At 37.4% G+C, this 187,790-nt stretch carries 197 protein-coding genes, 1 rRNA gene, 1 other RNA gene, 2 riboswitches and 3 other annotated features (1 of these 204 only partly in view); of the genes, 165 read left to right on the forward strand and 34 right to left on the reverse strand.

Annotated features, from left to right (window positions below; translation table 11 throughout):
- The 17 genes from E1I69_RS00245 to yajC all read left to right on the forward strand — a co-directional run.
- On the forward strand, window positions 1–396 hold the 3' end of the coding sequence (locus E1I69_RS00245) for an Rne/Rng family ribonuclease (protein WP_136377638.1). 1,074 nt of this gene lie to the left of the window's left edge; the window shows 396 of its 1,470 coding nt (coding positions 1,075–1,470); the start codon falls outside the window, past its left edge; the stop codon is at window positions 394–396.
- A 72-nt stretch (window positions 397–468) separates the two neighbouring features.
- Window positions 469–548 (forward strand) — a sequence feature (ribosomal protein L21 leader region).
- A gap of 17 nt (window positions 549–565) precedes the next feature.
- Entirely contained in the window at window positions 566–874 is a 309-nt protein-coding gene (gene rplU / locus E1I69_RS00250; protein WP_136377639.1) for a 50S ribosomal protein L21, read from the forward strand.
- 11 nt (window positions 875–885) lie between these two features.
- Window positions 886–1,212 (forward strand): ribosomal-processing cysteine protease Prp, encoded by a 327-nt coding sequence (locus E1I69_RS00255; RefSeq protein WP_136377640.1) that lies wholly within the window; start codon window positions 886–888, stop codon window positions 1,210–1,212.
- Window positions 1,213–1,239: 27 nt separating this feature from the next.
- Window positions 1,240–1,533, forward strand: a complete 294-nt coding sequence (gene rpmA, locus E1I69_RS00260; protein ID WP_136377641.1) for a 50S ribosomal protein L27 — start codon at window positions 1,240–1,242, stop codon at window positions 1,531–1,533.
- A gap of 163 nt (window positions 1,534–1,696) precedes the next feature.
- Entirely contained in the window at window positions 1,697–2,236 is a 540-nt protein-coding gene (locus E1I69_RS00265; RefSeq protein ID WP_136377642.1) for a sporulation initiation phosphotransferase B, read from the forward strand.
- Window positions 2,237–2,268: 32 nt separating this feature from the next.
- Complete coding sequence (gene obgE, locus E1I69_RS00270) at window positions 2,269–3,555, forward strand: GTPase ObgE (protein ID WP_136377643.1); 1,287 nt, start codon at window positions 2,269–2,271, stop codon at window positions 3,553–3,555.
- A 28-nt stretch (window positions 3,556–3,583) separates the two neighbouring features.
- Entirely contained in the window at window positions 3,584–4,024 is a 441-nt protein-coding gene (locus E1I69_RS00275) for an ACT domain-containing protein (protein WP_116351623.1), read from the forward strand.
- A 13-nt stretch (window positions 4,025–4,037) separates the two neighbouring features.
- Window positions 4,038–4,892 carry a prephenate dehydratase gene (gene pheA, locus E1I69_RS00280; protein ID WP_136377644.1) on the forward strand — a complete coding sequence of 285 codons (855 nt, stop codon included), beginning with the start codon at window positions 4,038–4,040 and terminating at the stop codon, window positions 4,890–4,892.
- A gap of 160 nt (window positions 4,893–5,052) precedes the next feature.
- Entirely contained in the window at window positions 5,053–6,486 is a 1,434-nt protein-coding gene (safA, locus tag E1I69_RS25170; protein ID WP_136377645.1) for a SafA/ExsA family spore coat assembly protein, read from the forward strand.
- A gap of 217 nt (window positions 6,487–6,703) precedes the next feature.
- Window positions 6,704–7,657, forward strand: a complete 954-nt coding sequence (locus E1I69_RS00290; protein WP_136377646.1) for a YhcN/YlaJ family sporulation lipoprotein — start codon at window positions 6,704–6,706, stop codon at window positions 7,655–7,657.
- Window positions 7,658–7,828: 171 nt separating this feature from the next.
- Entirely contained in the window at window positions 7,829–8,356 is a 528-nt protein-coding gene (locus E1I69_RS00295; RefSeq protein ID WP_136377647.1) for an intercompartmental signaling factor BofC, read from the forward strand.
- Between the two features lie 109 nt (window positions 8,357–8,465).
- On the forward strand, window positions 8,466–9,068 hold the full coding sequence (gene ruvA / locus E1I69_RS00300; RefSeq protein WP_136377648.1) for a Holliday junction branch migration protein RuvA: 603 nt from the start codon (window positions 8,466–8,468) through the stop codon (window positions 9,066–9,068).
- Window positions 9,069–9,081: 13 nt separating this feature from the next.
- Window positions 9,082–10,083 carry a Holliday junction branch migration DNA helicase RuvB gene (gene ruvB / locus E1I69_RS00305; RefSeq protein ID WP_136377649.1) on the forward strand — a complete coding sequence of 334 codons (1,002 nt, stop codon included), beginning with the start codon at window positions 9,082–9,084 and terminating at the stop codon, window positions 10,081–10,083.
- A 361-nt stretch (window positions 10,084–10,444) separates the two neighbouring features.
- Window positions 10,445–10,636: a DUF2905 domain-containing protein gene (locus tag E1I69_RS00315; protein WP_136377651.1), complete on the forward strand. Its 192-nt coding sequence runs from the start codon at window positions 10,445–10,447 to the stop codon at window positions 10,634–10,636.
- Between the two features lie 25 nt (window positions 10,637–10,661).
- On the forward strand, window positions 10,662–11,687 hold the full coding sequence (queA, locus tag E1I69_RS00320; RefSeq protein ID WP_136377652.1) for a tRNA preQ1(34) S-adenosylmethionine ribosyltransferase-isomerase QueA: 1,026 nt from the start codon (window positions 10,662–10,664) through the stop codon (window positions 11,685–11,687).
- A 55-nt stretch (window positions 11,688–11,742) separates the two neighbouring features.
- Window positions 11,743–12,882, forward strand: coding sequence for a tRNA guanosine(34) transglycosylase Tgt (gene tgt / locus E1I69_RS00325; RefSeq protein WP_136377653.1), 1,140 nt, complete (start codon window positions 11,743–11,745; stop codon window positions 12,880–12,882).
- Window positions 12,883–12,922: 40 nt separating this feature from the next.
- Entirely contained in the window at window positions 12,923–13,183 is a 261-nt protein-coding gene (yajC, locus tag E1I69_RS00330) for a preprotein translocase subunit YajC (protein WP_136377654.1), read from the forward strand.
- Window positions 13,184–13,232: 49 nt separating this feature from the next.
- Here yajC and E1I69_RS00335 read toward each other — a convergent pair whose 3' ends face one another.
- Window positions 13,233–13,616 (reverse strand): TIGR04086 family membrane protein, encoded by a 384-nt coding sequence (locus tag E1I69_RS00335; protein WP_136377655.1) that lies wholly within the window; start codon window positions 13,614–13,616, stop codon window positions 13,233–13,235.
- 206 nt (window positions 13,617–13,822) lie between these two features.
- On the opposite strand from E1I69_RS00335, the gene E1I69_RS00340 reads away from it, so the two are divergent.
- Window positions 13,823–14,485: a DUF421 domain-containing protein gene (locus E1I69_RS00340; protein ID WP_136377656.1), complete on the forward strand. Its 663-nt coding sequence runs from the start codon at window positions 13,823–13,825 to the stop codon at window positions 14,483–14,485.
- A gap of 24 nt (window positions 14,486–14,509) precedes the next feature.
- Here the strand turns inward: E1I69_RS00340 and spoVB are convergent, their stop codons facing one another.
- Window positions 14,510–16,072, reverse strand: a complete 1,563-nt coding sequence (gene spoVB / locus E1I69_RS00345; protein WP_136377657.1) for a stage V sporulation protein B — start codon at window positions 16,070–16,072, stop codon at window positions 14,510–14,512.
- A 127-nt stretch (window positions 16,073–16,199) separates the two neighbouring features.
- Here spoVB and E1I69_RS00350 point away from each other — a divergent pair, with 127 nt between their 5' ends.
- The 7 genes from E1I69_RS00350 (at window position 16,200) to dtd (ending at window position 25,727) form a co-directional block, all read left to right on the forward strand.
- Window positions 16,200–16,481, forward strand: a complete 282-nt coding sequence (locus E1I69_RS00350) for a post-transcriptional regulator (protein ID WP_165439134.1) — start codon at window positions 16,200–16,202, stop codon at window positions 16,479–16,481.
- A gap of 150 nt (window positions 16,482–16,631) precedes the next feature.
- The gene (gene secDF, locus E1I69_RS00355; protein WP_136377659.1) at window positions 16,632–18,878 is read left to right on the forward strand and encodes a protein translocase subunit SecDF; all 2,247 of its coding nucleotides are present in this window, start codon (window positions 16,632–16,634) and stop codon (window positions 18,876–18,878) included.
- Window positions 18,879–19,010: 132 nt separating this feature from the next.
- Window positions 19,011–19,907 carry a cation diffusion facilitator family transporter gene (locus tag E1I69_RS00360; RefSeq protein ID WP_136377660.1) on the forward strand — a complete coding sequence of 299 codons (897 nt, stop codon included), beginning with the start codon at window positions 19,011–19,013 and terminating at the stop codon, window positions 19,905–19,907.
- A 77-nt stretch (window positions 19,908–19,984) separates the two neighbouring features.
- Window positions 19,985–22,339 carry a single-stranded-DNA-specific exonuclease RecJ gene (recJ, locus tag E1I69_RS00365; protein ID WP_136377661.1) on the forward strand — a complete coding sequence of 785 codons (2,355 nt, stop codon included), beginning with the start codon at window positions 19,985–19,987 and terminating at the stop codon, window positions 22,337–22,339.
- The gene (locus E1I69_RS00370) at window positions 22,339–22,851 is read left to right on the forward strand and encodes an adenine phosphoribosyltransferase (RefSeq protein WP_116351606.1); all 513 of its coding nucleotides are present in this window, start codon (window positions 22,339–22,341) and stop codon (window positions 22,849–22,851) included. Before recJ ends, E1I69_RS00370 begins: the two co-directional genes overlap by 1 nt.
- Window positions 22,852–23,082: 231 nt before the next feature.
- Entirely contained in the window at window positions 23,083–25,272 is a 2,190-nt protein-coding gene (locus E1I69_RS00375) for a RelA/SpoT family protein (protein WP_136377662.1), read from the forward strand.
- Window positions 25,273–25,286: 14 nt separating this feature from the next.
- Entirely contained in the window at window positions 25,287–25,727 is a 441-nt protein-coding gene (gene dtd, locus E1I69_RS00380; RefSeq protein ID WP_136377663.1) for a D-aminoacyl-tRNA deacylase, read from the forward strand.
- An 81-nt stretch (window positions 25,728–25,808) separates the two neighbouring features.
- Here the strand turns inward: dtd and E1I69_RS00385 are convergent, their stop codons facing one another.
- A complete protein-coding gene (locus E1I69_RS00385) occupies window positions 25,809–27,590 on the reverse strand; it encodes an SH3 domain-containing protein (protein ID WP_136377664.1) in 1,782 nt (593 codons plus the stop codon).
- 132 nt (window positions 27,591–27,722) lie between these two features.
- Between E1I69_RS00385 and E1I69_RS24650 the strand changes: the two genes are divergently transcribed.
- The 5 genes from E1I69_RS24650 (at window position 27,723) to E1I69_RS00405 (ending at window position 32,710) form a co-directional block, all read left to right on the forward strand.
- Entirely contained in the window at window positions 27,723–27,899 is a 177-nt protein-coding gene (locus E1I69_RS24650; protein ID WP_165439132.1) for a hypothetical protein, read from the forward strand.
- Between the two features lie 91 nt (window positions 27,900–27,990).
- Window positions 27,991–28,262 (forward strand) — a binding site (T-box leader).
- Window positions 28,263–28,438: 176 nt separating this feature from the next.
- A complete protein-coding gene (gene hisS / locus E1I69_RS00390; protein ID WP_136377665.1) occupies window positions 28,439–29,707 on the forward strand; it encodes a histidine--tRNA ligase in 1,269 nt (422 codons plus the stop codon).
- 11 nt (window positions 29,708–29,718) lie between these two features.
- Window positions 29,719–31,488, forward strand: coding sequence for an aspartate--tRNA ligase (gene aspS / locus E1I69_RS00395; protein WP_136377666.1), 1,770 nt, complete (start codon window positions 29,719–29,721; stop codon window positions 31,486–31,488).
- Between the two features lie 68 nt (window positions 31,489–31,556).
- Window positions 31,557–31,748: non-coding RNA, 6S RNA (gene ssrS / locus E1I69_RS00400), on the forward strand.
- A gap of 197 nt (window positions 31,749–31,945) precedes the next feature.
- On the forward strand, window positions 31,946–32,710 hold the full coding sequence (locus E1I69_RS00405; RefSeq protein WP_136377667.1) for a tRNA threonylcarbamoyladenosine dehydratase: 765 nt from the start codon (window positions 31,946–31,948) through the stop codon (window positions 32,708–32,710).
- Between the two features lie 26 nt (window positions 32,711–32,736).
- Here the strand turns inward: E1I69_RS00405 and E1I69_RS00410 are convergent, their stop codons facing one another.
- Complete coding sequence (locus E1I69_RS00410; protein ID WP_136377668.1) at window positions 32,737–33,408, reverse strand: RsfA family transcriptional regulator; 672 nt, start codon at window positions 33,406–33,408, stop codon at window positions 32,737–32,739.
- A 284-nt stretch (window positions 33,409–33,692) separates the two neighbouring features.
- Between E1I69_RS00410 and E1I69_RS00415 the strand changes: the two genes are divergently transcribed.
- Complete coding sequence (locus E1I69_RS00415; protein WP_136377669.1) at window positions 33,693–34,613, forward strand: ABC transporter ATP-binding protein; 921 nt, start codon at window positions 33,693–33,695, stop codon at window positions 34,611–34,613.
- Window positions 34,600–35,556, forward strand: coding sequence for an ABC transporter permease (locus E1I69_RS00420; protein ID WP_242634513.1), 957 nt, complete (start codon window positions 34,600–34,602; stop codon window positions 35,554–35,556). The genes E1I69_RS00415 and E1I69_RS00420 overlap by 14 nt, the downstream gene beginning before the upstream one ends.
- Window positions 35,557–35,582: 26 nt before the next feature.
- Here E1I69_RS00420 and E1I69_RS00425 read toward each other — a convergent pair whose 3' ends face one another.
- The gene (locus tag E1I69_RS00425; RefSeq protein ID WP_431731847.1) at window positions 35,583–36,884 is read right to left on the reverse strand and encodes a replication-associated recombination protein A; all 1,302 of its coding nucleotides are present in this window, start codon (window positions 36,882–36,884) and stop codon (window positions 35,583–35,585) included.
- A 158-nt stretch (window positions 36,885–37,042) separates the two neighbouring features.
- Here E1I69_RS00425 and E1I69_RS00430 point away from each other — a divergent pair, with 158 nt between their 5' ends.
- The 9 genes from E1I69_RS00430 to E1I69_RS00470 all read left to right on the forward strand — a co-directional run bounded on the left by E1I69_RS00430 (window position 37,043) and on the right by E1I69_RS00470 (window position 44,585).
- Window positions 37,043–37,714 (forward strand): YczE/YyaS/YitT family protein, encoded by a 672-nt coding sequence (locus tag E1I69_RS00430; protein WP_136377672.1) that lies wholly within the window; start codon window positions 37,043–37,045, stop codon window positions 37,712–37,714.
- Window positions 37,715–37,727: 13 nt separating this feature from the next.
- A complete protein-coding gene (gene cymR, locus E1I69_RS00435; protein ID WP_136377673.1) occupies window positions 37,728–38,141 on the forward strand; it encodes a cysteine metabolism transcriptional regulator CymR in 414 nt (137 codons plus the stop codon).
- A gap of 50 nt (window positions 38,142–38,191) precedes the next feature.
- Window positions 38,192–39,334: a cysteine desulfurase family protein gene (locus tag E1I69_RS00440; RefSeq protein WP_136377674.1), complete on the forward strand. Its 1,143-nt coding sequence runs from the start codon at window positions 38,192–38,194 to the stop codon at window positions 39,332–39,334.
- An 11-nt stretch (window positions 39,335–39,345) separates the two neighbouring features.
- Entirely contained in the window at window positions 39,346–40,458 is a 1,113-nt protein-coding gene (gene mnmA / locus E1I69_RS00445) for a tRNA 2-thiouridine(34) synthase MnmA (RefSeq protein WP_136377675.1), read from the forward strand.
- A gap of 81 nt (window positions 40,459–40,539) precedes the next feature.
- Window positions 40,540–41,202 carry a tetratricopeptide repeat protein gene (locus tag E1I69_RS00450; RefSeq protein WP_136377676.1) on the forward strand — a complete coding sequence of 221 codons (663 nt, stop codon included), beginning with the start codon at window positions 40,540–40,542 and terminating at the stop codon, window positions 41,200–41,202.
- Window positions 41,203–41,222: 20 nt separating this feature from the next.
- Window positions 41,223–43,631, forward strand: coding sequence for an SF1B family DNA helicase RecD2 (gene recD2 / locus E1I69_RS00455; RefSeq protein WP_136377677.1), 2,409 nt, complete (start codon window positions 41,223–41,225; stop codon window positions 43,629–43,631).
- Window positions 43,632–43,732: 101 nt separating this feature from the next.
- Entirely contained in the window at window positions 43,733–44,209 is a 477-nt protein-coding gene (locus E1I69_RS00460; RefSeq protein ID WP_136377678.1) for a PRC-barrel domain-containing protein, read from the forward strand.
- Window positions 44,210–44,240: 31 nt separating this feature from the next.
- Window positions 44,241–44,429: a hypothetical protein gene (locus E1I69_RS00465; protein WP_099362011.1), complete on the forward strand. Its 189-nt coding sequence runs from the start codon at window positions 44,241–44,243 to the stop codon at window positions 44,427–44,429.
- Window positions 44,430–44,453: 24 nt separating this feature from the next.
- Window positions 44,454–44,585: a YrzQ family protein gene (locus E1I69_RS00470; RefSeq protein WP_136377679.1), complete on the forward strand. Its 132-nt coding sequence runs from the start codon at window positions 44,454–44,456 to the stop codon at window positions 44,583–44,585.
- Window positions 44,586–45,341: 756 nt separating this feature from the next.
- On the opposite strand, the gene E1I69_RS00475 is transcribed toward E1I69_RS00470, so the two are convergent.
- Window positions 45,342–46,274 carry a nuclease-related domain-containing protein gene (locus tag E1I69_RS00475; protein ID WP_136377680.1) on the reverse strand — a complete coding sequence of 311 codons (933 nt, stop codon included), beginning with the start codon at window positions 46,272–46,274 and terminating at the stop codon, window positions 45,342–45,344.
- 123 nt (window positions 46,275–46,397) lie between these two features.
- Here E1I69_RS00475 and E1I69_RS00480 point away from each other — a divergent pair, with 123 nt between their 5' ends.
- From E1I69_RS00480 to E1I69_RS00570, 19 genes are all read left to right on the forward strand, one after another.
- Window positions 46,398–47,468, forward strand: a complete 1,071-nt coding sequence (locus tag E1I69_RS00480) for an AI-2E family transporter (RefSeq protein WP_136377681.1) — start codon at window positions 46,398–46,400, stop codon at window positions 47,466–47,468.
- Between the two features lie 60 nt (window positions 47,469–47,528).
- Window positions 47,529–47,747, forward strand: a binding site (T-box leader).
- Between the two features lie 54 nt (window positions 47,748–47,801).
- Window positions 47,802–50,435: an alanine--tRNA ligase gene (gene alaS, locus E1I69_RS00485; RefSeq protein ID WP_136377682.1), complete on the forward strand. Its 2,634-nt coding sequence runs from the start codon at window positions 47,802–47,804 to the stop codon at window positions 50,433–50,435.
- Window positions 50,436–50,582: 147 nt separating this feature from the next.
- Window positions 50,583–50,849: an IreB family regulatory phosphoprotein gene (locus E1I69_RS00490; RefSeq protein ID WP_010678229.1), complete on the forward strand. Its 267-nt coding sequence runs from the start codon at window positions 50,583–50,585 to the stop codon at window positions 50,847–50,849.
- Between the two features lie 5 nt (window positions 50,850–50,854).
- A complete protein-coding gene (gene ruvX / locus E1I69_RS00495; protein WP_136377683.1) occupies window positions 50,855–51,271 on the forward strand; it encodes a Holliday junction resolvase RuvX in 417 nt (138 codons plus the stop codon).
- A gap of 14 nt (window positions 51,272–51,285) precedes the next feature.
- Window positions 51,286–51,573 (forward strand): DUF1292 domain-containing protein, encoded by a 288-nt coding sequence (locus E1I69_RS00500; protein WP_099352171.1) that lies wholly within the window; start codon window positions 51,286–51,288, stop codon window positions 51,571–51,573.
- A gap of 181 nt (window positions 51,574–51,754) precedes the next feature.
- The gene (gene mltG, locus E1I69_RS00505; protein WP_136377684.1) at window positions 51,755–52,894 is read left to right on the forward strand and encodes an endolytic transglycosylase MltG; all 1,140 of its coding nucleotides are present in this window, start codon (window positions 51,755–51,757) and stop codon (window positions 52,892–52,894) included.
- 170 nt (window positions 52,895–53,064) lie between these two features.
- Entirely contained in the window at window positions 53,065–53,715 is a 651-nt protein-coding gene (locus E1I69_RS00510) for an O-methyltransferase (protein WP_136377685.1), read from the forward strand.
- Window positions 53,712–54,641, forward strand: a complete 930-nt coding sequence (locus tag E1I69_RS00515; RefSeq protein ID WP_136377686.1) for a peptidase U32 family protein — start codon at window positions 53,712–53,714, stop codon at window positions 54,639–54,641. Before E1I69_RS00510 ends, E1I69_RS00515 begins: the two co-directional genes overlap by 4 nt.
- A gap of 24 nt (window positions 54,642–54,665) precedes the next feature.
- Entirely contained in the window at window positions 54,666–55,943 is a 1,278-nt protein-coding gene (locus E1I69_RS00520) for a peptidase U32 family protein (protein ID WP_136377687.1), read from the forward strand.
- A 1-nt stretch (window position 55,944) separates the two neighbouring features.
- The gene (gene udk / locus E1I69_RS00525; protein ID WP_136377688.1) at window positions 55,945–56,580 is read left to right on the forward strand and encodes a uridine kinase; all 636 of its coding nucleotides are present in this window, start codon (window positions 55,945–55,947) and stop codon (window positions 56,578–56,580) included.
- Between the two features lie 164 nt (window positions 56,581–56,744).
- Window positions 56,745–57,221: a transcription elongation factor GreA gene (greA, locus tag E1I69_RS00530; protein ID WP_136377689.1), complete on the forward strand. Its 477-nt coding sequence runs from the start codon at window positions 56,745–56,747 to the stop codon at window positions 57,219–57,221.
- 88 nt (window positions 57,222–57,309) lie between these two features.
- Window positions 57,310–59,088: a peptidoglycan D,D-transpeptidase FtsI family protein gene (locus E1I69_RS00535; protein WP_136377690.1), complete on the forward strand. Its 1,779-nt coding sequence runs from the start codon at window positions 57,310–57,312 to the stop codon at window positions 59,086–59,088.
- A gap of 84 nt (window positions 59,089–59,172) precedes the next feature.
- The gene (locus E1I69_RS00540) at window positions 59,173–59,937 is read left to right on the forward strand and encodes a YrrS family protein (protein WP_136377691.1); all 765 of its coding nucleotides are present in this window, start codon (window positions 59,173–59,175) and stop codon (window positions 59,935–59,937) included.
- A gap of 150 nt (window positions 59,938–60,087) precedes the next feature.
- Window positions 60,088–60,732 (forward strand): class I SAM-dependent methyltransferase, encoded by a 645-nt coding sequence (locus E1I69_RS00545; RefSeq protein ID WP_136377692.1) that lies wholly within the window; start codon window positions 60,088–60,090, stop codon window positions 60,730–60,732.
- Between the two features lie 21 nt (window positions 60,733–60,753).
- Complete coding sequence (gene mtnN / locus E1I69_RS00550) at window positions 60,754–61,458, forward strand: 5'-methylthioadenosine/S-adenosylhomocysteine nucleosidase (RefSeq protein ID WP_136377693.1); 705 nt, start codon at window positions 60,754–60,756, stop codon at window positions 61,456–61,458.
- A 16-nt stretch (window positions 61,459–61,474) separates the two neighbouring features.
- The gene (locus tag E1I69_RS00555) at window positions 61,475–62,398 is read left to right on the forward strand and encodes a PLP-dependent cysteine synthase family protein (RefSeq protein WP_136377694.1); all 924 of its coding nucleotides are present in this window, start codon (window positions 61,475–61,477) and stop codon (window positions 62,396–62,398) included.
- Between the two features lie 2 nt (window positions 62,399–62,400).
- A complete protein-coding gene (locus E1I69_RS00560; protein ID WP_136377695.1) occupies window positions 62,401–63,534 on the forward strand; it encodes a bifunctional cystathionine gamma-lyase/homocysteine desulfhydrase in 1,134 nt (377 codons plus the stop codon).
- 136 nt (window positions 63,535–63,670) lie between these two features.
- Entirely contained in the window at window positions 63,671–63,904 is a 234-nt protein-coding gene (locus tag E1I69_RS00565) for a YrhC family protein (RefSeq protein ID WP_136377696.1), read from the forward strand.
- A 358-nt stretch (window positions 63,905–64,262) separates the two neighbouring features.
- A complete protein-coding gene (locus E1I69_RS00570; RefSeq protein ID WP_116351568.1) occupies window positions 64,263–64,403 on the forward strand; it encodes a YrzI family small protein in 141 nt (46 codons plus the stop codon).
- A gap of 469 nt (window positions 64,404–64,872) precedes the next feature.
- On the opposite strand, the gene sigK is transcribed toward E1I69_RS00570, so the two are convergent.
- The 5 genes from sigK to E1I69_RS00590 form a co-directional block, all read right to left on the reverse strand.
- Window positions 64,873–65,586, reverse strand: coding sequence for an RNA polymerase sporulation sigma factor SigK (gene sigK, locus E1I69_RS00575; RefSeq protein WP_136377697.1), 714 nt, complete (start codon window positions 65,584–65,586; stop codon window positions 64,873–64,875).
- A gap of 179 nt (window positions 65,587–65,765) precedes the next feature.
- A complete protein-coding gene (locus E1I69_RS24330; protein WP_154670392.1) occupies window positions 65,766–65,924 on the reverse strand; it encodes a hypothetical protein in 159 nt (52 codons plus the stop codon).
- Window positions 65,925–65,927: 3 nt separating this feature from the next.
- A complete protein-coding gene (locus E1I69_RS00580) occupies window positions 65,928–67,184 on the reverse strand; it encodes a Ger(x)C family spore germination protein (RefSeq protein ID WP_136377698.1) in 1,257 nt (418 codons plus the stop codon).
- Window positions 67,159–68,268 (reverse strand): GerAB/ArcD/ProY family transporter, encoded by a 1,110-nt coding sequence (locus tag E1I69_RS00585; protein WP_136377699.1) that lies wholly within the window; start codon window positions 68,266–68,268, stop codon window positions 67,159–67,161. Before E1I69_RS00585 ends, E1I69_RS00580 begins: the two co-directional genes overlap by 26 nt.
- Window positions 68,269–68,270: 2 nt before the next feature.
- Window positions 68,271–69,824, reverse strand: a complete 1,554-nt coding sequence (locus E1I69_RS00590; protein WP_136377700.1) for a spore germination protein — start codon at window positions 69,822–69,824, stop codon at window positions 68,271–68,273.
- Window positions 69,825–70,007: 183 nt separating this feature from the next.
- Here E1I69_RS00590 and E1I69_RS00595 point away from each other — a divergent pair, with 183 nt between their 5' ends.
- The gene (locus E1I69_RS00595; RefSeq protein WP_431731848.1) at window positions 70,008–71,801 is read left to right on the forward strand and encodes a M3 family oligoendopeptidase; all 1,794 of its coding nucleotides are present in this window, start codon (window positions 70,008–70,010) and stop codon (window positions 71,799–71,801) included.
- A gap of 40 nt (window positions 71,802–71,841) precedes the next feature.
- On the opposite strand, the gene pssA is transcribed toward E1I69_RS00595, so the two are convergent.
- A complete protein-coding gene (gene pssA / locus E1I69_RS00600; protein ID WP_136377702.1) occupies window positions 71,842–72,381 on the reverse strand; it encodes a CDP-diacylglycerol--serine O-phosphatidyltransferase in 540 nt (179 codons plus the stop codon).
- 153 nt (window positions 72,382–72,534) lie between these two features.
- On the opposite strand from pssA, the gene E1I69_RS00605 reads away from it, so the two are divergent.
- Window positions 72,535–73,323 (forward strand): phosphatidylserine decarboxylase, encoded by a 789-nt coding sequence (locus tag E1I69_RS00605; protein ID WP_136377703.1) that lies wholly within the window; start codon window positions 72,535–72,537, stop codon window positions 73,321–73,323.
- A gap of 63 nt (window positions 73,324–73,386) precedes the next feature.
- Here E1I69_RS00605 and E1I69_RS00610 read toward each other — a convergent pair whose 3' ends face one another.
- The gene (locus E1I69_RS00610) at window positions 73,387–73,527 is read right to left on the reverse strand and encodes a sporulation histidine kinase inhibitor Sda (RefSeq protein WP_136377704.1); all 141 of its coding nucleotides are present in this window, start codon (window positions 73,525–73,527) and stop codon (window positions 73,387–73,389) included.
- Window positions 73,528–73,935: 408 nt separating this feature from the next.
- On the opposite strand from E1I69_RS00610, the gene E1I69_RS00615 reads away from it, so the two are divergent.
- The 9 genes from E1I69_RS00615 (at window position 73,936) to E1I69_RS00655 (ending at window position 79,342) form a co-directional block, all read left to right on the forward strand.
- On the forward strand, window positions 73,936–74,451 hold the full coding sequence (locus E1I69_RS00615) for a YqeG family HAD IIIA-type phosphatase (RefSeq protein WP_136377705.1): 516 nt from the start codon (window positions 73,936–73,938) through the stop codon (window positions 74,449–74,451).
- A gap of 5 nt (window positions 74,452–74,456) precedes the next feature.
- A complete protein-coding gene (gene yqeH, locus E1I69_RS00620) occupies window positions 74,457–75,566 on the forward strand; it encodes a ribosome biogenesis GTPase YqeH (protein WP_136377706.1) in 1,110 nt (369 codons plus the stop codon).
- 38 nt (window positions 75,567–75,604) lie between these two features.
- Entirely contained in the window at window positions 75,605–76,450 is an 846-nt protein-coding gene (aroE, locus tag E1I69_RS00625) for a shikimate dehydrogenase (RefSeq protein WP_136377707.1), read from the forward strand.
- The gene (gene yhbY, locus E1I69_RS00630) at window positions 76,444–76,743 is read left to right on the forward strand and encodes a ribosome assembly RNA-binding protein YhbY (protein WP_136377708.1); all 300 of its coding nucleotides are present in this window, start codon (window positions 76,444–76,446) and stop codon (window positions 76,741–76,743) included. Before aroE ends, yhbY begins: the two co-directional genes overlap by 7 nt.
- A gap of 20 nt (window positions 76,744–76,763) precedes the next feature.
- Window positions 76,764–77,333, forward strand: coding sequence for a nicotinate-nucleotide adenylyltransferase (locus tag E1I69_RS00635; protein WP_136377709.1), 570 nt, complete (start codon window positions 76,764–76,766; stop codon window positions 77,331–77,333).
- Complete coding sequence (yqeK, locus tag E1I69_RS00640; RefSeq protein WP_136377710.1) at window positions 77,323–77,901, forward strand: bis(5'-nucleosyl)-tetraphosphatase (symmetrical) YqeK; 579 nt, start codon at window positions 77,323–77,325, stop codon at window positions 77,899–77,901. Before E1I69_RS00635 ends, yqeK begins: the two co-directional genes overlap by 11 nt.
- Complete coding sequence (gene rsfS / locus E1I69_RS00645; RefSeq protein WP_136377711.1) at window positions 77,898–78,254, forward strand: ribosome silencing factor; 357 nt, start codon at window positions 77,898–77,900, stop codon at window positions 78,252–78,254. Before yqeK ends, rsfS begins: the two co-directional genes overlap by 4 nt.
- Entirely contained in the window at window positions 78,251–78,994 is a 744-nt protein-coding gene (locus tag E1I69_RS00650) for a class I SAM-dependent DNA methyltransferase (protein ID WP_136377712.1), read from the forward strand. The genes rsfS and E1I69_RS00650 overlap by 4 nt, the downstream gene beginning before the upstream one ends.
- Window positions 78,995–79,090: 96 nt before the next feature.
- Window positions 79,091–79,342: a hypothetical protein gene (locus E1I69_RS00655; protein WP_136377713.1), complete on the forward strand. Its 252-nt coding sequence runs from the start codon at window positions 79,091–79,093 to the stop codon at window positions 79,340–79,342.
- Between the two features lie 421 nt (window positions 79,343–79,763).
- On the opposite strand, the gene comER is transcribed toward E1I69_RS00655, so the two are convergent.
- Window positions 79,764–80,597: a late competence protein ComER gene (gene comER, locus E1I69_RS00660; protein ID WP_136377714.1), complete on the reverse strand. Its 834-nt coding sequence runs from the start codon at window positions 80,595–80,597 to the stop codon at window positions 79,764–79,766.
- A 100-nt stretch (window positions 80,598–80,697) separates the two neighbouring features.
- On the opposite strand from comER, the gene E1I69_RS00665 reads away from it, so the two are divergent.
- Genes E1I69_RS00665 through E1I69_RS00675 form a run of 3 tightly spaced genes read left to right on the forward strand, consistent with a single transcriptional unit; the run spans window position 80,698 to window position 84,268 of the window.
- Window positions 80,698–81,303: a helix-hairpin-helix domain-containing protein gene (locus tag E1I69_RS00665; RefSeq protein ID WP_136377715.1), complete on the forward strand. Its 606-nt coding sequence runs from the start codon at window positions 80,698–80,700 to the stop codon at window positions 81,301–81,303.
- Between the two features lie 60 nt (window positions 81,304–81,363).
- Entirely contained in the window at window positions 81,364–81,942 is a 579-nt protein-coding gene (locus E1I69_RS00670; RefSeq protein ID WP_136377716.1) for a ComE operon protein 2, read from the forward strand.
- Window positions 81,943–81,958: 16 nt separating this feature from the next.
- Window positions 81,959–84,268, forward strand: coding sequence for a DNA internalization-related competence protein ComEC/Rec2 (locus tag E1I69_RS00675; RefSeq protein WP_161974822.1), 2,310 nt, complete (start codon window positions 81,959–81,961; stop codon window positions 84,266–84,268).
- Window positions 84,269–84,348: 80 nt separating this feature from the next.
- On the opposite strand, the gene E1I69_RS00680 is transcribed toward E1I69_RS00675, so the two are convergent.
- The gene (locus E1I69_RS00680) at window positions 84,349–84,483 is read right to left on the reverse strand and encodes a YqzM family protein (protein ID WP_116351544.1); all 135 of its coding nucleotides are present in this window, start codon (window positions 84,481–84,483) and stop codon (window positions 84,349–84,351) included.
- Between the two features lie 416 nt (window positions 84,484–84,899).
- On the opposite strand from E1I69_RS00680, the gene holA reads away from it, so the two are divergent.
- Complete coding sequence (gene holA / locus E1I69_RS00685) at window positions 84,900–85,916, forward strand: DNA polymerase III subunit delta (RefSeq protein ID WP_136377718.1); 1,017 nt, start codon at window positions 84,900–84,902, stop codon at window positions 85,914–85,916.
- 200 nt (window positions 85,917–86,116) lie between these two features.
- On the opposite strand, the gene rpsT is transcribed toward holA, so the two are convergent.
- Complete coding sequence (rpsT, locus tag E1I69_RS00690) at window positions 86,117–86,383, reverse strand: 30S ribosomal protein S20 (RefSeq protein WP_136377719.1); 267 nt, start codon at window positions 86,381–86,383, stop codon at window positions 86,117–86,119.
- 246 nt (window positions 86,384–86,629) lie between these two features.
- Between rpsT and gpr the strand changes: the two genes are divergently transcribed.
- From gpr to deoC, 13 genes are all read left to right on the forward strand, one after another.
- A complete protein-coding gene (gene gpr / locus E1I69_RS00695; protein WP_136377720.1) occupies window positions 86,630–87,757 on the forward strand; it encodes a GPR endopeptidase in 1,128 nt (375 codons plus the stop codon).
- A gap of 87 nt (window positions 87,758–87,844) precedes the next feature.
- A complete protein-coding gene (spoIIP, locus tag E1I69_RS00700) occupies window positions 87,845–89,041 on the forward strand; it encodes a stage II sporulation protein P (RefSeq protein WP_136377721.1) in 1,197 nt (398 codons plus the stop codon).
- 19 nt (window positions 89,042–89,060) lie between these two features.
- Complete coding sequence (locus E1I69_RS00705; RefSeq protein WP_136377722.1) at window positions 89,061–89,414, forward strand: YqxA family protein; 354 nt, start codon at window positions 89,061–89,063, stop codon at window positions 89,412–89,414.
- Window positions 89,415–89,756: 342 nt separating this feature from the next.
- Window positions 89,757–91,580 (forward strand): translation elongation factor 4, encoded by a 1,824-nt coding sequence (gene lepA / locus E1I69_RS00710; RefSeq protein WP_136377723.1) that lies wholly within the window; start codon window positions 89,757–89,759, stop codon window positions 91,578–91,580.
- Between the two features lie 57 nt (window positions 91,581–91,637).
- Window positions 91,638–92,774, forward strand: coding sequence for a radical SAM family heme chaperone HemW (hemW, locus tag E1I69_RS00715; RefSeq protein WP_136377724.1), 1,137 nt, complete (start codon window positions 91,638–91,640; stop codon window positions 92,772–92,774).
- 99 nt (window positions 92,775–92,873) lie between these two features.
- The gene (hrcA, locus tag E1I69_RS00720) at window positions 92,874–93,905 is read left to right on the forward strand and encodes a heat-inducible transcriptional repressor HrcA (protein WP_136377725.1); all 1,032 of its coding nucleotides are present in this window, start codon (window positions 92,874–92,876) and stop codon (window positions 93,903–93,905) included.
- Between the two features lie 94 nt (window positions 93,906–93,999).
- Entirely contained in the window at window positions 94,000–94,596 is a 597-nt protein-coding gene (grpE, locus tag E1I69_RS00725) for a nucleotide exchange factor GrpE (protein WP_136377726.1), read from the forward strand.
- Window positions 94,597–94,631: 35 nt separating this feature from the next.
- Complete coding sequence (gene dnaK, locus E1I69_RS00730) at window positions 94,632–96,470, forward strand: molecular chaperone DnaK (protein WP_136377727.1); 1,839 nt, start codon at window positions 94,632–94,634, stop codon at window positions 96,468–96,470.
- Between the two features lie 144 nt (window positions 96,471–96,614).
- The gene (gene dnaJ, locus E1I69_RS00735; protein ID WP_136377728.1) at window positions 96,615–97,745 is read left to right on the forward strand and encodes a molecular chaperone DnaJ; all 1,131 of its coding nucleotides are present in this window, start codon (window positions 96,615–96,617) and stop codon (window positions 97,743–97,745) included.
- A gap of 30 nt (window positions 97,746–97,775) precedes the next feature.
- Complete coding sequence (prmA, locus tag E1I69_RS00740) at window positions 97,776–98,720, forward strand: 50S ribosomal protein L11 methyltransferase (RefSeq protein WP_136377729.1); 945 nt, start codon at window positions 97,776–97,778, stop codon at window positions 98,718–98,720.
- A 28-nt stretch (window positions 98,721–98,748) separates the two neighbouring features.
- Window positions 98,749–99,492, forward strand: a complete 744-nt coding sequence (locus E1I69_RS00745; RefSeq protein ID WP_136377730.1) for a 16S rRNA (uracil(1498)-N(3))-methyltransferase — start codon at window positions 98,749–98,751, stop codon at window positions 99,490–99,492.
- A gap of 5 nt (window positions 99,493–99,497) precedes the next feature.
- Window positions 99,498–100,859 carry a tRNA (N(6)-L-threonylcarbamoyladenosine(37)-C(2))-methylthiotransferase MtaB gene (mtaB, locus tag E1I69_RS00750; protein WP_136377731.1) on the forward strand — a complete coding sequence of 454 codons (1,362 nt, stop codon included), beginning with the start codon at window positions 99,498–99,500 and terminating at the stop codon, window positions 100,857–100,859.
- A gap of 144 nt (window positions 100,860–101,003) precedes the next feature.
- The gene (gene deoC / locus E1I69_RS00755) at window positions 101,004–101,675 is read left to right on the forward strand and encodes a deoxyribose-phosphate aldolase (protein WP_136377732.1); all 672 of its coding nucleotides are present in this window, start codon (window positions 101,004–101,006) and stop codon (window positions 101,673–101,675) included.
- A 204-nt stretch (window positions 101,676–101,879) separates the two neighbouring features.
- Here deoC and E1I69_RS00760 read toward each other — a convergent pair whose 3' ends face one another.
- Window positions 101,880–102,806 carry a Na/Pi symporter gene (locus tag E1I69_RS00760; RefSeq protein ID WP_136377733.1) on the reverse strand — a complete coding sequence of 309 codons (927 nt, stop codon included), beginning with the start codon at window positions 102,804–102,806 and terminating at the stop codon, window positions 101,880–101,882.
- Between the two features lie 341 nt (window positions 102,807–103,147).
- On the opposite strand from E1I69_RS00760, the gene rpsU reads away from it, so the two are divergent.
- From rpsU to E1I69_RS00895, 27 genes are all read left to right on the forward strand, one after another.
- The gene (rpsU, locus tag E1I69_RS00765; RefSeq protein ID WP_010678174.1) at window positions 103,148–103,321 is read left to right on the forward strand and encodes a 30S ribosomal protein S21; all 174 of its coding nucleotides are present in this window, start codon (window positions 103,148–103,150) and stop codon (window positions 103,319–103,321) included.
- 16 nt (window positions 103,322–103,337) lie between these two features.
- On the forward strand, window positions 103,338–103,784 hold the full coding sequence (locus tag E1I69_RS00770) for a GatB/YqeY domain-containing protein (protein WP_136377734.1): 447 nt from the start codon (window positions 103,338–103,340) through the stop codon (window positions 103,782–103,784).
- A gap of 221 nt (window positions 103,785–104,005) precedes the next feature.
- Window positions 104,006–105,337: an NfeD family protein gene (locus E1I69_RS00775; RefSeq protein WP_136377735.1), complete on the forward strand. Its 1,332-nt coding sequence runs from the start codon at window positions 104,006–104,008 to the stop codon at window positions 105,335–105,337.
- A 19-nt stretch (window positions 105,338–105,356) separates the two neighbouring features.
- The gene (gene floA, locus E1I69_RS00780; RefSeq protein WP_136377736.1) at window positions 105,357–106,346 is read left to right on the forward strand and encodes a flotillin-like protein FloA; all 990 of its coding nucleotides are present in this window, start codon (window positions 105,357–105,359) and stop codon (window positions 106,344–106,346) included.
- Window positions 106,347–106,388: 42 nt separating this feature from the next.
- The gene (locus E1I69_RS00785) at window positions 106,389–106,871 is read left to right on the forward strand and encodes a hypothetical protein (protein WP_136377737.1); all 483 of its coding nucleotides are present in this window, start codon (window positions 106,389–106,391) and stop codon (window positions 106,869–106,871) included.
- An 88-nt stretch (window positions 106,872–106,959) separates the two neighbouring features.
- On the forward strand, window positions 106,960–107,244 hold the full coding sequence (gene yqfC, locus E1I69_RS00790; RefSeq protein ID WP_136377738.1) for a sporulation protein YqfC: 285 nt from the start codon (window positions 106,960–106,962) through the stop codon (window positions 107,242–107,244).
- A 24-nt stretch (window positions 107,245–107,268) separates the two neighbouring features.
- The gene (yqfD, locus tag E1I69_RS00795; protein ID WP_136377739.1) at window positions 107,269–108,456 is read left to right on the forward strand and encodes a sporulation protein YqfD; all 1,188 of its coding nucleotides are present in this window, start codon (window positions 107,269–107,271) and stop codon (window positions 108,454–108,456) included.
- 3 nt (window positions 108,457–108,459) lie between these two features.
- The gene (locus tag E1I69_RS00800; RefSeq protein ID WP_136377740.1) at window positions 108,460–109,431 is read left to right on the forward strand and encodes a PhoH family protein; all 972 of its coding nucleotides are present in this window, start codon (window positions 108,460–108,462) and stop codon (window positions 109,429–109,431) included.
- A gap of 76 nt (window positions 109,432–109,507) precedes the next feature.
- Window positions 109,508–111,703 carry an HD family phosphohydrolase gene (locus E1I69_RS00805; RefSeq protein WP_136377741.1) on the forward strand — a complete coding sequence of 732 codons (2,196 nt, stop codon included), beginning with the start codon at window positions 109,508–109,510 and terminating at the stop codon, window positions 111,701–111,703.
- Complete coding sequence (gene ybeY / locus E1I69_RS00810) at window positions 111,700–112,170, forward strand: rRNA maturation RNase YbeY (RefSeq protein ID WP_136377742.1); 471 nt, start codon at window positions 111,700–111,702, stop codon at window positions 112,168–112,170. The genes E1I69_RS00805 and ybeY overlap by 4 nt, the downstream gene beginning before the upstream one ends.
- Window positions 112,154–112,534, forward strand: coding sequence for a diacylglycerol kinase family protein (locus tag E1I69_RS00815; protein ID WP_136377743.1), 381 nt, complete (start codon window positions 112,154–112,156; stop codon window positions 112,532–112,534). Before ybeY ends, E1I69_RS00815 begins: the two co-directional genes overlap by 17 nt.
- Before the next feature lie 112 nt (window positions 112,535–112,646).
- A complete protein-coding gene (locus E1I69_RS00820; RefSeq protein ID WP_136377744.1) occupies window positions 112,647–113,048 on the forward strand; it encodes a cytidine deaminase in 402 nt (133 codons plus the stop codon).
- Window positions 113,038–113,949 (forward strand): GTPase Era, encoded by a 912-nt coding sequence (era, locus tag E1I69_RS00825; protein ID WP_136377745.1) that lies wholly within the window; start codon window positions 113,038–113,040, stop codon window positions 113,947–113,949. The genes E1I69_RS00820 and era overlap by 11 nt, the downstream gene beginning before the upstream one ends.
- Before the next feature lie 225 nt (window positions 113,950–114,174).
- Complete coding sequence (locus tag E1I69_RS00830; protein ID WP_136377746.1) at window positions 114,175–114,318, forward strand: YqzL family protein; 144 nt, start codon at window positions 114,175–114,177, stop codon at window positions 114,316–114,318.
- A gap of 95 nt (window positions 114,319–114,413) precedes the next feature.
- Window positions 114,414–115,163 (forward strand): DNA repair protein RecO, encoded by a 750-nt coding sequence (recO, locus tag E1I69_RS00835; RefSeq protein ID WP_136377821.1) that lies wholly within the window; start codon window positions 114,414–114,416, stop codon window positions 115,161–115,163.
- Window positions 115,164–115,487: 324 nt separating this feature from the next.
- Window positions 115,488–116,378 carry a glycine--tRNA ligase subunit alpha gene (glyQ, locus tag E1I69_RS00840; RefSeq protein ID WP_136377747.1) on the forward strand — a complete coding sequence of 297 codons (891 nt, stop codon included), beginning with the start codon at window positions 115,488–115,490 and terminating at the stop codon, window positions 116,376–116,378.
- Window positions 116,371–118,449: a glycine--tRNA ligase subunit beta gene (glyS, locus tag E1I69_RS00845; RefSeq protein ID WP_136377748.1), complete on the forward strand. Its 2,079-nt coding sequence runs from the start codon at window positions 116,371–116,373 to the stop codon at window positions 118,447–118,449. The genes glyQ and glyS overlap by 8 nt, the downstream gene beginning before the upstream one ends.
- A 140-nt stretch (window positions 118,450–118,589) precedes the next feature.
- Window positions 118,590–119,231 carry a helix-turn-helix transcriptional regulator gene (locus E1I69_RS00850; protein ID WP_136377749.1) on the forward strand — a complete coding sequence of 214 codons (642 nt, stop codon included), beginning with the start codon at window positions 118,590–118,592 and terminating at the stop codon, window positions 119,229–119,231.
- A 27-nt stretch (window positions 119,232–119,258) separates the two neighbouring features.
- Window positions 119,259–120,071 (forward strand): pyruvate, water dikinase regulatory protein, encoded by an 813-nt coding sequence (locus E1I69_RS00855; RefSeq protein ID WP_136377750.1) that lies wholly within the window; start codon window positions 119,259–119,261, stop codon window positions 120,069–120,071.
- Between the two features lie 348 nt (window positions 120,072–120,419).
- Window positions 120,420–120,890: a YaiI/YqxD family protein gene (locus E1I69_RS00860; protein ID WP_165439135.1), complete on the forward strand. Its 471-nt coding sequence runs from the start codon at window positions 120,420–120,422 to the stop codon at window positions 120,888–120,890.
- Between the two features lie 40 nt (window positions 120,891–120,930).
- Window positions 120,931–122,739 carry a DNA primase gene (dnaG, locus tag E1I69_RS00865; RefSeq protein ID WP_136377752.1) on the forward strand — a complete coding sequence of 603 codons (1,809 nt, stop codon included), beginning with the start codon at window positions 120,931–120,933 and terminating at the stop codon, window positions 122,737–122,739.
- A 50-nt stretch (window positions 122,740–122,789) separates the two neighbouring features.
- Entirely contained in the window at window positions 122,790–123,926 is a 1,137-nt protein-coding gene (rpoD, locus tag E1I69_RS00870) for an RNA polymerase sigma factor RpoD (protein ID WP_136377753.1), read from the forward strand.
- Window positions 123,927–124,201: 275 nt separating this feature from the next.
- Complete coding sequence (locus E1I69_RS00875) at window positions 124,202–124,735, forward strand: hypothetical protein (protein WP_136377754.1); 534 nt, start codon at window positions 124,202–124,204, stop codon at window positions 124,733–124,735.
- A 67-nt stretch (window positions 124,736–124,802) separates the two neighbouring features.
- Window positions 124,803–125,942 (forward strand): acyl-CoA dehydrogenase family protein, encoded by a 1,140-nt coding sequence (locus tag E1I69_RS00880; RefSeq protein ID WP_136377755.1) that lies wholly within the window; start codon window positions 124,803–124,805, stop codon window positions 125,940–125,942.
- A 230-nt stretch (window positions 125,943–126,172) separates the two neighbouring features.
- Window positions 126,173–126,526, forward strand: a complete 354-nt coding sequence (gene cccA / locus E1I69_RS00885) for a cytochrome c550 (RefSeq protein ID WP_136377756.1) — start codon at window positions 126,173–126,175, stop codon at window positions 126,524–126,526.
- 126 nt (window positions 126,527–126,652) lie between these two features.
- Window positions 126,653–127,357 carry a tRNA (adenine(22)-N(1))-methyltransferase gene (locus E1I69_RS00890; protein ID WP_136377757.1) on the forward strand — a complete coding sequence of 235 codons (705 nt, stop codon included), beginning with the start codon at window positions 126,653–126,655 and terminating at the stop codon, window positions 127,355–127,357.
- Window positions 127,354–128,481: a Nif3-like dinuclear metal center hexameric protein gene (locus tag E1I69_RS00895; RefSeq protein WP_136377758.1), complete on the forward strand. Its 1,128-nt coding sequence runs from the start codon at window positions 127,354–127,356 to the stop codon at window positions 128,479–128,481. The genes E1I69_RS00890 and E1I69_RS00895 overlap by 4 nt, the downstream gene beginning before the upstream one ends.
- A 41-nt stretch (window positions 128,482–128,522) precedes the next feature.
- Here E1I69_RS00895 and E1I69_RS00900 read toward each other — a convergent pair whose 3' ends face one another.
- Both E1I69_RS00900 and vrrA read right to left on the reverse strand, forming a co-directional pair.
- Window positions 128,523–129,470, reverse strand: coding sequence for a 4-hydroxy-3-methylbut-2-enyl diphosphate reductase (locus E1I69_RS00900; protein ID WP_136377759.1), 948 nt, complete (start codon window positions 129,468–129,470; stop codon window positions 128,523–128,525).
- Between the two features lie 129 nt (window positions 129,471–129,599).
- Window positions 129,600–130,187, reverse strand: coding sequence for a VrrA/YqfQ family protein (vrrA, locus tag E1I69_RS00905; protein WP_136377760.1), 588 nt, complete (start codon window positions 130,185–130,187; stop codon window positions 129,600–129,602).
- 233 nt (window positions 130,188–130,420) lie between these two features.
- Here vrrA and E1I69_RS00910 point away from each other — a divergent pair, with 233 nt between their 5' ends.
- Together E1I69_RS00910 and E1I69_RS00915 are read left to right on the forward strand one after the other, a co-directional pair.
- Complete coding sequence (locus E1I69_RS00910) at window positions 130,421–131,728, forward strand: DEAD/DEAH box helicase (protein WP_136377761.1); 1,308 nt, start codon at window positions 130,421–130,423, stop codon at window positions 131,726–131,728.
- Window positions 131,729–131,786: 58 nt separating this feature from the next.
- Window positions 131,787–132,680, forward strand: coding sequence for a deoxyribonuclease IV (locus E1I69_RS00915; protein WP_136377762.1), 894 nt, complete (start codon window positions 131,787–131,789; stop codon window positions 132,678–132,680).
- A 37-nt stretch (window positions 132,681–132,717) separates the two neighbouring features.
- On the opposite strand, the gene E1I69_RS00920 is transcribed toward E1I69_RS00915, so the two are convergent.
- On the reverse strand, window positions 132,718–132,975 hold the full coding sequence (locus tag E1I69_RS00920; RefSeq protein WP_136377763.1) for a DUF2624 domain-containing protein: 258 nt from the start codon (window positions 132,973–132,975) through the stop codon (window positions 132,718–132,720).
- A gap of 105 nt (window positions 132,976–133,080) precedes the next feature.
- Between E1I69_RS00920 and E1I69_RS00925 the strand changes: the two genes are divergently transcribed.
- The 5 genes from E1I69_RS00925 to E1I69_RS00945 all read left to right on the forward strand — a co-directional run bounded on the left by E1I69_RS00925 (window position 133,081) and on the right by E1I69_RS00945 (window position 136,658).
- Window positions 133,081–133,950, forward strand: a complete 870-nt coding sequence (locus E1I69_RS00925; protein ID WP_136377764.1) for a YitT family protein — start codon at window positions 133,081–133,083, stop codon at window positions 133,948–133,950.
- A 179-nt stretch (window positions 133,951–134,129) separates the two neighbouring features.
- Entirely contained in the window at window positions 134,130–134,894 is a 765-nt protein-coding gene (locus E1I69_RS00930; RefSeq protein WP_136377765.1) for a metal ABC transporter ATP-binding protein, read from the forward strand.
- 13 nt (window positions 134,895–134,907) lie between these two features.
- Window positions 134,908–135,750 (forward strand): metal ABC transporter permease, encoded by an 843-nt coding sequence (locus tag E1I69_RS00935; protein ID WP_136377766.1) that lies wholly within the window; start codon window positions 134,908–134,910, stop codon window positions 135,748–135,750.
- A complete protein-coding gene (locus E1I69_RS00940) occupies window positions 135,747–136,160 on the forward strand; it encodes a Fur family transcriptional regulator (RefSeq protein WP_136377767.1) in 414 nt (137 codons plus the stop codon). Before E1I69_RS00935 ends, E1I69_RS00940 begins: the two co-directional genes overlap by 4 nt.
- 111 nt (window positions 136,161–136,271) lie before the next feature.
- On the forward strand, window positions 136,272–136,658 hold the full coding sequence (locus tag E1I69_RS00945) for a DUF308 domain-containing protein (protein WP_136377768.1): 387 nt from the start codon (window positions 136,272–136,274) through the stop codon (window positions 136,656–136,658).
- A gap of 53 nt (window positions 136,659–136,711) precedes the next feature.
- On the opposite strand, the gene ispG is transcribed toward E1I69_RS00945, so the two are convergent.
- Both ispG and E1I69_RS00955 read right to left on the reverse strand, forming a co-directional pair.
- The gene (ispG, locus tag E1I69_RS00950; RefSeq protein WP_136377769.1) at window positions 136,712–137,818 is read right to left on the reverse strand and encodes a flavodoxin-dependent (E)-4-hydroxy-3-methylbut-2-enyl-diphosphate synthase; all 1,107 of its coding nucleotides are present in this window, start codon (window positions 137,816–137,818) and stop codon (window positions 136,712–136,714) included.
- Window positions 137,819–137,954: 136 nt separating this feature from the next.
- Window positions 137,955–138,281 carry a hypothetical protein gene (locus E1I69_RS00955; protein ID WP_136377770.1) on the reverse strand — a complete coding sequence of 109 codons (327 nt, stop codon included), beginning with the start codon at window positions 138,279–138,281 and terminating at the stop codon, window positions 137,955–137,957.
- Between the two features lie 272 nt (window positions 138,282–138,553).
- Between E1I69_RS00955 and E1I69_RS00960 the strand changes: the two genes are divergently transcribed.
- From E1I69_RS00960 to phoU, 10 genes are all read left to right on the forward strand, one after another.
- Window positions 138,554–140,188, forward strand: coding sequence for a Na/Pi cotransporter family protein (locus E1I69_RS00960; RefSeq protein WP_207308487.1), 1,635 nt, complete (start codon window positions 138,554–138,556; stop codon window positions 140,186–140,188).
- Between the two features lie 67 nt (window positions 140,189–140,255).
- Window positions 140,256–140,738 carry a DUF456 domain-containing protein gene (locus tag E1I69_RS00965; RefSeq protein WP_136377771.1) on the forward strand — a complete coding sequence of 161 codons (483 nt, stop codon included), beginning with the start codon at window positions 140,256–140,258 and terminating at the stop codon, window positions 140,736–140,738.
- A 163-nt stretch (window positions 140,739–140,901) separates the two neighbouring features.
- A complete protein-coding gene (locus tag E1I69_RS00970) occupies window positions 140,902–141,510 on the forward strand; it encodes a superoxide dismutase (protein WP_136377772.1) in 609 nt (202 codons plus the stop codon).
- 240 nt (window positions 141,511–141,750) lie between these two features.
- Window positions 141,751–143,037: an MFS transporter gene (locus E1I69_RS00975; protein ID WP_136377773.1), complete on the forward strand. Its 1,287-nt coding sequence runs from the start codon at window positions 141,751–141,753 to the stop codon at window positions 143,035–143,037.
- A 204-nt stretch (window positions 143,038–143,241) separates the two neighbouring features.
- The gene (locus E1I69_RS00980; RefSeq protein WP_207308488.1) at window positions 143,242–145,368 is read left to right on the forward strand and encodes a peptidoglycan D,D-transpeptidase FtsI family protein; all 2,127 of its coding nucleotides are present in this window, start codon (window positions 143,242–143,244) and stop codon (window positions 145,366–145,368) included.
- 193 nt (window positions 145,369–145,561) lie between these two features.
- Entirely contained in the window at window positions 145,562–146,548 is a 987-nt protein-coding gene (locus tag E1I69_RS00985; protein ID WP_136377775.1) for a PstS family phosphate ABC transporter substrate-binding protein, read from the forward strand.
- A 113-nt stretch (window positions 146,549–146,661) separates the two neighbouring features.
- The gene (pstC, locus tag E1I69_RS00990; RefSeq protein WP_136377776.1) at window positions 146,662–147,603 is read left to right on the forward strand and encodes a phosphate ABC transporter permease subunit PstC; all 942 of its coding nucleotides are present in this window, start codon (window positions 146,662–146,664) and stop codon (window positions 147,601–147,603) included.
- 1 nt (window position 147,604) lies between these two features.
- The gene (gene pstA, locus E1I69_RS00995) at window positions 147,605–148,489 is read left to right on the forward strand and encodes a phosphate ABC transporter permease PstA (protein WP_136377777.1); all 885 of its coding nucleotides are present in this window, start codon (window positions 147,605–147,607) and stop codon (window positions 148,487–148,489) included.
- A gap of 27 nt (window positions 148,490–148,516) precedes the next feature.
- On the forward strand, window positions 148,517–149,323 hold the full coding sequence (pstB, locus tag E1I69_RS01000) for a phosphate ABC transporter ATP-binding protein PstB (RefSeq protein WP_136377778.1): 807 nt from the start codon (window positions 148,517–148,519) through the stop codon (window positions 149,321–149,323).
- 38 nt (window positions 149,324–149,361) lie between these two features.
- Window positions 149,362–150,021 carry a phosphate signaling complex protein PhoU gene (phoU, locus tag E1I69_RS01005; RefSeq protein ID WP_136377779.1) on the forward strand — a complete coding sequence of 220 codons (660 nt, stop codon included), beginning with the start codon at window positions 149,362–149,364 and terminating at the stop codon, window positions 150,019–150,021.
- 123 nt (window positions 150,022–150,144) lie between these two features.
- Here phoU and E1I69_RS01010 read toward each other — a convergent pair whose 3' ends face one another.
- Window positions 150,145–150,504, reverse strand: a complete 360-nt coding sequence (locus tag E1I69_RS01010) for a hypothetical protein (protein ID WP_136377780.1) — start codon at window positions 150,502–150,504, stop codon at window positions 150,145–150,147.
- A 193-nt stretch (window positions 150,505–150,697) separates the two neighbouring features.
- On the opposite strand from E1I69_RS01010, the gene rpmG reads away from it, so the two are divergent.
- The 11 genes from rpmG (at window position 150,698) to E1I69_RS01065 (ending at window position 161,896) form a co-directional block, all read left to right on the forward strand.
- A complete protein-coding gene (rpmG, locus tag E1I69_RS01015) occupies window positions 150,698–150,847 on the forward strand; it encodes a 50S ribosomal protein L33 (RefSeq protein WP_010678123.1) in 150 nt (49 codons plus the stop codon).
- 72 nt (window positions 150,848–150,919) lie between these two features.
- The gene (locus tag E1I69_RS01020; protein ID WP_136377781.1) at window positions 150,920–151,489 is read left to right on the forward strand and encodes a 5-formyltetrahydrofolate cyclo-ligase; all 570 of its coding nucleotides are present in this window, start codon (window positions 150,920–150,922) and stop codon (window positions 151,487–151,489) included.
- Entirely contained in the window at window positions 151,482–152,273 is a 792-nt protein-coding gene (locus E1I69_RS01025) for a DUF92 domain-containing protein (RefSeq protein WP_136377782.1), read from the forward strand. The genes E1I69_RS01020 and E1I69_RS01025 overlap by 8 nt, the downstream gene beginning before the upstream one ends.
- Before the next feature lie 42 nt (window positions 152,274–152,315).
- Window positions 152,316–152,495, forward strand: coding sequence for a hypothetical protein (locus tag E1I69_RS01030; RefSeq protein ID WP_136377783.1), 180 nt, complete (start codon window positions 152,316–152,318; stop codon window positions 152,493–152,495).
- Window positions 152,496–152,640: 145 nt separating this feature from the next.
- Window positions 152,641–154,188 carry a rhomboid family protein gene (locus E1I69_RS01035; RefSeq protein ID WP_242634514.1) on the forward strand — a complete coding sequence of 516 codons (1,548 nt, stop codon included), beginning with the start codon at window positions 152,641–152,643 and terminating at the stop codon, window positions 154,186–154,188.
- A gap of 123 nt (window positions 154,189–154,311) precedes the next feature.
- Window positions 154,312–155,784: a spore germination protein gene (locus E1I69_RS01040; RefSeq protein ID WP_136377785.1), complete on the forward strand. Its 1,473-nt coding sequence runs from the start codon at window positions 154,312–154,314 to the stop codon at window positions 155,782–155,784.
- Window positions 155,785–155,910: 126 nt separating this feature from the next.
- Window positions 155,911–156,123, forward strand: coding sequence for a YqgQ family protein (locus E1I69_RS01045; RefSeq protein ID WP_136377786.1), 213 nt, complete (start codon window positions 155,911–155,913; stop codon window positions 156,121–156,123).
- Window positions 156,124–156,142: 19 nt separating this feature from the next.
- Complete coding sequence (locus E1I69_RS01050) at window positions 156,143–157,105, forward strand: ROK family glucokinase (RefSeq protein WP_136377787.1); 963 nt, start codon at window positions 156,143–156,145, stop codon at window positions 157,103–157,105.
- Window positions 157,106–157,405: 300 nt separating this feature from the next.
- Window positions 157,406–159,304, forward strand: a complete 1,899-nt coding sequence (locus E1I69_RS01055) for an LTA synthase family protein (protein ID WP_136377788.1) — start codon at window positions 157,406–157,408, stop codon at window positions 159,302–159,304.
- A gap of 101 nt (window positions 159,305–159,405) precedes the next feature.
- Window positions 159,406–160,602, forward strand: a complete 1,197-nt coding sequence (locus E1I69_RS01060) for a M14 family metallopeptidase (RefSeq protein WP_136377789.1) — start codon at window positions 159,406–159,408, stop codon at window positions 160,600–160,602.
- Window positions 160,603–160,768: 166 nt separating this feature from the next.
- Entirely contained in the window at window positions 160,769–161,896 is a 1,128-nt protein-coding gene (locus tag E1I69_RS01065; RefSeq protein ID WP_136377790.1) for a hypothetical protein, read from the forward strand.
- A gap of 46 nt (window positions 161,897–161,942) precedes the next feature.
- Here E1I69_RS01065 and E1I69_RS01070 read toward each other — a convergent pair whose 3' ends face one another.
- Window positions 161,943–162,116 carry a DUF2759 domain-containing protein gene (locus tag E1I69_RS01070; RefSeq protein WP_116354509.1) on the reverse strand — a complete coding sequence of 58 codons (174 nt, stop codon included), beginning with the start codon at window positions 162,114–162,116 and terminating at the stop codon, window positions 161,943–161,945.
- A gap of 331 nt (window positions 162,117–162,447) precedes the next feature.
- Between E1I69_RS01070 and E1I69_RS01075 the strand changes: the two genes are divergently transcribed.
- Together E1I69_RS01075 and E1I69_RS01080 are read left to right on the forward strand one after the other, a co-directional pair.
- Window positions 162,448–163,092 (forward strand): MBL fold metallo-hydrolase, encoded by a 645-nt coding sequence (locus E1I69_RS01075; protein WP_136377791.1) that lies wholly within the window; start codon window positions 162,448–162,450, stop codon window positions 163,090–163,092.
- A gap of 381 nt (window positions 163,093–163,473) precedes the next feature.
- Window positions 163,474–164,583, forward strand: a complete 1,110-nt coding sequence (locus tag E1I69_RS01080) for a class I SAM-dependent methyltransferase (protein WP_136377792.1) — start codon at window positions 163,474–163,476, stop codon at window positions 164,581–164,583.
- Window positions 164,584–164,618: 35 nt separating this feature from the next.
- On the opposite strand, the gene E1I69_RS01085 is transcribed toward E1I69_RS01080, so the two are convergent.
- Together E1I69_RS01085 and E1I69_RS01090 are read right to left on the reverse strand one after the other, a co-directional pair.
- Window positions 164,619–164,861, reverse strand: coding sequence for a DUF2626 domain-containing protein (locus E1I69_RS01085; protein WP_136377793.1), 243 nt, complete (start codon window positions 164,859–164,861; stop codon window positions 164,619–164,621).
- Between the two features lie 77 nt (window positions 164,862–164,938).
- Window positions 164,939–165,631, reverse strand: coding sequence for a helix-turn-helix transcriptional regulator (locus E1I69_RS01090; protein ID WP_136377794.1), 693 nt, complete (start codon window positions 165,629–165,631; stop codon window positions 164,939–164,941).
- A gap of 356 nt (window positions 165,632–165,987) precedes the next feature.
- On the opposite strand from E1I69_RS01090, the gene comGA reads away from it, so the two are divergent.
- The 9 genes from comGA to moaA all read left to right on the forward strand — a co-directional run bounded on the left by comGA (window position 165,988) and on the right by moaA (window position 171,481).
- On the forward strand, window positions 165,988–167,064 hold the full coding sequence (gene comGA, locus E1I69_RS01095) for a competence type IV pilus ATPase ComGA (RefSeq protein ID WP_136377795.1): 1,077 nt from the start codon (window positions 165,988–165,990) through the stop codon (window positions 167,062–167,064).
- Entirely contained in the window at window positions 167,042–168,085 is a 1,044-nt protein-coding gene (gene comGB / locus E1I69_RS01100) for a competence type IV pilus assembly protein ComGB (protein ID WP_136377796.1), read from the forward strand. The genes comGA and comGB overlap by 23 nt, the downstream gene beginning before the upstream one ends.
- Window positions 168,086–168,138: 53 nt before the next feature.
- Window positions 168,139–168,429 carry a competence type IV pilus major pilin ComGC gene (gene comGC, locus E1I69_RS01105; protein ID WP_242634516.1) on the forward strand — a complete coding sequence of 97 codons (291 nt, stop codon included), beginning with the start codon at window positions 168,139–168,141 and terminating at the stop codon, window positions 168,427–168,429.
- On the forward strand, window positions 168,407–168,859 hold the full coding sequence (comGD, locus tag E1I69_RS01110) for a competence type IV pilus minor pilin ComGD (RefSeq protein WP_136377798.1): 453 nt from the start codon (window positions 168,407–168,409) through the stop codon (window positions 168,857–168,859). Before comGC ends, comGD begins: the two co-directional genes overlap by 23 nt.
- Window positions 168,843–169,181 carry a type II secretion system protein gene (locus E1I69_RS01115; RefSeq protein ID WP_136377799.1) on the forward strand — a complete coding sequence of 113 codons (339 nt, stop codon included), beginning with the start codon at window positions 168,843–168,845 and terminating at the stop codon, window positions 169,179–169,181. Before comGD ends, E1I69_RS01115 begins: the two co-directional genes overlap by 17 nt.
- On the forward strand, window positions 169,171–169,605 hold the full coding sequence (comGF, locus tag E1I69_RS01120) for a competence type IV pilus minor pilin ComGF (RefSeq protein ID WP_136377823.1): 435 nt from the start codon (window positions 169,171–169,173) through the stop codon (window positions 169,603–169,605). The genes E1I69_RS01115 and comGF overlap by 11 nt, the downstream gene beginning before the upstream one ends.
- Window positions 169,606–169,607: 2 nt before the next feature.
- Window positions 169,608–169,991 (forward strand): competence type IV pilus minor pilin ComGG, encoded by a 384-nt coding sequence (comGG, locus tag E1I69_RS01125; RefSeq protein WP_136377800.1) that lies wholly within the window; start codon window positions 169,608–169,610, stop codon window positions 169,989–169,991.
- A gap of 76 nt (window positions 169,992–170,067) precedes the next feature.
- Window positions 170,068–170,259: a YqzE family protein gene (locus E1I69_RS01130; protein WP_136377801.1), complete on the forward strand. Its 192-nt coding sequence runs from the start codon at window positions 170,068–170,070 to the stop codon at window positions 170,257–170,259.
- 199 nt (window positions 170,260–170,458) lie between these two features.
- A complete protein-coding gene (gene moaA, locus E1I69_RS01135; RefSeq protein WP_136377802.1) occupies window positions 170,459–171,481 on the forward strand; it encodes a GTP 3',8-cyclase MoaA in 1,023 nt (340 codons plus the stop codon).
- Between the two features lie 46 nt (window positions 171,482–171,527).
- Here moaA and E1I69_RS01140 read toward each other — a convergent pair whose 3' ends face one another.
- Both E1I69_RS01140 and E1I69_RS01145 read right to left on the reverse strand, forming a co-directional pair.
- On the reverse strand, window positions 171,528–171,884 hold the full coding sequence (locus E1I69_RS01140; RefSeq protein ID WP_136377803.1) for a DUF2512 family protein: 357 nt from the start codon (window positions 171,882–171,884) through the stop codon (window positions 171,528–171,530).
- 57 nt (window positions 171,885–171,941) lie between these two features.
- Complete coding sequence (locus E1I69_RS01145) at window positions 171,942–172,286, reverse strand: YqzG/YhdC family protein (protein ID WP_136377804.1); 345 nt, start codon at window positions 172,284–172,286, stop codon at window positions 171,942–171,944.
- 106 nt (window positions 172,287–172,392) lie between these two features.
- On the opposite strand from E1I69_RS01145, the gene E1I69_RS01150 reads away from it, so the two are divergent.
- Both E1I69_RS01150 and E1I69_RS01155 read left to right on the forward strand, forming a co-directional pair.
- Entirely contained in the window at window positions 172,393–173,016 is a 624-nt protein-coding gene (locus E1I69_RS01150) for a hypothetical protein (RefSeq protein WP_136377805.1), read from the forward strand.
- A gap of 101 nt (window positions 173,017–173,117) precedes the next feature.
- The gene (locus tag E1I69_RS01155; RefSeq protein ID WP_136377806.1) at window positions 173,118–173,717 is read left to right on the forward strand and encodes a hypothetical protein; all 600 of its coding nucleotides are present in this window, start codon (window positions 173,118–173,120) and stop codon (window positions 173,715–173,717) included.
- Between the two features lie 44 nt (window positions 173,718–173,761).
- Here E1I69_RS01155 and E1I69_RS01160 read toward each other — a convergent pair whose 3' ends face one another.
- Together E1I69_RS01160 and E1I69_RS01165 are read right to left on the reverse strand one after the other, a co-directional pair.
- On the reverse strand, window positions 173,762–174,364 hold the full coding sequence (locus E1I69_RS01160) for a hypothetical protein (protein ID WP_136377807.1): 603 nt from the start codon (window positions 174,362–174,364) through the stop codon (window positions 173,762–173,764).
- Between the two features lie 113 nt (window positions 174,365–174,477).
- A complete protein-coding gene (locus E1I69_RS01165) occupies window positions 174,478–174,861 on the reverse strand; it encodes a helix-turn-helix domain-containing protein (RefSeq protein WP_136377808.1) in 384 nt (127 codons plus the stop codon).
- A 310-nt stretch (window positions 174,862–175,171) separates the two neighbouring features.
- Here E1I69_RS01165 and E1I69_RS01170 point away from each other — a divergent pair, with 310 nt between their 5' ends.
- From E1I69_RS01170 to E1I69_RS25420, 5 genes are all read left to right on the forward strand, one after another.
- Entirely contained in the window at window positions 175,172–175,807 is a 636-nt protein-coding gene (locus tag E1I69_RS01170; protein WP_136377809.1) for a TasA family protein, read from the forward strand.
- Between the two features lie 140 nt (window positions 175,808–175,947).
- Window positions 175,948–176,766, forward strand: coding sequence for an amyloid fiber anchoring/assembly protein TapA (gene tapA, locus E1I69_RS01175; protein WP_161974823.1), 819 nt, complete (start codon window positions 175,948–175,950; stop codon window positions 176,764–176,766).
- Window positions 176,763–177,344: a signal peptidase I SipW gene (gene sipW / locus E1I69_RS01180; RefSeq protein ID WP_136377811.1), complete on the forward strand. Its 582-nt coding sequence runs from the start codon at window positions 176,763–176,765 to the stop codon at window positions 177,342–177,344. Before tapA ends, sipW begins: the two co-directional genes overlap by 4 nt.
- Window positions 177,345–177,396: 52 nt before the next feature.
- A complete protein-coding gene (locus E1I69_RS01185) occupies window positions 177,397–178,023 on the forward strand; it encodes an LPXTG cell wall anchor domain-containing protein (protein WP_136377812.1) in 627 nt (208 codons plus the stop codon).
- A 145-nt stretch (window positions 178,024–178,168) separates the two neighbouring features.
- The gene (locus E1I69_RS25420; RefSeq protein ID WP_431731849.1) at window positions 178,169–178,525 is read left to right on the forward strand and encodes a DUF5658 family protein; all 357 of its coding nucleotides are present in this window, start codon (window positions 178,169–178,171) and stop codon (window positions 178,523–178,525) included.
- Between the two features lie 208 nt (window positions 178,526–178,733).
- On the opposite strand, the gene E1I69_RS01190 is transcribed toward E1I69_RS25420, so the two are convergent.
- The 4 genes from E1I69_RS01190 to E1I69_RS01205 all read right to left on the reverse strand — a co-directional run bounded on the left by E1I69_RS01190 (window position 178,734) and on the right by E1I69_RS01205 (window position 182,317).
- Window positions 178,734–179,060 (reverse strand): helix-turn-helix domain-containing protein, encoded by a 327-nt coding sequence (locus E1I69_RS01190; RefSeq protein ID WP_116354534.1) that lies wholly within the window; start codon window positions 179,058–179,060, stop codon window positions 178,734–178,736.
- A gap of 167 nt (window positions 179,061–179,227) precedes the next feature.
- Window positions 179,228–179,356 carry an anti-repressor SinI family protein gene (locus E1I69_RS01195; RefSeq protein ID WP_136377813.1) on the reverse strand — a complete coding sequence of 43 codons (129 nt, stop codon included), beginning with the start codon at window positions 179,354–179,356 and terminating at the stop codon, window positions 179,228–179,230.
- A 29-nt stretch (window positions 179,357–179,385) separates the two neighbouring features.
- Window positions 179,386–179,475: riboswitch (cyclic di-GMP riboswitch) on the reverse strand.
- 378 nt (window positions 179,476–179,853) lie between these two features.
- The gene (locus tag E1I69_RS01200; protein WP_136377814.1) at window positions 179,854–180,648 is read right to left on the reverse strand and encodes a YqhG family protein; all 795 of its coding nucleotides are present in this window, start codon (window positions 180,646–180,648) and stop codon (window positions 179,854–179,856) included.
- Window positions 180,626–182,317: a DEAD/DEAH box helicase gene (locus E1I69_RS01205; RefSeq protein WP_136377815.1), complete on the reverse strand. Its 1,692-nt coding sequence runs from the start codon at window positions 182,315–182,317 to the stop codon at window positions 180,626–180,628. Before E1I69_RS01205 ends, E1I69_RS01200 begins: the two co-directional genes overlap by 23 nt.
- Window positions 182,318–182,614: 297 nt before the next feature.
- A riboswitch (glycine riboswitch) is annotated at window positions 182,615–182,708 on the forward strand.
- 308 nt (window positions 182,709–183,016) lie between these two features.
- Here E1I69_RS01205 and gcvT point away from each other — a divergent pair.
- The 4 genes from gcvT to E1I69_RS01225 form a co-directional block, all read left to right on the forward strand.
- On the forward strand, window positions 183,017–184,147 hold the full coding sequence (gene gcvT, locus E1I69_RS01210; protein WP_136377816.1) for a glycine cleavage system aminomethyltransferase GcvT: 1,131 nt from the start codon (window positions 183,017–183,019) through the stop codon (window positions 184,145–184,147).
- 27 nt (window positions 184,148–184,174) lie between these two features.
- Window positions 184,175–185,521 (forward strand): aminomethyl-transferring glycine dehydrogenase subunit GcvPA, encoded by a 1,347-nt coding sequence (gcvPA, locus tag E1I69_RS01215; RefSeq protein WP_136377817.1) that lies wholly within the window; start codon window positions 184,175–184,177, stop codon window positions 185,519–185,521.
- Window positions 185,514–186,974 carry an aminomethyl-transferring glycine dehydrogenase subunit GcvPB gene (gene gcvPB / locus E1I69_RS01220; protein WP_136377818.1) on the forward strand — a complete coding sequence of 487 codons (1,461 nt, stop codon included), beginning with the start codon at window positions 185,514–185,516 and terminating at the stop codon, window positions 186,972–186,974. Before gcvPA ends, gcvPB begins: the two co-directional genes overlap by 8 nt.
- A gap of 315 nt (window positions 186,975–187,289) precedes the next feature.
- Window positions 187,290–187,790 (forward strand): 16S ribosomal RNA (locus tag E1I69_RS01225); the annotation flags it as partial.

Here is a 187,790-nt window from a genome sequence, read left to right on the forward strand (position 1 = left end):
GACCGAAATCGAGTGACAGTTCATGGCTTTACATCACTTGGTATTTTAGAAATCACTCGAAAGAAAACAAGAAATGATCTTTCTGCTATTTTACAGACGAATTGTCCAACTTGTACTGGTACCGGTCGGATTGATTCTCCTGAAACGGTTGTCTTTAAGCTTGAGAGAGAACTATGGGAACATCAAGGAATGGACCATGATGCTGTCTGGATTGAAGCGACGGAAGAAGTGAAACATGTGTTTCTTGGAGAACATCATGAACATAAGAAACGATTAGAAGAAGCATTGTCTATTAAGATGTACATAACCGAACTTGTTTCATCACGACATGATTACAAGATTAGACAAATAGGTAGCAATGACGAAATAAAGGCAAGGATAAATCAGTTAACCTGATTCGATATTGATATTTAATATTGACTCTACTTTGGCTTTGTGATAATATTTTCATGTTATTGTTTGTAGCACCCATTGCTACAACCGCACATTCCAGGTATTTAAGTTTCCTTAGATGGAGCGCCTGTGTAGTGGCGAGTCTTAGTCCAAACTATTAGGAGGTGCAAGTATGTACGCAATTATTGAAACTGGCGGTAAGCAAATCAAAGTTCAAGAAGGCCAAGAAATCTATGTTGAAAAGCTTGACATAGAACAAGGTGGAACAGTAACATTTGACAAGGTATTATTCGTAGGTGGCGAAAACGTGAAAGTTGGTAGCCCAACTGTTGAAGGTGCAACTGTTACAGCTAAAGTTGAAAAGCAAGGTCGCGCTAAGAAGATCATTGTTTTCAAATATAAGGCTAAAAAGAACTACCGTAAAAAACAAGGTCATCGTCAACCTTACACTAAAGTTGTAATCGAAAAAATCAACGCATAAGGCTTTCTATCATGATAAAGGTAACTATTAATCGTAATAGTACTGGTAGAATAGACTCATTCACAATGAGTGGACATGCCGAATATGATGTTCCTGGTAAGGATATCGTTTGTGCAGGTGCCTCAGCGGTTGCTTTCGGTACCATTAATTCCATATATGCTCTATGTAAAGTAGAGCCTGTATTGGAGCAAGAAAAAAATGGTTTCCTCCGCTGTCAGATTCCTCCACTTAAGGATGAGACAATTGAGGAAAAAGTACAGCTTCTTCTAGAAGGAATGCTTGTATCCTTACAAACGATTGAACTTGATTATGGACAATATATGAAAATTCAATCATAAAAACTTCATCTATAGGAGGTGGAACAAATGTTCGTAAGATTAGACCTTCAATTCTTCGCTTCTAAAAAAGGGGTAGGTAGTACAAAGAACGGTCGTGATTCAATCGCGAAACGTCTTGGTGCAAAACGTGCTGATGGTCAATTCGTTACTGGTGGATCTATTTTATACCGTCAACGCGGTACTAAAATTTACCCAGGAGTAAACGTTGGCCGTGGTGGTGACGACACTCTATTCGCAAAAGTTGACGGAGTTGTTAAATTTGAGCGTTTAGGCCGTGACCGCAAACAAGTAAGTGTATACCCAGATGCGCAAGAAGCGTAATCGTTGCACATAAAACTCTAACCACATGGTTAGAGTTTTTATTTTTATGAACAATCGTACGTTTAGAATGTAGTGTTATTTTTCAAGGTTTGGTATAATTTTTAGACAAGATTCGAAATCACAAATGTTGTTTGAATGACATTTGAATTTTAGGGGAAATGACATGAATAAAAATTGGAATACAATTGATGTTTTAAAACATACACGTCACGATTGGTTAAATAAAATTCAATTGATTAAAGGGAATATCTCACTTAACAAACTTGAACGGGTTAAGACCATTATCGAAGAGATTGTAATAGATGCTCAAAATGAAACGCATCTTACAAATTTACAAATTCCAACCTTTGCTGCACTTATCATGACTTTTAATTGGGAACCTCATAAATATCAATTAGACTATGATCTGATCGGTGATATTCGAAACCTATCGAACCACGATAAAAATTTAGCTGAATGGACCACACAATTTTTTACCATGCTTGAAGAAGCAGTAGACGAGCGAGGAGAAAATCATTTATCGCTCACAATAGACTGTTCAACAGAGGAAACTCGATTCTTTTTCGATTTTAGTGGAATACTAAAAAACAAGGATAATCTAACAAATTGGCTAACAACAGTGAGCCAATCTGAACAATTCCCGAAACTAATGGAATACAAAGTACATAATAACGAAGTAAGTCTAACAATACATATTGCATAAAATTTAAAGTGCATAATAACCGGAGGTAAGACATGTTTGTTGATCAAGTCAAAGTGTATGTAAAAGGTGGTGACGGTGGCAATGGAATGGTTGCATACCGTCGTGAAAAGTATGTTCCAATGGGAGGACCAGCAGGTGGAGACGGCGGAAAAGGTGCTGACGTCATTTTCGAGGTAGAAGAAGGACTTAGAACCTTGATGGATTTCCGTTATCAACGGCATTTTAAGGCAAAACGTGGCGAACACGGAATGTCTAAAAACCAGCACGGAAAAAATGCAGATCCGATGATTGTAAAGGTTCCACCTGGAACCGTCGTAACAGATGATGATACAGGTGTGGTCATTGCGGATTTAACTCAACATGGTCAAAGAGCAGTCATTGCGAAAGGTGGTCGCGGCGGAAGAGGGAACTCTCGATTTGCGACGCCTGCCAACCCAGCGCCAGAAATAGCTGAGAATGGTGAGCCTGGACAGGAGCGATATGTAAGACTTGAACTAAAAGTGTTGGCCGATGTTGGTCTAGTTGGATTTCCAAGTGTTGGGAAGTCAACCCTGTTATCTGTTGTGTCAGCAGCTAAACCAAAAATTGCTGAATACCATTTTACTACGATTGTGCCAAATCTTGGAGTGGTAGAAACAGAAGATGGTCGTAGCTTTGTGATGGCTGATCTTCCAGGTCTAATTGAAGGTGCACACCAAGGTGTTGGCCTTGGGCATCAGTTCTTACGGCATATTGAACGAACAAGAGTCATCGTTCATGTCATTGATATGTCTGCAATGAAAGGTCGAGATCCCTACGATGACTATTGCACAATCAATCAGGAATTAAAGGAATACAATCTTCGTTTAACTGAACGTCCGCAAATTATTGTTGCGAATAAAATGGATATCCCTGAGGCGGAAGAGAATTTAAAAGTATTTAAAGAGAAACTTCAGGAAGATGTGAAAATTTTTCCGATTTCTGCGGTTACGAGACAAGGTCTTCGTGATCTTCTATTTACCATTGCTGACTTACTTGAAAATACTCCAGAATTTCCGCTTGAGGTGGAGGAAGATACAGGTACGCATCGTGTAATGTATCGTCATGAGAAAGAAGAAGTGGATTTTGTCATTTCACGTGAAAGTGATGGCTCATTTGTCATTACTGGGGAACGAATTGAAAAACTCTTTAAAATGACAGATTTTACAAGGGATGAGTCAGTAAAACGATTTGCCCGCCAATTAAGGGGAATGGGAATCGACGATGCACTACGTGAAAAAGGTGCAAAACACGGGGATATCGTAAAATTACTCGAATATGAATTTGAATTTATAGAATAAATAGAAGGTAGTAGGGGGAGAAGCTTACATGGATGGCAAATTCTATCTTGTTCGTGAGGATGTTCTTCCAGAAGCGGTTCGAAAAACCTTAGACGCGAAGGAGCTATTAGACAGTGGGCAAGCACAGTCAATTGCAGAAGCTACACAAAAAGTAGACTTGAGCAGAAGTGCTTATTATAAATATAAAGACACTGTCTTTCCTTTTCACACAACGGTTAAAGAAAAAATTATTTCATTGTTTTTTCATCTTGAAGACCGATCTGGTACACTTTCACAACTGCTAAGAACGGTAGCAGACACCGGGTGTAATGTATTAACAATCCACCAAACAATTCCGCTAAGAGGAAAGGCGAATGTAACACTCTCGTTAAATACATCAGGCATGCATGGTGAAGTAACTGACCTCCTTGCTAAACTTCGAAAACTCGAATTCGTTGATAAAGTTGAAATTCTTGGAACGGGAGCATAGGGGGAGACTCAAGATGACAATTACGAATGTGGGATTTTTAGGTCCAAATGCAACATTCACAGCACAAGCGGTTTCGGCACTATTTCCAAGTCGAGATAACAAACCGTACCGTACAATTCCTGCATGTATTGATGCAGTGGAAAATGGAGAAGTCGATGTAGCCGTTGTTCCAATTGAAAATACAATTGAAGGAACTGTAAATTTAACAATAGACTATTTAATTCATGAAAAACAATTGAAAATTGTGGGTGAAGTGATCATCCCGATCAAGCAACATTTAATGGTCCACCCTGAGAATTCAAACGATTGGGAAAGAATCGATGGGATATATTCACATCCACATGCGATCGCACAATGCCATAAATTTTTATATAATAGCTTTCCGAATATACAGCCTATTGAAGCTAGTTCGACAGGTGCAGCAGCAAAATTTGTTGGAGAACATCCAAATCAAAAATTAGCAGCGATCGCTAACTCATTTGCAGCCGAGGAATATGGGTTAACGATTGTTAGACATGATATCCATGATTTTAACAACAACCATACTCGATTTGTTGTCCTTCATAAAGAGATGCTAGACCTAGATATTAAAAGAGACAATACAGGAAATAAAACCACCTTAATGGTTACATTACCATCAGACCAGGCTGGAGCCTTGCATCAAGTATTATCCGTATTTGCATGGAGAAAATTAAATTTATCAAAAATTGAATCAAGACCTATGAAAACAGGACTTGGTAATTACTTCTTTTTAATCGACATTGAACAAAAAATGGATGATATTTTAATCCCAAGTGCCATTGCTGAATTAGAGGCTCTGGGAAGTGGTGTCACCGTGTTAGGAAGCTACCCATATTATCGAATTTAAGACTTGACCATTGGTTGAGTCTTAATTTTTTTACAGCAAGGGAAGTATCATTGCTGCACATAATTTTTGAAGCCTACGCATAAGTTGTGATGAGAAATAGTGGCAATTTGCCTATTTTGTCATAGTATGTATTGACTTATGTATAGGAGGGGAAAATCGCGTGAAGATCCATATCGTTCAAAAAGGCGACACTTTATGGGAAATTGCAAAAAAATATGGAGTCGACTTTAATGAACTAAAAGCTGTTAATACCCAGTTAAGCAATCCGGATATGATTATGCCAGGCATGAAAATTAAAGTACCTACAGGAACTGTACATGTAAAAAAAGAAGCACAAATTGGTGGAGTTAAAGAAAAGGAAGCTCAAATTCATGTAGCACCTAAAAAAGAAGCCCAAATTCAGCACCCATTTGCTAATATTACTCCCCAACCATTTCCAGTGATGGAAATAGAGGAAGAAGAAGAGGAGGTAAAAGGAGTGGAAACTGGACCGTATATTCCTCAAATGCCACAGATGCCCGTAATGCCACAGATGCCAGTAGCACCGCCACCACAACCTGTTATGCCACAGATGCCGCAATATCAGCCACTAGAAATTGATATCAATAATTATAATTTGATGCAACAAATGACAACGGCACCACAGAATGTTTTACCAGGGATGTTTGCACCTGAAGAAGAATTAGAGGAGGATTTCGAAGCTCAAATGCCACAGATGCCAGTAATGCCACAAATGCAACAAATGCCGGTACAACAGCCTGCAATGTTCAATAATTGTGTGCCCATGACACCGGTAATGCCAGGTTCTGGTTTTAACTATTATCCCGGGTTTCAGGGAGGCTTTCCGCCGCCACAGGGACCATTTAACCCAATGGGTGGATTCCCGCGAACAGAGGGTGTAAAAGAGGAAGTAAAAGAAGAAATGGCACCTGTACCAATGCCACCTGTTCAAATGCCAGTACAACATCCATTCGAAATTGATATTAATAACTTTAATATCATGCAAGCGCAAATGCCCCAAATGATTGGAGGGGTAGAAGAGGAAATGGAAGAATTACCTGAAATGCCGCAGATGATGCCACAAATGGCACCAATGCAAGCACCGCCGTTCCCAATGGGTCCTTGCGTACCAGTTACACCTGTAATGCCAGGTTCTGGTTTTAATGGAGGATTCCCAGGCGTGGGAGCAATGCCGTACGGACCTGGAATGCCAATGCAAGCTGCACCTCAAGCAGTAAGTCCAGCAATGAGTAATTATCCATACCCAGCACCCGGTTTTGCTGGTCCAATGAATCCACAAATGATGCCATCACAATATAATCAAAGAGATTGTGGTTGTGGTGGACCGAAGCAGCCGTTCGTAGGACCGTTTCCACAACAAGGCTTCCCAATGGGGCAACCTGGTTTTCAAGGGCAATTTCCACAACAAGGCTTCCCAATGGGGCAACCAGGATTTCAAGGACCGTTCCAACCACCGTTGCAAGGTGGATTCCCTGGATATCAAGGCGCGCCTTATGGCATGAATCCAAACCAACAATCGGCATTCAACCCAATGTTTAACATGCCTGATGTCGATGATGACTTAGAAGATTAATCAATTAAATAATTTGTAAGGGCGAATAAAAAATTCGTCCTTTTATTTTTTGTTGTGGATATCAAAAAATGTTTGAGAAAAAATAGAAAAACATCAAAAATAAGTGCCCAGAATCTTTATACCCTGCAAATAAGTAACAGAAATAATCCCCCTCTAATTAGCCAAGCTAAAAGATGAACATAAAAAAATGTTCAAAAGGTCAAAGGGGGTTATTGTATTGAGGAAAATACTCTATTCAGTTTCAACTGCAGCATTATTGCTTGGGGGTCTGACGGCTTGTAATACTGATCAAGGGGCAGCGCCGAATAAGGATTATAATGATAACGCAAGACCAATTGGGTATTACTCAAACGAAAATGATCGTGACCGAAATGACCGCAACGGAAATGGATATCGTCTTCGCGACAACGATGGTCCATTAACAGAGATAATGGACCGTAATGGCAACAATTTCAACAGGAACGATCGCACCGGTGTAATGAACAACAGAAACGACAGAAATAAGAGAACCGGTGTAATGAACAACAGAAACGATAGAAATAAGAGAACCGGTATCATGAACAACCGAACAGACGGAAATAACGGAATGGGTGTTTACAACAACGATAAAACAATGAAAAACCGTCCTGGAATTATGAACTATCGCGATGAACAGCGCCGAAACGGCATTATGAATCATCGTGACGGACGTACAATAAACCCTTTTAATGACGGTAACCCAAATACAATAGGTTATAATAAACATGGATATGCTGACCGCAATTACCACAGCCATCTCAATGACACTAACCATAAGGTACAAACCTATGGATATTACAGCGACAAAGGAAATTTAGTTCGTAAAATTTCCGACCGTGCTGCCAAGGTTAAAAATGTCAAAGATGCTCGTGTAATCGTAACAGACGATAATGTATTAGTTGCAGTGGATACAAATGATAATAACAACCGCAATAATGTCCAAAATGCGGTGGAAAAAGCTGTTGCACCATTAGCAGGTAATCGAAATATCAATGTTGTGACAGATGAAGGTACTTTTACCCGAGTTCGTGACATCGATAATGACATTCGCAATGGAAACAGACGCGAAACCATCGATGCAGATATAAAAGACCTTTTTAACAACATTGGCAATACGATTAAAGCACCATTTACAAATGATAATAGAGGTTAATCATAAGCAGTATCTGGGATGTCCTTTGGGGCATTCCTTTTTTAATGAAAAAGAAATTGGTGAAAATATTGGATAAACCTGTTAATTTTGGTCACACTAATGAGTGTAGGGCGGTCATTGTATTCAAAATAGTAAAGTTGTTGGCAACTAATTGTATGAGGTGATGCCAAAATGAGAACGATAGCAAAAGTGATCGTTTGTCTAGCAGTTGTATTCATATTGCCAAGCTTTTCAGGGAATGGTGCAGAATTAAACGAGAAAAATAAAGATACAGTTCAAGAGGTGAATGGCCCATTAGAAGTCACGGTCATTCTTGAACGCGTTTATGTGGACGGTGAGGTAAGCGAAGAAATTTTGAAAGAAACAATCCTATCGATGGAAGATTTTTGGGCTCAATACGAGGATTGGAACTTAGTTCACCAAGATGAAGAACAGGTTGTCTTCCAACAGCGTATAGATGATATTTCGCCATTACTTAAAACAAATGGCTATTTTGGTTTAACTGAAGATGGGATTTTATCTATTTTTAATGGGAAACCCGCTGAATCGGATAAGGTCATACAATCATTCTTTCAAATTGATGTAGAAAAGCTTGAAAGTTACCAACATGATTTATTAAAAAAAGGCATCAAGATTGGTTCTAAGGATGAATATATAAACGTAATTGAAACGTATAAAACATATACATCTTCCCCTTAATAAAAAGACACTTGAGAGACTAGGAAAGCTTCTAGTCTCTCTTTTATTTTAGTCTTTTTTTGATGAATATGATAAAATGATGTACAGCAAAGTAGGGGAGAGAAGACGTTTGATTGAATTTATTAAAGGGACGGTTGATTCTATCAATCCTGAATATATCGTAATTGAAAACAACGGAGTTGGATATCTCATTTATACACCCAATCCATTTGTTTTTAAAAGGGAAAGTCAGGAAACCGTTTATACATATCAGCATGTTAGAGAGGATATATTAGCTCTCTATGGCTTTAAGACACGTGAGGAACGTGCTTTATTTTTGAAGTTATTAAATGTGACAGGGATAGGTCCAAAAGGTGGGCTAGCAATTCTTGCATCTGGTGAACCGGAACAGGTCATTCGAGCGATTGAAAATGAAGATGAAAAATACCTAGTAAAGTTCCCAGGTGTCGGGAAAAAGACAGCTCGCCAAATCATTTTAGATTTAAAAGGAAAACTTCATGACCTGATGCCTTCCTTACATCCTGATTTATTTTCTGATGAGCATGAACTTGTGGCAGATATGAGTCATACAGAACTTGATGAAGCTGTAGAGGCTTTAAAAGTATTAGGCTATGCAGAGAGAGAAATCAATAAAGTCTTGCCAGAATTAAGAAAAGAAAAACTAACAACAGATCTATACATTAAAAAGGCTTTACAAAAGCTATTAAAATAAGGAGGTTGCTTGAATGGAGGACCGAATCGTTTCAGGTAGTACGAATTACGAAGAGTCAGCAATCGAGCAAAGCCTTAGACCCCAAACATTATCCCAATACATTGGACAAGAAAAGGTAAAATCAAATTTATCGATTTTTATTGAAGCAGCAAAAATGAGGCAAGAAACCTTGGACCATGTATTATTATATGGACCTCCAGGACTGGGGAAAACAACCCTCGCTACCATTATTGCAAACGAAATGGGCGTGAATATTCGTACAACCTCAGGTCCAGCGATTGAAAGACCGGGTGATTTAGCAGCCATATTAACAGCACTTGAACCAGGTGATGTTCTTTTTATTGATGAGATTCATCGCTTACAGCGCTCAATCGAGGAAGTTTTATATCCAGCAATGGAGGATTTTTGTTTAGATATTGTGATTGGAAAGGGAGCGGGGGCACGTTCTGTTCGGCTTGATTTGCCACCCTTTACGCTAGTAGGAGCAACCACAAGAGCTGGTTCTTTATCCGCACCACTCCGGGATCGATTCGGTGTGCTCAGTCGGCTCGAATATTACAATGAAAATCAGCTTGCTAATATCGTCACTAGGACAGCAGAATTATTAGAGGTGGAAATCGAAGCACAGGCCTCACATGAAATTGCCAGAAGGTCAAGAGGAACACCAAGGATTGCCAACCGCTTGCTAAGGCGGGTCAGAGATTTTGCACAGGTACGTGGTGACGGTACAATCACGACAAAAATGGCGGATACAGCTTTAGAATTACTTCAGGTTGACCGTTTAGGACTTGACCATATTGACCATAAATTACTTAAAGGAATCATTGAAAAGTTTCGTGGTGGTCCGGTTGGGTTGGAGACTATTTCAGCTACAATTGGAGAAGAGGCTCATACTATAGAAGATGTTTACGAGCCTTACCTTCTTCAAATTGGCTTCTTGCAACGAACACCACGTGGTCGAGCCGTAACAGAGCTTGTTTATCGACATTTTCAAATTGAGGTTCCAAAGGAGTAAACTTTAATCAAATGCGCCTTGGCGTATTTGTGCCCGATTTTTTAGGCCCACACGAGGTGGGTCACAAAGACGTTGCCACAGGAAGTGGCGTTCTTAGTCTTTGATCCTACGCGAGATACAGTGAAACTTCAATCTGTGGATGTATTTTTCCGCAGATTGTTAGTTGAACCAATCAGGCTTTTACTGGCAATTACCCTCAGCGAGGGTTTAGTGCCAGTTAATGCTGGAAAATTTCCTTTGAAAAATCGTGGCATCCGCCGGAGGCTTTTTAACTTTATTCAGTTAAGTTTCATCAATTAAAAATGGGTGCTATGGATATCTTTGTACCATCACTACTACATAAGGAGTGAATAAAGTTAAAATGGGCAAAATGCTTATGATAATGGGGATTTTACTTTTAGTGGTTGGGTTTGTCATGCACTTTATTGGAAAGTTGCCAGGCGATATTGTCGTAAAAAAAGGGAACACAACTTTTTACTTTCCCATTGTTACATCGATTGTAATTAGCATCATATTATCATTAATTTTTTACGTATTTAGTCGATTTCGTTAAAAGCTATTAGAAATAAGGTGAAAACATGAAAGTAGATTTATTTGACTTTGATTTACCAGAGGAATTAATTGCCCAAACACCATTAGAAAACCGAGAGGCTTCGCGCCTAATGGTAGTTGATAAGGAAACAGGTGAAATTACTCATACTCATTTTCGTTCCATCCTTTCATACCTCAATAAAGGGGATTGCTTGGTCTTAAACGATACACGTGTATTACCAGCAAGACTTTATGGCGTGAAAGAGGATACAGGCGCAAAAGTTGAGGTCCTATTATTAAAACAAAAAGATGGAGATACATGGGAGACACTTGTGAAGCCTGCAAAACGGGTGAAGGAAGGAACGGTGTTAACTTTTGGTGATGGTCGATTAAAAGCAACTTGCACAGACATCGGGGATCATGGTGGTAGGATGTTGGAATTCCACTATGAGGGAATTTTTTATGAAGTTTTGGATGCATTAGGAGAAATGCCTTTGCCACCCTATATTCATGAACAATTAGATGATAAAGAAAGATATCAAACCGTATATGCAAAGCATCGGGGCTCTGCTGCTGCACCAACAGCTGGACTTCATTTTACAGAAGAACTTCTCCAAGAAATTCGTGACAAGGGCGTACATACGGCATTTATAACCTTGCATGTTGGTTTAGGAACCTTTCGTCCGGTAAGCTCGGATACGATTGAAGATCATGACATGCATTCGGAATTTTACCAGATGACAGACGAAACCGCTAAATTATTAAATGATGTGAAGAAAAGTGGAGGAAAAATTATTTCTGTCGGAACTACCTCTACAAGAACACTTGAAACCATTGTGAAAAAACATGGGAAATTTGTAGAATCAAGTGGTTGGACAAGTATATTCATTTATCCTGGATATCAATATGAGGCGATTAATGGACTTATCACAAACTTCCATCTTCCAAAGTCTACACTTATCATGCTCGTTAGCGCGTTAGCAGGGCGCGAGAATATCCTTCATGCCTATAACGAAGCAGTAAAAGAACGCTACCGATTCTTTAGTTTCGGTGACGCAATGCTTATAAAATAAATTGTAATATCGGGTGGTGTCTTACCACTACCTTTGATAAAGGAGACAGTTATCAGTGACAGCAATAAGATATGAACATATTAAGACCTGTAAGCAAACCGGTGCAAGGCTTGGAATTGTGCATACACCACATGGTTCTTTTGAAACACCTGCCTTCATGCCAGTGGGAACTCTTGCAACGGTAAAAACAATGTCACCTGAAGACCTAAAAGAGATGGGCTCTGGCATTATTTTAAGTAATACCTATCATTTATGGTTAAGACCAGGCCATGACATCATTAAGGAAGCGGGTGGCTTGCATAAATTCATGAATTGGGATAGAGCGATCCTAACCGATTCCGGAGGCTTCCAAGTATTTAGTTTGAGTCAATTTCGTGAAATTAAGGAAGAAGGTGTCCATTTCCGAAATCACTTAAATGGTGATAAATTATTTTTATCTCCTGAAAAATCGATGGAAATTCAAAATGCACTCGGCTCAGATATTATGATGGCATTTGACGAATGCCCACCATATCCTGCTAGCTTTGAATACATGCAAAAATCTGTTGAACGTACGAGTCGTTGGGCAGAAAGATGTTTAAAAGCTCATAATCGCCCACAAGACCAAGGACTTTTTGGGATTGTCCAGGGTGGTGAATATGAAGAACTTCGTAAGCAAAGTGCAAGGGATTTGGTTTCCTTAGATTTTCCTGGTTATGCAGTCGGTGGATTATCAGTTGGTGAACCTAAAGATGTAATGAACAGAGTTCTTGAATTTACAACACCACTTTTACCAACTAATAAACCAAGATATTTAATGGGGGTTGGTTCACCAGATTCCCTAATTGATGGAGCAATCCGTGGCATTGATATGTTTGACTGTGTTCTGCCAACTAGAATCGCACGTAATGGAACACTTATGACGAGTGAAGGTCGATTAGTTGTGAAAAATGCAGAATATGCGCGTGATTTTAGGCCATTAGATGAAAATTGCGATTGCTATACATGTAAAAATTATAGTCGTGCTTATATTCGTCATTTAATTAAGACAAGTGAAACATTTGGAATTCGACTTACTACTTATCATAATCTTCATTTTCTGTTAAAATTAATGGAGCAAGTCAGACAAGCGATTCGTGAAGATCGTCTTGGTGACTTCCGTGAAGAATTTTTTGAGCGATATGGTTTCAATAAACCGAACGCGAAAAACTTCTAAAAAAATACAATAATAAAGAAATACATGGGAGGTGAAAAGAATGGAAGGTATTTTAGGAACAGTTGGTCCTTTAATTCTAATGTTTGCGATTTTCTATTTCTTGTTAATTCGTCCACAGCAAAAACGTCAAAAAGCTACTGTCCAAATGCAGTCTAACCTTGCAAAAGGTGATAAAGTAGTTACCGTTGGTGGTTTACATGGAATTATTGATTCAATCGATGAAAATAAGGTAGTCATTAAATCAGGTAATGCGAATCTTACATACGATAAGCAAGCAGTTCGTGATGTCATTAGGGACTAATTGAAATGAAAAAAGAGCGTCAATGGCGCTCTTTTTTTAGTTTCACCTATTAAGCATCTCTTCTCGATGGGGAGGTCATATTTACCCCAAAAATACCACCGATGGCAGCTGCCGCTAAAAAGCCAGCATGGTACATCGTTTGCTCTACTGTGAAAGTAGTATCATAGCCTAAGAATTGTACGATAAACACAATAATGGAATATAAAACCCCTGTTCCTCCACCAATTAGCCAACCTTTTTCCTTTCCTTTTCCCCCTGATACAAAACCTCCAATAAAAAGCGCAAGGAAGGAAGCACCTAAAATCACCCAAGACATGGATGATTCTTGAAGTGAAGTAAATCGCAGTAATAGTGAAATAAGTAAACTAGATACAATAACAATTACAAAAATTGCCACTACTCCATAAACCATTGCAACACTCATTTTTCTCATTCCGTTTCTCTCCCCCTCTTTTTCCTACAGGATTCCCTTAGTACGAGCATATTCGTGTCCATAATAAATTAGAATAAAAAGTACAAACTTTTCTTGTCCACCAATGCAGCAATGGAAAAACTTATGAAAAAACTTTTTCTTCAAGTTGTGCAAACTAAAATATACCATGCTTTTTAATCATTTCTCATAGGAGAGGAGGGTTTCACTTGGAGGAATACCTCGTCATTATGGGGAGGACTGTCATACTTTATGTGATTATTCTTTTGATTTTTCGATTGATGGGTAAGCGTGAAATAGGTGAACTTAGTCTATTGGATTTAATTGTATCGATGATGATTGCGGAAATGGCTGTTATTGCCATTGAATCCCCAAAAGATCCAATACTGCATTCCGTGATACCGATGGCATTATTAATGGTGGTCCAATACACACTCGCGCTCCTTTCATTAAAAAGTAAAAAAATAAGAGAAATCATTGATGGTAAACCTACTGTGATTATTAATAAGGGAAAAATCGATGAATATGCCATGAGAAAGCAACGATATAATCTAGATGACTTATTGATGCAGCTACGAGAAAAAGATGTAAAAAACTTAGCAGATGTGGAGTTTGCCATATTAGAATCTTCAGGTGATTTGTCTGTTTTAACTAAAAGTCAAAACCGATCCCGAACAACTGATTATTCAATTGATTTACCCCTCATCCTTGATGGCCAAATTCAGAATGGACATTTAAATCAAATCAATAAATCGGAACGTTGGCTGCGCTCTGAAATGAAGAAGCTTGGGCATGCCGATATTAAGAAAATCTCCTATTGTAGCTATCATCATGGGAAACTACATGTAGATATCAAGGACGAAAAAAGGTAACCAAATCGGCTACCTTTTCGTCTCTTATAACAGCAATGCAAGTTTTGGACCAATGAATGGTATTCTCTTCACTTCCTCCTTTGTTAACAGCTTAAATACAAACAGGAATACGATATAAATGAATGATGTTACGGTGATTGCTACGAGTGTTCGGGTAGCAATGGAGCTATCTGTAAGAAATAGTTGATAAAAATAGTGACCACCAACCCCAGCCAAGACCATTGTAATACCACTTTTAAGATAATCTCGAATATAGAAGCTATAGGAAATCACTTTCACGATCGTGGAAAAATGAAGCAAGGTAACGAGCATCATCCCGATGACAATGGCAAGCGCAGCCCCCATGATCCCAAGAGAAGGTCTTGTAGCAAGAACAAAGATAGCAGCAGTTTTAATGATATTACCAATAAAACTGTTAATCATCGCAGCCTTTGCTAAATCAAGTGCCTGCAGTGTTGCTTGAAGAGGACCTTGAAAATAATAAAAGATAAAAAACGGTGCCATTACCTGAATATAGATAGCTGAATTGCTATTTCCATACATTAGTTCCATAACAGGTGAAGCGAACACATATAAAACGACGATGGCTAACCCACCTGACACTAGTGATAAACGTAACGCCTGTTTAAGACGGTATTCTATTAATAATGTTTGTTTTTTAGCTGCGGCTTCACTAATTGAAGGAACAAGAGCTGTTGACAAGGAAGTTGTGATAAAAGATGGAAGCATGAGCAATGGTAAAGCAAAACCCGTTAACTCTCCATATTGCCTTGTTGCTAGATGAGTGACCACACCAGCTATTGCTAAACTTTGTGCCACAACAATCGGTTCAAAAAACCACGAGATGGATCCAATTAATCTGCTTCCCAATGTCGGTACTGCGATCCGTGTTAAGTCATGAAAGGTTTCTTTCCCGTGTTTAGCCGATTTGAAAAAGTTTTTTCGAATTCGAATCCGTTTTTTTATTTTAAACATAAAAAATAAATAGATTAATGACATTAATTCTCCAATAACAGCTGAAAGCATTGCACCTGCTGCGGCATATTCAATTCCCATTGGAAGAAATGCTTTCGTGAATACATACACTAGTGTAATTCTGACAACTTGTTCAATGACTTGTGAATAGGCAGGCGGCTTCATATTTTGACGCCCCTGGAAATAGCCACGAAGAACAGACGAAATGGCCACAATTGGAACAATTGGTGAAATGGCTAATAATGGATAGTAGGTCCTTTGATCAGTAAGTAAAGTCTCTGATAAAAGCGGTGCAAGAAAAATCATCAATGGTGTAAAAATAATACTTAATGTACCTGTTATTGAAAGAGAGACCACTAGAATTTTTTTGATTCTTCTTTTATCACCCTGTGCCTCGGCTTCAGCTACCAACTTTGAAATGGCTACTGGCAGTCCCATCTGGGTTAAGGTAATGGTAAGGACAAACGTGGGGATTGCCATCATATAAAGCCCCACACCTTCTTCGCCAATGAGCCTGGCAACAACAATTCTATTTATAAATCCTAATATTCTTGTGATGAGTCCTGCGATAATTAAAATTAATGTTCCTTTAAGGAATGTTTGCTTTGACAATTCATTTTCCCTACCTTCTCAAAAAAGGTGATATCATTTACAATTAACTATATGCAAGGTATGTGGCCAAGCATGACAAGTATTCGTAAATTGGGAGAGATGACGAGTGAACCAAGCAGAGACTCACATGTATGACAGGTTTCGTGAAACAGTTCGTCCATTTTTAAAAAGTAAGTTAGAGGAATTCGAACTGTACGGATATGACAGTGTGAAAGAGGAAGAACTTTGGGAGTTCTTAAAAAACAAAAAATGGAGAAAAGAAAAAGAAGAGAAGCTTTTATATCAAATTGCGAGTGATATTTTATCTGTTAAAGTTGGAGAATATATGAATTATGCAACTGTAGAAGCTTTTAAAGGGCCAAATTGGTTTGAAGGTGAAGGAAAAGACGTACTAGAAAAATTACTCTAATTTTAGTAAATATAAAATATTATTGATGTGGCTCATCAAATAAGAAAAGCTGCAATTGACATGAAAATCGCATTGTTTCATAATTGTGATGGAGGGCTTAAAGGACAAGTTATGTTTTTTAAGCTGTTATAAAGGAGGATCTACATACTTATGGTTAAAAAAGGCCGCATCGTGGTGTTCTTTGTATTGGTACTTCTCTTTGGTGCCTTAATCGGAGTTACTGGTACAGATACCGCAAAAAACATCAAATTGGGACTCGATCTTCAAGGTGGTTTTGAAATTCTTTATGAGGTAAAGCCAGCGAAGGAAGGCGATGTCATTGACAGAGAAGCCCTAGTAAGTACGGTAAATGCATTAAATAACCGTGTTAACGTGCTAGGGGTAAATGAGCCTAATATTCAAATTGAAGGTAAAGATCGCGTTCGTGTGCAATTAGCGGGTGTAGAAGACCAGGAAAAGGTTCGTGAAATTCTATCAACCCAAGCTAAACTTACATTTCGAGATGTGAACGATAACGTCTTATTGGACGGTTCTCAACTAGCCCAAAATGGTGCTAAACAATCATTTGATGAAATGGGTAGTCCAGCTGTTTCTTTAACAGTTAAAAACTCAGATGATCTAAAAAACGCTACACAAAAAGTTCTGGACTTGGCTCCGAACAATTTAATGGTCATTTGGTTAGACTTTGAAGAAGGTGTAGATTCCTTTGAAGCTGAGAGTAAAAAAACAAATCCAAAGTATCTTTCAGCTGCCGGCGTTGACCAAGTATTCAACACGAAAACGGTATCAATCGAAGGTGGTAACTTTACAGTTGAATCTGCAAAAGAACTCGCTTCCTTGTTAAACGCAGGAGCACTTCCTGTTGATTTGGAAGAAATTTATTCAACTTCAGTAGGAGCAAAATTTGGTGAGCAGGCGTTAGATAAAACCGTTTTCGCAGGAGCAATTGGTATTTTCTTAGTGCTATTATTCATGCTTGTATTTTACCGCTTCCCTGGTTTAATTGCTGCCATTACTTTAAGTATTTTTGTTTATTTAAACTTATTGGTGTTTGACTGGATGAATGCAGTTCTTACATTACCAGGTATAGCAGCCCTAATCCTAGGGGTAGGTATGGCAGTCGATGCCAACATTATTACCTATGAAAGAATCAAGGAAGAGATAAGGTCCGGGAAGTCCATCTTGTCGGCATATCGTACTGGTAATAAAAACTCATTTTTAACTATCTTTGATGCAAACATTACAACTATATTAGCTGGCGTGGTTTTATTTGTTTTTGGTAACAGTGCCGTAAAAGGCTTTGCTACAATGTTAATCGTGAGTATTTTATTAAGCTTCTTAACAGCGGTATATGGTAGTAGACTTTTGTTAGGTCTTTGGGTTAATAGTAAATTTTTAAATAAAAAACCAAGTTGGTTTGGTGTTAAGCAAAGTCAGATTCGAAATCTTGCAGATGCCGATGAAGAAGGAAATTACCCAACTAAATTTGATCGCTTTGATTTTGCAAAGCATAAGAATAAATTTTTTATTGCATCCGGCATTATGGTCATTGCGGGAATAGCAGTATTAGCAATCTTTAGGCTAAACCTTGGAATTGATTTTGTTGCTGGTACTCGTATGGAGGTACTTAGTGACCATCCGATCTCCCAAGAGGAATTTAAAGATGAGCTAAGTAAGCTAAATCTAGAAGCTAAAGAAATCGTTATTTCTGGGGATAATAAAGACATTGGGGTTGCTCGATTTGCAGACGAACTTTCAAAAGATGAAGTCAACAAAGTTAAAGCGCATTTCCATGACCTCTATGGAGCAGACCCTAATGTAAGTACAGTCTCTCCTACAGTTGGAAAAGAATTGGCACGTAACGCCTTTTTAGCAAGCTTAATCGCGATGGCTGGTATTATCATCTATGTGGCATTCCGCTTCGAATGGCTAATGGGGCTTGCTGCGATTGTGGCATTATTCCATGATGCATTATTTATGATTGTCATCTTTAGTGTCACAAGACTTGAGGTAGACGTTACCTTTATCGCAGCAATCTTAACGATTATTGGTTACTCAATTAACGATACCATTGTAACCTTTGATAGAATTCGTGAACTATTGAAGAAGAAAAAACGTGTTAAAACCTATGAAGATTTAGCAAGTGTTGTGAATAGTGGATTAAGACAAACATTAGGACGCTCGGTTAATACCGCAATTACGGTCATCTTTACAAGTGTTGCGTTATTACTTTTAGGTGGACAAGCAATCACAAACTTCTCGTTTGCGTTAACAGTTGGTTTAGTGGCTGGTATGTATTCATCTATTTTTATTGCAGCACAGCTTTGGTTAGTTTGGAAAACAAAGCAAATCACAAAAAAACGTCCTGTGAAAACCGAGACAGAACCACAGGTGTAATTGAGTAAAGCCGTGAATATTCACGGCTTTTTAATTTTTTTATACATGATGAGTTATTTTAGTTTTGGTTAGACTAAAAAACATGTGTAGAATTTCTAAATGGGTAAATGATGTGGGGAGGCTGAGGGTTTATTGAAGGAGAAAGATCGCTTTAAACAAGCAGAAAAAGCCATTATCATCGGTGTAGTGGGGAATATTATACTAGCTATTATTAAATGGGTCATTGGGGTTCAATCCAATAGCCGGGCGCTTATTGCTGACGCTGTTCACTCAGCATCCGATGTAGCAGGTTCAGTGGCAGTATACATCGGAGTGAGAGCTGCTAAAAGACCACCAGATGAAGATCATCCGTATGGGCATGGGAAAGCTGAATCAGTTTCCGCTATCATTGTGGCGGTACTGCTCGCACTCGTTGGTTTTGAAATCGGGAAAGCTTCTATCGAGGCATTTTTTAAGCCGATTGAGGTACCTAAAACGATGGCTATTTACGCGGTCCTATTTTCAATCATTATTAAAGAAATCATGTTTCGGTATAAATACAATCTTGGAAAAAAGATTAAGAGTGATGCACTTATTATTAATGCCTATGATGATCGTTCCGATGTATTTGCATCGATTGCAACCCTTGTGGGAATCGTAGGAGCTATCCTAGGTGGATATCTAGGGCTGGATTGGCTTGTGTATGCTGATCCTGTTGCGGGCCTGGTTGTGGCGGTTCTTATCGTGAAAATGGCATGGGAATTCGGAACGGAAGCCATACATAATACATTGGACCATGTACTAAATGATGAAGATACGAAAGAATTTAGAAAGCTTGTCATGTCTGTTCCAGAAGTGAAAAAAATTACAGAACTTCATGCGCGTGAACATGGGCATTATGTAATTGTTGATTTGAAAATTTCTGTTGACCCGTATATGACGGTGGAAGAAGGTCATAAAGTCGGTAAAAAAGTAAAAGCAAAGCTAATGGAATATGCGCAAGTACAAAATGTGTTTGTCCATATTAATCCATACTCCGACGATGATTAACGCAACTTTAGGTAAATGTCAATCATTGTAACGCACATTAAGCTCCTGTATAATAGTGTGGTTAAGGGGTGAAGCTTTTGTTACAATCTAAAACTCGTTGGAAAGTAAATGAATACAACCAGATAGACACAAATCTACTAGTTAAAGAACTGCAGGTTACACCTCTAGTAGCATCCCTGCTTGTGAATAGAGGGCTCACAACCATCGAATCAGCTCGTGAATTTTTAGAACCAGAACAACTTGATTTCCATGACCCATTTTTACTAGATCAAATGGATATTGCAATTGAGAGAATGATGAAAGCCATTGAAAATGGGGAACGAATCCTAGTGTTTGGTGATTATGATGCCGATGGTGTTAGCAGTACGACCGTTATGGTTACTTCTTTAAAAGAAAAAGGTGCGCTTGTTGATTTTTATATACCAAATCGTTTCACTGAAGGCTATGGACCGAATGAAGCGGCTTTTCGATGGGCAAAATCAGAAGGATTTTCGCTAATTATTACCGTAGATACGGGAATTTCAGCCATCCATGAAGCCGAGGTTGCTAAAGAAATAGGAATTGATTTAATTATTACAGATCACCATGAAGTTGGTCCTGAACTACCAGTTGCGACAGCCATTATTCACCCGAAAAAACCAAATAGTCAGTATCCGTTTAAAGAATTGGCAGGGGTCGGGGTTGCTTTTAAAGTGGCACATGCTTTACGGGGTGAAGTCCCTATCGATTTATTGGATGTCGCAGTAATTGGGACAATTGCTGACTTAGTTCCCTTACATGGAGAAAATCGTCTCCTCGCAAAAAAGGGCATAAGAGCTTTACAAAATACCGAGAGACCAGGATTAAAGGCATTATTAAAAAAAGCAAAAATCGAAAACAATGATATATCTGAGGAAACAGTTGGATTTGCAATTGGACCAAGGATAAATGCAGTTGGTCGTCTGCAATCAGCTGATCCTGCAGTTGATTTATTAATGACAAATGATCCTGAGGAAGCCTTATATATTGCCGATGAAATTGATGAACTAAATAAAGAAAGACAACAATTGGTTAATCAAATGACACAAGAAGCTATTCGGGAGGTTGAAGAAAATTATCCGCCTGCTTCAAATTCTGTATTAGTCATCGCAAGAGAAGGGTGGAACTCTGGTGTTATTGGAATTGTTGCTTCCAGATTAGTTGATCGTTTCTATCGGCCAACGATTGTTTTAAGCATTGATTCTGAAAAAGGATTGGCAAAGGGCTCTGCAAGAAGTATTGCAGGCTTTAATCTTTATGAAAGTCTATCGACATGTCGCGATATTTTACCGCATTTTGGCGGACATCCAATGGCTGCTGGAATGACTCTAAAAGTGGATGATGTAAATGACCTCAGGAATCGTCTGAATGTGATTGCGAATGAAGTATTATCACCAGAAGACTTTCAACCAGTTACAACCGTTGATGCAATTTGCAGTATTCAAGATATTTCGCTTGAATCTATTAATGAAATGAACAAATTAGCACCATATGGAATGGGAAATCCAAAACCAATCGTGCAAATTAATGATGTTGGGGTCAATACACTCCGACGTATTGGTGCCGATCAGAGCCATTTAAAAGTTGTTCTTCAGGATGAACCACATACATTAGATGGAATTGGTTTTGGGCTTGGATATACATGTGATGGAATTTCACCATTATCAAAGGTGTCAGTAATTGGTGAGCTATCTATTAATGAATGGAACAATAGCCGAAAGCCACAAATGATGCTTCAGGATATAGCTGTTAATGAATGGCAATTATTTGATATTCGGGGTATGCGTGATTTTTCTTCATATCTAAAAAAAATTAGGGATGACAATCTCCATTTAATTGCATTTTCGAAATTGACAATAGATAAACTACAACTATCAAATCTTGAATTTAGTATTGTCTCATCCCTTGAAGAAGCATCTAACCTTCAATTAGATTCAAAGCATGTTGTTCTTCTTGATTTACCTGAGGAAGCTGAATGGATTGAGGCTCTATTTGAGACAAGCTTTCCAAATCGCATTTATACCTTATTTTTCCATGAGCAGGATCATTTTTTCAGCACAATCCCAACGCGAGAGCATTTTAAATGGTTTTATGCATTTCTTGCAAAAAAAGGTCCGTTTGATATGAATCGCTATGCCCATGAGTTAGCAAAATATAGAGGATGGTCAACAGAAACAATTGATTTTATGTCACAGGTGTTTTTTGACTTAGATTTTGTTAAAATAAACAATGGATTTATTTCTTTATCAAATCAAGCTAAGAAAAGGGATTTGACTGAATCAAGAACATATCAATTGAAAGCTAGTAGAATTGAATTGGAAAAGCAATTATTGTATTCATCATATCAACAATTAAAGCATTGGTTTGATGCCATAAATAAAGGTTCGCATTCGCTTGAGGAGGCAATTAAATAATGGATTTAGAAAAATTTATCGAAATTGTGGATGACTATCCAAAGCCAGGAATCAAATTTAAAGATATTACACCATTAATGAATGACGGTGAGGCATATAAATATGCTACAGACCAGATCGTGAAATATGCTAGAGAAAAAGAAATTGATCTTGTCGTTGGACCAGAGGCTCGCGGCTTCATTATTGGTTGTCCTGTCGCATACTCACATGGTGTTGGCTTTGCTCCTGTTAGAAAAGAAGGAAAGCTGCCTAGAGACGTCATTAAAGTAGAATATGGGCTTGAGTATGGAAAAGATGTTCTAACCATTCATAAAGATGCAATTAAACCAGGTCAACGTGTATTAATCACAGATGATTTATTAGCAACTGGAGGTACAATAGAAGCCACCATCAATCTTGTTGAACAACTTGGTGGTATTGTAGCGGGGATTGCATTCCTAATCGAACTAACTTACCTAGATGGCCGTAAAAAATTAGATGGTTATGATGTACTAACACTCATGCAGTTTTAAGTTCTCTATAAAAAAGCGCTCAGATTAATTCTGAGTGCTTTTTTTAGTAAAGTTTCGTTTTTACTCTTAAAAATAGAATTTTTCATCACTATATGCAATATTTCTGTTATTTCCCTTTACAACTTTCGAGATTTTCAAGATAATAGTAACAATAACCTAATTTTATATATAAAAAAAGATTCAAAGAATTCTTTCTTTGAATCTTTAATTTCTAAAAAGGTGATAAAATCTATGGCAAACGAACAGGTGTTAACTCCTGAGCAAGTGATAGAAAAGGCAAAAGTATATTTAAACGATAACGATATCGAGTTTATTAAACATGCATATAAATTTGCAGAAGAAGCTCATAAGGAGCAATTTCGTAAATCAGGTGAACCCTACATCATCCATCCAGTACAGGTAGCGGGTATTTTAGTTGATCTTGAAATGGACCCTTATACAATTGCGGGTGGCTTTTTACACGATGTTGTGGAGGATACAAAAATTACTCTTCAAGAAATTAGCGATGTGTTTACTCCTGAAGTAGCAATGCTTGTTGATGGTGTCACAAAATTGGGGAAAATTAAATACAAATCTCAGGAAGAACAACAGGCTGAAAATCATCGGAAAATGTTTGTAGCAATGGCCCAAGATATTCGCGTTATTTTAATCAAGCTAGCAGACCGTTTGCACAACATGCGAACCCTTAAACATCTACCACCAGAAAAACAACGCCGTATTTCGAATGAGACACTTGAAATTTTTGCTCCACTGGCGCACCGACTTGGTATTTCAAAGATTAAATGGGAACTTGAGGATACGGCCTTACGTTATTTAAATCCACAGCAATATTATCGAATCGTCAACCTGATGAAAAAGAAACGTGCTGAACGTGAGGAATATCTTGAGGAAGTCATTAAAGAGGTTAAACAACATGTTGATGAGGTTTCGATCAAAGCGGAAATCTCAGGACGACCTAAGCATATTTACAGCATCTATCGTAAAATGGTCCTTCAAAACAAGCAATTTAATGAAATCTATGACCTCCTTGCAGTTCGAATTGTCGTAAATAGTATAAAGGATTGTTATGCGGTTCTAGGTATCATTCATACTTGCTGGAAGCCAATGCCAGGGCGATTCAAAGACTATATTGCAATGCCGAAGCCAAATATGTATCAGTCTCTTCATACAACTGTGATTGGTCCGAAGGGCGACCCCCTTGAGGTTCAAATCCGAACAGTTGAAATGCATCAGATTGCAGAATATGGGATTGCAGCCCATTGGGCATACAAAGAAGGCAAACAAGTGAATCAGCAATCCTCTTTTGAAGAAAAATTAACGTGGTTCCGTGAAATTTTAGAATGGCAAAACGATGCATCAAATGCAGAAGAATTCATGGAGTCCTTAAAAATTGATTTGTTTTCCGATATGGTCTTCGTTTTCACACCAAAGGGTGACGTTATGGAGTTGCCATCTGGATCTGTTCCTATTGATTTTGCATACCGAATACACTCTGAAATTGGAAATAAAACAATTGGTGCTAAAGTAAATGGGAAAATGGTAACCTTGGATTACAAGTTAAAAACAGGGGATATCATAGAAATCTTAACTTCGAAGCATTCCTATGGTCCAAGTCAGGATTGGATTAAGCTTGCTCAAACATCACAGGCCAAAAACAAAATTCGTCAGTTCTTTAAAAAGCAACGCCGTGAAGAAAACATTGAAAAAGGAAAAGAACTTGTTGAAAAAGAGATACGGAATCTTGAATTTGAAGTGAAGGAAATTTTAACCCCTGAAAATATCAAACGGGTTGCTGAAAAATTCAACTTTTCAAACGAAGATGATATGTATGCTGCGATCGGATATAACGGAATTACCGCAGCTCAAATCGCCAATCGTTTAACCGATAAACTTCGTAAGCAACGAGACCTTGAACAAGTGGCTGAAACAATATCAGAGGTAAAGCAAGTACCAAATCGGCCAAAAAGACGTGATTCTGGTGTACAAGTTCAAGGAATTGACAATTTACTGATTCGCTTATCGAAATGCTGTAACCCAGTTCCAGGGGATGAAATTGTCGGTTTTATTACTAAAGGCAGAGGTGTTTCCGTTCATCGCGCTGATTGCCAAAATGTTCATACACAGGATGCTCAACAGCGATTAATTGAAGTTGAATGGGAAAGTAATTTAAATGATCGTAAAGAGTTTAATGTGGAAATTGAAATAAATGGCTTTGATCGTCGAGGTTTATTGAATGAAGTGCTTCAAGCAGTAAATGAGACAAAGACAAATATTTCGGCTGTTTCGGGGAGATCAGACCGTAATAAAATGGCAACGATCAATATGTCCATTTCGATTCAAAATGTCAGCCATCTTCATAAAGTTGTGGAACGGATTAAACAAATTCGGGATATATATTCTGTTCGTCGTGTAATGAGTTAAGAAAGGGAATTGTCATGAAAGTCATCGTACAGCGTGCAAGGGATGCACGTGTAATCGTTCAAAATGAAGAAGTGGGTTCCATTAAAAATGGGGTAATGCTTTTGGTTGGAATCACACATACAGATACAATCGAGGATATTCAATATATCGCAGACAAGGTCGTCAATCTCCGCATCTTTGAGGATAATGAAGGGAAAATGAATTTATCACTATTAGATGTCAAAGGAGATATTCTATCTGTATCACAATTTACATTATACGGGGATTGCCGCAAAGGAAGACGCCCTAACTTTATGGCTGCGGCAAAACCTGAATACGCAGAACACATGTACAATCTTTTTAATGCAGAACTCCGGGAAAAAGGAATAAATGTCGAGACGGGTTCATTCGGAGCAATGATGGATGTCCAATTTACAAATGTGGGACCCGTCACATTAATTCTCGAGAGTAAATAAAAATTTTGCGCAATGTGCTTTTGCTAAATAAAAAAACGCTTCAAAAGCTATGGCTTTTGAAGCGTTTTTCTCTGTGGAAATCTACTTTCCTTTAAAGTATTGAGCAAGTCCATAATAAATTCCATTTGAAACATTTTCTTGGAAAGTATTTGTACTTACCGTATATTCTTCTGTCGGATTACTAATAAATCCTAATTCCAACAAGACAGATGGGTTTCGATTTTCCCGTAAAACTTGATAATTGCCCTGACGATGCTGTCTATTCTTGAAGCCAGTATTCTTAACTAGCTCTGATTGGAGTGTCGAAGCAAGTCCAACATCAATATTTTTATAATAATAGGATGTTACTCCGCGTACATTACGGTCATAAATACTATCATAGTGGATGCTCACAAATGCGTCTGCATTTCGATAATGGGAAATACTGACCCTTGAACGTAAGCTAATATAATTATCACTGTTACGTGTCATTACGACATTTGCACCAGACGCATTTAGTTTATCAACAACCATTCTAGCAGTACGCAAGTTTAACGTTTTCTCATAAGTTCCACTTACTCCAATTGCGCCACTGTCATTACCACCATGACCAGGATCGATAACGATCGTTTTTCCTTTTAAATATTGATTCACTCCCGGTCGTTCTACAATGTTTTCTGTTCCATTAACTGAAACTAGCCACCCAGCAACATAGCCAGTTTTATTTCCAGGAAGGTTTATTTTATACCAGTCCCCTTCCTTAGCAACCATTGTAAAAGAATCCCCTTCGTTCGCCCGCGCAACTACTGAATGTGTGGTAGATGAACCAGAACGAATATTTGTGCCATTATAAAGGATTTTTACAGCGGATTTTCCGGAGCTAGGTTCTTCGGCAGTCGGTGTATCCAACTGTATGTCTAAATACCAGCTAGCCACCCAGCCCTTTGTTCCATTTGATAACGTGATGTGGCTCCAATTATTTACTTCCTCTTCAATTGTTACCTTATTTCCTTGCTTTAGGCTTCCGATGATTTTGCCAGAAAGGGAGCCACTATCTCGAACATTTAAACTTGATGCTGTAACAACTCCAACTTTCCCCTGGTTAGTTGGAGCTTGTGGCGCTGAAGGTTGAGAGGGTTTGTCCTCTGTTGAAGAAATACCTGCAACGAAATCCCTATGTATCCAAGCAGAGCTTCCTCCGAACACAATTTCTATCCATTTTTCTCTCTCATTTGTAATTGTAACAGTAGCATTCTGCTTTAGCTTTCCAATGATTCTACCTTGCAAATTAGGTTGATCCCGCACATTTAAGATAGAAGCTGTAATTGTTCCAGTTTTTTTAGTGGTACTTGAATTTGAACTTGAATTCGAATTCGATGAACTGGATGTCTGCTTTGCTTTGATGAACTGTGAGGAAACCCAACCATTATGTCCATTAAATGAAATCTTAGTCCAATTCTCATTTGCCTCAAGAAACTTGGCTTCGTTTCCTTTATTTAACGAGCCGATTACTTGGAAACTTGTTCCCGGACCACTTCGAAATCTAAGTCCATCTACTGTTGAGATAACAGTTGATGATGATGTCGTTGGTGATGAGGCAGATTGGTTCTCTTTTATAAGCCAAGATGCAACCCAGCCTGTTTTTCCAGAAGAAAGTTGCAGTTTAACCCAGTCATTTTTCCTATCAATGATCGTATACTTTTCTCCTTGTTTGACTTGTGCTGATCTTCCGTAGGAAAGTCCCGGACCTTCTCTTACATTCAACACAGGAGTATTGATGACTGCGATTGTTTCAGCCATTGTGTGTTTGCCAGGGGATGTTGTAACTGAAAAAATAATCGCGAGTAGGAACGCTAGTCCCAATTTTAAAATCTTGTGTAACACTTAAAAGCCTCCTTGAGTAAAAAAACATAGCTTTATAACAATTCGCCACAAATAAAAAAATTCCTGTTTTTTTAGAAAGAAAATCTAAAAAAAGGGAAAGCTATAGTTTATTAAGAAAAAGGGGCGAGTAGGATGAGATTTAGCGAAAAAAGCAATAATGTTCAAAATACCGGTGGAAACGTATTTGGAGTAGATTTTCACGATTTTATCCAAAAAGAGCAGTCTTCAACGTATGTTGAATTAGCGAGTGAATTTGGGGTTTCCGTTAGAGATGTTCGAAACTTAAAAAAGCAATTACATCGTTCTTGATATAAACTTTTATTTTTAAAAAATTGACGCGAAAACTTGACATGAACTAAGTTCATACGTATGATTATATAAAATTCTACAAAATTTATATATTGAACCAGTGATGGGGAAAAGTAGATAAGAGTACACATGAATAGAGAGGGAATGTCATAGGCTGAGAGCATTCCTACATGATGACTTATTGAATGAACACCTCGTAGGTTTCTCTCTGAAAAAGCAAATGTCTCTAGTAGGAGTTGAACGTTTCAGGCGTTAACTGATTGAGTGAAGACTAAAGCAATTGTCTCTAAACGACCAATAAAGTCGAGGGAAATTAGTCTTAACTAGGGTGGCACCACGGGAATTCAAGCTCTCGTCCCTACAAGAAATTGTAGGGATGGGAGCTTTTTTTATTTTATTCAGTTATAACTGAATAAAATAAAAAGCCTCCGGCGGATGCCACAGATTTTCAAAGGAAATTATCGAGCGCGCTCGATAAAATCTGGGCGCAAATACGCTAAGGCGTATTTGATTTTGTTAAGAGTAAGGAGGAGTTATAAATGGTTAATATTCCTAGAGGAACGCAGGATATTCTTCCAGGTTATGTGGAGAAATGGCAATATATCGAAGAAAAAGCGCGTGATATTTGCAAAAGATTTAATTACAAAGAAATCCGGACACCAATCTTTGAACATACAGAACTATTTTTACGAAGTGTTGGTGAAACAACAGATATCGTTACAAAAGAAATGTATACCTTTGAAGATCGTGGAGAACGTAGCTTAACACTTCGACCAGAGGGCACAGCTGCTGTTGTTCGTTCATATGTGGAAAATAAAATGTATGGGAATCCAACACAGCCAACAAAGCTATATTATTGTGGACCAATGTTCCGTTATGAACGACCACAAGCTGGACGTTTCCGTCAATTCGTTCAATTTGGAGTCGAGGCATTAGGCAGCAATGACCCTGCTATTGATGCGGAAGTCATCGCACTCGCAATGGAAATATACAAATCACTTGGATTGAAAAAACTAAAACTTGTAATAAACAGCCTAGGAGATGTATCAAGCAGAAAGGCTCATCGGGATGCCCTAATCGCACACTTTTCGCCTAGAATCAATGAATTTTGTTCAGACTGTAAATCAAGACTTGAGAAAAACCCAATGCGAATCCTTGATTGCAAAAAGGACCGTGACCACGAATTAATGCAGTCAGCACCATCTATTCTCGAATACTTAAACGAGGACTCAAGTGTGTATTTCGATAAAGTAAAATCCTACTTAACAGATTTACAGATTGATTTCGAAGTGGATTCAGGTCTTGTAAGAGGATTGGATTACTATAATCATACAGCATTTGAAATTATGAGCGATGCAGAAGGCTTTGGAGCAATTACAACTCTATGTGGCGGAGGACGCTACAATGGATTAGTAGAAGGTCTTGGAGGGCCTGAAACGCCAGGTATTGGATTTGCTCTAAGTATTGAAAGACTTTTAGCAGCCTTACAAGCAGAGGGTATCGAACTTCCAGTTGAAGAGCGAGTCGACTGCTATGTAGCTGCAATTGGGGATGCTGCGTCTTCAAAATCTGTTTTATTAGTAAATGAACTTAGAAAAGCTGGCTTAGTTGCAGAGAAAGACTATTTAAATAAAAAAGTAAAAGGTCAATTTAAAGCAGCTGACAGATTACAGGCAAAATTTGTTGCTATTTTAGGCGATGAAGAATTAGAAAGAAATGTAATTAATGTAAAAAACATGGAAACTGGTAATCAAGAAGAAGTCCAAATTGAACAATTTATATCATATATACTTGAAAAAAGTCACTAGGAGTGGGAAATATGTTTGGTAGAACCTATTATTGCGGTGAAGTCACCGAGCAAGCCATCGGCGAAAAAGTATCATTAAAAGGTTGGGTTCAACGAAGAAGAGACCTAGGTGGGCTCATTTTTATTGACCTCCGAGACAGAACTGGAATTGTCCAAATTGTATTTAATCCTGAAGAATCGAAAGAAGCTTTAGAAATCGCTGAGACTGTAAGAAGTGAATATGTCTTGGATGTTGAAGGAATTGTAGTTGCACGTGATGAAGCAACAATAAACAACAATATTATTACTGGAAAAATTGAAATCAAAGCGAATGATGTCAAAATCATAAATGAAGCAAAAACACCTCCATTTATGATTGAAGACCGCACAGAGGTTTCTGAAGATTTACGTTTGAAGTATCGTTATTTAGATCTTCGTAGACCAGCTTTGTTTGAAACCTTTAAGATGCGCCATAATGTTACAAAATCAATTCGTGCATATCTTGATGGTGAAGGGTTCCTTGATATTGAAACACCTATTTTAACAAAAAGTACTCCCGAGGGTGCTCGTGACTATCTTGTACCTAGTCGTGTACACCCAGGTGAGTTTTACGCATTACCACAATCACCACAAATTTTTAAACAGCTTTTGATGGTGGGTGGATTTGACCGTTATTATCAAATTGCTCGCTGTTTCAGAGATGAGGACCTCCGTGCTGACAGACAACCGGAATTTACACAAATCGATATTGAAACGTCCTTTATGAGTCAAGAAGACATCATGGCTATGGCAGAACAAATGATGAAAAAGCTTATGAAGGATGTAAAGGGATTGGACATTGAACTTCCATTACCACGTTTATCATATGAAGATGCAATAAACCGTTATGGTTCTGACAAACCTGATACTCGTTTTGAGATGGAATTAATCAACCTTTCCGAAGTCGTCAAGGACAGTGGATTTAAAGTTTTCAGCAATGCAGTGGCAACTGGTGGACAAGTAAAAGCAATCAATGCAAAGGGTGCAGCTGGTAAATATACGCGTAAAGACATCGACGGTCTTACAGAATACGTGAATCGATATGGTGCTAAAGGTCTTGCATGGTTAAAGGTTGAAGAAAATGAATTAAAAGGTCCAATCGCTAAGTTCTTTGATGTTGAAGAGCAAAAGGCGTTAAGAGCTGTTTTAGAAGCTTCCACGGGAGACCTGCTCTTATTTGTAGCAGATAAACCAAAAGTAGTAGCAGATGCATTAGGTGCACTCAGATTAAAACTTGGAAAAGAACTTGAGTTAATTGATGAGTCTAAGTTTAATTTCCTTTGGGTAACGGATTGGCCACTATTTGAGTTTGATGAGGAAGATGGTCGTTATTATGCAGCACACCATCCATTTACAATGCCAGCTAGAGAAGATATCGAGCAACTCGAGAGCAAACCGTGGGAAGTAAAGGCGCAGGCATATGACCTTGTATTGAATGGCTATGAGTTAGGCGGAGGTTCACTTCGTATTTTTGAACGCGACATCCAAGAGAAGATGTTCAAAGTTTTAGGGTTCACAGAAGAGGAAGCCAAAGATCAATTTGGATTCTTATTAGAAGCTTTTGAATATGGAACTCCACCACATGGTGGTATTGCCTTAGGTCTAGACAGAATGGTTATGCTCTTAGCAGGCAGAACAAATCTTCGTGACACGATTGCTTTCCCTAAAACAGCAAGTGCAAGTGATCTCTTAACAGATGCGCCAAGTGAAGTTAGTAAAGCACAATTGAACGACTTGTATTTGTCGTTAAATGTTCGAAAATAGCGAACAAAACCCTTTTTGGTCAACTTGTAAACACGATTCTCGTGTGTTAATATTGTGACATAAAGTTAGAAGTCCTGATGTGTTTGTCGTATAACCTATTGTTTTGACCGAACAATAGTTTATACGGGATCCCGGAGTTTTCGTACGTGCGTAAATGCCTCATCTTTCGCTAAAAGAGGACTTACAAAAGTCGAAACAGGGTGCCCACCTGCGGTGAGCGGGTTCAAAACTAAGGCATCGACGGCACGATTGGGACTTCTACCGTTTTACCACAAAAATGACCGAAACTCTGTTTACTTTTGTGTAAACAGAGTTTTTTTGCGTTATCCAACAAAATTCATGGATAAAATACATAATTCATATAGAAATTCTTGAATTTAGTCCGAGTATGTTATATTCTTATTCTGGTTAAAATACAGGAAACTTTAATTTTTTGATACCCGATGGAGTTGAAGACATGTTACACCAATTTTCACGAAATGAATTAGCAATAGGAAAAAATGGCGTTGAAATCTTAAAAAATAGTACAGTAGCTATCCTTGGAGTAGGTGGCGTTGGTTCATTCTCAGTCGAGGCGCTAGCCCGATCAGGAGTCGGACGCTTAATCCTCGTTGATAAGGACAATGTTGATATCACAAATATTAATCGGCAACTGCCTGCTTTACTTTCAACGGTTGGTCAGTCCAAAGTAGACATTATGAAAGAACGAATTGCTGACATAAACCCCGAATGTGAAGTAATTGCGCTTAAAATGTTCTATACAGAAGAAACATTTGAGGAATTTTTTAGCTATGACTTAGACTTTGTCATCGATGCATCTGACACCATTATCTATAAAATTCACTTAATGAAGGAATGTCTTAAACGAGATATTCCAATCATTTCAAGTATGGGTGCAGCAAATAAGATGGATCCAACACGTTTTATGATTGCGGATATTTCAAAGACACATACGGACCCAATCGCAAAGGTGATTCGTACGAAATTACGAAAAGAGGGAATTCGCAAAGGAATCCCTGTCGTGTTCTCTGATGAAAGCCCAATTGTGATTCGTGAAGATATCCGTCAGGAAATCACAGATGAAAATGCTAAAATTCGAAAGGCAAAAATGCCGCCATCTTCAAACGCATTTGTTCCATCTGCATGCGGACTAATTATGGCAAGTTATGTTGTACGTGAATTGCTAAAAGACATTAAGATCAAAAGAGTAAAGGACGAATAAAAAACGGGGCCATACGGCCGCGTTTTTTATTTTGCCAATTGTTCAAGGTTCCCGTTTTTGTCCATACGAAAAGCAGGGGAATTTCGATCATCTGAATCTTCGAACATTACGAGGCGTCTTGCACGATCCATAATTTGTACAAGTGCTTGGTAGTCTTCTTGAATGATAGTCTGTTGGTCAGTTAATTTTTCGAGTTTCTTCTCAAGTTCTTTAGTTTGCTGCTTTAAAGATTCATTTTCTCGGCGTAGACGATTATTCTCCATCTCCAATTGATTTGAAAGAAGATCATGACGTCGTAAAGATGACAAGAAAGAAATACAATCTTCAAGTGTAATGGAATTTGATGATGGGATTAACTCGGCTGAAACCTCCTCCACATACTGTGGTGCAGGGATTTCTTCTTTAAATGTTTCCTTTAGTACTGGTTTTTCAATTGCTTGTTCATTTTCTTTGTTCATTCTCTCAAGTGCTCGTTTTCTTTCCTTTCTTTGCTTTTTCGCAATGGCAATTGCCTGCTCATAATTATTGCGAACTTCTGCATTCCATCGGAAACCACACGCTGCTGATGTACGATTTAATTTATCACCAACTTCATCGAATGCGGCTAATTGTGTTCCACCTTCACGAATGTAGCGTAAAACTGTTTCTGCTAATAAGAGATCATCCTCATGTGACCATGCATCTTGTCTCACTTTCATAAAACCAACTCCCTATTAATTTTATTGATAGATTTTTTCTTTATATCTAGCATGACCACGTTAAATTTGTTTTATACATTAATAGTTTTGAGAAAAAGAAAATATAGCTAAAGACATACCATGAATGTAATTTGAGAATGTAAAGAGTATGTGAAGTTTTCTCATAACCTAAAAAAATGGGAACTTTTTCATTTATAATACGTAAGTAGTAATAGCGCATAATCTAGGAGATGTAAACGAGAATCTGCAGACTTAAATCTCACAAACTGTAAGGAGGAGAAAATGTGCAACCAGTTTTACAATTGAAAAATGTGAAAAAGACAATTGGTAGAAAAGAAATTATTAAGGGAATCACCTTTGATGTATATCCAGGCGAAGTTTTTGGCTTTTTAGGACCAAATGGTGCAGGAAAAACCACTACTATTCGGATGCTAGTTGGACTCATGTCCATCACAGATGGCGAAGTTATCATAAAAGGGACAAATATTGCAAAGAATTTTGAACAAGCTGTTCAGCATATCGGAGGCATTGTTGAAAACCCGGAAATGTATAAGTTTTTAACAGGCTATCAAAACCTTGTTCATTATGCTCGGATGGTAAAAGGGGTAACAAAAGAAAGAATTCTTGAAGTTACAAAGCTAGTTGGGCTTGAAAAAAGAATTAATGATAAGGTGAAAACATATTCACTAGGAATGAGACAGCGCTTAGGAGTTGCGCAAGCGCTCTTGCATAGCCCTTCCATTTTGATTTTGGATGAACCAACCAATGGGTTGGACCCAGCAGGTATTCGCGAAGTTCGTGATTATGTCAGGAAGCTTGCCAGAGAAGAGGGTCTTGCTGTTATTGTATCCAGTCACTTACTTTCTGAAATGGAAATGATGTGTGACCGGATTGGGATCATTCAAAATGGTAGCTTAGTGGGTGTCCAGAAGGTGACGGAATTCGTGAGCGAAGAAGCTAGCATTCGGGTTCAATTTCTAGTGGATGATGTAGAAAAGTCGTTATCAATACTATCAACTAAATACCCAGCGCTTGAAGTATTACGAACAGAAAAAGGAATCGAGATACTAACGGATCACGAAACGATTCCAAGAATAAATACTAGTCTTGTAAAAAATGAGATTCAGGTCTATGGAATTATGCAGCTTTCAAAATCACTAGAAGATCGATTCTTAGAAGTAACAGGGGGTAGTGGAATTGGGTAATATCTTCAAACTTATTCAAAATGAAAATATGAAAATTTACCGTCGTGTTTCAACATGGATAATGCTTGTCCTTCTGATCGCAGTGGCACTAGTAGTTGGAATCGTCATGAACGCAACAGCTCCAGAGTCTATTGATGAAAATTGGAAAAAGAATGTACAACAAGAAAATGAAATGTTGAAAGCAAATCTTGAGAATGAAGATTATCCAAAGTTGGCAAGGGATACCTTTGAAAAGGAACTGGCTATTAATGAATACCGCCTTGAACACGATATTGCACCTTTGGAAACAAGATCTTCTTGGAATTTTATGATTATTGCAGCTGAAATTGTTTCGTTAATTACTTTGTTTACAGTAGTTGTCGGTGCAAGTAGTGTCGCATCTGAATTTACGTGGGGTACAATTAAATTATTGTTAATTCGACCAGTATCAAGAGCGAAGATTCTATTATCCAAATATTTAGCAACGATCCTATTTGCATTATTTTCCCTAGTCCTGCTTTTTGTTGTTTCATTCTTAGTAGGAATTATTTTCTTTGGTGGAGGAGACCCCACAGCACACTTAGTTTATCGAGATGGTGCAGTACAAGAGGTTAACATGGTTTCCTATATTTTAGGGGTCTTTGGATTAAAATCAATTAATTTAATCATGATGTCAACATTTGCCTTTATGATTTCCACAATCTTTAGAAATAGCGGCCTTGCAATTGGTTTAGCTATATTCCTAATGTTTGCAGGTCTAAATGTGACACTCATTTTAGCTTCAAATTTCGATTGGGCAAAATATATCCTGTTTGCGAATACAGATTTATCTCAGTATCTCACAGGAAATATATTAATCGATGGAATGACCATGCCATTTTCAATTATCATGTTAATTATTTATTTTGTTATCTTTAATGCACTGACATGGTTCGTCTTTACGAAACGCGATGTAGCTGCATAAAACAAAGGGGGAAGAAATAGTAAAGTCTATTTCTCCCCCTCTTTTTGTAATTGCTCAAGCCGATCGTATACTTTTGAAAAATATTTTTCTTGTCCATTTTGTTTCGGTTTGAAGTATTTTCTGTTTTTCAATAGGTCTGGCAAGTATTGCTGATTTACCCAGCCATTCGGGTAATCGTGTGGATACTGATACCCTACGCCATGTCCAAGCACTTTCGCCCCACTATAATGCGCATCACGGAGGTGGTCGGGAATCTCCCCGATATTTCCTTTTCGAATATCCTCAATCGCTTTATCAAGAGACTTATACGCACTGTTTGTTTTTGGTGATAAGCACTGTTCAATCACGACATTCGCCAGTGGAATTCGTGCTTCAGGCAGCCCTAGTCGTTCTACCGCCTGACAAGCCGCTACCGTATGAACGCCAACTTCAGGGGCGGCAATTGAAATATCTTCATAGGCGATAACGGTTAGTCTTCTACAAATCGAAACTAAATCTCCACCTTCAATCAATCTTGCTAAATAATGTAGAGCAGCGTTAACATCACTACCCCGAATGCTCTTTTGAAGGCAGGATAATAAAGAATAGTGAAGATCCCCATCTTTATCATGGGAGAAGCCCTTATTTTCTACACATTCCTTAACTAGCTCTATGTCTACCTCAACCACGTCACTATCTCTGGTTTTTGAAGCCAACACAACATCCTCTAACACATTCATCGCAGACCGTGCATCACCTTTTGTAGAAGATGAGATTAGGTCGATTGCTTCCTCGGTAATTGAAATTTGCAAATGCCCAAGACCACGTTCTGAATCCGATAATGCACGCAGAATTAATTCCTTAATATCTTCTTTTGTTAAAGGACGAAGCTCTTTTATTTGTCCGCATCTACTGCGAATTGCTGGATTAACATCATGGAATGGATTTTCTGTCGTCGCCCCAATTAATGAAACGAGACCTCGCTCCACATGTGGTAGTAAATAATCCTGTTGTGCTTTGTTAAAACGATGCACCTCATCAATAAACAGGATTAACTTCCCTTCAGCCTTGGCAGTCGAAACAGCATCTTCGATATCCTTTTTTCCTGCAGTTGTAGCGTTAATTGAGATAAAGGGCATATCGACAGTACCGGCAATTGCCGTTGCAATCGATGTTTTTCCAATTCCTGGTTCCCCGTAGAGTAAGATCGAGGGAACATGTCCATTCATAATCATTTTATATAAAGCCGTATCTTTACCAATAATATGCTGTTGTCCAAGAATCTCTTCAATATGTCTCGGCCGCATTCGATATGATAAAGGTGCTTCGATAAGTGATTCAAAAAGCAAATGATTCATCCCCTTATCTAAACAGTCAGAGTTGATACTCCAACTTTATCATACGTTTTGCGATGGATAAATTCAAATACAATGCAATTTATGATATAATGTCGTGAGTTTAGAGTAAATAAAGAGATGTATACAGCAAGTAGAGACGGAGTGGGAGAATGCGAGTACAGTCTAGCTTGAGTCACCAAATGTTGAAATGGTCAACTTTTTTTATCGGCTTGTTAATTATGTCATTGGGGCTCGTTCTAATAATCAAAGCAGACCTCGGGGCATCACCTTGGGATGTTTTGCATATTGGCCTTTATAAACAAATTGGTCTTACCATTGGCACCTGGTCGATCATTGTCGGCTTTTTTATTTTGTTTCTTTCCTCATTTTTATTAAAGCGACTGCCACAAATCGGTGCTTTTTTAAATATGATTTCGGTAGGGATTTTTATAGATATGTTCATGATGGTTCCGTTCCTCGTAACACCTGAAACCTTTATCGGAAAGTTGATGATGATGCTGTTAGGGCTCATAATTAATGGATACGGAATGGGAATTTACATTTCGGCAAAGGTGGGTGCTGGCCCAAGAGATAGTTTGATGTTAGCACTAACCGAAATTTCTAAGTGGAAAGTGCAATATATTCGTTCAGGAATGGAAATTATTGTATTAACGATTGGTTGGTTGTTAGGTGGTCCTGTTTTCGTAGGGACTTTGGTTTATTGTATAGGAATTGGGTATATAGCAGGTTTTGCTTTGCCACAATGTCAGAAATTGTATGATGGATTAAAACATAAACTGGATAGAACACCAGTGATTGAAGTGAATCATTTTAGTAATTAGGGGTGTGACGTGAATGAAAATATCAACTAAAGGTAGATATGGTTTGACAATCATGATTGAACTTGCAAAGAATCATGGAAAAGGACCAATCTCATTAAAATCAATTGCCGCAAAACATGAGCTCTCTGAACACTATCTGGAACAATTAATTTCACCTTTACGCAATGCAGGATTAGTGAAAAGCATTCGCGGAGCTTATGGAGGCTATGTCCTTGGGGACGAACCTACAAAAATTACAGCGGGTGATGTTATCCTCGTTCTAGAGGGACCCATTAGCCCTGTAGAGGTTTTAGAGGATGAAGAGCCAGCTAAAAGGGAATTATGGATAAGAATAAGAGACGCGGTTAAAGAAGTATTAGACAGTACAACACTTGAAGACCTCGCAAGCTATAGCGACGGCAACGATGCATATATGTTTTATATTTAAAAAAAACATGGCATAATCATAGTTACTTTTTAAAAAAGGAGGGCGCATTGATGCAACATATTTATTTAGATCATGCAGCTACATCGCCCATGCACCCTGATGTTGTGGAAAGGATGCTCCCATACATGACGGAGATTTTTGGCAATCCATCAAGCATTCATTATTTCGGACGAAAAAGTCGACATGCTGTCGATGAGGCAAGACAATCCATTGCCGATAGCATCCATGCAAAGCCAAATGAGATTGTTTTTACAAGCGGTGGTACCGAAGCCGATAATTTAGCGATAATGGGAACTGCCTTTGCAATGCAAGGAAAAGGCAAACATATTATTACGTCTGCTATTGAACATCATGCTGTACTTCATACCTGTGAACATCTCGAAAAACAAGGCTATACTGTCACGTATTTGCCGGTTAATGAGGATGGACTTATTTCTGTTAGTGATGTTGAAGCAGCCCTCACGCCAGAAACCATTCTTGTCACGATTATGTTTGGTAACAATGAAGTCGGTGCACTTCAACCCATTAAGGAAATTGGAGAACTCCTGCAAGATCATCAGGCAGTATTTCATACAGATGCCGTCCAAGCATATGGACTGGTTGATATAGACGTAAATGAGTACAAAGTTGACCTTCTCTCGGTTTCAGCTCATAAAATCAATGGTCCAAAAGGAACCGGATTTTTATTTATGAGGGAAGGTAATAAGGTGGCGCCACTTCTATTTGGGGGCGAACAAGAAAAGAAACGCCGTGCCGGAACGGAAAATGTTGCAGGCATTGTCGGCTTACAAGCAGCTGCTCAGTTAGCCAAACGAACAATAAGCGAAAAGAATTCCTTATATCAGGAGTTTAAACAGACATTTGTTTCTGTTTTAAATGAACATGATGTTAGTTTTGCAGTGAATGGCGATTTATCAAAGTCATTGCCACATGTATTAAATATCTATTTTCCAGGAACAAATGTGGAGTCCATGTTGGTCAACCTTGATTTAGCTGGTATTGCGGCATCAAGCGGATCAGCATGTACAGCAGGTTCGATAGACCCCTCACATGTGCTAGTAGCCATGTATGGAAAGGATTCTGACCGTATCGCTTCATCAATCCGCTTTAGCTTCGGTCTTGGAAATACCATTGAAGATATAAGAGCGGCTGCATTAGAAACGGCAAAAATTGTTAAACGATTAACGAATTAGGAGGTGGGGCCATGAAAGATCCAAAAGATACCCGTGTAGTAGTTGGGATGTCTGGTGGGGTAGACTCATCTGTTGCGGCACTTTTGCTAAAGGAACAAGGCTATGATGTCATCGGAATTTTTATGAAAAATTGGGATGATACCGATGAAAATGGCGTATGTACAGCAACCGAAGACTATGAGGATGTGATCCGTGTCTGCAACCAAATCGGCATTCCCTATTATGCGGTCAATTTTGAAAAGCAATATTGGGATAAAGTGTTTACCTACTTTTTAGACGAATATAAAGCAGGCAGAACGCCAAATCCGGACGTCATGTGTAACAAAGAAATCAAATTCAAAGCCTTTTTAGAACATGCCTTAACACTGGGTGCAGATTATTTAGCGACTGGGCATTATGCCCGTGTTGAATATAGAGACGGAGAATATAAAATGCTCCGCGGAGTTGATGAAAATAAGGATCAAACCTATTTTCTAAACCAACTAACCCAGGAACAACTTTCAAAAGTAATGTTTCCAATCGGTAATATTGAAAAACCAAGAGTAAGAGAGCTTGCGAAAGAAGCAAATCTTGCGACTGCTACTAAAAAAGATAGTACGGGAATTTGCTTTATCGGTGAACGTAATTTTAAAGAATTCCTAGGCAATTACTTGCCCGCTCAACCAGGTGATATGGTGACTTTTTCAGGAGAAGTTAAGGGGAAGCATGATGGTTTAATGTATTATACAATTGGACAACGTCATGGCTTAGGCATTGGCGGAAGTGGCGAACCATGGTTTGCAATTGGTAAAGACCTGAAGAAGAATATTCTTTACGTTGACCAAGGCTTCCATAATGAATACCTCTATTCAGATTCCATCTTAGCTACAAATGTAAGCTGGGTGTCAGACAATAAACCAGAGCAAGATATTAAATGTACAGCGAAATTCCGTTATCGCCAACAGGATAATGCTGTAACAGTACAAAAGGTTGACGAAAATACAGTTAAAGTGATTTTCGACGAGCCAATTCGTGCGGTTACACCTGGACAAGCTGTTGTCTTCTATAATGGAGAAGAATGCCTTGGTGGGGCTACAATTGATAAAGTCTTTAAAAATGGCGAACGCCTAACGTATGTTGGGTAAAGAAACCTCAACTCTATTTAGGGTTGGGGTTTTCCTGTGATATAATATGAACTGCATAAATGTTAATGGAGTTGAGTATGATTGGATTTAAATAAACAAGGTATTGAATATATGCAACAGGGAAAATACGAGGAAGCGGCAAAATGCTTTTCACAAGCAATCGAGGAAAATCCGAAAGACCCTATTTACTATATTAATTTTGGTAATCTTTTATCAGCTGTAGGTGATCCCGAAAGAGCAATTGCTTTTTTTAATAAAGCACTAGAGCTGGATGAGGGAATGGGAACTGCATATTACGGAATTGGAAGCCTTCTTTACAATCAGGAGGATTTTTTCAAAGCAAAGGATATGTTCGAAAAAGCTCTAAAAGCTGGAGTCGACAATAGTGATACCTATTTTATGCTAGGAATGACATTGAATCAGTTAGGACAGCCGAAGCTTGCATTGCCTTATATGAAACGTGCCGTTGAGCTAAACGATAATGATGTGGATGCTTTATTTCAATACGGACTTTGCTTAGCGGGAGAGTCTGTTATAGATGAAGCCATTAAAACATTTAATCGTGTCATCGAACTAGAACCTGAACATTCAGATGCTTATTATAATTTAGGGGTAGCTTATGCTGGCTTTAAAAATGATTATGAAAAAGCACTGGACATGTTTGAAAAAGCGTTGGAAATTCAACCAGACCATATGTTAGCTGCAAATGGAAAGAAAATTGTTAGTGAAGCTTTAAGCGAATAAATGATAGGGAGGGAATACTTGTGGAACAACAGGAATCTTTAGATTTATTTAGTGAACAACGTAAATACATGAAGGGCACTCATTTAGTTACCATATTTCATAATGAGCAAAATTTATATTCTGTTGTTCGGATCAGGCTTCAGGAGACAAACGAAGACTATAACGAAAAAGAAGCAGTTGTAACGGGGTATTTCCCTCGCATTCATGAAAATGAAACCTACATCTTTTTCGGCCGCTTAAAAGAGCATCCACGATTTGGGATCCAGTTTCACGTCGATCAATTTCAAAAAGAAATCCCCCACACAAAACAAGGTATCGTCCAGTATCTTTCAAGTGACCTTTTTAAAGGAATCGGGAAAAAGACGGCTGAAAAAATAGTCGAAACGCTTGGAGAAGGTGCCATATCAAAAATTATTGCGAATCCAGCCATCTTGCAGGAAGTGGATAAGCTCTCAGCAGACAAAGCGAAGGAGATATACGATACCCTTCAAGAACACCAAGGTCTCGAACAAATTATGATTGGTCTTTCACAATATGGATTTGGACCTCAGCTTTCAATGAAAATTTATCAAATGTATAAAGAGCAAACACTCGAAATTCTTCAACATAGTCCATATAAATTAGTTGAGGATATAGAAGGAGTCGGGTTTGGAAGAGCCGATGAATTAGGACGTCAATTAGGAATTTCCGGAAATCATCCGGATCGAATCAAAGCGGGGTGTTTATACATACTTGAACAAGATTCATTGCAGGATGGACACGTCTATCTGACTGTGGAAGATTTAATCACCCGAGTCCAACAGTTATTGGAGCAAAATACACAAGAAGAAATCATGGCGACTGATATTTCAAAGGAAATGATTAGTTTAACTGAAGAAAGCAAGCTTGTCATAGAAGAGGACAAAGTTTATCTGCCGTCCCTTTATTTTTCTGAAAAAGGCCTTGTCACAAATATTAAACGCATTATGGAACAGACCGAATACGAAGATATTTTTCCGGAATCAGAATTTTTATTAGCTCTAGGTGCACTTGAAGAAAGAATTAAAGTCCAATATGCACCTTCGCAAAAAGATGCGATCCAAAAAGCCTTAATGTCGCCAATGCTACTTCTAACAGGTGGACCAGGAACAGGAAAAACAACCGTCATCAAAGGGATTGTTGAATTGTACGGAGAGTTACATGGATGCTCATTGAACCCAAAGGATTATAATTCGGAAAATCCATTCCCGGTTGTGTTAGTCGCTCCAACTGGACGTGCGGCAAAGAGAATGAGTGAATCAACCGGACTTCCGGCTGTCACCATTCACAGGTTGTTAGGATGGAATGGTGTTGAAGGGTTTAGTCATGATGAAGACAACCCGATCAGTGGTAAATTGTTGATTGTTGATGAAGTTTCGATGGTGGATATTTGGTTAGCGAATCAGCTTTTTAAATCTCTACCAGAGCATGTTCAAGTGATTTTAGTAGGGGATGAAGACCAGCTGCCATCGGTCGGTCCTGGACAAGTTCTTAAGGATTTATTGGCTTCAGACGTTTTACCAACAGTGCGATTGACCGATATCTATCGACAATCAGAAGGTTCATCGATTATCGAATTAGCTCATGACATTAAAAAAGGCAACCTGCCATCAGACATCACAACTCCTAAAAAAGACAGGTCCTTTTTAAGATGCTATCAAAACCAGGTCCTTGAGGTTGTCAGACAGGTTTCAGATAATGCGAAAAAGAAGGGTTACTCTGTCAGGGACATTCAAGTGTTAGCACCTATGTATCGCGGTGCAGCAGGAATCGACAGTTTGAATGTTATGCTCCAAGAGCTTTTTAATCCACCAGTGCATGGGAAGCGAGAATTAAAATATGGGGATATCACATACCGCAGAGGCGATAAGGTACTCCAATTAGTAAACCAGCCTGAAAACAATGTGTTTAATGGAGATATCGGTGAAATTGAATCAATCTTTTATGCAAAAGAAAATACAGAAAAACAGGACATGGTTGTGATCAATTTTGAAGGTAATGAAGTGACCTATACAAAACAAGATTTAAATCAAATTACACATGCCTATTGTTGTTCGATTCATAAATCACAAGGAAGTGAATTTCCGATTGTGATCTTACCGATTGTTAAAGGGTATTATCGGATGTTACGCCGAAATTTAATCTACACAGCGATTACAAGAGCGAAAAACTTTTTAATCCTTTGTGGTGAGGAAGATGCATTACGACAAGGTGTTCACCGTGCGAATGATACAAACCGTCAAACCACCTTATGCGAAAAATTAAAAGCAACCTTTAATGTCATGGAAGATGGCACTGTCTCTGTAACGGAGCATAAAGAGGGGTTGACTTATTATGATATGCTTTTTCAAACGGATCCGAATATCGGGATGGCGGGCATATCTCCATATGATTTTTTGGAGGCTGAATAAAAGTCGGGACCCCGGCTTTTTTGTTTTGGAAACTCTTGTGCAGTATGCCAAGTTGCCTGAAAGTAAATGATAAGTAATGTTCGGAAAGGTGGCGATTATCTTTGCGGACATTCTCACTACTCAAGAATTTACCGATTTATGATGAACATTCTGCCGAGGTAATCGGCCGAGTTGCTGATCTTTGTATCACATCAGATGGTAAGGTAAATGCTTTAATTATGAAAGGAAAAGGACTATTTGAACGTGATCGAGTAGTCCCCATCCAAAGCATCTCTGCCATAGGAGATGACGGTGTTATGGTTTCGAATGTGCAGATGCTTGAGCATCTAGATCACGAAGCTGATACACCAACATATTTTTTACACACCCATCATGGATTATTCCGAAAGCCTTTATTGTCTGCTGAAGGACAAAAATTAGGCTTACTTGAAGACGTATATTTTACTGAGGAATTGGGCACGATTATAGGGTATGAAGTAACGGATGGCTTTTTTGCTGATATTACTGAAGGAAAAAAAGTGGTTAAAACTGAGAAGCCTTTAAAAATTGGCGAAGATGTCATCGTCGTTGATGTGTAACTTAGGAATTCCATGATGTGAGGTGTACCCTGTGAAGTGCCCAAATTGTAAAAGTAAGGATATCGGTAAAATTGGTGTAAACCAATATTACTGCTGGGGATGTTTTATTGAGTTATCTGTAAATAAAGGACAAATATTCACGCATCAGGTAGAGGAAGATGGCACACTCAGTTCGTTGGATGATCTGTTTGCTGACGACGATAGAAGGATCAGTATGTAATCCTAAACAAGGAGTGAAGAGGTTATGAATAAAGCTATGACTTCTCTAATCACGATGGGTCTAGGTGCTGCGGCATACGGAATTATGCAAAGAAACGATGTCATGTCGGCCCGCAACATGAAAAAAATGCGCAAACGGATTGCGAAAATGTTCTAATATGTAAGGGAAAAGAAAAGAAAAACCCCACGGTTGTGGGGTTTTTTGGTGTCTAAGGTAAATAGAACAGGAAAGAGGTATGAGTTTGGATAAAATTAGGAGGTGCTGAACCGGGTAAGGCGAGAAAGAGGTATGTATTTGGGTAAAATTAGGAGATAGTGAACCGGGTAAGACGAGAAAGAGGTATGGGGGTAGATAAGATTAGGAGATGACGAAACAGGTAAGGCAAGAAAGAGGTGTGGTCTTGGATAAAACTAGGAAATAATGAACCGGGTAAGACGAGAAAGAGGTATGGGGTTGGATAAAATTAGGAGATGACGAACTAGGTAAGGCAAGAAAGAGGTGTGGTCTTGGATAAAATTAGGAGATAACGAACCAGGTAAGGCAAGAAAGAGGTACGTGCTTGGATAAAATTAGGAGATATCGAACCAGATAAGGCAAGAAAGAGGTATGTACTTGGATAAAATTAGGAGATAGTGAACCAGGTAAGACCAGAAAGAGGTATGTACTTGGATAAAATTAGGAGATGACGAACCAGGTAAGGCAAGAAAGAGGTATGAGCTTGGATAAAATTGGAGATAGCGAACCAGGTAAGGCGAGAAAGAGGTATGGGATTGGGTAAAATTAGGAGGTGCTGAACCAGGTAAGGCCAGAAAGAAGCAATCATTTGGATAAAATTAGGAGGCAGCGAACCACGTAAAGCGGGAGGGCTTGCTTTTAATACTTCAGCCGCCCCCATTCAAGAAAAACACAAACTTATTTTTTCATCTTATCTACGTAATAAGAACCTCTACCAAACAAAACCAAATCAAAATTCTTAGATAGTAATTTTTGTATGATTTTCTTAGATTTTATTACCTTACACCAATTATAAATAACATCCACAGTTATTCGCTTTTCAGGAAAAAGAAACCTAAACTCCTCTATACTCCTTAAAATTGCTGACTCTTTGCCCTCAACAAACCCACATTTTTTACAAATCAAAGTATGTCTATTTGAATCTTCAAGGTCAAGACATCCACACCCACCCCGACACACAATCCCTTTCTCCAACTCTTCATATGTATAAGCTGGCAGCCGGGAATACGGATTTTGGGTGATATGCAACGAAGCCAACTTTTCCGCAAATCGCATATGACTCCCAGAAATCGTAGATGCTGAAACGGTCTCATTTAAATTTTTCAAAAATCGACCGAGTTGTGCATGAAAGACAAATGGTGCGTTTACTGGAGCCTCGTATAGATAAAACTCAGGGTTTATGAATATAACTTGAGACTCAACTGCGATATTAAATCTCAACTCTTGGAGAAGTTGTCTAAATAACGATTCACTGCGGGTTATTTGGATGTGCGGATTTTTGATCTCTTTACCAGAAATCATGTGTAAGCGGTCATTTTTGAAGAAATAATCTCCCTCGTAATTTTTTACTTCAAAAATGTTTATTTTCTTTTGTGTGAGAAGCAGAGAGTCAATTTGGAAAAAGGTGTTGTTTACTTTTAGGAGAAGGTTGTTCAAAATGAGGCATTCATTTGGAAGATCTAGAAGCATATTGTCAAATTGTTTTTCACCGAGCCAGCCCTTTTCGAGATAGGTAAAATTGTTTTCTTCCTCAATTTCTAATTTCTTGCGAACCCGTAAAAATTGAAATAGCTCTAATTCATCATTTTCACCACGTGTTTTAAAAATCAAATGACCACATCCTTTCAACACTATTTTACAAAATAATCAGTATTTTTACAATGAAATCTACAAACGCTCGTCTGTATAAAACCACTAATATTCCAAAAACTACTAGGGGAGGAGTGAGAACAGATGAACGAAAATAGAGTCAAATGGATTTTTAGATTATCGTTTTTACTACTAGCATTTTTGACAATCTATATTTTTCTAAAATTGGCTCCGATCTGGCTCCCGATTGTCTCACTCTTAAAAACATTTTTAATACCTTTTATCATTTCTGTTTTTATCACCTATTTGCTTCATCCAATTATTGAAAAGCTTAGCCATCGCGGGTTTCCCAAATCACTTGCCATCTTACTTATCTATTTCCTCTTTTTCGGGGGAATTGGGATTGCAATATATAAAGGAATCCCAGTTATTCTTTCTCAACTTAAGGATCTCGCCGATAGCTTCCCGGAATTCAGTAAAACGTACAGGGTTTGGCTAAAAGAAATCGAATCAGGTACATCACAGCTTCCAGCTTTCGTTCACGGACAGCTTGATGATTTGCTTAATTCAGTTGAAAGTTATGTGGATTACCTGCTTTCGAGGACTATTTCATTTTTGAAAGGTCTGCTCAATTCAATCTTTATCATTGCAATCATTCCGTTCATTGTTTTTTATATGTTAAAGGACCATGACCAAATGATAAAAGCACTTTGGTACATGACCCCGAGAAAGCTTAGAAAAACGGGACAGCTTTTTTTTCGAGATGTTGACGAGTCGCTGGGAAATTACATCAGAGGGCAACTCATCGTATGTCTTTTAGTCGGCGCAACAGCGTCCGTGGCATTTTGGATATCTGGTATGAAGTATCCATTGTTATTTGGTAGTATTGTTGGAGTTACAAACATCATCCCTTACTTTGGACCGATTATTGGTGCCATTCCGGCGGTCATTATTGCTGCCACTATATCAATGAAAATGGTGATCATTGTGATCATTGTCGTTTTCGGACTTCAATTTATTGAAGGAAACCTGCTATCACCGATTATTGTCGGAAAAAGCCTGCGGCTACATCCGATTGTCATTATTGCAGCACTTTTATTAGGAGGAGAAGTAGGCGGGGTTGTAGGACTCATCATCGCTGTACCGGTTGTTGCTATTCTTAAGGTATTTATCATCCATGCTAAGCAGCATTTTACAGTTATTCGTAAGGAATAACGCTAGGATTGACAAACATTTTTGACTTGAATATAATTGACAAGAAATGATGTATTACAAACGAAAACTATGAAGGAACAAGTATGTTACAGAACCATCAAACCAGAGAGGGATTTCCATGGCTGAGAGAGATTCCGGATGAAGGGTAACAGAACGCTACTCCTGAGTGTAGGCAAACCTACCGGTGAATACCGTTATCAATATACGAAGGTGATGGACGTGTTTTATTTTTTACGTCCATAATCAGGGTGGTACCGCGAGCATACTCTCGTCCCTGTTTTTTAGGGATTAGAGTATTTTTTTTATGTCTAAAATGATAGTGGAGGTTATGATATGAAACAATTAACATCAGCACAAGTACGACAAATGTTTTTAGATTTTTTCCAGTCAAAGGGGCATGCTATTGAGCCTAGTGCTTCTTTAGTCCCACATGAAGATCCATCATTACTTTGGATTAATAGTGGTGTTGCTACCTTAAAAAAATACTTTGATGGACGTGTCATTCCTGAAAACCCAAGGATTTGTAATGCACAGAAATCCATTCGTACAAATGATATTGAAAATGTAGGGAAAACTGCAAGACACCACACTTTCTTTGAGATGCTTGGGAACTTCTCAATTGGTGATTATTTCAAAGAAGAAGCAATTGAGTGGGCATGGGAATTCTTAACAAGCAAGGACTGGATTGGGTTTGATCCTGAAAAGCTTTCTGTAACAATTCATCCAGAAGATGATGAGGCTCATAAAATTTGGAATGAAAAAATTGGAATTCCTGAAGAGCGCATTATTCGTCTAGAAGGAAACTTCTGGGATATTGGTGAAGGTCCAAGTGGTCCGAACACAGAAATATTCTTTGACCGTGGTGAAGAGTTTGGGAATGACCCAAATGATCCTGAATTATATCCAGGTGGAGAAAATGAACGTTATTTAGAAATCTGGAATCTTGTGTTTTCACAATTCAACCATAACCCAGACGGTACATATACCCCACTACCTAAGAAAAACATTGATACGGGTATGGGTCTAGAAAGAATGTGCTCTGTTATTCAAAATGTGCCAACCAATTTTGACACAGACCTATTCATGCCAATTATTGAGGCAACAGAGTCCATTTCCGGTGAAAAATACGGAAAGGAAAACGAAAAGGATGAGGCATTTAAGGTGATTGCTGACCACATCCGAACAGTTACATTTGCAGTAGGTGACGGAGCACTTCCATCCAATGAAGGAAGAGGCTATGTTATCCGAAGATTATTACGACGTGCCGTTCGTTACGCAAAGAAGATATCTATTAATCGTCCGTTCATGTATGAACTTGTTCCGGTTGTAGGCGAAATTATGGTTGATTTTTATCCGGAAGTGAAAGAAAAAACCGAATTTATCCAAAAAGTTGTGAAAACTGAAGAGGAACGCTTCCATGAAACATTACATGATGGACTAGCTATTTTATCCACTGTTATTCAAAAGGAAAAAGCAAAAGACAGTGACACAATTGATGGTGTTGATGTTTTCCGTTTATATGATACGTATGGTTTCCCTGTAGAACTTACAGAGGAATATGCTGAAGAAGAAGGCATGAAGGTAGATCACGAAGGATTCGAACGCGAAATGGAAAACCAACGTGAAAGAGCTAGATCTGCTCGTCAAGATGTCGATTCTATGCAAGTTCAAAGTGGTGTTCTTGGAGAAATAAAAGTAGAAAGTACGTTTGTTGGTTATGATGAACTTGAAGCACAATCAACCGTTCTTGCAATCGTAAAAGATGGAGAAGTTGTTGAGAAGGCAACAGCGGGTGAGGAGATTCAACTTATTTTAGACAAAACACCTTTCTATGCTGAGAGTGGTGGACAAATCGCGGATGAAGGTACCATTGAAAATGAAAAAACAAAACTGATTGTGAAAGACGTTCAGAAAGCACCAAATGGTCAAAACCTTCACCGTGTTGTGATTGAAAAAGGAAGTCTAGCTAAAGGTGACCAACTGCATTCCAAGGTTGACCAAGAAAACCGTGGTGGTGTTATTAAAAACCATACAGCGACACATCTTTTACACCAAGCATTAAAGGATGTACTTGGAGTCCATGTAAACCAAGCGGGTTCACTCGTAACTTCCAATCGTTTACGCTTTGATTTCTCACATTTCGGTCAAATTCAGCCTGAAGAGCTTGAGCAAATTGAGTCGATTGTGAATGAGAAAATTTGGAGTAGTATCCCAGTAAATATTGATTACAAATCATTAACGGAAGCAAAAGCGATGGGAGCTATGGCACTATTTGGTGAGAAATATGGTGAGATTGTACGTGTAGTTCAGGTTGGCGACTATAGCTTAGAACTTTGTGGTGGATGCCATGTACCGAACACTTCAACTATTGGGTTATTCAAGATTGTCTCTGAATCAGGTATTGGGGCAGGAACACGCCGTATCGAAGCTGTAACGGGTAAAGCTGCATATCATGCTATCAATGACCAAGTTAAAATGCTTCACGAAGCGGCAAATCTTCTAAAAACAAAGCCGGTTGAAGTTTCAAGCAGAATTGAAGCATTACAGCATGAAATTCGTAATTTACAACGTGAAAATGAGTCACTTTCAGCAAAGCTTGGCAATATTGAAGCAGGTAGCCTTGTCGACAAAGCCAAAGAAATTAACGGTGCGACGGTTTTATATAGTAAAGTAAATGCTCAAGATATGAATAATCTTCGTGCAATGGTTGATGATTTAAAACAAAAGCTAGGTTCAGCAGTCATTGTTTTGGGTTCTGTAAACGATGATAAGGTAAACTTAACGGCGGGAGTAACAAAGGACTTGATTGAAAAAGGCTTCCATGCTGGAAAACTCATTAAAGAAGTGGCAACCCGATGTGGCGGCGGTGGTGGTGGCCGCCCGGATATGGCACAAGCAGGTGGTAAAAATCCGGACCAACTTGAATCCGCTTTGCAGTTTGTAGAAGAATGGGTAAAAAATATCTAAAAATCACCAAATTTGTATCATCCTAGGCTTTAGGATGATACAAATTGTCACTTCTTGTTTCTATTTAGTTGTGATTAGTGTACAATGAATGGTAAGATTTACATGCGCGGATTCAAACATCAGAATCTAAAGAGTGAGGTGCAGAACTTGAGCTCATTTGATAAAACAATGAAATTCAACTTTCCAGAGGAACCGGTTGAAACAAATGTAAATGAAGTATTATTCAATGTCTACGATGCTCTTCAAGAAAAAGGATATAATCCAATCAATCAAATTGTTGGATATCTATTATCTGGAGATCCTGCATATATTCCACGTCATAATGATGCAAGGAATATTATCCGCAAGCTGGAACGCGATGAAATAATTGAGGAGCTTGTGAAATCTTATTTAAAGATCCATCGTGAGGGGTAAAATGAATGAGGATTCTCGGTTTAGACGTCGGCTCAAAAACAGTCGGTGTCGCCGTTAGTGATGAAATGGGCTGGACTGCTCAAGGCATTGAAACCATTAAGATTAATGAAGAACGTCAGCAGTTTGGTTTAGAACGCCTTGGTGAAATTATCAGGGATTATGAGGTAGAATCGGTAGTTATTGGTTTACCGAAAAATATGAATGGGACAATTGGACCACGTGGCGAGGCTAGTCAGCATTTTGCTAATCTGGTTAATGAGAAATTTGGATTGCCGGTTGTTTTATGGGACGAGCGCCTTTCAACAGTAGCAGCCGAACGAGTCTTATTATCTGCAGATGTAAGTCGAAAAAAGCGAAAGCAAGTAATCGATAAAATGGCCGCTGTCATGATCCTTCAGGGGTATCTAGATAGTAAAAATTAATGAGGTGGATTTACATGGAACATGGTGAAAAGCAAATAACGGTAATTGATGAACAAGGAAATGAAATTCTTTGTGAAGTATTATTTACATTCGAGTCAGAAGAATTTGGAAAATCTTATGTCCTTTATTATCCAGTTAGTGATGAGAATGAGGATGAAGAAGACATCGAGATTCACGCATCAAGCTTTAGCCCATCTGAGGACGGAGAAGATGGAGAACTAAAACCAATTGAAACAGAAGAAGAATGGGACCTTGTCGAAGAAATGTTAAATACATTCCTTGATGAAGAAGGAGAAGAATAAAACAGCCGCGTGCTGTTTTTTTCTTTTTCCCAACAACTTTCCCCAAATACCCCCATTGACTATAAACCAACTAGATTTTTTAGAAAAAACTGCAAAATTCTAGTGAATTCTTTCCTAAAATTGACGAATTAGATAAAAAAATGTAGTATAATAATTCGAGTGAGGGGAGGATTTACCATACATGTCAGATAACGATTCGAAAAAAGAGCTATTTAAAAAGAATCTACAAGAACGGCATAGTGAAGCCAAAACAATCCGTAAGATAGTATTTATCATTTTCATCATATTACTATTAGCTATATCTGGAATCATAGGCGGAGGCTATTTATATATAAAATCAGCACTTGAGCCAGTAGACCCTACAAATAAAGAACCAATCGAAGTTACAATCCCAATCGGTTCGTCACCAACAGCAATCGCCCGTATTCTTGAGGAACATGAAGTTGTAAAAAATGCAAAGGTCTTTCGTTACTATACGAAATTTAAAAATGAATCTGGTTTTCAGGCTGGGGAATATACGCTTAATCAGTCTATGAACTTTGATGAGATTATTGAAAGTTTGAAATCAGGAATTTTTATGGGGGAACCGGTCTTTAAAATGGTAATCCCAGAAGGAAAACAGCTTGAGGAAATTGCGACAATTATTGCAGAACAAACTGGCTATACACAAGAAGAAGTCATAAATAAAATGGATGATACTGAGTATGTTCGTGGTTTAATCAGTAAATATCCAAGCATCTTAACGGAAGAAATATTAAACGAGGATATTAAACATCCACTTGAAGGGTATTTATTCCCTGCTACCTATCCATTTTACGAGATAAAGCCTTCCATTGAATCAATTGTTGAAACAATGCTAGATCAATCGGAAAAAATTCTAGTAAAATATACAGGGCTTATGGAAGGAAATAAATATATAGATTCAACCCATAAACTATTAACCATGGCTTCTTTAATAGAGGAAGAAGCGACAGCTCAAACAGATCGCGAGACAATTTCAAGCGTGTTTTATAATCGGTTAGATTCTGATATGCCACTTCAAACAGACCCGACTGTCCTATATGCATTAGGAGAGCATAAGAAGCGTGTATTATATGATCATCTTGCGGTGAATTCACCGTATAACACGTATAAAATAAAAGGTTTAACACCAGGACCGATTGCCAATGCCGGGGAATCCTCGTTATCAGCTGCACTAAACCCTGCTGAAACAGATTATCTATACTTCCTAGCAGCTCCAACAGGAGAAGTATATTACTCGAAAACATTGGAAGAACATAATGCTAAAAAGGCACAATATATTACAAATCAGCAAGAGTAATGTTATTCAGCAATGCTTGAATAAGTTTGCGCATTTGAATTTTCCAGGGAACGCTATATGGCGTTCCCTTTTCTTTTATGATAGAATAAATGTGCAAATTTATTATCATACGAAAATAAAAAAATGGCATTTTTTACCTACACCACCATATTGAAATGGAGGTTTTTTTCTTGTTATCAAGTAAAATAACCCAATATTTAGAAGGTTTGCTTCCAAAAAGAAATGAAATTATTGAAGAAATTGAACATTATGCTAAAGAAAATAATGTACCAATTATGGAACTAGTTGGTATTGAAACGATGCTTCAAATACTACGAATTTCTCAACCAAAGCAAATTCTTGAAATTGGTACTGCAATCGGTTACTCTGCGATTCGTATGGCCCAGGCACTTCCTGGTACAAAAATTGTATCTCTTGAGAGGGACGCAGAACGATACGAAAAAGCCCTCGAAAACATTGATAAGACTGGGACAAACTCTCAAATCGAAGTGATCTTTGGAGATGCTCTTGAATCTGCGGATGAAGTGAAAGAGCATGGTGAATTTGACTGTATTTTTATTGATGCAGCAAAAGGCCAATATCGACATTTTTTTGACATCTATGAAAAATGTCTTTCAAAGGATGGCTTAATTGTGACTGATAATGTACTATTTAAAGGGCTTGTAGCGGAGGAAGAAATCGAGAATAAAAGAATCCGAAATCTCGTAGCAAAAATTAAATCGTATAACGAGTGGCTCATCAAGCACCCAGATTACCAAACGACCATCTTACCAGTAGGGGATGGGGTTGCATTAAGTAAAAGAAGAGGTGTTAAGGAATGAAGAAACCAGAACTTCTGGTCACGCCTATATGTGTAGAAGATATTGAACCACTGATTAAGGCAGGGGCAACAGCATTTATTATAGGTGAACAACGATATGGATTACGTCTTGCAGGGGAATTTAATCGAGAGAAAATAGTTCAAGCTGTTGAAATTGCCCATGCCCATGATGCAAAAATTTATGTCGCAATGAATGCTATTTACCATAATGAAAAAGTGGACGAGTTAGCAGACTATGTGACATTTTTAAAGGATAGTCATGTAGATGCCATTGTGTTCGGAGACCCAGCCGTCTTGATGACTGTCCGTGAGGTTGCTCCAGAAATGAAGCTGCACTGGAATACAGAAACGACTGCTACGAACTGGTATACATGTAATTACTGGGGAAGAAAAGGTGCAAAACGCGCAGTACTTGCTCGAGAATTAAATATGGATTCAATCGTTGAAATAAAAGAAAATGCCGAGGTTGAAATTGAGGTTCAAGTACATGGCATGATGTGTATGTTCCAGTCAAAGCGATCACTAGTTGGAAACTATTTCGAATATCAAGGCAATGTAATGGAAATCGAAAACCGCAAAAAAGAAAAAGATATGTTCTTATTTGATAAAGAACGCAATAATAAATACCCGATTTTTGAAGATGAAAATGGCACTCATATCATGAGCCCAAATGATGTTTGTATTATCGACGAATTGGAAGAGATGATTGATGCTGGTGTCGACAGTTTTAAGATCGAAGGGATTTTAAAATCGTCTGAATATCTCCTTGAAGTAACAAATATGTATCGAAAAGCAATTGACTTATGTGTAGAAAATCGTGATGAATATGAAGACATCAAAGATGAACTATTAGCGCACCTTGAAGAACTTCAACCAATCAATCGCCCACTAGACACAGGTTTTTACTTTAAAGAAACAGTCTACTAATCAGACAAAAGAGGAGGAAAAAGCATGTCAACAGCAGTTGAGAGAGAACCGATTTCAAAAATAGTAGACGGCAAGCGTGTAATTATCAAAAAGCCGGAATTACTTGCACCTGCAGGCAACCTGGAAAAATTAAAAATTGCTGTTCATTATGGGGCAGATGCTGTTTTTATTGGTGGTCAAGAATATGGACTACGTTCTAACGCTGATAATTTTACTCTAGAAGAAATCGCAGAAGGTGTAGAATTCGCAAACAAATATGGAGCCCAAATCTATGTTACTACAAATATATATGCCCATAACGAAAACATGGATGGAATAGATGAATATCTAATGGGGCTTGAAAAAGCTGGAGTATCAGGAATCATCGTAGCAGACCCTCTGATTATTGAAACATGCAAACGAGTCGCTCCAAAAATGGAAGTACATCTAAGCACCCAGCAATCCCTATCCAACTGGAAGGCTGTTCAATTTTGGAAGGAAGAAGGGTTAGAACGTGTCGTACTAGCACGTGAAACGAGTGCTGAAGAGATTAAAGAAATGAAGGAAAAAGTCGATATTGAAATCGAAACATTTGTACATGGTGCTATGTGTATTGCTTATTCTGGTCGTTGTACATTAAGTAATCATATGACAGCACGTGATTCGAACCGTGGTGGCTGCTGCCAATCATGCAGATGGGATTACGATTTATTTAAATTAGATGATAATGAAAATGAAGTAGCCCTATTTGGAGAGAAGGACGCCCCATTTGCGATGAGTCCTAAAGACTTAAAGCTTATCGAATCGATTCCACGAATGATTGAATTAGGAATCGACAGCTTAAAAATTGAAGGACGAATGAAATCGATTCACTATATCGCAACAGTAGTAAGTGTTTATCGTAAAGTGATCGATGCATATAGTGCCGACCCCGACAATTTTGTCATCGATGAAGAGTGGCTTAAAGAGCTTGATAAATGTGCAAATCGTGATACTGCGCCTGCCTTCTTTGAAGGAGTTCCTGGCGTAAAAGAACAAATGTATGGTACTCATAGTAAAAAAACAACTTATGATTTTGCTGGTCTGGTGTTAGACTATGATAAGGAATCAGGGATTGTAACGTTGCAACAGCGAAATTACTTTAAAAAAGGAGACCAGGTTGAGTTTTTCGGCCCTGAAATTGACAACTTTACACAAACAGTTGAAACGATTTGGGATGAGAACGGAAACGAGATAGATGCTGCAAAACATCCATTGCAAATTGTTTCGTTTAAAGTAGACAAGCCTGTATATCCGAACAACATGATGCGAAAGGGGAAGTAAGATGAGCAAGAAGCCAATTGTCATTGGCATTGCTGGAGGCTCAGGATCTGGTAAAACAAGTGTATCAAAAGCTATATTTGAGCATTTTAAGGGTCACTCAATCTTAATGATCGAGCAAGATTCATATTATAAGGATCAAAGCCATATGCCTTTTCAAGAACGGTTAAATACAAATTATGACCATCCGTTAGCTTTTGATAATGATTTACTCATTGAGCACATTAAAAATCTTCTTGATTACAAAGGTATAAGTAAGCCGGTTTATGACTATAAATTTCATACAAGGTCTTCTGAAGTAATTCCTGTTGAACCAAAGGATGTCATTATTTTAGAGGGAATTCTTGTTCTTGAAGATGAACGACTACGCGATTTAATGGATATTAAGCTATTTGTTGATACTGATGCAGATATCCGAATTATCCGAAGAATGCTGCGGGACATTAAAGACCGGGGGCGTACACCGGAATCCGTTATTGAGCAATATGAAACAGTGGTCCGTCCAATGCATAATCAATTCTGTGAACCAACAAAGCGATATGCGGACATCATTATCCCTGAAGGTGGACAAAATCACGTTGCAATTGACTTAATGGTAACAAAAATTCAAACAATTCTTGAACAAAATGTCATTTTGTAATAACATAACAGAGATAAAGAAGTTATGTTAGTACAAATTATAAGGAAAGGAATGGTAGAAATTCCCTATCATTCCTTTCCTTACTATACAAAAAAAGAAAACAATTCGTACTACATATGTAAAGCAATCACAGGGGGATTGTAACGACTACAAGGAGTGAAGGGATTATGGTAGAGAAAGTATTTCCAATGACAGTAGAAGGAAAGCAAAAATTAGAGCAAGAACTAGAACATTTAAAGACAGTAAAGCGTAAAGAAGTTGTAGAACGTATTAAAATCGCTAGAAGTTTTGGAGATCTTTCTGAGAACTCAGAGTATGATTCAGCAAAGGATGAACAAGCATTTGTTGAAGGACGTATTACAACAATTGAAAATATGATTCGAAACGCAAAAATTATTGAAGAGGATGCTAACAGCGCTGGTAAGGTTTCATTAGGTAAAACAGTGACTTTTATTGAGCTTCCAGATGGTGAAGAAGAAACGTATACGATTGTAGGTAGTGCCGAAGCGGATCCGTTTGAAGGAAAAATTTCAAATGACTCACCAATTGCAAAAAGCCTACTTGGAAAACTTGTTGGAGATAGAGTAACGGTTCAAACTCCAGGTGGAGATATGCTTGTTGAAATTACAAAAATTGACTAATATTGTCAGTTTTACAGGGATTTTGAACAACCTCTTTAGGTATAAATAGTATGACACCTCGTCGAAACTGTAGACGAGGTGTTTTTCTATGGTAATTAAAAACCGTGCATTTATTATCTTAATCGTAATCCTATTACTATTAACAGGGTTAATCGGCAGACTTATGCAATTGCAGCTCGTAAGTACCGAATCATTTACGAATCATAATATAAATTTAATTGAAGCAAGTGTTTCCCAACGAACACAGGAACTTGTAATAGACCAAGGGCGTGGGCGATTTATCGACCGTAATAAAAAAGCATTAACCCATGAATATTATCCAACACTTGTATTGTTTCCTTTTTTAAAAAACATTGAATGGCCAGTCGAGGAAGTAGCTGAAATCGTAAAGATACCAGCAACTACCTTGAAAAATGAAATTCAAGATGCTAAAAAACCCGTAATTGTTGGTGGAGACAGACCCATCGAATTAACTGAAAATCAGATGAACAAAATTAATAATCTTCAAATTCCAGGAGTTTTTGCGGTCCATCGTCAATATGAGCTTGATCATGATATTGCAGAACACTTAATCGGGCTAATAAGAGAAAATAAGGATTTATTCCAGAAGCGTTATCCTGAGAAATCCTATCTACCCCAGAATACAAAACTAGGAATTACTGGTCTGCAATCTACCTTTGATGAATTCCTATTACCTGAAGGTGAGGCGAAGCTTCTATATCATGTGGCAGGGGATGGGGGACCTTTATTTGGGATTGATGTTAAATACACTGCACCAGCAAATCCATACTACCCGGTCGCCATTCAAACGACATTAGATAAAGACCTACAGCTCTTGGCGGAAAAAATTCTTGATAAGAATGGATTAAAAAAAGGCGGAATTGTCCTACTTGATGTTGAATCCAATGACTTACTTGCCATGGTTAGTAAACCGAACATTAATTCGTCTAATCCATTTGAAGATGGCAGTGCTCAAAATCAAATGATCATGCCACAATTTCCCGGTTCTGTTTTTAAGACGGTGATTGCCGCAGCTGCAATCGAACAACAGCAAATTTCAAATGACAGAATGTTCAATTGCGATAAAGATTTGTATGGGGAAGGGCAAGCGGAATATCCGCACGGTATGCTTAATTTCCATGACAGTTTTGCAAAAAGCTGTAATTACACATTTGCTAGCTTGGCACAGGAGATGTTACAAAAGGACCCTGATGTAATTGAACAGTATTCTGAAATGCTTGGTTTACTTGGACCTGTAGGCTGGAATGGCGACGTATTTCGCTTTCAAAACTTCAAACAACTTCCAAATGAATATAATGGTCGCATTTGGACGGATGAAAAGGATAAAAATGTTCCGAAAGCCATTGCTCAGACTGCGATTGGGCAAAAGGATGTTAGAGTGACCCCATTAGGTGTAGTGAATATGATGGCAACCATTGCACGTGGAGGGTCAAAAAAAGAAGTTCGATCAGTTAGTGATGTGTTATATAAGAACGGCACAACCTTATTTTCTTTTTCAAAACAAGATATGGACGGACCTAAGATTGCACCCTATACAGCTAGCAGACTCCAAGAATTGCTACGAGGTGTTGTGACATCTGGAACTGGACAGCGGTTTGCTGACCTTCCTTATCATGTGGCTGGTAAATCTGGAACTGCCCAAACAGGAAAAAAACAAGGTGAGGTAGGACTTGTTAACAGTTGGTTTGCGGGGTATTTTCCATTCGAAAGTCCAAAATACGCACTTGTAGTAGTTGATTTGGAACAGCAAGGCTCTCAATCTGTAGCAAACACCATCTTTTATGAAATGGTTCAAGGAATATATCAAATCGAACAGGAAAAAGGTACCAAAACGAACGACCAATAAAGAAATCACTTCAACCTTTTGGTCACACATGCTAGAATAAGAAGATAGTTGAATGAGAAAGTCGTTTTTAGGAGGTACTGTAAAATGGGGTATGATTTAGACAAACTATATGAAGGGCCTCGATCTGAAAGAAGAGCGAAACGAAAAAAGGTAAATCGAATCTTAAATATTTTAATTGTTCTAGTTGTTGTTTTGATTGTCTTTTTTGGTGGAAAGCTCATTTTTGGAGACAAAAATGTAGACGAATCTGTTTCTTCGAATCAAACGAATCAACCCGCAGACAATCAGGGAAAAGCAACCACAGATGATGATTCACAGGACAAAGAGCAAGAAAAAGAAGAAACTACTGATAAACCGGATGATCAAACATCAAAGGAGAAACAAACTGAAGATACGAACGATGAGCAAAAAGAATTAGAATCTGATGATTCCGCTGTTGTTACAGAGGGTGATCCTGAATCAAATATTTTAAAAACGATTGAGAATCCGGCATGGAAGCCAATTGGTACTTCACAAGCCGAACCACATAGTATCGTTTATACGGAAGGCTCTGTTGACCGAAATGAAATGGAGATGGCCGCAAGTTATGCAACTGGTTTTGATCGTTCAGATATGATCGTTTGGTGGTTGGCAAGAAACGGAGAAAATTCCGTTATTGCAACTGTTTCTTCAAAGACAACAAAACAAGTTCAAAAAGTGTACTTAGATTGGATTCCAAATGAAGGTTGGAAACCAACAAAAATCGAAGAATTAAAAGAAAATGATAGTCAAACATACAAAGACTATAAGAATTCTTCAGAACCAGATGAAAACGAAAACGAACAAGATGAAACCGAAGATAATGATTAAATAAGGCGCAGGTAATCCTGCGTTTTTTTTGTCTATTTTTTGACGATGATGAATTGAAAAAATAAGGGGAATATGGTAAGTTAAGAACAGTTCTTTTTTTAATTCATAGTATACTTATAGGAATAATATATAATAGTGGAGAGTGAGAAAATGGGGCGAGAGTTTTTAGAGGTTTTTGAAGGTTGGGCAAACTCTTATGACCACACAGTAACAGGAAATGATGTGGAATATCAGGAAGTGTTTTTACGATATGAAGATATTCTAAATGATGTTGTACAAAAATCTGGCCTCACCGTTTTGGAGTTTGGAGTGGGAACAGGTAACCTTACTCAAAAACTACTTGACGAAAATAAGAAAGTATATGGTGTTGAACCTTCCGTACCGATGCGAGAAATTGCAAAGAAAAAGCTTCAAAACTATTCTCTAACAATTGAAGATGGGGATTTTATCGATTTTAAAAAGCCTATGGGCAAAATTGATACAATCGTTAGTACGTATGCCTTCCACCACTTAAATGATAGTGAGAAAAATCAAGCTTTTTCCCAGTATAGAAACATTCTTGAAAAAGGTGGTAAAATAGTGTTTGCGGATACGATGTTTGAAAATAAACAAGAATATACAATGACGATTGAGTCCGCAACACAAAAAGGCTTCTTGAATCTTGCGAATGATTTAAAAACAGAATATTACACAACCATTCCTGTTTTAAAAGAAATTGCAAAGCAAAATGGTTTTACCGTTGAATTCACACGTTTTAATCATTTTGTATGGGTGATGGAGGCGACGAAACAGTAAAATGAAGGGTGATACGTACTTATGAAGGTAGCAATTATCGGAGCAATGGATGAAGAAGTAACCATTTTACGGGAGAAAATTGAAAATAGACAGGAAACAACAGTTGCTGGAAGTGTGTTTTATACTGGAACACTCAATGGCTATGATGTGATTTTACTTAAGTCAGGAATAGGTAAAGTGAATGCCGCAATTTCAACAACGATTTTATTACTGCAATTCAAACCTGATTATGTCGTGAATACTGGTTCAGCAGGTGGACACTTAAAGTCTCTTAATGTAGGTGACATTGTTATTTCATCTGAGGTTAGACATCATGATGTAGATGTTACTGCTTTTGATTATGAATATGGGCAGGTACCAGGGTTGCCTGCCGCCTTTAAAGCGGATGAAAAACTAATTGAGTTGGCCGAAAAAAGTGGAGAAGGAATCACAGATGTTCAAGTTGTAACTGGGTTAATTGCAACGGGTGATTCCTTTATGAATGACCCAGAACGAGTTTCATTTGTCAGTCGAAAGTTTGGAGATTTATATGCAGTAGAAATGGAAGCAGCTGCAGTGGCGCAAGTTTGTCATCAATTTGAAGTTCCATTTGTTGTCATTCGTGCCTTATCTGATATCGCTGGTAAAGAATCGGATGTGTCGTTTGAACAGTTCCTGCAAACCGCTGCAGTCAACTCCTCTAAAGTCGTAGAACGAATGGTAGAGGAAATAAATAGATCAAAGTAACGGAGGATTATTTGTCATGCAAGTGTATCGAAATGTCCATGAGCTCATCGGAAATACTCCGATAGTAGAAATTACGAAATTTCCCTTACGAAATGGGGTTCGTCTTTTTGCAAAGCTTGAATTCTTTAATCCCGGCGGAAGTATCAAGGATCGATTAGGAGTCGAACTTCTTCAACATGCCTTTGCAACAGGTCAATTAACAGAAGGAGGAACAGTCATTGAACCTACTGCTGGGAATACTGGGATTGGACTTGCACTTGCGGCAATCAACCGCAATGTTAAAGTAATTCTTTGTGTACCAGAGAAGTTTTCTACTGAAAAACAAGAATTGATGAAGGCATTAGGTGCAACCGTCATCAATACGCCAACAGAGGCCGGGATGACGGGTGCGATTGAAAAGGCAAACGAGCTTCTTAATGAAATACCAAATTCCTATTGTCCACAGCAATTTGCAAACCCGGCTAATCCAGATACTTATTATAAAACGATTGGACCTGAAATTTGGCAGCAACTTGAGGGGCAAATTGATATTTTTGTAGCTGGTGCTGGGACAGGTGGGACATTTATGGGGACAGCAAAGTATTTAAAAGAAATGAATCACTCCATAAAAACGGTAATTGTTGAGCCAATTGGATCCATTTTAAATGGTGGTGAATCTGGACCCCATAAAACAGAAGGGATTGGCATGGAATTTCTTCCTGGTTATATGGATACGTCCTATTTCGATTCCATTCATACGATTTCCGATGAGGATGCATTTAACCGGGTGAAGGAAATTGCACGTATGGAAGGATTGCTTGTTGGTAGTTCATCCGGAGCTGCCCTTCAAGCGGCATTAATAGAAGCGGAACAAGCAAAACCTGGATCTCACATCCTTGTGATCTTTCCGGATAGCAGTGAGCGCTATTTAAGCAAAAAAATATATGAAGGTGGGATATAGGAATGAAACGTAAAACGTTACTTATCCACGGTGGAGTTGGCGAGGATCCACAGACTGGTGCAGTTAATACACCAATATATCAAGTTAGTACGTATAAACAAGAAGGAATCGGCGGTCATAAGGGCTTTGAATACTCACGAACAGGAAATCCAACCAGACATGCCTTGGAAGAATTAATTAAGGATATAGAAGGTGGAGAAAGAGGATTTGCGTTTGGTTCCGGTATGGCTGCAATCACCGCTGTCATGATGCTGTTTAACAGCGGAGACCATGTTATTTTAACGGATGATGTATACGGCGGAACATATCGAGTGATGACAAAAGTTCTTAACCGCTTAGGCATTGATTCAACTTTTGTTGATACAAGCAATCTTGAAAATATTGAAGGTGAAATTCGCGAAAATACAAGAGCGATTTACATCGAATCACCAACCAATCCCTTATTAAAAATTACAGATATTAAAGGTGCTGCTGAAATTGCCAAAAAGCATAACCTGTTAACGATTGTAGATAACACCTTCAGCACTCCATATTGGCAAAATCCAATTGCACTTGGTGCTGATATCGTTCTACACAGTGCAACCAAATATATTGGAGGACATAGTGATGTAGTCGCAGGCCTTGTTGTTGTAAATTCAGCAAAATTAGGTGAAGACTTACATTTTGTTCAAAACTCAACAGGTGGGGTACTTGGTCCTCAGGATTCTTGGTTATTGATTCGTGGGATACGTACTCTTGGAGTTCGGATGGAGGAGCATGAAGAAAATACACGAAAAATTGTGGAGTTTCTACAAAACCATCCCGCGGTAAAAAAGGTGTTCTATCCTGGTATAGAGACACATCCAAACCATGCAATCGCTAAGGCTCAAGCAAAAGGGTTTGGGGGAATGGTTTCCTTTGATGTTGGAAGTGCTGAGAATGCGGATAAGTTGCTAAGTAAGGTTAAATACTTCACTTTAGCAGAGAGTCTTGGGGCTGTAGAAAGCTTAATATCTGTTCCAGCAAAAATGACTCATGCATCTATTCCAAAAGAACGTCGTGAAGAGCTAGGTATAGGTGATGGACTAGTTCGTATATCAGTAGGTTTAGAAGATGCCGAGGACCTAATTGAAGATCTTGAACAAAGCATACAATAATAAAATTTCCTCTAGCCTAAATCTAGGTTGGAGGTTTTTTTGTTGCAATGGACTGCTAAAATTTACATTCTACTCGCACTTTCAATGTATGTTATCATAGGATGGAAGTTTACTAGTTAGGTAGGTGTGATTCAAGATGGATCAAAATAAACAAGTGAAAAACCAGCGAAATAAAATCAAAGATTTCACCAACTACGGTTACATCCTTCTTGTGCTAAGTGTATTTTTATATATCGGTGTCATCATACCGGAGGAACGTTCTCCGTTTCAAATTTATGTAATGATGGGTTCAACATTCATTCTATTATGCTTGTCGTTTACCTTTTTCTTATTAGTTACTAAATATAAAAAACAATGCGAAGAACAATAGTCCTTCACCTAATTTTAAGGTGAAGGATTTTTTTTACAATTAAAGTGTTTACATCAGTAGTTATATTGGTTATAATTACCACAGTAGGAAAAAAATAAATCTAAAAGGAGGTCGAATAAAATGATGAAAGTATCTATTGACATGACAAACACAAAAACTTCATATGAAACAATCTATTCGACCATACCGGTGATTAATTTTTCATTTTAAAGAATACGTTAATCATGCCACAGGTGGAATAGTTCGCCTGTGGCTTTATTATGCCATTTAACGCCACAGGACTAGTATGCCTGTGGCCTTTTTATGTCTTTTTTCCTACTCGGATTTAACATTTTTTTAATCAAGGAGGTGAAACATAATGACCATCAATTTATTCTTTTTAACGATCTCAATATCAAAACGTGAAAAATCAATTGAAGAGTATCAACGTGAAGAAAGAGTCAATAAGCTTATGGAAGAAATGAAGGAACGTCAATATTCAATGATGCGCTTATTCTAATCAACAAAAAATAAAAGGAAGAAAGGGGAATGGAAATGTTTATGAAATTGTGTCCGATTGTAGCTTGGTTATCTGTGGAGAAGGATTCCACCTAACGAATGAAAATGATAGGAGGAGTTACGAATGCTATCGGTTCATGTACTGATTTTTACCATTTTATTTTCAAAGAAAAATAATTAGTATTGTAATGGGGAGTGCCAACAATGGCGCTCCTTTTGGTTTGTATGAATGCCTTCATTTTGTCAAATTTCTTTAACACAATGTTCAAATGTGGATAACGTTTACACAGTATGTAAGTGATAAAGTAAAAGTAAGAAGTACATCTCTTTGATGGAGGATGATAATGATGTTTATGATCGTTATGGGGATTGTGATTACGTCTGTTATTGCAATTATTATTGGAACTGAAGTCAGTGTTGAATTATAAAACAAAAGGTGGATTGCATATAAATGTGCAATCCACGTTTTTTTATGATCTTCTTTTATCTTTTTCGGCCCGATAAAATTCATGGAACATTTTCATCAAGGCACGCTTTTCAATGCGTGATACATAGCTTCTTGAGATACCCAACTCTTTTGCAATCTCACGCTGTGTTTTTTCCTTTGATAAATCAAGTCCAAACCTACCCACAATGACTTCTTTTTCTCTGTCATCAAGGACATCAATATATTCTTTGATTTTCTCAAGTTCCATATTTAATTGGATTGTTTCAATCACATCTTCTGTTTCTGATTTCAAAACATCAATTAAACTAATTTCATTACCTTCTTTATCCTGGCCAATCGGATCATGCAGAGAAACATCCTTTTTCGTCTTCTTTAAAGCTCTTAAGTGCATCAGGATCTCATTTTCGATACAGCGTGCAGCGTACGTAGCTAATTTTGTTCCTTTACCTTGTGAATAGCTTTCAATTGCTTTGATTAATCCTATGGTTCCAATTGAAATAAGATCTTCTGTGTCCTCACCAGTGTTTTCAAATTTTTTAACTATATGAGCGACCAACCTTAAATTATGTTCAATCAACACATTCCGAGCGTGTTCATTCCCCTCGGCCAATAATTGTAAGTATTTCTTCTCGTCAGAAGATGATAACGGTTGAGGAAAAGCATTATTTTTTACATAGGATACTAAAAATAATAATTCTTTTACAAAATAGCCTAATGCTGCTAACAGTCCAGACATTCGCTCACCTCCACATAAATCGTAGTGTATGTAATGTAACACTACATTGTCTAGGCATTTGCCCATTACTTAATGTTATGAGCGAGTGTGCTTGCTTGTGTCTGTCCGATAGAAAAAAGCTGATGATAGTAAAAAAGTCCATTTTCCACTACACCATCAGCCTTAATTTGAATTTTTATCTACTTGATAATCGTAAAAAAGGGTGCAATAGCTACAACCAACGCTAATCCAAAAACAACAATTGAACCAGGTTTGTTTTTATCCTTCCAAAGGGAAATGGAGAACCCGGTCGTATAGGCAAAAATGATTGTCATGATCAGGTAAATAAATAATTTCATCGCTTAATCTCTTATCCTTTCATAACCAGGTAATTTCGATTGTCGCCCAAATTCGTCAAATCTAATATCGACTGTAACGCTAATATCTGCATTGGGATATGCTTTCATCCAATCATAGCTTTCCCACTGTGGAATAGTTAAGAAATGCTTCCTTGCAAAAAGAGAAAAGGCAAAGAGATCTGCTTTGAATTCTTCTTGTGTTCGTTTAATTAAATCATTTATTCTTCTTTCAAAGCCACTGGAAATATGCTTCTTTAATTCTTCTCTCTTATCCTCATCATCTGCATAATTGACCATGCTATGGTCCGTTAAAATCGCAGCTTGAATAGGAAGTGCCACTTTGATTTTTGGTGCAGGTTTTGAAACATCCACAGTGATCTCAGGAGGTATTATTTGGGTGAAGCGTGCGGTTATCCAGTAATTTTCCATAAATGGATCAGGAAGAGTAACTAAAAAGCTCGGTTTTAAAATCCATTTATTTAGCATTTGGGTAATCCGTGTTTCTTGTACTGAAAGAATCCCAATCATTTGTCCCTCTTTAAAGACCGCAGAACCAAGAAACTGAGCAGGGTTTGTTTTTCCAGTTACCTTCATTTTACCAGCGATTAATTCATCATCTTCGTTTCTCTTTGCTGTATTCTTATCCTGCTCGGTTGTTGCGAAAGCAGAAATAAATAGATCAGCATCCGCTTCTGTTACTCTAAAGAAGTTGTGGATTTCGGAATTTGGAATAAAGCCAATTTTTGTTGCATTATCAAAAAGTAATTCAAAATATTCATGTCTTCTCGTTTCAAGCTTTGGTTGATTTCGTTCAATAAATGTACTAGCCTCTTCCTTTGAAACAATTAGTTTTGTATCACGTCTAACATCACGGTCCTTCGTTCCATCATAGATATATCGAATAAAATCCTTATCCCTTGCAAGCTCTTCTGAGACTACAAAGAAGTCCAATATATCATAGGTAATCGCCTTCGCAATGACGGCATTTGCTAAGTTTTCGGATTGAATAAAACTTGAGGCATTAAGTGTGATAATCTCATGTGTAGGTTCATTACTTCCACCACCTTGTTGAGTTGATCCGGCCTCTGGATTTGAAATTAAATACGTAATTTTTAAAAAGCCTCTAATATCGGATTTATCTAGGCCTATACCTAGCACATACGCTCTCTCATCAATTTCCTCTTTATCCCAACAACCGGCCAAAATCAATAAAATAGAAAAAAGGAAGAAAATTTTAATTATTGTGGCTTGTTTCTTCATGTTTTAAATCCCCTCTGATTTTTGCTATTAACCACATAAGGCAAGGAAAAACAAGAAACATTGGACTCAGGATATGTAATAACACTTCTCGGATTTTAAAGACTGTAAATGTAGGGGCTTCAGGACCTAATCCAAAAATAACGATAATCGTTGCGATTGTAGGGGTTAAATATTCAAAGTTTTTGATATTACAAATCCCTCCTAAAAATACGCAAATCAAATATAAGTAAACAGTAAACCGAATAAATGCAGCTATAATCCAAAATGGAAAGAAGAAGGTTTCAATATTTGTTAGAAATCCCAACCGTATCAATCGTATTAACTCTTGGTAAGGATAATCAAGCATTTTTAAACCTTCATAATCAAATACAAATAAATAGATAAGAAAAGCTAATGTTAATTCAATTACGACTATAACAAATGCAATCCAGGTCCCTTTTTTATAAGCCTTAGCGGATACAAGGTAGGGGGCAATTAATCCCATAAAAAAAAACTCGGCAAACAGGGAAACATGTGTAGTGCTCGTTTTTATTACTTCTAAAGAGCCTGGACCTAAAATTGGGAAAATAAAGGCAAGGCTACTGTCTCTTAGTGCTAAAAGGAGGGCGATGACCAATGAAAACTTTACATAGAACAGCACTAACCACGAAACAGTGCCTATATGTTCAATTCCTTTTTTGGCGCCATATGCACAAACAAACATCAACACAGTATAAATCATTATATAAGGGGTTTGTGTAAAATACATGGTACCAATGATATCCACATAAATGGCTGAATCATAAGTAAAACTGAGAAAAGAAGTAAGTAATAAAAAACTTGAAAAGACTGTGCCAAGATATTTACCAAATAAGTGACGGATGACGTCATGCAAATTTTTATTCTTATAAGCTGTGATGACTTTGATTGTCAAATAGATTGGAATAATCGACTTTATTCCTATAAGCAGAGGAGCCATCCAATACGCGTTATCTAGGTAGTCAACTAAAATAGACGGTGTGTCATCAGATAATTTGACACCAACCACTAATATTAAGAGAGCTACGTATTCCCTTATCCCAATTTTTCCTCTTAATTGCTCCATAGCTACTCCTCTGCCTTTTTTATGACGTCCTTCGGTTTTAAATAACCCGGACGAATTCTTTCACTTTTGATCATTTTTCGGATAATTGTATCGTTAGAAGAAATATACTTAGGTGACATTGGTGACAAGTAAGGAACGCCAAAAGATTTTAGTGATACCATATAAGTGATTCCTGCTGTAAACAAAGCTGTCATGCCATAAATACCAAATAGACCAGCCGCTAGTATAAAAGCAAATCGAATAATCCTAATTGCATAATTCATGCTCACATCACTTAGAGTAAATGAACAAAGTCCCCCTAATGCCACGACGATGACCACAATTGGACTAACAACATTTGCCTGCACCGCTGCTTGTCCTAAAATTAATGCTCCGACAATCCCAATTGTTGGTCCAATTGGATTAGGAACTCGGAGTCCTGCTTCCCGTATTAACTCAAAAGCAATTTCCATCATTAATATTTCAATAAGGGAAGGGAAAGGAACTTTTTCACGGGTTGCAGAAATGGCTAATAAGAGATCAGTCGGAACCATTTCAGAATGGTAGTTGGTAATGGAAACATAAATCGCAGATCCAAATACGGTTATAAACAAAGCGCATACTCGTAGGATTCGAATAAAATTTCCATATATAAAACGCAAATAGTGATCCTCCGGGTTATGGATAAAGGACCAAAAAGTTGCGGGTAGGATTAAAGCAGCTGGTGAATTATTCATAAGTAAAACGACATATCCATCCTCTAAAAATGAAGAAGCTCGATCAGGTCTTTCCGTATATAAAGTACTAGGAAAGATTGATTTCGGTCTTTCTTCTATGTATTGTTCTAGAAGAGAAAGGTTTTGGATGGCGTCTACATCTAATGAACTAACCCTTTCTTTAATATTTTGTATCATTTTATCATTGGTAAGATCCTTTATATAAAGGATAAAAAGTTCATTATTTGAGCGCTTTGAAACCGTTGTACTTTCGACTATTAAATTTTCGCTTCTTATCTTCTTTCGAATTAATGAAATATTAGTATCCGCTTTTTCGTTAAAAGCTTCTTTTGGACCTTTAACGACAACCTCATTTTCTGCTTTTTCAACGGATCTGCTTTGGAACTTAGCCGTTCCTATTGCTAATGCTTTAGTTTCACCATCGACTAGTAATATTGTGTTTCCTTGATTAGCACCATTCACAATATCTTTCATAAGTTGTACACGAGTAAATGATTGAACTTGAATGATATCTTGAACTTCTTTTTCTGGATCTTCATTACGTAACAATGGTTCAAGAATATGCTCACTAATCATGGAAACATCGGTGATTGTTGAAATAAACAAGATTGCCGCTTTTTTATTTATTCCGTTTATCGTAAAATTGTGGAACTTAACATCGCTGTTTTCAGGTAATGAATAAAGCTTCTCTAATGTTGATATGTTTATTTGAAGATTTTGGTTCATTTCTTGATTTTTTATTTTGATATCCTCTGCAGCTGATTTTTCAGGATATTGTTCGGGATCTAATTTAGAACTTGTAAATTTGTCCAGATACTTTTGAATAGGATGCTTTTTCATAACAAACAGCTCCGAGCTTTTTCCTAAGTTTGCCACCAAAACTGGAATTTAATACAAATAATGATAAAAGACAGGAATTTGTTTTGAAATGTCTAAAATGATAGAAGTTTTTATAAAATCCCTTTATAATGAATGGTGTGAATTATTTAGTGAGTCTAAATAATTAAGAAGGGGGAAATGAATGTGAGCACACGTACATATGAGCAAAAATGGGATTTAGATGTATTTTTTGAAGGTGGAAGCAGTTCACCAGCTTTTCATGCCTTTTTAGAGGCGCTACAAAAGGAACTAACTGAGTTTAGTGCATTAGTAGATGGATTTCAAGTACCTTCAAATGTAAAGGATAAAGAAGGATTAGAACACATTTTAGAAGCATTTCAATCCTCTTTTAAAAAGCTTCGTCAGGCAGGTGCTTTTGTGAGTTGCTTGACAGCCCAGGATACAACTGACCGTGGAGCAAGCTTATTACAAGGAAAAACAACGCAGCTGAGTAGCGAGCTTCAATCCATTTTAACCGCGTTTGATCAAAAGCTCATTGCGATTGAGCAACCGGTATGGGATGAACTTTTATCTGAAGCGCCATTCAATGAGCTTTCCTATGTTTTGGAGGAAAGAAGAACAAGAGCAAAAGAAAAACTATCTCTAGAACAGGAAAGCTTAATTAATGCTCTAGGTGTTGATGGATACCATTCATGGGGACAACTCTATAATATGGTCGTTGGCAACATCCAGATTCCATTTGAAGAAAATGGTGAAACAAAACAACTTTCAGTCGGCCAAGCATTTAACAAGTTTTCAAGTACTGATCGCAATGTCCGTAAATCAATGTTTGAGCAGTGGGAAAAAACATGGGAGAATCATTCGGATTATATTGGTGAAGCCTTAAATCACCTTGGAGGTTTCCGATTAAACGTCTATAAAGCACGTGGTTGGGAAAGCGTTCTTGGGGAACCACTAGATATTAACAGAATGTCTAAAGAAACACTCGATACAATGTGGTCGGTTATTACTGAAAACAAAGCTCCATTCGTGGACTATTTAAACCGAAAAGCAGAACTATTAGGTCTTGAAGGGCTAAGTTGGTACGACCTTGATGCACCAGTAGGTCAAACGGAAAGCAAGGTAACTTATCAAGAAGGTGCTGAATTTATTTTAGACCAATTTAGTAAGTTTGGTCCTAAGCTTACTAAGTTTACACAAAAAGCGTTTGAAGATAGCTGGATTGAAGCCGAAGATCGACCTGGAAAACGTCCTGGCGGTTTTTGCACAAGCTTTCCTGAAAGTGATCAATCAAGAATCTTTATGACCTTCTCAGGAACACCTTCAAATGTGTCAACTCTTGCTCATGAACTTGGTCATGCATTCCATCAGCATGCAATGGCTGGTGTTCATACGTTAAACCGTAGCTATGCTATGAACGTCGCAGAAACTGCATCTACTTTTGCGGAAATGATTGTCGCAGATGCTTCTGTAAAAAATGCAAAGTCCAAAGATGAAAAAATTGCCTTAATAGAGGATAAAATCCAAAGAAGTGTTGCTTTTTATATGAATATTCACGCTCGCTTCCTATTTGAGACGAGATTTTATGAGGAGCGCAAGCAAGGCATTGTGAGTGCAGAACGCCTTAATGAACTAATGCTAGAAGCGCAGAAGGAAGCATACTGTGGGGCATTAAAGGAATATCATCCACAATTTTGGGCATCGAAGATGCATTTCTATATTACAGGTGTACCTTTTTATAACTTCCCTTATACGTTTGGATATTTATTCTCTCTCGGAATTTATGCAAAGGCGTTAGAAGAGGGTACAGACTATGAAGAGAAGTACATCGCACTGCTAAAGGATACAGCAAGCATGAAGGTGGAAGACCTTGCTGCTAAACACTTAGGCGTTGATTTAACCAAACGTGATTTTTGGGAAAAGGCTGTAAAGCTTTCAGTTAAAGATGTAGAAGAATTTATAGAGTTAACGAAATGAGAAAAAACCTATCCACATCAAAAATAGTGGATAGGTTTTTTTATACTTTCTTTAATTTAAATGTACCAACCATAAGGAAAGAAAGAATGATGATGAGGTAAATGAAAAATTGTGGAGATACATAAGGGATTGCTAAGAAGCTTAATGTCAATAGACAGCCAGCAGCCGTTATCGGTAAGCCTACAAAGAAGCCTTTATTGTCACTAATATTGAATTTAGCTAAACGAAAAGCTCCACATCCAATATAGAAAACGGTAAAAAACATCCCTGGGGCACCGAATTCATAGATGATCCCTTGGTATAAAAGAAGCGCAGGTGCAACGCCGAATGATATAATATCACACATTGAGTCAAGTTGTTTTCCGAGCTCTGATTCAATCTGAAATTTTCTAGCCACCATTCCATCAAAACGATCAGCAAGTGCAGCTAAAAAGATAAGTAATAAGCTTAAATTTAATTCGTTCTTTAAAACAAATAATATAGAAAAACCACCTAAACTAAGGTTGATTAAGGTAAGTATGTTGGCAGTATGTGCTTTTAGCTTTTTTAAAGTAGAATCTAAATAGTCTAATAAAAACATTTCTTCACTCCTTTCTATAGAGGATTTACAAAAAAGTCTTTGTAATGGATATTAAAAATCAATAAAATAAGATAGTATTGCTTTAATAATCTTATTTTATTCGTTGAAAAGTATATAGTCAAAGAGAAATTGTAATTTTAGGGGGAATTCGATTTGCAGAAATGGGTATACCGTTTTTTTATAGAATTAACGAACCATCGTCTTTCTTCGATGCTTTTAAAAAAATTTTCACAATCAAGAGTTAGTGCTATACTTATTCCGAGTTATGCGAAAATATACAATATTAACCAAGCAGAAATGGAAAAAAGCTTAACCGATTTTGCTACCCTTCATGACCTTTTCGTTAGACAACTGAAACTAAACAGCAGGCATATAGATTCAAACGAAAATACTGTCATTAGCCCTGTTGATGCTGTTATTGAAGAGACTGGTATGATTACCGCGAATAAGGAAATGATTGTAAAAAATAAACATTATTCGATCCAAGAGATGCTTGGAGATGAAAACTCACTCGCTAAATACATAGGTGGTACCTTCGTTATTCTATATTTAAGTCCAAGCCATTATCATCGAATTCATAGTCCAATTTCTGGAGTTATCACAAAGCAATGGGATTTGGGATGGAAATCGTATCCGGTCAATCGACTCGGGTTAAAATATGGAAAAGATCCTTTATCCAAAAATTATCGAAAAATAACAGAAATACGTGTTAATGACACATATGTTGCTGTCGTCAAGGTGGGGGCAATGTTTATCAATAGTATAGAAACAACCCATACAAGTGATTTTGTGAAAAAAGGGGAGGAAATTGCGTATTTCTCATTCGGTTCAACGGTTGTTCTTTTATTTGAAAAAGATCGTTTTACGTTTAGCCCTGAAATAAGTCCGTCTACTAATATAAAAATGGGTGAAGTCTTAGGTACACTTAACAAAGAAAGGTGAATGGCGCCTGGAGTTAGTCATGAAAAAAAGAGCCTCTAGTGGCTCTTTTACAAAAATCATTCATTATGATATATTTCTAATCCTATGTCCTAATGATCTGCGGTTAATTTCAGTTTCCATAAGGTGAATAAAATCAGGACTGAGGTTTAATTTTATAGCTTTAAAATAAGATTCAATTAACAAGTCATCTGATAATTTTTTCATAGCATTGAGCCAAAAGTTGGCTATTCACCTCCTAAAGATTTATTGCGTAATTCGTTCTATTTTATCTGCTGTTGTCATATACTAATACGTTATTCTTAGTTGGTAAGTTAACTCTATCACGAAAAAAATAATAGAACAACCGTTCTGTTATCCACAGGAGTTAGTGGATAACTTGTGAGTATTTTGTTTATAATTTTTGGAAATCTATGTATATCAATGTGTAAAATGTGTATAAGTTTATCCACAACTGTTGAAATTTACTGACTTTTGTCGAAAACTTTTTTTCTTTTTTGTAAAACTGCAATATTTGTGACGAAATTTGACAGATTAGTTTTTGTGAAAATAGCTTTATTCCGTTATGATAGGATAGGTATAGAACAGGAAGAAGTCCGGTGAGGTGTAAGCATATTGTTAAAGAAATTTTTACCAAATGAACATGTGAAATCCGTTTTTGAGATTTCACCAAGTAAGCTTAAGGAATTAGGAATAAAAGGTGTTATAACCGATTTAGATAATACATTGGTTGAATGGGATCGTCCAAGTGCAACACCAGAGCTTGTGGAATGGTTTGCTGATATTAAAAAAAATGGGATAACTGTTACCATTGTCTCAAATAATCAAGAGCCAAGAGTAAAAGAATTTGCAGATCCGTTAGGTATTCCGTTTATTTATGAGGCCAGAAAACCTTTGATACGAGCTTTTAACCGTGCAATAAGGGAAATGAATTTACAAAAAGATGAGGTTGTTGTAATAGGTGACCAGCTCCTTACTGATGTATTAGGTGGTAACCGCTGTGGTCTACATACCATTCTTGTTGTTCCTGTTGCGCAAACCGATGGATTTTTTACAAAGTTTAATCGCTTTGTCGAAAGAAGAATACTAACTTGGATGAAGCGTCGCGGAATGCTTTATTGGGAGGATTAATAGAAGTGGAACAAGAAAAGATTAGCTGTATTGGCTGTGGGGTTGAAATCCAAACGGCGGATGAAACAAAATTAGGATATGCACCACATTCGGCATTAGAAAAGGATAAAGTCATATGTCAACGATGTTTTAAATTAAAGCACTATAATGAAGTTCAAGATGTTTCGTTAACGGATGATGACTTTTTAAAAATCCTACACGGAATTGGATCTACCGATGCATTAATCGTAAAAATTGTAGACATATTTGATTTTAATGGCAGTTGGTTACCTGGTCTTCATCGTTTTGTGGGCAATAACAATATCTTATTAATTGGTAATAAAGTAGATTTGCTGCCAAAATCGGTGAAGCCTAAGAAACTCATTAATTGGATGAAAGAATCATCCAGGGACCTAGGACTGAAACCTATTGATGTCTCTTTAATTAGTGCAGAAAAAGGCACAGGCATCAAAGAGGTAGCAGATGCCATCGAGCATTATCGCCAGGGAAAAGATGTATATGTAGTTGGTTGTACAAATGTTGGGAAATCAACATTCATTAACCGCTTAATTAAAGAATTTAGTGGGGAGAAGGATGACATCATTACGACTTCACACTTTCCTGGAACAACATTAGATATCATTGATATCCCACTTGATGATAAACATTCCTTATTTGATACTCCAGGAATTATTAATCACCATCAAATGGCACATTTTGTTTCAAAACAAGACTTGAAGGTGATCACGCCGAAAAAAGAAATTAAACCAAAAGTTTTTCAATTAAATGAACGACAAACCTTGTTTTTTGGTGGATTAGCCCGATTTGATTTTGTAAGTGGAGACAGGCAGTCATTCGTTTGTCATTTCTCTAATTTATTGAATATCCATCGGACCAAGCTTGAAAATGCAGATGAATTATATGATAACCATAAAGGCGAGATGTTACAGCCACCAGGAAAAAATGAACTAGATGAATTCCCGCCTCTCGTTGCTCATGAATTTATGATCAAAGAAGCAAAGACAGATGTTGTTTTCTCTGGCTTGGGCTGGGTAACCATTAACGTACCTAATACGAAAGTTGTCGCTCATGTTCCAAAGGGTGTTGGAGTGATTGTGCGAAAGTCGCTAATCTAGTATGACGAATTAGAAAAAATATGTTTACGGGTGAGGAAATGGAAAAGGTTTATGGGGTAATTGGGAGTCCAATCTCACATTCAATGTCACCAATGATGCATAATGATCTTTTTGAACATTATAAGCTTAAGGCAAGATACCATGCTTTCCATGTTCCACAGGAAGGGGTAAATGCCGCAATTGAAGGGATAAAAGCACTTGGAATAGCGGGTATTAATGTCACAATTCCGCATAAGATTGATGTCATTGAATATTTAGATGAAGTTGAAGAGGTTGCGGCAAATATTGGCGCGGTTAATACGATTGTCAACGAGAATGGGAAATTAATTGGATATAATACAGATGGAAATGGATTTATCCGTTCGTTGAATCAAGTGATTAGTAATGAGGAATTATGTTCAGCTAAGGTATTAATAATCGGAGCTGGTGGTGCAGCAAGAGGAATCTTTATTTCGTTAGCTGCAATGGGTGTAAAAAACATCGATATTGTAAATCGTACGATGGAGCGTGCACATTCAATTATAGATGATTGTAAGTTCCCAGTTGATTCACATGGATTGGGATTTGCAGAGGCAGAAGCGGATTTAGGAAAATATCAAGTGATTGTCAATACGACTTCTGTTGGAATGCATCCCAATGTCGATGAGATGCCTCTTTCACTTGAAAATATCACGCCAAAAACGATTGTTAGTGATATTATTTATAATCCATTTGAAACGAAGCTTCTACAGGAAGCGACTAGACGTGGAGCAATTACGCAAAATGGAATTGGAATGTTTGTTTATCAAGGTGCCCTAGCATTTGAAAAATGGACAGGAATATTTCCGGATACAGATAGAATGGAAAGGCTTGTAACAAGGCTATTAGGAGGAAAAACATGCTAACAGGAAAACAAAAACGATTCTTGCGCTCTAAAGCCCATCATTTAGACCCAATTTTTCAGGTTGGAAAAGGTGGGGTAAATGATAATATGATTAAACAAATTAGTGACGCACTTGAAGCACGTGAGTTATTAAAAATCAGTGTTCTGCAAAACTGTGAGGATGACCGTGATACGGTAGCCGAAGAGCTCAGTAAGGGTGCAAAGGCAGAAATCGTTCAGATCATTGGAAATACAATTGTACTTTACAAAGAATCCAAAGAAAAAAAGAAATTAGAGCTTCCAAAATCAAAATAGGTATTGTTGGAGGGAAATAAATGAACCATATTGGAATCATAGGTGGTACATTTGATCCGCCTCATATTGGTCATCTATTCATCGCATCGGAGGTATTGACAAGGTTAAATCTTTCTGAAGTGTGGTTCATGCCTAACCATATTCCTCCACATAAAGAACGTAAAAGTTATGTGACCGATGAAGAGCGGGTTGAAATGCTTTCTCTTGCCATTTCCGATCAGCCAAAATTTAAATTGCAGTTGATTGAACTGGAAAGAGAAGGTCCCTCATATACATACGACACCATTAAATTATTACGTGAAAAATATGAAGATACAAAGTTTTACTTTATCATTGGGGGAGATATGGTCGAATATCTGCCACATTGGCATAAAATTGACGAACTTGTTGATATGGTTACATTCGTTGGAGTTAAAAGACCAGGTTATACATTTCCGGCGGAATATCCAATTACAGAAGTGGATATCCCGCAATTTGATATCTCTTCATCGATGATTCGGAAAAGGTTATCAGAAAAGGGAAATACAATGTATTTACTTCCTGAAAAAGTACGAAACTATATAGAGGAGAAGCATTTATATGGAACGTGAAAAGGCACTAGGGATAGTCAAAGAACAGTTAACAGAGCACCGTTATCAGCATACACTTGGTGTGATGGAGACGGCAATTGAACTATCAAAACGCTATCATGCAGATGTAAAAAAAGCCGAAATTGCTGCCATTTTTCATGATTATGCAAAGTTTAGACCTAAAGATGAAATGAAACAAATCATCATCAACCAACAGATGCCATCCGATTTATTGATTCATAATACAGAGCTTTGGCATGCACCAGTTGGAGCATTCCTTGTAAAGACCGAGGTAGGCATTGAGGATGAGGAAATTCTAGATGCAATTCGTTTCCATACATCTGGACGCGAAAAAATGACCCTTCTTGAAAAGATTATTTTTGTGGCAGATTATATTGAGCCAGGAAGACATTTTCCGGGTGTAGAAGAAGGTAGAAAACTCGCAAAACAGGATTTAGACGATGCACTTATCTATGCATTAAAAAACACAATTATGTTTTTAGCCAAAAAAAGTCAAGCAATCTATCCAGATACATTGCGAACATATAACTCACTAATTTTTGAGAAAAAAGGGGGAATCCTAGGGTGAATGAAAGAGATATTTTAACATTTGCAGTCCAAGCAGCTGATGATAAACGAGCAGAAAATATCATTGCCTTGAATATGAAGGGGTTATCACTGGTAGCCGATTATTTTCTTATTTGCCACGGAAATTCTGAAAAACAGGTGCAAGCAATTGCTCGTGAAATAAAAGACAAAGCTGATGAAAATGGTATTCATATTAAGCGTCTTGAGGGATTTGATGAAGCAAGATGGGTTCTTGTTGACCTCGGAGATGTCATTGTCCATGTTTTCCATAAAGACGAACGTAGCTATTATAATTTAGAACGTCTTTGGGGAGATGCACCTACGGAAAACATTGAAGATGTGCTAAGTTTATGAGCTATGGTGAATTTGCCTATATCTATGATGAACTGATGCGTGATGTAGATTATGAGCAATGGGTTTCATTTGTAAAGGAAAAAGTAGCACATCTTCATAAAAAGAGTGGTCTAAGGGTTCTAGATATTGGCTGTGGAACAGGAGAAATTACAATAAGACTTGCCAAAGAAGGTTTTGAGGTTATTGGGGTCGATCTTTCAGAAGATATGCTGACGGTTGCGAATCACAAGGCAGTGGAGGCAGGAGTGAAAGTTGAGTTTTACCAACAGAACATGTTGGATATCTCAGGGTTTGAGCCATTTGATCTTATTGTGATTTTCTGTGATTCCCTAAATTATTTGCATTCCGAACAAGAGGTGCAGAAAACCTTTGCAAATATTTACCAGCTTTTGAAAGAAGATGGTCTATTTCTGTTTGATGTCCATTCCGTTTATAAAATGGATTCCATTTTTATGAACGGACCGTTTGTAAGTGCTGAAGATCAGGTTAGTTTTATTTGGAATTGCTATAGTGGGGAGCATCCTCACAGTGTCGAGCATGAGCTTTCCTTTTTTGTGAAAAATGAACATAATGAGGATTACGCAAGGTTTGACGAGTTTCACGAACAGCGTACCTTTCCGATTGAAATGTATCAAAATTGGCTTGTACAAACAGGTTTTCGTGTACAAGACATTTGTGCTGATTTTACAGAACATGTTCAAGAGACTTCAGAACGAATTTTAATCACTGCAAAGAAATAGAGGGCCAGAGGATGAAATTATCGGTTTTTCGTTTTGAGGTGCAAATAGACTAATTATCATATTTAAAACGAATAGGGTTTCTAAGGTCAAATCACAGTGAAAATCATAGTCAAACGCTTTAGAGAAATAAAATCGGTAAATATTCAGACAAGGGAAAGCCAAAACATTGCGGTTGTGTCCGAAGTTGAGTCATCTTCAGACAAAGGAGTGCCAAAACATCGCGGTTGTGTCCGAAGTCGAGTCATCTTCAGACAAGGGAAAGCCAAAACATCGCGGTTGTGTCCGAAGTCGAGTCATCTTCAGACAAAGGAAAGCCAAAACATCGCGGTTATGTCCGAAGTCGAGTAACTCCTTTAATATTAGAAATTACTTCACTCAGCAAATTCGCTGTTGCATCTTCAACTTTGGCCCGAAAAGCAATTTACCAACAATAGCACACCTATTTTCACAAGCACATTCTCACTGTATAATAAGTATTGTCACACTCCCAAAAACGGATGTGAGTTATAATTACTTTTTAATATAAACTGCATCAAACGTTACTATAACAAGAAAATTAAAGCGTGAATTCGTGTGTGAATTCACGCTAAAAACGTATTGTGATTTACTATTTTGCACCCTGAATCGGAGCCAGTTAGGATAAAGTCCCTGCCCTTTTTTTGAATCAAATGACAATGCCGGCATTAGCTCAGGTTGCAAGCCAAACACTTTTAAAAGGCAAAAAAACGCCTTCTATTTGGCTTGTGCTTTTATAATTGAAGTGGTATATTTAGCGAGATGGAGTCTCGTTAAATTGTCTAGCTACCTCGGAAATATCCTCATCATATTTTCTATGAGTACTCCTAAACAACTCTTCAAATAATTCACCAATATGTTCTTCCATTGCATTAATTCCTTCTCCAGTGACACCACCTTTTACACATACCTTTGACTGGAGTGTGGGTAATGTATACATTTCTTTTTCAAGTAGCTTACCCATACCGATAATCATTTCACTTGCTAATTTTGTTGCTTGTTCCTCAGTGATTTTCGTTTCCCTCACCGCTGCATCTACAAACCTTCTCAGCAAATAAGTAAAAAACGCCGGACCGCAACTTACAATATCCGAAGCAACTCTTGTAATTTCATGATTTATGTGAACCGGAGTGGAAATTTGTTCGAAAAGGAATTCTAAATACTCCTTAAACCTGCTGCTAATGCTCCTGCCAAAAGTGAATAAGGATACACCCGTTAGTGCACGGTTGGTAATACTCGGAATGATCCTAGCGACCTGACAGTTCACAAGTGATTCAAGCTGTTCAACAGAAATCGGACTTGTAATTGAAACAATACATTTATTACTCGTTAAGGAAGAAGATAATTGGTGTAAAAGGGGGTGAATCTCTAAAGGCTTCACACAAATAAAAATTAAATCAGAGCCTTTTACAACTTCTTCATTTGTTGCTGCTACCGTAATATCTGGTAAGGAGTTCTTAATAGCTATTGCTTTTTCAATTGTACGATTTGTAATGGTTAATTTTGAAGGCGGAACAGCAAGAGATTCTACAAAGGACTCTATTAAAATTTTCCCCATATTTCCTGTACCAATAAACCCTATATTCAAGTTCGTCCCTCCTTTACAGACTATTCTCCTAACACCATATGTGATTCCATACCAAAATATGAATGCAATTTTCCTAAGCTAAAAAGAAGGAAGGTATATCATGAATTTTAAAAATAAAAAAATGAAATTAATGATTATCGTTTGTGGAATTTGTCTTGTTACTTTTATTGCGTTCTACCGTATTTATGGACAAGAAACCAAAGCAGAGCCAAACATTGAAGAAGAGGAGTTACTACTTGAACCAGTTGTTGAAGAAAAAAATGTTGTAGAAGAGGAAGTCACAGTCATTCTAGTAGATATTAAGGGTGCTGTGTTTAATGAGGGGGTATTTGAGGCCCAAGAGGGAATGAGGATCAAAGATGTCGTCGATATGGCTGGAGGTTTTACGGAAGATGCCAACAAAACGCAAGTTAATTTAGCACAGCGAGTGGAGGATGAAATGGTCATCTATGTTCCGCGTATGGGTGAAAACACCGAATTGGAGATAAGCAGTCAATCACAAAAAAATGACGGTAAAATATCACTAAATGGTGGAACTCAAGCAGAACTTGAAACATTATCTGGCATCGGGCCATCGAAAGCAGCAGCGATTATAGCATTTCGGGAAGAAAATGGACCTTTTAAACAACTTGAGGATCTTCTTCAAGTGAGTGGGATAGGCGAAAAATCGTTTGAAAAAATTAAAGACGAACTTAAATTAAATTGACGACGTATGGGAGATACCGATAAAATAATTGTAAGATTTTGTTGAAGGGATGGGGAAGATTTGAATCGAATTAAATGGGATCAGTATTTTATGGCGCAAAGCCATCTGCTTGCTTTAAGAAGTACATGTACACGATTAACGGTAGGAGCCACCATTGTTCGTGATAAGCGAATTATTGCAGGGGGTTATAACGGGTCCGTTTCAGGCGGCACCCATTGTATTGATGAGGGCTGCTATGTTGTAGATAATCATTGCATACGGACTGTACATGCTGAGATGAATGCGTTATTACAATGTTCGAAGTTTGGAGTTCCCACAGAAAATGCTGAAATCTACGTGACGCATTTTCCTTGTCTCCAATGCACAAAAGCTATTATTCAAGCAGGAATCAAAGTTGTTTATTATGCAGTGGATTATAAAAACCATCCATACGCAATTGAAATGTTGGAGAATTCAAATGTAAAAGTACAAAAGGTTCCACTTCAAGAAATGGTGATTGACCTAAAATCAAAAGAAAAATTAGAGTTTGTTAATGAATTAATTGAGAAAGTAACAGAATCAGGTGCGGACGATAAAGAAATAAAGGCATTGCATGAGCAGGCTGCTACACTCTTTTCAAATATTGGTAAAAATAATTAAGAAGTATGGGGATTATGTGAGAGGAAAGCTTGTCTATCTGGCTTTCTTTTCAGTTTTGGGAATACTGGTCCCCTATACATCTTTTTCTTGGTTTAGTATCCTCCTCTTACTACTCTTATTCGGTTTTATCATTTTCCGCCACCATTTCGCACTTGCAGTCCTCAGTCTTTTCGCTCTATTTTTCTTCATGTGTTTGTTCATTCTTATTGATTCTAATAATCAAACAACACTAACTGCTACGACAAAAACAATCTATGGCGAAATAGTTGATACACCTGATATCAATGGTGATAAACTTACTGTCATTGTAAATACCCCACAACATGAAAAGCTCCTTATGGTTTACTACATCCAAACAGAGTTAGAAAAAATTCAACTAAGCGAATCAGTACGAATCGGGTTAGTGTGTACCTTTAGCGGAACTCTCAAAGAACCACAGGTATCAAGAAATCCATATTCATTTGACTATCAAAAGTATTTATATGCGCAAAAAATTCATTGGATTTTTGAGGCTAACACGCTAACTCCTGAAGAGTGTTTTCCACAGGAAAAATGGTCGTTCTCTCGATGGTTACTAAATATCCGTGAAGCTGGAATCCAGCAAATCGATTCTCATTTTGATGGGTCGACTGCAGGGATAATCCAAGCTTTAATTTATGGAGAAAGAACGAATATTGAGAATGAAATTGTAAATTCCTATCAGTCATTAGGTTTGATTCATCTTTTAGCTATATCAGGGCTTCATGTAAGCCTTATGACAGGGATGTTTTACTTTTTATGTATCCGATTTGGAATAACACGTGAGTCTACCTCGATTCTCCTCTTATGTTTATTGCCGGTTTATATCATTATTGCAGGGGGGTCACCTTCTGTTATTCGCTCTGTGCTAATGTGTATGCTCCTACTTTCGACAATCATGTGGTGGAAAAAGGGTAGTATGCTGGATGTAATAAGTTTTGTGTGCATGTGTATGCTTGCATTGAATCCGTATTTTTTGGTAAACATCGGTTTTCAATTATCATTCATGGTTAGTGCAGCTTTAATCTTGTCATCAAGAGCCATTTTTAAACACTATCTCAATCCTTTTTCTTCTTTATTCGCGGTTTCATTTTTATCACAAATAGCCTCGTTGCCCATTTTACTATTTCATTTTTTCGAGTTTTCATTATTAAGCTTACCGCTAAATATGCTGTATGTTCCATTATATTCGATGATTATTTTGCCCTTTGCATTATTCACAGTAATTGTGCTCGGAATAATTGAACCTGTCGGTGAAATGTTTGCGATTGTTCTAACGTGGCTCCTCGAAATCTTAAATCAAGCCACTGTTTGGTTTTCGCAATTTTCTTTCCCCGTACTAACATTAGGAAAACCGGGCCTAGTTCTTATGATCTTGTATTGTGGTTCAATCTTTTACTTTTTAATTTGTTGGGAAAAAAGGAAAGTACTTTTACAACGTGCACTTCTTGCACCAATAGGGATTTTATTGATTCATTTAATCATGCCATACTTGAATCCATATGGCGAAGTCACGATGATTGATGTCGGGCAAGGAGATAGTATCTATATTGAACTCCCATATCGAAAAGCCGTTTATTTAATTGATACTGGTGGAACGATTCAATTTGAACAAGAACCATGGGAAAAAAGAAGGAATGAATTTTCGACTGCACAAGGCATTATCATTCCTTTTTTAAAATCTAAAGGCGTAACAAGTATAGATAGGTTAATCATTACACATGGTGACCAAGATCATATTGGAGGTGCGCAAGGTCTTGTGAAAAATATGAATATTAAGGAAATCGTCATAGGAAAAAACAAAAACAATACTAGCCAAGAAGAAGAGTTGAAGAAAATAGCCGCTAAAAAAAAGATTCCCGTTCATATTGTTGAACGGGGACAAAAGTGGAAGGAAGGTAAACACCTATTTTATATTCTTGCCCCAAACGGAAATGAGGTGGAGGAAAATAATAATTCCATTGTCATTTATACGAAACTTGGAGGGCTAAACTGGTTATTTACAGGGGATATTGAAAAAGATGTCGAGCTAGATCTCATTAAAACTTATAAAAATTTACCGGTGGATGTATTGAAAGTAGGACATCATGGAAGCAAAACATCTTCAACGAAGGAGTTTGTCCAGTTTCTAAATCCTGAAATTGCATTAATCCCGGTCGGCGTTAATAATCGCTTTAACCACCCGCATCCAGATGTTATTGATCTTTTACAAAAAGAGAAAATTAAGGTTTATCGAACGGATAAAGATGGTGCAATTCAATATCGTTTTCGTGAAAAAACAGGAACCTTTATGCAAACAATTCCATAAGATACAGTAGAGCAAGGAACGAAAAAGAGACTGCCAACAAAAAGGGCAGTCTCTATTTGACAGTATGTATTCTGTCGGTATTAAGCTCCGATAACCTTAATTAAAGTTGCGATAATGAAAATTGTAGCGAAGAAGCCAAAGGATACAACGAATGCTACTCCAGCATCTACAACGTCATTTCGTGTGTTTTTAATATTCTTTTCAAATTCGTTCACGCCTAACCCCTCCTAAACAGTTATAGTATAGCCTAACTACCCAAAAAAATCTAGATTTCCTTTGAAAAATTGGTTCTGTTTTACAAAAACAAAACCTAAAGAAAATGAAAACCCTTTTTCCCCTATTATCCGATACTCTTCCTTTATTAACAACACTTGTCACAAATAGTTCAAAAACGAACGCGTATCCTAATAGTACATAAGCAAACGTCTCTGTAATGATTCTAAAAAAAGATTATCATTACTCGACAAGTTTCCCGGGGCTTGTTTGGTAATGTTTCATATAGATTGGGAATTGGCAAAGACCAATTCCCTTTTTACTTTTATATACCTGTTTTATAAACCTGTTGAAAAATAAACGATTTCCCGATACGATTAAATAGTTAGTTGATGGCTTACTGTGGAGAGGAATATGAATGAATCTAGAGCTTTGGAAAAAAATTAAGAAAAAACAATTTGCCCCTATCTATTTATTGCATGGATCTGAAAACTTTTTAATCCAGGAAACAAAGGAATTACTGATTAAATATAGTATTGAAGAGGAAGAAAAGGACTTTAATTTATCGGTGTTTGATTTAGAGGAGACACCAGTTGAAATTGCTTTAGCTGATGCGGAGACACTTCCTTTTATGGGAGAAAGACGAGTTGTTATTTTACAAAATCCTTCATTCCTAACGTCTGAGAAAAATAAGGATAAGGTGGAGCATAATATCTCAGTCCTTGAGCACTATTTAAAAAGCCCTGCCCCATTTACAATTCTTGTGTTCACCGCACCCTACGAAAAGTTGGATGAACGAAAAAAAATCGTTAAACTACTAAAAACGAATGCGGAAGTCTTAACCGTAAATACTTTATCTGAAAAGGATTTACATACCTGGATTACCGATCGCGTAATTCAGCATGAGGTCACCATCCGTCCTGCAGCGATACAAGAGTTACTGCATGTAGCCGGCACAAATCTCATGAACATTACACAGGAAATAGATAAAATGTGTTTATACCTAGGAGTAAATGGTGAAATTACGGAGGAAACTGTTCAATTACTTGTACCACGCTCCTTGGAGCAAAATATTTTTTCGCTTATTGATAAGGTAGTAAATCGTAAACTGGATGAGGCATTACGTATCTTTTATGACCTTTTACAAAATAATGAAGAGCCAATTAAAATTCTATCTTTACTGGCTACTCAGTTTAGATTGATATTTCAGGTGAAGGAGCTTTCTAGGCAAGGGTACGGACAACAGCAAATTGCGGGAAATTTGAAGGTTCATCCATTTCGTGTCAAGCTTGCAGGTGGTCAATCCAATTTATTTACACAAGAAGAGCTTTTACACATTATGAACCAGCTTGCTGAAGCAGATTATGAAATAAAAAACGGCAAAATGGATAAAAAGTTAATACTGGAGTTATTTATTATGAAATTAGCTAAATAAAAAGGAAAGTTCAAGGTGCCTGGAGCTAGACAATGATAATAAAAAAAACGACTCAATTCGAGTCGTTTATTTATTGTCTGGCTCCGACGCCTAGCCCCTCGAGGTCAAATAACCTGCGTCAAGAAAAGTCAAAGAACAACTTTTTTTGCCGCAGAACATTTGCTTGTCGGGGCTGAACAAGGCGTCTGCGCTTTTCAGTATTATGCGTTAACCTCGTTAAGTTTTTTAGCTAGACGAGATTTTTGACGGTCAGCAACATTTTTATGGATAAGACCTTTACGAGCCGCTTTGTCAAGTTTGCTTGAAGCAGTAAGGAATGCTGCTTTTGCATTGTCTGCATCGTTGTTAGCAACTAAAGCTTCAAAGTTTTTAATAGATGTACGCATTGCAGACTTAACAGTTGCGTTATGAGCACGGCTTTCATCATTTGTTTTTACACGTTTGATAGCTGATTTAATATTTGGCATACTTTCACCTCCTGCGAATATCAAGATGATCTACACGTTCAATCATTTACGATACTGGAAATCCTCTTTCCTGCGCTAAATGAACAGAATACAGTCTTTGATACTCTGATGTTACAACAAAAGTTATTCTATCAAATTGGCTGTGATAATGCAATACCAATCTCTTGCCACATGATAAAAATTGCATGAACCGCACTTTTGGGGGTAAAGCTATACATACTATGTAAAAAATTGGAGGTAATAGGATTGGGAGAACAACTAGATTTAACCAAATATTCAGTTCGTACTGATTTAGCTATTGAAGCAAGTGCAATGGCAGTCGAGGAACGTAATAAATCTTTAACAGAAGACCAACCGCAAGTATCAGAAATTGAGGGTGTCATTATTAAAGAAAGACAAGAGGATGGCATTACCATTTCAACTGTTGAAATTACCGATGAAGGTGCAAATGCAATCGGAAAGAAAAAAGGAAACTACTTAACATTAGAAGTTCAGGGGATTCGTCAAAAAGATTCAGAGCTCCAAGAAAAGGTACAAGCAGTATTTGCAAAAGAATTTAGTCATTTCCTCTCAAATCTAGATATCGCAAAGGATGCTAGCTGCCTTGTCGTTGGGTTAGGGAATTGGAATGTGACACCAGATGCACTTGGACCAATGGCGGTTGAAAATTTAGTCATTACAAGGCATCTCTTTCAACTTCAGCCGGAAAATGTCCAGGATGGATTTCGTTCTGTAAGTGCAATTGCCCCTGGCGTGATGGGATTAACCGGAATTGAAACAAGTGACATTATTTTTGGTGTGATAGAAAAATCAAAACCTGATTTTGTTATAGCGATCGATGCACTTGCAGCTCGTTCGGTAGAACGTGTGAATTCAACCATTCAAATATCAGATACTGGGATCCATCCAGGTTCGGGTGTTGGAAACAAACGAAAGGAACTGAGTAAAGATACTCTAGGCATTCCCGTAATCGCCATTGGAATACCAACAGTAGTGGATGCGGTTTCCATTACTAGTGATGCGATAGATTTTATTTTAAAGCATTTTGGTAGAGAGCTGAAAGAAGGAGACAAGCCTTCACGTGCTCTAATTCCCGCTGGAATGAGCTTTGGTGAAAAAAAGGTTTTAACAGATGACGACCTTCCAGGTGAACAAGAACGAAATACATTCTTAGGCATTGTCGGAACACTACCAGATGATGAAAAAAGAAAGCTTATTCATGAAGTGTTGGCACCACTTGGTCATAATTTGATGGTCACCCCAAAAGAGGTCGATGTCTTTATTGAGGATATGGCAAATGTAATTGCGGGGGGACTAAACACAGCATTACACGGCGAAATCGAACAGGATAACTCAGGGGCTTACACGCATTAAAAAAAGATTGTGAAATCTATCAAATAAGTTCTACTAACTCAGTTTTGTACATATCAATATGATAGACAAACATTGAGGAGGTAGAATATGAAAAGTTTTCGAGCTCAAGGAATGATGATCTCAATTCAAGGAACTAGCATAGTGAAAGGAATTCTATTCCTCATTTTTAGTTTTATTCTACTATTTACAATAACGGGAGCGATTGTCTCTCTTAAACCAGAGTATAGAATCAGTTCTTCATCCATTAATAATGTAGCAACCAATCTTTCAGGAGAAGCCCTTGTTCACTTGTTAGGGTATGAAAATCATTATTTTGTTCAAGGTTTACCGGAATCTACAACGAAGCCTGACTACCTAGGCGCCGTATTCAAAGCAGCTACCAACCTAACACTAGATGACCCCCGAAGCTTTTTAGGTAGAGAACTTCCGGGGTTCTCTATATTTGATGGCAAGATTCTAGTAGCGGGTGAAGGAACGAACTATACGAATATGCCTATAGAATCTCCCCCGCCTTTAGATGTGTTATTAGATGAAAGGCAAATAGCCACACAAAATGTAGAACAAGCAGAGAAGCCTACTCAACCTGTACCTCCGCCAACGATGACGACAGGAGATAAAAAAGTTGCCTATATTTATCACACTCACTCCTCGGAAAGCTATTTTCCACATTTAAAAGGAGTGAATACAGCTAATGCAGATAATGCCCGACATCCTGATGTAAATGTTACAAAAGTAGGTGAAATGTTGAGTCAGGAGTTAGAGGCAAGGGGAATTGGTACAGAGGTTGATCAAAGGAATATGGACCAATATATCAAACAGAAGGGGTACAATTGGTATCAATCTTATAAGGCATCCGGAGAATTGGTAACAAGTGCAATGGCAAGAAACAAAGATTTAACCTACTTAATAGATATCCATCGGGATGCACATCGAAAGGAAACAACGACGGTTACAATTAATGGGAAATCTTACGCGAAAGTCGCCTTCATAGTAGGGACTGAAAACAAAAAGCTTCAAGAAAATATTAAAATCGCTTCAGATTTACATGAAATGCTGAAGAAAAAATACCCCGGTCTAAGCCGTGGGGTTATACAGCAGGGTGGTCCTGGCAATAATGGGGTATATAACCAAGACAAATCAGGAAATGCCATGTTAATTGAATTTGGTGGAGTCGATAATAATTTCGAAGAATTGCGCCGAACGGCAGCAGCTATCGCCGATGTCCTTGCAGAATATTACTGGCAGGCCGAAAAAGTAAATGCAAATGAAACAAATAAAGAATAGGTAAGAGGGAGCAATTCCAATGGTTAAATTCATGATGAAATGTTTCTTGATTGTGACAGTTCTTCTTCTAGGTGTATTGATCGGCATGCAGCAAGCGAATGAAGGGATGCAGAAAATGAGGGGGTATAATGACCCCTCCCTTCAAGGTGCCTTCCATATTACTGATGAAAACGGAGAAGTCGAAGCATCCGTCCTAGGGCGGAAAGTAACCAGTCACGATTTAGAACAAAAACAAAAACAACTAGAGGATGTAGAAGCTTTTAACCTTTTTTCAAGCATAGGTGAAAAGCTTGGAAATGGGATTAGTGCTTTATTTGAAAAAATCATGATTGCCATAGGAAACGGAATCGGGAGTTTACTTGATAAAATATAGGGGGAGCTTGCTGAAATATAAAAGCAAGCTCTTTTTTCTTTTTAGGGTCTTTTTTTCTTAATTGAATGTGGGAAAAGAGTTCTGTATAATCTAATCTAGTGAATTCTATAAATTTATAGTAAGATAACATGTACGATTAAGTTATATTGTCCAGCTCCAGCGCCTAGCCCCTCGAGGTCGCTTCACCCCTCCTGCGGCGGCAACAGCCTCCTCGTCGAGGTTCCAGCGCTTTTCGGGCTTGCACAGGATGTGCTGACGTCTACGTTTGCCACAGGACGTGGCAGTACTTAGTAGACGATCAATATTTAGGCGCTTGCGCTTTTCGTATCAGGAGGATTTTGAATGAACCAAGAAGAGAGACGTAACAGACAATCTAGAATCCGGAATTTTTCAATTATTGCTCACATAGACCACGGAAAATCAACATTGGCTGACCGTATACTTGAAAAAACAAATGCGTTAACCCATCGTGAAATGAAAGAGCAATTGCTAGACTCCATGGATCTAGAAAGAGAACGTGGCATTACCATTAAACTAAATGCAGTACAATTAAAATATAAGGCGAAAGATGGAGAAGAGTATGTTTTTCACCTGATTGATACCCCGGGACATGTTGACTTTACATATGAGGTTTCTCGTAGTTTAGCGGCATGTGAAGGCGCAGTACTTGTAGTCGACGCAGCACAGGGGATAGAAGCACAAACGTTAGCAAATGTGTACTTAGCTTTAGATAATGATCTGGAAATTTTACCGGTTATTAATAAAATCGACCTACCTAGTGCGGATCCAGAGAGAGTAAGACAAGAAATTGAAGATGTGATTGGATTGGATGCTTCAGAAGCAGTTCTTGCATCTGCAAAAGCTGGGATTGGGATAGAAGATATCTTAGAGCAGGTAGTCGAAAAGGTACCTGCACCACAAGGTGACCCAGAAGCGCCACTACAGGCACTTATTTTTGACTCTTTATATGACCCATATCGCGGTGTAGTTGCTTATATTCGAATTGTTGAAGGGACTGTTAAGCCTGGAGACAAAATTAAAATGATGGCAACTGGTAAAGAATTTGAAGTAATCGAAGTAGGTGTATTCACACCACGTGCAACTTTACAGGATGAACTAACAGTTGGAGATGTTGGATTTTTAACAGCTTCAATTAAGCATGTTGGCGATACTCGTGTTGGTGATACAATTACGAATGCTAAAAATGGTGTAACCACACCACTACCGGGTTATCGTCGCCTAAATCCAATGGTCTACTGCGGATTATATCCAATCGATACAGCGAAATACAATGACTTGCGTGAAGCATTAGAAAAGCTTGAGTTAAACGATGCTGCCCTTCAATTCGAACCAGAAACATCACAGGCTCTTGGATTTGGTTTCCGTTGCGGATTCTTAGGATTATTGCATATGGAAATCATTCAGGAAAGAATTGAAAGAGAATTTAAAATCGATTTAATTACAACAGCGCCAAGCGTTATTTATGATGTATTTCTAACCGATGGAACAGATTTGAAAATCGATAACCCATCTGATATGCCTGACCCACAAAAAATTGATCGAATTGAAGAGCCTTACGTAAAAGCGACAATGATGGTTCCAAATGATTATGTTGGTGCTGTAATGGAGCTTTGCCAAGGTAAACGTGGTATTTTTATTGATATGCAATACCTTGATGAAAAACGCGTTAGTATCATTTATGAAATTCCGCTTGCGGAAATTGTATATGATTTCTTTGACCAATTAAAATCAAGCACAAAGGGCTATGCTTCATTTGACTACGAGTTAATTGGCTATAAGCCATCTAAGCTTGTAAAGATGGATATCCTTTTAAATGCTGAAAAAGTAGATGCGCTTTCCTTCATCGTTCATAGAGATACCGCATATGAACGTGGAAAAATAATTGTTGAAAAATTAAAGGAACTTATTCCAAGACAGCAATTCGAGGTGCCTGTCCAGGCGGCTGTTGGACAAAAGATTATTGCACGTTCAACCATTAAAGCAATGCGTAAAAACGTGTTAGCTAAATGTTACGGTGGTGACATCTCCCGTAAGCGTAAGCTTCTTGAAAAACAAAAAGAAGGTAAGAAACGAATGAAGCAAGTTGGCTCAGTCGAAGTACCTCAAGAAGCATTCATGGCCGTATTAAAAATGGACGACAAATAAATGAAAGATACCGCAGAACTTTCTGCGGTTTTCTCTATTTAGAAAAGAGTGATTTTTTTGGTACAAGCAGCATACCTTCACATTCCTTTTTGTGAACAGATCTGTCACTATTGTGACTTCAATAAAGTATTTCTAAAAGGACAACCGGTTGATGAATATCTTCAATACATGGATACTGAAATGAAACATACAATCGAAGCGTACCCACCTTCATCGCTTAAATCCATATTTGTTGGTGGGGGAACGCCTACTGTCCTTAATGTTAACCAATTAGAACTATTCCTATCTAGTATTAACCATTATTTAAAACCACGAAGCAAGACATTCGAATTTACCTTTGAAGCGAATCCAGGGGATCTTACTGAGGATAAATTAAAACTAATGTTAGACTCGGGAGTCAATCGAATTAGTTTTGGTGTCCAAACCTTCAATGATGAGCTCCTTAAAGCAATTGGTAGAACACATCGCCGTGACGATGTTTTTCATACGATTGAAATGGCGAAGCATGTTGGTTTTAAAAACATTAGCATTGATTTAATGTATGCTCTTCCACATCAAACCATCGAAAGCTTTCAAGAATCACTTAATCTTGCTTTCTCCCTTGATGTAGAACATGTTTCTGCTTACTCCCTCATTGTTGAACCAAAAACTGTATTCTATAACTTGATGAGAAAGGGTAAACTCCATTTACCCAGTCAAGAAAATGAGGCTAAAATGTATGAAATTTTAATGAGTGAAATGGAGAAACACGGATTCCACCAATATGAAATCAGTAATTTTTCAAAAGAAGGTTTTGAAAGTCGCCATAATCTAACATATTGGAATAATGAAGAATATTACGGGATTGGGGCTGGTGCGCATAGCTATGTGGCAGAAAAGAGAATATCAAATGCTGGTCCAATAAAAAAATACATGTCAGCAATTGACGAACATGGTTTTCCTTATGTCGAAAAACATACAGTAACTGTAAAAGAAAAAATGGAAGAAGAACTCTTTTTAGGTTTACGTAAAACAACTGGAGTTTCCATCTCCCATTTTCATGAAAAGTTTTCTGTTAGTATTTTTGATGTTTTTGCAAGCCAAATTAAAGAACAAAAGGAAAAAGGGTTGCTTGAGGAAAAGGATGATTTTATTCGCCTAACTCATAAAGGGAAATTTCTTGGAAATGAAGTGTTTCAAGCATTTTTGATTTAAAATGAATATGTTTTAACATTGACAATGGCACATGTATTTGGTAATTTAATTATAGAATTAGCACTCGCTAAATCAGAGTGCTAACAGAGGTGATGTTCCTTGCTAACAGATCGTCAACTATTGATTCTTCAAGTTATAATTGATGACTTTATTAGATCTGCACAGCCAGTGGGGTCAAGAACATTGTCGAAAAAGGATGGGATTGTGTTTAGCTCAGCAACTATTCGCAATGAGATGGCAGATCTGGAAGAACTAGGATTTATTGAAAAAACGCACAGCTCATCTGGTAGAGTTCCATCCGAACAAGGTTATCGATACTATGTGGATCATTTATTATCTCCAAGCCAGTTAACCTTAAAGGAAAAGCACGAATTAAGGTCAATTTTTGCAGAGAGAATTTATGAGCTAGAAAAAATTGTGCAAAAATCTGCACAGATTTTATCTGATTTAACCAACTATACTGCAATCGTCTTAGGTCCAGCCTTTAAAGAAAATAAAGTCAAAAGACTGCAAATTGTTCCGATTAACAATGAAACAGCTGTTGCAATTATCGTTACGGATAATGGACATGTGGAAAATCGTACAATTTCATTTCCTGACTCTATTGACCCGAGCGATATTGAAAAAATAGTCAACATTCTAAATGAGCGACTTATTGGTGTTCCGCTAACCGATCTAAAAAACAAAATCTATAAAGAGGTTGCGTACCTTTTAAAAACGAATATTCGAAACTATGATGCAGTCATAAATGTTTTGGACAAAACACTTTCCCTTAAAACGGAAGAAAAAATGTTTATTGGTGGAAAAACAAATATGTTAAGTCAACCAGAGTTCCATGACATTGACAAAGTACGATCACTATTAACTATGATCGAAAGTGAGCATGAATTTTCGAGACTGTTACGTTCAGATAAAGCTGGAATTAATATTAAGATCGGTCACGAAAACAACAATATCGCAATGAATGATTGTAGCCTAATAACGGCAACTTATTCCATTGGTAATGAACATCTTGGGTCAATTGCCATTTTAGGACCTACAAGAATGGAGTATTCACGTGTTATCACTTTGTTGCAGCATATAAGTCAAGATTTCTCAAAGGTCCTAACGAAACTGTATCAAATTGAATAGCAGTGGTCATATTTATAGGGGGAGATATATTCCCTCTAATACATATACTAAGTACTATGTGAAGTGAGAATTCACTTTAAGGGAGGTGAGTGTATTGGCTAACGAGAATAAAGTAGTGAAAGAAGAAATTGAGGTAGAAGAAGCAAACGTAGAACATGATGTGGTAGAAACGATTGAACAGGCTGAAGCAGAGTTAGTAGAAGAACAAGATAATGATGTGAATGCCGAACTTTCGAAAGCCAATGATAAAATCGCAGAACTTGAGGCTAAGCTAGAAGAGGCAGAAAATCGCATTTTGCGTCAGGTTGCCGACTTTGAAAACTTTAAGAGACGTGCTCGCTTAGATCAAGAAACAGCTGCTACATATAGAGCTCAAAGTCTTGTAAGTGATTTGCTGCCGGCTCTTGATAATTTTGAGAGGGCACTTGAAGTAGAAGCAACAAATGAACAAGCAAAATCCATTATGCAAGGCGTGGAAATGGTATACCGTAGCATTATCGATGCCCTGAAAAAAGAAGGGGTTGAAACTATCGAATCAGTTGGAAAACAATTTGACCCTAATGTGCATCAAGCAGTTATGCAGGTAAGTGAACCGGATGCCGAATCCAATGTGGTCTTAGAAGAATTCCAAAAAGGATATAAACTTAAAGATCGAGTTTTACGTCCTTCAATGGTTAAAGTAAATGAGTAAAATCAAAGTTCTGTTCAAATTAAGGAGGAATTTCCATGAGTAAAATCATTGGTATAGATTTAGGTACAACAAACTCATGTGTTGCTGTTATGGAAGGTGGAGAAGCAAAAGTTATTCCAAATCCAGAAGGTAACCGCACAACTCCATCTGTTGTTTCGTTTAAAAATGGAGAAAGACAAATTGGAGAGGTAGCAAAGCGTCAAGCTATCACAAACCCAAACACAATTATGTCTATCAAACGCCACATGGGAACAGATTACAAGGCTGAAATCGAAGGTAAGCAATATACTCCTCAAGAGGTATCTGCTATTCTTCTTCAATACTTCAAATCTTATGCTGAAGAATATCTTGGGGAAAAAGTAACGAAAGCTGTTATCACAGTTCCGGCATATTTTAATGACGCTGAACGTCAAGCAACAAAAGATGCAGGCCGTATTGCTGGTCTTGAAGTTGAACGTATTATCAACGAACCAACTGCAGCTGCTCTTGCATATGGTTTAGATAAAACAGAGGAAGATCAAACAATCCTTGTGTATGACCTTGGTGGTGGAACATTCGACGTTTCGATCCTTGAACTCGGTGACGGAGTATTCGAAGTTAAGTCAACTGCTGGTGACAATCGTCTAGGTGGAGATGACTTTGACCAAGTAATCATCGATTATTTAGTAGACCAATTCAAAAAAGAAAATGGTATTGATCTATCTAAAGATAAAATGGCATTACAACGATTAAAAGATGCTGCTGAAAAAGCGAAGAAAGACTTATCTGGTGTTACTTCAACACAAATTTCACTTCCATTTATCACAGCAGGAGAAGCAGGACCACTTCACTTAGAAGTAAACTTAACTCGTGCAAAATTTGAAGAGCTTTCCGCAGGACTTGTTGAGCGTACAATGGGACCAACTCGCCGTGCCCTTCAAGATGCTGGTCTTTCAGCAAGTGAAATTGATAAAGTAATCCTTGTTGGTGGTTCAACTCGTATTCCAGCTGTTCAAGAAGCGATTAAGAAAGAAACTGGTAAGGAACCACATAAAGGGGTTAACCCAGACGAAGTTGTCGCATTAGGTGCCGCTATTCAAGGTGGAGTATTGACTGGTGATGTTAAAGACGTTGTACTTTTAGACGTAACACCATTATCACTTGGAATCGAAACAATGGGTGGCGTATTTACTCGTTTAATCGACCGTAATACAACGATTCCAACAAGTAAGTCTCAAGTTTTCTCAACTGCTGCAGATAACCAAACAGCTGTTGATATCCACGTGCTACAAGGAGAACGTCAAATGGCAGCCGACAACAAAACATTAGGTCGCTTCCAATTAACAGATATTCCACCAGCACCACGTGGTGTACCACAAATCGAAGTAACATTTGATATCGATAAGAATGGAATTGTGAATGTTCGTGCTAAAGATCTTGGTACAAACAAAGAACAAGCTATTACCATTCAATCATCTTCAGGCTTATCTGACGATGAAGTGGAACGTATGGTTCGCGAGGCTGAAGAAAATGCGGAAGCCGACAAGAAGCGTAAAGAAGAAGTTGAACTACGTAACGAGGCAGATCAATTAGTGTTCACAACTGAAAAAACACTTAAAGATTTAGAAGGTAAAGTAGATGCTGCTGAAGTTGATAAAGCAAACGAAGCTAAAGATGCATTGAAACAAGCAATTGAGAAAAATGATCTTGACGAAATTAAAGCGAAAAAAGACGCTCTACAAGAAATCGTTCAACAGCTTTCTGTGAAACTTTATGAGCAAGCTCAGCAACAAGCACAAGGTGCTCAGGGTGCGCAAGGAGCAGAAGGTGCGAACCAAGATAAAGACGATAATGTAGTAGATGCTGAATACGAAGAAGTAAACGACGATAAATAATAAAAAACGAAGAATCAAAGTTTAAAAAGTCGAAGTCAGGCCTGTCTTGGCTTTGGCTTTTTTTGCGTAAAATATGAATCATTGCCATATTGTAAAGGGAAATGATACAATATTCTTTATGTGAATGATGCGGGAGTGGATTTTATGAGTAAAAGAGATTATTATGAGGTACTCGGGGTTTCGAAAGATGCAAGTAAAGATGAAATAAAAAAGGCATATCGAAAATTATCTAAAAAATATCACCCCGATATCAATAAAGAAGCAGATGCTGCTGATAAGTTTAAAGAAATTACAGAAGCGTATGATAACTTAACAGATGATAACAAACGTGCCCACTATGACCAATTTGGTCATACAGATCCAAACCAAGGCTTTGGTGGTTTTGGGGGAGGTGCTGATTTTGGCGGAGGTTTTGGTTTCGAAGACATCTTCAGTTCTATTTTTGGTGGCGGAACAAGAAGAAGAGACCCAAATGCACCTCGTCAAGGGGCAGATTTACAATACACGATGAATCTACAGTTTGAAGAGGCTGTTTTTGGGAAAGAAACAGACATTGAAATTCCAAGAGAAGAAGAATGTTCGACATGTCATGGGTCTGGTGCAAAACCTGGTACAAAACCAGAAACTTGTTCACACTGTGGTGGTTCGGGTCAAATCAATGTTGAACAAAACACCGCGTTTGGTAGAATCGTGAATAGACGTGTCTGCCATCATTGTAGTGGAACAGGAAAATTTATTAAAAATAAATGTTCAACATGTGGTGGCGCAGGCAAAGTGAAAAAGCGTAAAAAAATTCATGTTAAGATTCCAGCTGGTATTGATGATGGTCAACAGCTACGTGTTGCAGGTCAGGGTGAGCCAGGTGTAAATGGAGGACCTCCAGGTGATTTATATGTTGTGTTCCATGTGCGTTCCCATGAATTTTTCGAGCGGGATGGAGACGATATCTACTGTGAAATGCCATTAACCTTTGCACAAGCCGCGTTGGGTGATGAAATTGAAGTACCTACTCTACATGGAAAGGTAAAGCTTAAAATTCCAGCGGGTACACAAACGGGAACGAATTTCCGTCTTCGTGGCAAGGGTGTACCAAATGTACGTGGATATGGACAAGGAGATCAACACATTCGCGTTCGTGTTATTACCCCAACAAAGCTTACAGAAAAGCAAAAACAATTGCTTCGTGAATTCACAGAAATAGGCGGTAATGAATCTCCGGATGAGCAGCATGATAATTTTTTTTCGAAAGTAAAACGAGCATTTAAGGGCGAGTAGATCGAAACAATAGGATTGGAGTTGGTAGAATTGAAATGGTCTGAAATTAGCATTCACACAACACAGGAGGCGGTGGAGCCAGTATCGAATATTCTTCATGAGGCAGGTGCCAGTGGAGTTGTGATTGAAGATCCATTTGACCTTACTAAGGAACGCGAAAATGTATTTGGTGAGATCTATCAACTTAATCCTGAAGATTATCCTGAAGAAGGTGTTATTGTAAAAGCGTACCTTCCCATCAATAGCTTCTTAGGTGAAACGGTAGATGAAATAAAAGAAGCGATTAACAATCTTTTGCTTTTTGATATTGATTTGGGTCATAATAAAATCACCATTAGTGAGGTTCATGAGGAAGAGTGGGCTACAGCATGGAAAAAATATTATCACCCTGTAAAAATCTCAGAAAAATTTACGATTGTACCTACATGGGAAATGTATGAGCCTGTTCATAGTGATGAATTGATCATCGAGTTAGATCCTGGAATGGCTTTTGGAACAGGTACACATCCTACAACTGTCATGAGTATTCAGGCGCTTGAGCGTACTGTACAAAAGGGAGATGCAATTATCGATGTTGGAACCGGATCAGGTGTGTTAAGCATAGCTGCTGCCATGCTTGGCGCAGGTTCCATCAAAGCTTTAGATTTAGATTCTGTTGCGGTAGAAAGTGCAAAAATCAATATTAAATTAAACAAAGTACATGAAGTTGTTACGGTATCACAAAACAATCTGCTTGATGATATAGAAGGTCCAGTAGATCTCATTGTGGCGAATATTCTTGCTGAAATCATTGTTCGTTTTACTGACGACGCAGCAAAAATTCTAAAACCAAATGGAACTTTCATTGTATCTGGTATTATTAATACGAAAAAACAGGAAGTAAAGGATCGTCTTTTAGCATCTGGATTCATTATTGAGGAAGTACTTGTTATGGAAGATTGGGTATCTATGATAGCTAGAAAGAAAAGTGTGTAAAGGATTCTTGCAGGTGGTGGAAAAATAGATGCAACGGTATTTCGTCGACCAAATGAGTGAAACCCAAGCTAAAATTTTCGGTGAGGATGTTCACCATATAACACGAGTCATGAGAATGTCAGTTGGAGACACCATTTTTTGTTGCTATAATGGAAGAGTAGCACTTTGTGCAATTACTGAAATTACCAATGATATGGTTTTAGCCGATGTTGTAGAATGGGTAAAGAACTCGAATGAGCTACCCATTAAGGTTTGTATTGCAAGCGGATTGCCGAAAGGGGACAAGCTTGAATATGTAATCCAAAAAGGGACAGAGCTTGGGGCATCTGAGTTTGTCCCTTTTGTTGCGGCTCGTTCAATTGTCAAATGGGATGAAAAAAAGGGGCAAAAAAAGGTAGAGCGTTGGGAGAAAATTGCAAAGGAAGCAGCAGAGCAATCACATCGTGCCATGATTCCTAATGTAACTAAACCTTTATCTTTTAAGGAATTATTGTCTTTTAGCGGGTCCTATACTTATAAAGTAGTTGCTTATGAAGAGGATGCAAAGCGTGGTGAGAGTTCAAATCTTTCACGGGTTTTATCGCAATTAAAACACGGGGAATCTCTTTTTGTTGTGATTGGACCAGAAGGCGGTTTAACCGAAAAAGAGGTAGAATCTCTAATAGAGAATGAATTCATTTCCTGTAGTTTGGGTCCTAGAATTTTACGAACTGAGACAGCACCGTTATACGTTTTATCAGCTGTATCATACTATTTTGAATTAGCGAGGTGACAATAATGTCATTAGTTGCATTCCATACATTAGGATGTAAAGTAAATCATTATGAAACAGAAGCAATTTGGCAGCTTTTTAAAGAAAACGGCTATGAGCGTACTGAGTTTGAAAGTACTGCTGATGTATATGTGATCAATACTTGTACGGTTACAAATACAGGGGATAAAAAGAGTAGACAGGTTATACGTCGAGCAATACGTAAAAATCCTGATGCTGTTATTTGTGTTACCGGTTGCTATGCGCAAACATCACCAGCAGAAATCATGGCAATCCCCGGCGTTGATATTGTTGTAGGGACACAGGATAGAAAGAAAATGCTTGAATATATTGAGCAATACAAGCAAGAACGTACCCCGATTAATGGAGTAGGTAATATCATGAAAACGCGTGTATATGAAGAACTTGACGTGCCTTCATTTACAGACCGTACACGTGCTTCATTGAAAATTCAAGAAGGCTGTAATAATTTCTGCACCTTCTGTATCATTCCATGGGCTCGTGGTTTAATGCGTTCTCGTGATCCGGAAGAGGTAATTAAACAAGCACAACAGCTTGTAAATGCAGGGTATAAAGAGATTGTCTTAACTGGTATCCATACTGGTGGATATGGTGAGGATATGAAGGACTATAATCTAGCTGCTCTTTTACGTGACTTAGAAACTAAGGTAATCGGTCTGAAGAGAATTCGTATTTCTTCCATCGAGGCTAGCCAAATTACAGACGAGATCATCGAGGTTCTTGATCAATCAACAAAAGTAGTAAGACATTTACACGTTCCATTGCAATCAGGTTCAAATACTGTGTTAAAACGTATGAGACGTAAATATACGATGGAATTCTTTGCTGAGCGTTTAACAAAACTACGTCAAGCATTACCCGGCTTAGCGTTAACATCTGATGTTATTGTCGGTTTCCCTGGTGAGACAGAAGAAGAGTTTATGGAAACTTATAATTTTGTTAAGGAACATAAATTCTCTGAATTACACGTTTTCCCGTACTCTAAGCGTACAGGTACACCAGCGGCACGAATGGAAGACCAAATTGATGAAGAAGTGAAAAATGAGCGTGTACACCGTCTAATTTCACTATCAGACCAATTAGCTAAGGAATATGCATCTCATTACGAAGGAGAAGTATTAGAAGTTATTCCTGAGGAGCTAGATAAGGATGATCCAACAAGTGGTTTATATATCGGTTATACCGACAATTATTTAAAAGTGAAATTCGATGCAACTGAAGATATGATTGGTAAAATTGTTAAAGTAAAAATTACCAAGGCTGGCTACCCTTATAATGAGGGTCAATTTGTCAAGGTTGCGGAAGATCTTACGATTCAATCAGAAGAAGCAAGAACGACAGCGTAATATAAAACAGATGAAAAGAAGTTAATCATTGATTAGCTTCTTTTTTTTATCGCATAATAAAACTGTTTAGGTGCTAGTCACCCATTGAAACAAATGGTATGATGTTAGAGGTACGTACAACTAATAAGGTAAAAGGAGACTTACATAATGACGAACATTGCTAAGATGATTGATCATACAGCATTAAAAGCGGATACAACGAAAGCACAGATTGAAAAACTTTGTGCAGAGGCGAAGGAATATGGGTTCATGTCTGTTTGTGTAAACCCAACATGGGTAGAAACAGCAGCAAACCTGTTAAAGGATTCTGAAGTGAAGGTTTGTACTGTTATTGGATTTCCATTAGGAGCGAGTACGTCAGAAACGAAAGCATTTGAAACAAAGAATGCTATAGAAAAAGGCGCAACAGAAGTAGATATGGTCATTAATATCGGGGCACTTAAGGATAAAAATGATGAATTAGTTGAAACAGACATCCGCACTGTTGTAGAAGCTGCTAAAGGCAAAGCACTTACAAAGGTTATAATTGAAACATGTTTACTAACAGATGAGGAAAAAGTAAGGGCATGTGAGCTTGCCGTTAAAGCCGGGGCTGATTTTGTGAAAACATCAACGGGCTTCTCGACTGGTGGAGCAACAGTGGAAGACATTCGTTTAATGCGTAAAACTGTTGGACCAGATATAGGTGTTAAAGCATCTGGTGGAGTTCGTGATGCTAAAGGCACTCAAGATATGATTGACGCAGGGGCAACAAGAATTGGCGCTAGTTCAGGAGTAGCCATTGTTAACGGACTAACAGGATCCTCTGACTATTAATATTATTCGGCTGAAGCTGAATAATGCCTCCGGCGGATGCCACAGATTTTCAAAGGAAGTTTTCGAGCACTAGAACAAAGACTAAGAACGCCACTTCCTGTGGCAACGTCTTTGTGACCCACCTCGTGTGGGCCTAAAAAATCTGGGCGGCAAATATGCCTTGGCATATTTGATTAACAAGCTGGCTTAACTGGCCAGCTTTTTTTATACAGCTCGGTGGATCTTCATTATAAACTTCGTTAATACCCCAGCAAAAGGTAAAAACAGTAGGGACGTAAGAACATTAAATATTAAGCTAACATGGGCAATTTGAACATCAGGATGTGTTGTGAGCAGCATTGCGACTTGACCAAGTACATGTATGAATGGAAAAAATAACATGACACCGAGCACATTGACCCAGATATGAGCATATGCAGCTAATTTTGCTTCATGTTTACTTCCTAGACTCGCAATATAAGCAGTAATACATGTTCCAATATTCGCTCCAAGTAAAACAGCAATCCCCGCATTTAAGTTAAGTAACTGTTCATTCATGAAACCCATAATGATGCCGGTTGTCGCAGTACTAGATTGTATGATAGAAGTTAAAATAGTCCCTACCCCAACCCCGAAAATACTGCTTTCATTGGTATGCTGAAAAAATGTATGAATAGATGGGAATTGTGAGATCGGTCTTGCTAGCTGCTCAAATCCATTCATCGCCACAAACATGCATCCTAACCCAAATAAAAAAGCACCAAAGCTAAACACTTGTTGATTACTAATAAGCAAACATAAAAAACCTAATATTAAAATCGGAACAATCCAGTCGAAAATATCAAAGGTTATCATTTCCGCTGTAAAGGTTGTTCCAATATTGGTCCCAAGAATGATTCCAATGGATTGCTTAAAAGTTAAATATCCTGTCGCAATTAATCCAACAACAAGCACCATAACAGCTGAGCTACTGTGGATAATGGCTGTAATGATCGTTCCAGTTAATAATCCCTTAAAAGGGGTATCAGTAAAACGAATCAGCCAAACTTTTAGGTTATCTCCGGTAAGATTATAAAGGCCTGTCCTCATCACGGTCATACCAAATAAAAAGATCGCAATAAATACAGCAAATAACGATATAAGTTCAATCATGCATTCTCACCCCTATCTCATTGTATGGACAAGGATACGTGAAAATGACTACTTCCATTTTTTTATCGTATTAAGAAAAAATAATGGTAAAGGTAATCAGTTAGCCAAAAGAGAGGAATTAACAGGAATAACAGCAAAAAAGTTTATCAAAACTAGTAGTGAAGGCATGATTTCTAGTGATACGATTGTGAATTACAGTTGACCAAAAATCATGCATATATTATAATTGCAAAGTACATGTTTATTTTTTCGACGATTTTTTTCGATCGATACTTAGAATATGAAATAGAACATGTGTCTTAATTAGAGTTAGTGGTTGTTTTCGGAGGGAGGGAATTAGAATGTCAAAAACGGTCGTTCGTAAAAACGAATCGCTTGAAGATGCTCTTCGCCGCTTCAAAAGAACTGTATCTAAATCAGGTACGATTCAAGAAGCTAGAAAGCGCGAATTCTATGAAAAGCCTAGCGTAAAGCGTAAGAAGAAATCTGAAGCTGCTAGAAAGCGCAAATACTAAAAGAGGGTGTAGTTTTATGAGTCTTCTCGAGCGTTTGAATAATGATATGAAAACAGCGATGAAGAATAAAGAAAAAGATAGGCTATCTGTTATTCGAATGGTAAAGGCTGCTCTTCAAAATGAAGGAATTAAGCTTGGTACCAGTGAACTTACAGAGGAAGCAGAGTTAACAGTTCTTACTCGTGAACTAAAACAACGAAAAGATTCCCTCCGCGAATTTAGTAACGCTGGTCGTGAAGATCTTGTTAATAAAATTCAAACTGAAATTGAGATATTAGAGGTATACCTTCCAGAACAATTGTCTGAAGAGGATCTTGTTGAGATTGTTAAAGAAACAGTACATGAGGTCAATGCTTCTTCAAAGGCTGACATGGGCAAAGTGATGGCCGCTATTATGCCTAAGGTAAAAGGGAAGGCAGACGGTGGTCTCGTAAACAAACTTGTTCAACAGCAATTATCTTAACAAAAAACACCTTACATCGCGTAAGGTGTTTTTTCTTTTTAAAGAAAATAATAGGTGGTAAGGCTGTACGATTTAAATAGACTCCACATTCTTACATCCAAGAAGAAGGTAAATATTACCAATGAAAAGTTTGCATGGAAACATGAAATTATGAAACCTAATTCACATTTCAAACGTATTACATACTATCATGACGAAAAGAATTGAGAGGGGGGAATGCCTTGAAAAAGTGGAGAATCCTTTTATTCCTTTCCGTTATTCTCTTGCCATTCATACTCACACTAACGCCTGATAAGAGCTTTAGTGCAGCAGATCAAGTGGTGTATATTATACCGTTAGAAGAAACAGTCGAAAAAGGGCTAAGTGCTTTTATCGATCGTTCCATTACAGACGCTGAGAATAAAGGAGCAGACATCATCATTTTTGAAATAAATACTCCGGGTGGGGCAGTTGATGCTGCAACACAGATTGGCAAACGAATCCAAGACTCAACCATTCCTACAGTAGCATTTGTTAATAACGATGCCATCTCGGCAGGTGCTTTTATCGCATTAAATGCTGATAAAATCTATATGTCTCATAATGGTCGAATGGGCGCAGCTGGGATTATTGACCAAGCAGGGAATACCGCAGATGAAAAAGCTGTTTCCTACTGGTTGTCAGCCATGAAAGGTGCTGCAGAAAACAATGGTCGTGATCCAATATATGCATTAGCAATGGCAGATAAAGAGATTGACCTTCCAGAATTAGGTGCAGAAAAAGGGAAGTTCCTTACCTTAACATCTAAACAGGCTCTTCAAGTGGGTTATGCTGAAGGGGTTGTGAAGGATAGGACCGATTTATTACAGACGTTAGGATACGAAAAAGCTGCTGTTGAACAAGCTGAATTGAGCCTTGCAGAAAAAATCGCACGCTTTATTACAAATCCAATTGTTGTATCAATCTTATTAACCATTGGAAGTTTAGGATTAGTTGTTGAATTATACTCTCCTGGTTTCGGTATTCCTGGTATAATGGGGATATCAGCGCTATTGCTCTTTTTCTATGGGCATTTAGTAGCCGGACTAGCAGGTTTAGAATCCATTATTCTTTTTGTGGTAGGAATTGTTTTAATTTTACTGGAGTTTGTTTTGCCTGGGGGGATTATAGGGTTGATTGGATTAGGGGCAATATTAACGAGCTTTTTCTTAGCTGGAAGTAGTATGATGGTAATAAGTATTTCACTTTTAGTAGCCTTAGTAGCTACAATTGTTGTATCGATTATTTTAGTAAAGATATTTGGAAAGAAACTACATGTATTTAAAAAGATTATTCTTTTCGATTCCACCAATTCAGAGAGTGGGTATGTTTCAAATAAGAACCGTATGGATTTAATCGGTAAACAAGGCATAGCCCTTACAACATTAAGACCTTCTGGCACAGCTATTATCAATGATGAAAGACTAGATGTTGTCACACAAGGTAACTACATTGAGAAAAATACAAAAATTGAAGTTATTAAAACAGAAGGTTCTCGAATTGTTGTTCGAGAAGTTCCTGATATTAATAAATAACAATTAGGAGGAAGAAAATATGCCAACAGGTATGATCACCATTTTAATATTGATTGCACTCGCTATTATTTTATTGGCTGTACTATTTACATTTGTGCCAGTTGCACTATGGATTTCAGCACTGGCAGCTGGTGTCCGTGTAAGTATCTTTACATTAATCGGGATGAGGTTACGTCGGGTTATCCCGAACCGTGTCATTATTCCGTTAATTAAGGCTCAAAAAGCAGGATTACAACTTCATACAAACCAGTTGGAGAGTCATTATTTAGCAGGTGGTAATGTTGACCGAGTTGTAAACGCGTTAATCGCAGCACAACGTGCAAACATTGATTTAACCTTTGAAAGAGCAGCTGCAATCGACTTAGCTGGGCGTGACGTGTTAGAAGCTGTGCAAATGAGTGTTAACCCTAAGGTCATCGAAACGCCGTTTATTTCAGGTGTTGCCATGGATGGAATTGAAGTAAAAGCAAAAACTCGTATCACCGTTCGAGCCAATATTGACCGTTTAGTCGGGGGGGCAGGGGAAGAAACTGTTATTGCCCGTGTAGGTGAGGGTATTGTAAGTACAATCGGTTCTCAAACGGACCACAAAAAGGTTCTTGAAAATCCTGATATGATTTCTCAAACGGTTTTAGCAAAAGGGCTAGATGCAGGTACTGCATTTGAAATCCTATCTATTGATATTGCAGATATTGATATCGGTAGAAATATAGGTGCCGTACTTCAAACAGACCAAGCAGAAGCTGACAAGAAAATTGCGCAAGCGAAAGCGGAAGAACGTCGTGCAATGGCGGTTGCTAGTGAACAAGAAATGCGCGCCCGTGTAGAAGAAATGAAAGCGAAGGTTGTTGAAGCGGAGGCTGAAGTACCTTTAGCAATGGCAGAAGCATTACGTTCTGGTAATCTTGGTGTACTTGATTATACAAATCTAAAAAATATCATGGCTGATACTGATATGAGAAATTCTATTGGTAAAAGCACACTTACCGATGATGAAGATCAAAAATAATAATCATGAATAAACCTCAAAACTTGAAAGGAGGTTTACACTTTGGATTCACCTATAAAAGAGTTTATTGACTTTATTTTGTCAAATCCCTTAATTTTGATTGTCCTATTTGGATTTTTTATTAATGCGTTTAAACGTTTTGCGAGTGGTAAAAAAGAGCCAACGACTCAAATTCCACTGCCGAAGCAGTTTAATCCATTTGACCAAGAACCAAAACCTGAAAAAGAAGATTATCAGGCTGAGACAAAGTATGATTATATAGAACCTGTTCCTGAGTTGGTTTCTGATTCACATGTTCCAAACACGTTTTATGAACGTTATCAAGAGCTCCAAGAAAAGGGAACTTATCATGAAACAACAATACAGGATGAAGAACCAATCCAAACGGTTATTAAACCGTTAGAAGTTTCTTCAGAACATAAAGCTTTCAAAAGCTTTTCAAAAAATAAGGTCGTCGAAGGGATTATTTGGTCCGAAATTCTTGGTTCGCCAAGAGCAAAAAAACCCTACCAATCCCGTCCTTAAAATATTTTGCGGGTAGAACTCCTATATAAAAAATGTTCTATGAACCCCCTTTTACTCATAAACATGAGTTGAAAGGGGGTTCTTTGTTATGCCTAAAAACATAGGACAACGCATGAAAAGATGGATCACAAACAAGATGGAACTTCCTGCTGACGTCATGATGGATCTTCCAAGAATAACTATGATTGGCCAATTACATATTTACATAGAAAATCATCGTGGATTATTAACCTTTTCAGATAAAGAAGTACGGTTATTACTGAAACAAGGACAACTTCTAATCAAAGGTAAAGCATTTGTTATTAAAACCATATTACCCGAGGAAATAATGCTTGAAGGAAAGATCGAACATGTGCAATATATCGAGAAATGAACATGAAACACTAGGGGGATTAGCATGAAAAACCATTGGTTGCACTTTTTTAGTGGGAGTGTCAAGGCTGTTATTACAGGAAAAGGGACAGAGCGTTTTGTAAATGAATGTGTTAGACAAGGGATTGTAGTATGGGATGTGAAGAAGCCAGGCACCCATAGCCTGAGCTTCTCTATGTATTTAAAAGATATAAAAAAAATTAGACGAGTTGTTCGTAAAAATGATTGTAAACTTCGATTCATTGGAAAAAAAGGCTTACCATTTCTCATTCAAAAAGCTATACACAATAGTGGATTTTTAATCGGAGCTATTTCCTTTTTTATCATTGTAACGATTTTATCAAATATGGTTTGGGGTATAGAGGTGAAAGGGGCTAAACCTGAAACAGAGCATCGCATTATTCAAGAACTAAAAAAACTTGGAGTAGAAAGAGGTAAACTGCAATTTTTCATTGAAGATAATGAATCATTGCAACGCCATTTAGAAGATGCCATTAATGATATTACATGGATAGGTGTGGAATTAAATGGGACGACCTATCATTTTGAAGTGGTTGAAAAGAATCAACCAGAGCCACCTGAACAATATAGTCCAAGGAATCTTGTTGCCAATAAAAAAGCAATCATCAAGAAACTAATTGTAGAAGAAGGGAAGCCTGTTGTTGCTGAAAATGATTTTGTCAAAAAAGGGGATCTACTAGTTAGCGGCAAAATTGGTAAAGAGGGCAATGAAGTTTACGTACCTGCACGCGGGAAAATTTTTGGCGAAACTTGGTACAAGTCTGAAGTTACGGTAGATATTACAACGAAATTTGAAGTGCTAACTGGGAATAATAAAATAAAACATTTTCTCTCTTTAGGAAATCTGCGTATTCCAATTTGGGGATTTGGAAAGATTGAATATAAGGATTATCAAACAGAATTGGATAAAAGACATATCAAATTCTTTAATTGGGAACTTCCAGTTGCATATGCGAAAGAAACAATTAGAGAGAGTGAAAAAATCACTAGAACCTATAAAACGAATGAGGCTATAGAGGTCGCAAAAGAAATTGGGAGAAATAAATTAGAGCAACAACTAGATAGTGATGCTGAAATTAAAGAGGAAAAAGTTTTGCGTCAAACCATTAACAATGGTAAAGTAAAATTGGAAATAAAATATAATGTAATTGAGAATATCGTCACTACGATACCATTAGTTCAAGGAGACTAAAGGATGTCAGAAGATTTAGTAATGAGTAAACATCAACTAGAAAATCCAAATGAGGCACTTGTTTTATTTGGAAATAATGATCTTCATCTTAAAAGAATTGAAGAAGAATTAAATGTTTCAATTATCACACGAGGTGAGGCACTTCATGTCTCAGGTGACCCAACAAATGTACAGCTTGTTGAGGAAATCATTGAAAAGCTTCTTGCTGTGATACGAAAAGGAATACGTGTAAGTGAACGTGATGTCATTTACTGTATTCAAATGGCGAAAAGCGGGAAAGTGGATTCGTTTGAAGAATTATATGATGAGGAAATAACAAAAACGGCAAAAGGAAAATCCATTCGTGTGAAAACACATGGACAACGTCAATATGTGGCTGCCATTAAACAGCATGATTTGGTATTTGGTATTGGTCCAGCGGGTACTGGAAAGACTTATTTGGCAGTAGTTATGGCAGTTAATGCCCTGAAAAATGGACAGGTTAAACGAATTATTTTAACGCGTCCAGCTGTTGAAGCCGGTGAGAGCCTAGGATTTTTACCAGGAGATTTAAAAGAAAAGGTTGATCCATATTTACGACCTCTATATGATGGACTACATGATGTGCTTGGTGCAGAGCATACCGAACGTTTAATGGAACGAGGTATCATTGAAATTGCCCCATTAGCCTATATGAGAGGGCGTACACTTGATGATGCTTTCGTCATCTTAGATGAAGCACAAAATACAACAATAGCCCAAATGAAGATGTTTTTGACAAGGTTAGGTTTTGGCTCTAAAATGGTCATAACTGGCGATATTTCGCAAATTGATTTACCTAAAGGGGTAAAATCTGGCTTACGTGAAGCAATGAATATCCTGAAGGATGTATATGGTTCTGCATTTATCTACTTGGAACAGTCAGATGTTGTTCGTCACCCTCTTGTGGCACGTATTATTGAAGCGTATGAAAAGGTTGAAGCTGATCAGAAGTAAAAGACCCACATGGAATGGGTCTTTTTTATCATTAAAGGAACTGGTAAAATAAGCCTTAGAAAAGGAGGTTCAAGAAATGGGGAAAACAACAAAACTTAAAAATAAGTTGGCTGTAATTAATAGTATTCAATACCTACATATTTTGATTTATATCCTCCTTGCAGGAATCATGTTTTTAGTCATGTATAGTAATGTTAAACCGGAAGTTTTGCATTTAGAGATTCTGCATCCATCTGAACAGACCATTCGTTCTCCACTAACAATTGAAGATAAAATTGCCACTAAGGCAAAACAGGATGCAGCAGTAAAAGAAGTTGACGATGTTTTCACTCTTAAATCCGAATATGCAGATAATCAAGTGGATCTTGCCATTTCTATTTTTGACTCAATTGATGAAACGAATAGTGAAGCATCAGATGTGTATAAATCTAAAGTGAAGGAATGGGAAAGTCTCACCGAGGAAGATCGAGGGGAAGAACCTAAACCATTGTCAGCTTCAGAGAAATTACAGATGTTAAAAACCAAGCTTCCACAGGATTTAACAAATCGAATCCCGGACGATGTTTTTACAGCGTTATTAACAGCTTCTCCTGAGCAATTGTCTCGTACAAAAGATGCGGTTATCACAGCTGTAAATAATGTAATGAATACTCGTATTCCTTCATCTGAGGTAGAAAACGCAAAAAATAAAGTTGTGGAGGAATTACGGTATTCCAGTGTCGATACAGCACTACGGGAACCGATGCGTGAAATGGCTCGTTTTGCAGTCGTTCAAAACGTCTATTATGACGTTGAAGCTACAGAAGAAAAACGCCAACAAGCAATAGAAGCTGTGGAGCCAGTAAAAATTCTTCAAGGTCAAATCATCGTAGAAGAAGGTCAATTAATTACAAGGGATATTTATCGACAACTAGAGCTTTTAGGTATGACCAACACAAATAACCCCATTCAACCATTTATTGGCTTGGCGTTAATTCTTGTATTAGTTATTGGGGCACTTGTTTATCATTTTTATAATGAAATACCGACCGACAGGCATCGCAATATTTATTTATTAATATTTGCGATTATCTTTACTATAACCATTTTATTAATGAAGGGTATAAGTTTATTCCAACAAATTGATTATTCGGATATAGGTTATATTGTTCCAGTGGCTATGGGGGCAATGCTAATAAAACTATTGATAAATGAAAAAGTCGCAATCCTTTCAAGCATGATTTTTGCTGTTTGTGGAAGTATTATCTTTAACCAGGGTGTTACAGGCACACTCAATTTCACAGCAGGGATCTATTTCTTGTTTGGTTGTTTAGCTGGCGTGTTGTTTTTAAGTAAGCATAATCGGAGAGGGAAAATTCTCCAAGCGGGGCTTTTTGTTGCTTTGATTAATATCGTTGTGATCTTTTCGATCATGTTATTACAAAATGGTAGTTACTCAAGCTTGGATTATGGTTCATCCATCATTATGGCAGTTTTATCTGGTGTAATAGCTGCTGTATTAACAATAGGTCTATTGCCGTTCTTTGAAGCTGGCTTTAATATTCTTTCAACGATGAAATTAATCGAATTATCTAACCCGAATCATCCGTTACTGCGAAAAATTTTGACGGAAGCACCAGGAACTTATCATCATAGTGTCATGGTCGCGAATTTATCTGAGTCTGCCTGTGAAGCAATTGGAGCGAATGGATTATTAGCAAGAGTTGCATCGTATTATCATGATATTGGTAAAACGAAACGACCCCATTTTTTTATTGAAAATCAGATGAATATTGAAAACCCACATGATAAGATTGCACCACAGCTTAGTAAAACAATTATTACAGCACATGCCACAGATGGAGCAGAGACACTAAGGAAATTTAAAATGCCGAAAGAAATTGTCGACATTGCGGAGCAGCATCATGGGACAACATTGTTAAAATATTTTTATCATAAAGCAAAGCAACAAAGTGATCGAGAAATTCTTGAATCAGATTTTAGATATGAGGGACCTAAAGCACAAACAAAAGAGGCTTCCGTAATTGGTATTGCAGATAGCGTTGAAGCAGCAGTTCGTTCACTATCAAATCCAACCCCGCAAAAAATCGAATCGTTAGTAAATAATATTATCGCCGATCGATTACAGGATGGGCAATTTGATGAATGTAACATCACGCTTAAAGAGCTTGATATTGTTGCAAAAACACTTTGTGAATCACTTAAGGGGATTTTCCACTCAAGGATAGAATACCCTGCGGAGGCTACAAAACAGAAGGTGAAAGAAGCATGAGATTAGAAATCGATTTTAATGATGAAATAGGAGAAGTAAAAGAAGAAGAATGTACATTAGTGAGGGAACTCCTTTTTTTAGCTGCTGAAAAAGAAGGAGTTAAAGAAGGAACAGAGGTTTCAATTACATTTGTGGACAATGATCGGATTCAAGAAATTAATCGAGAATATCGCGACAAGGATCAACCAACAGATGTTATTTCCTTTGCCATGGAAGAGATGGGTGAAGGAGAAATTGCGATCATCGGTGATGACATACCAAAGCTATTAGGAGATATCATCATTTCAATTCCAAGAACAAGGGAGCAGGCCGAGGATTATGGACATTCCTTTGCACGGGAATTAGGTTTCCTTGCAGTTCATGGTTTCTTGCATTTACTTGGCTACGACCATATGACAAAAGAGGATGAGAGTAAAATGTTTTCAAGACAAAAGGAAATCCTAGAGGCGTATGGACTTGAACGGTAAAAGTAAATGGATTCGTTTTATCAAAAGCTTTTCGTTTGCTCTTCAAGGCTTGCGTGAAGCATTTTTTTCGGAACGTAATTTACAAGTACATTTATTGTGTTCAATCATTGTTGTGATTTGTGGTTTTCTTTTCCAAATCACAAGGGTGGAATGGATGGTTATTCTACTATTAATTGGTGGAATGTTTTCAATTGAATTGATGAATACAGCAGTTGAAAAAGTGGTGGATTTAGTTACAAGTGAATTTCACCCCTTGGCTAAGAAAGCGAAAGATATTGCAGCTGGATCTGTTCTCATTTATGCGATCATTTCTGTGATGATAGGATTAATCATATTCCTACCTTATTTAAAAAGATTAATTTAGAGAAAATTCTTACAATTATGTAACAAATAATTTAAACCCATGCATAAATCAAGATTTTTATGTAAAATAAAAATACACTTCCGTACCAAGATATGTAGAAAGGAAGATAGAAGTGAAGACAGAAGAACTAATCAACCAAGCAAAAAAAGCAAGAGAACTAGCATATGTTCCATATTCCAAGTTTAAAGTGGGGGCTGCCCTACTAACGGAGGACGGCAAAGTGTACCATGGCTGTAATATTGAAAATGCTGCATATAGCGTAACCAATTGTGCAGAGCGAACAGCCTTATTTAAGGCAGTATCTGAAGGTGATAAGAAGTTTGCAGCAATTGCTGTAGTTGCAGATACAGACCGACCAGTGCCTCCATGTGGCGCCTGTCGGCAAGTTATTTCGGAGCTATGTCAACCTGATACAAAGGTATTCTTATCGAATTTAAAAGGTGACATACAAGAGATAACAATTAATGAGTTACTACCAGGAGCTTTTACACCGGAGGATTTACATGGAAAATAAGAATGGCTATAAATCAGGTTTTGTTTCGATAATTGGACGGCCAAATGTAGGAAAGTCTACTTTTTTAAATCATGTTATCGGACAAAAAATTGCGATCATGAGTGATAAACCTCAAACTACACGAAATAAGGTGCAGGGGGTTTATACAGAAGAAAACTCTCAAATTATTTTTATTGACACGCCCGGAATTCATAAACCAAAGCATAAGCTGGGCGATTTTATGATGAAGGTAGCCCAGAATACACTTAAGGAAGTCGATCTAGTCTTATTTATGATAAATGCAGAAGAAGGCTATGGTCGGGGTGATGAGTTCATCATTGAACGCCTTAAAAATATTCAGACACCAGTTTTTCTTGTTGTTAATAAGATAGACCAAATACACCCTGATCAATTATTAGAATTAATCGAAAAGTATAAAGGACTCTATCCATTTAAGGAAATTGTTCCGATTTCAGCACTACAGGGTACGAATACCCCGAGATTAGTTGAACAAATCAAAAATTACTTACCAGAGGGACCTCAATACTATCCTGCTGATCAGGTAACGGACCATCCGGAACGATTTATTATTACTGAATTAATACGTGAAAAAGTGCTGCACCTTACAAGAGAGGAAGTGCCGCATTCCATTGCAGTTGTCATGGACTCACTTGAACGAAGAGAAGGTGGCAATACCGTCTATGTCGGCGCAACTATCATTGTTGAACGTAATTCGCAAAAAGGAATTGTGATTGGAAAACAAGGCAGCATGCTAAAAGAGGTTGGAAAGCGAGCAAGGGCAGATATTGAAGCATTGCTTGGATCGAAGGTGTTTTTAGAGCTTTGGGTAAAGGTTCAAAAGGACTGGCGTAACAAAATGTCCCAGCTTCGTGACTATGGATTTAGGGAAGATGAATATTAGAATGTGAACGTTACAGTATTTGCATTTGGTGAAAAAATACACGGATTAGCAAAATTTATGTAACATGTTTTTTAGGATTTTCGGTCAAGATATTCTTACAAGTAAATGTTCAAATGTACTTCGTCAAAGGTTAACTATTTGCAATGTGCGATTTGAACATCTACTACAAGTGAATGAAATTGGAGTAGTCTTTGCTAGTCTTAATAACAGAAAGGTGGGGTTACTATGTTAGATTTTACCTGGAAGGTGTTTAGTCAAACAGGTAATGTTGATACGTATCTTCTTTTTAAGGAATTGGAACAAGAGAAGACTGACAGACCCGAAACACAGAATGAGGAGCTAGCAGAAATAGATTTTCCAATTACTTGACCATCCTACTTTAGCGTCTTTGACTTATTTAAAGGACGCGCTATTTTAGTAACAATGGTAATTGGTTGCCTTGTTGCCAATGGATGGTGACAGAAGTGCTACAAAAATGCGAAGGTATCATCATAAGAACAAATGATTATGGAGAAACAAATAAAATTGTAACGTTGTATACCCGTGAATGGGGGAAAATTGGGGTAATGGCAAGAGGCGCAAAAAAACCTAGTAGTCGTCTTGCTGCTATTACCCAGGTTTTTACATATGGGCAGTTTTTAGTTCAAAAAACGTCTGGTTTAGGCGTTTTACAACAAGGTGAAACCATAGCAACTTTTCGTTCGATACGGGAAGATATTTTCTTAACCGCATATGCATCTTATGTAGTGGAATTAACTGATAAGTGTACGGAAGATAGGAAAACGAACCCGTTTTTATTCGAGATGCTATATCAAACGATAAATTACTTAGATGAAGGATATGATCCTGAAATTCTTCTGTATATTTATGAACTTAAAATGCTCCCTTTACTTGGATTGTATCCTCAACTTAACGAATGTTCGATATGTAAAAGTACAGAAGGCGAATTTGCTTTTTCGATCAAAGAAGGTGGGCTTCTTTGTCATCGTTGCTATGAAAAAGAACCGTATCATCTAAAAGTATCACAAGCAACTATTCGTTTACTTCGCTTGTTCTATTATTTTGATTTAAGTCGATTAGGCAGTATTGCCGTAAAGGATGAGACGAAGAAAGAAATAAAACAAGTTATAGATATGTATTATGAAGAATATTCAGGTTTGTATTTAAAATCAAAACGATTCTTAGATCAACTTGATAATTTTCGACTACCGTAAAGTGGACTACTTGACATGACTGGAATTATGGAATATAGTTCAATTAAAAATATTACACGGTGAAGGAAAGTAGTACTTATGGTCGTTCATAAAAGCGAACCTAGGACGGTGGAAGCTAGGGTATGAACAAATAAGGAAGGCGTTCCAGAGTGTATCGATTGAAAGAGGCAATAACTTCTTTATGTTGTTGCAAATAGGGTGGAACCGCGGGTAAACTCTCGTCCCTATGTCTACTGTTAGGCATAGAGGAGGGGAGTTTTTTATTTTTGTAAAAGATATATTATGAGAAACGATTTATTAGGCAATTAAACCGGAGGTGCAATAATGAATATACAAGAAATGATATTAACGTTACAAAAGCATTGGTCAGATCAAGGCTGTATTCTCATGCAAGCCTATGACGTAGAAAAGGGTGCAGGAACAATGAGTCCCTATACATTCCTAAGAAGTCTGGGGCCAGAGCCTTGGAATGTTGCCTATGTTGAACCGTCAAGACGTCCAGTCGATGGTCGTTACGGTGAGAACCCAAACCGTCTGTACCAACACCATCAATTCCAAGTCATCATGAAGCCATCACCTGATAATATTCAAGAGCTTTACCTTGACTCCTTACGCAAATTAGGAATTGACCCATTAGAGCATGACATCCGCTTTGTTGAAGACAACTGGGAAGCACCAACACTTGGAGCGGCGGGCCTTGGCTGGGAGGTCTGGCTTGACGGAATGGAAGTCACTCAATTTACCTATTTCCAACAAGTGGGAGGTATTGAATGTAAACCTGTCTCAGTCGAAATCACATACGGAATTGAACGTTTAGCCTCTTATATTCAAGATAAAGAAAATGTTTTTGACCTTGAATGGACGAATGGATTTACGGTTCGTGATATTTTCCACCAGCCTGAATACGAGCATTCAAAATATACATTTGAAACATCTGATATAGACATGTTATTTAACTTATTTAGCATTTATGAAAAGGAAGCACATCGTCAAATGGACGAAGGTCTCGTTCATCCGGCCTATGACTATGTATTAAAATGCTCACATACGTTTAACCAGCTTGATGCAAGGGGAGCAATCTCTGTTACGGAAAGAACAGGGTATATTGGCAGAGTGCGTAATTTGGCTCGTAAGGTTGCAAGAACGTTTTATGAGGAGCGGGAAAAATTAGGCTTCCCAATGCTGAAGGCAAAAGGAGACGATCGTCATGAGTAATCGAGATTTATTAATTGAAATTGGCTTAGAGGAGATGCCGGCAAGGTTTGTAACAGATGCTATGAATCAGCTTGCAGACAAGGTAACAAACTGGTTGATTGAACATAATGTTTCATTTGAACAGGTCGAGCGTTTTTCATCACCTAGAAGACTGGCAGTTCTAGTTCATGATGTGGCTGAAAAACAACAGGATGTTGAACTGGAAGCGAAAGGCCCTGCGAAAAAAATTGCCTTAGACCAGGATGGAAATTGGACAAAAGCAGCAATGGGCTTTACAAGAGGGCAAGGAGCGACAGTTGAAGATATCTTTTTTAAAGAAATCAATGGCGTGGAATACGCACATATCAATAAGTTTATTAAAGGAAAAGACACACTAGAAATCCTAAGTGATCTTGAAAATGTGATTATACATTTATCATTCCCTAAAAATATGCGATGGGGTGACCAAGAACTTCGCTATGTTCGTCCAATAAAATGGATTGTCGCTTTATTCGGTGAAGAATTGATCCCTATTACGATCACAAATGTTAAGGCAAGCAATAAAACGTGGGGACATCGATTCTTAGGTCATGAAGTTGAAATTACATCACCAAGAGGTTATGAAAAACTACTTATGTCTCAATATGTTATTGCTGATTATCTTGAACGTAAAGAAGCAATAACAAACCAAATAAAAATTTTAGAAGAAGACAACAATTGGGAAGTTCCAATTGATGCCGATTTGCTAGAAGAAGTAACAAATCTTGTAGAATATCCAACTGCTTTTTTCGGGAAATTCGAAGAAGAATTTTTGAATTTACCAGAAGAAGTGTTAGTTACAAGCATGAGAGAGCATCAACGCTATTTCCCAGTGAAAGACAAAAATGGTGCGCTTCTTCCTTACTTTGTAGCAGTTCGAAATGGAGACCACAAGCATCTTGAAACAGTGGCTAGAGGTAATGAAAAGGTACTTCGTGCCCGTTTATCAGATGCAGACTTCTTTTATAAAGAAGATCAAAAATTAAAAATCGATGATTTAATTCAGAAGCTCGATAAAATCATTTACCATGAAGAAATCGGCTCAATAGGTGACAAAGTTAGACGAATTCAACAAATCACAAAGCATCTATCAGAACTTCTTGAGCTGGATAGTGAAACGCAAAATAAGGCAAATCGCGCTGCCGAGATTTGTAAATTTGACCTTGTCACAAATATGGTTTATGAATTCCCTGAGCTTCAAGGGGTCATGGGTGAACGTTATGCACGATTAAGTGGGGAAGAAAGCGAAGTTGCTGTAGCTATTAATGAGCACTATATGCCACGTCACGCTGATGACGCCAGTCCTGCATCAACCGTTGGTGCCTTGATCAGCCTTGCTGATAAGTTGGATACAATTGTTGGGTGTTTCTCAATTGGCATCATTCCAACAGGTTCACAGGATCCGTATGCTTTACGTCGCATGGCATCAGGTGTTGTTCAGATCTTACTTGATAAAGGCTGGAATATAAGTCTTGAAGAATTATTCGAGTATGTATTAAGTTTATTTGTTGAAGCAAATATCGCAAAGCTTGAAAAACAAGAAATTGAGAAAGAACTTGTTCAGTTCTTCAAATTACGGATCAAGCATGAATTAAACAACCGACGCATCCGCTACGACATTATTGATGCGGTTCTTGGTACAAAGCTAGGCGATATTGGACTTCTTGTTCAAAAAGCAGAAATTCTTGAAAAATATAAAGAGCATCAAGACTTTAAAGCAACTATCGAATCATTGGGCCGAGTGCTCAATATTGCGAAAAAAGGTGAAGACGCTGAAATTAATCCTAGCCTTTTTGAATCAGATGAGGAGAAACATCTCTTTGAAAAGTTTATAGAGGTTAAACCAAAAGTAATCGAGAGTCTTCAAGCAAAGAATGTAGCAGAAGCTTTCCATCTTTTAGCATCAATGAGAGAACTAATTGACCAATATTTTGAACATACAATGGTTATGGCAGAGGACGAGGCGGTTAGAAAAAATCGTCTTGCACAAATGGTGCAATTGGCACACGTGATTTATTTAATCGGAGATATGAATGCCATCATTGTAAAATAAGAACGAATAACTAGGAGCATGTTTGTTTGCTCCTAGTCTTTTTTCATACCCTATACGATAATACACAATTAGTATATAATAATTCTAATTAGTATAACCTTTTTGAACATATATACATAAATTAAAAGATTTTACGATTGGTGGTGAGTACAATAGAACTGAGCAAGAGGCAAGAACAAATTGTACAAATTGTAAAAGACAATGGACCGATTACAGGAGAAGCGATTGCAGACCGATTAAGTTTGACGAGGGCAACGCTTCGTCCGGATCTCGCTATTTTAACAATGGCTGGTTATCTTGAAGCAAGACCTCGGGTCGGCTATTTTTACACGGGAAAAACTGGACAACAGTTGCTAGCTGATAAGATTAAAAAAATAAAAGTGATGGATCATCAATCTATACCAGTTGTTGTAAATGAGAGTTTATCTGTTTATGATGCGATTGTAACGATGTTTTTGGAAGATGTAGGAACTTTATTTGTGGTGGATAAATCCTCCCTTCTCGTAGGCGTCTTATCGAGGAAGGATTTATTGCGGGCAAGTCTCGGCAACCAGGATTTAAAATCCATCCCTGTCACAATTATTATGACCCGTATGCCGAACATTACCATGTGTGAAAAAGATGATCTTTTACTTGAAGTGGCTCATAAATTAATTGATAAGCAAATTGATGCATTACCTGTTGTAAAGCATTCTGAACGTGGTATAGAGGTAATTGGAAGAATCACAAAGACAAATATGACGAAAGCCTTAGTGGCCCTCGCCGGGGACGAAATCCTCTAATATTTTGGTAAGGAGATGGGGTAGCAAATGAGAAATCGTGTAGTATATGTAGTATCCGATTCGGTTGGGGAAACGGCAGAACTAGTTGTTAAAGCAGCAGTAAGCCAGTTTAATGGCTCACATACAGATATTAAACGAATTCCTTATGTTGAAGATACTGCCACATTGGCAGAGGTGGTAGCCCTCGCAAAACTTAATAATGCCATAATCGCTTTTACACTCGTGGTTCCTGAACTAAGAGATTTCCTTGTGAAGGAAGCAGAACGAGAAGGAGTCATTGTAAATGATATTATTGGTCCGCTAATTGACAAAATGTCAGGTCTTTATGAAAGTAATCCAAGATATGAAGCGGGGCTTGTCAGAAAACTAGACGAAGATTATTTCAAAAAGATCGAGGCAATTGAATTTGCGGTAAAATATGATGATGGTCGTGACCCTAGGGGCATCCTTCGTGCGGATATCGTCTTAATTGGTGTATCAAGAACTTCAAAGACGCCTTTATCTCAATATCTTGCACATAAGCGCTTTAAGGTTGCAAACGTTCCGATTGTTCCCGAGGTTGATCCACCGGAAGAATTGTTTAAAGTGTCCCAAAATAAGTGTTTTGGATTAAAAATAAGTCCTGAAAAACTAAATCATATTAGGCGCGAACGATTAAAATCGTTGGGCTTAGATGACCAAGCGATATATGCAAATATTAACCGCATTAAAGAAGAACTCGATCACTTTGAATCAATCATTACTAAAATTGGTTGTGATGTTATCGATGTCTCAAATAAAGCAGTTGAGGAAACCGCGAATATTATTTTAAATAAAATCAATAAACGCAAAACGTATTAATAAATTTTTTTAGTGCTAATGGGGCGAAAACATATCTTAAAAAGATATGTTTTTTTATGGCGCTTGAAGAAATTTTATATTATAATAAAAAATTGTGATAAAAATACATAATTTTAGGTTTAGAGTTCGATTGGATAGAATAAACTATGTATTGAAGGATGTCAAGGGTAAGATTAGGAAATAGGTTAAATAATTTTCGACATTATTTTCTCGATTCAAGATTTTTCTTCCGAAAAATACTTTTAAATATTCTTTCTTTTTACTCACCTAAAGATTAGACAATCACAGATTTTAAACATCCTATTAAATCTTTTTCTGGAAAAGAAGGATTCTCTGGAGTGATGTAGAATAGAGAAATATGACGAAAAAAAGAATAAAATATTTGTTGATGCAGATGCCTGTCCAGTTAAAGAAGAAATAGTTAGCATAGCGGGTACATATAATATCAATGTTGTATTTGTTGCTTCATATGCCCACGTTATGTCAAATCCCATAGGTGGAAAATGGGTGTACGTGGACGCTGATAAAGAAGCTGCAGATCTCTATATTATGAACCATGCAATAAAAAAAGATATCGTCATTACCCAGGATACTGGCTTAGCAAGTATTTTAGTTAATAGAGGTGTAACTGTATTATCGCCCCGTGGCAAAGAATTTAAGGAAGAGGATATGGACCAAATTCTCCATTTTCGTTTTTTATCTGCAAAGGAAAGACGTAGTGGTACCTACTCGAAAGGACCAAAACCCTTTACAGAGGAAGACAAACAACATTTTACTAAAATATTTAAAAAAAGTTTGTCGAATATTGCAGGATTTTAGATCTCAATATAGAATATTTTAGTACTTGGGGATGTTAAACATGGGGTATCGAATTCCCGAAGAAACAATCGAAAAAATTCGTTTATCTGTTGACATTGTTGATGTTATTAGTGAATATGTTCAATTGAAGAAGCAAGGTAGAAATTATTTTGGCTTATGTCCATTTCACGGTGAAAATACCCCTTCATTTTCTGTATCGCCTGATAAACAGATCTTTCATTGTTTTGGGTGTGGAGCAGGTGGAAATGTATTTTCTTTTTTAATGGACTTAGAAGGGTATTCTTTTGCTGAAGCTGCAGTAAATTTAGCTGAAAAAGTGAACATAGACTTATCAGATTACCAACACCAAACAGCTGTTTCTGATAAAAATAACGATGTTTCAAAAATGCAGGAAGCACACGAATTACTAAAGAAATTCTATCATCACCTATTACTTAATACAAAAGAAGGTCAACCAGCGCTCGACTATTTAACAAATAGAGGCTTTACGAGAGAAATCATTGATAAGTTTGAAATTGGCTATGCTCTTGATTCATGGAACTTTGCTACAAAATTTCTCCAAAAAAGAGGCTTCAAGCCTGAGTTGATGGAACGGGCCGGATTACTTGTAAAAAAGGAAGATACCGGGACGTTCTTTGATAGATTTCGAAATCGAATTATGTTCCCAATTTGGGACCATCAAGGCAAAACAATTGCTTTTTCTGGCAGGGTTCTTGAGAAGGACCAGGAACCAAAATATTTAAATAGCCCAGAAACAATTATTTTTAACAAGAGTAAAACCCTTTACAATTTCCATCAAGCTAGACTTGAAATACGGAAACAACAGCAAGCGGTCCTTTTTGAAGGATTTGCAGATGTGATTGCAGCTGATCGAGCAGATGTTCCAAACTCAATTGGTACAATGGGTACATCCTTAACGGATGAGCATGTAAAAATAATTAGAAGGAATGTGGAATCTGTCGTCATCTGTTATGACTCTGACAATGCTGGGCTAGATGCCGCTTTACGAGCCTCGTCTATGCTTCTCGAGGCAGGCTGTTATGTAAGAGTTGCAACCATGCCAAATGGCATGGACCCTGATGACTACATTAATAAATATGGCGCGGAGAAGTTTAAAACTGATGTAATAGGGGCAAGTCTTACAATAATGGCATTTAAAATGCAGTACTTAAGAAGAGGAAAAAATCTTCAGGATGAAGGAGAACGCATCCGTTATATAGAAGATGTACTTAAGGAGATTTCCTCTTTAGAAAAAGCTGTTGAGAGAGACCATTATTTGCGCCAACTTTCTAATGAGTTTTCAATTTCGCTTGAGGCGCTTAAGCAACAACAGCTTCAGTATTATAAATCCGAACGGAAAAAGAAGGATAATTTCGCTGGGAATAGAAATAATACGAAAGCGAAACCTCCCGTATCCAAACATTTACTAAAAGCTTATCATAATGCTGAACGTTTTTTGCTAGCCTATATGCTGCGGGATCGGGACATTGCGGATAAAGTTCAAGATCAGCTTCAAGCCGGATTTAATATTGAAGAGCATCGAGCAATTTTAACGTATTTATATGCATATTATGAAGAAGGACATGAACCAGATATCAGCACATTTTTAACGAGAATACATGATGATAATCTTAAACGGATTGTGACTGATATTGCCATGATGTCAGTTGAAGAAGAAGTATCCGATTCTGTGTTATCCGATTATGTGAAACAGGTGTTGAATCATAAAAAAATGTCAATGATAAAAGAAAAAGAAACTGAACAACTTGAGGCTGAACGTAGTAAGGATTATTTGAAGGCCGCTACGATTGCTAATGAGATTATTCAATTGAAAAAAGCATTACATTAAATAGGTTATTAAACCTCTATGTCATATTAGTTTTGGAAGGAGGGGAACAAATGGCTGAAAAGTCTAAAGCAGTTGATACAGAATTAACATTAGAGCAAGTAAAAGAAAAATTAACAGCACTTGGTAAAAAACGCGGAGTATTATCCTATGAGGAAATCGCTGAGCGTATGTCTGGTTTTGAAGTTGAATCAGATCATCTTGATGAATACTATGAGTTCCTTGGAGAGCAGGGGATTGAATTAATAGGTGAAGGCGATGGCCATGATGCCGATGCTGATGCCGAAGATGATCCCAATATCCAAGAATTATCTAAGGAAGAAGAGTTTGATTTAAATGACCTCAGTGTTCCTCCAGGGGTTAAGATTAATGACCCAGTACGTATGTACTTAAAAGAAATTGGTCGTGTAGACCTACTTTCAGCTGATGATGAAATCCAACTCGCTGAAAGAATCGAACAAGGTGATGAAGAGGCCAAACGCAGACTTGCTGAAGCCAATTTGCGACTTGTTGTAAGTATTGCAAAGCGTTATGTTGGTCGTGGGATGTTGTTCCTAGACTTAATTCAAGAAGGAAATATGGGACTTATAAAAGCTGTCGAAAAGTTTGATTATCGCAAAGGCTTCAAGTTCAGTACGTATGCCACTTGGTGGATCCGTCAAGCCATTACACGTGCGATTGCAGACCAAGCGAGAACCATCCGTATTCCCGTTCATATGGTTGAGACAATTAACAAATTAATCCGTGTGCAACGTCAATTACTCCAAGATCTTGGCCGTGAACCAACTCCTGAGGAAATTGCCGAGGATATGGATTTAACACCTGAAAAGGTTAGAGAAATCTTAAAGATTGCTCAAGAACCTGTATCATTAGAGACACCAATTGGTGAAGAAGATGATTCACATTTAGGTGATTTTATCGAAGATCAGGATGCAACATCTCCTTCAGAGCATGCTGCATATGAGCTTTTAAAAGAACAGCTAGAAGATGTTCTGGATACCTTAACAGACAGGGAAGAAAACGTATTACGTCTCCGATTCGGTCTAGACGATGGACGCACTCGTACCCTTGAAGAAGTAGGTAAGGTATTTGGTGTAACACGTGAACGTATTCGTCAAATTGAAGCAAAAGCACTACGTAAGCTTCGTCACCCAAGCCGGAGCAAGAGACTAAAAGATTTCTTAGAATAAACATTTTCATAAGTCCAGATCCAGCGCCTAGCCCCTCGAGGTCATAAGCCAATCCGTCGAGAAGGATAAAGTGCATCCTTCTAGCCGGATTTTCTTATGCATGTCGGGGCTGATCAAGGCGCTTGCGCATTCTGTTCTTTACATTTCGTAGTTTACTTCATAAAATTGAAGTAAACTATTTTTTTATGTCCACACGATGTGGGTCACAAAGACGTTGTCACTCAGAAGTGGCATTCTTAGTCTTTCAACTAACTTTAAAAAAGGTGAACGCTTTCATGAACCAAGATAGAAAAAACATTGTAATTAACGAAATCCTGTATTGGCGAAAAAACAAATTACTGCCAGAAGCATATTGTAACTTCCTTCTCTCCCTATATACAGAAGGAGAAGGGGTTGAATCCAAACCAACATCGTCTCATTCTAAGAAAAATACACTATCTTGGATATTTGGAATTGGTTTGCTTTTACCAGTTATGTTTCTTGTCACTTATTTTACTGAAATATCTCCTACATTGCAAATGCTAATAAACTTTATTTTTATAATTATCTGTACTTTAGGCTTAATATTAAATCGAAATAATCCATTTTTCGTCCATTTTGCTTCCATCATCCTTGCACTTTTTATTCTTCTCCTCACAGTAAACGGAAGTGATCTTATATTTAAAGGACATGGATATTATTTGTTTGGAATCATATTGTTAAATTGTGTCTGTTGGATCATTGTTGGCATTCTTTCTAAGAAAAAATATTTTTTAATCGCGGGCATTCTAGGAAGTATTACTTCAGGTATTCTTATATTTAATTTTTAAATTGTTTAAAAATTCTTAATCACCCCTTATAATAGAGATTGAAAACGCATACAACGGGAGGGGTACTATGAATTTCGATTTAACGACAGAGCAAAAAATGATTCAAAAAACCATTAGGGAATTTTCTGAAGCAGAAGTTGCTCCAGGCGCTGAACAACGAGACAAAGACAAACGTTTCCCAATTGAAGTTTTTCAAAAACTTAGTCAATTAGGTATGATGGGTCTACCGTTTCCTGAAGAATATGGTGGTGCCGATTCAGATACGATTAGCTTTGCAATAGTAGTCGAAGAACTTAGCCGAGCCTGTGGGTCTACCGGAATTACATATTCAGCCCATATCTCACTTGGTGGTGCGCCCCTTCATTTATTTGGAACGAAAGAACAAAAGCAAAAATACTTAACTCCCATCTGTACGGGGGAGTCGCTTGGTGCTTTCGGTCTTACGGAGCCAAATGCCGGTTCAGATGCTGGCGGAACGCAAACTGAGGCAGTACTTGATCATAATGAGTTCATTATCAACGGAAATAAATGTTTTATAACTAACGCAAGCTTTGCGAAGCATCTCGCTCTTACAGCGATAACGAGTCGAAATGGTGCGGAAAAGGAAATCAGTGCGATCATTGTTCCAACTGATGCAAAAGGGTTTAAGGTAATCGACAATTATGAGAAAATGGGGCTTCATGCTTCAAACACGACCGAAATCGTTCTAGAGGATGTTCGCGTACCTGAGGAAAACTTACTTGGCAAACGGGGTGAGGGCTTCAGGCAGTTTTTAATCACTCTAGATGGTGGCAGAATTGGAATTGGAGCAATGGCAGTTGGAATTGCACAAGCAGCCTATGATAGGGCATTGTTGTATGCTAAAGAGCGAAAGCAATTTGGGAGATCGCTTTCAAACTTTCAAGCGATTCAATTTAAATTAGCAGACATGGCGATGAAAATTGAACTGGCACGAAATATGGTGTACAAAGCAGCGTGGTTAAAAGATCAAAATCGTCACTTTTCGAAAGAAGCTTCAATGGCTAAGTTATATGCGTCTGAAATGTGCATGGAAGTTACAAACCAAGCTGTTCAGATTCACGGTGGATACGGCTATATGAAAGAATATCATGTTGAAAGATTTATGCGAGACGCAAAGCTTTTAGAAATTGGAGAAGGAACATCTGAGATTCAACGAATGGTGATTGCCAGAGCAATTGGATGTTAAAAAAGTATCTGAACGGGACTCTCCTCTCTACATGAGGGGAGTTTTTATTTGTCTTTATGACAAATTTGTGACATTTTTGTGTAAAATAATTTTACAATAATATGTTACTAGGGTTCTTTGTACAATTAGGACTTTCACTTCTATCATTTTTCAAGTAAAATAGAGAGTGTTTGTATAGAATATATATAATAACTTCTTAAACGATGTACATAAGTAAGGGAGGTCAGAAAATGAAAAAGAATCCATTAATACCATTTGCTTTAATTGCAGTTTTCGGTATTGGACTTATGTTCCTATTAGGTTTTGTTGGACTTGGAAACATGGACGAAATGGCAAACAAAGGTGAAGAGGCACCAGAAACAGCTGCAGCTTCCCCAGAAGAGGTTGTCAAAGGTACATGTGCAGCATGCCATGGACAGGACTTGGCAGGTCAAGGTAATGCTCCTGCTTTGAAAGGCACTTCTTTATCAGCTGAAGAGATTCAAGATGTCATCACAAATGGTAGAGGTGCAATGCCAGGTGGCTTAGTTAAGGACCCTGCGCAAGTACAAGAAATAGCAAATTGGTTAGTTGAACAAAAATAAATAATAGATTAAAACCCTTTGCATTTTATGTAAGGGGTTTTTTTCTGTACTTTTTACACACTAGATGGAAGTTTCCGTGCACTTCTTGTATAATTAAAACTAATTTCAAAAAAATGTGGTGTTATTATGAACGAAGAGAAGCTATCGAAGCGACTTGAAACAGTTGCATCATACATACCCAAAGGGGCTACTTTAGCAGACATAGGCTCTGACCATGCTTATTTACCCTGCTTTGCCTATTTAAATGGCATGATCACAAAAGGAATCGCCGGAGAAGTAGCGGAAGGTCCTCTGCAATCAGCCAAAAAACAAATCAGCAAAAATCAACTTACTAACGCATTAGAAGCACGAAAAGGAGATGGCCTAGAAGTCATCCAACCGAATGAAGTTACATGCATCACCATTGCTGGAATGGGTGGCTCGCTGATTCGTTCTATCTTAGACAAGGGTAAAAGCAAATTACGAGGTGTAGAACGACTGATCCTCCAACCAAATATCGGAGCTTCTACAATTAGAGAATGGCTGATTGAAAACGATTGGGAGCTAATTGCCGAGGAAATCTTGGAAGAAGATAAAAAGATTTATGAGGTTTTAGTCGCCGAAAAAGGAAGTCCACAAAAACCCTATCAAAACATCGATCAAGAATTATTGCTTGGACCTTTTTTACTTAAAGAAAAAAGTCCAATCTTCATAAAAAAGTGGTCACACGAACTGAAACATTGGGAAAGAATTTTGAACCAACTTAACGATGCAGAGGAAACGACTGAAAATCGTTTACGAAAAGAAGAGCTTGAGCAAAAGATTGAGATTGTAATGGAGGCATTAACTTGAGCAAAATACCGAACGGATTTGAAGTCATCCAAGTATTTGAGGGATTTTCCCCAAAATATTTAGCGGTTGAAGGTGACAGAGATAAAATTGGCCTTCAAATAGGAACTTTACATAAACCTGTAAAGAAAATAATGGTCGTACTTGATGTGTTAGAGGAAGTTGTAGATGAAGCCATATCAAGTGAAGTCGATTTGATAATCGCTCATCATCCTCCAATCTTCCGTCCGTTAAGAGCTATTCAAACAGATACGCCGGCAGGAAGAATCATTCAAAAATGTATTTTACATAATATAGCAGTCTATGCAGCACATACAAATCTAGATGTAGCAGTTGGTGGAGTCAATGATTTATTAGCGAATGCCTTAGAGCTAACAAATATTGAATTGCTTGCTCCTACCTATGAGGAAAGACTAAAAAAATTGGCAGTGTATGTTCCTAGAGAAAGTGCAGATGAGGTTCGGACAGCATTAGGAACGGCAGGCGCAGGCTTTATTGGGGATTACAGCCACTGTACCTTTAATACCGAGGGTACTGGTACCTTTTTGCCACACGAAGGAACAAACCCTCATATTGGGGCAGTTGGTCAATTAGAAAATGTGGATGAAATCAAAATTGAAACAGTTTTTCCAAGCCGTATTCAAAAAAAGGTAGTTACGGCTATGCTGAAGGCACATCCATATGAAGAGGTTGCCTATGATATTTATCCTCTTGAGAATGAAGGAAATATACTTGGGCTTGGTCGAGTTGGGTATCTTCAACATGAGATGACGCTTGAACAATTTGCACATCATGTGAAGGACAAATTAGAGGTAGATGGAATACGGGTTGTTGGCTCACTAACAGATCGAGTAAAAAAGGTTGCTGTACTCGGTGGCGATGGCAATAAATATATTTCACATGCTAGAAGAGCTGGGGCAGATGTGTATGTAACCGGAGATATGTATTATCATGTAGCTCATGATGCCATGATGATGGGGCTTAATATTGTAGACCCTGGTCATAATGTGGAAAAAGTGATAAAAAAAGGGGTAGCAAATGTCTTAACTGAACGTTTTAAAGAAAAAAAGTTAGAGGTTTCAGTTATCACATCAGAGCTAAATACCGATCCATTCCAATTTTTATAAACAAAAAAAGGTACTCCGAATCAGGGGTACCTTCCTTCCACTTACTTTTTAGGGACTTTCACTTTTGGCAACACTTTATAAAGAGGTACTTTACGAACGCGTTCCCATGTTTCTTCGTTTTCTGGGTCAAACTGTTCTAAGAAATTAATGACTTCTTTTGTAATCGGTGTTGGAGTGGAAGCACCTGCTGTTACAGCTACCTTCTCTACTCCTTTAAGCCAATCAAGCTGGATGTCGCTCACATCTGCTACACGATAAGCTGTAGTGCCTGCAATTTCCTCGGAAACCTGTGCAAGACGGTTCGAGTTATTGCTCATTGGATCTCCAACTACGATTGTTAAATCAGCTTCTTTTGCTTGTTCCGAAACTGCTTCTTGACGTACCTGTGTAGCTAGACAAATTTCATTATGAACTTCAGTATGTGGGAATTTTTCCTGAACCTTTTCCATAACATGCTGAACATCCCATTGGCTCATCGTTGTTTGGTTGGTTACCACAAGCTTTTCACTACTTAGCTCAAGGTTCTCAACATCCTCAACCGTTTGAACAAGATGAACAAAACCAGGCGCTTCACCAATTGCTCCTTCTGGCTCAGGATGGCCTTTTTTACCAATATAAATAATGTGATAGCCTTCTGCTGTTTTTTCCTTGATTAAATCGTGCGTTCTAGTAACGTCAGGGCATGTCGCATCAAGGGTAACAAGACCTCTTTCCTTCGCTAAGCGTTTCACCTCAGGAGATACACCATGAGCTGTGAAAATAACAGTACCTTCTTTAACCTGATTTAGTATATCTAGACGATTCGGTCCATCAAGTGTAATAATTCCTTCTTCTTCGAAGGCATCTGTTACGTGTTTATTGTGAACAATCATTCCTAATATATAAATGGGTCTAGGTAATGTTTTATCTAAAGCGGCATTTTTCGCAATTACCATCGCATCCACTACACCATAGCAATAACCGCGCGGTGCAACTTTGATTACTTCCATGCACTTCTCCTCCTCAGTTAATAAATCGGATAGTTTTATACCAATCAAAAACGCCTTGGCGTGTTAACGTTGGTACTCTCGTAATCTCGTATTTATTATATCTGAGTATGAAGGATAATACAAAGTCTTTTAAATGTAAAGCTTTGGAACAGATTCTCCAGATCCCTTTGCTTTCGGCTTTTCTTTTTCATTTGCAGTATTCTCATCGTCGGAGTTCACGTCAGAAAGGGAAATTGTTTCATTTTCTTCGTTATCTTCTTTCGCTTCTTCTTCATTTCCAGAATTTTTAAGTGCACTGTACATTTTAATCATGGCGGGAATATTTTTCATTAATGGGCCATATTGCTGAACCATTGGAACGACCGATTCGGCCATTTTCAAGGTCTTTTGGACATTTCCTAACATTGAACTTAGGTTCGAAGGGTTTGTTAAATTTTGAAGTGTGCCAGCATTCATTGCTTGTGAAGGATTAAAAAGGCCGGTCATTCCGCCCATTCCACGTGTTGGATTTGACTGCCCCATACCAGGGATTAATCTTCTCAAAAGACCGCCTAAGCCCGCTCTTCCTTGTCCTTGCATACCTTGCATACCTTGCATACCACCGAACATTCCTGGTGGTCGGAAGCCGGTTTGCTGTGGAAACATAGATGGTGGCCTCATTGGCCTCATTGGTCTCATTTGACTCATCTGACTCATTGGATTTCTTGGAAAAAACATTTACTTATCCTCCTTTCACATTGCAGAGACTAAGAACAGAGTATAGTGATAATACCTTGTTTTTAGGATATGCGAAAAGGGAAATGAATGTTTAAGCAAATCGCTCAATTAGGCTTGATTGGTGTTTTTTTATGGTTTCCTTTATAATTAATTGTTAGGTTATGATGATTACTATTTAAATGAACTTTAAACCTTACAAAAAAATTTGATATTTATATAAATGAGGGATTGTAATGACAGTACAAGATTTTGAACGTTTTCAATTTCAGCCGTTTATTCTTGAGGCATTAAAGGAGTTAAAATTTACAAAGCCAACTGAAATTCAAGAGCGACTAATACCTAGCATTCAGCGAGGAGAAAGCGCTATTGGTCAATCGCAAACTGGAACAGGTAAAACTCATGCTTACCTGTTACCTATCATTAATAAGATTGATCCTGAAAGACAAGAGGTACAAGCTGTTATAACAGCTCCAACAAGAGAACTTGCAACGCAAATCTATCATGAGATTGGCAAGGTTATTAAATGGAACGAAGAGAATCCAATTACAGCTAAATTATTTGTGGGTGGAACTGATAAGGCACGTGCCATTGAAAAACTAAAAACGCAGCCACAAATTGTAGTGGGAACCCCTGGAAGAATTCATGACTTAGTCAAGGAACAGGCCCTTCAGGTATATACGGCCAATCAAATCGTTGTTGATGAAGCAGACCTAGTGCTTGATATGGGCTTCATTGAAGATGTTGACCAAATTGCAGCTAGAATGCAGGAAGATCTTCAAATTTTGGTATTTTCAGCAACGATTCCAGAAAAATTAAAGCCCTTTTTAAAAAAATATTTGGAAAATCCGCGTTACACTCATGTTGCACCAGAACAGGCTACAGCAACAAAGGTGGAACATATTCTCGTTCCACTCCGTCATCGAAATAAGAAGAGCCTATTAAAATCGATGTTGGAGGCGTATAATCCGTACTTAGCGATTATATTCACTAATACTAAAAAAATGGCTGATGAAGTGGCTGACGGGCTCATTGAAAAAGGGATGAAGGTTGGAAGAATCCACGGTGACCTTCCACCTCGTGAACGTAAAAAAGTGATGAAACAAATAAATTCACTTGAATTTCAATATGTCGTGGCAACAGACCTAGCCGCAAGAGGAATTGATATTGAAGGTGTCAGTCATGTAATCAATTATGAACTACCAAGTGATCTTGATTTTTATATCCATAGAGTTGGTAGAACGGCAAGAGCCGGATACTCTGGAATTGCTGCAACCATTTATGATCCATCTGATGAGGATGCAATTGTAAGGCTTGAGAAAATGGGTATTACGTTTAAGAATATGGATCTCGAACAGGATGAATGGATAAATATTGGTGAGCGAAATAAACGAAAAGCTCGTAAAAAACAAGTAGATGAAATTGATAACCTTGCAAAAAGTAAAGTAAAAAAGCCTAAAAAGGTGAAGCCAGGCTACAAGAAAAAAATGAACAAGGAAATGGAAGATTTCAAAAAACGTCAAAAACGATTAAAGAGAAAATAAGCGATGGATATGGTAAAATAGTAGTATGAATTGTTTATGGGAGATTGGAGTGTAACGTATGGTTAAAATTGGCTCACATGTTTCAATGAGTGGTAAAAAGATGCTTCTAGCAGCGAGTGAAGAAGCAGTATCTTATGGTGCAAATACATTCATGATATACACTGGCGCGCCACAAAATACAAGACGGAAAAAAATAGAAGACTTAAATATCGAGGCTGGACTTGCCCATATGAAGGAAAATGGGATTGATGAAATTGTTGTCCATGCTCCTTATATTATTAATATTGGCAACACCTCAAATCCGGCTACCTTTGAATTAGGTGTAAACTTCTTACGTTCCGAAATTGAGAGAACAGACGCGCTAGGGGCTAAACAAATTGTCCTTCATCCTGGAGCACATGTTGGTGCTGGTGCAGAAGCGGGAATTAAGAGAATTATTGAGGGTCTTAATGAAGTAATTACAAAGGATCAAAACGTACAAATTGCATTAGAAACGATGGCTGGAAAAGGGTCTGAGTGTGGCAGATCTTTTGAAGAAATCGCACAGATTATTGAAGGTGTAACACATAATGAAAAGCTATCAGTTTGTTTCGACACGTGTCATACCCATGATGCTGGTTATGATATTGTAAATGATTTTGATGGGGTACTAGAGCAATTTGATAAACTAATTGGTGTTGACCGCATTAAGGTCCTTCATATTAATGACAGTAAAAATGAAAAAGGTGCAAGTAAAGACCGTCACGAAAATATCGGATTTGGAAAAATTGGATTTGATGCAATTAATTATATTGTCCATCATCCAACCCTTGGGAATGTCCCTAAAATTTTGGAAACACCTTATGTTGGTGAAGATAAAAACAATAAGAAAGCTCCATATAAGTTCGAAATTGAGATGATTCGGTCAAAATCATTTGATGAAGGCTTATTAGAGAAAATTATGAATCAATAATAAATGAAAAAAGCTGTCTTTTGGTTGACAGCTTTTTTCAACTCGTAAATTTGATAAACAATTGGTTTAACTTTCTAGCAACCTCTGGACTTGTCATCTGGGCAATTTCTTTTAGTAGTTGATTTTTTTCATCGGGATTAAAAATGTTGATATGTTTCTTTTTTCGAATCAATTTTAACACATTTGTTGCTTGTGACTTGGTGACATGTATATCATATTGTTTTCCATACTTTATTAAGTCATCGGGTGTTAAGGTCTTTAATTTTTGGTTAATGATTTGCTGATAAATATTCATATTTACAATCTTCACCTTCCTCACGTTAGTCTATTTCAACAAGAAAAGGAGTGTGCATAAAATCATTCAAGAAAAGCTAATACTTTTTCGAATTGGAGTGATGGGATGAACAGAGAGCATAAAAAGGAAAGCGTTTCACATATTATATTTAGGGTGATTATGATTATTGTTGGTGCAGCCTTTGCTGCCGCTGCGATTGAACTTTTCTTAATTCCAAATAAAATTATTGATGGCGGAATCATTGGTATTTCGTTAATTGTAGATTATTTAACACCAACCTATATTTCATTTGGTTTTCTTGTCGTTGTCTTTAATTTACCATTTATGTATTCAGGGTATAGTCAAATTGGGAAGACCTTTATGTGGTCTAGCATTCTAGGAATTGTCGTATTGGCGATCATTGAAACCTTACTTCACTATGTGCAGCCTTTTGATATTGAACCAATACTTGCTGCTGTATTTGGAGGTCTTCTTCTTGGGACAGGCGTTGGGATTGTCATCCGTAATGGTGGGTCAATGGACGGAACTGAAATTTTATCGATTATCTTAACGAAAAAGCTCCCATTCTCTGTTGGAGAATTTGTCATGTTTATCAATATCTTTATTTTCGCACTTGCAGGTTTTGTTTTCGGTCTTGAATCTGCGATGTATTCCGTATTAGCCTATTACATTGCCTTTAAAACCATTGATGCAGTTGTAGAGGGGCTAGATGAAACGAAGGCTGCGATTATTATTTCAGAGCAATTTAATGAGGTATCTGATGCGATCTTACATCGCCTTGGTCGTGGAACGACGAAGTTAAAAGGCAGGGGTGGATATACGGATGAAGAAAAGGAAGTTATTTATGTTGTTGTGACAAGACTTGAGGTTACAAAATTAAAAACTATTATTCAGGAAATTGACCCTACAGCTTTTATAACCATCATGGATACACATGAAGTAAGAGGTGGTCGCTTCAAATCTGCAGTCCACTAAAGGGAATAGATTAACTCTTTTTCAAAAGGTTCTGTTTGTAAACAGATTTTTTTAAAAAGGGTTAATCTTTTTTTGGTTATCAATTACCTTTACTTTATAAATTTCATCCTGTATACTTCATAAAGTATAAATCGTAATGATTCTTAATAAGATCAAAATATACAAAAAAAGGTGATAATTTGACAAACTCAAATTCGGTATTGACAATTAATGATCTTTCTTTTAGATATGAGGAGCAAACCGTATTAGAAAACATCAATTTAGTTGTCCCCAAAAGCTCATTCCTAGCAATTGTCGGACCAAATGGTTCTGGTAAAACAACGTTACTTAAAAGTATTCTAGGGCTAGTAAAGCTGCAAAAAGGGACAATTGAACTGTTTGGAACACCGATTTCAAAATTTAAGGACTGGTCGAAAATCGGATTTGTTTCCCAAAAAGCGAACAGCTTTAACTCCGGCTTTCCTGCAACTGTATTTGAAGTTGTTTCCAGTGGATTGACGTCGAAGCTTGGTTTGTTTCATTTTTTCAAGCAGCAGCATAAGGAAAAGGTTGTGGAAGCTCTTCAATCGGTCGGGATGGAGAAGTTTATAAATCGAAACATTGGCGAACTTTCAGGAGGGCAACAACAGCGTGTCTTTATCGCAAGGGCTCTTGTAAGTGAACCAGAGCTTCTCATCCTTGATGAGCCAACGGTCGGAGTAGATGCTAAGACAGTTCAAGCATTTTATCATATGCTTGAAGATATTAATAAAAATAAGGGAATTACATTGATTTTAGTTACTCATGATGTAGGGACAATTTCGGAAAAGGTATCCCATGTCGCATGTTTAAATAAGCATCTTCATTTCCATGGAAGTGCAAAGGAATTTGAACATATTCAAGACAAGGATTTATCCCACTATTATGGCCATCCACTTCATGTAATTACCCATGAACAAACCTGAGGAAGGTGAAACAATGCTTTCAGACATATTTCAATATGAATTTTTACAAAATGCATTCTTAAGTGGTTTACTGATTGGGTTGATTGCACCATTGCTCGGTGTTTTTATTGTGGTAAGACGGCTCTCTCTCATTGCAGATGCCTTAAGCCATGTGACATTAGCAGGAATTGCGGCAAGTCTTTTACTTGAAAAAAAGTTGGGACTTACTCAACCAGTTAATCCTATTTACATGGGAATGACATTTTCAGTTGTTGGCTCACTTTTTATTGAACGATTACGAACGGTATACAAGCACTATCAAGAGCTTGCAATTCCCATCATCTTATCTGGTGGGATAGGTTTGGGTGTAATTTTTATTTCACTTGCAGATGGTTTTAATACCGATTTATTTAATTATTTATTTGGTAGTGTGAGCGCAATTAGCCGTTCCGATTTATGGACCATTCTAGGGATAACAATGCTTGTAATTTTCATTGTGATTTTTCTGTATAAGGAATTATTTCTTTTATCATTTGATGAAGAACATGCAGCCGTTTCAGGGATTAATGCAAAAACGATCCACTTTATCTTTATTGTGACTGTTGCGTTAGTGATTGCTGCCTCGATGAGAATTGTCGGAATTTTATTAGTATCTTCATTAATGACATTACCGGTTGCGGCTGCGATTCGGATTGCCCAAGGCTTTAAACAAACGATTATTCTTTCAGTCATTTTTGGTGAAGTAGCAGTTGTTTTTGGATTAGTACTTTCTTATTACCTGGATTTGGCTCCTGGAGGAACAATTGTTGTCCTATCAATCATGATTCTTTTAGGTGCAATAGGTTGGAAAAAATGGTGGAAAGGAAGAGCGGTATGAATGTATCTGAAGCGATGGAATTAATGAAAGAAAAAGGATTTAAACATACTGGAAAAAGACAGGAAATGCTTGAACTGTTTTCTGTTTCTGATAAATATTTAACCGCAAAGGATGTTTTGGATAACTTAAAAGGAAACTATCCAGGACTAAGCTTTGACACAATTTATCGAAACCTCTCTTTATTTGTTGATCTCGGCATTTTGGAAACGACCGAACTATCTGGCGAGAAACACTTCCGCTTTACCTGCGGTGGAAGCCATCATCACCACCATTTTATCTGCTTGGAATGTGGAAAAACAAAGGAAATTGAATCCTGTCCGATGGATAAGATCATCGACAATTTATCAGGATATGATGTAACGGGTCATAAATTTGAAATTTACGGATCATGTCCAGAATGTCGTGCATAACAGTTTCTCAAATATGATTCCCTATATAGTCAATGATTAACAATTATATTTCTAACTTCCTTAACTCATACTATAAATGCTCCTCACCCATAAGGAAAGCGAGGGATAAGCATGGCAGAACAAGACAAAAACGTAAGAAACAATCAAGACAATAATGATTTTGATTACTACGTTGATCCAAACATTGGTGCAAATGCTGACTCAAGCTATAATGAGGAAACGGCAGCAGAGGTTGCCGCCCCAATCAATTATGGAACCACGAGACGTGAAGTGGACCGTGATCATACAGAAGATAGAGCAGGTGGTGCGGGCTTAGGCTGGTTAGCTCTTGCTTTATCTATTATTTCCTTATTTGTAATGCCTGTATTATTAGGAGCAGCAGGTATTATTATTGGATTCATTGCACGCCGACGTGGAGCAACTGGTTTAGGAGCATGGGCAATCGGGATCGGTGCAGTATCGATTATCGTAGGCATCTTCATCCTCCCATTCTTTTAACAAATAACTGTAAATAAAATAAGCCCGACACTTTTGTGTCGGGCTTATTTCTATTATTTTTGTTCAGCAGCTTGTTTTGCGTAATATTCTTCAGCAAGCTTGTCAATTTCTTTTTTCAATTCTTCTACCATGGTTTCCTCTGGTACTTTACGAACAGTTTTGCCGTGACGGAACAGTAATCCTTCTCCTCTTGCTCCTGCAATCCCAATATCGGCTTCACGAGCTTCACCTGGACCGTTAACCGCACAGCCTAAAACTGACACCTTAATAGGTGCTTTAATCGTTGAAATATACTCTTCTACCTCATTTGCAATTTTGATAAGGTCAATTTCAATTCGTCCACATGTTGGACATGAGATTAAGGTTGCCGCATTTGAAGCTAATCCAAATGATTTTAACAATTCACGCGCAACTTTTACTTCCTCAACAGGGTCTGCACTTAGTGACACACGTAATGTATTTCCGATACCCTTACTTAAAATTGCACCCAAGCCAGCCGCACTTTTTACAGTACCAGAGAAAAGAGTTCCAGATTCAGTAATACCCAAGTGTAATGGATAATCGAATGCTTTCGCCGCTTTTTCATATGCTTCGATTGCGAGTGGTACATTGGACGCCTTCATTGACACGATAATGTCATGGAAATCAAGGTCTTCTAGGATTTTAATATGGTGTAATGCACTTTCCACCATACCGTCTGCAGTAGGGTAACCATATTTATCAAGGATGCGTTTTTCTAATGATCCTGCATTTACCCCGATACGAATTGGAATTCCTTTTTCCTTTGCTGCTTTAACAACAGCTTCAACCTTTTCTTTACGACCGATATTACCAGGGTTAATCCGAATTTTATCGGCTCCTCCTTCAATTGCTTTTAAGGCTAATTTATAATCGAAATGTATATCAACTACGAGAGGAATTGAAATTCTTTTCTTGATTTCTGGAATCGCATTTGCAGCACGCTCATCTGGGCATGCCACACGAACTATTTGACATCCTGCTTCTTCAAGACGTTTGATCTCTGCAACAGTTGCCTCAACATCATGTGTTTTAGTAGTGGTCATACTTTGAATAACTACTTCATTATTACCACCAATCGTTAAATTACCAACCTTCACAGGACGTGTTTTTGTACGATGGATGATTTCACTCACGAATATCGCTCCTTTAAGTTAAAACCTATTTAATCATAATCACTTCTATAAGAGTAATCCTTTATAAGAAAAATATCTAGTCTAAAGAATTATTTACTTGCCTATTTTACAGTTGAATCAAAAAATTGACAAGAAAAGACCCTTATTCATCCGTATAGATTGGGAATTTATAGGTTTTTCCAATTTGGAGAAGATCGGCTTTGCTATTTGGATTAAGTTCTTCAAAATCTTCAATTACAGAATCAATAGAAGAGATCTGCTTCCCTTCATTTAAATTTTCGACGATGGATAATAACGTATCACCGGCATTTATCTTAATTTCCTTATATGGATGATTTGGTGTTTTCGCTATAACCTCTGTTACCTCTATTGTTTCACTTTTTGCAATTTGTAGAGTTCCAAATCTTACATCGTAATAAATAATAAATAGAATAAATACAATTGCTAGGAATGCGAAGAATCGCTTCATATCCAAAACCTCCGATAGATCAACTTATTAAAGAATATGCACCTCAATTCTTGATATTCCAAAAATTAATAGAAAGAAACAAAATTTAATAGAAAACTTTACAGCACATACTTTTGATGGATCGAGTGAAAAATAGAGTTACGAGAGATGAACGAATCCGAATGTTACAGGATTGTAAATTTACTTTATATTACCTTTACATAAAAAAAAGACTAGGGTACTATCTTTTATGGGCTTGCTAAAAAATATCTAAAAACATAGGAGTTGGCAATGTGGAACTAGATGTACAAAGTATGATATTCCAGTTTATAGGCGGTCTTGGTATTTTCCTTTTTGGTATCAAGTACATGGGAGATGGACTACAAAAGTCTGCAGGGGATAAACTGAGAGATATTTTAGATAAGTTTACAACCAATCCATTTATGGGAGTTCTCGCAGGGGTATTTGTTACATGTTTAATTCAAAGTAGTTCGGGAACAACGGTAATCGTCGTAGGACTTGTAAGCGCAGGGTTCATGACGCTACGACAAGCGATTGGTGTTATCATGGGGGCAAATATCGGAACAACGATTACTGCATTTATCATTGGTATTAAAATATCTGATTACGCACTTCCGATAATTGCTGTAGGGGCTGTCTTACTTTTCTTCTTTAAAAATAAGAGAGTACATAATTTTGGACAAATTGTTTTCGGATTTGGTTCACTTTTCTTAGGTTTAGAACTAATGGGAGATGGAATGAAACCTCTCCGTTCTCTCGAAGCCTTTCATGATTTAACAGTAAATATGAGTTCGAGCCCAATACTTGGTGTTGTGATTGGTACAGTATTTACTGTGATTGTGCAAAGTTCAAGTGCAACAATCGGTATACTGCAAGGCCTATTTGGTGAAGGGTTGTTAGACTTAAATGCAGCACTTCCGGTATTATTTGGTGATAATATTGGGACGACAATTACTGCAGTCTTAGCATCAATCGGTGCTTCGGTCGCTGCAAAAAGGGCAGCTTTAACACATGTATTATTCAATATTATTGGAACTAGCATTTTCTTGATTCTCCTTATACCATTTACAACATTCATTAGATTTTTACAAGATGTATGGAGTTTAAATCCGGAAATGACAATTGCATTTGCGCATGGAACATTTAACATTACAAATACAATTATTCAATTTCCGTTTATTGCTGTTTTAGCATTTATCGTGACGAAACTTATTCCAGGCGAGGATTCGCTGATTGAATATAAGGCAAAACATCTTGACCCTGTCTTTATTGAACAATCTCCTGCAATTGCTTTGGGGCAAGCAAGGGAAGAAGTCGTTCGAATGGGTGGATTTGCAGTTAAAGGACTAGAGGAATCAAATACCTATTTAAATGACAAATCCCAAAAATATGCGGATACCGCTATGCAAATTGAGGACGCAATAAATAATTTAGATAAAAAAATAACAGACTATTTAATAAAAATATCTTCTAGATCGCTTTCAGCACAGGAATCTGCGTTACACTCTATGCTTGTAAACACAGTCCGTGATATCGAAAGAGTCGGGGACCATTTTGAAAATGTTGTGGAATTAGTCGACTATCAAATTTCTAATAAAGTGAAGTTGACTGAAGATGCAATGGAAGATCTTAATGAAATGTTTAAATTAACGGTTTATACAGTAAGTGAGGCTGTTCAAAGTCTACAAAATAATGATCGTACATTAGCAATTGATGTCGTGAAACAAGAGGAAAAAATTGATTCAATGGAACGGGCTTTACGGAAGAAACATATTCTTCGTCTAAATGAAGGAAAATGTTCAGGACAAGCGGGTATCGTATTCGTTGACATCATTAGTAATTTAGAACGTATCGGTGACCACGCTGTAAATATTGCCGAAGCCGTTCTAGGAGAAAGAAATCTTTAAAAGTTTAACTTTCATGAAATACAAGGCATTAAAGGATGCCTTGTATTTTTTATAAAGGAGGTTTCTTATGAGCATTTTGATGTGGATAATTATTATTGTATTGTTCGTTATCGCTTTTGTTGGACTTGTCTATCCTATCATTCCAAGTGTACTTTTTATCGCCGGAGGCTTTTTGATTTATGGACTTTTTCAAGGCTTTGATTCGTTGAGTATTTGGTTCTGGGTTATAGAAGGGTTGTTTCTCCTTCTCTTATTAGGGGCAGATTACGCAACTAATTTACTGGGAGTTAAAAAGTACGGCGGAAGCAAGGCAGCTGTTTGGGGAAGTACCATTGGGCTTCTTGTTGGACCTTTTGTGATTCCGATATTGGGTATTATCATTGGCCCGTTCCTTGGAGCTTTTTTAGCAGAATTACTTGTACATAAAAAGGATCTTAAGGATGCTTTTAAAAGTGGGATAGGCTCACTTATTGGTTTTCTTAGTGGTGTTCTTGCAAAAGGTCTTATTCAAGTGATCATGATTATTTTTTTTTTATTTGTCGTACTTTAAGAATAAAATTAGAACTCCAGAGGAATCTTAAATCTGGTGTCGTTACAAAGCTTTTTATTTGAAAGATTATACTTATTTTGGTAATCTAACAAGTGAGGGCTGTTGAAGACGTATTCGTTTTCAAAAGGTTCATTATTACATATTTTTTAAGGAGGAATTAACCATGGCATACGAATTACCACAATTACCTTATGCTTATGATGCACTAGAACCACATATTGACAAGGAAACAATGAACATTCACCACACTAAGCATCACAACACTTACATTACTAATGTAAACAATGCAATTGCAGGTAAAGCTGATTTAGAAAGCAAATCAGTAGAAGAGTTAGTTTCTAATCTTGATGCTGTTCCAGAAGATATTCGTACAGCAGTAAGAAACAATGGTGGTGGACATGCAAACCACAGCTTATTCTGGACAATTCTTTCTCCAAACGGTGGCGGCGAGCCAACAGGTGAGCTAGCTGACGCTATTAACAGCAAATTCGGCAGCTTTGAAGCATTCAAAGATGAGTTTTCAAAAGCAGCAACAACTCGTTTCGGTTCTGGTTGGGCTTGGTTAGTTGTTAACAATGGTGAGCTAGAAGTAACAAGTACTCCTAACCAAGACTCTCCATTAATGGAAGGTAAAACTCCAGTTCTAGGTCTTGATGTTTGGGAGCACGCTTACTACCTAAACTATCAAAACCGTCGTCCTGATTACATTGCTGCATTCTTCAATGTAGTTAATTGGGAAGAAGTAGCAAATCGTTATAACGCTGCAAAATAATATTGGTAAAGCCGGTGGATTCGTTCACTGGCTTTTTATTTTTTACTCAAACTTTTATGTCTAGCTTTAGGCACCATCGGATCGAGGTCATAAGTCATCACTTCTAAAGGTCCAAAAGGACTTTTGTCAGAGTTTGTCTTGTACTTGTCGCAGATTCGCAGGCGCCTAAAGCTTTTCTTTGTATATCTCCTTTTTTTTATCACACAATAATGAGTGTAGATAGAAAAGGGGAGTCAGCAAATGTTTCGTTTTAAAAAGGTACTAGGTGATGTACCCATACACAGAGATTTGATTTTGTTACTTGTCATTGGTGGATTATATGCACTAAGTATCGCTTTATCAAACACGTTCGTTAACGTATATTTATGGAAGCAATCTGGTGAATTTAAGGATTTAGGCTTATATAATTTGGCAGTTGTCGTCTTGCAACCATTAACCTTTATTCTGGCTGGGAGATGGGCTAAAAAAATTGATAGAGTGATCGTACTTAGGCTTGGAGTTTCATTCTTAGCCATTTTTTATATCACTGTCTTATGGATTGGTGAGAGCGCCTCACACTATTTGTTACTTTTAGGAGCCCTACTTGGGATTGGCTATGGCTTTTACTGGCTAGCCTTTAATGTTTTAACCTTTGAAATTACAGAGCCTGAAACACGAGACTTTTTTAATGGATTTTTAGGGTTACTTGGTTCCTTTGCTGGAATGATTGGTCCTATTGCAGCGGGAATCATCATTTCCTCAATGAAGAGTTTTACCGGATATACCGTCATATTTGGAATATCCTTAGGCTTGTTTGCAGGAGCAGTTGTTCTAAGCTTTTTCTTAAAAAGACGAAGTGCTGAAGGGGATTTTGTTTTTAGGCGAATTCTGGAAGAACGAAAATATAATTCAAATTGGAAGCATATCTTGCATGCTCACTTTTTTCAAGGAATTCGTGAAGGCACATTTGTATTTGTTATTTCGGTGTTTGTATTCGTGGCAACTGGCAGTGAATTGGCTTTAGGAAAATTTGGATTGATTAATTCAGCCGTATCCTTTTTGGTTTATTTTTTAGCAACGAGGTTAATCAAAAAGAAAATGCGCAAAAAGGCAATTCTTGTTGGAGGCTTATTGGTATATCTTGCTATTTTTGTGATTCTTTTTGAGGTAACCTATGCAAGGCTGATTTTATATGGTGTTATTATTGGGCTTGCGTATCCAATTATGCTTGTTCCTTATAACTCATTAACTTATGATGTGATTGGAAAAGGATGGAATGCAAAAGAGATGAGGATTGAATATGTAGTCGTAAGGGAGGTCTTCTTAAATATTGGAAGGATTCTGTCGATCGTATTGTTTTTGATCACAATCGCCTTTTTTGATGAAAAGCAAAGTATTCCAATTCTATTAGCTATTATTGGTGCAGGACATTTACTGCTTTATTTTCCTATCAGACGAATTGAAACACCTGATGCTGCTGGTAAAGTTCAATCAAAATCGGCTGCAAATCGAAAATTAATTGAGGGTGAAGGAGGATCAACCGCCTAACCTTATTCAGCGAATGCCTGTTATAGGTAAGTGTCTTTCGATGGAAGCCTCAAATTTACTAGTTTTTTTCATGGAAAAAAGATTGAATTTCTTTTACAATAGAAGATAAAGGCACCTAGCCTGGCTAGGTGTTTTTTCATTCATAAGAATGTAGCGCAATGATAAAATTAGTAGTAGGCAAAAAAATAAAGGTAGTTGATGCTCATGATTAAAAAGAAAAAATCACATGTCCCTTTTCGTTTAAATATGTTATTTTTTGCTGTCTTTTTACTGTTTTCAGCCCTGATTTTACGACTTGGGGTTGTTCAAATTGTTCACGGTGAAAAGTTTCAAAAGGAAGTTGAAAAAACAGAAAATGAAATTGTCAATCTTCCTGTTCCACGGGGGAAGATTTATGACAAAAATGGAAATATCATTGTGGATAATAAAGCTTTAAATGCTATCACATACACTCGTGCAAGAGACACGAAACAAGAGGATATCCTAAAAGTTGCGGAAACCCTAGCAAAGTTTATTGATATGGATACGGAAAAAGTCACAGAGCGTGATTTAAAAGATTTCTGGATGCTAATAAATCCAGACGAAGCAAAAGAAAAGGTTCAGCAAGAATTACAGAAAGTAGAGAATGGAGAGATAGAACTTTCAAATAAAGAAATTTATAAACTCCAAATCGAGAGAATTACGGAAGAAGACCTTGAAGAGATAACTGAGCCTGAGTTAGAGGTAGCGGCGGTATTCCGTGAAATGACAAAGGGCTATGCACTCGTCCCACAGATTGTTAAAAATGAGAATGTAACCCCTGAGGAGTATGCAATTGTCAGTGAGAACCTTGAGCATTTGCCAGGCGTCAACACCACAACCGATTGGGTACGAGATTATAAATATGATTTCACGTTAAAATCGATACTTGGCAGAATCTCGAATACGGATGAAGGTCTCCCAGGTGAAAAACTTGATTATTATTTAGCACGAGGCTATAACCGTAATGACCGTGTTGGCTTAAGCTATCTGGAGGCACAATATGAATCTGTATTACATGGTCAAAAGACTAAGGTGGAAAATGTCATTAAAGGTAATGCCGTGCAGGAAACCATTTTAATATCTGAAGGACAAAGGGGAAGTGACCTTGTTCTTACCATTGACATGGAACTACAGCAAGCGGTTGAACAAATCATTGAAGAACAGATGCTGGCTCATAAACAATTTCGTAACACAGAATATCTTGACCACGCATTTGTTGTCATGATGAATCCTAATACAGGTGAAATATTAAGTATGGCCGGCAAGCGTTATACAAAAGGAAAAGATGGCAAGATGGTGTTCGAGGATTATGCTCTTGGGACCATGAATGCCGCATATGAGATGGGGTCCACTGTCAAAGGTGCGACCATGTTAACTGGTTATGATACTGGAGTCATTGATATTGGTTCGATGTACTATGATACTCCAATAAGAATTAAAGGCACGCCTACAAAGTCATCATGGAAAAACTTAGGCTGGACGAATGATCTTAAAGCACTCGAAATGTCATCCAACGTATACATGTTTAGGACGTTTCTTGATTTAGCAGGTGGACATTATGTCCCTGAAAATGCGATTTCGATTGATTATGATGCATTTCGTACGGCTCGAAATTATTTTAGTCAGTTTGGCTTAGGTGTGAAGACAGGAATTGATTTACCAGGTGAAGCTTCAGGATATACTGGTCCATTGTTTGGACCAGGTTTATTAATGGACTTGGCGATTGGACAATATGACACGTATACAACCTTACAGTTAGCACAGTATGTGTCAACAATTGCCAATGACGGATATAGATTGCAACCGAAGATTGTAAGGCAAATTCATCAGCCAACGATGGAAGAAGATGAATTAGGACCGATACAAAAGCCATTTGAAACAACCGTTTTAAACAAAGTTGAAATAGACCAGAAGTATTTCGATCGGGTTCAACAAGGATTTAAGCTCGTGTTCCAAGGATCAAATGGTACGGCTCGTAGTGTATTTGCAGGTAAACCATATAATCCTGCTGGAAAAACAGGTACAGCCCAATCCTTTATTAATGGGATAGAAGCTGTAAATAGTACACTTGTTGGGTATGCACCATTTGACAACCCTGAGGTAGCCTTTGCTGTAGTCATACCGTATGCATATTATGGAAACACATCTCATAATATGAACCTTAAAGTTGGGGAAGCAATTTTAGATAAATATTTTGAACTAAAAGAAAAGAGAGCTACACAACCACAACAAAAAACAGAGGCAACAGAAACAACAGAAACAGAGCAAGAAACACCAACTGAAGACGGTGAAGCACAAGGAACTGAATAATGATTAAGAAAAGCCTAGCGGATTCGCTAGGCTTTTTTCTATGCAAGTTCATCGACAAAAATAGGGTATATTCATCATTTTCTTCAAATTTACAAAACCTTTACAGTCAGTTCATATGAGATTAATAGTATACGAGTATTCTTATTTTTGTAAGACATAGCAAGACTAACTCAATCTTAGGGGGAATTAAGGAATGAAACACTTAAAGTTCTTAGGTTTAGCAATGATTACAATCGCGATGCTTGTTTTAGTTGCATGTGGTAATGACGAAAGCAACACAGAAGGTGACGAGTCAAAAACAGGTAATGGTGGTGCAGCTGAAGAAAAATTAGAGGGCAGCGTTGTGATCGATGGATCTGGTACTGTATTTCCTTTTATGTCTAAAATGGCTGAAAATTATATGACAAATGAACAAGAAGATGTATCCGTTGAGGTTAGCCGTGCTGGAACAAGTGCTGGTTTCAAAAAGTTTTTAGTTGAAGAAGGCGGAACAGATTTCAATGATGCTTCACGTAAAATGAAAGACGAGGAAGCAGCGACTGCTGAGGATCTTGGAATTGAGGTTAAGGAATTAAAAGTTGCACTTGACGGCTTAACATTTGTTGTTAACCCTGAAAACGATTGGGTAGAAGAACTTACACAACAAGAAGTGATTGATATTTTCTTAGCAAGTGCTGGTAAGAAAAACTGGTCAGATGTACGCTCTGATTTCCCAAATGAGCCAATTAAAACATATGGTCCTAACGAAAACCACGGTACTTATGAGTTCTTCTGGGAAAACATTCTAGATGAGCAAGATCTTGTAGCTGAAGCAAATTTACAACAAGAATATTCTACATTAGTAGACTTGGTTTCTAAGGATAAAAATGCAATTGCATTCTTCGGATATGGATATGCAGCTAGTAACACAGATAAAGTTAAAATTGTAAAAATTGATTTTGGTAACGGTCCTGTTGAACCAAACCTAGATACAATCAGTGAAGATGGTGACTATGCTCCATTTACTAGACCAGTATTTACGTACCTTAATGTAAATATGGCTAAAGAAAAGGCCCAAGTATTAGACTATGCCATTTACACAATGAAAAATGCAGCTAGTGTAGCATCTGAAACTGGATTTGCTCCACTTCCAGATGCAGAATTACAAAAAGCAGTTGAAGAATTAGAAGGTTTAAAATAATAGTTTCAAACTGAAGATGAGGGCATTCTTTGCTTCTCATCTTTAGCCTGATGATAGATAGAAAAAATATTTTGGTCTTGATAAATGATGAAATGGATTGAAGGGAGTTTATCATGAAGGAAGGTTCTAAAGATTTAAATGTGCGTGAACTGATTTCACAAAATAAAAGCACTAAAAGTATGAACACATTCATTGAAAAAGCCATTCCAAAAGGTTTGCTTATCATTGCGATTGTCTCCATTTTAACAACAATTGGAATTGTTTTTACTCTTCTATTTGAAACATTCGAGTTTTTTAAACGTGTACCATTTCTTGATTTCTTTACTGGTACAGTTTTAAAACCCCTCGGTGATAATGCTCAGTTTGGGGTTTTACCTCTATTAACCGGGACAGTTATTTCATCGGCTATAGCAATGTTGGTTGCAATTCCGATCGGTATGATGTCTGCCATATATTTAAGTGAGTATGCTTCAGACCGAGTTAGAAGGATTTTAAAGCCAATTCTTGAAATTCTTGCTGGGATTCCGACAATTGTCTATGGTTTCTTTGCTTTAACGTTCGTGACACCTCTATTACAACATATTGTTCCTGGTCTTCAACCTACTAATATCCTTAGTCCAGGTATTGTAATGGGAATAATGATTATTCCTATGGTAGCATCTTTATCGGAGGATGCGATGAGCGCTGTGCCAAATGCTATGAGGGAAGGCGCGCTAGGACTTGGCTCTACAAAACTTGAAGTGACATGGAAGGTTGTTATTCCTGCTGCAATGTCTGGAATTATTGCATCTTTTGTTCTTGGTATATCTCGAGCAATTGGTGAAACAATGATTGTTACTCTTGCTAGTGGAAGTACCAAGAACTTTACTTTTGATATTACTCAATCAATGCAAACAATGACTTCTTATATTGTTGAAGTTAATAGTGGTGATGCACCTGCTGGCTCAACTTTATATTATAGTTTATATGCAGTAGCGATTACACTATTCGTATTTACATTAGTTATGAACTTACTTGCACAATATATTTCTCGCAAGTTTAAGGAGGAATATTAAAATGAAATATGTAGATGCTGCACAGGTGCAAAAGAAACTTAATTTACGATTAGCCATTAATAAAATTGCAAAAACGATATTTTTAATTTCAATTTTATTCAGCTTAGTCGTTTTAATCATACTTTTTTATCGTGTCATTTCCCAAAGTCTTGGTTGGATCGACATTCAATTTTTAACGAATAAGTTATCAACTGTTGCTGAAAAAGCCGGGATTATGGGTGCAATTCTTGGAACCCTTTGGTTAATGATCGTAGTAGCTCCAATTACACTAATACTTGGTGTTGGAACGGCTATTTATCTTGAAGAGTATGCTACAAAAGGACGCCTTCAACGCTTTATTCAAACAAATATTTCCAACCTTGCAGGTGTTCCTTCTATTGTATTTGGAATTTTAGGATTAACTGTTTTTGTCCGTGGATTAGGATTAGGAAATATTGTATTAGCTGGTGGACTCACAATGTCACTATTGGTACTTCCTATCGTTGTTGTGGCAAGTCAAGAAGCGATTCGTGCTGTGCCTAACTTTTTACGGGAAGCTTCATACGGAATGGGCGCTACAAAATGGCAAACGATTAAAAACGTTGTATTACCAGCGTCGTTACCAGGAATTTTAACAGGAGCTATTTTGGCTCTGTCAAGGGCAATCGGAGAAACGGCTCCACTTGTTGTTCTAGGAATTCCAGCCTTATTAATTCCGTTTCCTGATAGTATTTTTGATAAGTTTACCGTAATGCCAATGCAAATTTATTACTGGACACTTGATTCTGCACTGGTTGCTGAATATGCTAATCTAGCAGCAGCGACAATTGTGATTTTGCTACTTATTTTATTCTTAATGAATTCAATTGCAATCATGATTCGAAACAAGTTCCAAAGAAGGTTCTAATCTGAATAAAGGGGAGAAACTCAAAAGATGACATTCCAAGTAATTACAAATAATAATGAAAAAAAAGATCAAACAGATAAAAAAATTGTGTATGATACAAAGGATTTAAATCTATGGTATGGTGAAGACCATGCATTAAAAAATATTAACTTTCCAATCTATGAAAACGAAGTAACGGCGATCATTGGACCGTCAGGCTGTGGAAAATCAACCTATATTAAAACATTAAACCGTATGGTAGAATTAGTACCAATCGTACGCATTTCAGGGGAGATTTTATACAGAGGCAAAAATATTTTTGATAAATCTTATAAAGAAGAAGAACTAAGAACCCGAGTGGGAATGGTATTCCAAAAGCCAAACCCGTTTCCAAAATCTATTTACGACAATATTGCCTATGGACCACGAATTCATGGAATTCGAAATAAAAAGATATTAGATGAAATTGTGGAAAAAAGTCTACGTGGGGCGGCGATTTGGGATGAGGTAAAAGACCGTCTTCATGAAAATGCATATGGCCTTTCTGGTGGTCAGCAACAAAGAATTTGTATTGCAAGATGTCTAGCAATTGAACCTGATGTGATTCTAATGGATGAGCCAACTTCAGCACTTGATCCCATTTCAACTTTGAAAATTGAAGAGCTCGTTCAGGAACTTAAGCAAGACTTTAGCATTATCATCGTTACGCATAATATGCAGCAAGCAGCACGTATCTCTGATCGAACAGCATTTTTCCTAAGTGGAGAAGTCATCGAATATGAAAAAACGGATAAAATGTTCTCAAACCCATACGATAAACGCACAGAAGACTACATCACAGGTCGTTTTGGTTAAATAATATGAGTAAATAAAATAGATAAGGGGAGAAGAGTATGGCTATACGCACGACATTGGATAAAGATTTAGATCGCCTTAAAGATCTACTCATTGAAATGGTAAATTTATCAAAAACGGCTGTTGAAAAATCAGTGCAGTCACTTGCGCACCAAAATATTGAAATGGCAGAGCAAAACATTGAAGAAGACCAAAAGATTAACGACATCGAAGAAAAAATTAATAACTTAATTATTCAATTAATCGCCCAACAACAGCCTGTTGCATCTGACCTGCGCACCATTATTGCGGGTTTGAAAATCTCAAACGATATTGAGAGAATTGGCGACCTTGCAGTAAATATTGCCAAATCCGTAATCCATATCGGTGCAGGACCACTCATCAAGCCGATTGTGGATATTCCTAGAATGGCGGATATGGCATTGGACATGTTGAATAATGTAATTAAAGCCTATATCGAAAAAGACATTGAACTTGCGATTACAACAGCTAAGGCTGATGATGAGGTTGATGCTTTATACGGAAAAATTATTAAAGAACTCCTTGAATTAGTGCCAAGCAAACCTGATTCATTTAATCAAATTTCTCAGCTATCCTTTGTTGCCCGTAATCTTGAACGGATTGCAGACCATACTACCAATATGTCTGAGCATATCATTTTTATGGTGAAAGGAAAAAACGTCGATTTAAATGCATAAAAAGAAACTCAAGCCTCATCAAAAAGGCTTGAGTTTTTTATGTAAACAAATAGTAAATCGTCCCGTAAACAATAGTTGATATGATTATTCCGATTGCGATTCCGCGTAATAAATTCTTATCCATCAAAGCAGCCCCATTTTCTTTGCCTGTTCTAAGATCAGCCGAACTTCTTCTACTGGTAAATTCGTTTTATGTCCGATTTCTTCATAGCTCAAGCCTTTATCATACAAAGATAAAATGGAAGCATTCGATAAAGACATGGCACTTGCTTGAGGAGGTCCCATCTCATAATCGATATCATTTGTAAGAAGTTCTTCCTCAAGGATCTTCATTTTTTTCTTTAACAGATAGGTTTCCTGAACCACAGAAAGAGAAAGTTGATCAATTTCTTCTTGCATCATTTTAATTCGGTCTTTTCCATAAAAGGAGATGACAAGAAGAAGGATTGCGATACCCAATAATATAATAAATGCGTATTCCATATCTTCACTCCATTCCATACTAATCTTAACGTAACTTATGAATGTGGACAACATTTTGTACACTAGTAAATTGTATTTTGATATAGTAATTAAGAAATTGCATTCTCAAAAAAATAGGACTGGAATTTTAATTAGTAAAATGGTATGATAGGTAAGTCTGATTAATGCTTTATATGTTTGGAGGGAAATAAAGATGCGTGTAAAAATCACTTTAGCTTGCACTGAAACTGGTGATCGTAATTATATTACAACTAAAAATAAGCGTAACAACCCTGACCGTCTTGAACTTAAGAAATATTGCCCAAGACTTAAAAAGGTTACTCTACACCGCGAAACAAAGTAACAGTAGGAAAGCAATTTCCTGCTGTTTTTTTTATATTATATAATCAAAGTAATATAGAGGGAGGGGATTACGATGAAGACAAAACAGGACTTGAGAAAAGAAATGAAAGGGACTTTACGTTCGATTGATAAAGGTACATTAAATCAACACTCAGAGGAAATCACGAAACATGTCCTTTCATTGCCAGAGTGGTTGAATGCGAAGACAATTGGTATTACCATCTCTGGGGATTATGAGGTAAATACAACATATTTAATTGAAAAAGCATGGGAATTAAATAAACGAGTGGCTGTTCCAAAATGTCATCCAAAGACAAAGACAATGACATTCCGTGAAATTACATCATTTTCACAGCTAGAGGTCGTCTATTATGGATTACAGGAACCAATTGAGGAACAAACAGAAGAGGTTGTACATAATGAAATAGATGTTATATTCGTCCCTGGCTTAAGCTTCATGACAAGCGGATATCGACTTGGCCACGGCGGAGGTTATTATGACCGATATTTAACAGATTATCAAGGAAATACTGTTTCCTTGGCGTTTCCGGAACAGCTAGTAGAGGAACTACCTGTTGAGGCATTTGATATTCCAGTCCAGAAAATCGTGACAAACACAAAGGTTATCATTGCCCATGAGTAATCTTCTGATTCAAATCCTTGCTTCCGTTATTGTAGCGGTAGTGGGGTATCGTCTTAAATCGTTAACCATAAGTGGGGCTGCTGGAACTATTATTGTAGGAAGTGCTGTGTCGGTCGGCTTTGGCTATCGGGGCTTGCTATTATTAGGTCTCTTCTTTGCTAGTTCGAGCTTATGGAGCAAATTCAAATCAGGAAATAAAGATAGCCTCCAAAATAAAGTGGAAAAAGGGGAGCAACGGGATATCATCCAAGTCCTAGCTAATGGAGGTGTCGCCTCTGTTGCAAGTTTATTATTTATATGGACTGATTCATTAATTTGGCTACGCTTTTTTATTGGCTCCATCGCAGCAGCAAATGCTGACACCTGGGCTTCAGAGATTGGAACACTTAGTAAAAAGAAGCCATTTCTTATTACAAAAATGAGGCGGGTGGATGCAGGGACATCAGGGGCCGTATCATTATTAGGAACGATTGCTGGTTTTTTAGGTTCGTTTCTTATTGCTGTCGTTTCATTTTTTGTCTGGCCAGAACTTTCAGTCATACTTTTAGTTGGACTTACCTTGGTGGGTTTCAGTGGAAATGTAATTGATACGATAATGGGAGCAACCGTCCAAGTCGTTTATAAATGCTCCGTCTGTAGCTTGGAAACAGAAAAAAAGGTCCACTGTGGACAAGAAACAACATATTTAAAAGGGCTTCGCTTCTGCAATAATGATGTTGTGAATTTTTTCTCCATCCTCTTTGCGTCTGGACTTGGGACATATTTCCTTTCGCATATAGGATAAAATGAAAGGGATAATCAAAAAGTATATCTAGGAGGGATAAAAATGCTAAGCTTATTAACCCGATTAGCTTTACTTTTTGGTGGGATTTATGCTGTTTACAGATACCGTTATCGTATTTTTAATACTGTTTTCGGTAGTCCGGCGGTTCGACGAGTTTTTATTAGTTCGTCAATGAAAATCCCATTTATTCGAAACAGAATGATCCACCAAGCCTTCCGATAGAAGAAGAAAACCTGTTGATTGCCTGTCAACAGGTTTTTTCACTTTTTTAAGACAGAAATTTGGTAACAGTTATAGTAAAACGTTTATAATAAAAGAAACTCTAAAGGATGTTTAATCACACATTTTATTGATAAGGGGGGATTTGGTGTTTAAACAGGATTATCTTTATTGGAAATTGATTAAGGGGCTTCAGTTAGAGGGCGGCTACCGAATTCTCCAATTATCAAAATCGACTAATGAAGTTTGGTTAGAAGGGACACATAAAAATAAACCAAGAATCATCCGTATCCTAAGACACGATTTGGATTGGAGTAATTGGATGCAGAGGGATATGGAAATAACAGCACAGCGACTAGAGCAGCTAAGAAAACGCCTATTTATTCGCAAACTGGATGCTCTTAATATATATATTACGACATATCCACCTGTGGATGATTGGAGATACCGATTGGAAAGCCCACTCGTGGCAGGTGCAAAAGGGCTTACTGCTTTACATACGGTTTTAATTGAATCAGAACGCATAAATACAGGCCTAGAAGAAGTGTCAAAGTTTGTTGATACTGATTTTGAGATAAATGATTCCATCTATATAGACATTGAAACGATTGAAAACATCAAACGAGAGGTAATTACGGTAGCAAATAAACGGATTTCTAATGAAAAACTAATTTTCCAAAATGGAAAACCGTTTTTTACATACATTTTAATTGCCATTCAATTAGTGATGTTTGCTATTTTAGAATTAAAGGGAGGTAGCACAAATACGGAAACCTTGCTGAAATATGGAGCAAAGGAAAACTTTCGAATTTTAAATGGTGAATGGTGGCGTTTTTTCACGCCGATGATTTTACATATTGGATTCATTCATCTTCTTATGAACACCTTTGCGCTCTATTATTTAGGGGCTGAGGTTGAACGCTTATATGGAAAACTAAGATTTTTATTAATATATCTATTTGCCGGATTCGTAGGAAGTCTAGCGAGTTTTGTGTTCAATGCAAATATTTCTGCAGGGGCTTCTGGTGCCATTTTTGGTTGTTTTGGGGCTCTATTATTTTTTGGAACTGCCTTTCCATCATTATTTTTTAGAACGATGGGACCAAATGTGATTGGCATTATTATCATCAATCTAGTCCTAGGTTTTATGATTCCTGGAATTGATAACTCAGGTCATATTGGAGGCTTGGTTGGAGGCTTTTTAGCGGCGAGCATTGTGCACTTACCAAAGCGTAAAGAATTTGTGAAGCGATTAAGTGGACTTCTGGTGACAATCGTAACAGTTGGTGTCCTTTTTTATGTCGGCTATGTGGTTCAGCCACATTCTGATAATCCACAATTTGTCGTGCAAACGGCACAGGAATATATTCAATCAAATGAGTTTCAAAAAGCATATGAGATGCTAAAAACGGTCGAGGAAAAAGGAACCGACTCACCTGAAGTATATTTTTATTTATCGTATACCGAGATTAAACTTGGGAAGTTTGAGGAAGCACGAGAACATTTAGATATTGTTACGAACAAAGCACCCGATATATCTGAAGCACATTTTAATCTTGCTTTAGTCTATGTCCAGCTACAGGAATATGAGAATGCAAAAAAGGCTGTGGAACAAGCAATTAAAATAGATCCTGACAATGAAAATTATAAAGACTTGTTAAAAGAAATTAATGCCATGGAAAGTGGCTCATTGTAAAAAAGGCGTCTAGTTAGGCGCTTTTGTTTATTTTTCCTTATTAAGTATGTTTTTCCAGTTTTAAGTCAATCATGGATTAGTAGCCTAGAACAGTTGCTATTGGACGTGATTGGAGTGATACAGATGGGAAATGACGAAAAAGAAAAGCCAAAACATCCGGTCTCAACAAGTTTAGAGGAAAACCGAAATTATTTAAAAGAGGCTCTTGGGGTAGATAAAAGCTTTGATGTCATTCAAATCGACGTGGAATATGCTGGCAAGGAAATGTCGATGTTTTTAATTGATGGACTTGTCAAAGATGACATGTTACACCTTCTACAAAAATTTCTCGCACAGCAGGATGAAAAAACGTTAAAAATAGATGGTTTAGAAAAACTGATTAAAACGTATATCCCTTATGTTGAAGTTGAAAGTGTAGATGACCTTGAAAAGGTGGTTGACACCGTGCTTGCAGGTCCAACTGCCCTTGTCGTTGATGGATTTGAAAAGGTTATTTTAATTGATGCAAGAACGTACCCAGTTAGGGGACCAGAAGAGCCTGATACGGAACGAGTTGTAAGAGGAGCAAGGGACGGTTATGTTGAAACGATCGTTTTTAATACTGCTTTAACAAGAAGAAGAATTCGAGATAAATCACTTCGAATGGAGTATATGCAGGTAGGGCGACGTTCAAAGACAGATATTGTTATAAGTTATATTGAGGATATCGCTGATCCAGAACATATCAAAGAAGTAAAAGATGCCATCTCAAAAATTGACACCGATGGTTTACCAATGGGTGAGAAGACTGTCGAGGAGTACATTTCAGGTCGGCACTATAATCCTTATCCTGTTGTTAGGTATACAGAGAGACCTGATACAGCAGCGGCCCACCTTTACGAAGGCCATATCATTATTATGGTTGATGGTTCGCCAAGTGTGCTGATCACACCAACTACATTTTGGCACCATATGCAGCATGCTGAGGAATATCGGAATAGTCCAGTTGCTGGGCTATACCTTCGCTTAGTTCGTTATTTTGGTGTGTGGGCATCTCTCTTTTTATTACCACTGTGGTATTTATTTGCCGTTCATCCAGAACTGTTGCCAGAGAATCTAAGATATATTGGCCCAAATGATGAGGGCAGATTACCATTAATATTACAGTTCTTTTTAATTGAAATAGGAATTGATATGTTACGAATGGCTGCGATTCACACGCCGACCTCCTTAGCTACAGCATTAGGACTCGTTGCCGCGATGTTAATCGGACAGGTAGCTGTTGAAGTGGGACTATTCACGAATGAGGTTATTTTGTATTTAGCGATCGCCGCAATTGGGACATTCTCAACGCCTAGTTATGAGATGAGTCTTGCAAATCGTTTGGCTCGATTGTTTTTGTTAGTAACAACGAGTATATTCGGGGTAATTGGATTTGTCGGAGGGATAACACTTTGGATTCTCTACCTTGCTCGAATGAAGTCCTTTAATGTGCCGTATTTATGGCCATTTATTCCATTTTCATATAAAGGATTTAAGGATGTCTTATTCCGGGCACCCATTCCTTTAAAACGAAACAGACCAAAAATCTTGCATCCGCAAGATCCAGATAAATAACCTATTTAAGGAGTGCTCGAAGCAGAGCACTCTTTTACAATTTTAAGGAGATTTAGGCGAAAGACTTGCGTGTTCCCCTTTTTTTGAATAAGCTAGATTATATTGTGGTATGCAGAAGGTGAAAATGTGAAAACAATTTATGATATTCAACAATTTCTTAAAAAATTTGGAACCATCATTTACGTCGGTGACCGCGTCGCTGATCTTGAACTGATGGAATCTGAAATCCACGAGCTATACAATTCACAGCTCATTGAAACAAAAGACTATCAATCAGCTATCTTTCTCCTCCGTCAAGAAATCGTGATGGAAACTGAGAAAAGAGCTAAAAACAAATAAACAAGGGAATGGAATACATATGGAAAACTTATTAATTGGTATTGATTTAGGTGGTACAACGATTAAGCTTGCTTTTATTACCCAAGAAGGTGAAATCATTACTAAATGGGAAATTCCAACGGATAAATCTGGAGATAAGATTATCCCAGACATTTCTGATGCGATTGAAGCGAAAATGAATGAGTTACAACTTAAGAAAGAACAATTTGTCGGTGTAGGAATGGGAGCGCCTGGTCCTGTCAATTTCGAAGAAGGTGTTTTTTATAAAGCGACCAACTTGGGCATGAAGGAAATGTTCCCTTTAAAAGCAGAGTTAGAAAAAATAATCGGGTTACCTGCAGCGGTTGATAATGACGCCAATGTAGCGGCTATTGGTGAAATGTGGAAGGGTGCCGGTGAAGGAGCGAAGGATCTAATCTGTGTAACGTTAGGAACTGGAGTTGGCGGAGGAATCATTTCCAATGGCGAGGTTGTTCGTGGAGTAAATGGTGCAGGCGGTGAGATTGGCCATATCACCTCCATACCTGAAGGTGGTACTTTATGTGGATGTGGTAAGACCGGCTGTATCGAAACAATTGCATCTGCAACTGGTATTGCACGTTTGGCTAAAGAGGCAATTCAAACGAAAAATGAATCAAGTCTAATCCGTGAACAATTTGAGAGAACGGGTGAAATAACCTCGAAGGATGTTTTTGAGGCTGCAGCTAAAGGGGATAAACTCGCAAAGAACATCATTGACCACGTAACCTATCACCTTGGCTTGGCTTTAAGTCATATTGCGAATGGGCTAAACCCTGAAAAAATAGTTGTCGGCGGTGGTGTCTCAAAAGCTGGCGAACATTTACTATTGCCATTAAAAAAGCAATTCAAACGCTTTGCGTTTTCAAGGGTCGCGGATGGTGCCGAGATTACAATTGCCACTTTAGGTAATGATGCAGGTGTGATTGGTGCTGCGTATTTGGCAAAAACAAAGCTTTCTTAACTAATCCAAAAGTACTAGTAAAAAGAGATTTCACAATGAAATCTCTTTTTTTTCATTTGTGTTAGAAAATTTAAAAGATTGTTACTTTTATTTACTATGAAACTTTCTAGTCAACTAATCGTCTTATATGTATATACATAATGTACATTATATTATTCTACAAAATTAGGGTATTTTGATGATTGATTTTTGGTGAAAAAAAGATTAAGATTAGGATTAGGTTTTTTGAAATTACCTAAAAATGGAATTAACAAACATAGGAATTGTGCTTTGCGGGCTTGAAAACAAGGAGGTATTTTGATGATTAAATCATCAACATTATCCAAATCTAAGTTTATCTTTTTAGCTGCATGTATGCTTTGGATAAAAACATATATCGTATATAAAACTAGCTTTGATATTAAGATAGAAAACTTGATGCAAGAGTTTATTTTACTCATCAATCCATTAAGTTTCTTATTGCTGTTCTTTGGTATTTCCTTTTTTATAAAGGAAAAACACCGTAACAAATTCATTATATTTGCTAGTTTACTATCTTCATTTGTACTGTTCGCCAATGTTGTATTTTACAGATTCTTCAATGACTTTCTGACTCTGCCTGTTCTCTTCCAAACCAGCAATATGGGGGATTTAGGAACCAGTATTACGGGGAATTTGAAATTTACAGACCCACTCATGTTCGTAGATGTGGTCATCCTGATCTTGATTAACAAGTATAAACCAAGCTTTTCGTTGGCTGAAGAAATCACGAAGAAGGAAAGAAGATCTTATTTCATCCTAGTTGCTGCCGTGTTTTTCTTTAATCTTGGATTAGCTGAAGCACAACGGCCACAATTATTAACAAGAACATTTGATCGTGAGATGTTAGTGAAAAACATTGGTACTTACAACTATCAAATTTATGATATTGTCCTTCAATCAAAGTCTTCTGCACAGCGTGCTTTAGCCGATAGCAGTTCATTTATCGAAATCGAAAACTACTTAAAGGCAAATCACAAGGACCCAAGCGATAAATTTGGCATTGCCAAAGGAAAAAATGTCGTCATTATTTCGATGGAATCCCTTCAAAATTTTGTCATTAATGAAACGATAGATGGTCAAGAAATCACACCATTCTTAAATGACTTAATAAATGAAAGTTATTACTTTGAAAATTTTTATCATCAAACAGGTCAAGGTAAGACATCTGATTCAGAGTTTTTATTAGAAAATTCATTGTATCCACTTGGTCGTGGGGCGGTTTTCTTTACACATGCAACTAATGAATATACAGCCACACCTGAGGTTATTAAGGATTATGGATATTTTTCGTCCGTTTTTCATGCAAATAATAAAACTTTCTGGAACCGAGATATCATGTATGATTCTTTAGGGTACGACCAATTCTTTGATGTTGAAAGCTATGATGTAACAGAGGAAAACTCGATTGGTTGGGGCTTAAAGGATAAGGAATTCTTTGAACAATCGATTGATCTTTTGAAATCTCAGCCACAGCCGTTTTATTCGAAATTCATTACATTAACCAATCACTTTCCTTTTGAACTCGAGGAAGAAGATCGAATGGTAAATGAATTCGATTCCAATTCTAGAACGTTGAATCGTTATTTTCCAACTGTACGCTATATGGATGAGTCCATTAAAGTCTTTTTCGAGCAACTTAAAGAAGAGGGAATGTATGAAAATACAATCTTTGTTCTATACGGCGATCATTATGGAATTTCGGAAAACCATAATAAAGCGATGGCACAGTTTTTAGAAAAAGAAGAAATTACACCATTTGATTCAATCCAACTACAAAGGGTACCTTTAATCATTCACATCCCTGGTGTGACAGATAAGAATCCAGAAGTGATTTCAACTGCAGCAGGCCAAATCGACTTAAAACCAACCATCTTGAGTCTTCTTGGTAAGGATATACAAAACGATGTCCATTTCGGAAGTGATTTATTTTCAAAGGAAAAACTACCGTTTATTGTATTAAGAGATGGCAGTTTTATCACAGAAAATCATGTTTTTACAAAAAATGCCTGTTATGACAAAGCAACAGGTGAAGAGTCTGAAATGAGTTTTTGTGAGCCATATATGGAAAAAGCTGGATTTGAATTAGATTACTCTGATGAAATTGTGTATGGGGACCTTCTCCGCTTTTATAATGGAACATCCTACCGTGAACCAGTACCAGAAGTGTACGCGGAATAAGAAACTGTAGCCTTGGCCAATTGGTCAAGGTTTTTCAAATGACATGAAGTACATCCTCTCACTCATAGAATAGTAGGAGAAGCAACTAAGGAGGTTTTTTGGTGAAGGTAAAAGTCCGTCCAGGTGACACGCTCTGGTATTATAGTCAATTGTTTGCAATCCCATCCCATTTACTTACCGACTCCAATTTACATGTAAACAGTACCAATTTGCAGGTAGGAGAAACTGTGAGCATTCCAGGTTTTGTAACAAAACCTTATACAATAAGTGCTGGTGATACATTATGGAAGCTTGCTAAATCACGTACACTTTTGGCTGATGCGTTATTTTTAGTAAATCCAGAGATTGAAGCCGAAAATCTGCAAATTGGTCAAACCATCCAATTACCAGAGAGAGTTGTGGATTCGATCGTTAAAGGAAACCGAAAATATGATTTTGAAGATCTAATGAGGGATGTTCAAGATTTACAAGTGATCTATCCCTTTTTACAACCACGTTCAATTGGAAAATCTGTATTAGGGAAAGAATTAGTAGAGTTACGATTGGGAAGAGGCACAAAAAGAGTTCATTGGAACGGATCTTTTCATGCGAATGAATGGATAACCACGAATGTGATCATGACCTTTCTAAATGAGTATTTACTAGCACTAACCAATATGCGGTCAATACGCGGGTTTTATGTAGAACCACTCTATTTAGAAGCAATCCTTTCGATTGTCCCAATGGTAAACCCAGATGGAGTCGATTTAGTCCTACATGGTCCTTCTGAACAGGAACCATATAAACAGCAAGTAATTGATATAAACAAAGGAAGTCTCGATTTTAAAGACTGGAAAGCGAATATTCGAGGAGTCGATTTAAATAATCAATTTCCGGCTAATTGGGAAATTGAAAAAAAGCGAAAAGAACCTAAGGCACCTGCACCACGAGACTATCCCGGTGATGCTCCATTAACCGAACCTGAGGTCATTGCGATTGAACAATTAATAAGGTCCTCCAATTTTTCCTCTGTATTAGCCTTCCATACGCAAGGTGAGGTCATTTATTGGGGATATGAGGGACTGGAGCCACCTAATGCTGAAACGCTAGTAAAGGAATTTTCAAGAGTGTCAGGATATGAGGCAGTGCGCTTTGTTGATAGCCATGCAGGTTTTAAGGATTGGTTTATTCAAGAGTGGAGACGCCCAGGGTTTACATTTGAATTAGGTAAAGGTGTTAATCCATTGCCACTTTCTCAATTTGAAGAAATTTATCAGGAAACGCTCGGAGCATTTTTGGCTTCGTTGTATATGGGATAGTGTTGTAAAAAAAGCCGATATTTCTTCGGCTTTTTTTCTTGCTTTGAAACTTTTTAACATGCATAATCGTATTATCTGTTAAGGGAAAAATATGACATAGAAGACTTAGTTTTGTATAAAGAGACAGTATATGTTTATATTTTATAAAGAGGTGATTATCGAGTTGGTGAGAAATTGGATATACGTTTTAATGGTTCTTTTTCTACTAGCTGGCTGTAACTCTCATCAACCGTTTGATATAAGTGATGTGCCAAAAAGTAGTAATAAGAATGTTACCAAGGGCCCTTTGCCATCTGAATTTTTAGGAGGAAATCAACAATTACAACCGCTTGACCTCCAAGGAGAAGAATTCAATATTGTGGGAGATTGGTATGATGATGAAAGTATTCTTTATGTGATCGATGAGAACGGAACTTCTACCATTTACAGGTATCATCTATTTACAGGTGAAAGGGAGTTATTTTTCAAAACAAATGCTCCTGTATTGACCATGAAGGCAAATGATGACCATTCCATGTTTTTGATTCATACTTCAGATTCCCAAAACCAAGTGAAGCTAACAGTCGTCGACAAATCAGGCAATATCCAATATGAATGGCAAATGAATTCTTTTGATTTGTTTTATAGCTGGAATCCATACAATATACATCAGGTATTTGTTACATCGTTTTTAGAGGATTGGTCATTTCAAACCCATCTGCTAGATATAAAGGCTCAGCAGACAACGAAATATGAGGTGTTTCAACCGTTTATTCAATGGATAAATTCAAACACAATTTCCTATTTAAAATGGGATCAAAATGCGCTTGATTTCTTTGCCCCGCTTTATTCGTATCATTTAAATACGAAAACAGAGGGACTTTTATTTGAAAACATTATTTCTTTTGCAGCCTATAAGGATTTGTTAGTTACGTATGAACTAAGCAAAGGTGAGGATTCGGTTGCAAAAATTGGCTTTTTCGATCCTGAAAAAAATAAACAGTTACATGAATTTAAAATGCCTCTTTTGAGTGACTATTCAAAGTGGTACATTCCGTCTTCAGACTATGTTGTAGGGCAAAAGAAATTCTATTCGTTTAAACCATATTCGGCAGGTGCCTTTGATACATATGGAGAAAAATTCGAGCTTGTTTCCTATGATATGAGTACTGGGAAGGAAGAGGTTATACTTGAGAAAGTGGATGATCAACCACTTAACTTTTCTCCAAATGGGTTCCTATGTTTATACGGATTTCAATTCGAAAAGATCATTGATTTGAAAACAAAAACAGTTGAAGATCTTATTGTATATTAAAGTAAAAAGCCATCGAGTGTCCGATGGCTTTTTAAAACTTTTCATATTAGTGAGCTGTTGGGAAACCATGTTTCCAGATTGTCATGATGGTGAACCAGCCTAATACTAAAAAGATTCCTGTTGAGAAAAGTATGGCTAAAAGGTTTTTTTCGCGTAATGAACGAATAATACCAAAAGCAGCTAAAATAACGATTAAAGAAAAGATAATCATTAGACCCATGTGTCTTACCCCCTTGCTATAATCAATGTTTCAGTTAAAAGTGAGCCTTTACTTCATATTCAATACTATTTTTCCCCATAGCATGAAAATTTACAACATCACAAAAAGGTAAAATGTTGTTTAAAAGGCTGAAAACCCTTTATGTAAAGAAATAGATAGATTCAATTTATATTCTAATGGTTTTATCCAGTTTTGTCGAGGAGGAAAAAGTGACACTTTGGAGACAAATGTTTTCTTAGAAAAAGCACGATAGCAATTAGTTAAGCGCTTTTTCGTTTTCGTTCGTTAGTGTAGAATAGATGGTAGATTATAAAGCAATGGAGGAAAAATTATGAAATGGCAAAGGATACCGCTAGGACCATTACAAACAAATGCATACATACTTGCAAATACCAAGAAGGAATGTGTCATCTTTGATCCAGGTGGTGATGGGCAAATATTAACGGCCATTTTACGAAAGCAAGGGCTAACACCAACTGCAATTCTCTTAACACATGCTCATTTTGATCATATTGGTGCCATCGATGATTGTTTAGCCCAGTGGAAAATTCCTGTATATATCCAGGAAAAAGAGAAAAACTGGCTAAAGGATTCTGCTTTAAATGGGTCTGCTTATTTCATTCCAGGGCAAGAAATACTGTCAAAAGCAGATCCTGACATTCTTCCGATAGAAGGAGAATTTTCTGTTGGTGACTTTACATTCGATCTTTTTTATACTCCAGGGCACTCGCCAGGAAGTGTTTCGTATCATTGTAAGGAGCTTGGAGTTGTATTTTCAGGCGACGCCTTATTCCAAGGAAGCATCGGCAGAACAGACCTTCCCGGTGGTAGTCATGAGCAATTACTGGATAGCATCCATAAAAAATTACTCACATTACCAGAAGAAACTATCGTCCTCTCAGGACATGGACCAGAAACAACCATCGAAGCTGAAATGGACTCAAATCCATTTTTAAATGGATTCAACCTAAGCTGAATCCATTTAAAAAGCCTCCGGCGGATGCCACAGATTTTCAAGGGAATCTTTTCGAGCTTAAGATCAAAGACTAAGAACGCCACGTCCTGTGGCAACGTCTTTGTGACCCACCTCGTGTGGACCTAAAAAATCTGGGCGCAAATACGCCAAGGCGTATTTGATTAAACGGGTTTTAACTAAAAAAGAAAAGGTCCGACTCGAATAGTCAGACCTTTTCCTGGGGATGTTTAGCACTAAGAATACCTTCTTAATGCCCTGAAATTTTGGCATGAGCCAAGACTTATATATCCGTATAATGGGAGGGATATTGTAAGCTACTAAACTTACAATATAATAATATAAACACTGTGTCAATGGTGAAAACTAGCAAAAGGTGAGAAGATGCAGCGCATTCTAAAAGAACTTATAAAATCATCTCCATACAACAAAATTACATATGAAGAGTATATGAGTACTGTCCTTTATCATGAAGAAAACGGGTATTATATGAAACACGAAGAGAAGGTAGGTAAAAAAGGAGATTTCATCACAACTAGCAATATCTCCAATGTTTTTGGGAAACTATTTGCCTCGGTGTTCCATAAACTAATCATGCAAGAAAAAATATCTCCGTTTATCTGTGAAGTTGGTGGAGGAAATGGGAGATTCGCAAAGGCTGTATTGGACGAATTACAGAATAACTACAAAGAAACATATCAGGAAATCACATATATCATGATTGAAACAAGTCCGTACCATCGACGCTTGCAGCAGGAGCTTCTCCCGATAGGTGAAAAAGTAATCCAATATCGAAGTTTAGATGAAGCTAAAAAGAATTTTCCACTATTTAATGGCATTCTTTTTTCAAATGAATTATTTGATGCGTTCCCGGTTAGAGTGATTGAGAATCAAAATGATAACATGTATGAAGTGAAAATCACACTGAATAAGGATGAACAGCTTTGTGAAATTTTTGAGCCGCTTACGGATGAGCGAATTCTGCATTATTTAGATCATACGAAGATAGGGCTTGTTCCTGGACAAAGATTTGAGATCCCACTTCAAATGCTGTCTTATTTAAAGGAGTTAAATGAGTTTCTTGGAAATGTCGTTGTCTTTACTGTTGATTACGGATATACAAATGAGGAATGGATAGAACCTGCTAGAAAGAAGGGGAGTCTTCGTGGCTATTACAAGCATCAGTTAATTAACAATCCACTTGAATATCCAGGTCAAATGGATCTTACCACCCATATCCATTTTGATACACTGATTTCAATTGGTACAAAACATGGGCTTGAATTTGTAAAGAAACTGAGACAGGATGAATTTCTACTAGCAGCGGGGATTCTGACGTTTTTACAGGATAACTTTGATTCGAATCCTTTTTCAGAAAAAAGTAAACAAAATCGTGCCATTCGTTCACTTATCATGGATGGCGGAATGAGTACGGCTTTTCATGTCCTTATCCAGCAAAAAAATAGTAAAATCAATTGGGATCAAGTATTCTAAGACAAATAAAAAAAGCGATGTTTCCATCGCTTTTTTTAGTGACCTCCGCCTAACGGCATCATAAATGTGGTGTAGTAAGAGAAGGCACAGAAGAAAACAGTCAAATATGCGCCAAACACGTAAATATACATTCTTTCAGACAATTTTAAGAAGCTTAAAAGGACGAAAAATCCGGTTTGTGCAAAGAAAATTAGTGCTAGAACATCCATACCACCAACGTAGAACATTACTGAAAAGATACCTGTCCAAAAACCTAAAACACGGTACATACGTTCCATATGTATATTTCCCTCCCTTGTAAATGATAAACACTCACTTTTATTATTATAATGTAACGATTACATAAATGTAAACATTACTTTGCGACAAATGCGTGATAACTGCAAGAATTACATCCAAGAATCATGTTTTCTGACTCTTCTAGCACCACATCGTCAAATAGTAAATCAAACATTCCTCTTAAAAAGGCATGATGCATACCACAAACAGCTTCAAAATTTTCTTGTGCAATTTCTTTAAAAGGACAATTGTTAATTTTTAAGAAAATCTTTGTCTTGTCCTTATTATGGTCTAAATCTGGATAAAAACCCGCCACTGTGGATGCCTTTTTTAAAATGTCTAGCTTTTGATCAAAGGTTAGCTCATGAATCGAAACAGGGATTTGATGGTTGACCAATTCTTCACCAAATCGTCTACCTGTTTGTTCAAGTGCCATTTTACCTACATCACCGAGGGAAGCCATTGTTTCAATTGCAATTTTTGAAAGTAACTGATAGTCGCGAAATGGAAAATTAATCTGAATATGATCATTCGATAATCGGTACAGACGACTCGGTCTGCCACCTTTTCCGGTTTTCTTGGCTTCTGAAACAAGCATATTTACATCTTCAAGCTTTGTTAAATGCAGTCTAGCAACGTTTGGATGAATCTCAAATTCTTCTGCGATTTCTTGTACGGTGACATCTTCATTTTGTTTAATAATGTATTGATAAATATAATATCGTGTTGGGTCTGCTAAAACGTTCGTAATCTTTAGTGTCTGTTCCACCGTTATCACTCCTTGCGAGCCTTATGTTATCCTCATTATAGTACAGTTAAATACCATCAATAAGTGATTTATATCACTTGTAGGTAAATGTTCACAAAACTACAAAGTATTTTACAACTTGATTAGCATATTTTTTAAGCAACCATCATATCATGTATTGATTCCTCCTAATGATAGATAAATCTTGCATCGCTTTTAAAAAATACAACCATCATGGCAGTGGTTGTATTTTTTATTGTCTAAACGTTCAAATAAAGTTCACAATTATTTTTTATGAAAAAGAAGGAGTTTGTAGATTTTTGTTGAAATATGATACCTGCAAGAGAAAAAAATAATATAAGAGGAGTGTGAAGTATTTGAGTGATATCGAACAGCTCGGTGATCAATTGATCGAAGACGCTTGGTCAATGAGTGCATCTGATATTCATTTTGTCCCCAAAATCAAGGATGCTATGATCCAATACCGACTCGATAGTGATTTATTCAATAAGCAAACGATCCCAAAAGATGTTTGCGAACGCTTGATTTCCCATTACAAGTTCCTTGCTGGAATGGATATTGGAGAAAGGAGAAGACCGCAAAATGGGGCGATAACGCTAAATCTCAAAGGCGTAACCATTAACCTTCGATTGTCTACACTGCCCACACCCTACAACGAAAGTCTAGTCATACGTATCCTACCTGAAACACCATCTCATTCTCTTGCAAAATTATCGCTATTTCCGAATATGACAACTAAATTGCTCTCCCTTTTGAAGCATTCACATGGCCTTATCATCTTCACAGGTCCGACAGGCTCTGGTAAGTCTACCACCCTCTATTCCTTACTGCACGCAACGAAGAAACTTTTCAACCGGAATATTATTACATTAGAGGATCCAATCGAAAAAAGAAGTGAAGATGTCCTACAGGTCCAGGTGAACGAAAAAGCAGGCATCACCTATGCCCATGGTTTGAAGGCAATTTTACGACATGATCCCGATATTATTATGGTAGGTGAAATTCGGGATACTGAAACGGCAAAAATTGCAGTCCGCGCAGCTCTTACGGGTCATTTGGTACTGTCAACGATGCATACAAGAGATTCAAAGGGTGCAATTTATCGGCTGTTAGAATTTGACGTAACCTTACAGGAAATTGAACAAACGTTAATTGCCATCGCAGCACAAAGGCTTGTTGATTTAAAATGTCCATATTGTGAAGGGAAATGTTCACCACTTTGTAAGAAGTATCGAAAAATTAGAAGAGTAGGTGTGTACGAGCTTTTGAATGGGCACGCCTTAACGGAAGTAATGAAAGAAGCAAGGGGTGACAAAGCAGAGTATCACTATGAAAAATTAAAAGATGTCATCAAAAAAGGAATTGCCCTTGGATACTTATATCCGGATGCGTTAGAAAGATGGGTTGTCAATGATGACAAAGAAAGGAAATAAAAATTGGACTTTAAAAGAACAGTCCTTATATTTAAGTAGAATCGGGGACCTACTTGATCAAGGCTATACTTTTGAACATGCCTCACAATTTTTACTCTTTCAGCTCCCCAAAAAACATAGTCAAGATGTGACGTCCATTATTGAGACCTGTAAACAGGGTGAATCTTTGTACACAGCCTTCAGCAAAGTCGGTTTTCACAAGGATATCTTAGGTTATATATATTTTGCTGAGCAGCATGGCGATGTTTCATTTGCTCTTCGTGAAGGAAGTGCGATGCTACAAAAAAAGCTGAACCATCTTGATAAAGGAAAAAAGCTCATTCGCTATCCATTAGCCCTTTTGTTATTTGTTGGTTTTATGTTCACGATGATTGAAAAAGTTCTATTGCCACAGTTTGAAAGCCTATTTACCTCCATGAGTTATGAACAAACGATGATTTCCAAGTTTTTAGTAAAGCTCCCAGAACTAAATCGATATTTGTTCCTCATGATCGGTTTACTAGTAATTATTAGCCTCGGTTATTATTTTCTTCATTTTCAAAAAAGACCTCCCGTTGAAAAAATGAAGCTACTCTTAAAGATACCCATTTTTAAAAAAGTAATGATTATGTATAATACCCATTTCTTTTCCGTACAGCTCAGTAATTTGTTAAAAGGCGGATTATCCATTTTTCAAGCCTTAACCATGTTTGAGCAGCAGCTTCACTCGCCGTTTTTTCGAGAGGAAGCAAAAGAAATGAAGATGCTATTGAGAGCGGGTAACCGGTTTGAAGATATTTTAAGAGTACGAGAGTATTACGAGGCAGATTTAGCGATGATCATTCTGCATGGTCAATCAAATGGAAACCTAGCAAGCGAGCTTCAGCATTATAGTCAATATGTTATGGAAAAAGCCGAGGAAAAAGTGACAAGATTATTAGCGATTGTACAACCAATTTTGTTTTTGATGATTGGAGTCATCATCATGCTCATGTATGGGGCCATCATGATTCCAATGTTTCAGCTATTAAACGGAATATAGAAAGGGAGATTGAATTGAAACAAAAGAATCAAAAGGGATTTACCCTTGTAGAAATGTTAGTCGTTTTATTAGTCGTATCGATCCTGCTGTTGATAACGGTACCTAATGTGACAAAGCATAATTCTGTCATTAAGGCTAAGGGTTGTGAGGCAATGGTTAAAATGGTTGAGGCGCAGGTGCAGGCTTATGAGATGGAGGAGGGCCATGGTCCATTAACATCTTTAGATACGTTAGCAACTGAAGGATATTTTAAGGGTAATGAGGTCCCTGCCTGTCCTAATGGAGACATAATAAAAATGGATTCAGAGCGTAATATTGTTCATGAAAAGCCTACCGCAGGTTAATGAAAAAGGCTTCACCTTAATAGAAGCATTGCTGGTTCTATCTATCGTCATCATTATTTCCTCAATTAGTATTCTACAACTTAGACCCCTTCATGAATCGAAAAAAATGGATCAATTTCTGGAGCAGCTTCAAAATGATATCTTTTTAAGTCAGCAGTATGCAATAAGCAATAGTGAGCCGGCCACACTGTATTTCAGTTCGAGTGGCTCCTATTATCGGCTAACAAAGGGGGATTCGCAGGTAGCATTTATTATTCGGAAAATTGACCCTGCCATCCACATTCAAATTACAACGCTTGGTCAGAAATTAGTTTTTACAAGTAACGGAAATATTCGACGTGCTGGTGAAATTAGATTTCGGTATAAAGAGAGTGTCTATATTGTCACGTTCTTATTAGGAAAGGGTAGGTTTTATGTTAGTAAAGGATAAACGGGGCTTTACGATGGTAGAGATGCTTCTGTCAGTATCCATCTGGCTAATGCTTTGTGTGACGCTTCTGCCGCAGTTAATGTTTATCATGACAGAACGAAGGAATACAGAAATCTTTAATATCGGAACTCAATTACTTTCAGAAGAACTGCAAAAAGGGTATAACGGAGAATCTGCAATAAATCACTTGGTGAAATACGGGGTTACCTACAAATTCACAAAAAATTATAATGAGACGTTTCAAAAGTCAGAGCTTTGTGTCACTTGGGAGGACAAGCTTTCAAGAACGTATGAAAGATGTGGATTTCTAAATGGTGAGTAATCAAAAGGGGTTTACATTTGTTGAGATGCTCGTCACCTTTTCAATCCTCCTTGTTATTCTTGGATTTATCGCACCTTTTCTAAGTGTGGTTTATCGCGATAATGGGGAACAATTTAACAAGTTAGAATGGCAAATCTTACTTCAACAAATGAAAATGGAAATCCGTGAAGCAAGGGAGATTACCGTTTCAGGTGGTGAATCTGTGTCTTTTATTAATGTAGTGGGTGATGTAGTAAGTTTTGAAAAATATCAAGATAAAATAAGAAGAAGGGTCAATTCAAAAGGGCATGAATTGTTACTTCAACATATCACAGATGTTACATTTGAACCAAGAACCAATGGCTTTTTAATTACTGTTGTGACGGTTGATGGTAAGACGTATCAAGCCTTAATCTCATCCTTAACATCAGTGGAGGTTACGTAAAGATGAAAAATGAAAAAGGTTTTATCCTCCCCGTTACCATCGCGATTTCGTTTTTGTTTTTTCTCGTTTTTACCTCCCAGGTCAATGCTTATCTGACGGAAAAAGCCTTCTCAAAAGAAACAGAAGAAATATTAATTCTGGAGAATTTAATGCAACTGGGAGTCGGCGACATGAAGGAAATATTACTGAGTGAAGAGGAAAGTAAAGAATTAACGGGCTCATTCAATTATCCAAAAGGGCTGATCACTTACAACGTTTCGCCCGCAACAATGACAACATCGTATATTACTTTAATATGTAAGACAAATGAGCAACGGAAAAGCAGTGCACGCTTTATGTACGATTATGAAACAAAAGAGATTAGTTCCTGGTTAGATTTACGTTAGAACACAAATTTTTGTGGTTACAATTATATCATGGTGGAAATAATAACATTAAGGCTCGAAAAAGGTAGGTGTTATTATGTCTACAAACGATTATGTTAAATTTGTAACCCAACAGTTTGTCAAGTTTATAGACCAACCGAAAGAAGTTCGGAAAGCAACGAGGCAGCAGCGTAAGGAAGAACAGGCTCCATTAACAAATCGGTGGTTTGGGATTATGCCATTAGCTGTATCGCTTATGTTTAAGAAAAAGAAAAAAGGAGGGAGCTGATGTTGATCCTCAGCTCTCTTGCTCCTTATTCCTGCCTTCCTAACATGGATATGTGCTCATTGACCAGAAGTAGTGGGCGTTTGTCCATTTTGTGAAAATTTAATGGGGGATGTAAATATGTAGCTTTTGGTTTCTATTCACAATCAATTATTAGTATGATAGAGTATAAGTTACATATTAGGTAGGAGTGACAGGTTAGATGACTACAAAAGAAGAAAAAATTGTTGATCAGTTGAATCGACCTTTACGTGATTTGCGTATTTCTGTCACAGATCAATGTAATTTCCGTTGCTCTTATTGTATGCCTAAAGAAATCTTTGGAGATGATTATTCATTCTTACCGCTGGGAGAATTATTATCCTTTTCTGAAATAGAAACGTTGACAAGAAGTTTTGTCAAACTAGGTGTGCAAAAGATTCGGTTAACTGGTGGAGAACCTTTAGTAAGAAAAAATGTCCATGAACTTGTTGAGCGTTTAACTCATATAAAAGGTATTGAAGATATTGCCCTCACAACAAACGGTGTATTTTTACCGAAATATGCAAAGCAATTAAAGGGAGCAGGTCTTCAGCGTGTAAATGTAAGCCTTGATGCAATTGACAATGATATATTTAAAGGAATGAATGGCCGTTCTGTTGGCGTAAAACCTGTACTTAAAGGGATTGAAGCTGCGCAGGAAGCGGGACTTCTTGTGAAAATGAACATGGTCGTTCAAAAAGGTAAAAATGATTCGCAAATTTTACCGATGGCTCGTTATTTTAAAGAAAAAGGCATTACCCTTCGCTTCATTGAATTTATGGACGTTGGTACAACAAATGGTTGGAATTTTGATCAGGTTGTTTCGAAAAAAGCAATTCACGACCTCATCAACAGTGAAATGCCATTGGAACCAATAGATGCCGAGTATTTCGGCGAAGTAGCAAAACGATATCGTTATGTGGGGACAGACGTCGAAATCGGCTTCATCTCGTCTGTTACAGAATCCTTCTGTTCAAGCTGTACAAGAGCAAGAATTTCTGCAGATGGGAAACTGTATACTTGTCTGTTCGCAACAGCGGGGCATGATTTAAAATCATTAATTCGTTCGGGTGCAACCGAGAGTGATATTGATGAAGCACTTAAATTAGTATGGCAGGCAAGACGTGATCGCTATTCAGATGAGCGTACAGAGGAAACAGCGAAAAAACGCAAGAAAATTGAAATGTCATATATTGGTGGGTAAATGGAAAAGAGGTGCTTCGTAAATGCAGCACCTCTTTTTATTATAATCATGCAGTTGATCTCTCGGTCCTACCTGACCTTACTAACCAACGGTGGATAGGTATTTCAACTAACGTAATGACCAGGGCTGTTAAGATTGCGCCCCACAGCGTAACTCTCGCACCATCGTAAAACAAAGTAAGAAAATATACTACAAGTGCTGCAGTAACAAAATCGGCTATATCTGTCATTACCGTTGTATCTCTTCTAAGCATCGCTCTCTCCATTAAGTGACCGATAATGGCTAACAGTACTCCAATACCGATTGGCTGATACCATGCAACTAAATCAAAACTATCAAATATGCCTGAACAAATAGCTACAACCAATGGCAATAAGATAATCTTCATAATAAATCCAGTCATAGCATTCACACCTCCTTTAAAGATATTTTTTACATAAGAAGAAGAGAATATGTAATTCTAACGATCCGTTTCAACAACAGTTATATTCTTTACTCGCTCCGTAACTGGTTCAAAGGTGATATTCACAAGAACACCGAACTCTCGATTATCTTGTTTTAACCAAAGCTTGAAACGTTCAACATACATGCCATTTTTCTTATATCTTCCAACATGTAAATAATCTACAATTTGAGCTGAAGGGTATCGTTTTTGTGTTTCTTCCATCGCGAGCCTTCCCCATTTAGCGTATTCAGGTACTGGTTTTTTAGATTCAGCTGTAGTAATGGGGGAATCATTCAAGAGAAAAAAAGTTGGGGATAACAACAAACTTAAACAGCATCCAATCAGTATTTTCCGTAACATGACAAACACCTCGCTTTTCATTTAGATTTCCCAACTAAACGGTAAAATTATGCAGATAAAATGGGAATGTATGGTATTATGTATTATGAAATAAGGGGGAGTATTGATGAGAAGGGCACTAAAAAACTTTATTTGTGTTTTGGTCTTACTTACTTTGTTTGCATGTAGTACGGAATATGCTACCGAAAATCCAAAAGATGGTGTGCTTACTCCAGTCAAACAAAATGAAAGGAATACACAAATTATTAGTTCACTCGGTTTTGATACATTGTTAATGTACGACCTTGAGTTAAAGAACGAGGACATAAAAATGATCCATCTTTGGATTGAACATTATAAGAATGGGGAAAAACAAGAAGATCTCTTAAAGGGTGCAACCGGTACTAGTGAAAAAATGACAGTAGCCGCTTCAAAACTGGACTTCAAGATAGATGATTCTACTACTTATTCACGTTGGACTTATTCAGTTGCTGATGGAACCGCGATATCAACATTAGAATCATTGCCGATTGAACTATATAAAGAAAATTTAGGAATGGGTCAAACATGGGTCGACGATACAATAAAATTAGAAGCGGAAAAACCGTTTACCTTAGCCTTAATTGCAAGGTATGATGGAAATGGTGTTAGAATAGGACTAGAAGATGAAGTAATAATAAATACCATTAAAGATAGTGATGAAGTATTTGTCGTAAAAGCGATGATTAGCAAAAAAGAAGAGTACCAATGAGAAAGCGACCGTTTTGGGTCGCTTTTTTGCGTGCTGTATGATATGTCCACTTAACGCACATATTATTATTATGTGGAATGTTGTATATGGGAGGAAAGATCATGCGGAAACAACTATTTTTTATGGTGATTATCCTATTAAGTGCATCCTTACTAGTTAGCTGTAAGGGGGATGACAAAGCTAAAGAAAAAAAGGATGAAGCTGAAACAAAAATTCAACAAGTAGAAGATAAAATAATCAACTTAGGTTCATTAGGGTTCACAACAGATGATCTCGTAAAAAATTGGAATGAAGCTCAAGCAGAAATGAAGGATTCCGATAAAATTGACCAAATATCCGTAAGAAATGGAGAATTTAAACACGATGTCAATGATGGAATGATTCTCGAAGGAATAGTAAATGAAACAACCAATGAGGTGATTCGGCTATCCATCGTGAAAAAAGATATGGAATCAGATAATCTTAACACGACTTTAGACAAATATGAGGACACAATCGCTGCTTTCTTCTTATTGGTTGCAGTAACAAATACAGAAGAGGCCGTCAAAGACCAGGACATCGGAAAAGTCACATATAAATTAGGTCTCCTTCGAGACAAGGATAAAAAAATCAACGGAACCGCTACACTGAACAATGTTACGTATAAGGCTGAGGAAAATGAGCGGGGATTGGTGTTGTCGGCGGTGGAGAAGAGGGATTAAATAAAAAAACCTTGGAAGGGTTAATCCTTTCAAGGTTTTTTACTTTATTCGCCCTTGTCTTGTAGTAAAACTGTTTTTAGTTCTTCAACAATTTCATCAAATTCTTTGCCATCAGTTTTAATGCCATGTTGTTTTGCAGCATCGATGATTTTATTTCTTCTAGAATCAGGTATAATACGTAGTTCTTCGTATTTATTGGAGGAAGGTTCTGTTAATTCTGGTTTTTCGCTATATTTTACTTTTAAATCAGAAATAATCGCTTCTTCTGATTTACCATCCACTTCAATCCCAATTTCTTTAGCTTTCTGCTGAAGCATTGTAGAACGTATTTCAGTTTCTATTTTCTCTTGAGTTTTTCCTTCGGTATCAATACCCAAATCTTTGGCTAGATTCTGTAATTGTTCACTTTCTCTTACTGGACGACGAAAGTCACTGGAAGGTTTTGGATTAGTAGCTTCTTCGGTATTTTGAATTTGTTCTTCTTTGATAGTTAATTCCGGTGTCTTTTTATTTTCGTTAGAGGTTGAAACCGTGCGTTCCTTTTTATTGTTATTATCCATATCTTCACTTGCTAAAACCGGTAACAATTGTGTAAAACCTAAACATATTACACCTATTATACCAGTTATCAGAATTCTTTTTTTCATAATTAATCAGTCTCTCCTTTCGATAATTAATAGTAAGTTAAAATGTACCAAATTCAAAGTAATCAATTACTTATCACTATTTCCATAGTTGTTCACTTTTAATCTAAAATCATTTATCGTTTTGTCACGTTATCAATATTATTCCCTCCTTCGTTTTTTATGTGATCATTTTTCCAGTTTCTGAATTTAATAAAGTTCTGAAATTCTTGAAAGTCCTCTTTACTTAATCCATCATCAATTGCATTCATTAATAGCTTTGTCCACTCCTTATCAAGTATTTCGTTTGTAATTATGTCAGTTTTTTCCTCTCCTAATAAATATTCGATACTTGTATCAAGTGGTTTTGAAATCTTAGTTAAGAATTGAAGAGAAGGATTTTTTTGTACATCTCGTTCAATATAACTTAAATAAGACTTTGAAACTCCAGCACGTTTTGCAAGCTCTGTGATGGTGAGTCTTTTTTGCTTTCTTAATTCTTTAATCCTGGATCCAATCATCTTCCTTCTCCTTCATATATTGAATGCCCACATGTTCATTATAAGGAACTTTTTGTTCTTAATAAAATAATTAAATAGTAAGAAAACAAGAGATAATTCGAGAAAAAGAACGATAATCGTTCTTTATTAAGAAAATTTGGCTGATTTTGAGATTTTTCAAATATAAGACTTATGGGCTATACTCACATTGTAAGTTCGCTGGAAAGAACGAAAATGAACTTTATGAAGTACATATCTTGGTTGATCTCCTTATCAATACATAAGGATTCAATAAAAAAAAATATATAAGGGAAAAAGAGGAGGAAACAAAATGAGTTTGAAAAAGAAATTAGGATTAGGGGTAGCATCAGCAGCACTAGGATTATCATTAATCGGGGGAGGAACATTTGCATACTTCAGTGACACAGAAGTAACAAACAATACATTTGCAGCTGGAACATTAGATTTATCTGTAAATCCAACAACAATTGTTGATGTTTCAAACCTGAAGCCTGGAGATGTAGTAGTACGCGAATTCAATTTAGTCAATGGTGGTTCTCTAGATATTTCTAAAATTGATTTAAAAACGGTAACTTCAGTAGATGATGCAAATAATGATAATACTGACAACTTTGCTAAACACATTAAAGTTCTTTTCTTAGAAAATGGTGACAAGACTGGTTGGAATTTCATCGAAGGATGGGATTATAATGATGTAATCTCTGAAACTACATTATATGACCTTCAGGCTATGACGCCTGATGCTGTTGAAAACTTAAATAGCTTCTGGACTAAGTGGCTAGGAATTGAGGGTGAAGAAAGCGGTCTTGGAGCAGGAGATAGCGATCAAATGTATGTTGCATTTGAATTCGTTGATAACAACCAAGATCAAAACCAATTCCAAGGGGATACTTTAAACCTTGAGTGGACATTTACTGCTCACCAAACAGAAGGCGAATTAAAATAATATTTCATAATTGAAACAGGGGAAGGGGATTCTATCTCCTTCCTTGCTTTCATACTTTGTAGATATTTATGAACACATATGGACGACTTTGTTTTCATAAATATGTATAAATATTGTTACGAAGAAGGGCGGAACAAAAAGTGAATGAGAATAGTAGATTGTTAAGAGGGATAAAACTTAGAAAAAAAAGATTTTTTACCATTCTTAAAATAGCCTTAGTATTTTATTTAATGATTCTCTCAATCAAATATGTAACATCAAGTACATCTGCCTACTTCATATCGAGTAATGTAACTACGGGAAAGTTTACGGCCGGGACATGGGATTATAGTAAACTGAAATTTAGTGGAAATGGTCATGATTTTGGTAATGACAATGAAAAGGCTTGTCCTGCAAATATAGAAGTACTAATTAAAAATTTTAGTAAAAATGATATGTTATCACCTAGTACATATGAAATTTACTTTACTAATGAAACAGGAAACCCTGAAAATCATGGTAAATTAATTGCCGATGGTATTATTCCAAAGTTGAAAAGTAATCAGGAAATGCCACTGAATTTTGAAACAAATATTGAAGGTTTTTATACGTTTAAAGCTTATCAAGTAAATAAATCTTTTGATGATGTCTGGAGTGAAAAAATAAAAGTAAAATGTAAGAGTAAAACTGGCCAAACCACAAATGAGCAAAATGAAGTACCTAACGAAGAACAATCAAAGAAATCAATAGAAAACGAGAAAACAGAAACACCTGAAACAAAGACATCAGAAGAGACAGGATCGGAAAATACTGCAAATCAGACACCAGAAAATAATGAACAATCTTCTACAACTGAAAGTGAAGAAGCTCCTGCGTCAACTGAAAGTAATAATGGAAACCAAACTCCAGATGAAGTAAATAACTCAGTAACTGACGAGACTAAAAATGTTCAAGAAAAAGAGGAGAAGGATGGACAATGAAAAAGAAAATTTTTAAATGGTTTAATCATTTATTAACAGGGGTATTAATTGTTTTATTATTATGCGTTGCATCACTTGTAGTAACAAATAAACTTTCTGGAGGAGAACCTTCTGTATTTGGATATCAGCTTAAAACTGTATTATCAGGTTCGATGGAGCCTGGGATAAAAACTGGGTCTATTATCGCAGTAAAAACAGGTGGAGATATGACGCGTTTTAAAGAAGGTGACGTTATCACTTTTATGGAAGAAGATGAAAAACTAATCACCCACAGAATTACTGAAGTACTAAAAAATAAGAATCAAGTGATGTATAGAACAAAAGGGGATAATAATAATACAGAGGATATCAATCCAGTATTAGCTCAAAATGTAGTTGCAGAATATCGTGGATTTACCATACCATATCTCGGTTACTTCGCTGATTTTGCAGACTCAAAAAAAGGAACTGTTTTACTAATGATTGTTCCTGGGATTATAATATTCCTCTATTCTATTTTCACACTTTGGAGAACCATCTCAAAAATTGATTTAAGTAGCAAGACGAAAGATACTGTTGAAGAAACTAAAATAAATTAAGGATCAATATTTATTAATATTGATCCCCTTCTAGGGAAGGAAGGGGCATAAAATGAAGAGGAGAAAGAGTTTTCTAAGATTGCTATATTTTATTTTTATATGTACCTTTTTATTTTTATCTCAAGCAAATCAAGTCTCTGCGTCTCCATCCAAGAATAGTAAGGTAATAGATATCATGACAACCCCAGAAAAGGTACTCTTTGATATTGAGAACTTTAAGCCAGGTGATTGGGCTATAAGAACAATAACCATAAAAAATACTGGTTCTGAGGATTTTAACTATTTAACTTCAGCAGATCGTAAGGCTGGATCAAAAAAATTATATGAAGAGTTACTCCTGACTATTTCCAATAAAAGTGGAGAGTTGTATAAAGGTAAGTTAGGTGAATTTAACAAAATCGATCCTAGATCAATTGCAAGTGGGAAACAAGAAGAATTAAATTTTACGGTAGAATTCCCATCCCATTTAGGAAATGAATATCAGGGTTTAAAAACTGAGGTTGAACTAAAATTCTATGCGGAGGGTACCTTAGGTGGAGCACTTCCAGTTGACGGACCAAAACTTCCCCAGACGGGAACCGATACTTATAATATTCTGATTGCAGGAATTGCATTAGTCTTAGGTGGAAGTATTTTATTTTTCATCCTAAAAAGAAAACGATTAAAAACAGTTCGCTAATCTAAGTTAATTGATAAGGAGATTCTATTTGCACTATCGTTCTTTAATAAGAATTGATTGGATTGAAAATTGAAGATGACTTTTTCTCTATTTCATCTTTTTAATTTCTAAATCATGCATTCAATACTAATAAGTGAGGTTCCTAATGAAATTTATCCTCATACTCCTAGCAAACTTAAATCTATTAGACGCATGTATTACCCATTTTGGAATACTTGGCGGCCATATTTCTGAAGCAAACCTGATAATGTACTCAATATACGAAATCCATCCATTTTTGTTTCTGTTTGTAAAAACAATGCTTTCCATATTTTTAATTGTGCTTATCTTCTTAATTCGTTTACCAGTTAGTAAAATAATTCAATCTTTATTTATATGTAGCCACTGCTTTGTACGTCTATGTCTTTTTCCTCCATGGCTATTGGATTACACAAATTTTATACTAATGGAGGAAACCAATGTATACGAAAACATGCCCCAAATGCAACCAGCCATCTTTTAGTAGCTGTATGCTCGGTGAATGGAACTGCCCAATCTGTCAAACAGACCTTTCACAGTTTCGTGCACGTGATGTTGGTGAAGCTTTTCCTTCAATAATATATAAGAAAAACACAACTCCCCAACAATCCGAATCTGACTACCAGTCCGCTTTCGAAACATACATATAAAATAAAAAATGCTTCGGGCAGCCAAATGTGCCGAAGCATTTCCTATTTATTATCCATTTTCCACTTATTAAATTCTAAGAATGATCGAAATTCCTCTTTGGAAACTCCTGATTTCATTGCCTCTCGTACAAGCCTTGTCCATTCTGAATCAAGTTCTACACTTTCAGGCTCTGATTGTTCATGGAGTAATTCGTTTACGGTTACGCCTAGTACTGTAGATATTTTTTCAAGAAACTGGATAGAAGGATTTGATTGGAGATTCCGTTCGATAGAGCTCAAGTATGATTTGGCAACTCCTGCGCGATCAGCTAGTTCAGATAGTGATAATTGTTTTTGTAGGCGATATGTTTTAATACGTTGACCAATCATGACTTTTCACCTTCCTTCCTAAAGGTATTATAACATATAACGAAGAAAATGTTTTATAATAAGAACATAAAATTAAAAAATAAAAAGAACTCAGTATAGCACCCGAGTTCTTGGCATCCATGTAATTCTAGCCTCTTGCGTCAAAAACTTATATGTAATTAGGTCTGTTATGCTGTTTTACTTTGGAGGAAAGCTTGAATATCCTGGACGCTCATTCCCATCTCCACTGCTTCTAAAATAAGGTCGATCCATTCGTGATCCAATTGCTCGTTTTTGCTTTTTACTTCATTTACCATTTCATTTCCTCCCAAAATACATTAGTATTCCAGGCAGTCCAGCCATCATAATTGAAATATCCAACCTTAGACCTGTGACTTTGCGTCCCAATTTTTCAAAAGGTTTGCCTTTGTCTGTTCGAAGCTAAGCTGACTGACCTAAAACGATAGTCCATATATGTATAGAACCTTAGTATTACATTTAGAAGTATAAAGCATGGAAATCAATCTTTCTGTAAAAAACTGTCGATGTCAAAATATTTACAAAATAAAATCAATTAACTGGGTAACCTAGCGAATAATGGTTATTTTTTCCTATATTTGTAGAATAGGCTCGAAGGATAGGGAGAAAGACCTGTGATTTGTTAACTAGTTAGAAGCTGTGGTTAATGTATAACGAAATTCTATCACGATTTTTTGTAATTTTTCCGATGAAATGCAAGGTATTTGTCGAACGATTTTTTATAAAAAACCCTAAAAAAATGTAACCTACCCCCAAAAATGAGGATAGGCCTATTTCAAATCGCGTTTTGACAAAGATAAAACAATCCACCATTGATAATTTCGACAAGAACTTTCGGTTCGTATTGGTCCTTTAGTGCTTCTTTTTCAATTTCATAGCTTTCAGGTTTTTCATCGATTCCCTCATAAAAGGCATCTAACAGAGCTAAATCCTCGTCCCATCTTTGCCTCGCTTCATCTGCCCATGCATGATCCTGTGATTCAACGAAGCCTCTCACATATTGTTGAAGACGATTGACACCACTTTGCGGCTTGACGAGTGGCGACATCGTATACGTTAAATCAGGAATTTTTGGTGTGAGTGGTAGTTCTTCTAGTTTATCCTGAAAATCCTCAACAATGATCCCGTTGATTAGCTGTAAGCCTAGTGACATTAACACATCACGCTTACGGTCACTTTTATAGGAAACTTTCACATTTAACCCAAGCCATGGGAAAAGGGGGGTATTTCCTTGAGCGCCCGGAGGTTTTTGTTGATACAATCGAATATAGCTTGCTAGCTTTTTCGTTGATTCAAAAATTTGATGCAAGCGGGGAGCGCCAAAATGGATAAAGTCCCCCTTAACATTGTCGGGCGTTTGATCCCGATCCGTAATTAATGTAAGTTTCATCGGATTCGGTTCTCCACCTGTCTTTTCAACATAAGTCCAATAAAAGGGGCGGTTCATGAGTTGCTTATCCAAATCAATTGTCAATTGCACGGTCATATATCCAGGATGTCGGTCAAGAATTTCACAATGATTGGATACAAAATATTTCTCTAGAAAATTAACGATTTCCTGTTGCTGCACGCTGCTCACCACCGTTTTGTTCTTCAAAGCTAATAATCGAAGTTAAATTTTCCATTTTAATCCTCATTTCACCCTCGCTGCGAGAGCGAAGCATGATATCTTGAATGTGATCTTCAATATTACCGAGATCAAGTCTTGTTAATATATCGTCTAGTTGACCGATGACACGCTCAAACAGATTAATTTTTTCATATAATAGCTTTAAAATATGCTCTTCAACCGTGTTCTTCGTTGCAAAATTATAAATATGAACATCTTTTTCCTGACCAAGACGATGGATACGCCCAATGCGCTGTTCAAGTCTCATCGGATTCCAAGGAAGGTCATAGTTGATAATATGGTTACAGAATTGCAGGTTAATTCCTTCGCCACCAGCCTCAGTTGCAATCAAAACCTGGAACTTTCCTTTAAACAATTCTCGCATCCAATCCTTTTTCCCACGCTTGAATCCACCTCTAAACGGAACCGATGATATTCCATTTTGCTGAAGGAACCATTGCAAATACATTTGCGTTGCGCGATATTCTGTAAAAATGATGACTTTATCATCAATTTGTTTGATTAATTCTACTGCTTTCTCAGCCTTTGAATTCTGCGTGACCTGTTCAACCTTTTTCATGAGTCCCATCACCATATCTCCAGGTACCCCAGCACTGCCATCCTCATTCTTCTTCTCAAGCATCTTTTTCAATGTAAAATAGACGGCCTCGCGACTACTGCATGCCTCTCTTTGCAAAGTTAGAATGGAGAACATGCTCGACGCAAAGCCTGATAAGCTAGACCGATAGGCAGAAATCGCATCATATAGCTCCTGTTCAGTCTCTGAGAACTCAATTGGCACGGTTTCAACCTTCCGTTTTGTCCACTCAATACCTGTGTCATCCCGGCGATTACGTATCATCACCTTATTGACCAGTTCTTTCAAATGCTCATGATCATCTATCGAGCGGCTCTTTTTCCCGAAAGATTCCTCAAAATTTTCCTGGTTACCTAAATGACCTGGTTTAAGTAACGACACAAGGTTAAAGATCTCATCAATTCTGTTTTGAATAGGAGTAGCTGTTAATAGTAAACAAAACTTCTTTTTTAGATTCTGAACAAATTCATAGTTTTTCGTTTTACTGTTTTTAAGCTTGTGAGCCTCGTCAATGATGATTAGATCGTAATCCTGCTCGTACACAATTTCCCGATGTGGACTCCTTTTAGCAGTATCTATGGATGAAACAATGACATCATATTGCTCCCACATATAGCTCTTTTTCTGCTGAACCGCGGGAATATAAAATTTTTGATTTAATTCCGAAGCCCATTGGGATACAAGGGAGGCTGGAACAAGAATCAAAACCTTCTTTACAAGACCGCGAATCATATATTCTTTTAAAATCAGGCCTGCCTCAATTGTTTTTCCAAGCCCTACCTCATCGGCTAAAATGGCTTTTCCATTCATTTTTTCAACCACCTGCTTCGCAACCTCAAGTTGATGGGGAAGTGGCGTTAACTGTGGTAAATGCTTTGGAGCCTGAAGACCCTCGAATTCAGGTATCGACTGGTGTTTTTCTACTTCATATGCAAGTTTGTATAACTCCCAGTTCGCCCAAGGACCGTCATCGTCAATTCTTTGCAAAAAGTCACCTTGCCACGACTGATCAAATTCAAAATCGACATTCATATTTTCACAGTCCTTTCTTAGTTGAGTATGATATTTATATAGAAAAAACAGAACTCCTCTTCAAAACCCGAACGTTTTATTAAAAAAATAAATTAATGTTAAGAAAATAATATATTGCCCAAATCGCTGGATGATGGTAGGATGAAGGTAGTTCGAAAACGCTTCTCTTTGTTTTAAACAAGGGTTTAGCGTTCTATCTTTTTTAAAAAAAATGAAAGTTTTTGGGCTGGATATGATAAATTTTCCATAGTCATTTCGTTAGTGTTACCAAAAAAATGAAAAATATGAAGACCGCGAATGATAACAAGGGGAGAGACTATATTTTTGTAGCGCCGAAGGAGCAAGCAAGGACAATTGTGAATCTCTCAGGCAAAAAGACTCTTGTTTGACGCAACTCTGGAGAGAGCCGGTGAATTGAGGGGTATTAGAAGCGAGAAGGTCAAGGAAGTGAAGTTTTGAGGACCAGAGCGTATTAAAAAATACGTGAGGACCGGAAAAACGAAACTGACGAAGAGATTCGAAGCTTATAATGACCCGCTTGGCCACCAAAGGGGCAAACCTATTATGCTTTTCATAAGTGAAATGGGTAAACTTTCAGGTGCAAGGACAGAGACTTCACAATGCCGTGGAGTTTATCTGTCCTTTTTTGCGTTTTCAGAATCTTTCGGTTTTGTAACAGGGCCCTAAATACCAATCTAAATGAGGAAATGTGAAGGAGGAATCGGGTTGACAGAATTAAAACGAACACCATTATTTGATGAGTATCAAAAGCATGGCGCCAAAACCATTGATTTTGGTGGATGGGATCTCCCAGTCCAATTTTCAAGTATTAAAGAAGAGCATGAAGCTGTTCGTACAAAAGCAGGTCTTTTTGACGTTTCCCACATGGGTGAAATCGACGTAAAAGGAAAAGACAGCTTAGCATATCTTCAAAACTTGATGACAAATGATGTTTCAACTTTAAAAGATAGCGCAACACAATACACAGCAATGTGCTATGAAAACGGTGGAACAATTGATGACCTACTTATCTATAAAAAATCCGATGAACATTACTTACTAGTTGTAAATGCCTCAAATACAGAAAAAGATTTTGAATGGTTGAAAGAGCATGTCTTTGGCGATGTAGAAGTAGTCAACATTTCAAACGAGATTGGACAACTTGCACTTCAAGGACCATTAGCTGAAGCTGTTTTACAGAAACTAACAAATACAAGTTTAAATGAAATTAAATTTTTTAAATTCCAAGACGAAGTTGAAATTGCAGGAAAGAAAACACTTGTTTCAAGAACGGGCTATACAGGTGAAGATGGTTTTGAAATATATTGCCAAGCTGAAGATACTCCTATCTTATGGAATGCCATATTAGAAGCTGGTGAACCAGAAGGGGTATTACCTTGTGGATTAGGTGCGCGTGATACATTGCGCTTTGAAGCTAATCTTGCGCTTTATGGACAAGAACTATCTAAAGATATCACACCAATCGAAGCTGGCATCGGTTTTGCCGTGAAACCTAATAAAGAAGCTGACTTTATTGGGAAAACAGTTTTAAAACAGCAAAAAGAAGAGGGAGCTCCTCGAAAAATCGTGGGAATCGAAATGATTGATAAAGGTATTCCACGTCATGGCTATGAAGTTTATGTTGGTGACGATCAAGTGGGTGAAGTTACAACAGGAACACAGTCACCAACCCTTCAAAAAAATATTGGTTTAGTACTTATTAAAACGGAGCATGCCGAACTAGGAAGAGAAGTTGAAGTTCAAGTTCGTAAAAAGCGTCTTAAAGCAGTTGTGGTGGCAACACCTTTTTATAAGCGACCAAAAAAATAAACGGAGTTGTGGGAAAGGGGTACATTCATGAAACATCGTTATTTACCAATGACGGAACAAGATAAAAACGAAATGCTTCAAGCAATCGGCGTATCCACAGTCGATGAGCTTTTTAGTGATATTCCAGAAAGTGTTCAATTTAAAGGTGAATACAAGATCAAGAAGGCGAAATCAGAGACTGCGTTAATGAAAGAACTTTCTGCACTTGCTGCGAAAAATGCTGATTTACGTCACAATGCTTCGTTTTTAGGGGCAGGTGTATACGATCACTATATGCCAGTTATTGTCGACCATGTTCTTTCACGTTCAGAATTTTATACAGCTTATACACCCTACCAACCTGAAATTTCACAAGGTGAACTACAAGCCATTTTTGAATTCCAAACGATGATTTGTGAGCTAACAGGCATGGATGTAGCAAACTCTTCGATGTATGATGGTGGAACAGCTTTAGCTGAAGCTGCAATGCTAGCTTCTGGCCATACAAAAAAGAAAAAAGTACTCGTTTCTCAAGCGGTACATCCTGAGTCTAGATTGGTTCTAGAAACCTATGCAAAGGGTCAATACATTGAAGTTGTGGAAGTCCCAACTAAGAATGGTGTAACAGATGTTAATGCACTAAGCTCTTTAATGGATGACGAGGTAGCTTGTGTTATCGTTCAGTATCCAAATTTCTTGGGCCAAATTGAACCTTTAAAAGAAATCGAAGCAGTCGCTCACACCGGAAAAAGCATGTTTGTTGTATCAAGTAATCCATTAGCACTTGGAGCTTTAACACCTCCAGGAAAATTTGGTGCTGATATCGTGGTTGGGGATGCACAGCCATTTGGGATCCCAGCTGCGTTTGGTGGACCTCACTGTGGATATTTCGCGGTTACATCAAAATTAATGCGTAAAGTACCAGGCCGTCTAGTTGGTCAAACAGTTGATGAAGAAGGAAAACGTGGCTTTGTATTAACACTTCAAGCGCGTGAACAACATATTCGTCGTGACAAAGCGACATCAAATATTTGCTCAAACCAGGCCTTAAACGCACTAGCAGCATCTGTTGCCATGACAGCCTTAGGTAAAAAGGGTGTAAAAGAAATTGCAACTCAAAACATCCAAAAGGCCTCCTATGCAAAGCAACAATTTAAAGAAAATGGTTTCGAAATCCCATTTGAAGGTCCATTCTTTAATGAATTTGTTGTTAAAGTTGGTAAGTCTGTAAAAGACGTAAATGCACGTTTAATAGAAAAAGGACTGATCGGTGGATATGATTTAGGCCGTAATTACCCAGAACTTGAAGGGTATATGTTAGTGGCGGTAACTGAGCTTCGTACAAAAGAAGAGATTGATACTCTTGTAAAAGAATTGGGGGATAGCCATGAATAAGCAAGATCAACCATTAATTTTTGAACTATCAAAGCCAGGTCGAATTGGTTATAGTTTGCCAGAACTAGACGTACCTGATGTAATTCTCGATGATGTTATCCCTAGTGACTATCTACGCGAAGAGGAGCCGGAGCTACCAGAAGTATCAGAACTAGATATCATGCGTCATTATACTGCCTTATCCAAACGTAATCACGGGGTGGATTCAGGATTTTATCCACTAGGATCATGTACAATGAAATACAATCCAAAAATTAATGAAAATGTGGCTCGCTATAATGGATTTGCTCACATCCATCCTTTACAAGACGAGAGTACAGTTCAAGGTGCGATGGAGTTAATGTATGATCTCCAAGAGCATCTAAAAGAAATTACAGGAATGGATGAAGTAACCCTTCAACCAGCGGCAGGTGCACATGGTGAGTGGACTGGATTAATGATGATCCGAGCATATCATGAAGCAAACAATGATACTGCTCGTACAAAAGTAATCGTTCCAGACTCAGCACATGGTACAAACCCAGCGTCTGCAACAGTAGCAGGTTTTGAGACAATTACAGTAAAATCTGGTGAAGACGGACTTGTAGATTTAGAAGATTTACGTCGAGTAGTTGGACCAGACACTGCTGCATTGATGCTCACAAATCCTAATACTTTAGGTCTTTTTGAAGAAAACATTCTAGAAATGACAGAAATCATCCATTCAGCTGGTGGTAAAGTATATTATGACGGAGCAAACCTAAACGCGGTATTAAGTAAGGCTCGCCCTGGAGACATGGGATTTGACGTTGTTCACTTAAACTTACACAAAACATTTACGGGTCCACATGGTGGTGGCGGTCCAGGATCAGGTCCTGTTGGCGTGAAGGAAGATTTAATTCCATTCCTACCAAAACCGGTACTTGTTAAAACAGAGGAAGGTTATCATTTCGATTACAACCGACCACAATCAATTGGTCGCGTAAAACCTTTCTATGGAAACTTTGGAATCAATGTTCGTGCATATACGTACATTCGTTCAATGGGTCCAGATGGTCTTAAAGCTGTAACAGAAAATGCTGTTATTAATGCAAACTACATGATGCGTCGTCTAGCACCATATTTTGACCTACCGTATGATAAACACTGTAAGCACGAATTCGTTTTATCTGGCAGACGTCAAAAGAAATTAGGGGTTCGTACATTAGATATTGCAAAACGATTACTCGATTTTGGCTATCATCCACCAACCATCTACTTCCCATTAAATGTGGAGGAATGTATGATGATTGAACCAACTGAAACAGAATCTAAGGAAACACTGGATGACTTCATCGAAGCCATGATTCAAATTGCAAAAGAAGCAGAAGAGAATCCAGAAATTGTTCAAGAAGCACCACACACAACGGTTGTTAGTCGACTAGATGAAACATTAGCAGCAAGAAAACCTGTTTTACGTTATCAAAAACAATAAACATTATATAGAAGAGATTCATCCTGTTTTGGATGAGTCTCTTTTTTTACCATTATTTACCGTGGTTAAAAGTATTGAAAAAGGAATGGGGGGCTGTTAATATAGATTAAGTCATCACGACAACGTGATTGATTGCATAACAACTTTTAAAGAAGAAAATTGTTTTTGAAAAAGTTGTTGACACAAATGATTAATAGATGATATATTAATAAAGTCGCTTTTGAGCGGCGGGTTAAAAAGTTCTTTGAAAACTGAACACAGTACAAGCGTCAACGTTAATTCTAAGTAACAAAACTTATTGAGCAATCAATACTCTTATTGGAGAGTTTGATCCTGGCTCAGGATGAACGCTGGCGGCGTGCCTAATACATGCAAGTCGAGCGAACCTGAGGGAGCTTGCTCCCAAAGGTTAGCGGCGGACGGGTGAGTAACACGTGGGCAACCTGCCTGTAAGACTGGGATAACTTCGGGAAACCGGAGCTAATACCGGATAATATACGAGACCACATGGTCTTATATTAAAAGATGGCTTCTCGCTATCACTTACAGATGGGCCCGCGGCGCATTAGCTAGTTGGTGAGGTAACGGCTCACCAAGGCAACGATGCGTAGCCGACCTGAGAGGGTGATCGGCCACACTGGGACTGAGACACGGCCCAGACTCCTACGGGAGGCAGCAGTAGGGAATCTTCCGCAATGGACGAAAGTCTGACGGAGCAACGCCGCGTGAGCGAAGAAGGTCTTCGGATCGTAAAGCTCTGTTGTTAGGGAAGAACAAGTATCGTTCGAATAGGGCGGTACCTTGACGGTACCTAAC

The sequence above is a fragment of the Bacillus timonensis genome (assembly GCF_004799755.1).
In the GTDB taxonomy this organism is placed as follows: domain Bacteria; phylum Bacillota; class Bacilli; order Bacillales; family Bacillaceae_L; genus Ferdinandcohnia; species Ferdinandcohnia timonensis_A.

Coding starts and splice junctions, on each gene's coding strand:
- rplU (WP_136377639.1), top strand. CDS start 566: ATGTACGCAATTATTGAAACTGGCGGTAAGCAAATCAAAGTTCAAGAA.
- E1I69_RS00255 (WP_136377640.1), top strand. CDS start 886: ATGATAAAGGTAACTATTAATCGTAATAGTACTGGTAGAATAGACTCA.
- rpmA (WP_136377641.1), top strand. CDS start 1,240: ATGTTCGTAAGATTAGACCTTCAATTCTTCGCTTCTAAAAAAGGGGTA.
- E1I69_RS00265 (WP_136377642.1), top strand. CDS start 1,697: ATGAATAAAAATTGGAATACAATTGATGTTTTAAAACATACACGTCAC.
- obgE (WP_136377643.1), top strand. CDS start 2,269: ATGTTTGTTGATCAAGTCAAAGTGTATGTAAAAGGTGGTGACGGTGGC.
- E1I69_RS00275 (WP_116351623.1), top strand. CDS start 3,584: ATGGATGGCAAATTCTATCTTGTTCGTGAGGATGTTCTTCCAGAAGCG.
- pheA (WP_136377644.1), top strand. CDS start 4,038: ATGACAATTACGAATGTGGGATTTTTAGGTCCAAATGCAACATTCACA.
- E1I69_RS00295 (WP_136377647.1), top strand. CDS start 7,829: ATGAGAACGATAGCAAAAGTGATCGTTTGTCTAGCAGTTGTATTCATA.
- ruvB (WP_136377649.1), top strand. CDS start 9,082: ATGGAGGACCGAATCGTTTCAGGTAGTACGAATTACGAAGAGTCAGCA.
- E1I69_RS00315 (WP_136377651.1), top strand. CDS start 10,445: ATGGGCAAAATGCTTATGATAATGGGGATTTTACTTTTAGTGGTTGGG.
- queA (WP_136377652.1), top strand. CDS start 10,662: ATGAAAGTAGATTTATTTGACTTTGATTTACCAGAGGAATTAATTGCC.
- yajC (WP_136377654.1), top strand. CDS start 12,923: ATGGAAGGTATTTTAGGAACAGTTGGTCCTTTAATTCTAATGTTTGCG.
- E1I69_RS00335 (WP_136377655.1), bottom strand. CDS start 13,616: ATGAGAAAAATGAGTGTTGCAATGGTTTATGGAGTAGTGGCAATTTTT.
- E1I69_RS00350 (WP_165439134.1), top strand. CDS start 16,200: ATGTATGACAGGTTTCGTGAAACAGTTCGTCCATTTTTAAAAAGTAAG.
- secDF (WP_136377659.1), top strand. CDS start 16,632: ATGGTTAAAAAAGGCCGCATCGTGGTGTTCTTTGTATTGGTACTTCTC.
- E1I69_RS00370 (WP_116351606.1), top strand. CDS start 22,339: ATGGATTTAGAAAAATTTATCGAAATTGTGGATGACTATCCAAAGCCA.
- E1I69_RS00375 (WP_136377662.1), top strand. CDS start 23,083: ATGGCAAACGAACAGGTGTTAACTCCTGAGCAAGTGATAGAAAAGGCA.
- dtd (WP_136377663.1), top strand. CDS start 25,287: ATGAAAGTCATCGTACAGCGTGCAAGGGATGCACGTGTAATCGTTCAA.
- E1I69_RS24650 (WP_165439132.1), top strand. CDS start 27,723: ATGAGATTTAGCGAAAAAAGCAATAATGTTCAAAATACCGGTGGAAAC.
- hisS (WP_136377665.1), top strand. CDS start 28,439: ATGGTTAATATTCCTAGAGGAACGCAGGATATTCTTCCAGGTTATGTG.
- aspS (WP_136377666.1), top strand. CDS start 29,719: ATGTTTGGTAGAACCTATTATTGCGGTGAAGTCACCGAGCAAGCCATC.
- E1I69_RS00405 (WP_136377667.1), top strand. CDS start 31,946: ATGTTACACCAATTTTCACGAAATGAATTAGCAATAGGAAAAAATGGC.
- E1I69_RS00410 (WP_136377668.1), bottom strand. CDS start 33,408: ATGAAAGTGAGACAAGATGCATGGTCACATGAGGATGATCTCTTATTA.
- E1I69_RS00430 (WP_136377672.1), top strand. CDS start 37,043: ATGCGAGTACAGTCTAGCTTGAGTCACCAAATGTTGAAATGGTCAACT.
- cymR (WP_136377673.1), top strand. CDS start 37,728: ATGAAAATATCAACTAAAGGTAGATATGGTTTGACAATCATGATTGAA.
- E1I69_RS00440 (WP_136377674.1), top strand. CDS start 38,192: ATGCAACATATTTATTTAGATCATGCAGCTACATCGCCCATGCACCCT.
- mnmA (WP_136377675.1), top strand. CDS start 39,346: ATGAAAGATCCAAAAGATACCCGTGTAGTAGTTGGGATGTCTGGTGGG.
- E1I69_RS00470 (WP_136377679.1), top strand. CDS start 44,454: ATGAATAAAGCTATGACTTCTCTAATCACGATGGGTCTAGGTGCTGCG.
- E1I69_RS00480 (WP_136377681.1), top strand. CDS start 46,398: ATGAACGAAAATAGAGTCAAATGGATTTTTAGATTATCGTTTTTACTA.
- alaS (WP_136377682.1), top strand. CDS start 47,802: ATGAAACAATTAACATCAGCACAAGTACGACAAATGTTTTTAGATTTT.
- ruvX (WP_136377683.1), top strand. CDS start 50,855: ATGAGGATTCTCGGTTTAGACGTCGGCTCAAAAACAGTCGGTGTCGCC.
- E1I69_RS00500 (WP_099352171.1), top strand. CDS start 51,286: ATGGAACATGGTGAAAAGCAAATAACGGTAATTGATGAACAAGGAAAT.
- mltG (WP_136377684.1), top strand. CDS start 51,755: ATGTCAGATAACGATTCGAAAAAAGAGCTATTTAAAAAGAATCTACAA.
- E1I69_RS00515 (WP_136377686.1), top strand. CDS start 53,712: ATGAAGAAACCAGAACTTCTGGTCACGCCTATATGTGTAGAAGATATT.
- E1I69_RS00520 (WP_136377687.1), top strand. CDS start 54,666: ATGTCAACAGCAGTTGAGAGAGAACCGATTTCAAAAATAGTAGACGGC.
- udk (WP_136377688.1), top strand. CDS start 55,945: ATGAGCAAGAAGCCAATTGTCATTGGCATTGCTGGAGGCTCAGGATCT.
- E1I69_RS00535 (WP_136377690.1), top strand. CDS start 57,310: ATGGTAATTAAAAACCGTGCATTTATTATCTTAATCGTAATCCTATTA.
- E1I69_RS00540 (WP_136377691.1), top strand. CDS start 59,173: ATGGGGTATGATTTAGACAAACTATATGAAGGGCCTCGATCTGAAAGA.
- E1I69_RS00545 (WP_136377692.1), top strand. CDS start 60,088: ATGGGGCGAGAGTTTTTAGAGGTTTTTGAAGGTTGGGCAAACTCTTAT.
- mtnN (WP_136377693.1), top strand. CDS start 60,754: ATGAAGGTAGCAATTATCGGAGCAATGGATGAAGAAGTAACCATTTTA.
- E1I69_RS00555 (WP_136377694.1), top strand. CDS start 61,475: ATGCAAGTGTATCGAAATGTCCATGAGCTCATCGGAAATACTCCGATA.
- E1I69_RS00560 (WP_136377695.1), top strand. CDS start 62,401: ATGAAACGTAAAACGTTACTTATCCACGGTGGAGTTGGCGAGGATCCA.
- E1I69_RS00565 (WP_136377696.1), top strand. CDS start 63,671: ATGGATCAAAATAAACAAGTGAAAAACCAGCGAAATAAAATCAAAGAT.
- E1I69_RS00570 (WP_116351568.1), top strand. CDS start 64,263: ATGACCATCAATTTATTCTTTTTAACGATCTCAATATCAAAACGTGAA.
- sigK (WP_136377697.1), bottom strand. CDS start 65,586: ATGTCTGGACTGTTAGCAGCATTAGGCTATTTTGTAAAAGAATTATTA.
- E1I69_RS24330 (WP_154670392.1), bottom strand. CDS start 65,924: ATGAAATTATTTATTTACCTGATCATGACAATCATTTTTGCCTATACG.
- E1I69_RS00580 (WP_136377698.1), bottom strand. CDS start 67,184: ATGAAGAAACAAGCCACAATAATTAAAATTTTCTTCCTTTTTTCTATT.
- E1I69_RS00585 (WP_136377699.1), bottom strand. CDS start 68,268: ATGGAGCAATTAAGAGGAAAAATTGGGATAAGGGAATACGTAGCTCTC.
- E1I69_RS00590 (WP_136377700.1), bottom strand. CDS start 69,824: ATGAAAAAGCATCCTATTCAAAAGTATCTGGACAAATTTACAAGTTCT.
- pssA (WP_136377702.1), bottom strand. CDS start 72,381: ATGTTTTTATTAGACTATTTAGATTCTACTTTAAAAAAGCTAAAAGCA.
- E1I69_RS00610 (WP_136377704.1), bottom strand. CDS start 73,527: ATGAAAAAATTATCAGATGACTTGTTAATTGAATCTTATTTTAAAGCT.
- aroE (WP_136377707.1), top strand. CDS start 75,605: ATGGAAAAGGTTTATGGGGTAATTGGGAGTCCAATCTCACATTCAATG.
- yhbY (WP_136377708.1), top strand. CDS start 76,444: ATGCTAACAGGAAAACAAAAACGATTCTTGCGCTCTAAAGCCCATCAT.
- E1I69_RS00635 (WP_136377709.1), top strand. CDS start 76,764: ATGAACCATATTGGAATCATAGGTGGTACATTTGATCCGCCTCATATT.
- yqeK (WP_136377710.1), top strand. CDS start 77,323: ATGGAACGTGAAAAGGCACTAGGGATAGTCAAAGAACAGTTAACAGAG.
- E1I69_RS00650 (WP_136377712.1), top strand. CDS start 78,251: ATGAGCTATGGTGAATTTGCCTATATCTATGATGAACTGATGCGTGAT.
- E1I69_RS00665 (WP_136377715.1), top strand. CDS start 80,698: ATGAATTTTAAAAATAAAAAAATGAAATTAATGATTATCGTTTGTGGA.
- holA (WP_136377718.1), top strand. CDS start 84,900: ATGAATCTAGAGCTTTGGAAAAAAATTAAGAAAAAACAATTTGCCCCT.
- rpsT (WP_136377719.1), bottom strand. CDS start 86,383: ATGCCAAATATTAAATCAGCTATCAAACGTGTAAAAACAAATGATGAA.
- spoIIP (WP_136377721.1), top strand. CDS start 87,845: ATGAAAAGTTTTCGAGCTCAAGGAATGATGATCTCAATTCAAGGAACT.
- E1I69_RS00705 (WP_136377722.1), top strand. CDS start 89,061: ATGGTTAAATTCATGATGAAATGTTTCTTGATTGTGACAGTTCTTCTT.
- lepA (WP_136377723.1), top strand. CDS start 89,757: ATGAACCAAGAAGAGAGACGTAACAGACAATCTAGAATCCGGAATTTT.
- dnaK (WP_136377727.1), top strand. CDS start 94,632: ATGAGTAAAATCATTGGTATAGATTTAGGTACAACAAACTCATGTGTT.
- dnaJ (WP_136377728.1), top strand. CDS start 96,615: ATGAGTAAAAGAGATTATTATGAGGTACTCGGGGTTTCGAAAGATGCA.
- E1I69_RS00745 (WP_136377730.1), top strand. CDS start 98,749: ATGCAACGGTATTTCGTCGACCAAATGAGTGAAACCCAAGCTAAAATT.
- mtaB (WP_136377731.1), top strand. CDS start 99,498: ATGTCATTAGTTGCATTCCATACATTAGGATGTAAAGTAAATCATTAT.
- E1I69_RS00760 (WP_136377733.1), bottom strand. CDS start 102,806: ATGATTGAACTTATATCGTTATTTGCTGTATTTATTGCGATCTTTTTA.
- rpsU (WP_010678174.1), top strand. CDS start 103,148: ATGTCAAAAACGGTCGTTCGTAAAAACGAATCGCTTGAAGATGCTCTT.
- E1I69_RS00770 (WP_136377734.1), top strand. CDS start 103,338: ATGAGTCTTCTCGAGCGTTTGAATAATGATATGAAAACAGCGATGAAG.
- floA (WP_136377736.1), top strand. CDS start 105,357: ATGCCAACAGGTATGATCACCATTTTAATATTGATTGCACTCGCTATT.
- yqfC (WP_136377738.1), top strand. CDS start 106,960: ATGCCTAAAAACATAGGACAACGCATGAAAAGATGGATCACAAACAAG.
- yqfD (WP_136377739.1), top strand. CDS start 107,269: ATGAAAAACCATTGGTTGCACTTTTTTAGTGGGAGTGTCAAGGCTGTT.
- E1I69_RS00800 (WP_136377740.1), top strand. CDS start 108,460: ATGTCAGAAGATTTAGTAATGAGTAAACATCAACTAGAAAATCCAAAT.
- E1I69_RS00805 (WP_136377741.1), top strand. CDS start 109,508: ATGGGGAAAACAACAAAACTTAAAAATAAGTTGGCTGTAATTAATAGT.
- ybeY (WP_136377742.1), top strand. CDS start 111,700: ATGAGATTAGAAATCGATTTTAATGATGAAATAGGAGAAGTAAAAGAA.
- E1I69_RS00815 (WP_136377743.1), top strand. CDS start 112,154: ATGGACTTGAACGGTAAAAGTAAATGGATTCGTTTTATCAAAAGCTTT.
- era (WP_136377745.1), top strand. CDS start 113,038: ATGGAAAATAAGAATGGCTATAAATCAGGTTTTGTTTCGATAATTGGA.
- E1I69_RS00830 (WP_136377746.1), top strand. CDS start 114,175: ATGTTAGATTTTACCTGGAAGGTGTTTAGTCAAACAGGTAATGTTGAT.
- glyQ (WP_136377747.1), top strand. CDS start 115,488: ATGAATATACAAGAAATGATATTAACGTTACAAAAGCATTGGTCAGAT.
- glyS (WP_136377748.1), top strand. CDS start 116,371: ATGAGTAATCGAGATTTATTAATTGAAATTGGCTTAGAGGAGATGCCG.
- E1I69_RS00855 (WP_136377750.1), top strand. CDS start 119,259: ATGAGAAATCGTGTAGTATATGTAGTATCCGATTCGGTTGGGGAAACG.
- dnaG (WP_136377752.1), top strand. CDS start 120,931: ATGGGGTATCGAATTCCCGAAGAAACAATCGAAAAAATTCGTTTATCT.
- rpoD (WP_136377753.1), top strand. CDS start 122,790: ATGGCTGAAAAGTCTAAAGCAGTTGATACAGAATTAACATTAGAGCAA.
- E1I69_RS00875 (WP_136377754.1), top strand. CDS start 124,202: ATGAACCAAGATAGAAAAAACATTGTAATTAACGAAATCCTGTATTGG.
- E1I69_RS00880 (WP_136377755.1), top strand. CDS start 124,803: ATGAATTTCGATTTAACGACAGAGCAAAAAATGATTCAAAAAACCATT.
- cccA (WP_136377756.1), top strand. CDS start 126,173: ATGAAAAAGAATCCATTAATACCATTTGCTTTAATTGCAGTTTTCGGT.
- E1I69_RS00890 (WP_136377757.1), top strand. CDS start 126,653: ATGAACGAAGAGAAGCTATCGAAGCGACTTGAAACAGTTGCATCATAC.
- E1I69_RS00900 (WP_136377759.1), bottom strand. CDS start 129,470: ATGGAAGTAATCAAAGTTGCACCGCGCGGTTATTGCTATGGTGTAGTG.
- vrrA (WP_136377760.1), bottom strand. CDS start 130,187: ATGTTTTTTCCAAGAAATCCAATGAGTCAGATGAGTCAAATGAGACCA.
- E1I69_RS00910 (WP_136377761.1), top strand. CDS start 130,421: ATGACAGTACAAGATTTTGAACGTTTTCAATTTCAGCCGTTTATTCTT.
- E1I69_RS00915 (WP_136377762.1), top strand. CDS start 131,787: ATGGTTAAAATTGGCTCACATGTTTCAATGAGTGGTAAAAAGATGCTT.
- E1I69_RS00920 (WP_136377763.1), bottom strand. CDS start 132,975: ATGAATATTTATCAGCAAATCATTAACCAAAAATTAAAGACCTTAACA.
- E1I69_RS00925 (WP_136377764.1), top strand. CDS start 133,081: ATGAACAGAGAGCATAAAAAGGAAAGCGTTTCACATATTATATTTAGG.
- E1I69_RS00935 (WP_136377766.1), top strand. CDS start 134,908: ATGCTTTCAGACATATTTCAATATGAATTTTTACAAAATGCATTCTTA.
- E1I69_RS00940 (WP_136377767.1), top strand. CDS start 135,747: ATGAATGTATCTGAAGCGATGGAATTAATGAAAGAAAAAGGATTTAAA.
- E1I69_RS00945 (WP_136377768.1), top strand. CDS start 136,272: ATGGCAGAACAAGACAAAAACGTAAGAAACAATCAAGACAATAATGAT.
- E1I69_RS00955 (WP_136377770.1), bottom strand. CDS start 138,281: ATGAAGCGATTCTTCGCATTCCTAGCAATTGTATTTATTCTATTTATT.
- E1I69_RS00965 (WP_136377771.1), top strand. CDS start 140,256: ATGAGCATTTTGATGTGGATAATTATTATTGTATTGTTCGTTATCGCT.
- E1I69_RS00970 (WP_136377772.1), top strand. CDS start 140,902: ATGGCATACGAATTACCACAATTACCTTATGCTTATGATGCACTAGAA.
- E1I69_RS00975 (WP_136377773.1), top strand. CDS start 141,751: ATGTTTCGTTTTAAAAAGGTACTAGGTGATGTACCCATACACAGAGAT.
- E1I69_RS00980 (WP_207308488.1), top strand. CDS start 143,242: ATGATTAAAAAGAAAAAATCACATGTCCCTTTTCGTTTAAATATGTTA.
- E1I69_RS00985 (WP_136377775.1), top strand. CDS start 145,562: ATGAAACACTTAAAGTTCTTAGGTTTAGCAATGATTACAATCGCGATG.
- pstC (WP_136377776.1), top strand. CDS start 146,662: ATGAAGGAAGGTTCTAAAGATTTAAATGTGCGTGAACTGATTTCACAA.
- pstA (WP_136377777.1), top strand. CDS start 147,605: ATGAAATATGTAGATGCTGCACAGGTGCAAAAGAAACTTAATTTACGA.
- pstB (WP_136377778.1), top strand. CDS start 148,517: ATGACATTCCAAGTAATTACAAATAATAATGAAAAAAAAGATCAAACA.
- phoU (WP_136377779.1), top strand. CDS start 149,362: ATGGCTATACGCACGACATTGGATAAAGATTTAGATCGCCTTAAAGAT.
- E1I69_RS01010 (WP_136377780.1), bottom strand. CDS start 150,504: ATGGAATACGCATTTATTATATTATTGGGTATCGCAATCCTTCTTCTT.
- rpmG (WP_010678123.1), top strand. CDS start 150,698: ATGCGTGTAAAAATCACTTTAGCTTGCACTGAAACTGGTGATCGTAAT.
- E1I69_RS01020 (WP_136377781.1), top strand. CDS start 150,920: ATGAAGACAAAACAGGACTTGAGAAAAGAAATGAAAGGGACTTTACGT.
- E1I69_RS01025 (WP_136377782.1), top strand. CDS start 151,482: ATGAGTAATCTTCTGATTCAAATCCTTGCTTCCGTTATTGTAGCGGTA.
- E1I69_RS01030 (WP_136377783.1), top strand. CDS start 152,316: ATGCTAAGCTTATTAACCCGATTAGCTTTACTTTTTGGTGGGATTTAT.
- E1I69_RS01040 (WP_136377785.1), top strand. CDS start 154,312: ATGGGAAATGACGAAAAAGAAAAGCCAAAACATCCGGTCTCAACAAGT.
- E1I69_RS01050 (WP_136377787.1), top strand. CDS start 156,143: ATGGAAAACTTATTAATTGGTATTGATTTAGGTGGTACAACGATTAAG.
- E1I69_RS01055 (WP_136377788.1), top strand. CDS start 157,406: ATGATTAAATCATCAACATTATCCAAATCTAAGTTTATCTTTTTAGCT.
- E1I69_RS01070 (WP_116354509.1), bottom strand. CDS start 162,116: ATGGGTCTAATGATTATCTTTTCTTTAATCGTTATTTTAGCTGCTTTT.
- E1I69_RS01075 (WP_136377791.1), top strand. CDS start 162,448: ATGAAATGGCAAAGGATACCGCTAGGACCATTACAAACAAATGCATAC.
- E1I69_RS01080 (WP_136377792.1), top strand. CDS start 163,474: ATGCAGCGCATTCTAAAAGAACTTATAAAATCATCTCCATACAACAAA.
- E1I69_RS01085 (WP_136377793.1), bottom strand. CDS start 164,861: ATGGAACGTATGTACCGTGTTTTAGGTTTTTGGACAGGTATCTTTTCA.
- comGB (WP_136377796.1), top strand. CDS start 167,042: ATGATGACAAAGAAAGGAAATAAAAATTGGACTTTAAAAGAACAGTCC.
- comGC (WP_242634516.1), top strand. CDS start 168,139: ATGTTAGTCGTTTTATTAGTCGTATCGATCCTGCTGTTGATAACGGTA.
- comGD (WP_136377798.1), top strand. CDS start 168,407: ATGAAAAGCCTACCGCAGGTTAATGAAAAAGGCTTCACCTTAATAGAA.
- E1I69_RS01115 (WP_136377799.1), top strand. CDS start 168,843: ATGTTAGTAAAGGATAAACGGGGCTTTACGATGGTAGAGATGCTTCTG.
- comGF (WP_136377823.1), top strand. CDS start 169,171: ATGGTGAGTAATCAAAAGGGGTTTACATTTGTTGAGATGCTCGTCACC.
- comGG (WP_136377800.1), top strand. CDS start 169,608: ATGAAAAATGAAAAAGGTTTTATCCTCCCCGTTACCATCGCGATTTCG.
- E1I69_RS01130 (WP_136377801.1), top strand. CDS start 170,068: ATGTCTACAAACGATTATGTTAAATTTGTAACCCAACAGTTTGTCAAG.
- moaA (WP_136377802.1), top strand. CDS start 170,459: ATGACTACAAAAGAAGAAAAAATTGTTGATCAGTTGAATCGACCTTTA.
- E1I69_RS01140 (WP_136377803.1), bottom strand. CDS start 171,884: ATGACTGGATTTATTATGAAGATTATCTTATTGCCATTGGTTGTAGCT.
- E1I69_RS01145 (WP_136377804.1), bottom strand. CDS start 172,286: ATGTTACGGAAAATACTGATTGGATGCTGTTTAAGTTTGTTGTTATCC.
- E1I69_RS01150 (WP_136377805.1), top strand. CDS start 172,393: ATGAGAAGGGCACTAAAAAACTTTATTTGTGTTTTGGTCTTACTTACT.
- E1I69_RS01155 (WP_136377806.1), top strand. CDS start 173,118: ATGCGGAAACAACTATTTTTTATGGTGATTATCCTATTAAGTGCATCC.
- E1I69_RS01160 (WP_136377807.1), bottom strand. CDS start 174,364: ATGAAAAAAAGAATTCTGATAACTGGTATAATAGGTGTAATATGTTTA.
- E1I69_RS01165 (WP_136377808.1), bottom strand. CDS start 174,861: ATGATTGGATCCAGGATTAAAGAATTAAGAAAGCAAAAAAGACTCACC.
- E1I69_RS01170 (WP_136377809.1), top strand. CDS start 175,172: ATGAGTTTGAAAAAGAAATTAGGATTAGGGGTAGCATCAGCAGCACTA.
- sipW (WP_136377811.1), top strand. CDS start 176,763: ATGAAAAAGAAAATTTTTAAATGGTTTAATCATTTATTAACAGGGGTA.
- E1I69_RS01185 (WP_136377812.1), top strand. CDS start 177,397: ATGAAGAGGAGAAAGAGTTTTCTAAGATTGCTATATTTTATTTTTATA.
- E1I69_RS25420 (WP_431731849.1), top strand. CDS start 178,169: ATGAAATTTATCCTCATACTCCTAGCAAACTTAAATCTATTAGACGCA.
- E1I69_RS01190 (WP_116354534.1), bottom strand. CDS start 179,060: ATGATTGGTCAACGTATTAAAACATATCGCCTACAAAAACAATTATCA.
- E1I69_RS01195 (WP_136377813.1), bottom strand. CDS start 179,356: ATGGTAAATGAAGTAAAAAGCAAAAACGAGCAATTGGATCACGAATGG.
- E1I69_RS01205 (WP_136377815.1), bottom strand. CDS start 182,317: ATGAATGTCGATTTTGAATTTGATCAGTCGTGGCAAGGTGACTTTTTG.
- gcvT (WP_136377816.1), top strand. CDS start 183,017: ATGAGGAAATGTGAAGGAGGAATCGGGTTGACAGAATTAAAACGAACA.
- gcvPA (WP_136377817.1), top strand. CDS start 184,175: ATGAAACATCGTTATTTACCAATGACGGAACAAGATAAAAACGAAATG.
- gcvPB (WP_136377818.1), top strand. CDS start 185,514: ATGAATAAGCAAGATCAACCATTAATTTTTGAACTATCAAAGCCAGGT.